This window comes from Georhizobium sp. MAB10, from assembly GCF_045012825.1.
In the GTDB taxonomy this organism is placed as follows: domain Bacteria; phylum Pseudomonadota; class Alphaproteobacteria; order Rhizobiales; family Rhizobiaceae; genus Georhizobium; species Georhizobium profundi.
The window spans coordinates 2142930-2371871 of the sequence record NZ_CP118314.1 but is presented as its reverse complement, the minus strand read 5'-3'; the positions used below and the strand labels follow the sequence as shown (position 1 = coordinate 2371871).

Sequence of the window (228942 nt, the reverse complement as noted above, 5' to 3'; positions counted from 1 at the left end):
AGAGCTCGGCCAGCTCCTGCTCGCCCGGCAGCACGGCCCCGAGTTGCAGTTCGCCGGAAAAAATCTGATTGCGCAGGATGACCAGGATCTGGTGGTAGAGCGGCACACGCGAGGCCGGATCGATGCGTGAGCGGCGGGACGACGCTGTCGCCGGCTTCCACCCATGTGCCTCATCGATCTCTGTGCGACTGACCACCGAAAAACATCCAAGCTGCTGTCGTTGACTATTGATATAACAATATATCATTATGACAAGCATCAAAATTTCGTCGGGAGCCAATTTTCATGCCGATTGTTCGCACGACGCTGATACGGGGGTATCCTGAAGAGGTACGTGTCAGGCTTGCCGAGCGGCTGACAGATGCCGTCGCCGCCACGATCAAGGCGCCGCTGGATGCAGTCACCGTCGCGTTCGATGAGGTCGAGGCAACGAACTACATGCGCGGCAGAGTGCCCCGAACGCCAGGTGAAGCACTGCGGCCGGCAAGCGACATCGTCCTTCAGTTCCTTCGTCTCATGGAAGACCGCGATCTCGAAGCCGCACGCCGCCATCTCCATCCGGATTTCACGATGGTCTTTCCAGGCCCTAGCCATGGCACCGCGTTGACCAAGCTCGAAGAGCTCGTCGCATTTGCGGCACCTCGCTACCGCTTTGTGCGCAAGACGATCGAGACCGTCGACGAGAGCTATCGCGGCACCGTCACGACCGTCTTCGTTACCGGGACGCTGAACGGCGAACGCCCCGACGGCGGCCCTTTTGAGGGAGCCCGCTTCATCGATCGCTTCGAGGTTGAGGCAGAACGCATCCGCCGACAAGACGTCTGGAACGATCTATCCCTTACCTTAGCGAGTACTCCGGAAAGCCGCGGCTAGGCTGTCTGCGATCGATATGCACTTTTCTGCCCCGACGCGACGCTCCTCAAGTCTCGCTATCGGCAGAAGCCGACTGTTCGAGCAAAACCAAATCAGTCTTGAGGTGTGGCGGCGAACTCGGGGCGGGATCCGCGCGGACTGGCCAAATTCTTTCGCACGAAACTTATCTATATAGCTCTTTCGGCGACGTCGCCGAAAGCCGTAAGCACAATATTGGCCACCAGCGATTTAGTTACCGTCAAAAGCCAGTGCTTGACGCCATGAAAGATCGTTATGCGGTTCGCACCCGCCGAAAGTGCTTTGGGATGCACCAAGCTGGAGGTGGTTCAGTCGGAAATAATTGGCCGCCGCACCCTATCATAAAGGGCGATTGTCCGACGGCAAATTAGCGACAGCTTTCAGGGCGCGGACGCAAATATCTGAACGGCCGACGTGACATCGCAAGAGACCATCAAGATCTGCCTGCGCATGATGGCAGCTATTCGGGCCTCGCCGCCCAATAGCGGAAGGTCGGGAATCGGCCCCGAATCTGCCTCGGCATATTATTTCCGAACCTCGCTCGTTGAGCACACGCCAAGGACTGCGACGGGGTGATTAGGAGACTGGCAGGTTTCGGCGATCGACCTGCGAAAACGCCTCGTTTATCCGCCATTGAGCGAAATCATTATGCGAGGCGCCAAGGGCGTATCTTCTTCGGGTTGCAGCAAGGTTTGCGGTCGAGGCACAGGGAGATAATAGGAGAAGAATTATTCTTGCTCATACGGCGTTCACCCACACTCGGAGTTCCGTTTCCCCATCAGCTGTCTTCATCTTCATTTCGCTCATGACTCGAACGATCCCAAGGAAACAATGCCGGCGGGGCGTCGCAGGGGCTATCGGCTAGTGTGAAGGTTCTGCCCGATATTCGGCAGTCTTGACGCGATCCCGAGCTGCTCACGTTCATGTTGCGACAAGCTAGCGAGGCGGCGAAAATCCGTGACCTCGATGTGCCTGGAGTGACTGCCCTCGAGTATGCCGGCTCTTTTCATGGCCTGCATGGCACGGCTGACCGACTCGACCGTCGTTCCCAGATAGGCGGCCATGTCCCGGCGGCTGACGGGGATGTCGAGTGCGCCCCGGTCGCCCGCGTCCCTCGCACAGAACATCAGCAGAAACGTCGCGACGCGTTCGAGGACGCTCTGCGTCGCGAGCAGCAGCATCCAATCTTGGGCAGCATCGAGCTGGTCGGAGACAGCGAGGAGCATTCGGCGCTCGATTTCTGGAAATCGGTCCATGAGGCTTTCGAAAGGCTGCCTCTTGAAGGAGCATACATTGGCATCGCTCGCAGCCTCGAGGCTGACACGCGATGTTGCGCCGTCGAGCCGTCCAAGGACATCCGACGGCAACAGCAGGCCGACGATCTGGTGTCGACCGTCGCGCAGCGTCTTGTTCGCCCGGACGACGCCTTCGAGAACAGTCCCGATGATGTGCACCTCTTCGGCCTGGGCGACGATGGTCCGGCCCGCACGGTAGGATCTGATCCGCGCCAGCTTCGACAGTTCATGCCTGGCCTCCGGTGACAGCCCGGAGCAAAAGCCGCATTTCACCTTTGTGCAACGATGGAGAGCTGTGACATTGATGGAAGGGTTGTGGCTGCTCATAACGCCCTCATCCGTCAGAACGACGTCTGATCTGCCACCCAAGCCATAATCATCATACAACTTTGAAGGGCTGCGGTCTTGAGCAAAATCGACGGCGATCAACAACGATCGCTGCGATAATCCGCATGGGCACCAGGCCGGGGCGGGACGACGGCCCCGGTCCGTCGCATGAAGCTGCGACCGAAGCTCAGTGCAAGTGCGGCGAGGCAACAGCCTTCACGAGCTCGCCCGAAAGCTCCCGGCTTGCGTGGTGAGACACATCGCTGAGGGACAGCATGCCGACGAGCCGCTTGTCCTTGTCGATCACGGGCAAACGCCGCACCTTCTTGTCCTCCATGAGATGGATCGCATCCTCGATGCTCTGATCCGTCTTGCAGTAGACGATGCCCTTGGTCATCACGTCGCGCGCCTTCAACTTGCCGGGATCGCGCCCGTTCGGCAGCGCCCGCAGCACGAGATCCCGGTCGGTGATCATGCCGATGAGCCGATCGTTCTCGCCCACGGGTATCGCGCCAATGTCGTCCTTCTTCATCATCGCAGCGATCTCGGTGATCGGCGTGTCCGGTGACACCTAGGTCGCTCCCTTGTGCATCGCTTTTTCGATGTTCATGACCGTTTCCTCCAATCTCTGAGCAAGTAGCTGAACTTCTGACCCCGCGCCCCTCAGACGATTGCGATGAAGATCATGCCGCTGTCGCGCATGACCTGCAGCAGCAAGGCATTCGGGCTGGAGCGCGCGATCGACAGAACCTCATTGGGCGCATCGACGGGCTGCTGGTCGACGCTGACGATGACATCGCCGACCGAGAGACCGGCACGACCTGTGGGACCATCAGGATCGATGTCCGCAACGCGCACGCCTGCTGCATCGGAGGGACCCGTATCCGTCGCCTCCAACACCACGCCGGCCAGCAGCGGCACGTCGGCAGGAACGCTCAGTCGCTGATCGGCTGGCTTCGTCAGTTCGGCTGTCAATTGCATTGTATCGCCATTGCGGACGAGGTAGCTCTGCAGTTGCGAGCCGATCCGGGCCAGCCCCATGTGAAGTTTGAGATCGGCCGCCCTGCCCACCGGCTCCCCATCGACGCCCACGATGACGTCGCCGGCCCGTATGCCGGCCGTCTCCGCCGGAGAGCCGGCTGCCACCTGGTTGACCAGCGCGCCCTCGGGCCGGTCAAGACCGAGAGCCTCCGCGAGGTCCGGCGTCACGTCCCGGATGGTAACTCCGAGCTGGCCGCGCTGGATCTCGCCCCGATCGATGAGTTCGCGCATGACGACCTGCGCCATGTCGATGGGGATGGCGAAGCCGATCCCGACATTGCCACCGGCGGGGCCGATGATGGCGCTGTTGATCCCGACGAGTTCGCCCTGAAGATGGACGAGCGCGCCGCCGGAATTGCCTACCCTTAGGGATGGTCCACCGGCCGGACGGACCGCCGGCCGGCATGCATGTCTTTTGAACGCAGCGATGGCCGACGCCGGGCGCGCGCGACGCTTCTCGCCATGTCGGCTAGCTGATCGTGCGGGCAGCAAAATCCTCAGCTGCGCCATCGGTTTCCTTGCGCACCCGCTTTGCGGTATCGGCAGCGAGCTTTGACCCGAGCGTCGCGAAGCGGCTCGCTTCGGTGGCGTATTCGTCGGCGGCGCCTTGCAGGAAGGCGCTCATGACGTCGAAGGCCTCGGTCAGCTCGTCACTTTCAACCAAGTCGTCGACCAGTTTCAGATCCTTCTCGCAACGATGCTTGAAGAAGCTCAGAAGTTCGATCTGATAGCGCACACTTGCCTTCAAGGCCTGAGCTTGCAGCCGCATCGCCGTGACCGCGAATTTCTGGGTGCCGATCATGAAAGGCGGCAATTCAGCCGCAGATGTCTTGGAATGCTTGGGCAGTCCAATGGATGCGTTGGACATCTTAATACTCCCTGGTCAGGTTCTGGTTCCCCAGGTTACGTCTCCCTCGCCCATGGAACCTTCCAGTGGGCCTGATGATGCGCAAGCATACGCGGTTCTACCGAGCTCTTGGTTGATCCAGGTCAATGACGATGATGGCTCACTTGCTCAGGGTTTGGCCCTGCAAGCCCAATCCTCTTGACGAACAATGATGTGAGGACCATCGCATGACCCCACGAACACAGAATTCGGCGCTTGGCCCCTGCCCAGCCGTGACAATTTCCGCTCTGGCGGATCTCGGACTGTCCCATCAAGCCTTGGCACGATATTTCCGTCTTCGACCGGAACAAATCCGCGAGGCTGCGGAAAGTGCATGGTCATGCTCTGGCGTGCGCGACGACCATCAGCTCGAATTCCATTTCATGCGGCAAAGGGCCAACAGAGTCCCAGCAACGCGAGGATGATGTGTCATCCTGATGTGAAAACAGTCGGCGGGGGCGATGGCACCTTGGGCTGCCATCGCCGCTCAAACAAACACAAACCTAAGGTGTGCCCTTATGCAGAGCACGCCCCCGGTTTCATTTGCTCACGTCCGCCTGAACTTAAGCCTGGACCTCAGCGTATCGAATGGCCGCGTTCGGCAGCTGCCTCGTCCATGGCAAAGCTGTTGAACAGCGGGATCAGCTGCCAGATGGCGGCCAGGCCGATCAGGACATAGACCAGGCGCGACAGGTTGGAATCCCCGCCGAAGGTGTCAGCCACCAGGTCGATGTGCAACAATCCGAACAGGCCCCAGTTCAAGCTACCCAGGATGACCAGCAGCAAGGTGAAGACATTCAACGCTCTCATGGTTCACTCCATGATCTGAACAGACGTCATCGTCTGATGACGCAGCGTTGGACTAGCAGGACCGTCCACGCGTTTCGTTGATGCGTGTCAAATATGGCGATGAAGCCGTGGCCGGTCGGCACCCGTCCCCCCAGCTCGTAAGCGATCAAGCGCATCCCAAACAGATGAGAGACACACCGAAAAGCGAGGCTTCTCGGGCAATCTGGGAATGGAATCGTTCGGCGCAAACCCGACGGCGGCGCAGAGGCAACATCTCTCCCACCCTAGCAGCTTCGGCTCGCTAACCCACCGCGACACCGAACAAGGCTCCGACAGCGGCGGTCGCAGCCATTGCGAGGGAGCCCCAAAGGGTGACCCTCAGAGCGCCCCGCAGGACACCCGCGCCGCCGGCGGAGGCACCCAAACCACCAAGCAGCGCGAGACCGACGATCGTCGACACCGCCACCCACAAACCGATCGATGTTGCCGGCGCCAATAGAACGACAATCAGCGGAACGACCGCACCCGTTGCGAATGTGAGGGCCGACACCAGGGCCGCCTGGATCGGGCGGGCTGTCACGGTTTCGGAAATACCGAGTTCGTCGCGAGCATGCGTTCCGAGCGCATCGCGCTCGGTCAGCTGAGTGGCCACCTTTTCCGCCAGGTCACGATCGAGCCCCCGGTCGACATAGATCCGGGTAAGCTCGTCGAGCTCCGCCTCGGGCATCTCCGCCAGTTCGCGCGTTTCTCGTGCAAGATCGGCCTGCTCCGCATCGGTCTGGGAACTCACAGACACATATTCGCCTGCCGCCATAGACATCGCACCCGCCACGAGGCCGGCGAGCCCGGCGACCAAGACCTCCGGCTTTCCAGACCCCGCCGCGGCGACACCGACGACCAAGCTCGCCGTCGAGACAAGGCCGTCATTGGCTCCCAGAACGGCCGCCCGCAGCCAGCCAATGCGATGCACCATGTGAATTTCCGAATGCGATAGGCGGCTCATGGGGTAGCTCCTTGCTCTTTATCGGATCGCCCGAGTGACTTCCCTTCGACGCATCTGCCAGGCATTCCCAAGGCCGCTTCATTTCGGCACCCATGCTCGCCTCCGACCTCTTGCACTGCCGATAGCTTGGCCCACTGGGAGCAACACGTCGAGCCCGCCTGGTCTTGCCGACATCTCGCCCGCGCACGGTCCGATCCCGCTGTTCTTGCCAGGGCGTCGACGTGGTATGCGGATGTCCGACAAGCGCGAGGATGGGTCCGTTCCGAGATGGATCGCCCATGACATCGCGTCTCCGATTGACGAGGGTCAATGCATGTTCGCTCCCGCCTCTGCTTGATGGCGAACGTCGCGGCCAGCCTCGCCGCGGGGCAAGCGGCGGGTCTCGACATGGATCGGAAGTGGACGTTCAACCTCGGATATTTCATCGTCGCGTTCGCGCTGCTCCTCCTCTTCCAGGCTTGGCTGGGTTCGCGCGATGTGGCGCAACTCACATACTCGCAAGCTGTTCAGGACGCCAAAGAAGGAAAGATTGTCAATGTCACCATCACCGAAACGCTGATCGAGGGTCAGTTCAAGAGCCCGATAAACGGCCGCGATTGCTTTGTGGCGCAACGCGTCGATCCGGCGGCAGCCGAGATCTTTGAAAGCCTCGGTGTCGACGTCGCCGGCGGCTCCGACAGCAACTGGTTGACCACTCTCGCGTCCTGGGTGGCACCGACGCTGATCTTCTTTGGCATCTGGCTTCTGATTTCGCGCAGCATGGCTCAAGCCCAGGGATTGGGCGGATTGGTGAACATCGGGAAATCGAAGGCCAAGTCTCCGGTACCGTCTTCGTGGCGCATGGCCTGAAGCGGCGAAGGGTTCCGCCATCACTTGTCAGCAGCTGCATCGTGGTCGAAGGAATCTCCTGCTACGCAACCTATGCAGCCGTCGCCTCATTCAGTTTCCTGCTGGTGCTGGACCGTCATTTGGAACAATCTCGGCGGTCCCTCATGCTTCTGTTCGTCACCGCGCTTACAGCGCTTTCCCTTGCCGCAGCGATCCTGCTGGCCCGCGGTGGATGGCGGTCAGAAGCCGACAGCGCCAGCCCTTGGTCACGGATCGAATCCATTATCAGCCAAGCGGATCGTCGCCTGCTTCTAGACGTCCGGCTTCTGACGGAGACTTTTCTGTTTCAGACCGCGATATTTGGCTGCCACGTCCTGACGCTTTTCGCCGCGGGAAGAGCCGTTGGCCTCTCATTCGCCCTCGAAGCGGCATTCTTAAGCTTCGGCCTCGCGAGCGTCGCTGCGACATTCTCACCAGTCCCTCTCGGACTTGGCTTCTTCGAGGGCGCCTGCGTAGGCCTGCTGCATTCCATGGGAAGCGATCTCGAGCCGGCAATTGCCGCAACGCTCATTCCACGAGGCTTCACGCTTTGGCTTCCGACGCTGCCGGGGCTCTGGTTCATTCGCCAAGAGACACGGTCCGCTATCTCCCCGCCACAGGACACCATCTCATCGACCATGCACGCGCCGAGAAGACGGGGCGGATCGAGGGCCTCCTTTCCGACAATGACCAAATGCTCGCCATGTGCCGAAAGATCGGCTTCAGGATTGAGGTGCACCCGGACGAGCCCGGAACGATGAAGCTCACGCGCGATCGTTCCGCTGAACTCCTCCGCAAAGCCAACAATCGATTGTCGATCAGGAGGCCCTGACTTCAATCTTCTTCTCCGCGTTTCGTGCCTCGGCTGATTTGGGAAGATGAAGTGTCAGCAAGCCCTTGGAGAAATTCGCATCGATCCTGTCGGTATCGACGCCCTCCGGAACGCGGAAGGAGCGTTGAAACGACCCGAAGCGCCTTTCGGACAGGAAATAATCTTTGTCGTTTTCTTCCTTCGATTCCGATTTCTGACCTCGTATGGTGAGCAGGTGGTTGCTGAGCTTGATCTCGATGTTCTTTTCATCGATGCCCGGCAATTCCGCCGTGATCTCGTATTCCGCATTCTTCTCGACGAAATCGAAGGCCGGGTTCATCGACCAGCCATCCGTCGCCCTTGGAATGTCCATGGCGAAGGAGGAGCGGCGCGTCGGCAACGGCCATCCGAACGGCCTGAAGTCCTCGAACAGCCGGTCGATCTCACGGCGCAGGCTGTCGAAGGGCATCCAGTCGTTTTCATTGGAGGGAACCGAAGTCTTTTCGGTTTTGACGGGCATTTTTGTAGCGGCTTCAGCCATGATACTCGTCTCCAATATCGTGACGCGGCGGATATCCGCCGCTGATGGTGAGATTGTCTGCGAACGCATGGAAAGCGGCATTGATCGCCGTCAAAGCTCGTCGCTTGCGCTGCACTTTTTCCGATGCCCAACGACATCGGTGGCCGTCAGGTTGGCTCGCCTGGCGCAGTCTCGCTTGGCGCGCGGCTTACCCGCTCCGCGCCATATTGCATGAGGGCGCCGAGCCCAAGGAAGATCACGGTCAGATTGGCGAGCCATCCGAGAAATGGGATGAAATTGAGGAGCGCCAAACAGATCAGGCCGATCGTCAGCAGGAAAAGCTGGCCCAGTGGCCGAGTCGGCGCCGACGAGAAGGCGTGAGCGATGCTCCAGGTCAGCGCGTGGACGCCCAGCAGATAGCCGACCACCCACACCACCAGGATCGACAGGACCACGATCGGGATCAAGGGAATACCGACCAGCGTCATTGCGCTGACCGGGATGAGGCCGATCAGCATGGAAAGGCCGAGGCCCCCGAGAAGGATCGAACGAAACGGGTGGCGTACCGTCTGAGCACGGAGTGTGTCGGTGGTGCACGGCGCGAATGCATGGGCAATCGCCGCGACGAGAACCAAGAACGCGATCGTCAGCACGAAAAAGGCGAGAACGCTGAGGATCGATGGCCAGATCTCGCGAAAAGGCCCGTGGAGACGGCTCCGCATCTCGTCCATCATGCCTGGCGAAAGTTTTTCATAGCGCACCCGCTCGGAGGGTACCACGCTCGACGGGATGTCGATCGGCTCAGGCGCGGAATAGGTCAATGTGCCGCCGATCCGTGCTTCCTTGCCAAAGGCTATGGCTCCTGCGGCAAGGTGCGCATCGCCGGCGATCGTGCCGTTTAGTTGCAGCGATCCGGCGGTTGCCATCAAACTCCCCGCGATCGGGCCGTCCAACCGCGCCGAGCCAGCCGTTATGCGGGCGTTTCCATTGACTTCAGAGCCCGATCTCAACTCCAGATCACCCGCCGAAGCGGTCAGGTCGGAGCCGACCGGGGCGTCGATCTCGACCGAAAATCCGGCCGCATAGAGGTCGGCGCCCACCGGGCCATCCAGTTCCACGTCGAAGCCGATCGCATGGAGGTCGCCTTCCACGCGGCCGCTCACCCGCGTCGAAAATCCGGCAGCGAACATGTCGCGCGTGCTGCCGGCGCTTGTGTCCACCGACGACATCGAAATGAACCGGTCACCTCCGACATCGATGGGACCCTCCTGGGCGTGCGCGGCCCCAGCCACAAGCAGACCCAGGCAAAGCAGCGCCCCGCTCGCGCTTATCCATGGAAGTTGTTTCACGACACGCTCCGACTTTGCGCCTGCAACTTCGAGAAGCATCTCACAGCCAGTTTCGACCGCCTTGACGCGCGTCAATGGCCGGTACGTCGCAGACGGCGCATGAGCGCCGGTTTTTTAGGCTGCTTTGAAGAATCGCTTCGACGGCGCTCGACCGCAGGCCGACCGCGCCGCGGTCGCGGGAAAGCCACGGGCGGCGGCGACCGACATCAAGAAGCGCATCGAGGATGTCTTCAAGCGCGATGCCGAACTGGAGGCCCAAACGATCCGGGTCGACGTTCACGACGGAAGAGTGACGCTGGAGGGCCATGTGAAAGTGTGGACCGACCGGCAGGCCGCTGAACGCGCCGCATGGTCGGCGCCGGGCGTGACGGCCGTTGAGGACCGCATCACCCTGGCCTGACGCATCGGTCAGCCCGTCGGGCGACCGGCCAATACCGCGTACGACCTTCGTGTCGCCGGCAGCCCGGCGCTAAAGCCGGACACCGCAAGCGGCCAGACATATTACATCCGCAGGCCCTGGCTCCGCGCCGCAAAAGTCAATTTGTTGCCCCCCGCGAACATCTGTTTCGACCGCCGCTGGCACCGCTTCGTAAGATCGGGCAGCCCTTCAAACCATCCGCGGGCACGGGTGGAGATCGGAGCGACCCGCCACAGGTCAGGTTTGAGATAGTGCACTCTCAGTTCCGGCAGCGTTTCGGTCTCGATCGTTAAGCTCATGAAGCTCAGGAAATCGTTGGAGATTTGGGCCAACCGTCCGGAAACGTTCCAGATCGAAGACTGGAATATTGAAGCAATTCGACCACAAGCGGTTTTCCTTCAGCTGGCCGTTTCGCCCATCTGCCTCATTGCGACCAACCAGGATTTGCGCTTCTGGACACTCACGCCGTCCACCATGCCGAACAACGACTCCCGTACGGGCTTGATCCCGACGAAGCTGAGCACGTTGCGCCTAAAGCCGGCGATGCCGTGGCCGAGATACCAAAAGCGGTAGAAGAGCGCTGGCATCCCCATCGTCACCACCACCCGGGCACTGCGGCCGTCGAGCAAGGTCTTTGCGAAGCCCGGCTTGCCTTTCTCAGGATAGGCGAAGGCCAATCCTGGCCGCATCACCTGTTCGAGGAAACCCTTCAGCAGCGCTGGCATGGTACCGAGCCAGAGGGGAAAGATAAAGACGAGGTGGTCGGCGTCCTGGATTGCCCGAGCGGCGTCCACCAGGGTCGGCGGCGGAGAAGAGGCTTCAAACTCTGCCGCGGAGCGCAGCAGCGGAAAATCCAACGCTGCGATATCGATTACCCGGACAAGATGTCCGCCGCTTTGCGCACCCTCAGCGTAGTACTGAGCCAGCGCGCGACAGAACCGCTGGGGATTGGGGTCCGGGTGACCGACGATGATGAGGACTTTGCGCGGCATAGGCGTCCCTTAAACGTGACCACCTTGTCGTCAGTCGAACCGTTCTGCCTTGATCTCAATCAACGGCCGCCGAGAAGGAACGCTTAATCGCGCATCTCGACCATTCGTCCGTCATAGAGCGCATCGGTCGGATGAAGCACGATTTCGTCGCCTGCCTGAAGTCCGCCAATCACCTCGCCGACCTCTTCGTTCATGCGGCCGATGGCAACATCGGCTGCTTGCGCCCTGCCGTCCACGAGGCGGAAGACCTGCCAGTGGTCGCCGACGCGGAAGAGCGCGCTGATGGGGAGCAGAAGGCATCGCGGACACTCCCAGGCCACGATCTCGGCGACGACGCGAAAGCCGTGTCCGAGACCGGGCTCCGGTCGCTCAAGATCTAGGATCGCATGAACCCGCTGTTCCTCGATGCCTAGCGCGGACACCTTGGTGAAAGCGGCCGGATCGACCCGCCGCACCGCAGCGGGCAGGTGTTCCTGCCCTCCCCAACCGACGATGCGCGCCCTGGTGCCAGCTTCGATTCGCACCGCGTCGTCTGTCAGGAGATCGACGACGATTTCGAGATTGGCGGTGTCGCCGACATCCAGGATCGGCGCCCCTGGCGTGACTGCCTGCTCGCTTCGGGCGTGGATGGCCAGCACCGTTCCCGACACGGGTGCGCGCAGCTCCATGCAACACCCCTCGTCTGCGCGCGTGGCCGTCGGTTGCGTGAGGCGTGCCTCGGCGCTCGACAATTCCGCGCGACGCAGGGCAACCGTCGCCTGCGCAGCCTCAACCGCTGCCTTTTCGAGCGCGACTTCGTTGGTGAAGCGCTCCAGTGCGCTTTCGGAAATGACACCGGGCCGGAAGAGCTTCAGCGCCCTTACCTCTTCGTCTTCGGCGAGCTTCAGCGCCGTTTCTGCGCGCCGCAGATCGCCCTCCGCGATTCGAACGGCGGAAATCGCTGCCTCGCGGGCCGATCGCAGTTCGGCTTCGGACCGAAGGTCGATGAGCGGCGGATCGAGAGGATGGATCGCAGCCACGACCGTCTTGCCCGCTTCCACACGATCGCCCTCTTGGAGCGTCGCGCGGGCAAGGTGACCTGCGATGGGCACAGAGACGGTATACACATCGCGCACGCGCGTGACGCCCTCCTCGCGAACCAGCACTTCCATTGGGCCCTGCCTGACGATGGCGACATCCACCTGCACCGGCTGCTCGCGAAGCGCCCACCATGCGGCACCGGCAAGACCGAGCCCGACAAGCCCATAGACGATCCGTGTCGGCCAGCGTTTGCGCATCGCTCAATCCCTCGTCTTCAGAACGCGGACCAGATCCAGCCTGTCGATGCGCAGCCGGACCACCAGTGCCGAAAGAGCAGCGATCAGCAGCACCACGAGGCTCGCGATGGCGAAGGTCGATCGGTCGATGACAAAGGGGATGCGAAAAAGATCGCTTTCGAAGCCGCACACGACGCTCCAGGCGAAGCCCGATCCCAGCGCCCAGCCGAGTGGCTGCGCCAGGAGAACGATGATGGCGAGCTCGAGCAGAAGCACGGTCGACACCTCGCCATTGGTGAAGCCCAGCACCTTGAGGCTGGCGAGATCACGCGCGCGTTCCGACAGATGAATGCGCGCGGAGTTGTAGACCACGCCGAAGGTGATGATCACCGCAAGGCTGACATAGACCGTCGTCATGATGGCGATGTTGCGTTCGATGGTTTCCTTGAACTTGCGGCGCGCCTCGATCTGCAGCGCCACCGATCCGATGGCGGGTGTCGATTTGACCGCGGCATAAAAATCACCGAGCCGCGTGTGATCAAGCGCGACGCGCGCGCCGGTTCTTCGGGGGCCCATGCCGATGGCACGGTCGAGGGCGTCGGGCGCCATGAACACGGCCAGTCCGACATAGCTTTGGACCACCGAGACCACGGGGAGCGCGACCGTGCGTCCTGGATACTCCAGGAAATCGGCTTGGACGAGGTCGCCGACTGACAGATGCAGGATGGAGGCGACGCGTTCGGAAAGGGTCAGTCCCGTGGGCGGCGGCACCACGGGATTAAGACCACGATCGAGCACACGCACCAGATCGGCATCCGGGGCGACCGTTGCGATGACCAGCCTGCGCTGGCGGTGCCCATTGGTCAGCGTGACAGGCGCCGCGCGGAAGCTCTCCACCCTCAAGACACCGGGCAGACGCGCCACTTCCCCTGCCGATGTGCCTGTCCGCTCGCCCGAATAGATCAGCGTCGCATCCTGCCTTTCGGTGCGGAAGAAGACGTTTTCGACCATATTCGCCACGGAATCGAACGAGAATAGCGCCGTCACCAGCAAGGCGGTGGCGAACGACGTGCCGAGCGTGGTGAGGCCCGACCGCAGCGGCCAGCGCAACAGATGGCGCAGCGCCATCAGGGCGAGTTGCGACATCATCCGGCTCAGGCGCCCGCCGATCACCCGGCGATAGACCGTGGGTGCCGGGGGCTGCATCGCCACCGCAGGCGGCAGTCTCAGCACGCTCCAAATTGCCTGCGCGCCACCGCCAAGGGCGGCAACGCCGCTCACGGCAGCCGAGACGACGTACAAGTCGGCGCTTTGGCGAAATACGAGAAATGGAAAGGAAAAGAACTCGCCGTAGAGCCTGGTCAGCCCACGCCCCATGAGCGTGCCGGCGACACCTCCGATGACGATACCGGCGAGACCGATCGCAAGCGTCATCTTGGCATAATGCCAGGCCACGGCCGGTGCTCCATAGCCGACCGCCTTCATCAACCCGATCTGCTCGCGCTCCAGTGCGATGAGGCGCGCGAGGATCATGTTGACCAGAAACGCCGATACGAAGAGGAACACCGGCGGAATGACGGTCGCCATGGCGCGCAGTTGCACCAGTTCGTTATCAAGGAACGCGTGCGACGTCTGATCCTTTCGCTCGATCCCGCCGGTGCCGCCATAAGGCGCCAGCAGATCGTCGATGCGGTCGATGATCTCTGGCAGCTGGGCGTTGCGCTGGGTGCGCAGAACGAGATCATTGAACGCCCCTTGCATGCCGAAGAGCCCTTCGAGATCGTCCCGCGGCAAGTAGATGACGCCGAAGCGACGGGCTTCCGGCACCATGTCTCCCGGACCGAGCGCATAGACAAATTCCGGCGACAGGACGATCGCCGTCACGGTCAGCCGCCGCTTGCGGCCATTGAGGATCGCAGCGAAGTGGCCGCCGGGCACGAGCGCGTGTGCTTCGGCGAAGCTCGCGAGCACGGCGGCCTCGTCGCTTTCCGCCTCAGGCCACCGCCCGGCACGCAAATAAAGCCGGTTGACCGGCCCTTCGACGCTCGCCGGCAGCGAGAGAACGGTCGCGGAGGCCGGCTCTCGCATCCCTTCCATGTCGAGAATGGCGGTTCTTGAAATCCGCAGGTCCAGCGCCGCGACGCCGTCCAGACCTGCGAAGTCGGCCTTCAGCGAGAGCGGTGCCCTCGTGGCATGGGCGAAGACGGTGGCGAAGCGGTAGCGATCGTAAAAGGCGCTTCGCGTTTCCTCCAGCGAGCGATAGGCGCCGATCGAGAGAACGATGGTCGCGACCCCGCACGCCATCACCAGCGCAACGGCAAGCACCTGTATCCACATGCGCCGTAGATCGCGGACGAGCTTGCGGTCGAGCACTGCCATCTACCAACTCACCTGCGACACTTCCAGGCGGCTTGCGTTGCGCTGATGGTCAGCGATCCTCCCGTCCTTGAAAGTGAAGACCTGATCGGCGACCGCACGGATCACGGCGTTGTGGGTGATAATCGCGATCGTCGTTCCGATGTCGCGATTGATCCGGGTCAGCGCCTCGAGAACGATGATCCCGGTCTTGGAATCGAGGGCCCCGGTCGGCTCGTCGCAAAGCATGAGTTCCGGACGCTTGGCGATGGCGCGCGCAATGGCGACGCGTTGCTGCTCGCCGCCGGAGAGTTGCGCCGGGAAATGGTGCATCCTGTCTTTCAGGCCGACCATCGCCAACGCCTCGTCCGGCGCCATGGGCTCCGGGGCGATCTCTGTGACGAGCGCGACATTTTCCAAGGCGCTCAGGCTCGGGATGAGATTGTAGAACTGGAAGACAAAGCCGAGGTGCTCGCGGCGGTAGCGCGTCAGCGCCCGATCGCTCGCCTCCGTGAGTTCAGTCCCATTGAACCAGATACGGCCTGAGGTCGCCCTGTCCAGGCCGCCGATAAGGTTGAGCAAGGTGGATTTGCCACTTCCCGATGGTCCCAGCATGACGGCGATTTCGCCGCGCTCAAGCGACAGGTCCACGCCGCTGAGTGCCGACACGTCGACTTCGCCCGAGCGGTAGATCTTGGTCAGCTTCTCGACCCGGATGACTTCCTCGGTCACGGCGGCAGCTCCAACGAACCGCTACCATTGCGCGAACCGCCATCCCACTCATTGATCGAAGTCAGTTCTTATGGGCGCAAGCCATTGCGTCAGTTGATGGCGCAAGCGGTGCGCGGATCGAACCCTTCAAATCCCAGGCGCGGGCAATCGCACCGCTCGTCGAATTCGGATGGCGCTTCGGTGCGCTTGCATGCCGGATCCGTGCGGTATGCGTAGCCCGGCAAATCCTGGTAGTGCCGCGCTGCTTCAGTCGTGCAAGCCGACAGCGTCATGGCTGCCACAGCGATCACAATCCATCGCATGGGTGCTCTCCTCGCCTGTCCAAGGGTGCATGGTGCCATCAAACGCGCGTCGCCGCGTTGTCGTTCGTCAAGTCGCGGGTTCCTGGCGGCGCCCGCCGACGCATGCCGCGAGGACGGACGAACCCGCAGACGGCGACGCTAGGGCGATGAGGATCCCCGCCCTCGCCTTTTTCCTCTCATCCAGAGGATTGTCGACGCGGGATCGACGAGAAGATCTTCGTGGAGTGCAAGACGGAGGAAGGCATCATACAGCGCTCGGATTGGCTTTCTGTATTCCAGGACGTCGTGACAATCCTGCACAAGGACCTCGTATCCCCGATCCTGACGGCCCAACATCTTTTCTTCGAGAAAATCGAGCGCGTCCCGGACACTGCATATCTGGACCGTGACGCTTTCGTTTTGGCGCACGGACAGAGGTCTGTCGAACAAGCGATCCGCCATAGGCTTCACCTTCTGAACAAGCAGGCTGAAACCACCTCGAGTATCGCAGCCTCAATACCCGGCATTGATCTGCGTCAATTAGGCCATCGAATCTTTCAGCAATGCACAGCGACTTTCGCCGTTCAGGTACGAATTCTGATACCACGGTCGCGAAGGCCGGAAGCGCAGCGCTTCGGTTCTATCGCCCCTGCTACGTCCTGGCGGAGCCACGCCCAGCAAGGCATTTTATGCTCGTCGGCCTGTATAGTTGATGGAGCGCAGTGTGGCCCTCGCCATAGGAGCATTGCGAGGAATGTTTTCGCAAAAGGGTTTTAGGTCCGTTTGCATTCAAGCCCGGTCAAGCCCGGTCAGCCCAGGGCCGGGACGCAGAGCGCCGAGTCGCCTGGAGACCATGGCAGCCATAGAACCGGCGTTTCACGAACTCGACAAGGTCGAGATAGGCCGCCGTCATCCTACCACGCGCAACGAGAAGCAGTGGCGGAGGCGGTTGGAAGCGAAGCCAGACGCCGGCAGGCGTGAAGGGAAGCAAAGCGGCGGCCGCCACCGATCGACCGTTTCGAGCGGTATGGGAAGCTCCGAGAGGTCGTAGAGGAGGTTGTTCAGCAATATCTGCACGGGAAGCATGGGTAGAAACGGCAGGACACACCGCCCGCCATGGAGAACATGTTCCCGAAGTTCGAGCTCGTCCCCATCATCACGTATTTCATGATATTGGCGAAGGTCCGCCGCCCTTCGCGCACGCCCTTCACCAGCACGTCCAGGTCGTTTCTGAGAAGGATGCTGGACGCGGCCTCCCTCGCCACGTCGACCGCCCCTTCGACCGAGACGCCGACATCGGCCACGTGCAGCGAAGGGGCGTCGCAACCCAATAGTCCTGATCTGCAGCTTCCAACGGGTCTCGTTTGGCCCGCGCCTCGGCGAGGTCATCGGTCTTCAGCGAAGCCCGAATCAAGCCCGACGCCGTGCGTCCGTAGAGTGGGAGGAATCTCGCTGGCTCCCGCCGCCAGTAGTAATAGATGCCGCTTTGCTGGACCAGGAAACGATCTGGATCGACCTTCTGGGAGTGTCTCATCGCGCACCTGCACATCGCACAGTGTGCACAAAAGTATACCAAGCGTCAGCGCAACGACGCTTCCGACAGGCCAAAAGCCCCCATTTTCGGGGTTTCTGCGAGACCGGCTGGAGCGGGTAGCGGGAATCGAACCCGCATATTCAGCTTGGAAGGCTGCTGCTCTACCATTGAGCTATACCCGCGGGCAGTCATCAGGCGAAGTGGTGGAGAGGGCTGGATTCGAACCAGCGTAGGCTAAGCCAACGGATTTACAGTCCGCCCCTTTTAACCGCTCAGGCACCTCTCCAAACTTCGCCGGCGCCCCGCTTGGCGGGTGGCCGTTGGAGCGACGATCGCTGCCCTGGGCAAGCTCCGTCGAACCGGGGCGGGTTATGCCGGTCGGGCCGATAGCTGTCAACCGATCCCCGCGAAATTAATGCGATACGGGCAGGCGCGCCTCAAACAGCATCGGCGAAAGGCTTTGCGGCCACCTCGGCGCCGTCTATAAGCCGATCCATGACCTCAAAGAAAACAACCGGCGCAGCCGGCGGAAGCGGAGGTGGGCCGCGCGATGCGGGCTCACCCAAAGACAGTCACTATGCGCGCCTGCGCCGGGCCTACCGCGACACCAAAGCGGATGATGGCGGCCAGAAGCGTGATGCGCCGCGCAAGCGCAAGGAGGGCGCGGGCCCACCGCTGCCGCCCGACCGCGTCTATCTGTACGGCCTGCACACGGTGCGCGCCGCGCTCGACAATCCTGCCCGCACGATCCTGTCCATGCGGGTCACGCGCAACGCGCTCGCCCGTCTCGAAGTGGAGGACACGGCAAGCCTGCCCTTCCCGGTCGAGATGGTCGCTCCCGGCGCCATCGACGATCTGCTCGGCGACGATGCGATCCACCAGGGCGTCGTCGTCGAAGCGAATGCCCTGCCCTTGCGACGCCTTGCCGATCTCAAGGACAGCCCGCTTCTGCTGGTTCTCGACCAGGTGACGGACCCGCACAATGTCGGCGCCATCATGCGCAGCGCCGTTGCATTCGGGGCCGGCGCGGTCATCACCACCCAGCGTCACAGCCCGACCGAATCCGGCGTCATGGCCAAATCAGCATCCGGCGCGCTGGAACTGATCCCCTATATCCAGATCACGAATCTGGCCGACGCGATCGGCGAACTGCAGGCGCTCGGCTTCCTGACGCTCGGCCTCGATTCGGAAGCCGACGGTCCGCTGGAAGCCAAGCTCGTCGGCGAGCGGATCGCTCTCGTGCTGGGGGCAGAAGGCAAAGGCCTGCGCCAGAAGACGCGCGAGACAGTCGACGGCCTGGTGCGCCTCGACATGCCGGGTGCCATCAAGTCGCTCAACGTCTCCAACGCCGCAGCCATTGCGCTCTATGCGGCGCACCGGCATCTGCAGGCATCCTGAGCTTCTGGGCGCAGCGGAGATCGCTGCGCCAGTTTGGGGCCAAAATGTCCGCCAGCCTCAAAACTCGAAGATCTGCCGGAACACGCCCGGCGCGATCGCCGAGATCGGGTTGACCGTCAGTTGCGGCGCACTCACCTGCCCGTCCAGGCGGAACGTGATCCCGATCAAGCCCCGGTCTCGCCCGTTGCCGAGCAACGCGCCGAACAGCGGTATTTCCGCAAAAAGCCGGTTGAGGCCATAGGCCGGCATGAACGTGCCGGTCACGGCCATGTTGCCGCCTGCATCCCTGACGACGCCCTGGAACGACAGTCCGATCTCCTGGCCGCGCAGCACGCCATTTGCGACGCCCACGGTTCCGTTGCTGATCTCGATATCCGTGTAGCCACGCTCGAATCGCATGGAATTGACGTCGACCGAACTCTGGATCGCGTCGCTGACCCTCCCCGGAGCGCCGGAAGCGCGTGCCGTCACCAGTTCCTTCAGGTGATTCTCGTTGATGACGGCAAAATCTGCGATCCGCACATTTCCACGGAAAGGTCCGTCACCGGACCGTTGCAGGGCCACCTCGATTCGCCCGGCCGAGACCCGCCGGTAGAGATCAGCAAAGCGCGCTAGCGCGCCGGCATCGCCCGCCGTCAGATTCGCTCGTCCGATGCCATCGGTCTCGGCAAACGTCAGCACCGCCGCCTCGCCGCTTCCTGTTACGGCTTTCAGGTCCACCCCGGTCGGGCGACTTCCGCGGCCGGAATAGCGCACCGATACGCCGGACAGCACCTCCCCGTCAAAACCCAGCACCTGTGCGACATCGGCAGAAACGGAGACTTGCTGCGACCCGCCACCGCCAGCACCGCTTCCACCTTCGGAGCCAGCCCGCAGCTTGCGGATCAAGGGCCGCGCATCGAAGGATCGGCCCCGAACATCGATGTCGAATGCGCCACCGCTGGCCCTGGCAATGGAAACATCGAAATCGTCGCTGGTCGAAAGCCGCACATTGGATAGATCCAGTGTGGCCAACTGTCCGGCGGTCAGGCGTGCAGAGCCCCTGGCAGCGATGCCGTCGCCCGTCAGCACGATGTCGTTCAGATCGAGACCGTCATCGCGGGCGCGCATCGTCAGGCTGACTGATGCCCGCGCGCCGGGTTCCTTCTGCCATCCGATGGCAGGCGGTATCAGTCTCGCGCTCGAGAGATCGATCTCGACCTTGTCCTGGCCCGGTCCGGTCTGCTCCATTGTCAAAGTGATGGGCCCAGCGAGAAGACCGGAAAGGCCCGGCAGCAGCTCCGCCCGTTCACGGTCGCCGATCGTGCCACTGATCTTGCGGCCTGCCGTAATACCCGCATCGGGATCGAGTGGGCGGGTCACAGTGATATCGAGCGGCGCACCGTCGATCGTGGCCTTGCCTTCGAGCACCGCCTTTTGCGGGTCGACCGACAGATTGCCGTTCACCGCCGAGAGCATGCGCCCTTCCACGGGTTTTGAGACGGCAACATCGGTCAGCGCCATTTTCACGTCATAGGCGGGCACAGGCGGGTCCTGATCGCGGATCAGGCCGAAACGCGCTTGTACATGAGCGTCGATGGAACCGCTGAGATCCTCGGGCTGATAGCCGACCCGGTCGAGAACGGCGATCGGCCGATAGGAGATCAGCTCGGCCATGGCGTCGGCGCCGCCGGCGAGCTGCAGATCCATATCCGCCATCAACGGACGAAGATCGGTGCGTCTGATCGCGAATGTGCCGTTCTCGACAGCAACCGTCCGGCCCGAGGGAAAATAGGCGGTGGCCGCTTCGATATCGACTTCGAGGGCTCGCCCTCGAAAGACCACGTTCGCCTGCGTGTCGCGCAGCGGCGGAATATCACCCGCCACATGCACCCGGGGTCCGCTGACCCGCATGGAGATCTGCAGCTGATTTTCGTCCAGGTCCAGACGCCCGGGTTGCTCGGCCATGCGCCCAGCCGGGATATAGAGCCTAATCTGCCCATTGGAGCCAATGCCGCCGACCACATTGTCGATCACCCATTGGCGCGGACGCACCGCCACCCAGTGAGGCCAGAGCTGCTTGAGAGAAGCTGTGTCCAGCTGATCGAACGCACCGGCGAGGCTGATCGCGGGTGAGGACGCGCCAAATTCAATGGCGGCAGAGGCGACGACCGTCCCCGGTCCCGTATCGAGCGCGATCTCGTCGAAGATCAGCTTCCTGTCTGCCCCGAGAAATCGGGCGGAGATTTTCCCGTCCACGGCAAGCGCTGCAAACTCGGTATCCGTCGGGTCGAACATCGCCTGATCCACCACGAGCTCCGCCGCGATCCCCGCAGCGGCGTCGTCGCCGAGCCGAGACAGATCGACGAGCCCGCCACTGAACGGGATGGTCGTATCTGCGACAGTCATGCGCGACGGCAGCACCTCGATCTTGCCCTGTTCCTTGAAGTAACCGAGCCCCAGACGGCTCTCCCGAAGCGGCGAAACGATCCCGCCAAGCGTGAGGTCGCCCTCGCTGAACGACACCTGGGCCTTCAACATCGGCTGGTCGGGCCTCGGTGTCCGTCGCGCACTGAGCGAGATGTCCGTCTCGCTTTCGACGCCGAACCGTTGCCGCTGCCGCTCGATCGGCTCATCGTCCAGACTGTTCGTGAAGGCCTCGTTGCCGAAAGTGTGCAGGCCGGTGAGTCGCACGAGAATCTGTTCGAGCGTATCGGCCCGCTCGTGGCGCAGCGCCTGTCCGTCAAGCGCGATCGTCTGCCCTCCGACCATGAACGACCCGCTGAGCGTCACGTTCTCTCGATCGGACAGCGCGAGTTGCAGCTCCTCGATACGCGGAGCGTCGACAGTCCCGGTATTCGCCAATTTGGCATTGGTCAGCAGAATCGACCGTGTGCGGCTGCGCTGGAGCAGCTGGAGAGCCCGGTCCAGTGCCGCGAACGCGCTTTCCGTCAGCGGCTCCAGCGAATCGACCCGCAGCGCGCTCCAGTCCGTCGCCGGCCCACCGGCAAGCATCGTCGCGTCGAGCACGACCCCAGAAATCTCTACCTCGACCACTTTGATTTCGCCGCGCAGAAGCGGCATCGGATCGAGCAACAGCCGCACGGCCTCGACGGACGACAGCGCCTCGCCGAACGCATCGTCTCGCGCCCCGCTGGCTGCCGGCTCACGAAGTGCCAGGGGCGACCGCTGCACCGACACCGAATCGGCCTCGATCGCGATGCGCCCGTCCCGGCCGACGCGCACCGAGGCACGGTCGACCTCCACGATGGTTTCGGGACCTGCGATCGTGGCGAGCGCCGATTGGGCCCGACCGGCGAAGAGCGAATCAAAGGCGCCGAACTGCAGACCCGCGAAAACGGCGAGCAGAATGCCCGTCAAAACGCCGCTCACGAGCAGGGAAAAGCGCATCAGACGCCTGGCCCGGCTGCGTTTTGCCTTTATTTCCGCCGCATCCACGGATGCCGTGTTCGGTGATGGGTTCATGCGCTCTGTGTTGCCGATCCGCTCGTTCCTGCCAGCCCCGTTGAACCCAAACCACGCCGATTGCCACCGGCGTTCCCTGCAATGTGGCCGAAAATGCCGCTTCGGGGAAACGCTTTCGACGCGAAGTGCGGCACCATCCAAATCGAAGCGGCTGGACGGCAGGCGCTTTGACCATATATCGCGTCCATCACGCCCCCTTTCAGCATTGGAGACCATCGATGAGCGAATTGTCCGAAGGCATGCAGGCCCCCGCATTCACATTGCCGCGCGATGGCGGCGGCGACGTTTCGCTCTCCGAATTCGGCGGAAAAAAGGTCGTGCTCTATTTCTATCCGAAGGATGACACGAGCGGCTGCACCACCGAGGCCATCGCCTTCACGGCCTTGAAGCAGGATTTTGCGGATGCCGACACGGTCGTCATCGGCATGTCGCCCGACCCGGTGAAGAAGCACGACAAATTCCGCGACAAGCACAGCCTGGATGTGATTCTTGCTGCCGACGAGGACAAGTCGACGCTCGAAGCCTATGGCGTCTGGCAGGAAAAGAGCATGTACGGCAAGAAGTATATGGGCGTCGAGCGCACCACGCTTTTGATCGATCGCGACGGCAAGATCGCCCGCATTTGGCCTAAGGTGAAGGTGCCGGGTCACGCCGAAGAGGTTCTGGCTGCCGCCAAGGATCTGTAGGCAGGTGACTCAAGATATCAGCCAGGCGACGCATGCTCCTGCTTCGAAAGGAGATTATGCGGCAAGATCGCTTCGCGACGGTGCTGCACGCGCCATCGCGGCAGCCGATCTCGACGAGAAAACCTGGCTGACTCAGGAAACGGCGCGGCGCTGGCATCAGCGTCGCCTGTCGCTCTCAAGCCCGTTCGATCTTGGCGTACCCGATCGGCCGGGCCGCCCGGATCGGCCCGAACTTGTGCCGCCGACGAAGGTCCAGAGGCGCTCGCTCAACTCGGAGCGTGGCCGCATCGCGCTTCTGCATGCGATTGCCCATATCGAGCTCAACGCGATTGATCTTGCGCTCGATATTGTGGCCCGCTTCGCCGGCGCCCGCATGCCGCAGAGCTTCTTCGACGGCTGGATGCGGGTCGCCTTTGAAGAAGCCAAGCATTTCAATCTGATACGCGATCGTCTTCGCGCGCTCGGTGCGGACTATGGCGATCTGCCCGCCCATGATGGCCTTTGGCAGGCGGCGCACGACACGCGCAACGACCTGACTGCAAGGCTTGCCGTCGTGCCGCTCATCCTCGAAGCGCGCGGGCTCGACGTGACGCCCGCTCTCCAGGCCAAGATGCGCGAGTCTGGAGACATGGAAAGCGCTGCCATCCTCGACATCATCTATGAAGACGAGAAGACCCACGTGGCTGTCGGCGCGAAATGGTTCCGCTTCCTCTGCCAGCGCCAGGGCCGTGACCCGACTGCGACCTTCCAGGCATTGGTGCGCGCGAATTTCCGCGGCCCGCTGAAACCACCATTCAACGATCTGGCCCGAGCCGAAGCCGGGCTCTCGCCCTCGTTCTATCGGGCTTTGACCGCGACCAGCATGTCCTGAAACACCAATCCGGCCAAACTGCCCCGCCGGAAAGGGGGTGTTAACCTTAACATTGTCTAATAGCCGTCATTGGTCTGGCAGCGGCAGAGGCAGCACCTTGGCGCAATCGCAAAAAGTTTCAGCGTTCGGTCGGCGCAAGACGGAGCACACGCTCATTCTCGCAAGCGGCGAACGCATTCGCCACATGACGATCCGTCCCTGGGTCGTGGGCCTCGCTGGCTGCGCTGCCGCGCTTCTGCTCGGCGGCTACTTCGTCGCGACCACCTATCTCATTCTCCGCGACGATCTGATCGGCGCCTCCGTTGCGCGTCAGGCGCGCATCCAGCACGTCTATGAGGACCGCATCGCGGCGCTGCGTGCCCAGGTCGATCGTGTCACCAGCCGCCAGATGCTGGATCAGCGTATGATGGAAGACCAGGTCGAGAAGCTGATGGCGCACCAGGCGGCGCTGTCCTCGCGCCATGGCCGGCTCGATGCGATCCTGGAGCGCGCGGGCGATGCCGTTGCGCCCGAGATCGAAGCGCCCTTGCCGACCCCGCGTCCTGACGGTCCGGCACGCCGCGCTGCCCTTTCCGGATCGGGCGATGCGCTCGATGCGATCGCCATGATCACCGACAGCACGACCACGGCAACCACTCCGCCAAGCAGCAGGGTGAGTGCCTATGCTCCGACGGCGCGCAGCCAGGCGGATCGCTCCGACCGGCTGTTCCTCGAATTGCGCTCCTCCCTGGACGACCTCGAAACCGAGCAGATGCGGAAGGTGCGTGCCTTGGCGGCCAACGCTTCGGGCACCGCCGAAGCGATTGCCGGCATCCTACGCAACACGGGCCTCGATGTTCCGCTGAACGATGAAACGGCCATGGGTGGCCCCTATCTGCCCCGGCGTGGCGGCGGCGCATTCGACGCGACGCTCGACGAGCTCGACCTCGCTCTGAACCGTTTGGACATGATCCGCGACCATGCAGCGCGCATGCCGCTCGGCAACCCGGCAGAAGGCCATCCCATCACCAGCCGTTACGGCACGCGGCGCGATCCGTTCTTTCGGCGCGCTGCCTTCCATGCGGGCATCGATTTCCGCGTCGCCAAAGGTGAATCGATCGAAGCTGCCGGCAGCGGCACGGTCATCGGCGCAGGCCGGCGCGGCGGCTACGGCAAGATGGTGGAGATCGACCATGGCGAAGGCGTCGTCACCCGCTACGCCCATTTGTCCGACATTCTCGTATCGGAGGGCCAGACCGTTTCGCGTGGCGACTTGATCGGCCGTGCTGGTAGTACCGGCCGCTCCACCGGTCCGCATCTCCACTATGAGGTTCGCTTCCATGACGAGCCGGTCGATCCGGCGCGCTTCCTCCAGGCAGGCGCATCGCTGGAGCCGCTTCTGGCCGCACGGTAACCATCCGTGCGCCGAAAGGGCGCACGAAGTGCCTGCAATGCCTGCCTTCCTTGACTTTCCGCCGTATAGGGCCTATGTGCCCGCTCATCCAGGCGTCATTGCCGCTTGAGCGCTTAGCGCTGCCAGGTGCGAACTTCATGTGTTTGCGCCACTGTCCGCACACATAGATGTCAGCCCGATCCTAAGAGATCAGAACGGAAACAAGTTTCCCCTTGACCAAATTCTCCGAACTTGGCCTGAGCCAGAAAGTCCTCTCCGCAGTCACCGACGCGGGCTATAGCGAACCCACACCGATTCAGGAAGGGGCCATTCCACCGGCCTTGGAACGACGCGACGTTCTCGGCATCGCTCAGACGGGAACCGGCAAGACCGCTTCTTTCGTTCTGCCGATGCTGACGCTGCTGGAAAAGGGCCGCGCCCGGGCGCGCATGCCGCGCACGCTCATTCTTGAGCCGACGCGCGAACTGGCTGCGCAGGTTGCCGAGAATTTCGAGAAGTACGGCAAGAACCACAAGCTCAATGTCGCGCTCCTGATCGGCGGCGTTTCCTTCGATGAGCAGGATCGCAAGCTGGAACGTGGCGCAGACGTTCTCATCTGCACCCCCGGCCGCCTGCTCGACCATTGCGAGCGCGGCAAGCTGCTCATGAGCGGTGTCGAAGTCCTCGTCATCGACGAAGCCGACCGCATGCTCGACATGGGCTTCATCCCAGACATCGAGCGCATCGTGAAGCTCATTCCGTTTACGCGCCAGACCCTGTTTTTCTCGGCCACCATGCCGCCGGAAATCCAGAAGCTTGCCGACAATTTCCTGCAGAACCCGGTCCGCGTCGAAGTCTCGACCCGCTCGTCCACGGCCACGACCGTTACGCAGCGTCTCGTTGCCTGCGGCAACAAGGATTTCGAGAAGCGTTCGGCATTGCGCGACTTGATCCGCGCCCAAGACGACCTCAAGAACGCGATCATCTTCTGCAACCGCAAGCGCGATGTTGCCGATCTCTTCCGCTCGCTCGCCCGCCACGAATTCTCGGCAGGCGCTTTGCACGGCGATATGGACCAGCGGTCCCGCACGACGATGCTGCACAACTTCCGCGAAGGAAAGCTGCAGCTTCTCGTGGCCTCCGACGTCGCCGCACGCGGGCTCGACATTCCGGATGTGAGCCACGTCTTCAATTTCGACGTGCCGATCCATGCCGAAGACTACGTCCATCGCATCGGCCGCACCGGTCGTGCCGGCCGGTCCGGGAAGGCCTTCACGCTCGTGACCAAGCGCGAGGCGAAGTACACGGACGCGATCGAAAAGCTGATCGATCAGAAGATCGAGTGGCTCGATGGTGACATCTCGACCATCGTGCAGTCACCGGACGAAGACGATCGGCGCGGTCGCGCCAAGTCTTCCGGTCGCAAGGAACGCTCTGGCCGCAAGTCGGACGGCCCACGCACCCGTCCTGCCCGCGAGGAAGCATTGATCGAGGCCGCCGCCGAACTGGCAGCCGCCCCCACACCAGCTGTCCAGGAACAGGCGGCAGCGCCGATTGCGGAACGGGCGCCGGCAGAACGCGCTCCTGTCGAGCGTACGCCTGTTGCGGAAGAGACTGTTCGTCCCCAGCGGCAGGATGCCGCTAATGACGACCGTCGTAACCGCGGTCGCGACAATGCCCGCGATAATGCTCGGGACAACAACCAGCGCCGCCGTTCGCAGCGTGACGACGAGTTCACGCCTGTCGGCTTCGGCGACGACATTCCCGCTTTCATGACAATCGCCGCTCGCGCCTGAACGGCCGCACTTCGATGCGAAGGGCCGCGATTCTGGTCATAGCCGCCGGTTTGCTCGGTGCGGCCGGCGTCGCGCTTGCAGCCGCCGCGTCGCACGGCGGTGAGCCTCGCCTTCTTGCAAGCGCCGCTGCGCTGTCGCTTGCACACGCGCCTGCTCTTCTTGGGATCGCTTCCCTTTCCGAAAAATCGCGCCTGTTGCTGCCCGCTGGCCTTCTGCTCGCGCTCGGCACCATACTGTTTGCAGCCGACCTCACGCTGCGTGCCACGGCAGGCAGCGCGCTCTTTCCGATGTCCGCACCCATCGGCGGCTTCGGGATGATCGCCGGCTGGGTCGTCGTTGCGATCGCCGGACTGGTGATGGCGACGCGCCGCGGCTGACAATCCACCTCTGGCGGTTGCGTCTGCGCGCGTGTCGGTCTATCGAGTGCCGTCAATCCGGGCGTTTGCTACCCGGATCGCCGGACCGGGCATGATGGTGCAGGCCGAGGAGGAGCGGCTGCGCAGTTTGCCGCTCACCCATGCCTGCCGTCAAACCCGGTCTCAAGCTCTCAACTTCTTGGTTCAGAGGCTGAACTAATGTCGTTCCTAGCCGCGATCGTTAAGGCGATCGGCCGTTTCAACGGCTTTCTCGGTCAGATCCTTGCCTGGCTCTCGCTCGGCATCGTGCTGGTCTGCTTCACCGTCGTCGTCCAGCGCTATCTCTTCTCCACATCGCTGATCTGGATGCAGGATCTCTATGTCTGGTTGAATGGCGCCATGTTCATGGGCATCGCTGGCTTCGCGCTCCTGCGCGACGACCACGTCCGTGTCGACATCTTCTATCGGCCGGCTACCATCCAGAGAAAGGCGATGATCGATCTCTTCGGCGTCGTCGTGTTCCTGCTGCCCTTCTGCTACGTCGTCATTCTCTACAGCTGGACTTACGTGATGCGCTCGTGGAGCCTTGGCGAAGGATCGGCCAATTTCGGCGGCATGCCCGGCCTCTACATTCTGAAGTCCTTCATCTTCGTCTTCGCCGGTGTCGTGGCGCTCCAGGGCCTCGCCATGGCCGGGCGCAGCATCCTCGTTCTGTCCGGACGGGAAGAACTTTTGCCCGCAGATCTGCGGTATCGCCTTCCGGGCGAAGGGGAGTAATCGACAATGGATCCTGTACTGATCGGCGAGATTCTCGCCGGGGCGATGTTCTTCGGCATCATCGGCGTGCTGATGCTGGGCTTCCCGGTCGCCTTCACGCTTGCCGGCGTGTCGCTCATTTTCGGCCTGGTCGGCATGTTCTTCGGCGTGTTCGATCCATCGAATTTTGGCTCGCTCGCCAGCCGCTACCTCGGCTTCATGACGAACGAGGTCCTCGTCGCTGTCCCGCTCTTCATCTTCATGGGCGTGATGCTCGAACGATCGGGCATCGCCGAACAGCTTCTCCTGACCATGGGCAAGCTCTTCGGAAATCTGCGCGGCGGGCTCGGCATTTCCGTGATCCTCGTCGGCGCGCTGCTCGCGGCATCCACCGGCGTCGTCGGTGCAACCGTCGTCACCATGGGCCTCATCTCGCTGCCGGCCATGCTGCGCGCTGGCTATGACCCCAAGCTCGCATCCGGCGTCATCTGTGCATCGGGCACGCTCGGCCAGATCATCCCGCCATCGACCGTGCTGATCTTCATGGGCGACATGCTGTCGGGCATCAACGCCCAGGTGCAGATGGCCAAGGGCAACTTCGCCCCCGCCCCCGTTTCGGTCGGCGACCTCTTCGCCGGCGCCATCATCCCGGGCATCATGCTCGTCGGTCTCTATCTGCTGTGGATGGTCTTCAAGGCGATCACGGCGCCTGAAAGCTGCCCGGCAACGCCGGTGCCGGCCGAGGAGAAGAAGGACCTCTGGAAAGAAGTCATCACCGCGCTCGTGCCGCCGCTCATGCTGATCATTGCCGTGCTCGGCTCGATCCTCGGCGGCATCGCAACGCCGACGGAGGCAGCCTCGGTCGGCGCCATCGGCGCAACGATCCTTGCAGCACTGCGCTGGCGTCTGTCGTTCCAGGTCCTGCGCGAAGTCACGATCTCCACCGCAACCATCACCTCGATGGTGTTCATCATCTTGCTCGGCGCATCCGTGTTCTCGATCGTCTTCCGCCTCATGGGCGGCGACAATCTGGTCCACGACATCCTGACCGCCCTGCCCGGCGGCGTCTATGGCGCGCTCATCGTCGTCATGCTGATGATGTTCGTGCTCGGCTTCATCCTGGATACATTCGAGATCATCTTCATCATCGTGCCGATCACGGCACCGGTGCTGCTCAATCTCGGTGTTGATCCCGTCTGGCTCGGCGTCTTGATCGGCGTCAACCTGCAGACCAGCTTCCTGACGCCGCCCTTCGGCTTTGCGCTCTTCTATCTGCGCGGCGTGGCACCCAACCGGGTCACCACGGGCATGATCTATCGCGGCGTCATCCCGTTCGTCGGGCTGCAGGTCGTGGCGATCGCGTTGCTGTTCATCTTTCCGGAGCTGGCCACCTGGCTGCCGCGCTGGATCTACAGCTGATCCCGAAGCCGCGGTCTTTCCGCCGAACAAAAAAAGCCCGGAGCAGAACGCTCCGGGCTTTTCTGTTTGGTCAGATGAGCGCGTGGGCGCTCAGATCTGGAAGTACTTTTCGCGTGCCTGGATGAAGAGCGAGTCGGTGCCCTGGGTCTTCTGGCGAACGATGTTGAGCGCCGAGATGAAGCTCTCGGCGGTCTTCTTTGTCAGCTCATCTCCCGAATCGCGCAGACCCGTCAGGATCTCGGTGGCGGCCTGTGCACCGGCTTCCATGATCTCCTCGGGGAACTGGCGGATCTGGACGCCGTGGTCGTTGACCAGCGTCTGCAGCGCGCGCGGGTCGTTGGCGGCGAAATCGGCCGCAACGGCATCGTACTCGGCCTGGCAGCAATCACGGATGATCGCCTGCAGGTCGGCCGGCAGTGCCGTGTACTTGGCCTTGTCGACGACGAGCTCGGTTGCGAGGCCCGGCTCGATGAAGCTCGGGAAGTAGTAGTTCTTGGCGATCTGATAGAAGCCGAGCGCGAGGTCGTTGTAAGGACCGACGAACTCAGCAGCGTCGAGCGTGCCCGACTGCAGCGCCTGGAAGATCTCGCCTGCTGCCATGTTGGTGACGGAAGCGCCGAGACGTTCCCAAACCTGACCGCCGAGGCCGGGTGTGCGGAAACGAAGGCCCTGAACGTCTGCGACGCCCGTCAGCTCGTTGCGGAACCAGCCACCGGCCTGCGTGCCCGTGTCGCCGGACAGGAAGCCCTGCACGCCGTACTGGTCATAGATCTCATCCCAGATTTCCTGGCCACCGAGGTAGCGCACCCAACCGGTCAGCTCGCGCGAGGTCATGCCGAACGGAACGCCGGTAAAGAAGTTCAAAGCCTGGCTCTTGTTCTGCCAGTAATAGGCAGCGCCGTGGCTCATCTCAGCCGACCCGTCGATGACAGCGTCGAGCGACTGCAGCGGCGGGACAAGCTCGCCTGCCGAGTAGAGCTGGATTGTCAGACGGCCGCCCGAAGCGGCGGTGATGCGGTCGGCAAGGCGCTGTGCGCCGACACCGAGACCAGGAAAGTTCTTCGGCCACGTGGTGACCATGCGCCAGGTCTGATTTTCCTGAGCGATGGCCGGCGCTGCAAGCACCGAGCTTGCAGCGACGCCAACACCGGCAAATCCAGCCTTGGTGATGAATGAACGGCGATCCATTGGGTTTTCCTCCACTGTCTATACCCGAACAGGTCGTCGGGCGACGTTGAAGTAAACCTTCTGGATTCCGCCCTACGCTGTCGGTCCACATCGCATAGGAGGGCGGGATAGTCTAGCAGAGCGGCCTCGAAGATCGCTTGCAATAGAGCTTGAGGTAAACGTGCTCTATGCCGTTCAGGTCAGAAGAAGAATGATCAGGACCACAACGATCACGAGGCCAAGACCGCCGGACGGGCCATAACCCCAGCTTCGGCTGTAGCCCCAGCGCGGCAAGGCGCCAATGACCAGAAGCACGAGCAAGATAAGAATGATGAGTTCCACGGCAATGTCCTTCCGTCACCGCGCAGGCTGGATCGTTCCTGTTGCGAACGTCCAGCTCGCAATCTTGGGTTCTAGACGAGCCCGAGCAGCGAAAGGATGAAGCCTATGACGACGATAAGGCCGACGATGTAGACGATGGTATGCATGAGCGTGCTGTCTCCGCTGTTCAGGTCTCGAACAAACGGAAACATGACGCTTTTGTTCCGGAGCTGCTCACAAATGCGTGAACGCTTGCGCTGCTCTCAAGCGTCGCCGCGAATCACGGCATCACCGCGCTTGGCAAGCGCTTCCAGGTCTGCTGGCTTCAACTCGACTGACTCGCCGCAACCACAGGCGGACGTCTGGTTGGGATTGTTGAACACGAACCCCGAACGCAGCTTGGTGGTCTCGTAATCCATCTGAGTGCCGAGCAGGAACAGCACGGCCTCGGGTGCAACGTAGACGCGGGCACCGTCCGCTTCGATCAGATCGTCCTTCGCCGACGGCGCATCGACGAGTTCCACCGTGTATTCCATACCGGCGCAGCCACCCTTCTTGATGCCGACGCGGATTCCTTCGGCGGGCTGGTTGGCGTTGGCGACGATCGCCTTTACGCGCTTCGCAGCCGCGTCGGTCATGGTCATGACAGCGAACTGACCCATTCGAAACTCCTGCCCTGAAGGGCGTTTGCGCAGCAAATCAGCTGCGCTTCGGTATCAACCTAATCACGGCCAGGGTCGGCCGCAAGACATCGGGTTCTCCCGTCAATACCAGCCGACGGCGACCTGAGCTTCTTCGCTCATGCGCGCAGGCGTCCACGGCGGATCGAAGGTGAGCTTCACGTCGACGCCCGACACGCCTTCGACGGTCCCAACGGCGTTTTCCACCCAGCCCGGCATTTCTCCGGCGACGGGACATCCAGGCGCGGTCAGCGTCATGTCGACCTTGACCATGCGGTCATCCTCGATGTCGATCTTGTAGATCAGTCCAAGCTCGTAGATATCGGCCGGGATTTCAGGATCGTACACGGTCTTCAGCGCCGCGATGATGTCGTCCGTCATCCGCGCAAGCTCTTCCTGCGGGATGGCCGATACGGTCGACGAGGATGCCTCGGCGGCATCGACAGTTGCCACTGGCGGTGCAACGCTCGCATCGTCTGGCTTGGCGGTGGTTTCGGTCATCCTGGCAGTTCCTGTTCGTGGTTTCCGCGCTCAGGCGAAGAAGGCACGCGCTTTTTCAAGCGCTTCCACAAGGACATCCACTTCCTTGCGCGTGTTGTACATCCCGAAGGATGCCCTGCATGTGGAGGTCACGCCGAAACGCTTCAAGAGCGGCTGCGCGCAGTGGGTACCCGCTCGAACCGCCACGCCCGAGCGATCGATCACCATCGACACGTCATGGGCGTGGATGCCCTCGATCTCGAAGGAGAAGATTGCGCCCTTGCCCGGCGCATCGCCGATCACGCGCAGCGCGTTGACTGACTGAAGCTTCTCGCGCGCATAGGCCGTCAGATCCGCTTCATGGGCGGCGATGGCCTCGCGGCCGATGCTTTCCATGTAGTCGAGCGCGGCACCGAGGCCGATCGCCTGGACGATCGGCGGCGTTCCGGCCTCGAAACGATGCGGCGGATCGTTATAGGTCACACCCTCTTCCGATACGTCGACGATCATCTCGCCGCCGCCCTGGAAGGGCCGCATCTTCTTCAGCATCTCGGTCTTGCCGTAGAGCACGCCGATGCCGGACGGACCGTACACCTTGTGCCCCGTGAAGACGTAGAAGTCGCAATCGATGTCGCGAACATCGACCGGCATGTGAACCGCCGCCTGGCTGCCATCGACGAGCACGGGAATGCCGCGCTCGTGGGCGATCCGGCAAACCTCCTTGACCGGGATGACGGTGCCGAGCACGTTCGACATGTGGGTGATCGCCACCAGCTTCGTGCGCTCCGTGAGGCTCGCAGCAAACGCATCGAGATCGAAGGACCCGTCGTCACCGACCGGCACCCAGACGAGCTTTGCGCCCTGCCGCTCGCGGATGAAATGCCACGGCACGATATTGGAGTGATGCTCCATGATCGTCAGCACGATCTCGTCACCCTCGCCGATATGCGGCATGCCGTAACCGTAGGCGACGGTGTTGATCGCCTCCGTCGTCGACTTCGTAAAGACGATCTCGTCTTCGGATGCAGCATTGAGGAAGCGCTTCACCTTGCTGCGCGATGCCTCATAGGCATCGGTCGCCGCATTCGACAGGAAATGCAGCCCGCGATGCACGTTCGCATACTCGTTCGAGTAAGCGTGCGTGATCGTATCGATCACCGCCTGCGGCTTCTGCGCCGATGCGCCATTGTCGAGATAGACCAGCGGCTTGCCGTAGACTTCCCGCGAAAGGATCGGGAAGTCGCGGCGGATCGCTTCGACGTCATAGCCATTGCGTGCGGTACGGGCGTCCATCAAACGTGCTTTTCCAACCAGGTTTCGATCACGCCATGCAGCGCGTCGGTCAGCGGCTCGTCGTCGAGCTCTTCGACGACCTCATTGACGAAGGCCTGCACCAGCATGCGCCGTGCAACGGCTTCCGGAATGCCACGCGATTTCAGATAGAAAAGATGAACCGCATCGATGTCGGCAACCGTGGCACCGTGGGCGCACTGAACGTCGTCGGCAAAGATCTCGAGTTCCGGCTTGGTGGAGAACTCGCCTTCGTCGGAAAGAAGCAGCGTATTGGAGGCCATCCGCGCATCAGTCTTCTGCGCATGCGGCGCCACGCGGATCTGGCCCTGGAACACGCCACGCGCCCGGTCGAAGACGACATTGCGGATGATTTCCGTCGAGGTCGTCTTCGGCACGTCATGGCCGAGCGTCATCGTCACGTCCGTATGGCTGTCGCCGCCGAGCAGATTGACGCCGCGCAGCTTGAAGTCGGCGCCTTCGCCGGCCGTCACCACATGCACTTCCTGGCGAATGAGCTTGCCGCCGGCATTGATGATGCACAGCGTCAGCCGCGCATCCTCGCCAAGCGACACATTGATCTGCCCGAGATGACTGTCTGCACGGCCCTGCCCCTGGACGATCACCCAGGTGACGTTGGCCTCCCGCTCAAGCTTGAGGTTCGTCACGGCCGAGACGAGCGCTGGAGCATCGCCGGAATTCAGATGGCGTTCGACGAGCGTCACGCCGGCATTGGCGCCAACGTGAACCTCGTGACGCAGATGCGCCTGGCCACCATCATGGACCGCCTGCAGCTCGATCGGCGCCTCGACCTTCGAACCATCTGCGATCGTGATCGCAAAGCCAGTGTCCGCAAAAGCCGCATTGAGATGACCGACAGCATCGTCGTCACCCCGTGCGGCAAGCGTCAGCGATCCGTCGGCAAGGCGCGTCTGGAAGTCGACCACGCTTACGCCGGCAGGCACAACGCCGTCCTGGGCGCTTGATGCCAGAACCGTAGCGCCGGCGATCAGCGGCTCGACAACATGCTGCGACAGCCCCGCACCTTGCGGCACGTCGCGCAGCAGCGACCGGAAATCGGTATAATGCCAGCTTTCCACCCGACGCGTCGGCAGTCCACGGCTGAGCAACGCACCGAACAGCGCGCTGCGCTGCGACAGCGCTGCGTCGCCACCCGGCAGGGATTGCTTCACCGCATCGAAATGCGTCGACAGGGCCTGTTCGCCGGCCGTCAGCGGCGGCTTTGTTTGAATGTTCATCGGCTTGCGCTCCTTTGTTCCAGGTGCATCAAGCGGCCGCGCCGATGATGTCCGCGTAACCGTTCTCTTCGAGTTCGAGCGCGATGTCCTTGCCGCCCGACTTCACGACCTGCCCCTTGTAGAGCACGTGAACCGTGTCCGGCACGATGTGCTCGAGCAGGCGCTGATAGTGCGTGATCACGACCATCGCGCGGTCCGGCGAGCGCAGCGCGTTGACGCCATCGGCAACGATCTTCAGCGCATCGATATCGAGGCCGGAATCGGTCTCGTCCAAAACGCAGAGCTTTGGCTGAAGCAGCGCCATCTGCAGGATCTCGGCCCGCTTCTTCTCGCCGCCGGAGAAACCGACATTGACCGGACGCTTGAGCATCGCCGTGTCGATCTGCAGGTCAGCGCTTGCCGACTTGACGAGGCGCAGGAAGTCAGGCGTCGACAACTCATCCTCGCCGCGCGCCTTGCGCTGCTCGTTGAGCGCCACCTTCAGGAACTGCATCGTCGCCACACCCGGAATTTCGACCGGATACTGGAAAGCAAGGAAAATGCCCGAAGCGGCACGCTCCGACACGTCCATTTCCAGAATGCTCTCGCCATTGAAGAGAATGTCGCCCTCGGTGACTTCGTAGTCTGAGCGTCCTGCGAGGATATAGGAAAGCGTCGACTTGCCCGACCCGTTCGGCCCCATGATCGCCGCCACTTCGCCCGCCCTGACGGTCAGATTCAGCCCCCGGATGATTTCGGTTTCGGTATCCGCGATGCGGGCGTGGAGGTTCCTGATTTCAAGCATTGTCTTTGGACGTCCCTTGGTCTGTATTTTGGCTCGAAGTGGCGGCTGTAATCAGCCGACGCTTCCCTCGAGCGAGATGTTGATGAGCTTCTGGGCCTCGACGGCGAATTCCATCGGCAGTTCCTGGATGACTTCGCGCACGAAACCATTGACGATGAGTGCGACGGCTTCCTCTTCCCGAATGCCGCGCTGCATGCAGTAGAACAGCTGGTCCTCGGAGATCTTCGACGTCGTCGCCTCATGCTCGAACTGCGCCGTGGCGTTCTTGGCCTCGATGTACGGCACCGTATGCGCGCCGCACTGGTCGCCGATCAGGAGCGAGTCGCACTGCGTGAAGTTGCGCGCATTCGCCGCCTTGCGGTGCGCCGAGACCTGGCCGCGATAGGTGTTCGACGAGTTGCCGGCCGAGATACCCTTGGAGATGATGCGGCTCGACGTGTTCTTGCCGAGATGGATCATCTTGGTGCCGCTATCGACCTGCTGATAGCCGTTCGAAACGGCGATCGAATAGAACTCGCCACGCGAATTGTCGCCGCGCAGGATGCAGGACGGGTATTTCCAGGTGATCGCGGAGCCGGTCTCGACCTGCGTCCACGAGATCTTCGAGTTCTTGCCGCGGCAATCGCCACGCTTGGTCACGAAGTTGTAGATGCCGCCCTTGCCTTCCTTGTCGCCCGGATACCAGTTCTGGACGGTCGAGTATTTGATCTCGGCATCGTCGAGCGCCACCAGTTCGACCACGGCAGCATGGAGCTGGTTCTCGTCGCGCTGCGGCGCGGTGCAACCTTCCAGATAGGAAACGTAGGCGCCCTCTTCGCAGATGATCAGCGTGCGTTCGAACTGGCCTGTGTTCTTCTCGTTGATGCGGAAATAGGTCGAGAGCTCCATCGGGCAACGCACGCCCTTGGGCACGAACACGAACGAGCCATCGGTGAAGACCGCCGAATTAAGCGTCGCGTAATAATTGTCCGTCGTCGGAACGACCGTGCCGAGATATTTACGCACCAGTTCCGGATGCTCGCGGACGGCCTCGGAGAACGACATGAAGAGCACGCCGGCCTTCTTCAGCTCTTCCTTGAAGGTCGTGACGACCGACACCGAATCGAAGACGGCGTCCACGGCCACGCGGCGGTTCTCGACGCCGGCCAGAATTTCCTGTTCGCCGAGCGGGATGCCGAGCTTCTCGTAGGTGCGCAGAAGTTCCGGATCGACGTCGTCCAGGCTCTTCGGACCGGGCGTCTTCTTCGGCGCTGAATAATAGTAGATGTCGTTGAAGTCGATCTTCGGATAATCGACGCGGGCCCAGTTCGGCTCTTCCAGCGTCAGCCAGCGCTTGTAGGCGTCGAGCCGCCATTCGAGCATCCACTCCGGCTCTTCCTTCTTGGCGGAGATAAAGCGAATGATGTCTTCGCTCAGGCCCTTGGGAGCCTTGTCGCTTTCGATGATCGTCTCGAAACCGTACTTATATTGATCGACATCAATCTTTCGAACGCGTTCGATGGTTTCCTGCACTGCAGGCATCGCCATACTCCGTCTTTTTGTCACCACCGCCGAAAGCGGCGGATGGTTTCCCTGTCAGTTTGCGACGCTGGCTAACAGAAAGCCGGCGCCGGCGAAATCAGTTCCGGTGCAAGGCAGCCATGCTAGGCCGCAACTCTGCGCCGTCTTGCCGCAAGCCGCGAAAACGCGTCTATGCAGCGATCTACCTCGGCTTCGTTCGTCTGCCAGCCGGTGCTGATGCGGATCGCACCGGCCTCCGCGTCCAGCCCGAGCCCTTCGAGCACATGGCTTCGTCCGACCTTGCCCGACGAGCAGGCCGAACCGGCCGAAACCGAAAGCCCTTCCAAATCGAGCGCAATCTGCATTGTCTCGGCCTTCATGCCAGGCAGCGCCACATAGGTGGTGTTGCACAGCCGGTCGGCTCCTGCCGAAACGATCTCGGCGTCCGGAGCGACCTTCAGAAGACCTGTCTCAAGCTGGTCGCGCAAGCGACGCAGCCGATCGGCTTCCGATGTCAAAGCGTCCCCTACTATATGGGCTGCGACACCAAAACCGACAATAGCACTCAGGTTTTCGGTGCCCGATCGATGACCCGATTCCTGACCGCCGCCGGCAACGAGTGGCACAGGCATTAATTGCTGGCCGACCGAGACCAGCGCACCGATCCCCTTGGGGCCGCCCATCTTGTGCGCCGACAGTATGAGAAAATCCGCGCCAAGCGCTGCAATGTCGATCGCCAGCCGCCCCGGCGCCTGCACGGCATCCACGACGAGGATACCGCCCGCTGCGCGTATGAGGGCCGAAATCTCGGCGATCGGCTGGATAACGCCCGTCTCGTTGTTGGCAAGCGCGACGGCCACCATCGGAAGTCCGAGAGATGTGTCGTGCTCCCCCAGCGCCGCTTGGAGCACTGCGAGATCCAGAACACCGTTGCGATCGACCGGCAGGCGCTCGACAGCTTCGACGGGAAAACGCCCGCCCGACAGCACGCAAGGGTGCTCGATCGCGCAGACATAAAGCCGCCCGATCGAAAGCGGCGACCGCCCCATGCGAAAATCCGGTGTCAGCACGTGGCTTGCCGCTTCGCTCGCGCCACTCGTGAAGATCACATTGGGAGCATCCGCGCCGACAAGCGTGGCGACCTTCAAGCGCGCATCTTCGATAAGCTTACGCGCCTTTCGCCCTTCGGTATGGACAGAAGACGGATTGCCTACGACCGAGAAAGCGGCGATCATCTCCTCGCGCACGCCATCGAGCAATGGCGCCGTCGCGTTGTAGTCGAGATATGAGCGTTCGCCCGGCATATCGGTCCAGATCGATGTGTGCTGCGTAAATTCAGTTGGTTCTGATCGCGTCTCGAACTGCTTCTTGAGAGCCGCCACCACATGAAAGCGGATGCGCCTCGCAGTTTCGAACCATTCTAAACTGTTGTAGGCCGCAGACCCCCGGGCGTCAAGGTTTGAGGTGCCAGGCGGTAGCACCTGGACAGCATGACGCAAGCATTTTTCCCGCCAGGCAGGGCTTTGCGCATTTTTGTTGAAACAGAAAGCCCGCTTGCCTTAAGAGAGGCGACCGATCATTCGCGGTCCGACGACGGATCGCAAGGCGAGCGTCTGCGTTCACCATTGCCCTGCTTCTGGATGCGCCATTTCACCCGGCGCCGTCGGATATGCTGATCCGGACCGGACAGCAAAGGGCACCGCGCCGCTTCGCGATGGAGTTACGATGCCTGAAGTCATCTTCAACGGCCCTGCCGGCCGTCTCGAAGGCCGCTATCAGCCGGCCAAGCAGAAAAATGCGCCGATTGCGATCATCCTGCATCCCCACCCGCAGTTCGGCGGGACGATGAACAACCAGATCGTCTATCAGCTTTTCTATATGTTCCAGCAGCGCGGTTTCACGACTTTGCGCTTCAATTTCCGCGGCATCGGCCGTAGCCAGGGCGCCTTCGACCATGGCGCGGGCGAATTGTCCGACGCCGCCGGCGCGCTCGATTGGGTGCAGTCGCTCCATCCCGATTCCAAGAGCTGCTGGGTTGCCGGCTATTCGTTCGGCTCGTGGATCGGCATGCAGCTCCTGATGCGCCGCCCCGAAATAGAAGGCTTCATCTCGGTCGCGCCGCAGCCCAACACTTACGACTTCTCGTTCCTGGCACCCTGCCCCTCCTCCGGCCTCATCATCCATGGCGATGCCGACCGCGTCGCTCCGGAAAAGGATGTTCAGGGGCTGGTCGAAAAGCTCAAGACGCAGAAGGGCATTCTCATCACGCAAAAGACCATGCCCGGTGCCAACCACTTCTTCTCCGGCCAGGTGGATGCCCTGATGGGCGAATGCTCCGATTATCTCGATGCTCGCCTGCGTGGCGAGCTGGTACCCGAGCCCGCCGCCAAGCGTATCCGCTGATCGACGGGCGGGAACGGACGATGACCATCGCTCTCAACGCCCGCCCCTTCGAAGCAGCAGACCTTCCCATCTACGCCGCCTGGTTCGAGGACGAGGAACTGCGGCGCCGCATCGATCCGCCGGACGGCTTCTGGCTGGAGCACGTTTCGCGCACCGATCAGGGCAATCGCTGCTATTGCCTGACGCTGGTTCAGGACGTCGATCTGATCGCCGTCGTGCAGTATGATTTCGAGGATTTTGACCGCGTCTCGCTGCTGATCAGCGTCCGACCCGACAGCCGCGGCCGCGGCGTCGGTCGCGCGGCCTTGCTGCGCACCATCCCGGAATTGGCGCCCGAGGTCCGCTACATCGACAGCTATGTCGAACCCGATAATTTGGCATCGCTGGCGCTCATCCGCCGCATGGGTTTCGAACCGATCGAAGCGGATATCATCGACGAAGGCTTCATGGGCTTTCGGCTCTATGTGGATAGGCCGTAACGCCACCTGTGACCGGTGCTTTGACCCGCGTGGTGCCGGGAAATGTGAGCGCCAGCCCCTTTAGCGCGCGAACGGCAAGATAGGCCCAGGCCTCCGCCTCCATGCCATCTCCGTCCAGACCCAAATCCTCGGCCACCGCGACCTTGCCGCCGGATGCCGCCGCCATGGTGCGCAGATCTTCCACGATCACCCGGTTCTTCCGCCCACCGCCGCAGACGATCCAGCACTTCGGAGGTGTGGGAAAGTGATCGGCCGCCTTGATGATGGCGGCAGCGCTCACATGCGCAAGCGTGCGCGCACCATCGGCGAGCTCAGCTTCGCGATCGCCCGGCGGCGGGAAATCGTTGCGATCGAGCGACCGTCGAATATCTGCCGTGAAGAAGTCCGAAGCCAGATATCTCTCGGCAAGTGACGCAATAACGCCACCCTCGCTGGCGATCGCTCCGCCTTGATCGAACGGAACGCCGGCATGCCGCTCCACCCATTGATCGATCAGCGTGTTACCGGGCCCGCTGTCGAAGGCGACCAGTTCTCCGCTCTCGCCGACATAGGTGACGTTCGAAATGCCGCCGATATTGACGAAAACAACAGGCCGCTCCTCGAGCGCGGCGGCGAGCGCACGGTGATAGACCGGCACCAGCGGCGCGCCCTCTCCGCCATGCGCCATGTCATTGGCCCGCATGTCATAGACCACGGGCACACCGAGTTCGTCCGCGAGCAGCTGCCCGAGACCGAGCTGCACCGTCAGCGCCTGCCCCGGCCGATGCAACACGGTCTGCCCATGGAACCCGATCACGTCGATATCGGAAAGCCGCAGACCGTTGTCCTTCACAAACCGGCGTACGGCCTCGGCATGGCGCAGCGTCAGGTCGCGCTCGAGCGTACCGAGATCGTCCGGCCGATCCTCGCGCTTGACGATGGCCTTGGCCGTTTCCAGCGCATCCGCCAGGCGGCGCCGAAACGCGGGCTCGTAGGAATAGCCTGCCGCAGGTCCCCGCTCCACGACCGCCTCGCCATCGGTCGAGACGAGCGCGATGTCGATGCCGTCGAGCGACGTGCCGCTCATCAGCCCGATGGCCGTCAGCCGGCTCTCTGCCTCGACCCGTCCCATCACGCTCGATTTCCCGGCCATAAGGGGTGAACTTCACGCAAAAGCGTGCTAATCGCCCGCGCCATCGGCCCGCACGCCAAGTCGGCCGTCCCTCCCAGTCCCGTGGAACAGCCTGTCATGTCGAAGTTCAAATCCGATTTCCTCCGCACGCTCGACGAGCGCGGCTTCATTCACCAGATCTCGGATGATACCGGCCTCGACAAGCTTTTCCAGACAGAAACGGTATCTGCCTATATCGGCTTCGACCCGACGGCGCCCAGCCTGCATGTGGGCTCCCTCATCCAGATCATGATGCTGCACTGGATGCAGCAGACCGGCCACAAGCCGATCGCGCTGATGGGCGGCGGCACCGGCATGATCGGCGACCCCTCCTTCAAGGACGAGGCGCGCAAGCTTCTGACGGCCGAGGGCATCGACGAGAACCTCGCGGGCATCCGCCGCGCCTTCGCGCCCTACCTGCAGTTCGGCGATGGCCCGACCGATGCGATGATGGTCAACAACGCCGACTGGCTGCTCGGCATCAACTATGTGGAATTCCTGCGCGATGTCGGCCGCCACTTCTCGGTCAACCGCATGCTCTCCTTCGACAGCGTGAAGCTGCGTCTCGACCGCGAGCAGTCCCTGTCCTTCCTCGAATTCAACTACATGATCCTCCAGGCCTACGACTTCGTGGAGCTCAACAAGCGCCATGGCGTGCGCATGCAGATGGGCGGCTCCGACCAGTGGGGCAACATCGTCAACGGCATCGATCTCGGCCACCGCATGGGCACGCCGCAGCTCTACGCACTGACCTCGCCGCTGCTCACCACCGCATCCGGGGCCAAGATGGGCAAGTCGCTCGGTGGCGCCATCTGGCTCAACGCCGATATGCTGAGCCCCTATGATTTCTGGCAGTACTGGCGCAACACGGAAGACGCCGACGTCGCCCGCTTCCTCAAGCTCTACACGACGATGCCGATGGACGAGATCGCGCGTCTCGCAAGCCTCGGCGGATCGGAGATCAACGAAGTCAAGAAGATCCTCGCAACCGAGGTGACGGCCATGCTGCACGGCCGCGCGGCCGCCGACGAAGCTGCCGAAACCGCACGTAAGACCTTCGAGGAAGGCGCGCTTGCAGACACTCTGCCGTCGATCGACATTCCGCTGCCCGAACTCGAAAGCGGCATCGGTGTTCTCGCGCTCTACGTCCGCGCCGGCCTTGCCGCATCGAACGGCGAAGCCCGCCGCCATGTCCAGGGCGGCGCGGTGAAGATCAACGACGTGCCGGTCGCCGACGACAAACAGATCATCGGCGCATCCGATCTCAACGCCGACGGTGTGATAAAGCTCTCGCTCGGCCGCAAGAAACACATGCTCGTTCGCGCCGCCTGAGCGCTAAGGCAAATGCAGACAGTTGCAGACCTCAGCCTCGCGCCGAGGGCTGCGATGGACACTGAAACGGCCATCCCCGGGACAGATCCGCGGATGGCCGTTTGCTTCTGATGATCAGCTGCTCGCGAGCTTCAGCCCGGCGATGCCGAGAACGATGAGGCCGATGCTGGCGATTCGGGCCGGCGATGCCAGTTCCCCGAAAAAGAGAATGCCGAACGTCGCCGTGCCGACGGCACCGAGGCCCGTCCACACGGCATAGGCCGTGCCAAGCGGCAGATCGCGCATGGCAATGGAAAGCAACCAGATGCTGATCCCCATCGCGCCGATTGTCAGGATGACCGGGGTTGGTCGCGAGAACCCATCGAGGCTTTTCAGCCCGACCGCCCAACCGATTTCGAAAAGTGCTGCAACAACAAGAATAAGCCAGGCCATGCCCGCCTCCATCAAAGGAAGGGGCCGTCCCCGATCGGTTACATTGTCAGAGCTGGCGAAGCCGTCTTCGCCCCCCCGATATCGGACGCCTAAACGCTCAAATCAAGTGCATTTGCCAAATTTTTACGCAGGATTACGTCGGGCTCTGCGCCCGTGTCCGCACCGCTCCGGAACCTCATCCGCATTGCGGTGTTGGACGACTATCGCCGATACAGGAGAAAACGATGCCGAAGGACGGGAATTCAGCGCAGCATGATCGTGGTCCGGCCCAACCGACAGATGTCGATCAGCCGGACACCGCCGATCGCACCATGGCAACCGAAGCGGCGGAACACGAAGTCGACATGCGCAAGGCCAAGAGCAAAGCAGATGGACGGCATGACAACTCGCTGCCATCGACGACAAGAACGCCACCGGATTGACCCGGAGGAATACGGCGACGAGCGAAATCTCGAAGTTGTTATAATATCAGAAAATGGTGAGCCCGCAGGGGGTCGAACCCTGGACCTACTGATTAAAAGTCAGTTGCTCTACCAGCTGAGCTACAGGCTCCCGCCGGGGCGGTGATGCCCCGTGGAATTGGCGCGGAACATAGGCAGGCGCCTGCCGGGGGTCAACCGCAAAAATGCAGTTTGCCGCGTCCGGAACGAGGACTTTTCGTCTCGCTCGGGACGCGGCAGAAAATGGTGTCGATCTTAGAGGTTGCGACCGACTGCGCCGCCTGCGACCGCACCGCCGACACCGCCGACAATGGCGCCGCCCGTACCGGCAATCGCGTTACCGACCACGGCTCCGCCAGCACCGCCCACAACGGCGCCGCCTACGGTCTTCTGGCCGGTCGTGCAACCGGCTGCGCCGAGCGTGGCGACAGCGACAACCGAGAGCGTGGCAATTTTCTTCATCATGGGAAATTCTCCTATTAAAGCGATCGTTAACGTAACCCGCGTCGTCGCTTAGGGTTCCCAAACTTCTGATGACGGTTGCATCAGCGACCATTCGCCAGCACGAAATTCAGCGTGTCGCGCCAGTCGATCATGCGGATGGGAGTGCCGTGGCTGCCGGTGGCAAAAAGATGAAACCGCGCTGGATAGCCGCCACTTGAACGAAGTCGGTCAAAGACGGCGCGTTGAATGCGCCAGTCATAGACACGGTCGTTCTCGCCATGCCCGAAGACGATCGGCAGCCGGGCACGCGCTGCCGCGCTATCAGCTAAAGAGCCATCCGGCACGCCGCCGAGCAGAACCAGCCCGCCGAGCTCGGAGGCCAGCGCTCCATCGCGCGCAGCTGCGAGACACAGCGCGCTCCCCATCGAGCCACAAGCCAGCACGATCGGCGCTTGCGGCGAGACCTGCCTCGAATGGGCAAACAACGCTCGGATCACCCCCTGCCCACCGGCCTCGAAATCTGGAAGGCTCGGCACGTAATAGGTGCCGCCATTGCGAGTCGCGAGGTTCTTCAGCCGGTTGAAATTGCCACCGAAGCGCCAGTCGTCGGAACCTAGCCTGCGGTCGCCGTCGCGGCCGTGCACGAAGATGACGACGAAGCGTGCGCCGGCTTCCACGCCGAACTCGTTGACGGTGACCTGACCCGCCCCGTTTGCGATGACGCGTTCGCGCGCCGCGCGATTGACCGAAAGATCGACATAGGCGCGTTTGGCGCGACGTTCCGGAATCTCGTCCCGGCCATTGATGTCGCGCATCTCCCGGTAGTCATAGCGCCGGAAAGCGCCATCCGCACTCTCCTCGATCACCGCAGGATGGGCGAACAGGTCGTCCTTAAACGGCGCTATGTCCGTCGCCGCGGCGGGAGCCGCCGCAGCCATCGCCATCAGGCATATCAGCACCGCCCGTCCCATGATCGTCCACCACTTGATTGTCACGACCCGGCGTCTCCCCTTCCTCATTGGCTCGATATCCCCTATTCGTGCCGCCACTGGCCATCGTTTCATGTGGGCAACCGTGCGCAGTACCGTGAACACAAAGAGAACACGGCTCGCGTGCCAGAACGCCATCTGTCACACTGCGCAGGTGATTCGGCCACAATTCACGCCTTGGGACTGAAGCATAGCCATGGACGACAGCAACGATCTTTTCGCGACAATCCCAAGCGTCGGCCCCGCTGCCGCTCCGGCAAAGCGGCCAGCCATTGCGGAGCCTCAGCGCCAGGCTCCGAAAGCGCAAAAGCCGCGGGATGGCGAAGGCGATTATTCGGCTGCGGACATCGAAGTGCTGGAAGGCCTGGAGCCGGTGCGTCGCCGGCCGGGCATGTATATCGGCGGCACCGACGAAAAGGCACTCCACCATCTCTTCGCCGAAGTCATCGACAACTCCATGGACGAGGCCGTCGCCGGCCACGCCAATTTCATCGATGTCGAATTGTCGGCCGATGGCGTGTTGTCCGTCACCGACAACGGACGCGGCATCCCCGTCGACCCCCATCCGAAGTTCAAGGACCGCTCCGCGCTCGAAGTGATCATGACCACGCTGCATGCGGGCGGCAAGTTCGACAGCAAGGTCTACGAGACGTCGGGCGGCCTGCACGGCGTCGGCATCTCCGTCGTCAACGCGCTTTCCGAAGAACTGACGGTCGAAGTTGCGCGCAACCGCAAGCTCTACCGCCAGCGCTTCTCGCGCGGCGTGACGCTCGGGCCGTTGGAAGAGGTGGGCGAAGTCCAGAATCGCCGCGGCACGCGCGTCTCCTTCAAGCCTGACCATCAGATCTTCGGCCAGAATGCGCGGTTCGATCCTGCCCGCCTCATGCGCATGGCGCGCTCCAAGGCGTATCTCTTCGGCGGCGTCGAAATCCGCTGGTCCTGCGCGCCCGAGCTGGTTGCCGAGAAGCCCGACGTTCCGGAAAAGGCCGTCTTCCATTTCCCCGGCGGCCTGAAGGATTATCTGCAGGCCTCGCTCGGCAAGGACTTTACCGTCACCAACGAGATCTTCGCCGGCAAGACAACCAAGACCGGCGGCCACGGCACGGTAGAATGGGCCGTAACCTGGTTCGGTGGCGATCCTTTCGTGCAGTCCTATTGCAACACGATCCCGACGCCCGAAGGCGGCACGCACGAGGCGGGCCTGCGCATCGCGCTGACGCGCGGTCTCAAGGCCTATGCGGAGCTCACCGGCAACAAGCGCGCCTCGATCATATCGACGGAAGACGTGATGATCTCGGGCGCGGCGATGCTGTCGGTCTTCGTGCGCGAACCGGAATTCGTCGGCCAGACGAAGGACAAGCTCGCCACAGTCGAGGCGCAGCGCCTCGTCGAAAACGCGCTGCGCGATCCCTTCGACCACTACCTCGCCGACCAGCCGGCCGAAGCGGCGAAGCTGCTCGACTGGGTGCTCGACCGCGCCGATGAGCGTGTGCGCCGGCGCAAGGAAAAGGAAATCAACCGCAAGAGTGCGGTGAAGAAGCTGCGCCTGCCCGGCAAGCTAGCCGATTGCACGCAGACGGCGGCACAAGGCGCTGAACTCTTCATCGTCGAGGGCGATTCGGCCGGTGGCTCGGCCAAGCAGGCGCGCAACCGGCAGACGCAGGCGATCCTGCCGCTCCGCGGCAAGATCCTGAACGTCGCCAGCGCCGGCCGCGACAAGCTCACGGCAAACCAGCAGATCGGCGATCTCATCCAGGCGCTCGGTTGCGGCACGCGCGCCAAGTACCGTGACGACGATCTGCGCTATGACCGCGTGATCATCATGACCGACGCCGATGTCGACGGCGCGCATATCGCATCGCTGCTCATCACGTTCTTCTACCAGGAAATGCGCGGCCTGGTGGACAACGGTCACCTCTATCTGGCCATCCCGCCGCTCTATCGCATGACGCAGGGATCGCGCACGCTCTATGCCCGCGACGACGCGCATCGGGTGGAACTGCTGGAAACGGAGTTCAAGGGCCGCGGCAAGGTCGAAATCGGCCGCTTCAAAGGCCTCGGCGAAATGCTGCCGGCGCAGTTGAAGGAAACCACCATGGATCCCGCGAAGCGGACGCTGCTGCGCGTCTCCATCGATGCCGAGGATCTGGAAGGTACCGCGATCGCGATCGACGACCTGATGGGCACCAAGCCGGAGGCACGCTTCCGCTTTATCCAGGAACGCGCGGCCTTCGCCGAGAATCTGGATATCTGATCAGGCCGCGCGAACGCTTGCGAGCGCAAGTGCGTCGGCGCGCGCACATTGGCGGCGATGGGCGAGATTGAGCTTCTCGACGAGCGTCAGAAGCTCCGCCACTTCCGGATGCTCGGCCGCGTCGCGCTGATGCAACTCGATCAATGTGCGGGCGAGATGCGATGGCGTCGCGATCCTGCCTCTGCTCGAGGCGTCGCGCCAAACGAGCGTCGCCGAAATGAAGACCGTCAACAGGCGCCCCGGCAGGCCGATTGCACCATAGAGCGCGCGGATGGCCGGCACGCGCCCATCGACGACGATGGCGCGCACCCGGGCTTCGGGTTGTCCGGAGATGGCAACCACGGCTGCCACGAAGAAATCGAGCTTGCCGCTGGCAAGTGCATGCATCAGCAATGCGGGCGTAAGGCGCCCCTCAGCGCGCAGATGCTCGGCCAGACCAGGCAAGGCAGCAGTGTTGCCGTCCCCGGCAAGCGTCAGCGTCGCCTGCATCTGCGTCTCCGTCACCACGCGCTCGGCCCGCCGCTCGCCAATCACGTTGCGCACGAGATCGAACTGCGAGAGCGCGGTTGCGACAGCGCCCATCAACCGATGGCGGACATCGGCCGGGAGATCGTCCCGTTCCACGAGCAAAGCCCGTACGGCCGTATCGGCTGAAAACCGCTCGGCAATGCGGCGAAGCGAAAACGGAGCGATGGCGGCCGAACGATTTTGAAGGAGATCACAGATCGGCTCCGCACCGGCGACCTCGGCGATTGCAGCAGCTACGGAACGGGAGAGACCCGTCCGCAAGGCGACGAGGCGCTGCAGATCCTCCACATCCTCGCCGACGAGGTCGACGAGATCGGCATCGCTGAGCAGCGGCGAGAACGCCACGATTCGGCCCGCCACCTCGATCTGGTCGCGCGACAATGCGTGGACGATCGCCCGCGGCGCTTCGGTCGACTGCGCCATGACATCAGCAATCGCGAGCCGCACCTTGGGAGAAGGATCATCCAGCAGATAGGTCAGCGCCACTTCGGCCGCCTGACGGTCGTCGGCGGCAAGTGTGCGCTCGACGAAAGCCCGCGCCAGCGAGCCCGCCGCCTTCGCCCGATCGGCAGCCGGCGCCGTTTCGGTCCAGCGGAGAAATGCGGCGATGATCATGGATGGCCCCAACCCAAAGACGATGCGATTCCCAGTGGAGACAAGGCTAGGCGCCAAAGGTTTACGTTTGGTTCACCATGTTTTGGCTGAACAGCCGGATGGACTTTGCTTTTCCCTGGCCGCCAAAGCGGTTAGGACGAGCGCGGTGCGTAAGAGCAGCACCTCGATCGATACTGGGAGGAAATAGAAGATGCGGTCCTATCTGTTCGTGCCGGGTGATTCCGACCGGAAGCTGGAAAAGGCGCCCTCCTCCGGCGCGGATTGCCTCCTGATCGACCTGGAGGACAGCGTATCGCCGCGCCGCAAGATCGAGGCCCGCACAATGGCTGCCGCGTTTCTCAATGGCGCCGAGCGCGGCGAAGGCCAGCCCAAGCTGATCGTGCGCATCAACGCCCTCGATAGCGGCCACGCCGAGGCAGATCTCGATGCCGTCGTCGGCGCGAAGCCCGATGGTATTCTCCTGCCCAAGGCCGAAGGCCCCGCGGCCATCCAGCATCTCTCGGCACTCATCGCCGTTCGGGAAGCCGAGAACGACATTCCGGACGGCGAGTTGCGCATCCACGCGCTCGCAGCCGAAACAGCGGCCGGCGTGCTCAATCTCAACGGCTACCGCGGTGCGTCGGCGCGGCTCGAGGCGCTGTCCTGGGGTGGCGAGGATCTGGCGGCCGATCTCGGTGCCGCACGCAACCGCGGCGATGACGGCCACTATACAGACGTGTTCCGCCTCGCCCGCTCCATGACACTGCTTGCAGCCGCTGCTGCGCAGATCATGGCGATCGACACGGTCTTCACCGATTTTCGCGACATGGAAGGCCTCGAACGCGAATGCCTCGCCGCCGAGCGCGATGGTTTTTCAGGCAAGCTCGCCATCCATCCCGCACAGGTCGAGGTGATCAATCGCGTTTTCACGCCAAGCTCTGAGGCGATCCACCGCGCGCGGCGCATCGTCGAACTCTTCGAGGGCGCCGGTGAGGATGCGGGGGTCATGAGCCTCGAAGGACAGATGATCGACCGGCCGCATCTGCGGCAGGCCGAACGCATCCTGAAGCGGGCTGCAGCCGCCGGCTTGAGGGCTTAAAGCCTCTGCACGTTCAGGCGCGCTTGACGGCCTCCCATTCCGGGCGGAACAGCTCGAACGTGTCGCCGCCGTCGCAATAGTCCATGTAGCCGAGCCGTGCGAGCGGCGCGACGAGCGCCATGTCGAGCCGGCCGTTGCGGATCGCCTCGTCGCGGATGCGGATCCCGACGACCTGCCCCAGCACCATCCAGTTTTCCGACGGCTGCCCGTCGAGGCCCTTCGGTCGGAAGACATCGGTGGTGCGGCATTCGAGAACCGCATAGGCCTCATCCACATAAGGCGCGTCGACCAGCTCGCCGGCCTTCGCCGTCAGCCCCGACAGCTCGAATTCGTCGACGCCATCCGGCGCATCCACCGAACTCATGTTCATCTGCTCGGTCAGCGCCCGACCAACCAGATTGGTGGTGAACACACCGGTCTCTTCCGCGTTGCGCGCGCTGTGCTTGTAGCCGGCAGACGAAAACATCAGGAGCTTCGGACGATCCGAGACCGCATTGAAGAAGGAGTAAGGCGCAAGGTTGAGCGCGCCATCCTTCGACTTCGTGCCGATCCAGCCGATCGGCCGTGGCGAGATGATGGCTTTGTACGGGTCATGGGCAAGCCCATGCCGATTGGTGTCGGTCGTATAGAACATCGATCAATCCAGGAATGTGGTCAGCGCATCCACGTCGGGACGCGGACGGTCGGGCGGCGTCATCTCGCTTGTGCCGATATGGAGAAAGCCGGCGATCTGCTCGCCATCCTTGAGGCCGAAAAGCGGCCGGGTCGCCGCATCATAGGCATACCATTCGGTCAGCCAGTTCGCGGCAAAGCCGAGGGCGTTGGCCGCCATGAACAGGTTGAGGCAGACCGCGCCGGCGGAAAGCTGCTGCTCCCAAAGCGGGATCTTCGGGTGCTCGCCCGCCGTGCTGATGACGGCGATGACGACCGGCGCGCGCGCCAGCCGTTCGCGCTCGATCTCCACTTCCTTTTCCGAAAGATCGCCCCGTCGCTCGGTCGCGATCCGCGCGAGTTCGACCCCGATTCGCGTGCGCGATTCGCCTGCAATTACGACGAAGCGCCAAGGCGCGAGCTTCCCATGGTCGGGCACCCGTGTCGCCAGCCTCAGCATTTCGTTGATCTGCGACCTGTCGGGGCCGGGCTCACTCATCTGCAGTGCAGGCACCGAACGCCTTGTATTGAGATAGGATTTCAGATCCGGGCGCGCGTTGAGTGCATGCTCCTGCATTGCGTGAAACCTCTCGCAAATTGGGGGAAATATGAGCAGGCCTTGAAATTGCCTAAGCTTTTCGGTTCAAGTGGCGCCTGTCTAGAAGCTTGTCAACAGTGACGATGCCATTGATGCCGTATCACGCATGCTACCGCCGGGCCGTCATTCTGGCGTGCGCCGCTTTCGCCATGACCTCCTCCGCATCCGCGCAAAGCGCCTTTGGCGAGATCGATCCGGAGATGCCGGCAATCGAGCTTCCCGGGCTCAATCAATACGCCCCGACAGTGCCCGATGGCGCGATGGCGACCGATTTCCGTTCGGTGTCGCTCGACGCGCGGCTGGTCGAAGGCGGTGAGACGATCAGCGACGGCCTCGTCTGGCGCGTCTTCGATTCGGTCCCCGGCCGCGACGGCAAGCTGCCGTTGATCGCCAGCTCCGAAGGCGGCAATGCCGAATTCGCGTTCCCGCCCGGTGATTATTTTCTGCATGTCGCCTTCGGCCGTGCCGCCGTTTCCAAGCGTCTCACGGTACCGGCAAGCGGCCCGGTGCCGCCCCAGTCGCTGACGCTGAATGCCGGCGGTCTCGTGCTCAACGCGCTGTCCGGCGAAGACATGCGCATCCCGCCGGAAGACCTGACCTTCTCGATCTATACCGCAACGCCCGATCTCGAAGGCGAGCGTGGACTGATCGTCGCCGATGTGCGGCCCGATACGGTGATCCGGCTGAACGCCGGCACCTATCACGTCGTGTCCGACTACGGCGCGCACAACGCCAGCATTCGCTCCGACATCCACATCGAGGCCGGCAAGCTGACGGAAGCCACGATCGAGCACCGCGCGGCGGAACTGACGCTGAAGCTCGTCTCCGAGCCCGGTGGCGAAGCGATTGCCGACACGGCCTGGTCGATCCTCACCGCATCGGGCGACCCGATCGGCGAAAGCGTCGGCGCGTTTTCCACGATCATTCTCGCGGAAGGCGACTACACCGCCATCGCCCGCAACAAGGAGCGCGTGTTCCAGCGCGACTTCAAGGTCGAGGCCGGCCGCAACACCGACGTCGAAGTGTTGATGGCAGAATAAAGGGGCCGCGAAGGCCCCTCTATCGTTTCCGCATCTATTCTCGATCGACTTAACTGGCCGACTGCTCACGCTCCGCACGGCGCTTGAGGTCCGGCGGCGTTGCCTCGTCCTTCAGCACAGCGATGGCATCGGCAAGCGACATCGCCGTCTGATCCCGGCTGCCGAGCCTGCGGATGTTGACCGACCGCTCTTCCGCCTCGCGATTGCCGCACACGACGATCACCGGCACCTTGGTGACGGAATGCTCGCGGACCTTGTAGTTGATCTTCTCGTTGCGCGTATCGGTCTTCACGACGAGACCGGCCGCCTTCAACTCGCGGGCAACCTCTTCAGCATAATCGTTCGCATCCGAGGTGATGCTTGCCACCACCACCTGCAGCGGCGCGATCCAGAGCGGCATGTGCCCGGCAAAGTTCTCGATGAGAATGCCGAGGAACCGCTCCATCGAGCCGCAGATCGCTCGGTGGATCATGACAGGCTGGCGCTTCTCGCTGTCGCGATCGATGTAGAAGGCGCCGAACCGCTCCGGCAGGTTGAAGTCGACCTGCGTCGTGCCGCACTGCCATTCACGGCCGATCGCGTCTTTCAGCGTGTACTCGAACTTCGGTCCGTAGAACGCACCCTCGCCCGGCAGGATATCCGTTTTGATCCGGCCGCCAGACTGCGCCTCGATCGTTTTCAGCACCTCGGCCATCACGCTTTCAGCACGGTCCCAGAGCGCATCGTCGCCTACGCGCTTTTCCGGACGGGTGGAAAGCTTCACCGTAATCTCGTCGAAGCCGAAATCGGCGTAGGTCGAGAGGATAAGCGCGTTGATGCGCAGGCATTCCGATGCCAGCTGCTCGTCGGTGCAGAACACGTGCGCGTCGTCCTGCGTGAACCCGCGCACGCGCATCAGTCCGTGCAGCGAACCGGATGGCTCGTAGCGATGCACATTGCCGAATTCGGCAAGCTTCACGGGCAGCTCGCGGTAGGACTTCAGGCCATGCTTGAAGATCTGCACGTGGCCGGGGCAGTTCATCGGCTTCAGGGCGAACACACGCTCGTCCTCGGTCTCGTCGCCGGCGACCGTCACCTTGAACATGTTGTCACGGTACCAGCCCCAGTGGCCGGAGGTTTCCCAGAGCGACTTGTCGAGCACCTGCGGTGCGTTGACCTCTTCATAGCCTTCGAGGTCGAGGCGGCGGCGCATGTAGGAGACGAGCGACTGGAACATCCGCCAGCCCTTCGCGTGCCAGAAGACGACGCCCGGCCCCTCTTCCTGGAAATGGAAGAGATCCATCTCACGACCAAGCCGGCGGTGATCACGCTTCTCGGCCTCGGCCAGCATGTGCAGATAGGCGTCAAGATCCTTCTGCTCCGCCCAGGCGGTGCCGTAGATGCGCGTCAGCATCGGGTTGTTGCTGTCGCCGCGCCAATAGGCGCCGGCCACCTTCATCAGCTTGAAGGCGCCGCCGATCTGCCCGGTCGACGCCATATGCGGGCCGCGGCAGAGATCGAACCACTCGCCCTGGGCGTAGATCTTGAGGTCCTGACCTTCGGGGATCGCGTCGACCAGCTCGACCTTGTAGGCCTCGCCCTTGTCGCTGAAGACCTGCTTGGCCTTTTCGCGCGACCAGATTTCCTTGGTGAACGCGTTGTTGCGCCCGATGATCTCGCGCATCTTCTTTTCGATGACGGGCAGATCGTCCGGCGTGAACGGCTCGGAGCGCGCAAAGTCGTAATAGAAACCGTTCTCGATGACCGGTCCGATCGTCACCTGCGTGCCAGGCCAGAGCTCCTGCACGGCCTCGGCCATCACATGGGCCGCGTCATGGCGAATGAGTTCCAGAGCGCGCGGGTGCTCGCGCGTCACGATCTCGATGGTGCCGGTTTCGACAGGATCGGAAAGATCACGCAAATCACCGTCGATGGTGATCGCCACAGCCTTCTTGGCCAGCGACTTGGAGATGGATTCAGCCACCTCGCGGCCGGTGGTGCCGGCATCGAAATTGCGGATCGAATTGTCGGGGAACGTCAGTGCGATGGCTTCGGCCATGTCGTCATCCTCTTCATCCAGTCCCGCCAACGGTCGCGGGTGGTTGCCTGTAAAGCGCCGCATCAGCGTTTCGAGGTGAAGTGGATACCGGTTCACCGTTCGGAAACGCCAAACTCTTCAAGCGGCGCGCGGCCTCTTTAACGACTGGCATCAGGGACGTAAAGGCGGCAGGTGACCAGACTGGATCAATCGGCCTTGGGCGGCGGGACGGGATCGAAGCCCCGGCTTCCGAAAGGTCCGCAGCTTGCCACGCGCTTCAGCGCAAGCCAGCTGCCCTGGAACAGGCCGTGGCGGGCCACGGCTTCGTAGGCATATTCGGAGCAGGTCGGCAGATGACGGCACGAATTGCCGACGAAGCCGGAAAGGGTCAGTTGATAAAGCCGGATCAGGCTGGTGCCGAAAACGCGTGCCGGCGTGCGGGGCCATGGGCCTTCGTAATTCCGCGAGCGCCCCATCGGCACCGGCTTATGCTCCTCGCCCTGACACATCAGGCTGCAGCTTCATTCGCCCGCTTCGCCGCGATCTGGTCAAGCGCATCGACCACCGCGTCGAAGGTCAGAAGCGTGGAGGCGTGGCGTGCCTTGTAGTCGCGCACGGGCTCCAGATATTTGAGATCGGCGAAACGCCCGGAAGGCGCAGGCCCGTTGTCTTTCAGCATGGCGCGCAGTTCGGCCTGGCCTTTCCGCACCTCGTCGGCAGTGGCGCCGATCACATTGCGTGCCATCACCGATGACGACGCCTGCCCGAGCGCGCATGCCTTCACGTCATGGGCAAAATCGGTCACGATTCCGTCATCCGTTTTCAGCCAAACGGTGACCTTGGAGCCACAAAGCTTGGAATGCGCCATTGCAGTGGCATCCGCGTCATCGAGCCGACCGAGCCGGGGTATGTTCCCAGCAAGCTCCAGGATCTTGCTGTTATAGACGTCGTCGATCATCGCTCTACCTATTGCGTGTGCCCGGCGGACGGCAAACCCCACATTTCGGGGCCTCGCCACTTTCTCTCACCGGGTTGGAACCTATATCGTATTTTGTGGCGCTTTTGACGGCTTTCAACGGCAAGAGACGGCACAATTTGGGAAACCGTGCTTGAGGATTATTCCGACGGCCCCGGAACCTACCTGCAAGACCCCGTGTTCGTTTCTCGGACATTTCGGCCGGCGGCGTTGGTCCGATTATAAAAAGGCACCGTAGAAGGTGAAAAAGCGGGAGTTCAAAATGGACGCAATTGTAAAATCCTTCCCCGGAAAAGATCAGGACGAAAAAGACGCCCGTCCCTCTCAGTCAGAAGTCGAGGCGGCTGTCCGTACTTTGCTCCTCTGGGTCGGTGACGATCCGGACCGGGAAGGACTTGTCGATACGCCGAAGCGTGTTGCCAAGGCCTATAAGGATTTGTTCGGCGGCTATGACGAAGACCCTGAAGATGTTCTCGGCCGTACTTTCGAGGAGGTCGCAGGCTATGACGATATGGTCCTTGTCCGCGACATTCCGTTCTTTTCCCATTGCGAGCACCACATGGTGCCGATCATCGGCAAGGCGCATGTGGCCTATCTGCCCGATGGCAAGGTGCTTGGCCTGTCGAAGATCGCCCGCGTGATCGACATCTATGCGCGTCGTCTGCAGACTCAGGAATCCATGACCGCCCAAGTGTCGAAGGCAATCGATGAAACGCTTCGTCCTTTGGGTGTCGCCGTCATGATCGAGGCAGAGCATATGTGCATGGCCATGCGCGGTATCCGCAAGCAGGGCTCGACAACGCTGACGACCACCTTTACCGGTCAGTTCAAGACCGACCCGCATCAGCAGGCCCGGTTCATGACAATGCTGCGGAGCCACAACGGTCATTGATCTTGGAAGGCTCCCTCCTCCGGGAGCTTCCCCATGACGACTGCCTTTGAAGAACCTGCCGGCAAAGCCGAGCTTGAAGAAGGTTCGGCTTTGACACCCCGCTTCTCAGCGGACGGACTTGTGACCGCCGTCGTGACCGACAGTCGCGACGGCGTTTTGCTGATGGTCGCGCACATGAACGCCGAGACTTTGGCGCTGACGCTCGACACGGGCATCGCCCACTATTACAGCCGCTCCCGCCAGGCGATCTGGAAGAAGGGCGAAAGCTCCGGCAATCTGCAACGCGTGACCGAAATCCGCGTCGATTGCGATCAGGACGCGATCTGGCTCAAGGTGGATGTCGATGGTCACGGCGCGACATGCCATACGGGGCGCCGGTCATGCTTTTATCGCAAGATCGAGACCGACGAAGCAGGCAGCCACCGCCTGATCACCGACACCGAGGCGCCACTTTTTGATCCGACGATGGTCTATCAGAAATAGACGGCATCCGCGTTATTTTCACCAAACCGAAACCATGTTCGCCGGATGATGAAACCGGGACGGAGCGTGTCGGGGAGTGAGACGCATGATGAACTGGTCTGGCAGACGAAGTGGTGGCGAAATCGTCCATGAGGCGCCTGACCGGGATTTCTCCGATCCGCAATTGACGACACCTCCTCCCTTGATGCCACCTCATTCGCCCGAACCCGATCAGAAGCGCGCGCCGATCGCTCTTGCACTGGGCGGAGGTGCAGCGCGCGGCTGGGCTCATATCGGCGTGCTGAGGGCGTTGGACGAAGCCGGTATCAAGATCGGCATGATCGCCGGCACCTCGATCGGCGCGTTGGTCGGTGGCTGCTATCTCGCCGGCAAGCTCGATGAGCTGGAGGCCTTCGCCCGCAGCCTCACCATGCGGCGCATCGCGGGGCTGCTCGATTTCACGATCCGCGGCGGTGGCCTCTTCGGTGGCATGCGGCTCAACAACCGCATGAACGAGCACCTGGAAGGCATCGACATCCAGGATCTCGACCGACCCTTCGTCGCGATCGCCACCGAGGTGACGACAGGCCACGAAGTGTGGATCACGCGCGGTTCGCTCGTGACCGCCATCCGGGCATCCTATGCGCTGCCGGGGATCTTCGAGCCGGTCAAATGCAATGGCCGCACGCTGGTAGATGGCGCGCTCGTCAATCCCGTTCCGGTCTCCATCTGCCGCGCTTACGAGGAGCCGCTGGTCGTCGCGGTCAACCTGCATTACGATCTCTACGGTCGTTCCGCTGTCATCAAGCACAGCGCCTCGGCGCCCTCGCCCGACGAAGTGTCCCTCAGCCGCCGCCAGGCCGAGAACCGCACGACATTCACGGACCGCGCCGAACGCCGTTTCGGCATGACCGGCGTGATGGTGGAGGCCTACAACATCATTCAGGATCGCATTTCGCGCGCGCGTCTTGCCGGCGACCCGCCCGATCTCTCGATCCTGCCGAAGTTGTCCGACATCGGTCTTTCGGAATTCCATCGCGCGGACGAAGCCATCGCGCGTGGCTACGAGGACGCGCGAGCGCACATCCGGGAAATCGATCGGCTCCAGCGCGTGCTCGTGCGCTAGGCGACTGTCAGCGAGATGCCTCGACCGTGGCTGTCGCAGGCTCCAGCGGCGCTTCGAGCCCCAGTTCCCGCGCCACCATCTGCACCATCCGCAAAAGAAGCCGCCGGCTGTCGTCCGCCGAAAAGGCATCGACTTCGAAGAGCTGCAGGCATCTCAAGCCTTCGATCGCAAGAAATGCGAGATGGGCAAGGTCCGGATCGTCGGACTCGGCCTTCAACCGCGCCACGAGCTCTCGCTGATAAAGCCGCATGGGCTCGATGAAGCTCGGATCTTCGGCAATCGCTGCGAGAACGCCGCTTGCTGGCTTTTGCTTGGACCCGCATTCCGCTAGAAACGTATCCACGACGGCGAGAGACAGCGCATTCGGCTTCCCGCGGTGCCGCAGCTGGGCGGCTTCGAGCGCTTGGCGATGCTGTGAGATGTGCATCTCGACCAGCGCCTCCATCAGCTTCGCCTTCGTCGGGAAGTTATAGAGAAGCCCGCCTTTCGACAGACCTGCCCGCTGGGCGACCGCATCCAGCGACAGATTGCCGGGACCGACGTCGCGGGCAAGCTCATTGGCGGCTTCCAATATGCGTTGTCTTGAATTCCGGGTGATGATGCCAATCTCCAAAAGATATCGTGCCGACGCTGCCTATCACGGCTTGACAATACCGTCCAGCCGGTACAGTTAAGCACAACATAAGACATAGTGCGGTGCAGCATCGATTTTGCGCGCCGCTTTTTCTGTGATTTTCAGCGACACTCCCCCGGAGCATTTCGAGCCATGATAAAAAGATTCCTGATCGCCTTCGTCTTGCTCGCGGTGGTCTGCGGGGGCTTGGTCTATTTCAACATCTTCCGCAATCAGGCGATCGAGAACTTCTTCGCCACGATGCAGCAGCCCGCCCTGCCGGTGCAGACCGTTACGGCAGAACCGGCGAGCTGGCAGCCCGGCATCGAGGCGATCGGCACCGTCAGCGCTGTCCGCGGTGTTGACCTCGCCGTTGAAGCCGGCGGTGTCGTTCGCGAGGTGAACTTCACGTCGAACGACGCGATCGAGGAAGGAACCGTGCTCGTCCAGATCGACGACCAGATTGAGCAGTCGAACCTGATCGCGGCACGCGCCAACCTTACCTTGGCCGAACAGACGCTTGCCCGTGCCCAGCAGTTGCGCACGCGCGGCGTCAGCGCCGAATCGAGCCTGGAAGAAGCGGAAGCGAACGCTCAGGCAGCACAGTCTGAAATCGCCTCGCTGAACGCAACCCTGAGCCAGAAGGCGCTGGAAGCACCGTTCTCGGGCACAATCGGCATTCCGCAGGTGGAAGCCGGCCAGTATGTCACCACAGGCACGGTCGTCGCCACGCTTCAGGACCTGTCGCGCATGCGCGTCGATTTTTCGGTTCCTGAGCAGCAGCGCAGCCAGTTGCAGATCGGCCAGACCATTCGCGTGGGCACGGAAAACGGCAGCTTCGATTATAGCGGCACAATCGTCGGCATCGAGCCGCGCATCGATCCGGCGACCCGTCTCGTTTCCATCCGCGCCGAGGTGGAAAACACCGAGGAAGCCCTCAATCCAGGCCAGTTCGCCCGCGTGCGTGTCGAGCTGCCCGAGGAGCCTGACGTCATCGCGCTGCCGCAGACGGCCATCGTCTCGAGCCTTTACGGCGACTTCGTCTATGTCGTGCGCGAAGCGTCGGAAGAGCAGGAACAGGCTGCCGAACAGGCAGCGGAACAGGCCGAGGAAATGCCCGAGGCAGCAGCCGCTGCGCCTGCCCCGGCAGAGGATGCGGGCCCGACGATGGAGGCGCGTCAGGTCTTCGTGACGACTGGTCGCCGCAACGGTTCGCTGGTCGAAATTGCCGAAGGTCTCTCGGCAGGCGACATCGTCGTTTCGGCCGGCCAGAACCGCCTGTCCAACGGCGCACTCGTCACCATCGATAAGAGCGAGAGCCCCTTGAACCGCGGTAATCCGCAGACAGCCGAGCAGGTAGCGCAATGAACATTCCAAATACCTTCATTCAGCGCCCGGTTCTTTCCACGGTTCTCGGCTGCCTGATCCTCCTGCTCGGTTTCCAGGGCCTTTTCAGTCTCTCGGTGCGTCAGTACCCGGAGGTCGAGGAAACCGTCGTCACCATCAACACGGTCTATCCCGGCGCCAACGCCGAGCTGATCCAGGGCTTCATCACGGCCCCGATCGCCGCCGCCGTCTCCACCACCGAAAACATCGACTACGTCACCTCGCAAAGCCGCGCGTCGAGCAGCACCGTGACCGTCCAGATGGAACTGGGTGCCGATCCCGATATCGCGCTCACGGAAGTGATGTCGAAGGTGCAGCAGGTCCGGGGCCAGCTGCCGTCGCAGTCTGAAGACCCGATCATCACCAAGGGAACGGGTCAGCAATTCGCGATCATGTATCTGGCGGTCCAGAACCCCAACATGACTGCCGAGCAGCTCACCGAATATCTGGAGCGCGTGGTTCGTCCCCGCATGTCCACCATCGAAGGTGTGGCCGAAATCCAGATCCTCGGTGCGGCGAACTACGCCATGCGCGTCTGGATCGACCCGATCCGGCTCGCTGCGCGTGGCGTGACAGCATCCGAAGTCACCCAGGCCATTAACGCCTCCAACTTCCTGTCGGCGCCAGGCCGCACTGAAAACGAATATGTCGCCCAGGCGATCACCCTGCAGTCGACGCTGCAGACCCCTGAGGCTTTCGGCCAACTGCCGATCGCATCCGATGGCGACAACGTCGTGCGGCTCACGGATGTTGCCGAGGTCGAACTGGCTGCCGAAAGCACCGACACGATCGTCAACTTCAACGGCGAGCCTGGCATCTTCATCGGCATCTTCCCGACTCCGTCGGCAAATCCGCTCGACACCGCCGATGCCGTTCTCGCAGAACTGCCAGCCATCAGCGACACGCTGCCGGACGGCATGTCGATCGAGATGGTCTACAACGCCACCGAGACCATCAGCTCCTCGATCGAGGAAGTCTTCAAGACGATCGCCGAAGCCGTCGTCATCGTGATCGTTGTCATCCTGCTGTTTCTCGGATCGTTCCGTTCCACGCTGATGCCGATCGTGACGATCCCGCTGTCGCTCATCGGCGTCTGCTTCTTCCTTTTGGTGCTTGGATATTCCATCAACCTCCTGTCGCTGCTGGCCATGGTCCTCGCGATCGGCCTCGTCGTCGACGACGCCATCATCGTGGTCGAGAATATCCACCGCCATATCGAAGAAGGCATGGATCCGATGGCGGCCTCCAAGAAGAGCATGGAGGAGATCTCGCTCGCCATCGTGGCCATGACGATCACGCTCGCTGCCGTCTTCGCACCCATCGGCTTCACCGGCGGTCTGACCGGCTCGCTCTTCCGCGAGTTCGCGTTCACGCTCGCAGGCGCCGTCATCATCTCGGGCATCATCGCACTGACCATCACCCCGATGATGAGCGCCCGTATTCTGAAAGCCGGCAATCACAGCCGCTTCCAGCGCTTCATCGACCGCACCTTCGAGCGTCTGGCAAACTGGTATGAGCGCATGGTCTCCGGCTCGCTCAACTACCGGCCGATCACGATGATGGTCACCATCAGCCTGATGGCATTAACCGGCTTCCTGTTCATGCAGACGTCAAGCGAACTCGCGCCGGAAGAAGACGAAGGCGCCCTCTTCTCGCTGGTGACTGCTCCCCGTTATGCCACGAGCGAATACACCAGTGCCTTCGTCGACCAGCTGGCTGATGCCACCAGCGACATCGACGAAGTGCGTGCGCAGTTCTCCATCGTCGGCATGGGTGGCGAAACCAACAGCGGCTTCGCCGTTTGGGGCCTGAAGGACTGGGGCAGCCGCGAGCGTTCCCAGGCCGAAATCCAGCAGGACATTCAGGGCCGCATCGCGCCGGTCAACGGCGTGCAGGCGCTCGTCTTTGCACCGCCTTCGCTCCCGGGCGCCGGCGGCGGGCTGCCGATCTCCATGGTGGTTCAGTCCACCGGTGATCCAAGCCAGGTCTACGAAGTGGCCGAGCAGATCCGTCAGGAAGCCCAGGCCTCCGGCCAGTTCATCATCGTGCAGAACTCTCTGTCCTACGACAGCCCGCAGATCACGATGACGATCGACCGCGACCGTGCGGCGGCGCTCAATGTCCCGATCAGCGACATCGGCAACACGCTGAACGTTCTCGTCGGCGGCGGTGCCGTTGCGCAGTTCGATCGCGATTCAAACAGCTACGACATCATCACCCAGGTGCCGCAGGAATATCGCGACAACCCCCAGGCTCTGACGGACTTCTTCATCCGCTCCACCACGGGCACGATGATCCCGCTGTCCTCGGTCGTCAGCGTCGAGACAGGCTCTGCGCCGGCCTCGATCGAGCAGTTCAACCAGCTGAATGCAGCCACGATCTCGGCCCTGCCCCTGCCCGGCGTCACCACCGGCCAGGGCCTGCAGACGATCGTCGATATCGCCAATCCGCTTCTGCCGGACAGCTTCTTCCTGGAATATTCCGGCCAGTCGCGTCTGGAAGTCCAGCAGGGCAACACGATCCTGATCGCATTTGCGCTCGCCATCGTGGTCATCTATCTCGTGCTCGCCGCGCAGTTCGAAAGCTTCCGTGACCCCTTCATCATCATGATGTCGGTTCCGCTGTCGATCTTCGGTGCGATCCTCCCGCTCAATCTCGGGCTCGGCACGATCAACATCTACACCCAGGTGGGCTTGATCACGCTGATCGGCATCATCACCAAGCACGGCATCCTTCTGGTGGAATTCGCCAATCAGCGGCGTGAGGAAGGCTATCCGATCCGCGAGGCGATCGTGGAATCGGCCAAGGTCCGCCTGCGGCCGATCCTGATGACCACCGCCGCTCTGGCGCTCGCCGTCGTGCCTCTGATGATCGCGTCCGGCGCTGGTGCAGCCGCCCGGCAGGCCATGGGTCTCGTGATCTTCTCCGGCCTGTGCATCGGAACGCTGTTCACGCTCTTCGTCGTGCCGATGTTCTACACCTACATCGCCAAGCCGGAATCGGCGATGAAGCGGCATGAAACGAAAGATGTGCCTTCTGGCCACTCCCCTTCACCGGCTCCGGCCGAGTGAGGAACGGGCGATAGCCCGTTCGGTCTGACCTCCCGAGCAAGACCAAAAGAAACCCGCCGGATCGCTCCGGCGGGTTTCTTGCATTTCAGTGCAATGAGCGAGCGGCGCTTACTGCGGCAGCTGGTCGTCGATGCCTTCGACGTAGAAGTTCATGCTCGACAGAGCCGCATCGTCAGCAACCGCGCCTTCGGCGAGCCACTCGGTGCCGTCCTGCTTGTTGATCGGACCGGTGAAGGGGTGGAACGCGCCAGAACGGATCGACTCCTCGGTCGCCTCGGCCTGTGCCTTCACGTCGTCCGGCATGTTGGCATATTCCGCCATCACGACGTGACCTTCGGCAAGACCGTCCCAGGTTGCCTGCTGTTCCCAGGTGCCGTCCATGACAGCTTCGATGCGCTCGACGTAATACGGGCCCCAATCGTCGATGATCGAGGTCAGCTGTGTCTCGGGACCGAACTCGATCATGTCCGACGCCTGGCCGAAAGCGAAGATGCCGCGCTCGGCTGCCACCTGCATCGGGCCGGTCGAATCGGTGTGCTGCGTCAGGATGTCGACGCCCTGGTCGATCAGCGCACGGGCGGCATCGGCTTCACGGCCTGGGTCGAACCAGGTGTTGACCCACACGACCTTCAGCTCGAAGTCCGGATTGATCGACTGTGCGCCGAGCATGAAGGCGTTGATGCCCTGAACCACTTCCGGGATCGGGAACGAGCCGATGTAGCCCGCCGAACCCGTTTCCGACATCTCGGCCGCGATCTGGCCGATGATGTAACGGCCCTGGTAGAAGCGCGAATCGTAGGTGGCGACGTTCGGATGGTCGCGCTTGTAACCGGTGGCGTGCTCGAACTTGATGTCCGGGTAGCGCTCGGCAACCGCGTTGGTGGCGTCCATGTAGCCGAACGACGTCGTGAAGATGATGTTGCAGCCCGACCGTGCGAAGCGCTCGATGGCGCGCTCGGCATCGGCGCCTTCCGGCACGCTTTCGAGGAACGCCGTTTCCAGGCGGTCACCGAAATGCTCTTCGGCGAAGAGGCGGCCTTGGTCGTGCTGGTAGGACCAGCCGAAATCGCCGACGGGGCCGACATAGATGAAGCAGGCCTTGACCTGGTCCATCTGTGCGGCTGCGGGACCGGCGAGCATGATCGCGCTAGCCGAAGCGGCGAGAGCGAGGAGCATTTTTTTCATGTTGTTGCCCTTGGTTGTTTGGAGGTTGAACTGGAATCCCGATCCGTCCTTCTGTGACATCGCCTCAACCTATCTTTCCGGAACGAAGGGCTGGCCGAGCGAGGCGGGACGGTTGATGAGCGTCAGGCGGCGATCCATCGAAATCAGGACGAGAACGACGATCGTCGCGAGATAGGGAAGCATCGATACGAACTGCGAGGGAATGCCGACACCAAGTGCCTGGGCATGCAGTCCGCCGATGGAGACAGCGCCGAAGAGATAGGCGCCGGCAAGAAGACGAAGCGGCCGCCAGGAAGCAAAGACCACCAGCGCCAGCGCGATCCAGCCGCGCCCGGCCGACATGTTCTCCACCCATTGCGGCGTGTAGACAAGCGACAGATGCGCGCCCGCAAGGCCTGAGCACACGCCACCGAAGAGCACCGCGAGATACCGCACGCGGATGACTGAAACACCGAGCGCATGGGCGGAACCGTGATTGTCGCCGATCGCACGCAGCCTGAGGCCGGCGCGCGTCCTGAACAGGAACCAGGCGACACCGATGACCAGACCGATCGACGCGTAGAACAGAAGATCCTGCCCGAACACGATCCGGCCGATCACCGGGATGTCGCTAAGGACGGGAATGTCGAGAACCGGCAGGCGCACGCCCGGAAGCCCGATGAAGCTCTCCCCGATCATGCCGGAAAGCCCGAGCCCCAGGATCGTGAGCGCAAGACCGGTCGCCACCTGGTTGGCAACAAGCGTCAGCGTGAGAAAGCCGAAGAGCAGCGAAAACGCACCACCTGCGATCATGCCGCAAACCACACCGACCAGCGCTGATCCGGACATCTGCGCGCCGGCAAAGGCGCACACCGCGCCCATGATCATCATGCCTTCCACACCGAGATTGAGGACGCCTGACCGCTCGACCACCAGTTCGCCGATGGCGGCGAGCACCAGCGGTGTCGCAGCTGTCATCACCGAGATCAGAACGGCTTCGTAAAAGCCCATCAGCGTGCCTCCACCGGTGCGGACGACTGGACAGGTGCCGCCGTAACATTCGCCACCTTGACGGTGGAGCGCAGGCGGATGCGATAGTGGATCAGCGTGTCGCAGGCGAGCACGAAGAACAGAAGCGCGCCCTGGAAAAGCCGCGCCACCTTGTCGGAGACGCCGATCGAAATCTGCGCCGCTTCGCCGCCGAGATAAGTGAGCGCGAGAACGAGGCCGGCGGCGACGATGCCGAGCGGGTTCAGGCGACCGAGGAACGCGACGATGATCGCGGTGAAGCCGTAGCCAGGCGAAATCACCGGCCGCAATTGCCCGATCGCGCCGGAGACTTCCGCGATGCCTGCAAGCCCGGCCATCGCACCGGAGAAGATAAAGGCGAAGAACACCATCTTGGTTGCCGAAAAGCCGGCGAAGCGCCCTGCCCGAGCTGACTGGCCCAGCACCGAAATCTCGAAGCCCTTCAACGTGCTGCGCATCATGAACCAGGTCGCGAGCGCAGCGACGATCGCGAAAATCAGGCCCCAATGCGCCCGCCCCCCGTCGAGGATCTCCGGCAGGATCGCGGAGGCGTTGAAATTCCGCGTCTCGGGAAAGTTGAAGCCTTCCGGGTTGCGCCACGGTCCGCGCACCAGCCAGTCGAGAAAGAGCTGCGCCACATAGACGAGCATCAGGCTCGTCAGGATCTCGTTCGTGTTGAACTTTGCCTTGAGAAGCGCCGGGATCGTGGCGTAAAGCGCGCCGCCGATGGCTCCGGAAATCATCATCAGCGGCAGCACGAGCGGCGATTCCCACCCGTGGAACATCACCGGGATGATCGAACCTGCGATGGCGCCCATCACGAACTGGCCTTCGGCGCCAATATTCCAGTTGTTGGAGCGAAAACACACCGAAAGCCCGACCGCGATCAGGATCAGCGGCGTCGCCTTGATGGCAAGCTCATGCAGCGACCAGCCGACGAGCAGCGGATCGATGAAGAAATAGAACATCGCCTCGGCTGGGTTCTTGCCGAGCGCCAGAAATAGGATCGCCCCGACAATCAGCGTCAGGCCAAGCGCGATGAAGGGCGACAGGATCGAAAAGAGCTTGGATCGCTCCGGACGCTTTTCCAGTTCAATGCGCATGGGCAGCCTCCGGCATTGTATCGGCCTCGGGCGCCGCACCGCCCATCAGCAAGCCGATCCGCTCGCGCGTCAACGTCCGGGCCGGCTCCGAAGCGCTCAGCCGCCCGTGATGGATGACGGCAATCGAATGTGCGATCTCGAACACTTCGTCGAGATCCTGGCTGATCACCACCACCGCCGCGCCGGATTTTGCCAGATCGACGATCGCCTGGCGAATGCGGCTTGCGGCGCCGGCATCCACGCCCCAGGTGGGCTGGTTGACGATCAGCACCGAGAGATTGCGATCGAGCTCACGCCCCATGATGAATTTCTGCAGATTTCCGCCCGACAGCGCCGATGCATGCGGATCGACGCCGGATTTCCGGACATCCATCGCCTTGATCACCCGTTCGGTCGCGGCCCACACGGCATCGCGCTTCAACAGGCCAAGCCCGCCGCCGAGAAAGGTCTTCGCATCCGATGCATGGCGCGCCAGCACCATGTTGTCGGAAAGCTTCATCTGCGAGACGGCGCCGTGCCCGTGGCGTTCTTCCGGCACGAATCCGCAGCCGAGCAGGCGCCGCTCGGTGATGCCCTTGCGGCCGACATCCTGACCGGAGAGCCGCACGGCATCGGCGCGGCTGGTGGTCACCTCGCCTGACAGCGCATCGAAAAGCTCGCTCTGCCCGTTGCCGGCCACGCCCGCGATCGCGACCACTTCACCGCTATGGACGGTAAGATCGATGTCCTTCAGCGACACCGCAAACGGCGTGCGCGCCGGAAGGCTCAGTCTACGCGTTTCGATCAGCACCCTGCCGTCGCCGGCATTCGCCCCGATCGTCACGTCGGCCACATCCCCGCCGACCATCATCCGTGCCAGCGAAGCGACCGTCTCCTGGCGCGGATCGCAGGCGCCCACGACCTTGCCGTGACGCAAGACGGTCGCGCGGTCGCAGATGCGCCGCACCTCTTCCAGACGGTGACTGATATAGAGGATCGAACGGCCTTCGCTGCGCAGCTTCTCCAGCGTCTCGAACAGCCGATCCGCCTCCTGCGGTGTCAGCACCGATGTCGGTTCGTCGAGAATGATCAGCTGCGGATCCTGCAGGAGTGTCCGCACGATCTCGATGCGCTGGCGTTCGCCTACGGAAAGGTCCGCCACGAGCGCGTCCGGATCGAGCGGCAGGCCATACCCTTCCGACAAGGCCCGCGCCCGTTCTGCGATCTGGCCGATCGGCACGCTGTCATCGAGCGAAAGCGCGATATTTTCGGCGACCGTCAGCGCTTCGAACAGCGAGAAGTGCTGGAACACCATGCCGATGCCGAGATGGCGCGCCGCAAAAGGACTATTGATCGAAACGGGCTCGCCCTTCCAGACGATCTGGCCGGCATCGGGCGCCAGCACCCCGAACAGCATCTTGACCAGCGTCGACTTGCCGGCGCCGTTCTCGCCAAGCAGCGCATGGATCTCGCCGGGCGCGATTTCGAGGCTGATCGCGTCACAGGCCTTGAGCGTGCCGAAAATCTTCGTCAGGCCGGCAAGCGCGAGCAATGGCGCTGAAGATCGGTTATCGCTTGCCTGCACGCTTCAAGATCCTGACAGCACGATGGTTACCAGTCTAGGCCACCGATTGTGCAATGAACGCAACTGCACAATGCTTCACCATTCCACCGGCGATTTCAAGGGATCAGCAGCGTCGTACCCGTTGTTTTCCGTGCTTCAAGATCACGATGTGCCTGAGCGGCATCGGCCAGCTTGTAGCGCTGGTTCACGTCGATCTTCACCTTGCCGCTTTCGACCATGTCGAACAGCGCCTTGGCTGACGCCTCCAGTTCAGGCCTGGTCGCGTTGTAGGTGAAAAGCGTCGGCCGCGTCATGTAGAGCGAGCCCTTGCGCGACAGAAGACCCACATCGAAATTCTCGATCGGGCCGGATGACTGGCCGAAGCTGACGAAGAGACCACGCGGGCGAAGACAATCCAGCGAACCCGGGAATGTGTCCTTGCCGACAGAATCGTAGACGACGTCGCAGCCGCGTCCCCCGGTGATTTCCTTCACGCGCGCGACGAAATCCTCGCTGGAATAGTCGATGACATGGTCGTAACCGGCCGCGCGTGCCAGATCCGCCTTGGCTGGCGAGCTCACGGTGCCGATGATGGTCGCGCCGACCGCGCGAGCCCACTGGCCGGCAATGAGGCCGACGCCCCCGGCCGCGGCGTGGAAGAGAACCGTTTCGCCGGCTTTCAGCTCATGCGTCCGGCAGAAGAGATATTCCACCGTCATGCCCTTCAGCATCATGGCCGCGGCGGTTTCGAGATCGATGGCGTCCGGCACCTTGACGAGCTTGTCGGCCGCGATCAGCCGCTCTTCCGCGTAGGCACCAACGGCGCTGACATAGGCAACGCGATCACCGACCTGCAGGTAATCCACGCCTTCGCCCAGCGCCACCACCTCACCGGCGCCTTCGCCACCCGGAATTACGGGCAGGCCGTTCGGTGCCGGGTACAGGCCGGTGCGGAAATAGACGTCGATGAAATTGAGGCCGATGGCCGCCTGGCGGATCAGTGCTTCTCCCTTGCCGGGCGCGCCTACAGTCACATCCTCATAGGCAAGAGCCTCCGGTCCGCCATGCGCATGCACCACGATCGCCTTGGTCATTTTGTCCTCCTCGAAAGCTGTCAGATATGCTCAGGCCGCGCGAGCGCCGAGCTTTGGAAACCATTGCATGATCCCGCCGATCACCGAGAGATAGAGCGCGCTGAGGCTCACCGCCCATTGCAGCCACAACGGGCTGTCGAAGTGCAGGAGCAGCGCCCAGCCGGACAGCACGCACCAGATCAGGAAGATCGGTAGGTTCAACGCCCGCAGCCGGATGACGCGCACGGGATGCAGGAAATAGATCGGCAGGAAGGTCAGGATCACCGCCACGAACACGACGATCATCGCCGTCCATTCGCTCGCCTCGATCGCAAAAAGCGTGAAGACCAGCATGTTCCAGACGACCGGGAAGCCGGAGAAGAAATTCTCGGACGTCTTCATGCCCATATTGGCGTAGTAGATCGCGCTCGAAATCACGATCAGCGCCGCGCAGACGAACGACATGATCTCGCCGATCATCCCGCTCTGATAGAGCGCGAATGCCGGGATCAGCACGTAGGTCACATAATCGATCACATTGTCCAGTTGTTCGCCCGACCACCCCGGTAGAACTTCCTTGACGTTCAGCCGCCGCGCGATCGGACCATCAATGCCATCGACGAGCAAGGCGAAGCCGAGCCACCAGAACATGTCGACGAAGCGCAGTTCAGCCGCTGCAACGACTGCAAGGAATGCCAGATAGGCACCTGATGCCGTGAGAATATGCACCGAAAAGGCGCGGATCTCGGCATAAGGCAGACGCCGGTAGCTGTAGAGTTTGGTGCCGATGCGGCGCAAAAGGGTCATGCGATGAGGCTATCCATGTCGGAGCGGACAGGCAACGCCGACGATTACCGACGCCCCAAGACCAATGCGCGATAGGTGCGTCGATGACTAGAACCTATTGACAACATACACAATTATGTTGCCGCTGCGGCCTTTGATCCCTGCCCATTGCAGCCGGGATCGACGATCCCATTTTCAGCGTTGAAGCTGAAGCAGCAAAAGGCTGGAGCGTGACACCATGACGAAGACATTCGATGCGGTCGTGATCGGTGGAGGCCTTGCCGGCTGTGCCGCGGCGCTCTTGCTCGCCCAGGGCGGCCGCTCGGTCGGCTTCGTAGCACCGAAGGCACCGGTCAAGGATGGCCGCACCACCGCCCTGTTGATGCCGTCGATCGCGCTTCTGGACGAACTCGGCGTATGGTCGCACCTCAACGGCAAAACGGCCCCTCTGCGCACCATGAGGATCGCCGATGCGAGCCGCAGGCTGCTGCGCGCCCCGACCGTCTCGTTCAATTCCTCGGAGATCGACGAGGATGCCTTCGGCCACAACGCCGCCAATGCCGATCTGCTCGCTGCACTCGACGACCGGATCGCCGAGACGCCGTCTATCACCCGCTTCGACCAGCCGGCGCGCTCCGTTTCGCCGGAAGCCGCAGCACCCATCGTCACGCTCGCGGACGGCATGGAAATCGAAGGCCGGCTAATCATCGCTGCCGATGGCCGCAATTCCGTGGCGCGTGAGGCTGCGGGCATCAAGACACGTGTCTGGTCCTACCCGCAATCGGCGATCGTTCTGACATTTTCGCACAAGCTGCCCCACCGGGATGTCTCGACCGAATTCCACACGGAAGAAGGTCCATTCACCCAGGTCCCGCTTTCCGGCAACCGATCGAGCCTCGTCTGGGTGGTGAAACCCGAGCACGCAGAGCGCATCATGGCGCTCTCGCCGGACGCGCTGAACCGCGAGATCGAAGACCGCCTGCAGTCGATCCTGGGCACCGTCACGGTCGACAGCGAACTTCAGCGCTTCCCACTGTCCGGCATGGTGGCGGAAAACTTCGGCCGCGGTGCCATCGCGCTCGTTGGCGAAGCCGCCCACCTCTTCCCGCCGATCGGCGCGCAGGGCCTCAATCTCGGCATGCGCGATGTGGCAGAGCTGCGCAATCTGCCCGCTCAGCTAGAAGACCGGGCAAGCGTCGAGGCCGCAATTGCCAAATTTGATCGCGCGCGCCGCCCCGATATCGTCAGCCGCACCCAGGCGGTCGATCTTCTCAACCGGTCGCTGCTCAATGGTTTGCTCCCGGTGCAGTTTGCCCGCGCCGCTGGCCTCACCCTGCTCGCCGGCACCGGTCCCGTAAGGCAGTTGGCGCTGAAGGAAGGCATGAAGCCCGGCAGCGCGCTCACTGGTTTTGGTGGTCACTTAAGGGAACAGATCCGGCGGAAGCGCGCCGGAAGTGATCGCGAGCAGCAGCGCTGACACGGTCACGACCGAGCCGGCCGTGGTGATCAGCACGGTCGCCGACGCCCTTTCGATCCAGACGCCATATTGCTGCGCCAGCACGAAGACATTCGTCGCCGTCGGCAAGGCTGCCAGAAGAACTGCCGTGAAAACCCAGATCGCCGGAAAATCGCCGGCCGCCGACAATGCGACGTACATGGCAAGCGGGTGAAGGATCAGTTTTACCGGAACGATATAGCCAAGCTCGACCGGCCGCTGCTTCAGCGGCCGCAATGCAAGCGTCACGCCCATGACGAAGAGCGCCGACGGTGCGGCTGCCTGCGACAAATATTCGACGAGGCGTGAGACGGAGCCCGGCAGCGTCAGCCCGGAAGCGGCGACAGCTATGCCGAGCACCATGGAAATGATGAAAGGATGGAATGCGATCCGCTTCGCAATCCTCACCACCAGCTGCAGCGGCCGCCTGTCCCGACCGCGCCCGGCCGCCATCAGCATCGGCGTCACCGAGAAATGCAGGATGTTTTCGAAGCAGACGATAAGCGCCACCGGCACGGCCGCGCGTTCACCGAACGCAAGGATCGCCAGCGCCGGACCCATATAGCCGATATTGCCATAGGCGCCCGCCAGACCCTGAATTGTCGCATCCTCGATCGGCGCCCCCCGCAGGCGCCGGCCCACAAAGAATACCGCCAGAAAGATCGCGAAGGTGACAGCGATGTTGACTGCGATGAAATCGAACCGCGCCAGGTCCTCGATCGGCGTATCGGCCAGAAGCCGGAAGAAGAGCGCCGGCAGCGCCACATAGATGATGAAGACGTTGAACCAGCCAAGCGCCTCTTCCGGCAGCCGCACAATGCGCGCAGCAATGTAGCCGATCAGGATCATGCCGAAGAATGGCAGAACGAGTGCGAAAACTTCGGCCATGGAGGGGGATCGCCACGTGACAGGAAAGTCCTGACTAGGCGGCGTCACGCGTGTGCGTCAAGTCGCACCTCTTGCCATCGCCCCGCCCGCCGCCCATTTAAGCGTTTAGAAATGGACGTGAAATCGATGCAAGAGAGACAAGCCAAATTCCATATCGGCCAGATCGTGCGGCACCGGGTCTACCCGTTTCGCGGGGTGATCTTTGATGTCGACCCCACATTCTCGAACACGGAGGAATGGTGGAACGCCATCCCCGCTGAAGTGCGCCCCCGCAAGGACCAGCCCTTCTACCACCTTTTCGCCGAGAATGCCGAAACCTCATATATTGCCTATGTTTCGGAGCAGAATCTCGTGCCCGATGAGAACGCCCAGCCCGTGCGCCATCCTCAGGTGCTGGAAGTCTTCGAAGGTCCGACCGACGGCAGCTATCGGCCCCGCGGCCCCATTGGCCACTAAAGCTCGATCGGTGTGAATCGAAAGGCCCGGGTCGCACATGCGACCCGGGCCTTTAATGTCCATACGAAGACCGCGCCGGTCAGTTCGACTTGGCGGCTTCCTGGGCTTCTTCGAGGCGCTGGCGCGCTTCGGCAGCCTTGCGCTGCATCTCTTCCTGAAGCACTCGCTGGCGCTCTTCCAGTTCCGACTGCGCCATGGCTTCCCCATCGAATGCTTGGGTGAAGCCCGACAGCGAGATGCTGATCGGGTTCGGCGCACGCTGGAAGTTGACGGACGTGAAGACGACCTCGCGGCCGCGCTTGAATTCCGCCACGACAGCATCGCTCAACGGAACTTCCGCCACGCATTTGTCGGGCATGCAGACGGCGAAGTCGAGCTTGGTGGCCTGTCCGCCATCGATCTGCATGTTGATGCCCGGCTGGACGAGGCGCGCCGAAGGCACGGAAACCTGCATGACGCGCTGATTGACCTGGCCCTCGACCGAAATCAGGCCGACGGCGGTCAGAAGCTGGCCATTGCCGGCGGCGACGATGTTCTGGACGACGCAGACGTCGTTTTCAGCCTGCTGGGTGCATGCCTTGTACCAGCCCTGGGGCGCCTGCCCGGAAGCCGGTGCCTGCGCCTGTGCCATGGCGGGCGAAGCCATCACGGCGAAACCCATGGCCGCTGCAAAGACGGCACTGCCCGCGGCGGCCGTCTTGGTGCTGATCGCGTTCCTGACGCTCATTGGCTTCTTCGTCTCCTCAATCGTCTCTTCAAGAGTGTGTTCGATCCGGCCCCGCGACGACGCATCCCGTCTCGCACGCCCCCGATATCGCCCCGTCCTGTTGGCCAAATACGGCATTACAATGGCTCGCAGGATCGCCTCGGCGATACGTCAGCGGCCTCGTTACACCCGTTTGATCCCAATATCCACTAGAACCCGATCGGCAATAGCGATTGCAGCAACCACCATCATATCGCCCCAACACAAGCTCAGGCATGACCTCATGCGAGACCAGGGGCGATCGTGTTAGGGTTTCGCGAATCAAATCAGCATTGATACGCCGCCGGAGTTTCATTCATGGGTCGCTTTTCTCCGACCGTGGCGCTCGCCATTGCCGCCGCCTTCCTGCCGGCGCTTCTGTCGCCTGCCTCCGCCGAACCGGTTCATGCCATCGCCATGCATGGCGAACCGGCCCTTGGTCCGGATTTCGAGCACCTGCCCTATGTCGATCCCGATGCGCCGAAGGGGGGCAGCATAGCCTACGGCGTGGTCGGCACGTTCGACAGCCTCAACCCGTTCATCCTGCAGTCCATGCGCACCACGGCGCGTGGCGTCATCGACCAGGAATATGGCAACCTCGTCTACGAATCGCTGATGTTTCGCAGCCGCGACGAGCCCTTCACGCTCTATGGCCTGATCGCGGAGACCGCCGAATGGGATGAGGAGCGCAGCTTCATCGAGTTCCAGATCCACCCGGAAGCTCGTTTCTCCGATGGCGAGCCCATCAAGCCGGAAGACGTGATCTTCTCCTTCGAATTGCTCGCGGAAAAAGGCCGCCCGCCCTATTCCACCCGGCTGAATTTCGTCGACAAGCTCGAAAAAATCGGCGAGCGCGGCGTGCGCTTCACCTTCGGCGAAGATGCGAGCCGCGAATTGCCATTGCTGATCGCAATGAGCCCGATCCTGCCGAAGCACGCGATCGATCCGGAGACCTTCGACCGCTCCTCGCTCAAGCCCCCGATCGGTTCCGGCCCCTATCTGGTCTCCAAGGTCGAGCCCGGCCAGCGCATCACCTTCGAACGCGACCCCGATTACTGGGCCCGCGACCTGCCGATCAAACGCGGCCAGGACAATTTCGACACGGTGACGGTGGAGTATTTCCTCTCGGCGAGCTCTCAGTTCGAGGCGTTCAAGCGCGGCCTCTTCGACGTCTTTCCCGAGGGCAGCCCCACCGCCTGGGCGCGGTCCTACAATTTCCCGGCCATTACCGATGGCCGGATCGTTAAGGATGAGTTCCGCCCCCAGCTTCCCTCCGGCATGCTGGGCTTCGTCTTCAACACGCGCCGCGACATCTTCGCCGATCGGCAGGTGCGCCAGGCGCTTGCCATGCTCTTCGATTTCGAATGGGCAAACCGCACGCTCTTCGACGGAGCCTACACGCGCACGCAGAGCTACTGGCAGGGTTCCGACTTCTCGAGCCTGGAAACACCCGCCAATGCGCTGGAGAAGGACCTGCTCGCACCGTTCCCCGATGCCGTAATGCCCGAAATCATGGACGGCAGCTTCACCATGCCACGCACCAGTGGCGCCGGTCGAGACCGCGCAAGCCAGCGTGCCGCCTATGATCTGCTGCGAGAAGCCGGCTACCGTATCGAGGGCGGTCGCATGGTCGATGAGAACGGCCGGCAGTTGTCCTTCGAGGTGATGACACAGAACGAAGGCCAGGAGAAGCTCGCGCTCGCCTACCAGCGCACCCTCACCTCTCTTGGCATCGCCATGCGCATCCGCACGGTCGACGACGCGCAGTACCAGCAGCGAAGCCTCGCCTACGACTACGACATGATCGTCAAGTCCTACCCGTCGACCCTTTCTCCCGGCGCCGAGCAGAACTGGCGCTGGCACTCCAGCTCGCGCGATCCGCAAGGCACCTTCAACTTCGCCGGTGCCGCCGACCCGGCGATCGATGCGATGATCGACGCGATGCTCAACGCCCGCAGCGATGAAGAATTCACCGCTGCTGTTCGCGCTTTCGACCGGGTGCTGCTGTCGGGCTGGTATATGGTGCCGCTCTACCACGTCGAAGAACAATGGGTCGCACGTTGGGCCCATATCGAACGGCCGGAAACAACTCCCATATATGGCTATACGCTGCCCACATGGTGGGACGGCCGCGTGGCCGGCGAATAGGCGCCGAACGCAACAAGCGCATCCGAGGAGAGGATCACGCCATGAAGACAATCCGCATCGACGTGATCTCGGATGTCATGTGCCCCTGGTGCTATATCGGAAAGCGCCGGCTAGAAGGCGCCGTCGCAGCGCTCGATGGCGATGTCGCAGTCGAGATCAACTGGCGCCCCTATCAGCTCGATCCGACGCTGCCCAAAGAGGGCAAGGACCGCGCGCGCTATCTCGAAGAGAAGTTCGGCGGGCCCGAGCGCGCCGCAGCCATCTACGAGCGGGTGCGCGAGGCGGGCCGCGAAGAAGCGATTCCCTTCGACTTCGACGCGATACCCGTCTCTGCCAACACGCTTGATGCCCACCGCCTGATCCGCTGGGCCGGTGAACAAGGCCGCATGGCCCAAGATCGCGTCGTCGAAAGCCTGTTTCGCAAGTACTTCACCGAAGGCGCGCATATCGGCGACGACCAGACCCTGCTCGATTGCGCCGAGGAAGCAGGCCTCGACCGCGCCGTCGTCGCCACCAAGCTCGCCGGCGATCTCGACCGCGCCACCGTCTCCGCCGAAATCGAAAACGCCGGCCGCATGGGCGTCCAGGGCGTGCCCTGCTTCATCCTGAACAACAAATACGCCATCAGCGGCGCCCAGCCCGCCGCAACGCTCGCCGACGCGATCCGCCAGGTCGCCGCCGAAGCGGCTGCAGCCTGAGATTGGCGAAAGCCGTGGACCGAGCGTAGAATGGGACTTTGAGCAGTCGGAGCAGCCCCATGACCGATAAGGATTTGCGACACTTGGAAGAGGCCATTAGGCGAACCGGGGAAGTCGCGGCCGAGCTGGGACGCGCTGCCGGCAAACCGATCTTCTACACCGATCCCGCGCATCCTGAGGGTATTATCAAGGAATACCCTGACGGATCGCGAGACCTGATCGATCGAAAGCTCGGCGAGGAACGTCTGCTGGCACAGCTTGGACCACGTCTGCCGAACCATGCAGCGGCAGAGTAAGGTCTGCATTATCCTCGCTGGACCGAACGGTGGTGGCAAATCCACCATCCATCAGGCGCTTGCACTCGACCCGCCTTTTGTGAATGCCGACGATATTGCGCGTCGCCTCTCGCCCGGTTTACCCGAGAGTGCCGCTATGGAAGCTGGACGTTTGGCCCTGTCCCGACTCGAATAGCTGTCTGCTCATGGAACGAGTTTTGTTTACGAAACGACCTTATCCAGCGCTCAATCCATACGGCTGATGCGACGGTGCAAAGTTCTAGGTTACCGCATACGCCTGATATTTGCGGCGCTTGAAAACGCCGACTTGCACATACGGCGCGTACATGAACGCGTGGACCGTGGAGGACATGCCATCCCTGAGGATGTGATCCGGCGCCGCTACGACACGTCGTTTCAACGCCTTACCGAAGCGCTCGAAATTGCAGACCAGATCACGCTGATCGACAATAGTGGTTTTGGGGCACGCGTGGTCCTGGCGATCGAGGATGGTCACGTCGTCCAATCGAACGTTGAAAAAGAAAGGCCGCTCGACGCAAAGTTCGTCGAAGCGGCCCAGCTTTATTCAGAAAAGTAGGCGTTCAGCCCCAACCTCACCCGTTCACAGCCACCTTGCGGGACTGGTCGTCGCGGCCGCCCTTGAGCAGTTCCGCGACGAGGAAGGCGAGTTCCAGCGCCTGGTCGGCGTTGAGCCGCGGATCGCAATGGGTGTGGTAGCGGTCCGACAGGTCGTCGGCGGAAACGGCACGCGCGCCGCCCGTGCACTCGGTCACGTTCTTGCCGGTCATCTCGATGTGGATGCCGCCCGGGTGCGAGCCTTCGGCCCGGTGGATCTGGAAGAAGCTTTCGACCTCCGACAGGATCCGCTCGAATGGCCGCGTCTTGTAGCTGTTCAGCGTGATTGTGTTGCCGTGCATCGGATCGCAGGACCAGACGACCTTCTTGCCTTCGCGCTCGACGGCGCGGATCAGCTTCGGCAGGTGCTCGGCGACCTTGTCGTGGCCGAAGCGCGCGATCAGCGTCAGCCGCCCGGCTTCGTTGCCCGGATTGAGGATGTCGATCAGCTTGAGCAGATCGTCCGGCTGCAGGCTCGGTCCGCATTTCAGGCCGATCGGGTTCTTGATGCCGCGGCAGAACTCGATATGGGCGTGATCGGCTTGGCGTGTGCGGTCGCCGATCCAGATCATGTGACCCGAAGTGGCGTACCAGTCACCCGAGGTGGAATCGACGCGCGTCATCGCCTCTTCATAGCCGAGCAGCAGCGCTTCGTGGCTCGTGAAGAAATCGGTTTCGTTGAGCGAGCGGTTGCTCTCGGAATCGATCCCGATCGCCTTCATGAAGTCCATCGTCTCGGAAATCCGATCGGCGAGCTTGCGGTAGCGCTCGGCCTGCGGGCTGTCCTTGACGAAGCCGAGCATCCACTGGTGCACGTTGTCGAGGTTGGCGTAGCCACCCTGCGCGAAGGCGCGCAACAGGTTCAGCGTGGCCGCCGACTGCCGGTAGGCCATGATCTGGCGCTCCGGGCTCGGAATGCGCGAGGCTTCGTCGAACTCGATGCCGTTGATGATGTCGCCGCGGTAGGAAGGCAGCGTCACGCCGTCCTTCGTCTCGTTATCGGACGAGCGCGGCTTGGCGAACTGGCCGGCAATGCGACCGACTTTGACGACCGGCTGCTGCGCTCCGAACGTCAGGACGACGGCCATCTGCAGGAACACGCGGAAGAAGTCGCGGATATTGTCCGCGCCATGCTCGGCGAAGCTCTCGGCGCAATCGCCGCCCTGAAGCAGGAAGCCCTCGCCCTCGGCCACGCGGGCAAGCGACGTCTTCAACTTGCGGGCCTCACCGGCAAAAACGAGCGGCGGAAAGCTGGCCAGACGCGCTTCGGCAGTCTTCAGCGCCTCCAGATCCGGATAGGAGGGGACCTGCTGGATCGGCTTGTCGCGCCAGCTTGTGGGGTTCCATGTCTGTGCCATAACGCTCACCTGTCGGCTCTTCCCTGACGACGGACATGCCCTGCCCGCCGTTCGAAGCCGGGCTTATAAACCCAAAGCACGCGTCAAGCAAAGGCCGCGCAACGAATAGACTTCAGGCGACGTAGCGCGCGCCATTTTCTTGCAGCAGCCGATCGAAGAGTGCGCGATCTTTTAACGAGAGGCTCACTGCCCTGGGATAGATCGGCCAATCCCGGTCGCCGAGGATCGGCGTGTCGAAATGCGCAGTTCCTCGAATGAAGTGTTGAAGCCCTTCCAACCCGTGCTCGCGCAGGAAGCCCTTCAGCACTGCATCGAGATAGGATTGCAGGATCGGGCATTCCTCCGGGCTTGCCTCCGGCGGATCGGCCTCGTAGATATAGACCGGGCACCCGTCTGGCACCCCGTCGCCCAAAACCGTCAGCGTTTCGAGCGGCACGTGCCGGCGCTGGTAGTCGTTTTCGCGCAGATCCACCGCTGCGAGATTGTCCACATGGTCGAACACCAGAAGCCCGTCGATCTCGCTTTCCGGCGCAGGCCGCACGGTCAAAAGCGATGCATGCACGGCGCGATCGGCGGCAAGCCCCGCGTCGGGGCGTGGCTGCCATTCGCGCCGCCAGCCTGAAACGCGCGCAGGCCGCGCGCCGACGATGTGGGTGCGCAGCGTCTCGCGGTTGACAAGCGATCCGTAGCCGAAATAGGCAACCAGCGCGCCCTCCGCGGCCAGCCGCGAAAGCGTTCCGTCATCCACCGGACGATCCTGCATGTTGCCCCGCTCCTGTTCGACGTTAGCGGGGCGCTCATGCCATGCGGTTGTACGCGGCTCAACCCGAGGCGCTGGATTTGAAGCTTCTACTGAACGAGCCGCACCGTCTCCGGTCCAACGAGCACCTCGACGGGGCACTCGATGATCACGCGAATATCATCGTAATCGCGGTCGCTGCCGCCATTCTCCGGAGGACGGTCCTCGAAGCCATAATAGCGAAACTTGCCCGGCGCGCATGCCGCGGTCGAGATCTGCGGGTTGCGGTTCTTTCCTTCCGGAATGACACCGCCCCTGCTCTTCGGCTTGCACTGCTCGAACGTATCGCACAGCACCGTCTCCACGAGACGAAGCCCTCCTAGATCGTAACTTTCAACGCCGTTCTCGATCACCGTGTCGGTGTAGTAGGTGTATTGCCGCCGCGTCGATTTATCGGGATCATCCCCATAATGCTTGGCCTCGCGGACGTTCCAGAGCTTCAGGCTCAACGCCTCGCCTGCCCCGCAAACGGGCATCTCGACGTTGTAATGGCCACCATTGTTGTCGGCGATCGGTGTCATCTGCGAGCGGCCGGGCGACTTATCGCCGTTAGCAGAAGAGCCGCCCCTGCCGCCACCGGCATTGGCCTTGGCATCGGCGGCCTTGCGGGCATCGAAACAATAGACGGAGACGCGGTTATAATCCCATGCCTCGGGGTCAAGCTGTGCAACCTTCGGAGCCGTGTAGACGTAAGCCGCGCCCTTGTAACGGGCCGTGCTCGTGGCGCCGATGCTGACCGGCCCGGTCTGCAGGATGCTGCCGATCGAAGTGCGCATCGTCAGCGCGGCCGTCACCTGGAAGTCGCTGATCGACACCCATTCGCCATCCAGGACCACATCGGCGAGATCGCCTCTGAATGCGAACCTGTCGCTCAGATTGCTTCTGAACCCGTCCAGCAACGCCGCGTCGTCGGCATTGACGCCGTTGGCGGCAACTGCGAGCGCGATCTTGTCGGCCTCGTGTTTCATCTGAAAGCGAATGTTCGACGCCTTGGTATAATCCACCGCAAGGCCTGCGGCTCCCGCGACAGGAACGAGCAGAAGCCCGAACAGAATGCCGAACTGGCCAGACTTCTCCTGGCGAAATCTCCGTAGAATACGCATCACCCAACCCCGTCTTTTGGACGTTTCGGGGTGACCCTAACGACGAGGCCTTACGGTCGGACTTCGATATTGTATCGAATTTTAATGATTGCCGGCGCCTAGACCCGCTTGCCGTCCTTGATGCGATAGGTCGGGTTGTACATCGTCACCAGTTCCTCGGCAGCCGTCGGGTGCACCGCCATGGTGCGATCGAAGTCGTCCTTCGTCGCACCCGCCTTCAGCGCAATGCCGACAAGCTGCGCCATCTCACCCGCCTCCGGCCCGAGAATGTGGACGCCGAGCACCTTTCGGTCGAGCGCATTCACCACGATCTTCATGATCGTCCTCTCGTCACGGCCGGCAAGCACATGTTTCATCGGCCGGAACTCGGCGCGATAGACTTCGAGTTCCTCGAAATCCTTACAGGCATCCTCCTCCGACAGGCCCACCGTTCCGATCTCCGGCTGCGAAAAGACAGCCGTCGCGATCAGCTGATGGTCCGGCTTGGTCGGATTGTCCTTGAAGGCGGTTTCGACGAAGCACATGGCCTCGTGGATGGCGACCGGCGTCAGCTGCACGCGATCGGTCACGTCACCGACAGCGTAGATATTGTCGACATTGGTGCGGGAATAATCGTCGACGGTGACCGCGCCCTTGTGATCGACCACAACGCCCGCAGCCTCGAGTCCGAGACCTTCCGTGTTCGGGTCGCGTCCAAGCGCCAGCATCACCTGGTCGGCCTCCAGCACCTCGCCGTTCTTGGTATGCGCCACGAGCCGGCCGTCGTCGCCCTTTTCGATCTTCGCGAAAACATCCTGGCAAAGAATGCGGATGCCCTTCTTTTCCATCGCCGCATGAAGCCCGCGGCGCATGTCGCCATCGAAGCGGCCGAGAATTTCCTTGCCGCGATAGATGATCGTCGTGTCGACACCGAGCCCGTGGAAGATATTGGCGAACTCGACCGCGATATAGCCGCCGCCGGCGATGACGATCGCCTTTGGCAGCGTCTCCAAGTGGAACGCCTCGTTCGAGGTGATGCAGAGCTCATGCCCCGGCAGCGAAGCGTGTGGATTGGCATACCCGCCGACGGCGATGAGGATCTTGTCTGCCGTGACGCGCTCGCCCGTGGCCTTGAGCTCGATCATGTGGGCGTCCACGAGCACGGCGCGGCTGTCGAATAGCGTCACATTCGCGCTGGTCAGCCCCTTGCGATAGAGCCCTTCCAGACGCTCGATCTCGCGGTCCTTGTTGGCAATCAGCGTCGGCCAGTCGAACGACGATTCCCCGACAGACCAGCCATATCCGGCGGCGTCCTCGAATGCTTCGGAAAAATGCGAGGCATAGACGAAGAGCTTCTTCGGCACGCAGCCGCGGATCACGCAGGTGCCGCCATAGCGGTACTCTTCCGCAATCGCCACCTTGCGTCCGAGCGCACCCGTTACCCGCGCTGCCCGAACACCACCCGAGCCACCACCGATGACGAAAAGGTCGTAGTCGTACTCAGCCATGGGATCGATCCTGCGCGTGGTCTTGTCGACGCCGCGTATCCGACGCCGAGACGGTGAAATGAAAGCCCGGCGCTTGGCCGGGCTTTTGAGATCTTATCTAGTGCGCTTTGAGCTTATTGTGCAGGGGTGGCAGCCGGATCGGCCACTGTGCCGGTTTCGGGATCGATGCCGGCGTCTTCCGCAGTCGGCGCCTGGTCGCCGAGCCGCTGCTCGAGCGCGGCGTCGGCCTCGACGGCGAGATCGCGCGAGATGCCTGTCGCCCAGATTTCGGCTGAACGCATCAGCTCCTGCGTGACGGTGATGCCATTTTCCAGGAGCTTGAGACCGGCCGGCGACGTGTAGAACTCCGTGATCGCGTTCAGTTCTTCTTCCGTGAAGGTGCGGGCGTAGATCTCGGCAGCCTCACGCTCGAGGTCGCCACGCCGCGATGCCAGCGAGACTGCAACGTCGTCGATCGTGGAGGAAATTTCCGCTTCAAAGTTTGGCGTGCTCTGGATGAGCGCCGCCTTCAGCTGCTCGGCCGTACCGGGCAGGATCTGGTCGAACTGGTCGGTGGCACCAAGCGCCGCGATGGCTGCACGTGCCGCGGCCCGGTGGCTGTCGCTCAGCTGTTCCTGCGCATGCGCAGTCCCGCCCGCCAGGGCGAAGGCGATGAGAGCGGCGGCACCTGCACCGCGAAAGAGACCGTTCGAGATTGCCATGTGAGGATCAGCTCCTGTGTTCCTGCTCAGCCGTCAGCGTTTCAACGCCGTTTTCGCCGGCGATAATCGCCACCGAGGCCAGATTTATGAATAGACCGTGCTCGACAACCCCGGGGATGGCATGCAGCGCGGCGGATAGCGCTTCTGGATCGGGAATACGGCCAAATGATGCGTCGAGAATGTGGTGTCCGCCGTCGGTTTCATAGGCGCCGTCATTGCCGGGGCGGATCGTGAAGCCACCGGAAAGATCGAGCTTCGCAGCCGCCTTTTCCACTGCAATCCGGGTGGATGTCATGCCGAACGGGTTGATCTCGATCGGCAGCGCATAGGCACCCAGCGTGTCGACCAGTTTCGACGCATCGGCGATGACGATCATGCGCTTGGAAGCCGCCGCCACGATCTTCTCGCGCAGCAGCGCCCCGCCACCGCCCTTGATCAGGCGCAGTGTATGGTCGACTTCGTCGGCACCATCGATCGTCAGGTCGAGTTCCGGCTCCTCGTCGAGCGAGAAGAGCGGCACGCCGAGATCCATGCACAGCCGAGCGGTGCGCTCCGATGTCGGCACGCCCTTGATCGAAAGCCCGCCCTCGACCTTTTCGGCCAGAAGCCGCACGAACTCTTCCGCGGTGGATCCGGTGCCGATGCCGAGACGCATGCCGTCTTCCACATAGCCGAGCGCCGCGCGTGCGGCTTCGATCTTGCTGTCACGTGGATCCATGCGTGTCTTTCGCCTTTGCCTCGATGAACGGGCCGCTACCGGCCGCTTTGATGCGTGCGCCGCTGTTACCATGACGAGCAGGATCAAGCCAAGGCTTGAACCGAGCCCCAACGGCGGATACCCAAGGCCCTGATCACGCCGGAAGAGGCCGGAATTAGGATTGCCGTGGGCGATCCCTGCATGGAAGGACTTACCGAGGACCATGGGCGCTGAGAACCCCGTCATCTATGTGGACGCCGATGCCTGCCCGGTGAAGCCCGAGATCCTCAAGGTCGCCGAGCGTCATGGGGTCAAAACGGTGTTCGTCGCCAATTCTGGCCTGCGGCCCTCGCGTGATCCGATGATCGTCAACGTCGTCGTGTCGGCAAGTTTCGATGCGGCCGACGACTGGATCGCCGATGCCGTCAAACCGGGGGATATCGTCGTGACGGCCGACGTGCCGCTTGCCGGGCGCTGCGTGGAAGCTGGCGCCCATGTGACCGGCCCGACGGGTCGCATCTTCGACCAGACATCCATCGGCATGGCGACCGCGATGCGCGATCTCGGCCAGCACCTGCGCGAATCGGGTGCGATCAAGGGCTACAATCCATCGTTTTCCCAGCGCGACCGATCCGCCTTTCTGGAAACGCTCGACCGGCTCCTTCGTCGGGCTATGTCCGAACGGTCGAGATGATATGGTTGCGACAGCCGCCAACAGCATTCGAGGTAACAGCCCATGAAGACAGTTTCGCAGACCAAGGCCCATGGCGGCATCCAGGGCGTCTATTCCCATCCCTCCGCCGTCACCAATTGCGAAATGACCTTCGCCGTCTTCGTGCCGCCGCTGGCTGAAGGCGCCAAGGCTCCGGTGCTTTGGTACCTCTCCGGCCTGACCTGCACCCATCAGAACGTCATGGACAAGGGCGAGTATCGCCGGCTTGCGGCCGAACTCGGCCTGATCATCGTGTGCCCGGATACAAGCCCCCGCGGAGACGACGTGGCCGACGAGCCCGACAACTGGCAGTTCGGCAAGGGCGCCGGCTTCTATGTCGATGCGACCGAGGCGCCCTATTCCCAGCATTACCGCATGTACAGCTACATCCTTAAAGAGCTGACGGGCCTCATCGCCACCGAGTTTCCCGCTGCTGACATGGATCGCCAGGGCATCTTCGGCCACTCGATGGGCGGACATGGCGCGCTGGTGATGGCACTGCGCAATCCCGATCGCTTCAAGTCCTGCTCGGCCTTCGCGCCGATCGTGCAGCCGAGCACAGCCGATTGGTCGAAAGGTGCCTTTGAGAAATATTTGGGTGCCGAGTCGTCGGCATGGCGAGACTATGACGCCACGCGGCTGATCGAGAACGGCCACCGCTTCGCCGAGTTTCTCGTGGATCAGGGCGATGCCGATGGCTTTCTAGAAAACGGTCTGCGACCCTGGCTTCTCGAGGAAGCCTGCAATGCCGCGAACATTCCGTTGAAGCTTCGCATGCATCCCGGCTACGACCACTCCTACTTCTTCATCTCCACCTTCATGGACGATCATCTGCGCTGGCACCGCGCTCGCCTCTAGCCCGGCATTGTAAGCATGTGCTTTAACAAAGCCGGCTAAAGTCTCGTCAAATCGAACGATTGGTCAAATGCGGCTGTGTTAGGCAGCATGCGCATTAATTAGCACTTGGCGATATATTCAAAATATCGGAAAAAATCGGTGGCGATTTCCACCGTCGTCAACGCAATTCTACAGGCATAGCATCCAATATGTCGCACCTTCGGGAGGATGCGACATACCAAGGGGTAGCATATGTCGGAGGGGCATAGCCGCCGTGGACCTGTCGATCAATCGGCAGGCGCCGCATCGGATGCAGTTGTGGGACATGTCGATTGCGGATCGGCGCAGACAGATTCCGATCGGACATTCCTAAGATCAGTCATTGAAAACCAGGTCGTGCCGCGCCTTCTCATTGCCGAAAGCGCCGCCCTGCGTCAGCCGCACGAAATCGCGAGCGACGTCTCACGGCCCTCGGCACGCGACGTCAACGAGCTTCTGCACATTGTCGTCGAGGCAGATACCGCCGCATGCGTGGAATATCTGCAAAGCCGCCGCAGCCGGGGCATGCAGCTCGAAACGGTCTATCTCGGCCTTCTCGCACCCGTCGCGCACCGTCTCGGCCTCATGTGGGAGCGCGACGAGCTGAGCTTCATCGACGTGACGGTCGGGCTCGCGCGCCTGCAGTCGCTCGTTCATGAACTGACCAGCGACAGCTGCTACGGCGCGCTCAATCAGGATGCCACCCGCCGCATCGTGCTGGCCACCGCCCGTAACGAACAGCACGCCTTCGGGCTACTCATCGTTGCCGAATTCCTGCGGCTTGCCGGCTGGGAAGTGGATGGTGGGCCCGATGTGGAAAGCGGCGCGCCGCTCATCCGCATGGTCGGCCAAGAATGGTATGCGGTCGTCGGCCTGTCCGTCGGCTTCGAGGAACATGTGGACGCGACCCGTGCCGACATCGGCAAGGTGCGCGCCCGCTCGCGCAACCCCAAGGTCGGGATCCTCACCGGGGGCGCAGCCTTCTCGCGCGACCCGTCAGAGGCCGGGCGCATGGGCGCCGATGCGCTCGCCCGTGATGGCCGTGAGGCGGTCGCCAAGGCAGAGGCGCTGCGTTCCGCCTGCGCCTGACCGCCTGAGATCAACGCTCTGAGATCAACGCCTCAGGCTAGAACCCGCGACGATTGATCTGCGCGAGACTGCTCAGCATGTCCGCGCCGAGCGCCGCACCGGCATTGGACGAAAAGAGTGCCAGCGCCGGATCCTGGAAATTGTTGTTTTCCATGTCGAACAGCGCGGCGAACTGCACGAGGAACTTGTCGAGCTCGCGTGGATCGGAGAAGGACGCCAGATCCAGCCGGTCCTCGATCATGCGCGCCTGCGCGTCGATGTCGGACTGGGCGATCTCCTGCGGCAGGCCGAGCGCCACGCGCACCACCTGCTGCAGCGCAGGATCCGCCAGGATGTCGAACGGGCTTTTGATCTCGCCCGCCATGCGCTTGAAATAAAGCGCAAGCCGCACGCCCTCGTTTTCCAGGCCCGCCTCTTCTTCCAGCGTCTGGCGCAGATAGAATTCTTCCGTCTGGATTATGTCGGCTTCGGACTGCACCTTGCCGGTCACTTCCCGGTCGATCGTCCCGTCGGTGTTGAAATTGAAGCTCGCCGCCAGAAGCCGCAGGCTGCGATCGGATTGCGTGTTCACGAAGCTGTCCGGATCGTCCACATCGCTGGTCAGCACGTCACGCAGCGTGCGGGTGTCGATCACCTCGGGATCATAACCCTGGCTTTGCAGAAGCACGGCAACCACGCGCTCGTCGGCCAGAAGCTGGTCGATCGATGAGACCTTGGCGATCTGCTCACGATAGTAGCGCACCTCGGTTTCCGCCTGATCCTCCGAAAGCCCAAGGATCTCGGCGCGTTCGAGATAGTCGGCGGTGAAGGCGTTGACCTGCGCTTCCGATTGCGCGCGCCGCGCCGTGGTCGTAAGCCCATCCGCGCCGAAGTTGAACGCCTCGGCAAGGCCGCGGAAGCGCGCATTACGCGGCTGGTTGGCAAAACTGTTCGGATCGTTGAGGTCGCTGGTCAGCGCACGCTTCACCGCCTCCTTCGTTTCCGTCGCAGGATCAAGCCCATAGGCCTGCATGACGTAATTGTAGAGCGCGGCATCGCGCATCAGCGCATCGACGGAATTCACCGTCGCCATGGCCGAGCGGAACACGCTTTCGCGCGTCGCGTCGCGGCGTTCGCCGGCATTGTCGTAATTCGACATGAATGCCCGGTTGAGCGTCGTCCGCTGCTCGGTCGTCTGCGCCGGGCCGATCGCCTCACCATCCGTGCCGAAGTTGAAGAGGCGGGCCATCTCCCGAAGCGCGCTGTTTGGTGTCGTGCGCGCAAAGCTCGTCGGGTCGGACAGATCGCTCGTCAGCGCCGCACGGATATCGGCACGCCGCGTCAGCGAAGCCGGCTGGTCGTAGGCGGTCCAGAGATAGTTGACGAGCTTCGGATCGGCCAGCAGATCGTCGACATTGGTGATCGTGGTGATCTTCTCGTTGAAATAGCTGGTCATCAGATCGGCGGCCAGCGGCACGATCCGGTCCGGCACGTCGAACAGATAGTCCTCCGTCGTCTTGCGCACCTGCTCTGCCGTTTGCGCAGGAACGCCGTCGGCCAGCGACCCGTCCGCCTGGAAATTGAACTGCTGAGCCAGCGAAAGATAGTTCCGGTTCTCCGGCCGGTTGGCGAAACTGGTCGGATCGGAGAGATCGCTTGTGAGAATCTCCCGGAGAAAATCGGCCGAGTAATAGCGCGTGTCGATCACATTGGCCTTGAGCGCAACCTCGACCAGCCGCCGGTCGGCCAGAAACTCGTCGACATTGGTGATCTGGCCGATGCGCGCCTTGTAGTTCTCGAATTCCGCCGCATAGGCACGGCCGGCATTCTGCACGCTCACATCGTAAAGCCCGATCAGATCCTCGGTTTGCCGGTCCGACTGAATGTCCGGTTTCACCTGCGCTTCTGCATTGCCGGCGAAGGAGAACGCCTGGGCGAAGTTCCGATAGCGCTCATCCTCGAGCTTGTTGGCGAAACTGTCGCTGTCGGAGAGATCGCTTTCCAGCACCTGCCGCATGAAGGCGCGCGCATAGGTCATCTCTTCCAGCCCGTAGGCCTTCATCGCATAGGAATAGACCCGGTAATCGTCGAGAAACTCCTCCACCGAGGAAATCTTGCCGATCGTCTCGCGATAATACTGCGCCTCCCGCGCCACCACCGCATCATCCGCCACCCGCCCGATACTGCGCGACATGTCGCGATCGATGAGGTTGTAACTGAGATAGGTCGAAAGCATGCAGCGACTCCGCCATGAAAATTGGCCGGAGTGTCAGGGACTGGGCTTGCGTGGGGCTGGTGGGGGTCGCCGGATGAAGGCCGTTCTTGTTGGTATCTTGCATGACACCGCAGCGGCAGGTTTCGACCCCATTTCGGCCGTTTACGCTCGGCTTATCGACCGCCCGCTTCGAGCCCGAAGCCGACATTCCACTTGCCCCGACTCAGCGCTATGGCTAGCCTCCTTGATACAGGTTTGGCCCGCGCCTCCCCCCTCCAACTGGGGAAGTATTGCACATACGGGGTAACGAGATCATCGAACCGTCTGTTCGAGCGTTCGCATAAGGAGGGGTTGCGTCTCTGGCTCAGAATGGAGGTTCTTGATGAGGCTATCGGCACCGATCTACAAACTCAAACGTAGAGCCAGACGGCTGGCTCGAGATGAAAAAATCGCCCTACACGAAGCGCTGGATCACATTGCGCGTGAGGAAGGCTTCTCGGCATGGAGCCTGCTTTCTTCACATCTAGCGATGAACTCTCCATCGAAAACACTGCTGTCCCGGCTTGCGGACGGAGACCTGCTTTTGCTCGGTGCGCGTCCCGGACACGGTAAGACCTTGCTGGGGCTTCAACTCCTACTCGACGCGGCCCGCGAGGGCAGGAAAGTGGTTTTCTTCACATTGGAGTACACCGAGCGCGAAGCATGGGAGCGTATCCATTCACTGGATGGGGATGTTCTCGGCCTTGGCGACAAGCTGGAGATAGTGACTTCGGAAGACATCTGCGCCGATTTCATCATCCGGCATCTTTCCGGGGCGCCCCGGGAAACAGTCTCCGTCATCGACTATCTGCAAATCCTAGATCAGCAGAGAAGCAAGCCCGCACTATCGGATCAGATGCTCGTCCTTCGGGAATTTGCTCGCAAGACCGGGGTGGTCCTTGGGTTCATCTCGCAGATTGACCGTAGCTTTGATCCTGAACGCGAGACCATGCCGAGTGTCCGGGACATTCGCTTGCCCAATCCCATCGAGCTAGGGGTCTTCTCCAAAGCCTGCTTTCTGCACGACGGCGAAGTCCGGCTTCAGGATGTTGCCTGACCAGATCTCCCGCCCGGATGCCGCAAACGGCGCCCGGCACGATAGTCCGTGATGGCAGCTGGGTCCGCATAGCTGCCGTAACCAACTAACGCTCGAAATGGCAGCTTCCCTCCCCAATGCAGCCAGTCAAACCCTTACCGCCCCGCATCACAACGGAATATTATCGTGCTTCTTCCACGGATTGCTCAAACTCTTGTTCCTGAGCATCCGTAATCCCCGCGCGATGCGCTTGCGGGTTGAATGCGGCATGATCACCTCGTCGATGTATCCGCGTTCGGCGGCGACGAAGGGTGAGAGGAAGCGGTCTTCGTACATCTTCGTGTGCGCGGCGATCTTCTCCGGATCGGCGATGTCCTTGCGGAAGATGATCTCGACGGCGCCCTTGGCGCCCATCACGGCGATCTGGGCGGTCGGCCAGGCATAGTTGATGTCGCCGCGCAGGTGCTTGGACGCCATCACGTCGTAGGCGCCGCCATAGGCCTTGCGGGTGATCACGGTCACCTTTGGCACCGTCGCCTCGCCATAGGCGAAGAGCAGCTTGGCGCCATGCTTGATCAGACCGCCATATTCCTGCGCCGTGCCCGGCAGGAAGCCCGGCACGTCGACGAAGGTGACGATCGGGATGTTGAAGCAGTCGCAGAAGCGCACGAACCGCGCGGCTTTCCGTGAGGCATCGCTGTCGAGCACGCCGGCCAGCACCATCGGCTGGTTGGCGACGAAGCCCACCGTGCGGCCCTCCACGCGGCCGAAGCCGCAGACGATGTTCTTGGCGAACGCCGCCTGGATCTCGAAGAAATCGCCCTCATCGATCACTTTGACGATCAATTCCTTCACATCATAGGGCTTATTGGCGTTATCGGGCACCAGCGTGTCGAGCGACGCATCCATCTCGTCGACGCTCTGGTAGTTGTCGATCTCCGGCACGTCGGATGTGTTGGATTGCGGCAGAAGGTCGATCAGCCGGCGCATCTGCAACAGCGCCTCGACATCGTTGTCATAGGCCCCGTCGGCGATCGAGGATTTCGTCGTGTGGATCGAGGCGCCACCGAGTTCCTCGGCGCTCACCGTCTCGTTGGTCACGGTCTTCACCACGTCCGGCCCGGTCACGAACATGTAGGACGTGTCGCGCACCATGAAGATGAAATCGGTCATCGCCGGCGAATAGACGTCGCCGCCCGCGCATGGCCCCATGATCACCGAGATCTGCGGGATCACGCCCGAGGCCAGCACGTTGCGCTGGAAAATCTCCGCATAGCCGCCAAGCGCCGCCACGCCTTCCTGGATGCGCGCGCCGCCCGCGTCGTAGAGCCCGATGATCGGCGCCCGGTTCTTCAGTGCCATGTCCTGAAGCTTGATCACCTTTTCCGCATGCGCCTCAGAAAGAGACCCGCCGAACACCGTGAAATCCTTGGCGAAAATGAACACCGTTCGGCCGTTCACCGTGCCCCAGCCGGTCACGACGCCGTCGCCGGAGATCTTGGTGTCCTGCATGCCGAAATCGGTGGAGCGGTGCTCGACGAACATGTCGAACTCTTCGAAGCTGCCTTCGTCGAGGAAGCACTCGATCCGCTCGCGCGCCGTCAGCTTGCCCTTGGCGTGCTGGGCCGCGATCCGCGCCTCGCCGCCGCCGAGCCTGGCTTTTGCCCGCCGCTCCTCAAGCTCCACCAGCACGTGTTTCAAGCGCGTTCCTCCCGCAGATCGTCAGTGTCGGTCTTTATGGTCGTGGTCGTCGATCGTGCATATCGGGCGGCAGAATGCCTCAACCGTCCCGTCTGGCAAGCAGGACGAAGGACGCAGCATCGAAATCGCGCCGCCGGCTTTCCCGGCGCTTGGCCGCTTCGTAATCCTCACCCCACAGCTCGGCGTTCCAGTTCTCGTCGAGATGCGCCTTCTCCCACGCCTCGTCGGGCGCAAGAGCGCCTTTGGCCAGCGCCATGGCGATCAGCGCCGAACCCGTCAGGCTCGTCGCCAGATGCAACGCCGCAAGATCGAGCGGCTGGGTAAAAGCCTTGAGCGCCGCACCGAAGGCGGCCAGCGTCTCGCGCGGCTGCGCCACATGTATCACGCCTTCGGCAAGCACGAAGCGTGCCGCAAGCTCCGCCTGCACCCAGTCGAGCACCGGGTCCCATTCCGCGCTCTGGCGCTCCACCAGCCGCTCGGGACTGCCCGCGCGGTAGCAGATGAGGTCGGTGCCGGCAAAGCGCAGCACGTCCTCGGCCACGGCCTGCGTGTCCTGCGCAATGCCGTCGATCGCCGTGTTGGCGAGCCGTGTCAGCGGCATCGTCGCCGGATCGATCGTTTCGGCCTGCGCGTCCCATTCGGCGGCCGTCTTTTCCGCCGTCACGGCGCTCGGCAGCGTCAGCAAAAGCCGCGCCGGCGTGCGCACAGGCCGCCCGTCGAGGGTCACCAGGAAGCCGCCCTCGTCGTGCTCGGCGAACCCGGCCTGCTTGTAGAAGCGCTTCGGCAGCGGCTTCTGCATCTGCTTCTGCGCGCGCTTCACCGGGTCCGGATCGCTCATCGCCGCTTCGGAAAGCTCCGCAAAGATATCGCGCATCGACGGATCGTTCGTGTGGTCGTCGTCTCCAGCCATCGTCGTCAGTCCGTCGCACCTTCCGCCTCGTCGAAACCGATGAGGTTGAAGCTCTGCACCATGTGCGGCGGCAGTTCCGCCGTCACGTCGATCGATCCGCCCGCGGGGTTGGGAATGATGATCCGCCGCGCGTGCAGATGCAGCCGGTTCTGCATGCCGCCCGGCAGCGTCCAGTTCTCGTCCGCCTCGAAATATTTGGGATCACCGAGAATCGGGTGGCCGATATGGGCGGCATGGACGCGCAGCTGGTGCGTGCGCCCCGTATAGGGCTCCATCTCCAGCCAGGCGAGGTTCTGCGCCGCCTGCTCGATGATCCGGTAATAGGAAACGGCGTGGTCGGCATCGGGCTCGCCATGCTTGGCAACGCGCATCCGGTCGCCATCCGGCGTCGCTTCCTTCACCAGCCAAGTCGAGATCTTGTCTTCGCGCTTCTTCGGCACGCCGCGCACCAGCGCCCAATAGGTCTTCTTGGTCGTCCGCTCGCGAAACGCTGCCGTCAGCGCCTGCGCCGCGCCGCGCGTGCGGGCAACGACCAGCACGCCGGAAGTCTCGCGGTCGAGCCGGTGGACGAGCCGCGGCTTCTCGCCCTTCTTGTTGCGCCACACTTCCAGCATGCCATCCACATGGCGCGACAGGCCCGATCCGCCCTGCACCGCAAGGCCGGCCGGCTTGTTGAAAACGTAGACCTTGGGGTCCTCGTAGATCAGCATCTGGCTGAGCAGTTCGTGGTCGGGTGCTGAACGCACCGCGCGCGGCGAGATCGGCCCGGTCTTCTTCTCGTCCACGCCAAGCGGCGGCACGCGCACCATCTGGCCCGGCTGCACCCGCGTGTCGGATTTCACCCGCCCGCCATCGACCCGGATCTGCCCGGAGCGCAAAAGCTTCTGCAACTGCCCGAAGCCGAGCCCCGGATAATGCTGCTTGAACCAGCGGTCGAGCCGCATGCCCGCTTCGTCGCCGTCCACCTTGCGTTGCTCGACGCTTGCCATATCATTCACAATCCCGTTCAGAACACCGTCCGCACCAGCCAGAGCCCGCCGATGATCGCGGCAAGCGAGAGCAAGACACTCAATCCCACATAGGCGACGGCGAGGCCCGGGGCGCCGCGCTCCCAGAGAACGATCGTGTCCAGCGAGAAGGCGGAAAAGGTCGTGTAGCCGCCGAGCACGCCCGTGGCAAGGAAGAGCCGCATTTCGACCGATGCGCCGAAGCGCCGCGCCACCACCTCCACCAGCACGCCCATCAGGAACGAGCCGATGACGTTGACCGCCAGCGTGCCGAAAGGAAAGTTCGGACCGAGCAGCCTGAGCGCGGCAAGATTGGTAAGATGGCGAAGCGCGGCGCCAAGCCCTCCACCGAGCGCAACGAGAAGCGTGTGAACCATCAAGCCGTCCAGCTTTCGACACTGTCTGCGCGCAAGACGCGCCGTCAGTCGACACTAAAGCGATTTGTCGAGCGTTGGAAACCGCCCGCGACGCCCGTACAGATTTTGCTGTTTGCCCGCGCCGATCCTGCGATAAGTCGTTGTGACATTCGGCTGCAGGGTCGACGTCCTGCCCGTCCCGCTTTCGAAAGGCCTTTCATGCGTCTCTTCTTCCCGACTGCGCTCATTGCCGGAGCGCTTGTGATCATGCCCGCCATGGCCGAGGACTTTTCGGCCATCAGCACGACCGCCATGTCGATCACCGGCGACATCAGCCTCGATGACAGCGAGATCGTCTTCTCGGATGGACAGTCGCTGGCATTCGACGAATTGGTACAGGATGTCTTCGTCGTCGATGGTGAGGAAGTGGCGGCCTCGGTCTACAGCGTTAGCGAACCGCAGGTGCTCGAGCTTCTCAACGGCAATACGCTCTGCGGCGACGGGTTCGTCACCTATGTCGCGACATGGGCGGGCATGGACGACCTGACGATCGTCGCGATGTTCGACACGCAGGACGTGCCGGGCTCCGATGAGGAGATGTGCGCGTCTTTCACCTACGAATAGTCTGCGGCGCTATGGACGCAGCCTCTCAGAGGCTGCGGCTGTGGCCGTTCTCGTCCACCACGAAGCTCAGCTTGAACTGAACGCCGTCCGGCGGAAAAGTGAGAGCTGCCTGCCCGCCAAGTTCCGGCCCGGCGCTGCGGCGAATGAGCGTCGTGCCGAAGCCCGCCGCTTCCGGCTCGACGACCGGCGGACCGCCGCTTTCCTTCCACGTCATCTCAACGCGGCGCTCGCCATGCCGGTCGAGCGGTGCCGTCCAGGTCACGTCGACACGGCCCGTCGGCGTGGACAGCGCACCGTATTTTGCAGCGTTCGTTCCGAGTTCGTGGATGATCAGGCCGAGCACCAGTGCCGAATTTGGCTGCAAGTCCACCCGGCCTCCGTCCATGACGATCTGGCGGGCATGCTTGCGCTGGTACGGTGCCAGAATGCGCTCGAGGACGTCGCGAAGCCCCGTGCTCGTCCAGTTCGCCTCGAACAAGAGCGCATGGGCATCCGACATCGCGTGGATCCGGCCGAGCAGCCGCTCTTCCAGATCCTGCTTGGACACGCTGTGGCGCGCCGTGTTGCGAATGATCGAGGCAACCACGGCCAGCGTGTTCTTCACGCGGTGGCTGAGTTCGTGAACCAGCAAATCCTGCTGCTGGCGGGCGCGGCGCTGCTCTTCGCGCAGGCGCGCTTCGGCGAGCGCGCGCTTCACCGCCGGGGCCAGCCGGATCAGGCGCTGCTTCAGCACGTAGTCGGTCGCGCCCTTGCGGAAGGATTCGATCGCGATCTCTTCCCCGAGCACACCGGACACGAAGATGAACGGGGCTGCCGGCGCCAGTTCAATCGCCATTTCGAGTGCGGCCAGGCCATCGAAACCGGGCAGCGAGTAGTCGCATAGGATCACATCGACCGAATGGGTCCTCAGCGCTTGCTCGTAGTCGCTGCGCCCGACAGCGCGCAGAATCTCGACGGAATCCCCCAGATCGCCCAGATGCTCCTGGATCAGATCCGCGTCGAAATCACTGTCTTCAAGGAGAACGATCCGGGTGACGCGCTGATCGGCGCGTACGGGTTGAACGCTCATTTCCATTCGAGATCCCGCAGCGGAGCAGGTTCGTTGAGGAGCGCCCAGAACACGCCGAGATTGCTGATGGCTTCCATGAACTGGCCGAATTCCACTGGCTTGATCACGAAGGCGTTCACGCCAAGCTCGTAGCTGGCGATCAGATCCTGCTCTTCGCGCGACGATGTCAGCATCACCACCGGAACGCGCTGCAGGAAGGCGTGGGACTTGATCTTTTCAAGCACTTCCAGCCCATCGATCTTGGGCAGCTTCAGGTCCAGCAGAACGACGGTCGGCTCGCCCTCGTTGCGGCCTTCGAACTTGCCGCGCCGGAACAGATAATCGAGCGCTTCTTCACCATCGCGGGCAACGGCGATTTCGTTGACGATGTTGCAGCGGCGCAGTGCCTCTAGCGTCAGTTCGAGGTCTTTGGGGTTGTCTTCGACAAGCAGAATGGGACGGTAATCAGTCATCAATCCTAACCTTTAGAGGGAGGCTGAAACCGAACGTGGCACCCTCGCCCACGCTCCCTTCTGCCCAGACTCGGCCCTTGTGCCGGTCTATGATGCGCCGAACCAGTGCAAGGCCAATTCCCGTCCCCTGGAAGTCCTCGGTTCGCTGCAGGCGCTGAAACACGCCGAACAGCTTGCCAAGGTAAGCCATGTCAAAGCCGACACCATTGTCGGAAATCTGATAGCAAATCTCGTCGCCATCGCGCCACCCTCGAATTGCAATCCGTGACACTTCTTCGCGAGCAGTATACTTGACAGCATTGTCGATGAGGTTTTGCCAGACCTGCCGGATCAGTGTGGGATCGCCTCTCGCAATGGGCAGCGCCGACACGTCCCATTCGATCTGCCGCTGCTCGATCAGCCGCGTCGTCGAATGACGCACCTCCGAGACGATCTTGTCCATATCGACGTTCTTCAGCGCGAGCTGCGTGCGTCCGAGATGGGAAAAGTTCAACAGATCGTCCACGAGGCGCCCGGCCGCGAGGGCCGACTCCGAAATACTGTCGAGGTAGTGGCGCGATTTCGCGTCGAGATTGTTCGACCGCCCCTTCAACAGTTCCGAATATCCGACGATGTGACGGAACGGCGCGCGCAGATCGTGCGAAACGGAATAGGAAAACGCCTCGAGTTCCTTGTTGGAGCGTTGCAAGCTTTCGGAGAGATTGGCAAGCACCTCGGCCTTGCGAAGCACGATGCCGACGATGGCGTTGCGCAGATTGCGCGCCGCATCGAGCTCTGCTTCCCGCCAGGGCGTCGATTTGCCCCGCTCCTGATCCTGCCAGGACTGAAACGACTGGCGCGGGTGAATGCGGCCGGATTCGCGCACAACCATGTGCGGATCCCCGCCCCAGGTCACGGTTCGGATCACCTCCGGGCGAAACCAGATCAGCCAGTGCGGGTAGAGTTCGGAAATGCGCACGGCCAGCAACCCGCTCGCCTGTTCAGCAAAGCGCTCCGCACACGGCATCTGCGCTCCGAGATGATCCGTGTAAAATTCCTGCCGGCCGGTCGATTCCAGAAATTCGACCATGGACTCGACTGCAGCGGCGTGGGGCGCAGCGCCGAAGACAACGATCTCATCATCCGAGGCCAAAGCCGCGCCGGTGGCATCCGCATAGGAAAGCAATTCGCTTTCCCCCCGGGCGAGCGCTGCACTCAGCTCGTTCTCTTCGGCCATGATCGCCAGCAATCGTCCTTGAAGCGCGCTCAGGGCGACGCGCAGGCTGGCATCTTCCAGTCGGGCATTCGCCGACACCCGCATGGAAAAGGCCTGAACGGCGAAATCGGCCGCTGCGCGCGCATTGGCGGAAACGCTATGGGCGTTGCGGCTGTGGCAGGCAACGAGGCCCCACAACGCTCCATCGACGAGGATCGAGACCGACATGGACGAGCCGGTGCCCATGTTGCGCATATATTCGAGATGGACGGGCGATACGCTTCTGAGCGCCGCCAGACTGAGATCCAGCGGCGCGTTCAGCTCGGGATCGACCGCCGGGACAAGCGGTACGGGTTCGTAGGATGCGGAGGGTATGAGCCGCAGCCGGTTGGTCCGATAAAGCTCCCGCGCCTGCGGGGGGATGTCCTTGCTTGGAAAGCGAAGGCCAAGATAATTCGGAAGCTCACCATTGTTGGCCTGGGCGATGACGTGGCCATTCCACTCCGGGTCGAACCGATAGACCAGCGCCCGGTCGAACCCGGTGATGGCCTGCACGAAAACAGCCGTCTGCCGGGCTGCCGTCGTCAGGTCGTCCATCGAATGGTCGAGCAATGACTGGGAAAAGGCCTGCAGGCGCACGAACAGCGCTTCGATTGCCTGTTCTTCCCGCTCGCCGCGTTGTTCGAATTCGATGATCAGGCGACCCTGCGCATTGGCATGCATCAGGACGGTCCACGTCCTGTCGCCGATCTGTAGCGCTTCCTGGAAGCGCTCTTCGTCGGCATCCGCCGCTTTCCTCTCGATCGCATCCCGCAGCGAACGCAGCTCTTCCGGCAAGCCTTCTCCCACGCGCAGGTCGAGGCCGACGAAAGTGCTGACATTCGCGCTCACCTGCGTGACGACTTGGCTGCTGGCGTCCAGCACGATCATTGCCCCATGCGGCTGAATGCTGCCCGGGATGCGGATCGGCTCGCTGGCGCAGATATCGAGATCGCGCGCGTCGCTCATGCGCGGCTCCTCAAGAACCAATCCTGGAGCCGCTGAAACGTCCGCTCTGCCGCGTCCAGCACTTGAGGCGTCATTAACGCCGGCAGCGCATCCAGCGCGGCCTGAGTTTCCCGCCAGATGGCTTCGCCGTCGTCGCTTAGCAAGGAACTCAACCCTTCAATTGGATACCAGTCTTTATCGCGGGCCCACTGATCGATGTAGCGCCCGCCAGCCCGCGAACCTTCCAGCACGTAGAGCACGCCATAGGCCTCCTCCGGCGACGGTGCTGGCATCGCCAGGTCGTAGGCGCTGCCTCGCTGGCCACCGAGGCGTATCAGATCGGCTTCCATCAGATCCGCCCGTTCCCGCGCCGCGAGAAACGATCGGTTGATCCCGCAGCCGCGCAGCCAGCGTTCATGCGCCTCCTGAAATCCGTGCATGTCCTTAAGGAAAGCCGTGAGGCTTCGGCGGTCAATCGATCGGGCATCGAGGCCTGCGGCGCGCTCGGTCTGCTTGTGGGCGCGCGCCGTATGGTGCCGAAGCTTCCGCGAAAGGCTTTCCGGCGCCACGTCTGCACCAGAGGGCGTGGCATCGGCTGAAAGAATTGCCAGCAGCGTCATTGTAGGCAGTCACCGCCGTGTTTCGAGAGCATTGCGACCGGACCGGCATCAATGCACGGCGGAACTTTTCAGGTGATGTCATGGATCACCCGTCGACAATCGATACAGGTTTTCATCCGGGAGACGCAACCCGGACCGCTTTACATTCAAAGTCGCTTATAAAGCAGCGGCGTCCTGCGTCTCGAGCGACGCGGAATTCCGGCGCCGGATCTCGGCGGCTGCATCGTCATAGAGAAACGGCAGGAATGCATAGCGCGCGCCGACGGTGACGCGCGAAACGGCATGAAGCAACGAACAGGAAAAAACGATCGCCGCCCCGCGTGGCGCCTTGAAGCCGCGCGGAGCATATTCCGGAAACGACACTTCCCCGCCTTCGAAATCCTCGTTCAGATTGATCGATACGGCAAAGCGCCGGTGCATCGTGGCAGGCGTCGTATTGTCCCGGTGAGGCTGGAAATGCCCGCCCTCTTCGGCCGGGTAGCAGCCGACCAGATAGCGCTCCATCCGTGTGCACCTGAAAAAATGGACCCGCTCGATCTGCGGCACCACTTTGCGGATGATCCGGCTCTGGACCTGCGAGATCACGGCCGGGTCATCGATGATGAGATCGCGCCGGACCTTGAAGCTTGCATCCTTGATCATCACGGTCTTGCCGTCGCGCTCGCGCATGAAGCCGGAAGACGCGCCGCCCAATTGACGATGCATGCCGATCAGCCGCTCGCAGAAATCAGGTTCGAAGATGTCCGGCAGGACAAGGATCGGCGGCGGCACGGCAAATCCGGCGAAACGGTCTACCGGCGGGGCCGCCGCGACCGCTTCCAGCAGTTCTTCCGCGCACCGCCCGTCTTCCCGCATCGGCACGACACGCCGGATGGTGAATGCAGGATCGATGAAGAGCCACACCGATCGAGGCAGACGGCGCACACCCGATGCACCCGTCGTAGCGCCCGCAAGCCGCGCCACGGCCCCGTCATGATCCCGAAAAATCCGCCGTCCAGGCAGCCTGTCGACGAGCGTTTCTTGCGTTTCGTCATCGGGGTCACGCGTGGCGATGAACAGCCGGGCGTGCCGATCGTCGAAAACATCGTCTGCTGCCATCATGGTCGCGACCGCGCGCCGGCAATCGTCGTCCGTGCTGCTGGCAACGAGCCCCAGGACCAGCCAGCAGCCGCCCATCGTGTCGAAGCTGAACTGCGGGTTGCTCCGTGTCCGGGCCTTGAATGGTGGCATGCGGTCGCCTGGCTCGAACCGAACACCTGTCGATGTGAAGTGCCTGCCATTCATGGTTCGCGCCCCCCGGCCTGCCGAACATGATCGAGGCAGCAGTGTAACCGCGGCAGAACAGACGGTGCATCGGACCGAAGTCCGATCAACCTCCGGGACTTATCGGACGGCTCGGTGCTACTCCAGCTAGCGAGCCTGCCGCTCGCGGCGCTTCGAAGCCCAGAAATCGAGCCGCTTGCGGATCTCGCGTTCGAACCCGCGCTCCGGCGGATCGTAAAAGCGCGTGCCGCTCAGCGCGTCCGGCAAATAGGTCTGTCCCGAGAAGGCGTCAGGCGCGTCGTGGTCGTATTCGTAACCGCTGCCATAGCCCTCCTCCTTCATCAGCTTCGTTGGCGCATTCAGGATGTGCTTCGGCGGCAGCAGCGAGCCGTGTTCCTTGGCAGCCCGCATCGCCGCCTTGAACGCCACATAGACACCGTTCGATTTCGGCGCGGTCGCGATGTAGACGCAGGCCTCCGCCAGCGCCAACTCGCCCTCCGGCGAGCCGAGATAGTCGTAGGCGTCCTTGGCCGCATTGGCGACGACAAGCGCCTGCGGATCGGCAAGCCCGACATCCTCTGCCGCCATGCGCACGAGCCGGCGGCCGATATAGAGCGGGTCTTCCCCCGCATCGAACATGCGGGCCAGATAGTAGAGCGCCGCATCCGGATCCGATCCGCGCACGGATTTGTGCAGAGCGGAGATCAGATTGTAGTGCCCATCCTGGCCCTTGTCATAAACCGGCGCGCGCCGCTGGACGATCCGCTGCAGCGTCTCCGCATCCACTTCCTCGCCGGGACCTGCAGCGCGCCACACCTCTTCGGCAAGCGTCAGGATCGCGCGCCCGTCCCCATCCGCCATCCGCAGCATGATCGCGCGCGCCTCGGGCGTCACGGGCAACGGGCGACCCTCGGCCTCCTCCGCCCGCGTCAGAAGCTGGGATAGGCTGTCGGCGTCATGGGAGCGGAAGGAAAGAACCCGGGCACGCGACAGGAGAGCGGCGTTGAGCTCGAAGGACGGGTTTTCCGTCGTCGCGCCGATGAGCACGACCGTGCCGTCTTCCATGACCGGCAGGAAGCTGTCCTGCTGCGCGCGGTTGAAGCGATGGATCTCGTCGACGAAAAGCAGCGTCTGCCGGCCGGACATGCGCCGTGCGCGCGCCGTTTCGAACACCTTCTTCAGGTCCGCCACGCCCGAGAAGATTGCCGATATCTGCTCGAAGGCCAGTTCCGTTTCACCCGCAAGCAACCGCGCCACGGTCGTCTTGCCCGTACCGGGCGGGCCCCAGAAGATCATGGAACCCAGCGAGCCCGAGCGGATCATGCGGGTCAGCGTGCCATCGGCGCCGGTGAGATGCGCCTGGCCGGTCACCTCGCTCAGCGATTTTGGCCGCAGCCGATCCGCCAGCGGCCTCGGCGTGCCGCCTGTCGGATCGAGGCCATGGGTGAAAAGATCGGCCATCGCGAAAATGCCTATCGAATGAACTGGCGCATCAGGTTCCCACCGCGGTCGATATCGAAGCGCCAGAGCCCCGCACCTGTCGCCAGAATTTCCGCCAACTGATCGGGGCCGGTGATGTCCGTGCCATTGACGGCCATCACGATATCGCCGGGTCGAAGCCCATAGCGCGCAGCCGGCGAGCGCCCGTCCACCTCCAGCACGACAACGCCGCTTTCGGGCCTGGAGCGCAACCGCAGGCGCTGCACCACATCGGGCGTGATGTCTGCCACGACAGCGCCGGCGAGCGGGTTGCTGCCGGTCAGCAACAGTTCGGTTGTTTCCGGCGGTGCCTCCAGCGCAACCTCGATCGTCTTCGTCTGCCCGCGCGACAGCACCTCCAGCTGAGCCGTGCCGCCGATGCCGGCCGTCGCCAACCGGTAGCCGACCGCGTCCGGGTGCTCCACCGCCCGGCCATTGACGGCCGTCACGATGTCGCCCGGCAGAAGCCCTGCCGCAGCCGCGGGTCCATCGTCCTGAACGTCGTTGACCAGCGCACCGGAGATCCGCGGCGCGCCCAGCGCTTCGGCAATGTCGGCCGTCACCGGCTCGAAGGTCGCCCCGATGAAAGGCCGCACGAAGGTATCGCTGCCGGTCTCGGCCGCAGCCGCAACCGCGCGCACCATGTTGGCCGGGATGGCGAAACCGATGCCGTTCGACCCGCCCGAGCGCGAATAGATCGCCGTGTTGATGCCGATGAGGTTGCCGTTCATGTCGATCAGCGCGCCACCGGAATTGCCAGGGTTGATCGCCGCATCGGTCTGGATGAAGAAGCCGAAATCGGAGATGCCGACCTGGTTGCGCGCCAGCGCCGACACGATCCCGCTCGTCACCGTCTGCCCCACGCCGAACGGATTGCCGATCGCGAGCACCAGATCGCCGACCTCCACCGCATCGGAATCGCCGAGCGGCAACGTCTCGAACGCCACATTCGCATCGATTTTCAGGATCGCCAGGTCGATCGTCTCGTCTCTCAAAATGATCTCGCTCGCATATTCGCGCCCGTCGGAAAACGCCACGCGCACCTGGTCCGCGCCATCGATCACATGGTTGTTTGTGATCACGACGCCCGACGCATCGATGACCACGCCGGAGCCGAGCGACGATTGGCGCTGCGAACGATGGGGCATCTGCTGGCCGAAGAAGCGTTCGAAGAACGGATCGCCCTGGAACGGCGAGCGCTGCCGCACTTCCCGCTCGGCATAGACGTTCACGACGGCCGGTGCCGTCTGGCGCACGAGCGGCGCGAAGGACAGCTGCATCTCCTCGCGGCTTTCCGGCAGGCGCGTCGTCTCCTGCGCAGAAGTACTGCCCTGATCCGCGTTGCCTTGGGCCGCATCGCCCCGCGGCGCACCGCCGAGCAGATTGTCCAAAAGTCCCTCGAGCGGACGCCGGGTACCCGCATCGTCCTGGGCCTCCTGGGCCATGACCGGGCTCAGCCCCACGATCACGGCAAGGCTCAGAATGGAGAACAATCGGGCCAGCTTCTGCATCGTCGCAACTCTCCTGGAGGAATCGTTCGAGTGATAGGTGGCATGGATGGCTGAAACAAGGAAAGCGGTCTCCTCACGCATCCTGATTTCACGACCACGCACGGTTCGGCGGGCGCTTCAAAATGTGATCGCGAAAGCCGCACTTGCGCGTGCCCCAAAGCGGGTTCGGTGGTAGGATTTCGACCGTGAAGTAGCGTCTTCTTCGATGGAGGATCCTATGAAGCATGAAAACCCCGACATCATGGAACTGGAAGCCAGGCCGCTTGCCCCCGAAGCGCCGCCGATGGATCGGCGTGCGCGCATTGCCCGCTGGGCGGCCTGCCTCGAAGCGCATGAAGGTCCGCTCGCGGCACTGCGGCGGATCGAATTCATGGCACCGGAGCTGCGCCGGGCCTATCGCGATCCGGCCTCGCCGCTCACCGTCGCCTTCAACGATCCGGTGCTGCGGCAGGAGGGATTGGCCGGCGATACGCTCGGCGACGTCATGGACTTCTTCGACATGACGCACGAGGACACGCACCGCCTGCTCTGCGACTGCCACTATCACGGCACCATGACGGGCCCCGGCCTTGCCGGCCGGCTGCGTCAGTTCGCCGGCAGACGCGAAGCCGGCACGCTCTGGCAACGCGCGCAAAACGTGCTCTCCGGTCGCGCCTGACGCGCAGCGTCATTGACTGCTGACGGCGGAAAGAATGCGGCGGCAGCGCGAAAGCTGCCTCCGCGCCTGAAGCGTCTCCAGGTGGAGCGGATGCTGGTTCGCCGCGCAGCGCTCAAACCAGTTCGACGTCGATGACCCCCGGCGCCGCCTTCATCGCCGAGGCGATCTGCGGTGACAGACGATAGCGATCCGGAAGCTCGACCTCGATCTGGCGCTTGCCGTTGTCCTTCAGCACCACGAAGGACACAAGGCCTTCGCCCTTCGCGTTCAGATGCGTCGCGATGGATTTAAGCGGCCCGCTGTCGCGCACATAAACGCGCAGTGCCTTTTGCATCTGCACCGAACGCTCCTCGAGCGACTGGACCGTCTGGATGCGTAGCCCGATCCCCTCGGGCCGCTCGTCGGCGCCCACCGTGATCACCAGCGACTGGCCCGGCTCCAGAAGGTCGCGATATTGCGCGAGCGCTTCGGAGAAGAGCACCGCCTCGAACTGGCCGGACGAATCCGAAAACGTCACGATCCCCATGCGATTGCCGGTGCGCGTCTTGCGCTCCTGCCTGCCCGTCACTGTGCCCGCCAGCCGTCCCGCCGTCGCACCGCTTTTCACCGCGATGGCGAAATCCTGGTAGGTCTGGACACGCAGGCGCTTGAGGATGTCGTTGTAATTGTCGAGCGGATGCGCCGAGAGATAGAAGCCGAGTGCCACATATTCCCGGTGCAGCTTGTCGGATGCGAGCCAGGCATCGACCTCCGGAAAATGGATGCGCTCCGGACCGGTCGCGGCCCCCGCGCCGAACATGTTGTGCTGGCCCGATGTCCGCTCTTCCGCCGCGCGCTGCGCAAAGCCGACCATCCGGTCGATACCCGCGACCAGCCGCGCCCGGTCGATGCCGAAACAATCGAGCGCGCCTGCCGCGATCAGCTGCTCCAGCGTGCGGCGGTTGACCACCTTCGGATCGATCCGCAGGCAGAAATCCTCGATCGAAGCAAAGGGCCGGTCGCCGCGCACGGACACGATATGCTCCACCGCGCCCTCGCCCACGCCCTTGATGGCCGCCAGCGAATAATAGATGCGGTTTTCGCCTGTCTCGAACAGCCGGTAGGAGGTCTGCACGGATGGCGGTACGATCTCGATGCCGAGCCGGCGCGCATCCTGACGGAAGTCGTTGATCTTGTCGGTGTTGGCCATGTCGTAGGTCATCGACGCGGCCAGGAACTCGACCGGGTAATGCGCCTTCAGATAGGCCGTCTGATACGACACGATCCCATAGGCGGCAGCGTGGGATTTGTTAAAGCCGTAATTCGCGAACTTCGCCAAAAGGTCGAAGATCATGTCGGCCTGCGGCTTCGATACGCCGCGCTCGACCGCACCGGAGACGAAGCGCTCGCGCTGCTGGTCCATCTCCTCCTTGATCTTCTTGCCCATGGCGCGGCGCAGAAGATCGGCTTCGCCGAGCGAGTAGCCGGCCAGAACCTGGGCGATCTGCATCACCTGTTCCTGGTAGACGATGACGCCCTGCGTCTCTTCAAGGATGTAGTCGATCTTCGGGTGGATCGACGCCAGTTCCTCTTCGCCATGCTTGCGCGCGTTATAAACCGGGATGTTCTCCATCGGACCCGGCCGATAGAGCGCAACGAGCGCAATGATATCCTCGATCCGGTCCGGCCGCATGCCGATCAGCGCCTTGCGCATGCCGGCCGATTCCACCTGGAACACGCCGACGGTTTCGCCGCGCGACATCATCTCGTAGGTCGGCTGGTCATCGAGCGGCAATGCCGCGAGATCGAGCTGAATGCCGCGTTTGGCGACGAAATCGACCGCGGTCTTCAGGACCGTCAGGGTCTTCAGGCCCAGGAAGTCGAACTTCACGAGCCCGGCCTGCTCCACCCATTTCATGTTGAACTGCGTCACGCCCATGTCCGAGCGCGGATCGCGGTACATCGGCACGAGCTTCGACAGCGGCCGGTCCCCGATCACGATGCCGGCGGCATGCGTCGAGGCGTGGCGGTAGAGCCCTTCGAGCTTCTGGGCGATGGCGAGCAGCTTGGCGACCACAGGTTCGGCATCGGCCGCTTCCTGCAGGCGCGGCTCCTCCTCGATCGCCTTGCCGAGCGGCGTCGGGTTGGCGGGATTGTTCGGCACGAGCTTGCAGATCTTGTCGACCTGGCCATAGGGCATTTCGAGCACGCGACCGACGTCGCGCAGCGCAGCACGCGCCTGCAGCGAGCCGAAGGTGATGATCTGTCCCACTTGCTCGCGGCCGTATTTCTCCTGAACGTAGCGGATCACCTCCTCGCGCCGGTCCTGGCAGAAGTCGATGTCGAAGTCGGGCATCGAAACGCGGGCCGGATTGAGAAAGCGCTCGAAAAGCAGCGAGAAGCGCAGCGGATCGACGTCGGTGATCGTCAGCGCATAGGCGACGAGCGAGCCAGCACCGGAACCACGGCCGGGCCCTACCGGAATGCCGTGCGCTTTCGCCCATTTGATGAAGTCGGCAACGATGAGGAAGTAGCCCGGGAACTTCATGTTCTCGATGATGTCAAGCTCGACCTTCAGCCGGTCGTGGTAGTCCGCCTCGCTGTAACCCGCACTGATGCCAAGCTTGGCGATCCGCTCGGCAAGCCCAAGCTCCGCCTGGCGCCGCAATTCCGAACTCTCGGCTAGATTGTCTGCATCCGGATCGTCCGTCGCTCCGGTGAAACGCGGCAGGATGGGCTTGACCGTTCCAAGCAGGAACGAGCAGCGCATCGCAATCTCGATCGTGTTGTCCAGCGCTTCCGGCAGATCGGAAAACAGCGCCGCCATCTCCTTCTGGCTCTTGAGGCAGTGGTCCTCCGTCAGACGGAACCGGTTATCGTCGGAAACCATGGCGTTGTGCGCCACCGCCATCAGCGCGTCATGCGCCTCGAAATCCGCAGGCTTCAGGAAGAACGCCTCGTTGGTGGCGACGAGCGGCAGGTCATATTCATAGGCAAGCCCAATCATCCGGGCCTCGCGGGCGCGGTCGTAATTGCGCGGCCGCTGGAGCTCCACATAGAGCCGGTCGCCGAAGATCGCCTTTAGTGAAGCAAGCCGCGCGACCGCCCTCGGGCCATCGCCTTCACCGAGAGCCCGCTCCACCGGCCCGCCGGGCCCGCCGGTCAGCGCAATCAGCCCGTCGGCATCGTCCTGCAGCCAGGAAAGCTTCAGATGCGGCCGCTCCGAACCCGTCCCGTCCAAATAGGCGCGGCTGACGAGATCGACGAGCCGCGCATAGCCGCTCTCACTTGAGGCCAGCAGCACGATCGACGGACGGCGGGCGAGCTGTTCGCGCGGATTTCGCCGCTCGACGGTCGCCTCGTCCTCCATCTCGAGGTCCATTTGGCAGCCGATGATCGGCTGAACGCCGGCTTCCTGCGCCTTCACCGAGAATTCGAGCGCGCCGAAAAGATTGTTCGTGTCGGTGACCGCGATGGCAGGCTGGTTGTCGGATACGGCCTGGCCGATGATCTTCTTGAGCGGCAGCGCGCCCTCAAGCAGCGAGTAAGACGAATGCACCCTGAGATGGATGAACTTCAGTTCGCCCGAAGGTGCATGGTCCGCCATATCGCAAAATCCGTCTTCTCAGGAAATCGTCAGGCGCAGTCAGGCGTGGCGGTGGCCACGCAATTGAACAGAATCGCCCTCCCGATAGTCGGCATGCGGACGAGCCCTGTCCACCCACGGAGGGCGGAAACCGCCTTCCGAGAAACTTGTCCCCACCATCCACAGGCATCAGCGGCCTAGAGAGGGTCGGCAGTGGGGTTCGCTGATCACATCGCCATGAGGACGACGGAGAAACCGGCAATGAAGACAGACATGGAGGCTAGCGCGGCAACATCACGAAGCATGATCATCTGGATATCTCCTTTTCCTTATCTGATCTCACTATGTTCTGTTTTTGTTCTGTTGTAAATCGCATTTCAACGAACCGCGCGGCCGATCCCGGCGATAGTGAACAAAAAGTGAATACCGCTCTCGTGGAAACTAGCGCCGCGGTGGGCGACGCCGCTTTGCCCGCTCCGATCGCTCAGCCGCCTCGATCGCAAGGCCCAGCCATTCGGCCCGGGCATCGATGTCGTCCAGCGCATCTTCGGGCACCGACCAGTAGGGCATCGCAACGGCCTTGCGGCCCGGCCGGCCCGCATAGACCCATTGCGTCGCGCCCGCCTGCGCGAACCGGGGTGCGCTGTCGGCATCGGCTTTCAGGAACAGGTCGCCATTCACTTCCAGCGCGATGATACGGCCCTCGGCATAGATGCCCTTGCCGCCGAACATCGATCGCACGCGGACCGGGCCGATCGGCGCGAAGAATTCCTCGATATCGACGTGGTCCATCTCGTGCCTCGCTTGAAGTGCGTCATGCGGCGTTTATCTTCCACGCGATGGCGAAGATGCGCAAGAAATCCGACCTGCCGGAAAAGCCCTGCCAGGCCTGCGGACGGCCCATGGTCTGGCGCAAAAGCTGGGCAAAGACCTGGGACGAGGTGCGCTACTGTTCCGAGCGCTGCCGACGCAACCGCCCGACGGACGTCAAGCCGACCCTCAGGCCCTGAGCACGCCGCCGGCGGCGGCCACCGCTTCTGGTGTATCGACATCGAGCTGCGCCGCCTGCCCGATATCGACATCGATGATCTGAAGCCCGCTCGTCTCCACGATCTGGCGCGCGCCGACGTCTCCCTCCAGTGCCAGTACCGCATCGAAGGTCGACCGTGGAAGGATGACCGGGTTTCCCCGCTTCTCGCCGCTCGCCGCCCGCACGATCGCCTCGCCGCCGGCGCGCTGGAAAGCATCGACGAGGGTGCCGATCTCGGCTGCGCCTATCCCCGGCATGTCGGCCAAGAGGATGATGGCGCCATCCACATCACCGCCAAGCGCAGCGATCCCGGCCTTCAGCGAGGACGCCATGCCGCTCGCGAATGCCGTGTTGTTGAGCGTTGTCAGATCGAGGCCAGCAAGCGCCGCCTCCACCTCTCCGGCGCGGTGGCCGGTCACGGCGATCAGCGGCGTCAGGCCGGCGTCCAGTCCCGCCCGGGCCGTTCGCCGCACGAGCGCTTCTCCGTCGAACTCCGCCAGAAGCTTGTGCGCCCCGTCGATGCCCATGCGGCTTGCCTTGCCGGCCGCGAGCAGAACGCCACCGACAGTCGGCAGCGAAGCCTCGGCCCGTGGGATCCGCGGCTGCGGCCTGCTCGCGATCTCCGTCAGCAGACCCCCCACGCCCATCCCCGCAATATCGGCTCGCGTCACCGTCTCGCCCGCGAGAATGCGCGCCAGAACCCAATCGAAACCGTTTTCCTTGGGGCTGCGCGCGCAGCCCGGCGCACCGATCACCGGCTTGCCGTCGATCGCGCCCAGGACCAGCAGATTGCCGGGATCGACCGGCATGCCGACAGCCTCGACCTGACCGCCCGCCTGCCGGATCGCCTCGGGGATCACATCGTAAGGGTCCGCGACGGCCGAAGCACCGAACACGATGAGAATATCAGCACCATCCACCGTGTTGCGCAGCGCCTCAGCAAGCACACCGGTTTCATGCGCCACGCGTGTTTCACTCAAAAGCCTGCTGCCGGAAGGCGCAAGCCGCACTTCCAGCAGCGCCCTGGTCTTGTCCATCACGCTCGGTTTCAGGCTTGGCAGCGTGGTCGCGATGAGCGCGACCTTGGCAGAGCGAAACGGCGTCACTCCGATCAATCCCGTTTGGGCGATCGCCATCGTGGCTTCTGCAAGCGCCGGCCCGGCAACTGCAAGCGGAATGATCTTGATCGTCGCGACCATGTCCCCGGCATTCACCGGGCTTCGATCTTTCAAGCAGGCGAAGGTGATGGCAGGATCCACCCGGTTCAGCGCGTCGACGCCCGCTGCATCAACCCGGAAGAGCCCGGAAGCCGCAGCGAAGATGTTGACGCGTCCCGTCGCCGCCTCGCCAATCGTTACGTTCTCGGCATGAAGCGCGGCCCCGAGCCTTGCTGCCGCCACATCCTCCGGCTCGTCGCCGGCATCGAGCGCCACCGCAAACACCGTCGCAACGCCGGCCGCATCGAGGTCTGCAATATCCTGCGCCGTCAGCCGGTGGCCCTTGCGCAGCCGCACCGCAGCCGCTCTCACCGAATGGGCAAGAAGCGTATCTTCGGCCTCGCCGATGGGCAGTTCAGCAAACCGCATGGCTCATCCGCCCGCTGATCCGGAGGGTGCGACAAGCGGCCGCCGACGCAGGCTCTCGATGATCTCGGCAAGGATCGCGACGGCAATCTCACCGGGGCTCGCCGCGCCGATATCCAGCCCGATCGGCGCCTTGATGCGAGAGGCCGCTTCTTTGCTCACAACCGCCTCGCCCAAACGTTCCAGCCGCTTGCCATGCGTCTTCCGGCTCCCCAGCGCACCCACATAAAAGCAGCCCGCCTCAAGCGCCGCCTTGATCGGATAATCGTCGATCTTCGGATCGTGCGTGACGGCGACGAGCGCCGTGTAGCGATCGAGCGGCATATCCTTCAGCACGTCTTCCGGCCAATCGGCGAAAAGCTGCGTGCCGGCAAAGCGCTCCTGCGTCGCAAAGGCCGTGCGCGGGTCGATGATCGTCAAATCGTAACCGGCAAGCGCAGCCATCGGCGCCAGGGCCTGGCTGATATGGACCGCGCCGATCACCACAATCCGCGGCGGCGGCACATGCACGTTGAGGAAGTAGCTTCCTCCCTCCACCTCCTCCATGCGGGACGTTCCGCGCCGAAACGCCGCCTCCACGATCGGTGCCAGCGGCCCGTCGATCGTCTCGCCTTCGCGCACGAGCCGGTCGTCGGTACCATCCAGTGCCGTCAGGCGGATCACGGCGCGCCGCGCCTGCCGTTCCGCGTTCAACGCCTGCAGAAGTGTCTGTTCCACGGCCGTTCAGCCCAGTTTCTCGACATAGACGCGAATGCGCCCGCCGCAGGAAAGCCCGACGCGCCATGCGGTCTCGTCGGCAACGCCGAATTCCAACATCCGCGGCGCTCCCGCGGCAATCACATCCATCGCTTCGGAAACGACAGCACCCTCGACGCAGCCGCCGGACACCGACCCCTCGAAGTTGCCCTCGCCATCGATCACCAGATGGCTGCCGACGGGGCGCGGCGCGGAGCCCCATGTTTCGACGACCGTCGCAACGGCGACCGAACGCCCCTCTTTCGCCCAGCCCTCGGCGATCACCAGCGGATCGTCGGCAAGCACGGCGGACGGCACTGCAGCCAAGTCTATGGATTGCGTCGTCATCGTCACATCTCCTCGTTCAAGCCACAGCAAGACGCCTTGTGGTCATGAACCGCCTCGGGTCCGCATCGCGGCTCTTGCCGGCACCAAGCGCTGCCACCAGCCCAGTGATCGCATCCAGATTATGCACCGCGCGGAATTCGTCCACATGCGGCAGCATCGCCTGCACGCCGCGGGCGCGCGGCTCGAACCCGTCGAAGCGCAAAAGCGGGTTCAGCCAGATCAGCCGCCGGCAGGATCGGTGCAGCCGGTCCATCTCGCGCGAAAGATCGTCGGTGCCGTCGCGCTCCAGCCCGTCGGTGATGAGCAGCACCACCGCACCCTGGCCGAGCACGCGCCTGCCCCAGAGCCGGTTGAATTCGGCAAGCGTCGTCGCGATCCGCGTCCCGCCCTGCCAGTCCTTCACCGCGTCCGCGCATTCCGCCAGCGCCTCGTCGGGGTCCTTGTGCCGCATCTGCCGCGTCACATTCGTCAGCCGCGTGCCGAAGAGAAAGGTGTGGACCCGTCGGCGCCGCTCCGTCAGCACATGAAGAAAATGCAGGAATATCCGCGTGTACTGGCTCATCGATCCGGAAATATCGGCCAGCACCACCAGCGGCGGATGCACCTCGCGCTGCGTGCGAAAGGCCGGCAGGATCAGTTCGCCGCCACTGCGCAGCGCGCCGCGCATCGTGGCACGCGGATCGATCCGCCCCGGCCGGTGCGTCTGTCGGAATCGCCGCGTCACCACCCGGTCGTCCGGCAGCACCAGATCGGCAAGCGCCTTCTTGGCGCGCGCGATCTCCGGCGCCGTCATCTGCGCGAAATCCGTCTTGCGCAAAACCTCGTTGCCGGATGACGAAAAGCGCGCATCCACCTCGATCTCAGGCTTTTCTTCCGGCGGGCGGGCCTTCTCGTGCCCCTCGAACAGCGCCTGCGAAACGCGGGTTTCACCGGCCTTCAGCTTCTGGCGTTCGCGCATGTCGGGCGCGACCGGCGAGAACATCGCGATCATCTTCTCGACGAGGTCGCGCGACCGCCAATAGAGCCGGAAGGCCTCGTCGAAGATCACATGGTCCTCGTGCCGGTTGACCAGCACCGAATGCAGAACCCAGTAGAAATCGTCGCGATCGCCGACGCCGGCCGTCTTCACCGCCTCGATCGCATCGGTCACCGCGGCTGGGCCGACACGCATGCCGGCCTTGCGCAGCGTGCGCGCGAAATAGACGATGTTGTCGGCAAGCCGCCCGTCAAAGGCGTCCGTCGTGGCCGGCTTCATGATCTCAAGATCGGTGACCATCGCGCTCACTCCGCCGCGGCCAGGCCCGCCTTCACCTCGTCGAGGATCTTGCGGCCTTCGCCGGTGCCGATCCGCGCAATGTCTTCCTGGTACTTCAACAGCGTGCCCAGCGTATCCGACACAGTCTGCGGATCGAGCGCCATGCGGTCGAGCTCGGTCAGCGCGCTCGCCCAATCGATCGTCTCGGCAACGCCCGGGTTCTTGAAAAGATCGATGGTGCGCAGCTTCTGCACATAGGCCACCACCTGGCGCGACAGATCCGCATTGCAGTTCGGCACCTTGCGCCGCACGATCTCGAGCTCGCGCTCGGCATTGGGATAATCCACCCAATGATAGAGACAGCGGCGCTTCAGTGCGTCGTGGATCTCGCGTGTCCGGTTCGTCGTGATGATCACGATCGGCGGCTCATCCGCCTTGATCGTTCCGATCTCCGGGATCGTCACCTGATAGTCGGACAGCACTTCGAGCAGAAACGCCTCGAAGGCCTCGTCGGTCCGGTCGAGCTCGTCGATGAGGAACACCGGCGCACGGCCGTCCTTGGCCTCCAGTGCCTGCAAAACAGGGCGACGGATCAGATACTTGTCGGAAAAGATGCCCTTCTCGATCGCATTCCGATCTGTGCCGCCCGTCGCTTCCGCCATGCGGATCTCGAGCATCTGCGCCGGATAGTTCCACTCGTAGACGGCCGAGGCGACATCAAGGCCTTCGTAGCATTGGAGCCGGATCAGTGGCCGGTCGAGGCCCTTGGCCAGCACCTTGGCGATTTCGGTCTTGCCGACGCCCGCCTCGCCTTCCAGGAACAGCGGCCGCTTCATCTTCAGCGCCAGAAACACCACCGTCGCCAGATCGCGCCCGGCAACGTAGTCATTGGCATTGAGCAGCGTCAGCGTCTCGTCGATCGAGGCGGGAATGGCGTGTGCGTCGGACATGGCGTCTCCATGGGTCCTCAGAGGTCCCGGTAGTTCCGGTCGAGATAGATGAGAGCCGGTCGGTGTTCGCCGAGCCTCAGGCCGACAACCTGCCCGAACACCACCATATGCGTCGACATGGGCTTTAGTTCGAGCACGCGGCAGTCGAAGACCGCGCGTGCATCGGCAAGCGTCGGCGCCCCGGTCGTGATCGTGTCCCACGCGCCAAAGGAAAACCGCTCCTCGTCCGTCAGGTCGGCAAAGCCCGAGAAGGCATTGGCGACCGGAATATGATCGATCGCCAGCGTGTTGATTGCGAAGGAACCGGCATTGAAGAACGTCTCGTTGCGCGGGTTCGTGCGGTTGATGCAGACCAGCACCGTAGGCGGTGCATCGGAAACCGAGCAGCACGCCGTCGCCGTCATGCCCCGTTTGATGCCGTCGAGCTCCGCCGTCACCACATGCACATGCCCGGCGAACCGGCTCATGGCTTCGCGATAGTCTTCGGGCGTGATCGACTGCTTGTGAAGCACCAGGAACCTCAAGAAACATTTGTGGCAGGCGCGCAAGGACCGGTCGGGCGCCCGCTCTTTTTACATAGGCGGTGAATGACGCAATTACAGGACCGCTCTTGCGCCTTTGACCGCGCCGTCGTCAATCCGCGCATCGAACACTCAAGCTCAGGCCAAAGCGTCCCCGTTCGGCTTTTGATGTTGGAACGACGGCCCCTTGCGTCTACACATCAGGCTGGAATCTTGAAGGGACTTACCTCGTGGTGAAAGCCGATTTCAGCAGTTTTGGTCCGGCACTGGCGCTTGCCGCCGCTGCGTGGTCTCTGCCTGCCACCGCAAGCGCCCAGGAACTCCGTCTCGGGCTCATCGCGCCGACCGATGGCACGCTCGCGATCATCGGCGAACAGGCAGGCATCGCGCTCGATGCCTTCGCCACGTCTCACACCGATCTGTCGGTCACCATCATCGATGCGGTCGAGCCCTGCAGCGATGCGAATGCGGCAGGTGCGGCCGAACTCATGGTCGATTCCGATGTCGATGCCGTCATCGGTCTCTTCTGTGCCGAGACGGTCAACCAGGTGATGCCGATTCTGGCCGAGGCCGACATCCCCGCGATCAGCGTCAGCCTGCGTGCCGGCATCGTCATGGAAGATGCGCTGGCCGGCGGGTGGCCGCTCTTCCGCATCGCGCCTTCAGCCGAAGCGGAAGCGACGGCAATCGCGCAAGCCATTGCCGCGCGCTGGTCGGACGAGCCCTTCGCGCTGATCGAAGACGGCACGATCTATGGCCGCGATCTCGCCGAGACTGTTAGGTTGGAGCTGGAGCAAGGCGGCATCACGCCGAGCTTCATCGACAATTACCGTCCCGCCGAGGAACTGCAATTCGGCCTCGTCCGGCGGCTCGCCGCTGCCGGCGTCAGCCACGTCTTCGTCGGTGGCGACCGGGCCGATGTCGCGATCATGGCGCGCGATGCCGCTCAGGCTGGTCTGAACCTCACCTTCATGGGCGGCGATGCGCTGCAGGCTGCCGATGGCGCAGCCCCGCTTCCCGACGGCGTTCTGGCGATGGTGGCCGAACGCCCGGCACCTGACGACGAAGCAACCGGCGCCATCGAGGCGATCGAAACGCTCTTGCGCGAGCGCGATGATCTCGACCGCCGCGCCGACGACGCCTACCTGCTGCCCATCTACGCCGCCGCCGAAATCGCCGCCGCCGCCAGGGCGCTGGCATCGAGCGCTGAAACGGACCTCGCCGAGACGCTGCGCACGGAAACCTTTGCGACAGCGATCGGACCGGTCGAATTCGGCACCGACCAGTCCGACGAGGCGCCCTACGTGCTGCGCATTTCGCAGGATGGCCGCCTCGTGCCGCTCGATGGCACCGAGCGCGCAAGCCGGTAGATACCATGCGCACCGGCTCGACCAACAGTTTGACGGATGTTTCGGGCCTGCTCGTCGGCAATGCCGAGGATCATCACCTGAAATCGGGCGTCACCGTCGTCGTCTGCGATCGGCCCGCCACCGCCGCGGTCAAGATCCTTGGCGGTGCGCCCGGCACGCGCGAAACCGATCTTCTTGAGCCCGAAAACACCGTTGCCGCGGTCGATGCCATTGTGCTCGCCGGCGGCTCCGCCTTCGGACTCGATGCAGCCTCGGGCGTCCAGGCGCGCCTGCGTGAAACGGGGCGCGGCTTTGCCGTTGGCGATCACCGCATACCGATCGTGCCGGCCGCCATCCTGTTCGATCTGATGAATGGCGGCGACAAGGCCTGGGGCCGCTACCCGCCCTACCGCGAGCTCGGCTATGATGCCGCACAAGCTGCCGCAAAGATCTTTGCGATCGGCTCCGCTGGCGCCGGCGTCGGCGCGCTCACCGCCGGCCTGAAGGGCGGTCTCGGCACGGCATCCACCGTCCTGTCCGATGGCACGACCATCGCCGCGCTCGTCGCCGTCAATGCCGTCGGCTCCGTCGGGTTCGGCGATCGGGGCCATTTCCTGGCAGCGCCGTTCGAGAAGAATGGCGAATTCGGCGGCCTCGGCCTCCCCGCCACCATGCCGCAAGACGCCGACCGCATCGTGACCAAGCTCGGCACCCATGAGCCCGGCGCCGCAACAACCATCGCGGTAATTGCCACCGATGCCGTGCTGACCAAGGCTGAAGCGAAGCGCCTGGCAAGTGCGGCGCATGACGGCTTCGCCCGCGCCATCTGGCCGGCCCACACGCCGATGGATGGCGACCTCATCTTCGCGCTTGCCACCGGCACGAGTGGTCGCGCCTTTGCCGACACTGATGCGATCGCGCTCTGTGCTGCCGCATCGGCCACTATGGCCCGCGCCATCGCGCGCGGCGTCTATGCCGCAACGCCTGCCGAGGGCGACGTTCTGCCCACATGGCGCCAGAAATTCGGGGATGCGCCGCGCTGAGCGCGCCCACGCGCGTTGTGCCGCCCGGCCACAGGTGTTAACGCGTCCGCGCGCCGCCAGAAATCCCGGAGACCCCGCACAATGTCCGCCAAGCGCCCGATCCGTATCGCTCCCTCGATCCTCGCGTCCGACTATGCCCGCCTCGGCGAAGAAGTCCGCGACGTGGTCCAGGCCGGCGCCGACTGGATCCATCTCGACGTGATGGACGGCCATTTCGTTCCGAATATTTCCTACGGTCCCGATGTCATCAAGGCGCTGCGACCCCATACCGACGCGGTCTTCGATTGCCATCTGATGATCGCGCCCACCGACCCCTATCTCGAAGCCTTCGCCAAAGCCGGCTGCGACATCATCACCGTCCACGCCGAAGCCGGCCCGCATCTGCATCGCTCACTGCAGGCAATCCGTTCGCTCGGCAAGAAGGCCGGCGTCTCGCTTAACCCCGGAACGCCTGAGCATGTCGTCGAATATGTCCTCGACATGGTCGATCTCATCCTCGTCATGAGCGTCAATCCGGGCTTCGGCGGCCAGAAATTCATACCCGGCGTCGTCGAGAAGTGCCGCAAGCTCAATGCCATGATCGGCGACCGGCCGATCGATCTCGAGATCGACGGCGGCATCACGCCCGAGACCGCACCGCTTGCCGCGGCCGCCGGCGTCAACGCGCTCGTCGCCGGCTCAGCGGTCTTCAAGGGTGACGGCGTCGAGGGTTACCGCGCCAATATCGAGGCCATCCGCCAGGCCGCCGAGGCCGCACGCTGAGCGACTTCGTCCACCGCATTTGAGCAAGCCGGCCACCTCTGCTAGAGGCTCCGCAGCTTCCCTTCCCATCGTCAAAGACAGGCCCGCCGATGATCCCGCGCTATTCCCGCCCCGACATGGTCGCCATCTGGTCGCCGGAACAGAAGTTCCGCATCTGGTTCGAGATCGAGGCGCATGCCTGTGACGCGCTGGCCGAGCTTGGCGTCATCCCCAAGGAAGCCGCCGCGACGATTTGGGAAAAAGGCGGCACGGCCGAATTCGACGTTGCCCGCATCGATGAAATCGAAGCCGTCACCAAGCACGACGTCATCGCCTTCCTGACCCATCTTGCCGAATTCATCGGGCCGGACTCCCGCTTCGTCCACCAGGGCATGACCTCGTCGGACGTCCTCGACACGACGCTCAACATCCAGCTCGTGCGCGCAGCCGACCTGCTTCTTGCCGATATGGACCGCGTTCTGGCTGCGCTGAAGAAGCGCGCCTTCGAGCACAAGGACACCGTTCGCATCGGTCGCAGCCACGGCATCCATGCCGAGCCGACGACGATGGGCCTCACCTTCGCGCGCTTCTATGCCGAAATGGCGCGCGGCCGCGACCGGCTCGTCGCCGCCCGTGCAGAAATCGCCACCGGCGCGATTTCGGGCGCCGTCGGCACTTTCGCCAATATCGATCCATCCGTCGAAGAGCATGTCTGCGCCAAGCTCGGCCTGAAGCCCGAGCCGATTTCGACCCAGGTCATCCCGCGCGACCGCCACGCCATGTTCTTCGCAACGCTCGGCGTCATCGCCTCGTCGATCGAAAACGTCGCCATCGAAATCCGGCACATGCAGCGCACCGAGGTCCTGGAAGCGGAAGAGTTCTTCTCGCCCGGCCAGAAGGGCTCGTCGGCCATGCCGCACAAGCGTAACCCGGTGCTTACCGAAAATCTGACTGGTCTCGCCCGCCTCGTGCGCATGTCGGTCACGCCTGCGCTCGAAAACGTCGCACTCTGGCACGAGCGGGACATCAGCCATTCGAGCGTCGAGCGCGCCATTGGCCCGGACACCACGATCACGCTGGACTTCGCGCTGAACCGCCTCGCCGGCGTCGTCGAGAAGCTGGTGATCTACCCGGACAACATGCTGGCCAACATGAACAAGTTCCGCGGCCTGATCCACTCGCAGCGCGTTCTGCTGGCGCTGACCCAGGCCGGTGTCAGCCGCGAGGATTCCTACCGCCTCGTCCAGCGCAACGCGATGAAGGTCTGGGAGGAAGGCAAGGACTTCCTGACGGAGCTCCTCGCCGACGCTGAAGTCACGGCTGCCCTCTCGGAAGACCAGATCCGCGAGAAGTTCGATCTCGCCTATCACACCAAGCACGTGGACACGATCTTTGCCCGCGTCTTCGGCGAGGCCTGAGCGGCCCCGCCATCCGGCCTGTGCCTAATCGATGATCTGGAACACGACGAGGGCTGCAATGAAGAGCCCCGTCATGAACAGGAACGGCCTGCGGTCGAACCAGTCGCGCACAGTGGCATCGGCTCCGGCCATGGAGCTAGCAACGCCGTCCGATACGCGCTTGGCCGACACACGGCTTGCTGGCGGTTCACGGTGAAGCGTTTCGGCCTTCGCCCGGCCGCCAAGCTCGACGCCGTCGACCGGCTCGGCATCGCGTCCGGCAGCAGCCGCCGCATCCGTCCGGTTTGCTGTTGAGGTTTCAAGCGCGACGGCAAGTCGCTCAAGCTGCGCCTCGATCCGTGCCATACGCCGCTCCAGCGCTTGCGCGCCATCAGCGGCGTTCGGTGGCGTGACGGTTGCGGCCGACTGGCCGGCGGTCTCGGAAAATTCGTTGGTCATGTCTGATCCTTTCGCTTCTCACTGAAACGACGGATTAGCCGAGACCTGCCAAACTGCCCTTGAATGGGCCCATTCAATTCCCATTCAAGGACGTGCAGAAGTCGAGCAACGCGGTTGACATGGCTTCGCCGCAAACGCACATGAGCTTGACCATGAAAGCTGCAGAAACCGATATCCTCATCGTCCCCGGCTACACCAATTCCGGACCTGACCACTGGCAGACCCGCTGGGAAGCGAAGCTTTCCACTGCACGGCGCGTCGAACAGGCCTCATGGTCGAAGCCCGACCGCGCCGAATGGACCGCGAGCATGGCAGACGCCGTGAACGCGTCGACCCGCCCTGTCATCATTGTTGCGCATTCTCTGGGCGTGGCGACGGCCGTTCAGGCCATTGCCGATTATCGGCGACCGATTGCCGGCGCCTTTCTGGTGGCACCGCCCGACGTGGCGAACGAGGCGATCCGGCCCAAGCACCTGATGACCTTCGGTCCCTATTCGCGCGAGCCCCTGCCGTTCCCCTCGATCGTGGTGGCGAGCCGCAACGACCCATTCTGCGCCTATGACGTCGCCGAGGACATCGCGGGCGCCTGGGGCTCGCTGCTCGTCGACGGTGGCGAGATCGGCCACATCAACGCCGAATCGGGCCACGGCCCCTGGCCCGAGGGGCTTCTGGTCTTCGCGAAATTCCTGCAGAAGCTGAGCCCACCGGTCGTCTGACCGACGAGATCATTACGACCACAGTGGTTCAGCCGTTTCTCGCCTGGTCGAGCATCGTGCTCATCCCGAGCGAGAGATAAGCCCCGTCGTGAATGACGGAGAGCAGGTTGAACCCCATCTTGACGTAGGATTGGGTCCGCGGCGCATCGAAGACGAAAACGCCCGCATGCTTTCCCGCGGCCCTCGCCCGGCGCCCGATGTCGGCGATCGCCTCGGTCATCTCCTCATGGTGCGGATCGACTGCCTCGCCGTTCGTCCACGAGATCGAGAAATCGGAAGGTCCGACGAACACGCCGTCGATCCCCGGAACCGCCAGGATCTCGTCGAGCGCCGCAAGCGCCGCCCGCGTCTCGATCATCGCGAAGGCGACCGTCTTGTCATTGGCCGAACTCAGATAGTCCTGGCCCTTCTGAATTCCGCGCATCGACAGCGCCCGTGCCGGCCCCCAGGAGCGCTGCCCGACCGGCAGATATTTGGCATGGGCGGCGAACGCCCGTGCATCCTCCACCGAGTTGATCATCGGCGCGATGATGGCGTCCGCGCTGAAGTCGAGCGCCCGGCTGACCATGTCGTTTCGCCCGACCGGTATGCGCACGATCGCGGGCTTGCCTGCAGCGGCAATTGCCAAAATCCCGTCATGCACGCTGTCGACGCTGTGGGCGCCATGCTGCATGTCGAGCGTCACCGCGTCGAAATCGGCGCGAGCGAGAAGCTCCACCACAGCGGGCGCGGCGAGCGTCGACCACGCCGTCAAAACCGTTTCACCGGCATTCAGTTTATCGGCAAGCGTCACGATCGCCCTCCTCCAGGCTCAGACGTCAGTTGCTTTGCACCTGCTGGATGGCCTCGGCCATCAGCTCGATCATCTTGCCGCGCAGCTGTTCGTCGGAAACATTCGCCCCTGCCGCATCAAGATCGCCGCGCACCTTGCGGAACACGTCCTCGTCGCCCGCTTCCTGGAAATCGGATTTCACGACTTCCTTGGCGTATTCCGCAGCGTCGTCGCCCTTCTTTCCGATCAGGTCGGCTGCCCAAAGTCCCAGAAGCTTGTTGCGCCGCGCTTCGGCCTTGAAGCGCAGATCGGCGTCATGGGCGAATTTGCTTTCGAATGCCTTCTGGCGGTCGTCCATGCTTGCAGCCATGCGTCGTCTCCCGTTTTCGTTCGCATTTCAGTGCCTGTTCGGCACCGTCGGGGCGGACTATGGTCGGATTCCATGTCGTTGAAAAGGCAGCCCGCAACGATGTCGCAGAGATGCGATGCGGTGACTGAGACGAAAAGGTCGGGCATGGCCGGAACGGAACAATTGTGTCCGCACGCCATATCGGATAAGCACTCGCCACGACACAACGACCATCATCCGGGCAGGACCTGGCTGCGCTGACCAAGCCGCTTGAACACCCTCGCTCGCCACTCAAGAGTAAAAGATCATCATGAACCGTCGCCGCCGCATCTACGAAGGCAAGGCCAAGATCCTTTATGAAGGACCGGAGCCTGGCACTCTGATCCAGTTCTTCAAGGACGACGCGACCGCGTTCAACAAGAAGAAGCACGATGTCATCGACGGCAAGGGCGTCCTCAACAACAGGATTTCCGAATACGTCTTCACCCATCTGAACCGGATCGGCATCCCGACGCACTTCATCAAGCGGCTCAACATGCGCGAGCAGCTGATCAAGGAAGTCGAGATCATCCCGCTCGAGATCGTGGTGCGCAACGTCGCCGCCGGCTCGCTGGCCAAGCGCCTCGGCATCGAGGAAGGCACCGTTCTGCCCCGCTCCATCATCGAGTTCTATTACAAGGCCGATGCGCTCGACGATCCGATGGTCTCCGAAGAGCACATCACCGCCTTCGGCTGGGCAAGCCCGCAGGAGATCGACGACATCATGGCGCTCGCCATCCGCGTCAACGATTTCCTCACCGGCCTCTTCCTCGGCGTCGGCATCCAGCTCGTCGACTTCAAGATCGAATGCGGCCGCCTCTTCGAAGGCGACATGATGCGCATCATCGTGGCCGACGAAATCTCGCCCGACTCGTGCCGTCTCTGGGATATCCAGACCAACGAGAAGATGGACAAGGACCGCTTCCGCCGCGACCTCGGCGGTCTCGTCGAAGCCTACCAGGAAGTCGCGCGCCGCCTCGGCATCATGAACGAGAACGAACCCGTCCGCGGCACCGGCCCCGTACTGGTCAAATAGCATCCGAGGGAAAGACGAGTGATCAAGGCACGCGTAACCGTGACGCTGAAGAACGGCGTCCTCGACCCGCAGGGCAAAGCGATCGAAGGCGCCCTCGGCGCACTCGGCTTCGACGGCGTCGGCCATGTCCGCCAGGGCAAGGTCTTCGATCTGGAATTGCAAACCGAAGACCGCACAAAAGCCGAATCCGACCTCAAGGCCATGTGCGACAAGCTCCTGGCCAACACGGTCATCGAGGATTATTCTATCCACATCGCCTGATGGTTGTGGCTCTGGGGCTGAGCCCGAGGGTCTTGATGAGAGACGGTCGCCGTGACCGATGTGACGAACGAACCGATGTTCGAATTGCTGAAGAAGATGCAGTCCGACATGAGCGCGGTTCGCTTCAATCTGCAGGAAATCAAGCGGCGCATCACGGCCACCGAAGAAGCGATGGCAGGCGTCAATCGGCGTCTCGACCGCCAGGACGAGCAACTGGATCGCATCGAGCGTCGCCTGGAACTGCGCGAGTTGGCTGTACCGCAGCACCCTTTCGAACACTGACACCCGCATCAAAGCGCCGTGCGCACGTCCCACAGTTCCGGGAAGAACGAGCGATCGAGCGCGGTCTTCAGATAGCCGACGCCGGATGAGCCGCCGGTGCCCTGTTTGAAGCCGATGATGCGCTGCACCGTCTTCATGTGGCGGAAGCGCCATTGCTGGAACTTGTCCTCCACGTCCACCAGCTTTTCCGCCAGCTCGTAGAGCTCGAAATAGCGGTCCGTGTTGCGGTAGACCGTCAGCCAGGCTTCGCGCAGCGCCTCGCTATAGGCGTGGTTGCGTGAAAAATCGCGATTGAGAAGCGCGTCTGGCACCGGTAGGCCCTGCCGCGCCAGAAGCGCGATCGCCTCGTCGTAAAGGCTCGGCGCCTTGAACGCCGCCTGTAGGCGCGCATGGTGCTCGGCGTGGTGGCGGTGCGGCGCGAGCATCTTCTCGTCCTTGGCGCCGAGCTTCATCTCCATCATCCGGTACTGGTGAGACTGGAACCCGGACGATTGCCCAAGTGCCGCGCGAAACGTCAGGTAGTCGGAGGGAGTCATGGTGGAAAGCACGTCCCAGGCCGAGACCAGCTGCTCCTGGATGCGTGCCACGCGGGCGAGCGCCTTGAAGGCGACGCCCGGCCGATCTTGCCTTATCGCGGCCATCGCAAAATCCAGTTCATGCAGGATCAGCGATATCCACAATTCCTGAACGTGATGGATCACGATGAAGAGCGGCTCGTCTGGCTCGCTCGTCAGCGGTTTTTGCGCCGAAAGCAGCGTATCGAGCTGCAGATAGTCACCATAGGACATGCGATCGGTGAAATCGAGGTCGATGCCCGCTTCGACGCGGCTGTCCTGGTCGTTCGTCATGCGCTGCTCCGAAATGCCGCATTCAGGCATATTCGCCACAAGAAACCGCCGCAATACCCTCGCCTTCACGGCTGCCATGTTCTAGAAGCGGTGCGAAGTCCTTCCACCGATCCGGACGTTCCCATGAAGTCAGCCGTCATCATCCTTCCGGGCCTCAATCGCGACCGCGACATGATCGCGGCGCTGACCAAGATATCGGGCACGCCGCCCATCACGGTCTGGCAGACGGAAACCACCATCCCCGCCGATGTGGACCTGGTCGTGATCCCTGGCGGGTTCTCCTATGGTGATTACCTGCGCTGCGGCGCGATCGCGGCGCGCATGCCCGTCATGCAGGCGGTCCGCGATGCGGCGGCGCGCGGCACGCGCGTCATCGGCGTCTGCAACGGGTTCCAGATCCTGCTGGAAGCGGGCCTCCTGCCCGGCGCGCTGATGCGCAACGCCTCGCTGAAGTTCGTCTGCCGCGAAGTGAAGCTCGAGGTCGTCAACACCGAGACGGCGTTCACCAGCCTCTACACCAAGGGCCAGATCATCCGCTGCCCGGTCGCCCATCACGACGGCAACTTCTTTGCCGATCCCGACACGCTGGCGCGCATCGAGGGTCAAGGCCAGGTCGTCTTCCGCTATGCCGAAGGCACGAACCCGAATGGCTCGCTCAACGACATCGCCGGCCTCGTCAACGAACGCGGCAATGTTCTCGGCCTGATGCCGCATCCGGAAAATCTTATCGAATCGGCCCATGGCGGTGCCGATGGTCGCCCGCTCTTCGAAGCCGCTCTCGGTGCAGTCGCGGCATGATGTCTGCCCCGCGCCTTGCCCTGATCGCAGCACTTGCCCTGCTTGCCGCCTGCCAGTCGGAGCCTTCGGCCGAAGTGCCGGCTGCGGCCGCCGCAGCCTCTGAAAAGAGCGCGGCACTGCGCAACATGGAACAGGTAGCGATCGCGGCCCACCGCTGCTGGTTCGCCAGCCGCGATCCGGTCTTTGCCGGCTACAGCTTCGCCAACGAGTTGAATTCCTTTTCCGGCCAGCCGCGCTTCCTCCTGGTTCCCCGCGGCGACTTCGGCGGCAGGCCGCTTCTGGTCGTCCAGGCCTCCGGCGCCGCCGGAACCGTGACGAGTTTCGGCCCGCTGCTCGATGGCGCTGCCGGTTCCCGCATCCGCGGCGATATCGCGCGCTTCGCCAGCGGCGACGCCTCCTGCGGGACATCCGCCTGATCATCGCCCCGATCACCTCGCTTAACCGACGCCGACAGATCCGAGATGCCCATGCTCCCTGAAAAGATCGCCATCACCCCGGAATTGATCGAAGCCCATGGGCTGAAGCCGGACGAGTATCAGCGCATTCTCGACCTCATCGGGCGCGAGCCGACCTTCACCGAGCTCGGCATCTTCTCGGCCATGTGGAACGAGCACTGTTCCTACAAATCCTCCAAGCGCTGGCTGCGCACGCTGCCAACCACAGGCCCGCAGGTCATACAGGGCCCCGGCGAAAATGCCGGCGTTGTCGATATCGGTGATGGCGACTGCGTGGTCTTCAAGATGGAGAGCCACAACCACCCCTCCTACATCGAACCCTATCAGGGCGCGGCGACCGGCGTCGGCGGCATCCTGCGCGACGTCTTCACCATGGGCGCGCGCCCCATCGCAGCGATGAACGCGCTGCGTTTCGGCGCTCCGGACCACCCGAAGACCCGCCACCTCGTCTCGGGCGTCGTCGCTGGCGTCGGCGGCTACGGCAATTCCTTCGGCGTGCCGACGGTCGGCGGCGAAGTCGAGTTCGATGCCCGCTACAACGGCAACTGCCTCGTCAACGCCTTTGCCGCCGGCCTCGCAAAGACCGATGCGATCTTCTATTCCAAGGCCGAAGGCGTCGGACTGCCCGTCGTCTATCTCGGTGCCAAGACAGGCCGCGACGGCGTCGGCGGCGCCACCATGGCGTCTGCCGAATTCGACGAGAAGATCGAGGAGAAGCGCCCGACCGTGCAGGTCGGCGATCCCTTTACCGAAAAGTGCCTGCTCGAAGCCTGCATGGAATTGATGGCATCGGGGGCCGTCATCGCCATCCAGGACATGGGCGCGGCGGGCCTCACCTGCTCGGCGGTCGAGATGGGCGCCAAGGGCGACCTCGGCATCGAGCTCGATCTCGACAAGGTGCCCGTGCGCGAAGAGGCGATGAGCGCCTATGAGATGATGCTGTCGGAAAGCCAGGAGCGCATGCTCATGGTGCTGCGCCCGGAAAAGGAAGCGGAAGCCGAGGCGATCTTCACCAAATGGGGGCTGGATTTCGCCATCGTCGGCAAGACGACGGACGATCTGCGCTTCCGCATCCTCCACCAGGGCGTCGAAGTCGCAAACCTGCCGATCAAGGAACTGGGCGACGAGGCGCCGGAATATGATCGCCCATGGCGCGAGCCCGGCCTCTATTCGCCGCTGCCGGCAAGCCAGATCGAGGAGCCCGCCGATTACGGCCAGGCGATTCTCGATCTCGTCGGCTCGCCCAACAATGCCTCGCGCCGCTGGGTCTACGAGCAATATGACACGCTGATCCAGGGCAATTCGCTGCAATTGCCGGGTGGCGATGCCGGCGTGGTGCGCGTCGAGGGTCATGCGACCAAGGCACTCGCCTTCTCGTCCGACGTGACGCCGCGCTATTGCGAGGCGGATGCCTTCGAGGGCGGCAAGCAGGCCGTGGCCGAATGCTGGCGCAACATCACCGCAGTCGGTGCCGAGCCGCTCGCCGCCACCGACAACCTCAATTTCGGCAATCCCGAGCGCCCGGAGATCATGGGCCAGCTCGTCAAGGCCATCGAGGGCATCGGTGAAGCCTGCCGCGTGCTGGGCTTCCCGATCGTCTCGGGCAACGTCTCGCTCTACAACGAGACCAATGGCGAGGCGATCCTGCCCACGCCCACCATCGCCGGTGTCGGCATCCTGCCCGATTGGCAGCAGATGGCCCGCATCGGTGGCGCCAAGGCCGGTGACGCAGTCATTCTGCTCGGTGGTGATGGCACCCATCTCGGCCAGTCGGTCTATCTGCGCGACGTCCTCGGCCAGGCCGATGGTCCGCCGCCGCCGGTCGATCTGGCGCTCGAAAAGCGCAATGGCGATTTCGTACGCTCGGCCATCCGCAACGGTCAGGTGACGAGCTGCCACGATATTTCCAGCGGCGGTCTCGCCATCACGCTTGCGGAAATGGCGTTGGCCTCCGGTCACGGCATGGATCTGTCGCTCGAAAGCGCGTCGCAGTCCTCCGGCCAGCCGCTCCATGCGCTGCTGTTCGGCGAGGATCAGGCCCGCTATGTCGTCACCGTTCCGGCCGATCTCGCCAATTTCGTCTGCATGAATGCCGAAGGGGCCGGCGTGCCGTTCCGCCGCCTGGGCACAATTGCCGGCGACTCGCTGAAAGTGGATGACCGCTTCGCTATCCCGCTTCGCCAATTGCGCGACGCCCATGAAACGTGGTTCCCTCACTATATGGAGAACCAGATGGCCGCCGCAGTGGCCTGACCCGTCGCCTATCCTGGCCGACGTCGAACAAGGAGACCCTCACCCATGCCGATGAGTGCCGGTGACATCGAGAAAATGATCAAGGAAGGCATTCCGGATGCGCGCGTGACCATCCGCGACCTCGCCGGTGACGGCGATCACTATGCCGCCGAAGTCGTCTCGGAAAGCTTTCGCGGCAAGAACCGCGTGCAGCAGCACCAGATGGTCTACAACGCGCTCAAAGGCAACATGGGCGGCGTGCTTCATGCACTCGCACTGCAAACCAGCGCCCCGGACTGACTAAGCTTCAACCCAGCTTCGTCGGTGGCTGCCTTGAGCGCAAACTCGACAAGGCCTGCCCGATCTCCTATCTAGAGGCCACCGACACCAATCCGTTGCCGGCGCCTCGACCGGCAAACGAAGGACATTCTCATGAGCGCGATCAACGATTTCATCGACAATGAAGTGAAGAACAACGACGTCGTCCTCTTCATGAAGGGCACGCCCCAGTTCCCACAATGCGGTTTCTCCGGCCAGGTCGTGCAGATTCTCGACTATGTCGGCGTCGACTACAAAGGCATCAACGTTCTGGCCGATGCCGATCTGCGCCAGGGCATCAAGGACTACTCCAACTGGCCGACGATCCCGCAGCTCTACGTGAAGGGCGAATTCGTCGGCGGTTGCGACATCATCCGCGAGATGTTCCAGAACCAGGAACTGCAGTCGCATTTTGCCGACAAGGGCGTCGCGGTTCGCAGCAACGCCTGAGCTCGTCTAGCTCCATCAACCGATCCGAAAGCCGCGCCCGCCGCGGCTTTCATCGTTTTGAGTGATCCTTCGATACAGATCGTTCATCCATTGCCGGACGATTTCCGGTTGCGTTGACGCCGATCCCGGCTAGTCTCTTCGCGCTCGCAGCATTTTTCTGCACCTGACACCCGTCCGTGCCGCCTTGCGCACGCCTCGGGTCTTTCGCCTTTCGGCACCCGAGGTTCCCATGGACGACCAACCGATACGATCGGCAGCCCATGCCGCATCGCGAGATGCCGTCGCTGCGCCACCGGTGCCCGCGGGACCACCACCGCCTCTGTCGCGGATGGAATTCATCGCGATGGTCGCCTCGCTGATGGCGCTCAACGCGCTGTCGATCGACATCATGCTGCCGAGCCTTCAGCAGATCGGCGAATCGCTCGGCGTCGCCGATGCCAATCAGCGCCAGCTCGTTCTCTCTGCCTACGTGGTCGGTTTCGGCGGCGCCCAGCTTTTCTTCGGGCCGATCGCCGACCGCTTCGGGCGCCGCAAGCCGCTTCTGATCGGCATCGTCATCTACGCCGTCTGCGCGCTGCTGGCCGCCTTTTCCTCGAGTTTCGGCATGCTGCTGCTGTTGCGCATGGCGCAAGGCATCGGCGCTGCAGCCACCCGCGTCATCGCCGTCACGCTGGTGCGCGATGTCTTCGGCGGCCGTCAGATGGCGGAGATCATGTCGATCGTCATGATGGTGTTCATGGTCGTGCCTGTCCTGGCGCCGGGCTTCGGCCAACTGATCATGCTCTTCGGCGAGTGGCACCTGATCTTTGTGTTCATCGCGCTCGTCGCACTTGCGGTGCTGGCATGGGTCGCCCTTCGCTTGCCCGAGACGCTGAAGCCGGGCGATCGCCGGGAATTGCGCTTCGGCAAGATCATGGAAGCCTTCCGCATCGTGCTGTCGAACCGCATGTCGGTCTGCTATGCCTTTGCCACCGCAGCGGTTTTCGGCGCCATGTTCGGCTTCTTGAATTCCGCGCAGCAGATCTTCGTCGAAGTCTACGGCCTCGGTGTCTGGTTCCCAGCCGTCTTCGCGCTGGTCGCAACCTTCATGGCGCTCTCGTCCTTCATCAATTCGCGCCTCGTCGGCCGCTTCGGCATGCGTACCCTGTCCCATGGCGCGCTTGTCGGCTTCATGTCGGTGTGCTTCGTCTGGCTGCTCGCGTCGCTCGTCGGCACCCTGCCGCTCTGGCTCTTCCTCGTCTTCTTCATCGCGGCCATGTTCCAGTTCGGCTGGATCGGCGCAAACTTCAACGCGCTCGCCATGGAGCCACTCGGCCATGTGGCCGGCACCGCATCCTCCGTCCTCGGCTTTCTCCAGACGGCAGGTGGCGGCCTGATCGGCGCGCTGATCGGCCAGCTCTATAACGGCACTGCGCTGCCACTGGTCGCCGGCTTCTGTGCCGTATCCTTCATCGCATTCGTTCTCGTGCTGGTCGCCGAACGCGGCCGCCTCTTTTCAAGATTATGATCCGGATCGTCCCATGAACGAGAATTCTCCCATCGGCCGCGCTGCCGCCACTCCGGCCCCCAACCCGGCCCCCGCTCCGCTCAACGGATCGGACCGGGCCGGCATCGGCTTTTACGAGTTCATCGGGCTCGCCGCCGCCCTCACCTCGATCATCGCGCTGTCGATCGACATCATGCTGCCGGCGCTCCCCGCGATCGGCGAGGCGCTCGGCGTCGTCAATGAGAACGACCGTCAGGCCGTCATCACCGTCTTCGCCCTCGGCTTCGGGCTCGCCCAGATCCTCTTCGGCCCGCTGTCGGATCGCTTCGGCCGCAGGCCCGTCCTGCTTCCCGGCATCGCAGTCTATGCGGCTGCCTCGCTGGCCGTGCTCTTCGTCGATGATTTCAACACGCTGCTGGTGCTGCGCCTCATCCAGGGCATCGGGGCCGCGTCGGTGCGCATCATCGTCACGGCGATCGTGCGCGATTGCTATGGCGGCCGCGACATGGCGCGCGTCATGTCCTATGTCTTCACCGTGTTCATGATCGTGCCGATCATGGCGCCCGCTGTCGGCCAGGCGATCCTGCTGGTTGCGGAATGGCAGGCGATCTTTGCCTTCCTCGGTGCCGCCGCCTTCCTCTTTGCCGGCTGGACGGGCTTCCGCCTCAAAGAGACGCTTCCGGTCGCCGAGCGCATCGAGCTGTCGTTCAAGGGCCTCGTCTACGCGTTCGGCGAAGTGTTCCGTTCGCGCCTCGCCGTCGGCTACACGCTCGGCTCGCTGCTGCTCTTCGGCGCGCTCTTCTCGTTCATCGTGTCGATCCAGCAGGTGTACGATTCGATCTACGGCATGGGCGACTGGTTCGCGCTGGGCTTCGCACTCAGCGCCGTCGGCATGGCCATCACGTCGATCCTCAACGGCCGCTACGTGCAGCGCTACGGCATGCGGCTGATCTCGCACGGCGCCCTCATTGCCATGATGAGCTTCGGAGCGATCCTGCTCGTCCTCAGCCTGTTCGGCATACCGAACTTCTACGTGGCGAACATCCTGCTCGCCTGCTGCATGCTGTCCTTCGGGCTGGTGGCGAACAACTTCAACTCCATCGCCATGGAGCCACTCGGCCACATTGCCGGCACAGCGTCCTCGGTCATAGGCGTCATCTCGTTCACCGGCGGGGCGCTGCTCGGCGGCATGATCGGCCAGGCCTTCAACGGCACGCTCATTCCGCTCTCGCTGGCCTTCTCAGGCTTCGGCGGCATCGCACTGGTGATCGTGCTCATCACCGAACGCGGCAAGCTCTTCGTCAGGCCGGTGGATTGATCGCGCCGAAATCGAAGAGCTTCGGGTCGAGCAGATGCGAAGGTCGGGCATTGGCCAGCGCCTTCAGCATCGTGTCCTTGCGGCCCGGCATGCGCCGTTCGATGTCGGAAAGCATCGCCTTCATCGCATTGCGCTGAAGCCCGTCCTGGGAGCCACAGAGGTCGCAGGGAATGATGGGAAATTCCATGGCGCTGGCGAACTTCGCCAGTTCGTCCTCGGCACAATAGGCAAGCGGGCGCAGCACCAGAAGGTCGCCCTCGTCATTCAGGAGCTTCGGCGGCATCGCCGCCAGCTTGCCGCCGTGGAAGAGGTTCAGGAAAAACGTCTCGAGGATATCGTCACGGTGATGGCCGAGCACCAGCGCCTCGCAGCCTTCCTCACGCGCGATCCGGTAGAGATTGCCGCGCCTTAAGCGCGAACAGAGCGCGCAATAAGTGGCGCCCTCCGGCACCTTCTCCTTCACCACCGAATAGGTGTCCCGGTATTCGATCCGGTGCGCGATGCCGTTCCGGTTCAGAAACTCCGGCAGCACATGCTTCGGAAAGTTCGGCTGCCCCTGGTCGAGATTGCACGCAAGCAGTTCGACAGGCAAAAGCCCGCGCCACTGCAGCTCGCTCAAGACGGCGAGCAGCGCATAGGAATCCTTGCCGCCCGATAGCGCGATCAGCCAGCGTGGACGCGTCGTCCCCGTTTCCGGGCGCAACATCTGGAAATCCTCGATCGCCTGGCGTGTCTGCCGCAGCAGCCGCTTGCGCAGCTTGTTGAACGTCACCGACGAAGGCGCATTCGCCATGATCGGCGGATAGTCGCCGGCAATGGACTCGACCGCACTCACCTGCTGACGCCTCGCTCGGGGTTCTGCGGGTGTCGACGCGGGAAGAAGGCGAGCACCGCGCACATCAGGAACAGCGGGATGCCGAGCTCGATCACTTCCTCGATCCCGGTCGAAACCACCGCAGCGCTGGCACCGAGATCAATGCCGAGGCCTTCAAGCTTGCGCGGCAGGCCGTCGAGCGTCTTGGCCGCGATGATGGACAGACCCGCAGCCAGGACGCCCACTGCCGGCAGGTGGAGCCCGCGCAGCCCTGCGATGAACTGCCGCGCATGACGAAGCCCCGCTATGACAACCGCCGCGCCGACCGTGACCAGAGCCACGACCGCCGCAAGTTTTTCCAGGAGCGGCACGTCGCCGGAAACGTAGAAGCTGGTCTTGGTGATGCTCATCGTCGTCATGAGGTTGTGGAAGTCGAGTTCGCGCATGCATAGCGCCAACAGGATCACGACGAAATAGAAATGCGTCTTCAAGAACTGCTGATTTGCCTCGCGCACCAGCATCGCAGCCGCCACGAGGTAACCGGCAGCAGATAGCGTCTCGACGGCGCCCCCCTCACCGGTGAGGGTCTGGACGAAGCGCTCCGATCCAAGCAGGACGGAGCCGACCAGCGCGAGAATGAAGAGCCCAACCAAAAGGAAGGGCCGATAGGACGCCTCGCTTCGAAACGAGGCCGATGCAGCATGAGGCAATGCGCCTGCATTCTCCTCGGCTGGCGCGAGACGACATCGCTTCGGCAGCCGTGTAAGCGTCAAGAAAGATCGACTGCATCGTGCAGATTCGATCGCTGTGTCTCCCAGGTAGCACGAAGTGCGCCTTTGCAGGAGCCCAAAACGACAAAGGCCGCGTGCAAGCACGCGGCCTTTGAAAAGTGGATACGGAACGCTTAGCGCGAATAGAACTCGACGACGAGGTTCGGTTCCATCTGGACGGCATAGGGCACGTCCGACAGGCCCGGAACGCGCACGAAGGTCGCGACCATCTTGTTGTGATCCGCTTCGATATAGTCCGGAACGTCACGCTCGGCGAGCTGCGTCGCTTCGAGAACGATGACGAGCTGCTTGGACTTCTCGCGCACTTCGATCACGTCGCCCGGCTTGCAGCGGAAGGACGGGATGTTGGTGCGTACGCCGTTGACCGAAACGTGGCCGTGGTTGACGAACTGGCGCGCCGCGAAAACCGTCGGCACGAACTTCGCGCGGTAGACGATGGCGTCGAGACGCGATTCCAGAAGACCGATCAGGTTCTCCGGGGTGTCGCCCTTACGGCGGTTGGCCTCTTCGTAAATCTTGCGGAACTGCTTCTCGCGGATGTCGCCGTAGTAGCCCTTAAGCTTCTGCTTGGCGCGCAGCTGCACACCGAAATCCGAAAGCTTGCCCTTGCGGCGCTGGCCATGCTGGCCTGGACCGTATTCGCGGCGGTTCACCGGGGACTTCGGACGACCCCAGATGTTTTCGCCCATGCGGCGATCGATCTTGTACTTGGACGATTCGCGCTTGCTCATCGCATTTCCTTTCAAAACAAAATGATGACGTCGCATCTTCATGCAACGCCAGAAGGAAACGCGCCCTCCTCTGCCATCGGGCTGAAGCCGTCAGCTGACAGGATCAAGACCCCAAAAGGACCGATCCACGGGACACGTCAAATGAAACGCCCGACGTGGCCGCCGGGCGTTGTGGGGGTGATTATGGGAAGAGGTCGCGTTTGTCAACGCGGCTTTGATGCCACCGGCGCGTCACTTCACGCGGGCGATAATCCAGATCGCGTGGACGATGCCCGGGATGTAGCCGAGCAGCGTCAGGATGATGTTGATCCAGAAGTGCTTGCCAAGACCGACCTGCAGGAAGACGCCGAGCGGCGGGAGGATGATGGCGAAGATGATGCGGATCAGGTCCATAAGAGACTCCTTATTCTTTTTCCGATAACGGCACCGGATGCCCCGCGGTTCCGGATCAGACGGAAAAATTGTGCGCTGCAAGATCGTCTGGGACGCGCAGCCCGAAGCCGTGCATCAGTCGCCGGATCGCTGGATCTGGCTTGCCGGACGTGAAGAGAGCCATATCGGGGCTCACCTCCGCGCGTGATTCTGCTTCGAACGCACGTGCCCGGTCGGCGCCCGCACCGTCACCATTCAGCACGCTCACGGCCCGCCTAGCGATCGCCTCGGACGGGTCGAGCCAATCCACCGGCCACGGCGCGGTCTTGCGCATGCGGTTGACGAGAAACGGATAGTGCGTGCAGGCAAGCACGACGATATCGGTGCGGTTGCCGTCGCGCTCCACGAAACACGGCGCAATCTCCGCTCGCACCGCGTCTTCGTCCACGAAGCCTTCGCGCATATAGGTTTCGGCAAGCCCCGCCAGTTCTGTGCTGCCGACCAGCCTCACATGGCACTTCGTCGCCCAGTCGCTGATGAGATCCCGCGTATATTGCCGCTTCACGGTTCCTGGCGTCGCCAGCACCGATACGAGACCCGACCGCGTGCGCTCCGCCGCAGGCTTGATGGCCGGCACCGTGCCGACGAAAGCAAGTTTGGGATAGGCCGCGCGCAGATCACCCAGCGCCAGCGTCGAAGCGGTGTTGCAGGCGATCACCGCGATCGATGGCCGGTGCGCCGCGATCAGCTTCTCAAACAGCGCCACCATGCGTGTCCGCAGCGCTTCCTCTTCCCACGCGCCATAGGGAAACGCCGCATCGTCGGCCACGTAGACGAGCCGCTTCCCAGGCAAAAGCACCCGCATTTCGCGCAGCACGGTCAGCCCGCCGATGCCCGAATCGAAAACGAGGACCGGCCCGCGCTCATCCATGCTGGCCTCATCCATTGTCGGGCCGATCGTTCGGCTGCGACGCGATCTCGTCGGGCGCGCCGCTGCCGCGCGGGCGCTTGCGCGAATAGCGGTCGAGCGAGTTGATCACACCGCGCAGCACATGGATTTCCTGGGAAAACAGCCCGCGACGCGCAAGCAGCGTGCGCAGATTGTCGACCATTTTCGGCTTCTTGTCCTCGGGCCTGAAGTAACCGCGCGCATCGAGCGCCTCTTCCAGATGATCGAACAGGCCGAAGGTCTCTTCCTTGGTCGCCGGCGTCATGTCGTTGTGGGTGAACGCGGTCTCAGTCACATCCGAGAGCCCTGAATTCATCCACTCATAGGACATGAGCAGCACTGCCTGCGCGATGTTGAGCGAGGCGAAGGCTGGATTGACAGGAAAGGTCACGATCTCGTCGGCAAGCGCCACTTCGTGGTTCTTTAGGCCCCAGCGCTCGCGCCCGAACAGGATGCCCGTAGCCTGGCCTTCGCGGAACTTCGTCCGCAGCGTCTGGCCTGCCTCCACCGGTCCGCGCACCGGCTTGAAGCCGTCACGCTCGCGCGCGGTCGTCGCATAGACGAAATTGAGATCGGCGATGGCCTCCTCGAGCGTCTCGAACACCTGCGTCGCATCGATCACGTGGTCCGCCTTGGACGCCGCCTGGCGCGCCTTTTCGCTCGGCCAACCGTCGCGCGGATTGACGAGCCTAAGGTCCGATAACCCGAAATTCGCCATGGCGCGCGCCACCATGCCGATATTTTCGCCAAGCTGCGGCTCCACCAGCACGATCGCGGGGCCTTCCGCAATCATCGCGCGTTTTCTGTCGGTTCCGGCCATTCGGGCTCCCTCGCAGCGTTCTGCGCTGCGCCCACAGAGCCACAGCGTCAATCGCTGCGCTCATACACCGGGTCCTGCGTGCCGGCCAAGCCTTGGGCGTCAAAGGTTCCGCTTCTCCTTTGCCATCGGCAATCACGATGCTATAGGACGCGCCAGTTGTTCTGGATGCGGCGGCATGCCGTCCGTCCATGGCTTTTTTGGAGAGAGAGAGGCTTTTCCTGCATGAGTAAGATCAAGGTCGCAAACCCGGTCGTTGAGCTCGACGGCGACGAGATGACCCGTATCATCTGGCAGTTCATCAAGGACAAGCTGATCCATCCCTATCTGGACATCGATCTGGAATATTACGATCTCAGCATGGAAAACCGCGACGCCACCGACGACCAGGTGACGATCGACGCGGCCCACGCGATCAAGAAGCACGGCGTCGGCGTCAAGTGCGCCACGATCACCGCCGATGAAGGCCGCGTCGAGGAATTCGGCCTGAAGAAGATGTGGCGCTCGCCCAACGGCACGATCCGCAACATCCTCGGCGGCGTCATCTTCCGCGAGCCAATCATCTGCAAGAACGTCCCCCGCCTCGTTCCGGGCTGGACCAAGCCGGTCATCGTCGGCCGTCATGCCTATGGCGACCAGTACCGCGCAACAGACTTCAAGTTCCCCGGCAAGGGCAAGCTCTACATGAAGTTCGTCGGCGAAGACGGCAAGGAGCAGGAATACGAGATCTTCGACGCGCCCGGCGCCGGCATTGCCATGGGCATGTACAACCTCGACGAGTCGATCCGCGATTTCGCCCGCGCTTCGCTGAACTACGGCCTCAGCCGCAAGGTGCCGGTCTACCTGTCGACCAAGAACACCATCCTCAAGGTCTATGACGGCCGCTTCAAGGACATCTTCCAGGAAGTCTACGAGCAGGAGTTCGAGGCGAAGTTCAAGGAAGCCAAGATCTGGTACGAACACCGCCTGATCGACGACATGGTCGCCGCCAACCTGAAATGGTCGGGCGGTTATGTCTGGGCCTGCAAGAACTATGACGGCGACGTTCAGTCCGACACGGTTGCGCAGGGCTTCGGCTCGCTCGGCCTGATGACCTCGGTTCTGCTCACTCCGGATGGCAACACGGTCGAAGCCGAAGCCGCGCACGGTACGGTCACGCGCCACTACCGTCAGCACCAGAAGGGCGAGGAAACCTCCACCAACTCCATCGCCTCGATCTTCGCCTGGACCCGTGGCCTCGCGCACCGCGCCAAGCTCGACGACAATGCCGAGCTCGCACGCTTTGCCGACACGCTGGAGAAGGTCTGCATCGAGACCGTCGAAAGCGGCCACATGACCAAGGACCTCGCACTTCTCATCGGTCCCGATCAGCCGTGGCTCTCCACGACCGGCTTCCTCGACAAGATCGACGAGAACCTCCAGAAAGCCATGGCCGCCTGAGGCTTCGCCTTTTCCGATCAAGTCTTCCAGACCCCGCGGTTCACGCCGCGGGGTTTTTCTTTGACAGCCGGGATAATCACGCAATTCGCTGCGGAACGTTTCTGGCCCACCATCCTTACCGTGCAAAGCTTGGACCGGATTGCGTGCTCAAGCCACAAACCGAGGACGAAATGGCATGACTGAACCTTCCACCGATCCGCTGAACGATCCGTCCCGGTTGCGCACCATCCTCGGCAATGTGGTGGAACGGGTGCGCGAGGCCGCGCCTTCGATGCACGAAAAGGGCGCCGAGGCCGCCCGTGAGAAGGACAAGGCGGCGCCCCGCAAGGGCGATTTCGACAAGTTCGGCATCGCCGTCTTCACCCGCCATGGAGAACTGGTTTCGGCCGGCAATGCGGGGACCGGCTTTCCCATCCAGTCCATTTCCAAGGTCTTCGCGCTGGAAGTCGCTCTCGAAGCGCTCGGCGAAAAGCTCTGGAAGCGGATCGGCCGCGAGCCGTCCGGCGATCCCTTCAACTCCATCATCGATCTGGAGCGCGACAAGGGCGTGCCGCGCAATCCCTTCATCAATGCCGGGGCCCTGGTCGTTTGCGACGCCCTCGTCGGCATCGGCGGCAAGTCTGGCCCCAACCACCATGTGATCGATTTCATCAAGAGCATGATCGACGACGAATCCCTGTCACTCGACCCGGACGTGATGGCGAGCGACCGCACCGGCGGCGATCTCAACCGTTCGCTCATGTACATGGCCAAGCACCACGGCAATCTCGATCATGAGGTGAAGGAGGTGATGGAAGCCTATGTCCATCAATGTGCCATCACGCTCGACTGCCGGGGTCTGGCGAAGGCAGGCCGGTTCCTGATGCACGACGATCCGCACGATGGCGACGACAGCATCCAGCAGGCGCGGCGCGCCAGACGCATCCTCGCCATCATGATGCTGTGCGGCCAGTACGATGGCTCCGGTGATTTCGCATTTCGCGTCGGCCTGCCGGCCAAATCCGGTGTGGGCGGCGGCATCCTCGCCATCGCGCCCCACCGCGCGTCCATCGCGGTCTGGTCGCCGGCACTCGATCCCATGGGCAACAGCTGGCTCGGCACACTCGGCCTCGAACTCCTCACCGAGCGCACCGACTGGTCGATCTTCGGCGCGGTTCGCAGTTCCGCATAAAGTTTGCTGCGCTTTCCGAGCTCGGAACGAATGTCACCAAACGCTGTTAAACCATGATCAGCAGCGTTGGGGACTCATATCATGCCGAGATGGAAGATCTCGATTGCGGTCGCGGCCGTGGTCGTCCTTCTCCTGTTCATACTGGTGCCAAGCGTCGCGCTGGTTCTGTTTTCGGGCCTCCTGATGGCCGCCTTTCTCAACGGCGGCGGAGGGCTCGTGGAGAGAGCCACCAAAATTCCGCGCGGCTGGTCAATCGGCCTGTTCACGCTTCTGCTGCTACTCGCCATCGCTGGCGTCTTCACTCTAGCAGCGACATCGATCGCCGCTCAGTTCAACGAACTCGCCAGCCAGATCCCTGGCGCGATCGAAAATCTACGCAGCCGGCTGGAGGAGTACGAATGGGCAAACCGGGCGCTCGACCGAGCAAACCCGGCCGGCCTCATTTCGGGTGAAGGGGGACGCGCGGCAACCAGCGCCGTCACATCGACCTTCGGCGCGCTGGGCAATTTTGTCATCATTGCCTTCATCGGCATCTATGTCGCAGTCACGCCCGCCATCTATCGTAAGGGCGCTGTCGAGCTCTTCGCGCCGTCGCTGCGTCCCCGCACCGACGAAATCCTGAAGAAATGCGCCCGCACGCTGAAGAGCTGGCTCGCTGCACAGCTGATCTCGATGACCGTGGTCGGCGTGCTGACCGGCATCGGACTGCTGCTCATAGGAATGCCGCTCGCCTTCATTCTCGGCATCATCGCCGGCCTGCTCGCCTTCATTCCCAATATCGGCCCGGTGCTGGCCGTCGCGCCCGCGCTGCTGCTAGCCTTCGGCGAAGGCCCATCCATGCTGCTCTGGGTCGCCGCCGTCTACCTCTCGGTGCAGACGCTGGAAAGCTATGTGATCACGCCGCTGGTGCAGCAGGAGCGCGTCGACCTGTCCCCAGCCCTCGTCATCGCTGCGCAATTGCTGTTCGGTGTGCTCTTCGGTCTTCTCGGCCTGGCGCTCGCCATGCCCCTGGTCGCGGTTGGCCGCATGCTCATCAAGGAGCTCTACGTCCACGATTACCTGGAGCGTGAGCCGCCGCGCGAGATGGCTCTGCAATTGCCGGAAGGCCAGAGACACGAATAGGCAGACGCGGCGCATTCACGCCCCGCGATATCCATTCTCGATGTTGGATAACGATCAACCGCGACCGGCCGATGACACGGCCGGTCCACGCTGCTGCGCTGCTCGTCAGGCCGCCAGGGCTTCGGCAACGGCCTCGATCGCCGCTTCGGCGCGCGTGCCGTCCGGTCCGCCCGCCTGCGCCATGTCCGGCCGGCCGCCGCCGCCCTGACCGCCGAGCGATGCGGAAGCAACGCGCACGAGGTCGACGGCACTGCGCGTGGATGTCAGATCGTCGGTCACGGCCACGACGACACTCGCCTTGCCGTCGTCGCTGACGCCAACGAAGCAGACGACGCCCGAGCCGAGCGCCTTCTTCCCGTCATCCGCCAGGCCCTTCAGCGCCTTCGGCTCCACACCCGTAACGACGCGGCCGAGATATTTGACGCCCGCAATCTCGCGCGCTTCACCGCCGTTCGAACCACCACCGGGACCGGCGAGAGCGAGCTTGCGCTTTGCGTCCGCCAGCTCGCGTTCGAGCCGCCTGCGCTCGTCCATCAGCGCTTCGACGCGTTCGACGACATCGGCCGGCTGAACCTTGAGGCTCGCCGCAATGCGGCGCACGCGCTCGTCCTGCTCGGCGAGGTAAGCCCGTGCCGCCTCGCCCGTCAGCGCCTCGAGCCGCCGCACGCCGGCGCTCACGCCCGCCTCGCCCACGACCCGCACCAGGCCGATATCGCCGGTCGCGCTCACATGGGTACCGCCGCAAAGCTCCACCGAATAAGGCTTACCGGCCTTGGCGCCCTCGATACCCGTGCCCATCGACACGACACGCACCTCGTCGCCATACTTCTCGCCGAAAAGCGCCATCGCCCCTTCGGCAATGGCATCCTCCACCCCCATCAGCCGCGTCGTCACCGGCGCGTTCTGCACGATGATGGCATTCGCCATCTCTTCCACGCGCGCGATTTCCTCGGCGCTCATGGGCTTCGGATGCGAAATGTCGAAGCGCAGCCGTTCCGGCGCCACGAGCGAACCCTTCTGCGCGACGTGGGTACCCAGCACTTCGCGCAGCGCTTCGTGCAGCAGGTGTGTCGCCGAGTGGTTCTGCCGCAGCCGCGAGCGGCGCTTGTGGTCCACCGTCAGGACGATGTCCTTGCCGCGCGTCACACTGCCTTCGCGCACCATCCCGATATGAACGAACAGGCCCTCGCCCTTCTTCTGCGTGTCGGTAACGTCAATGACGAAGCCTTCACCGGCGATCGTGCCCGTATCGCCCATCTGGCCACCGGATTCGCCATAGAACGGCGTCTGGTTGGCGACGAGCTCGACGGCCTCGCCGGCAGAGGCAGTTTCGATCTCCTGGCCGTCGCGCACGAGCGCCGCAACGATGCCTTCGGCCTGCTCGGTGTCATAGCCGAGAAAGTCGGTAGCGCCGGTGCGGTCGCGCAGTTCGAACCACACTCGTTCCGTCGCCGCATCGCCCGACCCGGACCACGCCGCGCGGGCTTCGGCCTTCTGGCGCGCCATCGCTGCGGTGAAGCCTTCGGTGTCGACGCCGACACCGCGAAGACGCAGCGCATCTTCCGTCAAATCCAGCGGGAAGCCGTAGGTGTCGTAAAGCTTGAACGCCGTCTCGCCATCCAGCCGGTCGCCGGACGACAGATCGGCGCTCGCATCGTCCAGCAGCATCAGGCCGCGATCGAGCGTGCGGCGGAACCGGGTTTCTTCAAGCTTGAGTGTCTCGGAGATCAGGCCTTCAGCACGGGCGAGTTCCGGATAGGCCCGGCCCATTTCCGAAACGAGCGTTGGCAGAAGCTTGTACATCAGCGGATCCTGCGCACCGAGAAGCCGCGCATGGCGCATCGCGCGGCGCATGATACGGCGCAGCACGTAGCCGCGACCTTCGTTCGAAGGCAGCACGCCGTCGGCGATCAGGAACGCCGACGACCGCAAATGATCGGCAATGACGCGGTGACTTGCGCGCTTGTCGCCTTCCGCCTTCACGCCCGTCGCCTCGACCGAAGCGGCAATCAGCGCGCGGAACAGGTCAATGTCGTAATTGTCGTGCTTGCCCTGCAGAAGCGCCGCCACGCGCTCCAGGCCCATGCCCGTATCGATCGACGGCCGGGGCAGTTCGATACGTTCGCCGCTCGCGAGCTGCTCGAACTGCATGAAGACGAGGTTCCAGATCTCGATGAAGCGGTCGCCATCCTCGTCGGGCGATCCGGGAGGTCCGCCAGGAATGTGGTCGCCATGGTCGTAGAAGATTTCCGAGCACGGCCCGCAGGGACCGGTATCGCCCATCGCCCAGAAATTGTCGTTGGTAGCGATGCGGATGATGCGGCTGTCCGGCAGGCCCGCAATCTTCTTCCAGAGCGCGAAGGCGTCGTCATCCGTATGGTACACCGTCACCAGAAGCCGGTTGGCGTCGATGCCGAAATCCTTGGTGATCAGGTTCCAGGCAAGCGTAATCGCCTGTTCCTTGAAATAGTCGCCAAAGGAGAAATTGCCGAGCATCTCGAAGAAGGTGTGGTGACGGGCCGTATAGCCGACATTGTCGAGGTCGTTGTGCTTGCCGCCGGCGCGCACGCATTTCTGCGCGGTCGCTGCCGTGGAATACGGCCGCTGCTCAAGCCCCGTGAAGACGTTTTTGAACTGGACCATGCCGGCATTGGTGAACATCAATGTCGGGTCGTTGCGCGGCACAAGCGGGGACGAGCTGACCACCTCATGGCCATTGGCCTTGAAGAAGTCCAGAAATGCGCTGCGGATGTCGTTTACGCCGCTCATGAAACGCCCTTTTGCTGCTATTCGGCCGGCCCCGATCGTCCCGCCAGCCTTTGTGTGTCCGGCTTTTATCGTTCGTCTCAAACCCTGTCCAGCATTGCCAATGCGCGCTTTGCAGCTCCCCGAAACGGAGTGCGGCGGACCCGGATGGGCCCGCCGCAAATCGATCGCCACGAAAGGATTGGAAGACCGCGCGCCGTCAACCGGCCGCGGCGTCGTCCGTGTCGTTGTCCGGCAGGCCGTCATCGAAGAAATTCTCCGCGATCAGGCCGGCATTTTGACGAATCGCCGTCTCGATCTCGCGGGCCGTGTCGGGGTTGTCCTTGAGGAACTGGCGGGCGTTGTCGCGGCCTTGCCCCAGACGCTGGCTGTTATAGGAGAACCAGGAGCCGGACTTGTCGACGATCCCGGCCTTGACGCCCAGATCGATCAGCTCGCCGGTCTTGGAGATGCCTTCGCCATACATGATGTCGAATTCGATCACCTTCAGCGGCGGCGCCATCTTGTTCTTCACGACCTTGACGCGGGTCTGGTTGCCGACGGTCTCGTCGCGGTCCTTGACCGAGCCGATGCGGCGGATGTCGAGGCGCACCGACGCATAGAATTTCAGCGCGTTGCCGCCCGTCGTCGTTTCCGGCGAGCCGAACATGACGCCGATCTTCATGCGGATCTGGTTGATGAAGATGACCATGCAGTTCGACTTGGAAATCGATGCCGTCAGCTTGCGCAGCGCCTGGCTCATCAGACGCGCCTGAAGGCCCGGCAGGCTGTCGCCCATCTCGCCTTCGATTTCGGCGCGTGGTGTCAGCGCCGCAACCGAATCGATGATCAGCACGTCGATTGCACCCGAGCGAACCAGCGTATCGGTGATCTCCAGCGCCTGCTCGCCATTGTCCGGCTGCGAAATCAGAAGGTTCTCCAGATCGACGCCGAGCTTGCGGGCATACACCGGATCGAGCGCGTGCTCGGCATCGATGAAGCCGCAGATGCCACCGCGCTTTTGCGCTTCCGCCACGCAGTGCAGTGCGAGCGTCGTTTTGCCCGAGCTTTCAGGGCCATAGATTTCAATGATACGGCCCTTCGGCAGTCCGCCAACGCCGAGTGCGATATCGAGCCCGAGCGAGCCGGTCGGTACCGTTTCGATTTCGACCACCTGCTCGTTGGAACCGAGCTTCATGATCGAACCCTTGCCGAACGCGCGCTCGATCTGAGAGAGCGCCGCGTCGAGAGCCTTGCTTTTGTCCACCGAATTGTCCTCTACGAGCCGCAGCGAGTTCTGTGCCATATGTTCCACCTTTAGGTTATTCGAGCCGGACAGGCAAACGTGCCCTCTGTTCTCGTTTGTACCCATTTTGTTCTCGTTTGGCAAGCGCTTTCTAAGGCACTGAATTTGCATCTTTATCTTCTGTCTATTCCCGGATTGTTCCGCGCATGATCAGCATGAAACGCAAAACGATACCAGGCCACGCGTCGCCCATGTCGAAGGCCGATTGCCGATGAGCCGATTCCTCGTCATCGGCGGTGCGCATCTCGATCGGCGCGGCCAGGTGAAGGGCGCGCTGCATCTTCACGCCAGCAATCCCGGGCATTGGGAGGAGACGGCCGGCGGCGGCGCATTCAACGCCGCCCGCAATCTCGCGCGGCTGGGGCATGCCGTCCGGCTGGTGGCGCCGCGCGGCGGCGATCCGGCTGGCGAGACCGTCGGCCGGGCAGCCGCCGATGCCGGCGTCGAAGATACGCCGATCACCTTCCTCGATCGGGCAACGCCCACCTATTCGGCGATTCTCGATAGCCAGGGCGATCTCGTCGTCGCGCTCGCGGACATGGCGCTTTACGATGCCTTTTCGCCCCGCCAGTGCGATCGCCGCACCCTGCGCGATGCCATCGCTGATGCCGATGCGGTGCTGGTCGATGCCAATATTCCCGAGGCAACGATTACTCGTCTGGCGCGGCGGTGCGGCGAGGCAGGCCGCCCCTTGTCCGCCATCGCCATCTCGCCGGCCAAGATCGTGCGGCTGAAACCGGTGCTTTCCGCCCTCTCCTGCCTGTTCATGAACCGGCGCGAGGCCGAAGCGCTCGTCGGCCCGCTTGCAGAGGATGGGCAGGCGCAGGCCGAGCAGCTGCGCTCTGCAGGCATAGCCCGCGCCATCGTTACGGCTGGCAGCGGCCCGGCACTTGCCTTTGATCAGCAGCAGACGTTCCTCTTGTCCGCGATCGAAGGCTGCACCATCGTCGATGTCACGGGCGCCGGCGATGCGCTTGCTGCCGCCACGCTCGGAGCTCTTCAGCCCGGCCTGCCTTTCATCGAGGCCTGCCATTATGGCGTCGCCGCCGCCTCGCTCGCCGTCGAAAGCGCCGAGCCGGCACCACCGGAGCTGACGCTCGATGCCGTGCGGGCGCGCCTTGCTCTTGTGCCCCCGATCGATCCATTGCATCTGAAGCGCTGATCGATCCAGACCCAAGCCGTGAGAAGCCAAAGATGAGCCCGAAGAACGACGCCAGCCTTGTCACCTATGCCCCGGATGTCGCCGAGGCGCGGGCGTCCGGCAAGCCCATCGTGGCGCTGGAATCGACCATCATCACCCACGGCATGCCCTATCCCGGCAATCTCGAAATGGCCCGTGCCGTCGAAGCCATCGTGCGTGAGGAAGGCGCGACGCCGGCGACGATCGCAGTCATCGATGGCGTCCTCAATGTCGGCCTATCGGATGAGAACCTGGCCGCGCTCGCGCTCCGCAAGGATGCCATGAAGCTCTCGCGCGCCGATCTCGCCTTCGCGCTGGCTGAAGGCCGCACCGGCGCCACCACGGTCGCTGCCACCATGATCGCCGCGGCCCATGCCGGCATCGGCGTCTTCGCCACCGGCGGCATCGGCGGCGTGCATCGCGGTGCCGAAACCAGCTTCGACATCTCCGCCGATCTCGACGAGCTTGCGCGCACCGGTGTCATCGTCGTCTCCGCTGGCGCCAAGGCCATCCTGGATGTGCCGAAGACGCTCGAAGTGCTCGAAACCCGTGGCGTGCCCGTCGTCACCTTCGGCTCGGACGTGTTTCCCGCCTTCTGGTCGCGCGAATCCGGCCTGAAGTCGCCGCTGCGCCTCGACACGCCGGACGCCATTGCGCGCTTTCAGAAGGTCCGCGCCGCCATGGGGATTACCGGCGGCATGCTGATCGCCAATCCCGTGCCGGTCGAAGACGAGATCGCCCGCGATGTCATGGAAGCGCATATCCGCGAAGCCATGGGCCGCGCCGAAAAAGCCGGCGTCAGCGCCAAGGCCGTAACGCCGTTCCTGCTCTCCGAACTTGTCGACATCACCAGCGGAAAGAGCCTTCAAACCAACATCGCGCTGGTCAAGGCCAATGTCCGTCTCGCCACGCGCATCGCGGTTGCCCTCGCTGCCTGAACGGTCTCGTCGCGCGGCCACGGCAAAGCCGAGCGACCCGGCTCGCGGATCGCTCGGCTTTGTGAATGACTGACGCCCTCTATCAGCGGTCGAAGGTTTCCATCGACAGCATCGCGTCGCAGACAGCGCCGTCATGGGTGCCCACCCAAACGTCAAGCCATCCGTCCGACGGGCGCGTCAGGTTGACCTTGGCATCGAGATTGCCGTTGTCGTCGTCGTCATAGTACCAGCCGGCAGACGCGGTGTTGACCAGCAGCACGCTGTCGCAATCGCTCTCGACCGATACGGTCAGGGTGTATTTACCCATGCCGCTCAAATTGAAGGTGAAGTCCGGCGCTTCGGTCACGTAGCCGCGCCCACGGTCGGTTTGCGGCGTAACATTGCTGCATTTCTCGATGTTGATGTTGCCACCGGCGCGCACATTGTACTTGTGCACGGAGTAGAGTTCGGACCCCGTCAGCTCGTAAGTATCGCCGGACTTGGCATAGTCCGGACACGCCAAGGCGCTCCCGCCGGATAGAACCAGAAACGCGAAAACCCAATAAATCCTGTTCATGTTGAAAGTCCCCCAGAAAACTTTCTCAGAATACGCCGAATTCAGCGAAAAACCATAGATCTCAAGCGGCTGGGGACCGCTCATCCACCTCTATGGTGAACGCCGGCCCGGCATAGTGACCGGGCCGGGAATCACGTGTCGGGTTTTCAACCCTGGATCGGAACGATCCGGATTTCGACGCGACGGTTTGCGGCGCGGCCGGCCTCGGTCGAGTTGTCGGCGATCGGCTGGTTGAAGCCGAAGCCCTGTGCCTGGAAGCGACGCGGATCAAGGCCCTGGGACGTCAGATAGCCGAGAACCGACTGGGCGCGCCGCTGCGACAGATCGAGGTTGTAGCTCGCCGAACCGACATTGTCGGTGTGGCCGAGAACGTCGACGAGCGTGCGGTCGAACTCGCGCAGAACCAGAACGACCGAATTCAGCGTCGAATAGAAGTCCGGGCGAACGCTCGCTTCGTTCGTGCCGAAGGTGATGTTGGACGGCATGTTCAGGATGATGTTGTCGCCATTGCGGGTTACCGAAACGCCGGTGCCCTGCAGCTGCGCGCGCAGGCGTGCTTCCTGGTTGTCCATGTAGCCGCCGATCGCGCCACCGGCCAACGCCCCGATGCCGGCTCCGAGAAGCGCGTTGCGGCGGTCGTCGCCACCGGCTAGAAGGCCGAGACCGGCGCCTGCCGCAGCACCCAGCATGGCACCGCCGGCCGTGTTGGACAGCTGCTGCTGACCGGTGAAGGGGTCGGCCGTACAACCGGCAAGCAGCGCCGTGGCCATGCCGGCGGCCGCAATCCGCAGCCTGAATGCTGATCGGGTCATGATGGGTCCTCTCCAGGAATATGTCGAATGGTGATCGTTAGAACTGAATGGGGGATTCGCGTCAACACGAAGGCCATTTGCCTTGGAAGCCTGCAAACATGGCGCCATTCAGGCCGTGCGGATGAAACGCTTGTCCGATCCGGAAATGCCGACGCTGCCGTAGATCTCGTCCAGCCCCTGCTCGTTGACATGGAACCGTGCCTCGGTCCGGATGAAGATCCAGCCATCGTCATCGTCGGTCGCGTGCCCAGGCTTGATCCTCAGATTGAAGGAGAAGCCATGGCGGTCGCGGGTTGCACGGTCGATCATCTCGAACAACGGCTCGCGATCTTCGGGATGATAGCTGCCCATGCCGCGGGAAAAGTTGATCGGCCCCTCCGCCTGCTCGAACCCGTAGATGTCAAAGACGGCAGGCGACCAGAAGAGCAGCCCGGAGGCGAGCTCCGATTTCCATACGCCTGACAAAGGCAGACTGCACAGCACCTCGATCACGGGGGAGCCGGGCGAACAGTCGTTGCGACCGACAAATGCGGCCAGCAGCGCCAGCGCATCGTCCGTCTTCATCGTCTCACGGCCGGAAAGCGCCGGATCATCCATGAATCGCCCGTTCAAATCTTTGCAGCCCACACCTTGCCGCAAAGGCAGTATTGGGCGCCTCACCGCAGGAAGTACGCTGACGCTACTTGGCAAAACGCCCGTCGGGCAAGAATTTCTAGAAAGCTATGCACACGGAAATTGTGTCCAATGCACTAAAGTACAAAATCCCGGTCGGCAAGCGTGGCGGCGTTCACGTCATGTGTGCCGCTGCGATGCCGGCTACGAACTCAGCGTTTCGCTCACCGTGATCGCCAGTTGCTTCAGCGAGAATGGCTTGGGCAGGAAGCCGAATTTCGCGTCCGCAGGCAGGTTCTTCGCAAAGGCCTCCTCCGCATAGCCGGAAACGAACACGAATTTCAGGTCGGGATAGTCCTTGCGCAGTTCGCGCAGCAGCGTCGGCCCGTCCATTTCCGGCATCACGACGTCCGAAACGACGATGTCGACCGCGCCGCCGAGCTCTTCCATGATCTCCAGCGCCTCGACGCCCGATGCGGCCTCGTGCACCGTATAGCCGCGCGTCTCCAGCATGCGCTTGCCACCGCGGCGCACCGCCTCCTCGTCTTCCACGAGCAGCACCACGGCGCTGCCCGTCAAATCCACGCGCTCGGCGTTCGGCGCCTGTGGCGCGGCCACGGGCACCACAGCTGCCGCAGCCTCGCCCTCTGCCGTCGCCTCCACCGGTACCTCGATATGGCGCGGCAAGAAAATCTGGAACGTTGTGCCTTTGCCCACTTCCGAGATCGGATAGATGTAGCCACCCGATTGCTTGACGATACCGTAGACCATCGAGAGCCCGAGACCGGTGCCCTTGCCCACGTCCTTGGTGGTGAAGAACGGCTCGAAGATCTTGTCGATGATCTCGGGCGGAATGCCGGTGCCCTCGTCCGCCACTTCGATCAGCACGCAGTCTTGTGCCTCGAGCCCGCGGTAATTCAGCTTGCCGACCTCGTCGGCACCGATGTTGCGGGTGCGGATCGTCACCGTGCCGCCCTTGGGCATGGCGTCGCGGGCATTGACCGCAAGGTTGATCAGCACCTGCTCGAACTGCCCCAGATCGGTCAGCACCGGCCAGAGATCGCGCCCGTATTCTATGGCAAGCTTCACATTCGTTCCGGTGAGCCGGTCGATCAACATGCGCAGATCCCCGATCACGTCGGTCATCGAAAGCACGCTCGGCCGCATCGTCTGCTTGCGCGAGAATGCCAGCAGCTGGCGCACCAGCACGGCCGCGCGATTGGCGTTGCGCTTGATCTCCATCAAATCGGCGAAGCTCGCATCCGATGGCCGAAGCGACAGAAGCAGGTGATCGGCCGAAAGCAGGATGGCCGTCAGCACGTTGTTGAAATCATGCGCGATGCCGCCGGCGAGCGTGCCGACCGCATTCATCTTCTGCGTCTGAGCCATCTGCTCTTCGAGCGCTTTTTGCTCGGTCGTCTCCACGACATAGATGATCGCCGCTTCCTCGCGCGATTCCGCGTGGTCGATCACGGCATTCACATAGAGCCGGAAATGCCGCGCCGGATCGTTCGGGTGGCGCGTATCGACGGCCGCGATATCGCTTTGCCCGTCACGCGCCTGCTCAAGCCCTGCCTTGAACGATGTCACGTCATTGTCGTGGATCACCGTCTCGAAGCGCGCGCCGTTTTCCAGATCGTCGCGGGTTACGAGCCCGGAGAACATCTTGAGGAACGGCGCGTTGGTGCGCAGGATCCGCCCGTCACCGTCGACGGACGCGATCGCCATCGGCGTGTTGTTGAAGAACCGCGTGAAGCGCATTTCCGCCGTTGCCGCGGAATGATCGCTGCCCTCGGTGCCATTGCGCGCCAGAACGATCGTCCGGCTTTCGCCGGGTGCACCGTCGCGCGTGGCCGAGACACGGTGCACGAGACGCACCGGCACGCTCTGACCATTTGTCTTGCGCAGATCGAGGTCGAGCGTTGCGGTCTTGTTGCGGCCGGGCTCGGCCTGAACCGAATCAATCAGCGCCATGCCTTCGCCGGCAATCATCTCGGCGATCGTCAGCGATCCGGGCCGGAACTTCGTTAGGTCGATCGAGAGCCAGTCGGCGAGCGTGGCGTTGATGTAGACAATGTCGCCCTTGCGCCCCGCCGAGAAGAAGCCCGCCGGGGCATGATCGAGATAGTCGATCGCGTGCTGAAGGTCCTTGAAGAAGCGCTCCTGCTCTTCCCGCTCCGCCGTGATGTCGCAAAGCTGCCAGGCAAAAAGCTTCTCGCTCTGGCTTTCTTCCAGCACCAGCGGCCGGCCGCTCAGCCGGTACCAGCGTGCGCCCACCGCACCCGATGCCGGGTTGAGCGCCCGTGTCAGGCGAAATTCTTCCTGCCCGTGGCGACCTTCGCGCAGCACGTTCGTCAGCCGGTAAACGGCTTCGGAGGATTCCTTGCTGCGCGACAAAAGCGCCTCGACCGACTGGACGTCCGCTGCCTTCTTCGCGCCCGTGAGCTGGCCATAGGCCGCATTGGCATAGACCGCGCGACCCTTGCGGTCGGTGATCAGCGTGCCTTCCGCCTGCCCGTCGACGAAGCTGCGCGCCAGCGGATCGGAGCTTCTGTGCGGCATCACCTGGATGAAGCCGATCATGGAGGAGACGATGAAGAATATCCCCAGCAGCGACAGAAAGCCGAGAAGCCCGAGCACGATCGAAGGGCTCAGTGCATCGCGCAGGAACACGAAGGCGATGGCAGCCGCGATCAGGACACCCGCCAGCAGGAACAGCCGCATCAGCGTCCTGGGACTGGCAGCCCGGTCCACGATCGGGCTCGGATAGGGTTCGCCCCCACTCTTATTGGCCATTCCAGTCCTCATGATCGGGCAGTGTCAGATGTGGCCGCAAGGCCTCGGTCGTCTCGCTCGAAACGCAGGGGCGTTCCAGCCAGTCGGCGTGTACCGGATCGGACCATAGCCATCCCCCTGCCGAAAGTCATGAAAGCCCGCATGATTCGCGCGCGATTGTCGGGGGAATATCGCGAAATATCCATGATCGAGGCTTACCGCCGTCAATGACCAACTGCTAAAGATAAGCGGCGTCAAGGTTTCCCGGCATGCCATCCCCTTTTGGCTGATGCCGTGGTGAGCCGGAGCGCCGTCGGCAAACGGAGTGCTGAGACTATGGATGGACTGTTTTCCGGAATGCTCGACGAGCGCGGCAGCGCGCTGGTCACGGCAATTTTGGCCGTTTCGATCGCACTTCTCGCACTTGTCGTGGTCTACTGGATCTATCGCATGCGCAGCGGCGCGCCGGTCACGGGACTGGGCGGCCGTGGGCGCCGTGAAAGCCGCCTTGCAGTGGTGGAAAGCGCCATGGTCGACACCAAGCGGCGCATCGTCCTTATCCGGCGCGACGATGTCGAGCACCTGATCCTGATCGGCGGCCCGGCCGATGTCGTGGTTGAAAGCGGCATAGGCGGATCGGCCCAAGCACCGTCCATCGAAACCGATTGGGGCCCATCGAAAGAAGCCGAGGGGCAGAAGGCCGCTTCAACGACTGGGGAGCCGGTACGCCGAGCCCCTGAAATGCCCGCACCTGCCCCTGTCGCAACTGCCCCTGTCGCACCTGCCGCTGCAGCCGCACCGAAACATTTCCCCGCAGAGCGCTTCGCTCAGCCGTCCGCAAATTCAGCGGAGGAGCCACGGGTCGAAGGCGTCAGAGCCGGCAATCCGTTCGACGAGGCCGAATTCTCCGCCGTGCTCGCCGCCGAGATGGAACGCAATCGCCCCGTCAAGGTCACGCCTTTCGTCACTCTCGACAAGGATGCGGCCGAGCGCGCCAAGGCATCGATCCCCTCCATCGAGCCCCCTCAGGAAATGACCCCGCAACAGAAAAAGGCCACCTCCCTGCAAGAGGAGATGGCCCGTCTTCTTGGTGAGATGAAGCCCGAGCGCCGCTGAGCTTACATCCGTTTGCTTGATCCTTAGCCTTTCAGGAACGCGATGAGGTCGTCGGTCAGTTCGTCCCCATGGGTGGCGAACAGGCCATGCGGCGCATCCTCATATTCCTTGAGCTCCGCATTGCGGATGCCTTTCACGGCTTCGCGGGCCGATGCGTCGATTGGCACCGTCTCGTCGGCCGTGCCGTGGATGATCAGCGTCGGCACCTCGAATGCCGCAAGGTCCGGCCGGAAATCGGTCGTCGCAAACGCTTTCGCGCAAGCAAGCGTCGGGCGAAGGCCGGCCTGCATGCACAGGCCCCAGGCCCAATGCAGCCGCTCATCGCTCACATCGTTTTCTTCCGCACCGAAGAAGTCCTCGAGAAAATCCGCGAAGAATTCCGCGCGGTCCGCCTTCATGCCGGCGGTCATTTCATCAAAGACCGATTGCGGTACGCCGTTCGGATTGTCATCGGTCTGAAGCATGTAGGGCACCACCGAGGCGATCAGCCCCGCCTGCTTCACACCCTTGCCGCCATGGCGTGACATATAACGCGCCACCTCGCCGCCGCCCATCGAGAACCCGATGATCGCGGCATCTTCTGCTCCGGTCGCCGCCATCACGTCGGCCAGATCGTCGGAAAGCGTGTCGTAGTCGTAGCCTGACCACGGCTGCTCGGAGCGCCCGAAGCCGCGGCGGTCATACGCGATAGCGCGGAAGCCCGCTTCGGCCAGCGCGAAAGCCTGGTCGTCCCAGCTGTCGGCCGAGAGCGGCCAGCCATGCATCAGAATGACCGGACGGCCTTCGCCCCAGTCCTTGACGTAGAGTTGCGTATTGTCGCGGGTTTTGATCATCGGCATAAGCGCCTCCTTTGTTCAGGAGACGAATGCGCAGCTGTGCGTCACAGTTCCACGAAGTGTGAAGCACTAAAGTGTGAGAGACTAGTCCAGGTCTCGCTTCAAAGCCGCAGGCGCCACAGCGCCGGCGGCTCCTACCTATTCGTCACGATAGACCTTCTCGCGCCGCTCGTGGCGCTCCTGGGCCTCGATCGACAATGTCGCGATTGGACGTGCGTCCAGCCGCTTCAGGCTGATCGGCTCGCCGGTCTCTTCGCAATAACCGTAAGTGCCCTCATCGATCCGCTGCAATGCTGCATCGATCTTCGAGATCAGCTTGCGCTGGCGATCGCGCGCACGGAGTTCGATGGCCCGATCCGTTTCCGAAGAAGCGCGGTCGGCAATATCGGCATGATTGGCATTTTCCTCGGCCAGATTGTCGAGGGTCTCGCGCGCTTCGCGGAGAATGTCGTTTCGCCAGGCAACGAGTTTGGCCCGGAAATAGGCCCGTTGCTTGACGTTCATGAATTCCTCGTCCTCGGAGGGAACATAGGAAGAAAGGTCGATCTTCTCACCCACCACGAATCTCCCCGAACCGTTGGCTGGGCCGCTGTATAGCCACTGAGAAAACTGCTCGCAAGCGCAAAAGATTTGCCGTTTTTCACATTAGCGTGCGATTCGCGTCCACTTAAATGCCTCAATTCACTTCGTTATTTTCGCATCGCCTCATAAACCAATTGAATTCTGCCCACCACACGAGAGGTCGCCCAACGATCCTCGCTTGCCTCTGTGCCCAAGTTCACCCTATTTCAGCAGGATGATCGCGACCCCCATGCTTCGCATTTATCTGCTGCGCCACGCGCGCGCCGTCTGGGCCGAGCCCGGTACGCGAGATTTCGATCGCGCACTGGATGCGCGGGGCCGCGAGGACGCACGTGCGCTGGGGCTCGAAATGGCGGCTAAGGATCTTCGCCCCGACCGCGTCATCTGCTCGTCGGCCAAGCGCTGCCGCGAGACCTGGGATCTCCTGGCCGAGGCGCTGCCCGTCTCCGACGTCACCTTCACCGAGACACTCTACGTCGAGGGCCAGGCAGGCTATCTCGACATCATCCAGGACCTCGAGGATACCGGTTCGGTCATGCTCGTCGGCCACAATCCCATGATCGAAGATACGACCGCAGCCCTTCTGGAACGCGACGGCGGGACGATCGGCGCGGAGCTCCGTCGCGGCTTTCCCACCTGCGGCCTCGCCATCATCGACCTGACGAACGCCGCGTCCGGCATGTCTGCCCGCAAGGCGACTCTGCATGCCTTCCTGAAGCCCGTCGAAGCCTGAGGGCAGCCGATCGCGACGACGCTGCCTTTTATCGCGCAGTCTCCACGCCTATATCGCGCAGGTTCCTGTGTGATGTGAGAGGCCTTGCCTGTGGCGCGTTCGCTGACGACTTTCTCCGATGAGGCGCGCATTGCCTTCGACAACATCGCCGACCGTGCCGCCGGCCTCATCCACCCCTCGATCCGCTTTGGCGTCACGGGCCTCTCGCGCGCCGGCAAGACCGTCTTCATCACGGCGCTTGTCCACAATCTGCTGCATGGCGGCCGCCTGCCGCTCTTCAACGCCCACCACACCGGCCGCATCGCGCGCACCTATCTGGAGCCGCAGCCCGACGACGACGTGCCGCGCTTCCAGTATGAGGATCACGTCCGCGCGCTGATCGAGGACCGGCTCTGGCCGGATTCGACCCGCGCCATTTCCCAGCTTCGCCTGACGGTCGAATACGAGTCCGCAAGCGGCTGGAATCGCATGTTATCCGCCGGCAAGCTGTCGATCGACATCGTCGATTATCCCGGCGAATGGCTGCTCGATCTGCCTTTGCTGGCGCAGAATTTCCGCGAATTCAGCGCCAATGCCGTGGAGCTTGCCCGCTCCCGCGCCCGCGCCGATCTCGCCGAGCACTGGCTTGCCCGCGCCACTGCGGTCGACCCGAAGGCGGCCGCCGACGAAACCACTGCCCGCGAACTGGCGCAGCTTTTCGCCACCTATCTCAAGGCCTGCAAGTCGGACGCCCGCGCGCTCTCCACCCTGCCGCCCGGCCGTTTCATCATGCCTGGCGATCTTGAAGGGTCGCCCGCGCTCACCTTCTCGCCTCTGCCCGATCTGCCGCCCACAGGCAGTGCGCCGAAAGGTTCGGTCTGGGCCATGATGGAGCGCCGCTTCGAGAGCTACAAGCAGGTCGTGGTGAAGCCGTTCTTCCGCGAACATTTCGCCCGCCTCGACAAGCAGATCGTGCTCGTGGACGCGCTGCAGGCAATGAATGCCGGCCCCGACGCGGTGCGCGATCTCGAGCGCGCGCTTGGCGATATCCTGTCCTGCTTCCGGACCGGCCGCAATTCGATGCTGACGGCGCTCTTCACGCGCCGCATCGGCCGCGTGCTGATCGGCGCCACCAAGGCCGATCATCTCCACCATGAAAGCCACGACCGGCTGGAAGCCATCGTCCGCCGGCTCGTCGATCGCGCCGCCGAGCGGATCCACTATTCCGGTGCAGGCATAGACGTGATGGCGCTCGCCGCCGTGCGCGCGACCCGCGAAGCCAGCATCGACGAGGGCGGCGAAACGCTGCCCGTCATCGTCGGAACGCCGATCCAGGGCGAGAAGATTGCCGGGCAGACCTTCGACGGTGAAACGAAAACCGCAGTGTTTCCAGGAGACTTGCCGGCAAAACCGGATTCGATCTTTGAAGCGCTGGATCGAAAGAAGCATGGCGAGCCGGTGACCGACATCAACTTCGTCCGCTTCCGCCCGCCGCAGCTGGAACGAACCGCGGAGGGCATCACCCTGTCCCTGCCCCACATCCGGCTCGACCGCGCCCTTGAGTTCCTGTTCGGGGATGACCTCGCATGAGCGACAACGACCGCCGCATGCCACCGCGCCGCCCCGCGGTCTTCACCGTCGGCAACGAACCCGCTGCCGCGCCGCCCAGGGTCGAACCTAGGGCCGAGCCCCGCGTGAAGCCGGCTCCGGAACGTCCGCGCGCGCCGGTCGCGCGCCCTGCCGAAAAGATCGTGATCGACGAGATCGATCCGTTCATCACCCCCGAACCGATAGATCCGCAAAGCGTTGCCGAAGCCAACGCGCTCACGCCACCGCCGGCTGTTGCCGCCAGGCGCGGCTTTTCCTTCGGCAAGCTTGCCGCCGGCGCCTTCGGCGTCTTGATCTCGCTGGCCATCGGCATCTGGACCGATAGCCTCATCCGCGATCTCTTCGCCCGTTCCGACTGGCTCGGCTGGGCGGCGATGGCGACGGTCGTGGTCTTCGTCTTCGCCATGCTGGTGGTCGTCGGCCGGGAAGTTCTAGCGCTCATGCGCCTTTCCGCCGTCCAGCACCTGAAGCAGGCAGCCATCGATGCGCTTGCCGAACGGAAGCCCGCGAAGGCCCGCTCCGTCGTCACCCAGTTGGTGGCACTCACCGTCGACAAGCCCGAGACGGCGCGCGGCCGCGCTGCCATCGCCGACATGGAGGGCGAAATCGTCGACGGGCCTCAATTGCTGTCCTTCGCGGAAGCCGAGCTGCTCGCGCCGCTCGATGTCCAGGCCCGTCGCCTCATCCTCAACGCCTCCAAGCGCGTGTCCATCGTCACGGCCGTTTCGCCGCGCGCCATCGTCGATCTCGCCTATGTGCTTTACGAAAGTTCCCGCCTCGTGCGCGCAATGGCGACGCTCTATGGCGGCCGCCCCGGCGCGCTTGGCCTCATGCGGCTCTTCCGCGATGTGATCGCCCATCTCGCTGTCACCAGTTCCATCGCCGTCGGCGACAGCCTCGTGCAGCAGCTCGTCGGCCACGGCGTCGCTTCCAGACTGTCCACGCGTCTCGGCGAAGGCGTGATCAACGGCCTGATGACGGCCCGCATCGGTATCGCCGCCATGGACCTCTGTCGCCCGCTGCCGTTTCGGGCGGTCAAACGGCCCGGCATCGGGGATTTCGTGCAGGATCTCACCCGCGTCGCATCCCGTGAAGAATCACGCGTCGCAGCGGCTTCGGAAACCACCCGTTAACCATTCTCGGCGATCCTCAGCGCAAGCTTATCTTGCGTCACGAGTAAGGGTCGTCCCATGGGCATGAAGCACCGTATCGCAGCCGCTCTCCTCTCGGCTGCCGCATTTGCCGCTCCCGCCCAGGCGGCCGATCAGGCGTTCTTCAGCAACGTCTCGGGCGTGTGGACAGGGCCCGGCGAGATCGTCGCCGGCAAGTATCAGGGCACCAAGTTCAACTGCAGCCTCACCGGCACTCCCGTGGCCGATGCCGAAGCCGGCATCGCAATGGATGGCTCCTGCCGCGTCGGCGTGTTCAGTCAGAAAATGTCAGCCGTGATCCGCAAGGTCTCGGGCGACTATGAGGGCCGCTTCCTCGATGGCGCCGCAGGCGAAGGCCTCGACATCACCGCCGGCCGCGTCGATGGCGACCGTGTGCTCATGGCCATCGAACGCAAGCAACTCGAAGGCGCGATGGTCGCCCGCATGCTGGATGCAAACACCATGAACGTCACCGTGTCCGTCAATGTCGGCGACAGCATGGTGCCGGTGATCGGCATGACGCTCGCACGCAACCTCGACACCATGGCCGTCGGCTCCGTTCAGTAGGACGACAGCTACCACTCAGGCTCGCCGATCCGCTCGATTCCCGTCGCGTCGATCTTTGCCGCCCATTCCGCGATGCTCCTGCCGTCGACCAGAATGTCGGGAGCGATTTCGGCGAGCGGCAGCAGCACGAAGCCGCGATCCGTCATCCGCGGATGCGGAACGATGAGCGTTTCCGTCCCGATCGTCTCGTCGCCATAGGTCAGAACGTCGATGTCGATCGGCCGCGGCCCCCAGCGCGTCGCTCCTGCCCTGTCCCGTTTCAGCGCCTTTTCGGCATCGAGGCAGGCGGCGAGCAGATCGTCGGCCGAAAGCCGCGTCGTCATCAGAGCCGCACAGTTTAGAAAATCCGGTTGCTCCGTCAGCCCCCAGGGCGGCGTACGGTAGAGCGAGGAGACCGCGGTCACCTCCGTGTCGGCGCGCTGATCCAGCATGGCGAGCACCGCCCGAATCGCGCCCGCAACATCGCCGATATTGCCGCCGAGACCGAGTGCGGCCGTCACCGGCCCCTCAAGCACGCGCGACATGCTCGACCGTCACCTCGACATGATCCAGCACGCCGGGCACCGGCGCATTCGGTTTGCGGATGGTGATCCGCGCGACGGTGATCTCACCGAACCGCTCGCACAGCGCCCGCGCCACATCCATCGCCAGCGCCTCGATCAGGAAGCGCCGCTTGCCGGTCACGATCGCCTCGATCACCTGAAACGCGACGCCGTAATCCACGGTGTCCGCAATCGCGTCGTCGGTCAGTGCGCTCGGCGCATCTACGGTCAGATCGGCATCCACGAAGAAGCGCTGGCCGAGAAACTCCTCGGCATCGTGCACGCCGTGGCGCGCGAAGAAGGCGCAGTTCTTCAGGTGAATTCGGTAGGTCATCAAACGTCGCTTCCGGTTTCCTGGGCCAGCCTGTCGCACATCGCTTCGGCGACCGAAAGGGCATCGCGGCTTTTCGCGACATCGTGCACGCGGAAGATGCGTGCGCCGGCCACCCGCAGCAGCGCCGTGGTCGCCGCCGTCGCCACGTCGCGCTCGCCGGCTTCCCTGCCCGTCGCCGCCCCGAGGAAGCGCTTGCGCGATGTCCCGGCAAGAAACGGCCGCCCAAGCGGGTGCAACGTGTCAAACCGCGCCATCAGCGAAAAGTTCTCGTCGCTGTCCTTGGCAAAGCCGAAGCCCGGATCGAGGACGATCTGCCGCGCGTCCAATCCCGCCTCTTTGGCGATAGCAAGCGATCGGCCGAGAAAGACCATCTGGTCCTCGATCACGTCCGGCAGCTTCTCTCGTCCGCGCCCCGTATGCATGACGACGAGCCCCGCTTTCGTTTCGCGGGCAAGATCCGCCATGCCCGGCTCGCCCTGCAGCCCCGAAATGTCGTTGATGATGTGGGCACCCGCTGCAACCGCCAGCCGCGCCGTCTCCACCCGGTAGCTGTCGACCGAGATCAACACCTGTCTGGCCCCGGCAAGATGGTCCGCAACCGCCTTGATCACCGGCAACACGCGCGCCTGCTCGGTCGCAGCATCGACCGGGTCGGCACCGGGGCGGGTCGATTCTCCGCCGACATCGATAATCACGGCGCCTGCATCCGCCATCGCCTCAGCTTCGGCAAGCGCCGCTGTGACATCGGCGAACCGACCGCCGTCGGAGAACGAATCCGGTGTCACGTTGAGAACGCCCATCAGCAGGCCGCGCCGGCTGAGATCGATCTCGCGGCCATGACCGACGCGCCAGATCCAGCGATCGGGCCGTTCAAAGTGCTGGTCTTGCATCGATGCATCTCTCCGGCAAATTCAAGCGCTTGTGACCTGCTGCCTGTTGCATCGCCCGAACGCATGACGCAAGCTGTTTGCGTGCGCTTGTCGGACCGGGGCTCGTCCCTCGCCTCAGGCTGATGGAATGATCTGGATCACGACGCCGTTCGTTGGAAATGGCAGGATGATCCCGCGCAATCGAGGCTGGCAATTCTTGTATCATCGTTTCGCACGCGCCGCGGCAATCGCGGGTCTTGTTGTCGTTGCTGCCGTGTCGGCGCCGTTTTTCATGGGTTCCGCCGAAGCCGAGACGGTGATCACCAAGTCGTTTTCCTATTTTCCCGTCCGCGGCCGCACCGCCGCTGATCTCGACGAAGCGTTGTCCCAAAGCGGTCCGCTCCTCCAGGGAACCGGCATCCGTCATCCCGGCGCGACGGAAATGCGCTTCGGCGGCAGCGTGACCTATGCCGACCAGGGCACGCGCTGCACCGTCGATTCCGCCCGCATCACGCTCGACACCAAGATCATCCTGCCCCGCTGGACCCAGCGCCGCCGCGCCGAAGCCGACCTCGCCCTCATCTGGGATACGCTGTCCGGTGACATCAAGCGCCACGAAGAGCGCCATGCCGAAATCGCGCGTCAATACGCTCGCAAGCTGGAAAGCGACGTGAAGGGCCTGCGCGCGCAGCCGAACTGCCAGGCGATGGAGGCGGAAGTGGCCCGCATTACGGAAAGCGTGCTCGCCGAACACGATGCGGAGCAGGCGCGCTTCGACCGCATCGAGGCGATCAACTTCGAGCGCCGCATGGTGCGTCTGCTGCAATACCGGCTCGAGCAGATCAAGGCCGCGGAATAGCGCGGCCGGTAACGTCATCAACTTCCGATACAGAACCGGCTATTGGTCGTAATGCGCACTGCGTGCGCCTCACCGCATAGAGGCCACTCAGGCAGCCATCAAGAATTCACGTGAAGAAACTCTTGGAAAGCCTTGATCATCTGATTGTAATCTAGCTGATCAACTGACCGGTGTTGCAATTTTTCCCCAGAATTGGTGCAAATTCGCACCCACGAATTCTTGGAGTGGCGACTCAGTCGCGTATCGCTTACCATCTCATTACTGGTTTCGATAGCATGACATGTAGTTCCGGTTTGAAGTCTCTCTGTGGCCTCCCTGGCGCATTCGGTTTGACGGGCGTTCCTTCCACCCGGTTTACGATGCGCACAACTGTACCCCGCTGCGGCACGCACATGCACGGCAGCGGGGTCTTTTTTGCGCGTATCGTTCTCTAAAGGCTGAGCGGAAACGTGCTCGGCGTTACTTGACGCCGAGCTTCTTCTGCAGGCTCGTCGAGGACGTGGTGTACTGGAACACCACCTTTGCTTCAGGGTGAGCGATCTTCTTCGCCGCATGCGCCATCAGCGCCGCTTCGTGGAAGCCCGAGAGGATCAGCTTCAGCTTGCCCGGATACCAGTTGATGTCGCCGATGGCGAAGATGCCGGGCTCAGACGTCTCGAACTTCTCGGTATCCACCTTGATCAGGTTCTCATGCAGATTGAGACCCCAGTCGGCAATCGGCCCGAGCTTCATCGTCAGGCCGAAGAACGGCAGCAGACGGGTCGCATTCACCTCGACGTCGCCGTTCGGCCCCTTGATCGTCGCGGAGCGGATCTGACCATCTTCGCCGGTGAGCCCCGTGACCTGACCGATCTCGAAAGCAAGCTCGCCCCGTTCCTGCAACGCGAACATCTTGTTCACGCTGTCCGGTGCCGCGCGAAACTCTGGACGACGGTGCACCAGCGTCACGGATTTGGCGATCGGCTTCAGGTTCAGCGTCCAGTCGAGTGCGGAATCGCCGCCACCGACAATGAGGATGTCGTGGTCGCGGAATTCCTCCATCCGGCGCACGGAATAGAAGACGCTCTTGTCCTCGAAGGCCTCGATGCCCGGGATCGGCGGGCGCTTGGGCTGGAACGAACCACCGCCGGCCGCGATCACCACGATCTTCGCATGGAAAATCTCGTTCTCGTCGGTCTCCACTTCGAAGCGCCCGTCATCGAGCTTTTTCAGCGCCGTGACCATGCGGTTGAAATGGAACTCCGGATGGAACGGCGCGATCTGCTCCATCAGCCGTTCCGTCAGGCCTGCGCCCGAAATCTCCGGCCATGCCGGAATGTCGTAGATCGGCTTTTCCGGATAAAGCTCGGCGCACTGGCCGCCCGGACGATCCAGAATGTCGATCAAATGGCAGCGAAGATCATAAAGTCCGAGTTCGAACACGGCGAAGAGCCCGACCGGCCCTGCCCCGACGATGACGACATCCGTCTCGATCACATTCCGCATCGATCGTGCTTTCCTGCTGGCCGGGCCCGGCAGACATCAATGCCGCCGCTCCGCGCCGATTGTTGCTTGTTTTTGGGTCGCGCCCAAAATGGGCGCTGCCTTTCCGATGAAATGATGGCTGTCGTTTAGCCGCATCGCCGGCTGGGATCAAAGGTGATCCGTCCTAGTCTTCGGCTCGAAAGCGGAAAATCTGTGCGCCGGCTCGAACTTCAGCCCCGGTTACGCCTGGCGCTCGGGCACGTGAACCACGAGACCGTCAAGCTTGTCGGACACCCGGATCTGGCACGACAGGCGCGAGTTCGGCCGCACGTCAAAGGCAAAATCGAGCATGTCTTCTTCCATCGCTTCCGGCTCGCCCACTGCCGCCTTCCAGGCGTCGTCCACATAGACGTGGCAGGTCGCGCAGGCACACGCGCCGCCGCATTCCGCCTCGATGCCGGGGACCGAGTTGCGGATGGCATTTTCCATGACGGTAGAGCCGTTTTCGGCCTCCAGTTCATGGCGCGTACCGTCGAAGGCGACGAAAGTAATGGTGGTCATTCAAGGACTCTCCGCTGGCAGGTGCGCCTGTCTCTCTTGAGAATTACGGCACGAGGATCGGCGATCCGATCTCCACGCGCAAAACCCCGACGACTGGCAATATGCTCAAGCCGCCGAGTTAAAGAGTGAAACGGGAAAGTCAAGGAATGGCGGTCCGCCTGCGCATTTATGGCGCGCGGGAAGCTGGCCTTGCCAGAAGTCCTATCGCGAAAGACGCAGCAGGAAGTTCTCGACCGCAACGACGGCTTCGCAGAGCGCTTCCACGCGTTCCGCATCGTCCGGCATCTCTTCCAACCGTGCAGCCTGCTCGGCAACGTTGAAGGCGCCGATGCCGCGGGCCGAGCCCTTCAGCGTGTGGGCGATGCCGACGCGATCCTTGCCCTTGCTGGCATGGATGCTTCGCACGCAGTCACGTGCTTGGCGCAGAAACAGGCGCAGCACTTCCGCCTCCAGATCCTTCTGCCCCATGGTCTGCCGGGCCAGATGGTCGAAGTCGATGGGACGCTCGGCGGATGTCATGCGGCATTCCGTTTCGGGACGATTGAAGGCAATTGCATAGGCGGGCATGGGACAAGGGTCTCTGAAGATGTGTTTCGATGGTGAACATAAACCCGGGCAACACGCCGGCAATTTAACGCAAGCGGGGCAATACCGAGAAAACTTTGCGGCATGGTTAACGCCCGGTAAATAAGAAAAATTTGCGGCATTCTGCGGCCGAAATGTTAAAAAACCCCGTCTTACTTCATGACGCTCGTGTGGACGGAAATGCGACACGAATTGTTAAAGTATCGGCTTTGTGCCACTACGATACGGATGGACTGCCCATGCGCAGGCCGCTTTTTATGCCTTGGCGACGAGCATGTCGCCGGTTCCAGCGTGGGGGCTTGAACAAAGGGATGCGAAGCGGGTGAGTAGATGTGCATGACGCGCAATTCGCTGCAGGCGATGATCGCCGGTGGTTGTGAGTAACGAGGCGTGACGGACATGGCGAAGAAGACGGCAGCCAACGAATCGATCGATGACAAGGCGTTCCAGGCCCTCGAGGACGCGCTGACCATCGATTTCAACGATGATGACGAGCGCGCGCTCCTGGACGAAATGTCGTTCGAGGAACTGGAGACCCAGGTCTCGCAGGCCGCACGCGAGCTTGCCGAAGCGGATCGGGAAGCCGAGCGCACAGCTGCCCACCGCCCTGCCCGCACCACATCCAATCCTGTCGGCGACGCCAAGGCTTCCGCCGCGGCCGGAATCACGGCTGCCAACGCGCCCGCCACCATGCGCCGCGCCGCTGCGCCCCAGCCGCAGCCGCAGCGTCCTGTCGAAGATCGCACCAGCCAGCCCGCAAACGATGACGGCCGCCGTCCGACCGCCTTCATCCTGCGCAGCCTCGATAGCCAGAAGTCGCGCGCCTATTTCCGCACGGCTCTCATCATGTCGGCCCTGTGGCTCGTCGGCGCCATCGCCGTCGCACATCTCCTTTTCTCGCCCGAAATCTGGCAGATCCGCTCCGTTGCCGACCTCATGGCCATGCCGCCGGCGGTCATCCTGCTGATCGCGACCTTCCTGCCGATCATGATGTTCTTCGCCTTCGCGGCGATGATGGCACGCGCCCAGGAACTGCGGACCGCCGCCCGCTCCATGGCTGAAATCGCGCTGCGTCTTTCCGAGCCGGAGACGGTCGCTGCCGATCGCATCATTTCGGTGGGCCAAGCCGTACGCCGCGAAGTCTCCGCCATGAACGAAGGCATCGAGCGCACCATCGCGCGCGCCTCCGAGCTCGAAACCCTCGTGCATTCCGAAGTGAACGCGCTGGAGCGCAGCTATTCCGACAACGAAATGCGCATCCGCTCGCTGGTGCACGAACTCGGCACCGAGCGCGACGCCATCGTCAGTCATGCCGAGCGCGTTCGCGCCTCGATCTCCGGCGCCCACGAGCAGCTGAAGGACGAGCTGTCGACCGCCGGCGACGAAATTTCCGCGCGCATCGCCACTTCCGGCGAAGGCGTAGCGCGCCTGCTCGAAACCCGCGTCACGGCTCTGACGGCCGGCGCCGACGATGCTTCCCGCGCGCTGGACACGATGCTGACCGGCCGCACCGAAAAGATGCTGGAGACGCTTGCGCGCTCCACCGATACGCTCGGCAAGGAATTCGACAGCCGCATGGACTCGCTCGACCACCAGCTGGTCGTGCGTGGCGAAGCACTCCTGTCGCAGTTCGAAACCCGCGCCTCTTCGCTCGACACCAACACCGAGCGCCTGAACCAGGCGCTGAACGAGCGCGCCAAGCAACTCAACGACACGCTCATCGCCCGCACCCGCGAGATTTCCGAAAGCCTCCGCGTCGGCGAAGCTGCCGTCAATCGCGGCCTGGACGACGTCATCGCCGCCCTCAATGCCACGCTCGATGAGAAGGGCGCGAATTTCCGCCATTCGCTCAAGTCCAGCGTCGAGGATGCGATCGTCGATCTCGACCTGCGCTCCGGCTTCTTCGAGGACAAGCTGCAGGCAACCGTCGGCTTCCTCAACACTGCCTTCGACGACCGCGTCGCGGAGTTCACCAACGCCTTCGATCAGCGTTCGGGCACGCTCGATGCCAAGCTGTCCGAAGGCCTTGCGCGCATCAACCAGACGGTCAGCGGCAGCAGCGAAGCGATCGACGGCATCCTGTCCTCGTCGCTGGAGCGCATCGGCGCATCGCTCGGCGAACGCTCCGAGCAGCTGTCCGGCATGCTGTCGGGTGCCCATGAGCGCATGACCGGCGCGCTTGCCTCGCAAAGCGCCGGCATCGCCAGCGCCCTTGCCGAGCAGAACGACCGCCTCGCCACCAACCTGTCGGAAGGCAATGCGCGCCTCTCTGCCACGCTTTCCGAAGCCGCCTCGTCCATCGACGCCACCTTCGGCCAGCGCAGCGAAGCCCTCGCCGGCACCGTCGCCGCCCTCAATGATCGCCTGGCGGGCACGCTCGAAGTTCAGGGCGCAGCGCTGGAGCGCACGCTCAGCGAACGCGGCGAAGGCCTTGCCGCCCGCATCGAAGCCATCGATGCCCGCGTTGCCGAAACCCTCGACGGCCGCAGCGATGCGCTTGAGCGCACCTTGGCCGAACGCACCGACACGCTCGCCATCCGTCTCGGCGGCCTCAACGATCGCCTCGGCGAAACGCTGGAACAGAACGCCGCTCTCATGGAGCGGACACTCGGCGACCGTGGCGGCGAGCTTGCCTCGCGCATCGAGAGCGTCAACGATCGCCTCGGCGACACGCTGCGCCACGAAGGCGACGCCATCGAGCGCACGCTGTCCGAGCGCGCCGACACGCTTGCCTCGCGCATCGAAGGCGCCAATGAGCGCCTCGCGGGCACGTTCGAACTGCACGGCCCGGCGATCGAGCGCACTTTCAGCGAGCAGAGCGAGGCCCTTGCCGCATCGCTCGCAGCGCAGAGCGCAGCTATCCACTTCACCATGAGCGAGCGCCAGGAAGCCATGGAGCGCCTTCTGGACGAGCGCAGCGAAGCACTCGACCGCTCGCTCGCCGCGCGCGCCGATGCCATCACCGGCCGTGTCTCGGAAGGCTCCATGCGCATCGAACTCGCGCTCGAAGAAGGCGCAAGCCTCATCGACCGTGCTCTCACGCAGAGCAACGACCGCTTCGCCGATACGCTTGAAAAGCGCGCCGGTGGCCTGTCGACCATCGTCGATGGCGGTGCCGAACGCATCGAAGCGAGCCTCACCGGCACCGAAGAGCGGTTGTCCGCACGCCTTGCCGAAAGCGAAACCCGCATCGGCGGCGCGCTCGAAGGCCGAGTCGGCGCCATCGAAGACACCATCATCGCCGGTGCCGACCGGATCGATCTCGCCATGCGCTCCGCCGGCGACAATTTCGATCTCCGCCTCGACGAGACGGCCAGCCACATCGCCCAGACCCTGCATCGCGGCACGTCGGCCATCGACACGGCGCTGGCAGGTGGTGCAGAGCGCATCGAGGCGGCCTTCGGCGATCGTGCCGCAGAAATCGGCTCTGTGATCGAGACCGGCGCGAGCCGCGTCGAACTCAGCCTGCGCGACGCAACGACCGGATTCAACGAGCGCCTGGAGCGCACCGAGACGGGCATCCGCACCGTGCTGGACAGCCGCGCCGAGCGCATCGAAGCCGCATTCGGCGATCGCGCCGCAGAGATCGGCACCGTTGTCGAAACCGGCGCAAGCCGTGTCGAGGAGAGCCTGCGCGAGGCGACGACCGGCTTCAACGAGCGCCTCGAGCGCACCGAGACGGGCATCCGCACCGTGCTGGACAGCCGCGCCGAGCGCATCGAAACGGCCTTCGGCGACCGTGCTTCCGAAATCGGCGCCACCATCGAAAGCGGCGCGACCCGCGTCGAGGCGAGCCTGCGCGATGCGACGACGGGCTTCAATGACCGCCTGGAGCGCACCGAAAGCGACATCCGCACCGTGCTCGACACCCGCGCGGCACGCATCGAAACCGCCTTCGGCGACCGTGCGTCCGAAATCGGTGCCACCATCGAAAGCGGTGCTGCCCGCGTCGAGACGAGCCTCCTCGATGCCACCACTGGCTTCAACGAGCGCCTCGACCGCACCTCCGATGACATCCGCACCGCCCTTGCCGCGCGCGCCGATGCCATCGACACGGCGCTTGCCGGCGGTCTCGGCACCATCGACGCAGCGCTTGGAGCCCGCGCCGGCGAACTGGAGGCGACCATCACGTCGGGTGCGGATCGACTCCGTTCGGCGATCGAAGAGGCCAGCGCGCCAATCTCCAGCGGCTTCGCCGACAGCGCCCGCCACCTGGAAGAGACGCTCGCCCGCCATTCCGAAGCCTTCGAGATCAAGGCCGGTGGCGCAGCCGAGCGTCTTGCTGAAACCCTCGACAGCCGCGGCGCCCATATCGAGGAACGCTTCTCGACCATGGACACGGCGCTCGGCATGGGCCTCGACAACGTTGCCCGCACCATCGAAGCCAAGGCCGGCAGCCTGGCGAGCCGCCTGCGCGATGCCGTTGCCCAGGCGACCGGCGATCTCGATGCGGAAGCCAACCGCGCTGGCGAGACCCTGTCGGGCGTGTCCGGGGCCTTCGCCGAGCGTCTCGGCCGCGAAAGCGAGGAGTTCGCCCGCCAGCTCGACGAGCGCCTCAATGTCCGCACCAACGAAATCGCCGAACGCGTCGAGGAGATGACCACGCTCATCGACCGCTCGCGCGCGCTCTTCGGCGAAAAGGCCGATGCGATCTCCGACACGATGCGCACCACCGGCTCGCTGCTCACCCAGCAGTCGGAAGACCTGACGACACGCCTCACCGCCCAGGCCGAAGCGCTGACCGCAAAGCTCTCCGAGCAGAGCGATCTCATCGGCGGCAAGCTCGACGAGACCGAAAAGGCGCTCACCGTCCGCAACGAGACGATCCGCCAGACGCTCGACGAGCGCACCCGCGAGCTCAACTCGATGCTGGCAAGCCGCTCGGCCGAGCTGTCCCGCCTTATCGACGAGCAGGCCCGCCCGCTCTTCGATAGGCTTGCGAGCTCCACCAGCGGCGCGGCTGAAGAAATCGCCCGTTCCGGCGCCGAATTCGCAGCCCGCGTCGACGAAGCGACCCGCGAGGGCCGCGACCGCCTGCGCACCGAAAACGACGCGCTCATCCAGGCCCTGTCGGCACGCACCTCCGAGACGCTGGCCGCCGTGGCTTCGGCGGAAGACAGCCTGCGCGGCAACGTGCTCGCCCTTGTTGACCGTCTTTCCGAAAGCAATGCCGCCATCGCCGAAGTGGTCGAGCGTGCCGCCGACAATCTCGGCTCGGTGGATGTCCGCCTGACCCAGACGACCGAAAGCTTCGTTGGCTCGGCCGACAAGGCCGCCTCGCTCGTTGCCAGCTCCACGCGCCTTCTCGAGAACAATGTCGAGAAGCTCGATGGCATCTCGTCGCGCACGCTGTCGCAGGTTGGCCAGATCGCGCATCGCTTCGACGAGCATTCCCGCGTGCTCTCCTCTGCCTCCGATCTCCTGGGCGCCGCGCAGTCGAATCTCGCCAGCACGCTCGAAGAGCGCCGCGAAGCGCTGGAGCGCCTCTCGGTTGGCCTCGTGTCACGCTCCGAGCAGATCGAAGGCACGATGCGCTCGCTCGAAGACATCGTCGAAAAGGCCTTCGCCCGTGCCGACAGCCTGGCAACCGGCACGGCCTCCAAGCTGAAGTCCGGCCTCGGCGGCTCCATCGAGGAAGTCGCACGCCTGCTGAAGGAGACCGAGGGCCGCTCCGCCACGACCGCCGAACTCGTCCGCAAGGCGACGCGCGAAGCCGTCGAGGAGGCTGTCGCCCGCTTTGCCGGTGCCACCGACGAGATCCGCCGCGCCTCGTCCGAAATCCGCAAGGAGCTCGGCGCAACCCGCGAGGAACTGAAACGCGGCGCTTTCGACCTGCCGGAAGAAACCCGCAGCAACGCCGCCGCCATGCGCCGCGCCGTCGCCGAGCAGATCCAGGCCCTGAAGGACCTCTCGCACATCGTCGAACGGTCGGATCGCGCGCTCGACGTGTCGAGCCGCAACGACACGACCCAGACGCTTGCTCAGCCCCGCGCGCAGGCCGCCGCACCCCAGGCCGCAGCTCAGCCTGCGCCGCAGCCGGCAGCCCAGCGTCCGGCCGCACCGGTCGCCACGCCTGCGGCAAGCCCGGCGCCCGCGCCGTCGGCATTCCAGGCCGCGCCGCGTCCGCAGATGCCAGGTGCCGCAACGCCGCTGCGCCCGAGCCTTGCTGGTGATGCTGGCGCGACGAGCTCGACCAGCCGTCAGGGTGGATGGGTGAGCGATCTCCTGCGTGGCGCTTCGCTCGACGAGGCCGATGCACCCGCACCGCAGCAGCCCGCCCGCCCGCAGGCGGCGGCTCCGGCACCGCAGGCCCCGGCTCGGGATGGCCGCAACCCGCGCCATGTGGTGGAATCGCTGAACTCGCTCTCCGTCGACATCGCCCGCGCGATCGACCATGAGGCATCGGTGGAACTGTGGCGCCGCTACCAGCGCGGCGAACGCGACGTTTTCACCCGCAAGCTCTACACGCTGAAGGGCCAGCAGACCTTCGACAACATCCGCGACAAATATGCACGCGAGCCGGAATTCCGCACGGCCGTCGATCGCTACGTGACCGATTTCGAAAAGCTGCTCGCCGACGTATCGCGCAACGACCGCGACAACATGATGACCCAGACCTACCTGACCTCCGACACCGGCAAGGTCTACACCATGCTCGCCCACGCCGCCGGCCGCTTCAAATAAGCGCCGGAGGCCGAGGCCAGACCCGACAAAACCGCCGCGAGCCACACGGTTCGCGGCGGTTTTTTCTTGTCCGAAGTTCAGTCGGTTCGCTGCTGACAATATGCGGATGGATGGTGTCCCCAGCCGTCAGAAAGCCCTCTGAGCCATCAAGCTAGCCGCTCCAGCCCCGTCGACCGCTTCGCTCTGTTCACACGCAGCGAGAGATTTCCAGCGCTCAGGCATAGGCGCTCGATGCGGGCCTGTGCCTGCGGTCAAGCTCACGTCATATATCGACGACACCAGCAGGATCTCGAGCACCTGAGCTCCGCTTCCTCGCAACAAAAAACCCCGCCAGCATCGCCAGCGGGGTTTCTCAGACGTCGTATTGATTGCGTCCGGTCAGATGCTCTGCATGGTCCAGGCGATGATCTCGGGCACGATCGAGTTGAAGGCCACGTCGAGCGCGCGGACGTAGGTCTCGTTGCCCGTGCCGGCGACCGGGGCGCTGCCGGTGAAGACGCGCTGGGCGATGACGGTGCCGTCGCGGTCGTTGATGAGGCGCAGCGACAGCTCCACATTGGCGCGCGGCGAGCCGTAGGCCAACACCTCGAAGCTGCGGATATTGGTCAGAAGCTGGAAGTCGATCGCAAGGCCGTCGCCTGAGCGCCCCACGCCGCCGAGCTGGCCGGTGTTCTCGAACGCTTCGATGAGCTTCGATTCCACGATCCGCGGCAGGCGGTCGTTCCACTGCGAATTGGTGAGATACTGCACCTCAGAATCCGAAACGCGAACGACGATCTGTTCGCTGTCGAGCAGCTTCAGCGCGCTCGGCTCCTGAATGAGCAGCTGGCGTCGCTGCGCCGCCGGCACGGCTGGCGCGGCCGGTGGCGAAGTCAGGGCGAACGTGTCGTTCGGGGTGGAGAAACCGGGAAGGCCGGCGCAGCCCGAAAGCGCTGCCGCAACGGCGATGATCGACAGGAAACGCTTCAGCAAACGAGAAATCCTTTCATCAAAAGGCAGTCGGCGCCGCAGGCAGTGGCCGCCGGAAAAAGAGAGTGTCCGAGGGTGACGCAGGCGCGTTCCCCTCGCCGATCTTGCTGTCCGTTTCGCATCAGCGGCGCACCCGGCCGTCGAATTGCTGCACGTCGTCGCCACCGAACAGCAGACGCTGCGGGTTGCGCTCGATGGAGGAGATGCTCCGCTCGATCCGATTGATCGAACGGCGGGTCTCCACGATCAGGGATTCCACGTCACGCAGGCCGCTGTTGGAGAAGCGCTCCAAATTCTCCGCGATCGGCCCGACGCGGCCATTGATGTTGTCGGCGACGCTTCGGAACGAGGCGATCGCCGCTTCCGCTTCGGCAAGCAGGTTGGAGGCATCCCCCTCGCCCAGGAACCCGTCGACCTTGGCGAGCACGCCATCGACGCGCACGGAAGCGGCATTCAGCCGGTCCGCCATCTGGGTCACGTCGGAAATGAAGGCATCGATGTCGCCTTCGCGGGCCGCGAAGCTTCCCGTCACGCGCCGCGTGTCCTCGGCTGCCTGGCGCACGCTGTCGCTGGCGGATGCGATGTCGGTCAGTGCCTGGTTCACCTGCGTGGAATCGATCGCCGAGGCAACGGCGGTGAACGACTGTACGGCCTGCTGCACATCGGCCAGCAGGTTGCGCACATCACCCTCGCCAAGCGCCGTATCCACCTTGGCGACCACGCTGTCGACGCGGGTCGAGACCGCGTTCAGCCGGTCGGCCATTTCCGTCACGTCGCTGATGAAACGGTCGACATCCTCGCCGCGCGCATTGAAGCGCTCGGTGATCTGCGCCGTGTTCTCGATCGCCGCACGGGCGTCGGCGCTCGCAGACGAGATGTTGTCCACGAAGAGGCCAACCTGGGCCGCATCGACGTTGGCGATGATCTGGTCGACATTGCCGACGATCTGGTCGACGCGTTCGATCGAGGCGCCGGCAGTCGTAGCAAAGTTCTCGAAGGTCGCCGCCGTGTCGCGGAAACTCGCCACGACTTCCGTGACGTCGCCGGACGCCACCGACAGATTGGCGGTCACGGTGTCGACATTGGTAAGGATGGAATCGATCTTCTGGCCGTCGATCGAGGTCATCAGCTGCTCGGCGGCAGCCATCGTCGTGTCCAGCCGGCCGGAAAGCCCTTCGAACGTGGAGGACAGAGCGCCGACGCTCTGCAGGAACTGGTCGATATTATCGGCATTGTCGGTCAGCGCACGCGAGAAGGTCTCGGTGTTGCGCAGCGTGTTGGTCAGCGGTCCGCGCGCATCGACGACGAAGCCCTCGATTTCTTCCACCACGTCATTGGCGCGCGTCAGGATCTGGTCGGCCGTCGACAAAAGGTTGGTCACGCTCGAAGGATCGGCCGTCAACTGCGCCGGCACGCCGCTGTCCATTGCCTCGAGCAGAATGTTTTGCTGTCCCGGCGCCTGTCCCGCGCTCAGCTCGATATAGGCAGCGCCCGTCAGGCCCTGGATCTCCAGAATGGCCTGCGTCGCTTCCGTCACGGGCGCATCGGCGCGCACATCGGTCCGCGCCACGACGAAGCTTGCGTCGTTCTCGTCAATCGTCAGTCCGCGCACGGAGCCGACCGAGATGCCGTTGAAGCGCACCGGCGATCCCACGCTCAAGCCGTTGGCCGAGCCCGGAATGCGCACGTTCAGCGGCGCCATCTGGCTTTGGTTGCCGTAATTCGTCATCCAATAGACGAATCCGAAGGAGGCGACGAGCACGAGGACCGTGAACAGGCCGACAATGGCGTAGTTGGCTCTTGTTTCCATACTGCTTCTATCCGTTCATCGTTCCGGCATCGGCGCCGGCTCGGTTCGGCTGTCCGTCATTGCGGACGATCGAGCGCGCCCGCTTGCCGTGGAAATAGGACTGGATCCATTCGTCGTCGAAGGCCAGCATCTCTTCGATCGTGCCCTGCGCCTTGACCTTCTTGTCCCCCAGCACCGCAATGCGGTCGCAAACGGAAAACAGGCTGTCGAGGTCGTGGGTCACCATATAGACGGTGAGACCCAGCGTATCGCGCAGGCGCGCGATCAGTTCGTCGAATTCCGCCGCACCGATCGGGTCGAGGCCCGATGTGGGCTCGTCCAGAAAGACGAGATCCGGATCGAGTGCCAAGGCCCGCGCCAACGCCGCGCGCTTGATCATCCCGCCCGAAAGCTCCGACGGATACCGGTCCGCCGCCTGCGGCGCGAGGCCCACCATCTCGATCTTGAGCATGGTGAGTTCGTCCATCAGCGATTGCGGCAGATCGAGATATTCCCGCATCGGCACCTGGATGTTCTCGCGCACCGTCAGCGACGAAAACAGCGCCCCCTGCTGGAACAGCACGCCGAGCCGCATGTCGAGCGCCATGCGTTCGGCGTCCGACACGTTCTCGTAATCGTGCCCGAGGATCCAGACCTTGCCGCTCTGGCGCGGCAGAAGCTTCAGCACGGTGCGCATGAGCACCGACTTGCCCGTGCCCGAAGGCCCGATGAAGCCCAGGATTTCACCGCGATAGACGTCGAGATCGAGATCCTTCAGCACCGTGTTGCTGCCGAAGGAAACATTGACGCCACGCACGGACAACACCGTCTTGCGGCTCGCCCCGTTCGCATCCTTCGCCTGCATGTCTGTCGTATCGGACATCGAGGCTCCTCAGAAATCGATTGCGGCGTAGAAGATGGCGAAGAGGCCATCGACCAGGATGACGACGAAGATCGCCTTCACCACCGCAGCGGTGACGTGCCGGCCGAGCGATTCGGCGCTTCCGCCGACCTTCATGCCTTCCACCGAAGCGACGATGCCGATGATCAGCGCCATGAACGGCGCCTTGATCATCCCGGCGATCAGCGTCGATACGTCGGCCGCTTCCTGCAGACGCGCAAGGAACGTATCAGGCGTGATCCCCGAATAGCTCCAGGCGACGACGCCGGCACCAAAAAGGGCGGAGAAATTGGCAATGACCGTTAGAAGCGGCAACGCGATCGTCAGCGCCACGAGCCTTGGGAAGATCAGCACGCCGATGGGGTTCAGGCCCATCACTTTCAGTGCGTCGACCTCTTCGCGCATTTTCATCGAGCCGATTTCGGCCGTGATGGCGCTGCCCGAGCGGCCGGCGATCATGATCGCGGTCAAAAGCACGCCGATCTCGCGCAGCTGCAGAATGCCGACGAGGTCGACCACAAACAGCTCCGCACCGAAATAGCGCAGCTGGAACGCGCCCTGCTGCGCGATGATAGCGCCGATCAGGAACGACATCAGCGCGATGATCGGAACGGCGCGCACGCCCATATGGTCGATCTGCGATACGATCGCGGCCGGTGAAACGCGCGCGTTTTTCTCAAGCTTTTCCTGCGCGCCGCGCACGGCCGAGCCGAGAATGAACAGGGACGCGACGATGTCGTCATAGACCGCGTAGACGACCTTGCCGGTCGGCTCGAAGAAGCGCTCGAAAAGCGGCTTTTCCTTCTTCGGCGTCCGGCCGTCATGCAGCTCTTCCGGCACGGCCACCAAAAGCGCCTTTTCGGTCTCATCGGCGCCTTCCACCGAAAAACCGATGCGCTTGGCTCGCATCTGCGCCTGCAGGCGCCGCACCAGCCAGGCGCCGGCGGTGTCCATCTGGCTCACGGCGCTCATGTCGACGATGACAGCGCGCGCATTTGTGTTGGCCTGGAAGTCGGTTAAGGCGGCGTTAACCTCCTTCACCCCATGGTGGCGCCAGTCGTCGGACATCGCCAGCCGCACGGTACCGTCTGCCTCGTCGCGAATGTCGAGGCGCGCCTTGCCCATGATGCTGGTATCCGCGCCGCGCGCAGAACTGCGCGAGGCTGCGTCATCAGCATGTCCGGGATTGACGATAGCATCCACCATTCGCGAAGCCTTATCCGCTCAATTCTTCACTGTCACGCGCACATGACACCGGGTCACAGGCGTTTGAACAGCCTTCATGTCTTTTTTGAAACCGGCGTTGCCCGCCTGCATCTGCAAGAGCTTATGGACGCTGCATTGACCGGCCCGCGAGGTGGCACGCAATGCCGATTAGAGCCAATAACGCCATTGCAACAAATGCGGTTCCACCGAATCGGTCAAACAGATAACCGGACAGCACCATAGCCGTCGCCATGGTCGCACCGCTCGCCATGAAGAACAGGCCCTGCGCGCCCGCTTCCTTCTCTTCGCCCACATGCATCACGATCAACCGCTGCATGCCGAGAAACACGACGGAGAAGCTGCCGGCGTGCAGAAGCTGCATCGCGAAATACCAGCCGGCACCAAGATCGATCGGGAAAAGCGCCCAGCGCAGCGCGGCAATCAGCCCGCCGACCACGATGATCCGCGTCACGTCGATATGGCCGATCAGCCGACGCGACACCTGGAACAGCGCAACTTCCGCGACAACACCCGTCGCCCAGAGCGCGCCGATGACCGTTCCCGAATAGCCGAGCTGGCCCCAGTAGATGGCCGAGAACCCGTAGAGCATCGCGTGGCTGGCATGGATCGTGGCCCCGCCGATCAGCATCACCACGAACGGCCGATTGGCGAGCAGCCCGGCCTGAGTGCCGCTTGCGAGTGCTGAAGGCCGACGCGGCCGCCCGACCCGCGGCACCATCAGCGCCGCCCCGAAGGTCGTGATCTGGCCAAGGATCAGAAGCGGCAGGACCGCGCCCGCCCCTTGCCGCGCAATCACATAGCCGCCGATGACATTGGCGACGACGAAGGCGACAGAGCCCCAAAGCCGCACGCGCGCATAATCCGTCCGGTACCGCCGCACCCCGGTGATGGTGATCGAATCGATGATCACCACATGCGGCGCAACCACGATCGCCTGCGCCAGCACGACGATGAGCAGCATCCAGAAGCCATCCACGACGAAAAGCAGCGCCGTCACAAGGATCGACAGGAAGGCGGTCAGGATCAGCACATGCGCCCGGTCGGCCGCGCGGTCGGCATAGGCGGCAATCAGCGGCGTCGTCAAAATGCGAACGAACATCGGCAAGGACAGCAAAAGCCCGATCTGCCAGTCTTCGAGCGACAGCGATTTCAGCCAGACAGGGAAATACGGGAGCATGATCCCGAAGGCGAGAAAGGTGCCGAAGAACCCCACCCCGGCGCGAAGCGCAAAAGCAGGCGGCGCCGTCTCGATCGCCCCGGAACTGGCCTTATCACCCTGCATCGCCCGCCTTTCGCCAGCGACTGCCGGCGCAACGCCAGCCACCGCATGAGATGGCGCGACCGTTACACGAGTCCCGCGGGCTGAGCCAAGCGCCAAACATCGCCGCGCGCCTTCGTCGTTTCCTTCGATCCGGCGATCTGCTTCATTGCCTGCGACAGGCGGGGGACGACGTCGTGCCGACCGACGACGACAAGGTTCAGATCATGAAGTTCCGCGCCATGCTCAAGGTGGCGATCCGCGATCAATCAGATCCGGCCATCCTCGCGAAGCTGCGCCTCGCTTTGTCGAGCATAGAGAAGGCCGGTCGCAATGAAGTAGCCTTTGAGGACGAAACCCTGGCCTTCATGCTCTTCTTCAGTGGCAAGCTGCGCTGAGCCATCGTTCAGGCCGCTTCCACCTCCCGCAACTTGACCGGGGTCAGCGGTGGCGCAAGCAAAGGCGGTGTGGCCGAGGGTGCAGGTTCCGCCATCAGCACGCGCCAGGTAAGCAGCGTCATCTCGCCGTCGAGCGTCTCGCCGATGGCCGTGCAGCTCTCCACCCAATCGCCGCTGTTGATATAGGTGATCCCGTCCATGTCCTCGATCGCGGCATGGTGGATATGGCCGCAGATCACGCCATCCACCTCGTGGCGGCGGGCTTCTTCCGCCACGACCTTCTGAAACTCGCCGATGAAGTTCACCGCCTGTTTCACCCGGTGTTTCGCCCAGGCCGAAAACGACCAGTACGGCATGCCGATGCGACGCCGCAGAACGTTCAGGACGATGTTGATGCCGAGCGCCGCGTCATAGGCCCAGTCGCCGAGATAGGCGAGGAAGCGGGCATGGCGCACCACCACGTCGAACTCGTCGCCATGCAGCACGAGATAGCGCTTGCCGTCGGCCGCCTCGTGGATCGTGTTGGTCTTCACCTCGATCCCGCCGAAGTGAATGCCGGGAAAATCGCGCAGGAACTCGTCGTGATTACCGGGGATGTAGATGATGCGCGTGCCCTTGCGCGCCTTGCGCAACAGCTTCTGCACCACATCGTTGGCATCCTGCGGCCAGTACCAGCTGCGCTTCAGCCGCCACCCATCGACGATATCGCCGATCAGAACGATCGTCTCGGCCTCATGATACCGGAGGAAGTCGATGAGATGGTCCGCCTTGGCCGACTTCGAACCAAGATGCACATCGGAGATGAAGAGCGTTCGAAAGCGGCGCACGGCGGCTTCATTCGTGTCCTGTGACATGTCGCATCCTCTGGCTTCATGCGCACGGATAATCAGAGTCCTGTTTCAGTTGGATGACATCGGCCGGAAATGGCGGAAACATCGTCGTCAGACTGGACAGCGGCGACACTTATCCGCAAGACACTCCGGACCATCGCGCGGGCGGGCGAAGCGGTGCGCGCCCCGCACCATTGTATTCGGCAGGCAGGACGTGAGCGCGCTATGACTTTGAAGGATCAGAACGGACCCAAGACGGATCGCAACAAACCGGCGTCCGGCGATCTCGACGAGAACGCGCTCTTTTATCACCGCTATCCGCGCCCCGGTAAGCTCGAGATTCAGGCGACCAAGCCGCTCGGCAACCAGCGCGACCTGGCGCTTGCCTATTCGCCGGGCGTGGCGGCACCCTGCCTCGCCATCCGCGACAACCCTGATCGCGCCGCCGACTATACGAGCCGCGCGAACCTCGTCGCGGTCGTCTCCAACGGCTCCGCCGTGCTCGGCCTCGGCGCCATCGGCCCGCTGGCTTCCAAGCCTGTCATGGAAGGCAAGGCCGTCCTCTTCAAGAAATTCGCCGGCATCGACGTCTTCGACATCGAGATCGACGCCCAGGAAGTCGACCGCATGGTCACGGTCATTTCCGCGCTCGAGCCCACCTTCGGCGGCATCAATCTGGAAGACATCAAGGCGCCGGAGTGCTTCGAGGTCGAACGCCAACTGCGCGACAAGATGGACATCCCCGTCTTCCACGACGACCAGCACGGCACGGCGATCATCGTCGCCGCCGCAATCCTCAACGGCCTTGAGCTCGCCGGCAAGTCCATCGAGAACGTCAAGATCGTCACCGCCGGCGCCGGTGCCGCAGCCCTCGCATGCCTCAACCTGCTGGTCGCGCTCGGCGCCAGGCGCGAAAACATCTGGGTCCACGACCTCGAAGGCCTCGTCTATGAGGGCCGCACCGCGCTGATGGACGAATGGAAGGCCGTCTACGCGCAGCCGTCCGACAAGCGCAAGCTGATCGAGTCGATCAGCGGTGCCGATGTCTTCCTCGGCCTCTCCGCAGCCGGCGTGCTCAACGCCGAGATGCTGGCCGACATGGCCGAAAAGCCGCTGATCATGGCGCTCGCCAATCCGACGCCCGAAATCATGCCGGACGAAGCGCGCGCCGCCCAGCCGGACGCGATGATCTGCACCGGCCGGTCGGACTATCCGAACCAGGTCAACAACGTGCTTTGCTTCCCCTACATCTTCCGCGGCGCGCTCGATTGCGGCGCCCGTACGATCAACGAGGAAATGAAGCTCGCCGCCGTGCGCGCCATCGCCGGCCTTGCGCGCGAGGAACCGTCGGACGTCGCCGCCCGCGCCTATTCGGGCGACACCCCGGTCTTCGGGCCGGACTATCTCATCCCCTCGCCCTTCGATCCGCGTCTCATCCTGCGCATCGCGCCGGCCGTCGCCAAGGCCGCCGCCGAAACCGGTGTCGCCCGCCGGCCCATCGCCGATTTCGAAGCCTATATGGATGAGCTGAACCGCTTCGTCTTCCGCTCCGGCCTCATCATGAAGCCGGTCTTCTCGGCGGCCAAAGTCGCGGAAAAGAAGCGCGTCATCTTTGCCGAAGGCGAGGACGAGCGCGTGCTGCGCGCCATCCAGGTTCTCGTGGAAGAAGGCCTTGCGCGCCCAACCCTCATCGGCCGTCCGGCCATCATCGACGTGCGTCTGCGGCGCTATGGGCTGCGCGTGCGTCCCGGCACCGATTTCGACCTCATCAACCCTGAGGACGATCCGCGCTACCGAGATTATGTCGACGAATATTTCGCGCTCGTCGGCCGCAAGGGCGTCACGCCCGAAGCCGCCCGCACGACCGTGCGCACGAACGCCACCGTGATCGCCGCGCTCGCGCTCCGCCGCAGCGAGGCCGATGCGCTCATCTGCGGACTGGAAGGCCGCTACGCCCGCCATCTGCGTGACATCAGCCAGATCATCGGCAAGCGCGAAGGCGTCATCGACTATTCGGCCCTCAGCCTGCTGATCTCGCAGCGCGGCGCCACCTTCTTCACCGACACCTATGTGTCCTACGATCCAAGTGCGGAGGAACTGGCTGAGACCACCATCATGGCAGCCAACGAGATCCGACGTTTCGGCATCGAGCCGCGCGCGGCCCTCGTCTCGCATTCGAACTTCGGCTCGCGCGATTCCGCGAGCGCCGAAAAAATGCGCCGCGCCACCGAACTCGTCCGCAAGCTCGATCCGGACCTCGAGGCCGATGGCGAGATGCATGGCGATTCGGCGATTTCCGCAGTCCTGCGACAGCGCGTCATGCCGAGCAGCGGCCTCAGCGGCGAGGCCAATCTCCTGGTCTTCCCGAACCTCGATGCCGCCAACATCACGCTCGGCGTCGTAAAGACGATGACGGACGCGCTGCATGTCGGTCCCATCCTGCTCGGCACTGCCCAGCCGGCGCACATCCTCACGCCGTCCGTCACCTCACGCGGCGTGGTCAACATGGCAACGCTCGCGGTCGTGGAAGCGTCGCAGCCTCACTGAATCTCACAGGATCCAGCTGGCAACTTTGCACGAGCTGGATCCTGATCTTTATCCGACGCAACAAAATCCGCTCTGCCGCATTAAGGCTAAAACGCGATGTCGCTTGGCGGCTATCGCCGCAGTCGGTAAAACCGGCGGATCAAGACAGGCGGGTACAAAAATGAAACCGATCGCAACGGGCGTTGCGGCGCTGCTGGCCGGTGCCGTTCTAACCACCTCCACAACGGTCTTTGCCGAAAGCGCCGACATTTGCGCGGCTCTTCATCACGATCTGGCGCTCTCGACCGGCCAGACGACCAACACCACCGTCGATGTCTACCTTGCGCAGGCGAAGCAGACACTCGGCGAGATCGCGCTTGAGCTGCATCATGCCGGCTGCGGCAATTCGGTCATGGTCTATCGCGGCGGCGAAGGAAATGTGTGCGGCCCGCTCGAAGCCGAGGCGGCATCCATTGAAAACGAGATCGCCTTCCTCCAGCAAGAGCGTGACGCCCTGCGCCAATCCGTCATCTACTCGGACCCGTCGGCAATCCGCGCCGAACTCGCCGCCTATGGCTGCCAGGTGGAGCCGGTGCGCGAGGCTGCAAGCTACAGCCAGTTCCACACCGCCTCGAACGGCCATTCCAGCGTCATCGAAATCATGCCGGCAGCGCCCTCCGCTCCGTCATCGAACGAGCAGCGGTCCACGCTGACGATCCCAGAGCCGCAAGCGCCTACACCGGTCGTTGCCGAGCCGATCATCCCCACGGAAAAGCGTGAACTAGTCGATCTGGACGAGCGCCTTCAAGAGCGCAATGTCAGGGTCGTCGGGCCGCAATTCCTTCCGGACCAATCAGGGGCAATAGATCTGACATCTCCGGTCCCGACGTTCTTCCCGTGATCGCGATGCGCAGCGGCATGAAGAGGCTTCTGCCCTTGCGCCCCGTTTCCGCCTTCAGCTGATCGGTCCAAAGCTTCCAGGTCGTCCCATCCCATGGGCCGACTGGCGCGCTATCGAACGCCTGCCGCGCAAAATCCAGATCCTCGCCAGTAAGTTCGGCCTCGCCGTCTCGCATCGGCCCGCCCGTCACGATCTGCCACCAGGCACCGGCATCCGCGACGAAGTCCAGATTGCCGCGGATCACCTGCCAGAAAGTCTCCGCCTTTTCGCCTTCAATGCCGAGCGCTTGAAGCCTGTCCTGTACATCCGCAAACTCCAGCTGATGCACCAGCGTCCTGTTGAGCGCCGTCAGTTCCTCCGGATCGAATTTTGCCGACGATTTCGATGCGTTCGCCGGATCGAACTGCTCCTGCAGAGCATCCATAGAGCGCACGGCCGACACGCTCTCCGATGATCCGATCAGGATCGCAAGCGACGCCGCCGCCATGGGCTCGAACCCGCGTTCCCTCAGCGAGCCGAGCGACAGCGCCCCGGTGCGCTTGGATAGCCCCTCGCCGGACGCAGTCGTCAGCAGATTGTGGTGGCCGAAGTCCGGCGCCTCTTCGCCCAGCGCGTGGAACAGCGCGATCTGCGCGCCCGTGTTCGTCACATGGTCGTCGCCGCGCATCACATGGCTGATGCCCATCTCGATGTCGTCGACGACCGACGGCAGCGTGTAGAGATAGGTGCCGTCTTCGCGCACCAGCACCGGATCCGACATGGAAGCAAGGTCGACCGTCTGGTGGCCGCGCACCACATCGTCCCAATGGATCTCGGTGCGCCGCGTCTCGAACGGATCGCTCTCGAAATTCGGCAGCAGGAAGCGCCAGTGCGGCGTGCGCCCTTCTGCCTCGAGCGCGGCACGCTCCTCGTCCGAAAGCTTCAGCGCGTCGCGGCCATAAACCGGCGGCAGCCGCCGCGCGAGCCGCAGCTTGCGCTTGCGCTCCAGCTCCTCGGCCGTCTCGTAGCAGGCATAGAGCAGGCCAGCGTCCTTCAGCTTGGCCACCGCCGCGTCGTAGATCGGAAAGCGCTTCGACTGGTACTCGATCCGGTCGGGCCTGATCCCAAGCCACTCCAGATCGCGCACGATCGCCTCGGCGTATTCCGTCTTGGAACGCGCTTGGTCGGTGTCGTCGAAACGAAGAATGAACTCGCCGCCGTGCTGCTTGGCGTAAAGCCAGTTGTAGAGCGCGGTCCGGGCATTGCCGATATGGATATATCCGGTCGGCGAAGGCGCGAAACGGACGGCGACGGGCATACGTTCGAATGTCTTCATGGCGAAGTCGGTTAGTCGAGATTGCCCGCGCCCGCAAGGCTGGCAGAGAAGCGACAACGCCGCGATCGGCTTCAGCAAGGCACAAAAAAACGGGGTTTCCCCCGTTCGATCGGCCCACCATCGATGGGTACGCCCCTGAGGCGCTCAAAAGTCGAGATCACGCACCGTGCTGCCAGTACATCCGTGGTCAGCAACGGCGCGTCAATCTCAGTCATCCGCCGCAGGCTGCGAAGACCAAATCAGCGGATATGTCAGGCTAAGGCGCAAATGGTTAACGAAACGTTAACGGCAGCGCCCCGCCCGAAAAGTCCTAGCGTCGTGCGCCGCCGGTGCGCGGCAGCAGGCCTTCGCGCTGTGCCTGCTTGCGGGCCGCCTTGCGAACGCGGCGGATCGCCTGTGCCTTTTCGCGGGCCCGGCGCTCGGATGGCTTTTCGTAAGCCTGGCGCTGCTTCATCTCGCGGAAAAGACCTTCGCGCTGCAGCTTCTTCTTCAGCGCACGCATGGCCTGCTCGACGTTGTTGTCTCTGACAAGTACTTGCAATGGTGCTCCAATCCCGATCCCGCCGTCGCGGATACCGGCTATCTTGGAAGTCCTGGCATAGCCCAGGGCATTCCCGTTGAGTTCTTGGCCCGACGAGGCGTTGAAGAAACGCCGACCTGTCGCTGTGACAGGGCCCGAAATGTCCGGGCGGCGCCGACAAGGGAAACGAGTGTCGCTTCGAGGGTCGGACGTCCGTGGAAGGCCAAATGAGGTTGACCGAGAAATGATCGGCCATCGTCCCGCAAGAATCGGGCGCGTCATCGGTCTCCATATACGGTCGCTGGCTCAGCAATTCAATGGCGCGGCGGCGCTCATCATCATCCGGTCCAGCCCTTTCGCGGATGCCAGTACCTTCGCATCGTCAAACACATGCTTTTCGCTGGTGGCACATTGCATTCGCATGGTTTGAGCATAAATTGCGCCGCATGCAGCCGATCATTGCCGTCTCCCGCCTTTCCAAGAAATACGATTCCGGTTTCGAGGCCCTCAAGGGCATCGATCTCGAGATTGCTCGCGGCGAGATTTTCGCGCTGCTCGGCCCCAATGGCGCGGGCAAGACGACGCTGATTTCGATCATCTGCGGCATCGTCAATGCGAGCAATGGCGCCGTCACCGTCGGCGGCCACGACATCGTGCGCGACTATCGCGCCGCCCGCTCCATGATCGGCCTCGTGCCCCAGGAACTGACGACCGATCAGTTTGAATCGGTCTTCGACACCGTCTCGTTCACACGCGGCCTTTTCGGCAAGGCACCGAACCCGACCTATATCGAGAAGATCCTCAAGGACCTCTCGCTCTACGACAAGCGCGACAACAAGCTGCGCGAACTCTCGGGCGGCATGAAGCGCCGCGTGCTGATCGCCAAGGCCCTGTCGCACGAGCCGGACATCCTCTTCCTCGATGAACCGACCGCTGGCGTCGACGTCTCGCTGCGCAAGGACATGTGGGAGGTCATCCGCAAACTGCGCGAATCCGGCGTCACGATCATCCTCACCACCCACTACATCGAAGAAGCCGAGGAGATGGCCGACCGCATCGGCATCATCTCGCAAGGGCGGCTCCTTCTCGTCGAGCGCAAGGCGGAGCTGATGCGCAAGCTCGGCGTCAAGCAGCTGAAGCTCGAGGTGCGCGAGCCGCTGGCCTCGGTGCCGGAAAGTCTCGCCACTTATAATCTGGAGCTGAACGACGAGGGCCGCACTCTCGTCTACACCTTCGACCGCCAGGGCGAACGCACCCGCATCACCGCCCTGCTCGCCGATCTTCAGCAGGCCGGCATTCGCGTCCGCGATCTGGATACCCATCAGAGCTCGCTCGAAGACATTTTCGTCAGCCTCGTGAAGGAACAGCAGTGAATTTCCAGGCCGTCAAATCCATCTACATGTTCGAGATGAACCGCTGGAAGCGCACGGTGCTCCAGAGCATCATCTCGCCGGTCATCTCCACCTCGCTCTATTTCGTCGTCTTCGGCGCGGCCATCGGTTCGCGCATCGAAACAGTCGGCGGCGTCTCCTATGGCGCCTTCATCGTGCCGGGCCTCATCATGCTGACCCTCCTCCAGCAAAGCGTCTCGGCCGCGGCCTTCGGCATCTATTTCCCCAAATTCACCGGCACGATCTACGAACTCTTGTCGGCACCGGTCTCGTTCTTCGAGATCGTACTCGGCTATGTCGGTGCCGGCGCGACGAAGTCGATCATCCTCGGCGTCATCATCCTCGCCACCGCCGCGCTTTTCGTGGATCTGCGCATCGCGCACCCGTTCTGGATGATCGCGTTCCTGCTGCTCACCGCCTTCACCTTCTCGCTGATCGGCTTCATCATCGGCATTTGGGCCGACAATTTCGAGAAGCTGCAGCTCGTACCGCTGCTCGTGATCACGCCGCTCGTCTTCCTCGGCGGCTCGTTCTACTCGATCGATATGCTGCCGCCATTCTGGCAGAACGTGACGCTGTTCAACCCGGTTCTCTACCTGATCTCGGGCTTCCGCTGGTCTTTCTTCGAAGTCTCCGACGTCAGCCTCGTCTGGTCGGTTGCCGCCATCCTCTTCTTCCTGGTCGCAGCCCTCTCCGTCGTCTGGTGGATCTTCAAGACCGGCTACCAGTTGAAGAGCTGATGCGCCTCATTCTGAAGCGCTGAAGCGAACCTCCGATGACCGCACTCTGGCGATCCGTCTTCGGCCTCCTCGTCGTCACCGGGCTCCTGCTCGGTGCAACGCCGCCGCTCGGCAAGGTCGCGACGCTCGCGGGAGCCCCGCCGCTTCTGTGGTCCTTCGTCATCTCGTTCGGCGCCGGCACGCTGCTCCTCGCCGGTCTCCTCGCCCGTGGCGGGCGCGTCGGTCTGGGCGCCGCGAAACTGCGCTACTTCTTCCTCGCCGCCGTCATCTCCTACGCAATCCCGAACCTCCTGATGTTTTCCGCAGTCCCCCATCTCGGCGCGGGCTACACGGGCATCATGTTCACGCTCTCGCCGGTGCTGACGCTTCTGCTCTCCATCCTGCTCCGCGTGCGCAAGCCGAACGGGCTCGGAATGGCGGGCATCGCCGTCGGCTTCGTCGGCGCGCTCCTCGTCGCCATCACGCGCGGCGAAGCGAATGAGCCCGCAAGCCTGTTCTGGGTCGCGATCGGCCTCCTGATCCCCGTCAGCCTCGCCGCCGGCAACATCTACCGGACGATCGATTGGCCGAAGGATGCCGGCCCGATCGAGCTCGCAGCCGGCAGCCACCTCGCCGCCGCGCTCGTTCTTCTGGTTGGACTGCTCGTCACCGGCGACATCGCCGCCCTGCCGGTTCTCGGCACGATCCCGCTTGTGGTCGCGGCGCAGGTTGCGAGCGCCTCGGCGATGTTCATCTTCTTCTTCCGCCTGCAATCGGTCGGCGGCCCGGTCTATCTCAGCCAGATCGGCTACGTCGCCGCCGCCGTCGGCCTCTTCGCCGGTGTCGTCTTCCTCGGCGAGCGCTATTCGCTGCTCACCTGGATCGGCGCCCTGATCATCGCCGCCGGCGTCGCCATGACGACCCGAGCGCAAAAGGCCGAGGCGTGATCAGCCCCTGTCGCGAAACCGGTTGGTGATTGGGTAGCGCCGGTCGCGACCGAAATTCTTGCGCGTGATCTTCACGCCGGGCGCCGACTGCCGGCGCTTGTATTCGGCGATATAGAGCAGGTGCTCGATACGGTGGACGAGCGCCTCGTCATGGCCGCGCGCGACGATCGTCTCCGTCGCCATCTCGCCTTCCACCAGGCACTCCAGAATGTCGTCGAGCACGGCGTAGTCCGGCAGCGAATCCTGGTCCGTCTGGTTTTCGCGCAATTCGGCCGATGGCGCCTTGTCGATGGTCGAGACCGGGATCACCTCGCCCGAGGGTCCGCGCGCGCCCTTGGGCTTGTGGGAATTGCGCCAGCGCGACAGCTGGTAGACCTCGGTCTTGTAGAGGTCCTTGATCGGGTTGAACCCGCCATTCATGTCGCCGTAAAGCGTGGCGTAGCCGACCGACATCTCCGACTTGTTGCCCGTCGTCACCACCATCGAGCCGAATTTGTTGGAAAGCGCCATCAGGATCACGCCGCGCGTCCGGCTCTGCAGGTTTTCTTCCGTGATACCCTCTTCCGTGCCTTCGAAAACGCTTTCGAGCGCGGCCGTAAACCCTTCCACCGGCTCGGCGATCGGCACCACGTCGTAGCGCGTGTTCAGCGCCTTGGCGCAGGCCTCGGCATCCGTCAGCGAGCTTTCCGCCGTGTAGCGATAGGGCAGCATCACGGTGCGCACGCGCTCATGGCCGAGCGCATCGACGGCAAGCGCCGTGCAGATCGCCGAGTCGATCCCGCCGGACAGGCCCAGCACGACCTGCTTGAACCCGTTCTTCTCCACATAGTCGCGCAGGCCGACCATGCAGGCGGTGTAGTCCGCCTCCATCCTGTCCGGCAACGGCGCGACCGGTCCCACCGCGCAGCGCCATTCATCGCCTTCGCGAACCCATTCGGTCAGCGCCACCGTTTCCTCGAACTGGCCCAGCTGAAACGCAAGCCGCTTGTCGGCATTGATCGCAAAGGAGCCGCCATCGAAGACGAGTTCGTCCTGCCCGCCCACCTGGTTGGCATAAAGCACCGGCAGCCCGCTCTCGATCACCTGGCGGATCACCACCTGCTGGCGCACATCCATCTTGCCGCGATAATAGGGCGAGCCGTTGGGCACGAGGATCATCTCCGCGCCGCTTTCCGCCAGCGTCTCGCAGACGGAAAGTTCGCCCCAGATGTCCTCGCAGATCGGAATGCCGATCCGCACGCCGCGAAAACCCACCGGTCCTGGCATCGGCCCCGCCTGGAACACCCGCTTCTCGTCGAACTCGCCGTAATTCGGCAGGTCCACCTTGTCGCGCGTCGCAATCACCCGGCCACCATCCAGCACGGCAATGGAATTGTAGCGCCCATGGTCGTCGACGCGCGGATAGCCGATCACGACCCCAGGCCCGCCATCGGCGGTATCGCCAGCCAGCGCCTCGACGGCCTGCGCGCACGCCGCTAGAAACGCCGGCTTCAATACCAGATCTTCCGGCGGATAGCCGGCAATGAACAGCTCGGTGAAGAAAACGAGATCGGCGCCTTGGGCTCCTGCCTCACGCCGCGCACCCCGCGCCTTTTCCAGATTGCCGGCCACATCACCGACGATCGGATTGAGCTGGACGACGGCAATCTTCAGTCGGTCGGGACGGGACGTCATACGGAACCTGTTCTGGGCACTTTAAAGTCGCTGCCGCTTTCTAGCGGATGCAGGACGGTTCCGCCAAATCGAAATGATGGTCTGCGACGGCATGGCAAACTTCCGCCGAGACCAATTTGATCACGAGACCCCGAGTGCGTCTTCGCCGCGATCCAGCATCAGCGGAATGATCAGATCTTCCTCGTCTTCCAGGTGCCTGAGCAGGCCTTTGAGCAATTGCTCGGCGTTCCTGGCATAGTCCTCGCTGCCTCGCTTCAGCGCATCGCCACCCGATTGCAGCCCACCGAGGAAACCGCGGGCCGATTGTGCATTCGCGGCAAGCAGATCGTGGATGACGTGATGGTCTTCGTCGAGCAGGTCGAAGCCGTGCTTCAGCCGGGATTCAGCCGCCGCGAACACCGGAAAATAATGCTGGTCCTCGATCTGGTGGTGCCCTTCGAGCTGCGACAGGAAGAAATTGATGCGCGGCACGAACCAGCCGGCGAAAGCCCCTGCCTCCATGTGGCCCTCGCGCAGCTCATGCGTCGCGGTCACCAGGCCGGAACCAAGCTCGCGAAACATGTCGTGGCGCTGCAGCCAGAACGATCCCATCTGACCGATCGTATGATCCCGGCCCCAGCTTTCACGCGGATATTTTGCAAGAAGCAGCTTCAGGTCGTCGGGCAGGCCGGCACGTGCAAATAGCGTGAGATCGGGTGTCATCGGGTCATCAAGCCAAAAATCTGAGGTAAAGCGCGCTCAGCCAAACGGTGCCGGCCGAAAGCACGGAGAACAGAACGGCGGCGGATCCGCAGTCCTTGGCGATCTTGATCTCTTCCATGTAGTCGCGCGACAGCCCGTTGCAAACCGCCTCCACCGCCGTGTTCAGCAGTTCAACGATCATCATGAAGACGATCGCTCCCATCAGCGCCAGCAGCATGACGAGACTGTCGCTGACGAGTACCGCGACCGGCAGCGCCGCAAAGAACAGGATCAGTTCCTGCCTGAAAGAGGCTTCATGCGCCGCCGCATAGCGAATGCCCGCCAGAGAATGGCGAAAGGCATAGAACAGCCGCTTCATGGAAATCCTCGCACGCCAGTGATCGATCCGGCCATTTCCGCACTAGGGATCGAGCGGCATCCGACCTTCGCCGGAGACTTTAGAGTGCGAGGATCAATCTTCAATGAAATGCGTAGGCATCCATCGAAAGCACGCCGAATTCCTGGCTCGAGTGCAGCGCTTGCGCATCGAACCGACGCGTCTCCCTGCCGATCGCCGCGCCGATCGCGACGAAGAGCGGCATCAGGTGCTCGTCCGTCGGGTGATTCTCCACCGCAAACGGCGCCTGCTGCCGCCAGCGCTTGAGAGCCTCGATGTCGCCTGCCCGGATCCGATCGTCCATCCACGTCACGAAATCCTCGACCCAGCCCGGCACCGGCGCCTGCCGCTGGCCGGTCCGCAGCAGCTTGAACGCTTCGCCGAGATTGTGGGTGAACGAGCCTGACCCGATCACGAGAACGTCCCGCTCGCGCAGACCCGCCAAAGCCTGGCCAAGCGCGATGTGGTATGCCGCATCCTTGGTCGGATCGACCGAGATCTGCACGACGGGAATGTCGGCATCCGGATAGATCAGGCTGAGCGGCACCCACGTGCCGTGGTCGAAGCCGCGGCCGTGCACGGCCTGCGCGCGAAAGCCGGCCGCCGTCAGCTCGGCCGCAATGTCTTCGGCAAGCGCCGGCGCACCCGGGGCATCGTAGTGGATTTCATAAAGCGCGCGGTCGAAGCCGCCGAAATCGTGGATCGTCTCAGGCTTCGCATCGGCGGATACGGCAACACCGCCGCCCACTTCGAAATGCGCGCTCGCTACTACGATCGCCTTCGGCTTCGGCATCGTCTCTGCGAACCGGCGCATGAAGGCAGCAGCCGCAGTATCTGCAATCGCCGTGTCGGGCGATCCATGCGAGATGAAGAGACTTGGAAAAACGGTCATATGACCCTCCTTTTGTAAGGAAGATAATCGACGCTCATTGTTCACATAAGATGCGGAAACAGCCACGCACTGTTCGCTATTTCAGGACGGCCCCGCATCCTCATAGACCGGGCGGTCATCGTCGATCGTGTAATAATCGCCTTTTTCAGCCGCAAAGATATGACGATCGATCATAAGCCCGGTGGCCCCGTCCAGGCTACCCGCCATGATCGAGGTCGACGAACGCCCGTCCGCTTTCCAGAACAGAAGCGACCCGCAAATCCTGCAGAACCCGCGCTTGGCCTCCGGTGACGCCGCAAACCACGTCAGATTGTCGCCGCCCGTCACCGTCAAGGCGTCCTCGCTCGCCGCAGTGGCCGCCACATAATGCCCGGACTGCCGGCGGCATTCGACGCAATGACAGGCAAAGATCCCCCGCATCGGACGGGCCTCATCGCTCACGACACTGTACCGCACCGCCCCACACAGGCATCCGCCTACCCTGGTCGTCACTATCGCATGCTCCTCGCCTGCCACTTTAGCCGTGACGATGCATAGGCTCCGTGGCTTGACAGTGAAGCTCCAACACCGACATCCGCCCCATCCTCAGCGCCGACCTCATCGTCGTACAGCGTTACACTTCACTCCTTCCCGCTGACCCCAGCCTGCGCAAACGTCGCCATGCCCGAATGGCAGAGCGCGGCGGCCTTGACGATGCCGGCGGCGAGTGCCGCGCCCGTGCCTTCGCCAAGCCGCATGCCCATCGCCAGCAGCGGCGTCTTGTCGAGCTTTGCGATCACGCGCGCATGGCCGGGCTCGGCCGAAACGTGGCCGATCAGGCAGTGGTCGAGCGCGGCCGGGTTTGCCTTGTGCAGAACGGCGGCGGCCGCGGTCGCCACATAGCCATCGATGATGACGGGGATGCGCTCCACCCGTGCCGCCAGAATGGCACCCGCCATCGCGGCGATCTCGCGTCCGCCGAGCCGGCGCAGCACCTCGAGCGGGTCGGAAAGATGTGCCTTGTGCAGCGCGACAGCCGCCTTTACCGCCTCGATCTTGCGGGCCAGCACGTCGCCTTCCGCGCCCGTGCCCGGCCCCACCCAATCCTCCGCCTCTCCGCCAAAAAGCCCGTGGCACATGGCGGCCGCGATGGTCGTGTTGCCGATGCCCATTTCGCCGATGCAGAGCAGGTCCGTGCCGCCGGCGATCGCCTCCATGCCGAAGGCCATGGTCGCCGCGCAGGTGCGCTCGTCCATCGCGGCTTCCTTCGTGATGTTGCCCGTCGGCACTTCCAGCGCCAGATCGAACACCTTGAGGCCGAGATCGTAGGCGACGCAGATCTGGTTGATCGCCGCTCCACCCGCGGCGAAATTCGAGACCATTTGCGCCGTCACGTCGCTCGGGAACGGCGAAACGCCCTCCTCCGTTACACCGTGATTGCCTGCGAAAACGGCCACGAGCGGCCGGTTGACCGCGGGCGCGCGGCCGGTCCAGGCCGCCAGCCATTCCGCCAGCGCTTCCATCCGCCCGAGCGATCCACGCGGCTTGGTCAGTTCGCCGTCGCGCGCGCGCACCGCCTCCACGGCGGCCCGATCGGCGCCCGGCAGATTGGCCAGAAGTGTGCGAAAATCGTCGAAGGGCAGTCCGGTGGCATTGGCGGGCATGGCAAACCTCTATCGCCTCGCCTGATGCACGAGGCCTTGGAACAACAGTCGGCGCCACTGGTAAAAGCATCCGGCCTTCGCCACAACTGACGAATGCGTTGAAGGCAATGTGGATATCGGTTCACCGTCCAAAAACGCGAAAACGGCTCGGAAGCCCCATCCTCTCAAGGGCGCCGGCCAAAGCTGCCAGGAGCACGGTCGATATCCCCATGCGCGCCTTCATCGACGACATCGCCCGGTCGATTGCCTTTCTGAGCCGCCTTCCGGTCCCGGCGCGCCATTTCCATGGCGATGATCACAGCCTCTCGCGCACCGTGCGGGCCTTCCCGATCGCCGGCGCGGTCATCGCGCTTCCCGTCGCGCTCATCGCTGCGGCGCTTGCCATCATTGTCGCGCCGCCCTTCCTCGCCGCATCGCTAATCGTCGGGCTTCAACTTATGATCACCGGCGCGCTGCATGAGGATGGTCTTGCCGATACTGCCGACGGGCTCGGTGCCGGCCGCGACCGGGAACGCGCGCTCGCCATCATGAAGGACAGCCGCACCGGTGTTTTCGGCGTCGTCGCGCTCGTCATGACGCTCCTCGTCCGAGTCGCAGCGCTTGCGACCCTCGTCGTCATCCTGCCACCCGAAGCGCTCGCGTTGGCACTTATCGCCATCGCCACCGCAAGCCGCGCAGCCATGGTGTGGCACTGGCACATGCTGCCGCCGGCGCGCAGCGATGGGTTGGCCGTGTCCATGGGGCGCCCCGCGCCGAAATCCGCCCGCCTCGCGCTCTTTCTCGGTGTGCTCATCGCGCTGCCGCTGTTGCCCATCGCGGCCGGACCCATCGCGGCCCTCGTCGCGCTCGCCTGCGCCCTCGCCGCGTTCTTTGTCTTCACCGGCCGCACCCGCACCCGCCTCGGCGGCGCCACGGGCGATACGATCGGGGCCACGCAGCAACTGGTGGAAGTCGCGCTCCTCGCCGGCCTTGCCCTTTGCCTCTAGGCAAACGATATGAACCTGAACGACCTGAACAGAGAGACCCGCCCGCCCCGTGAGCGCTGCCCAGTGACCGTCGAAAGCCCCTGCATCCTCGTCTGCTCGATTGATCGGTCGACCGGCCACTGCTTCGGTTGCGGCCGCTCCAGTGCCGAAATCACCAATTGGCTCGTCTATTCCGCCGCCGAACGCCGTGCGATCATGGATGAGCTGCCGGCCCGCCTGGACAAGATCGAGCGCAAGCCGCGCCGCGTGACGAAGCGCCAGCGCCTCGCGCTTGAACGCGGCGAAGGCTGACCGCATGCGCCGCAACCCCGTCATCTTTTATGTCGCGATGGCCATCCTCGCTACCGGCCTCGGCCTCCTGCTGTGGAACCACAGCGCCGGCCAGACGCTCGGCCTCGACAACGATCAGTTCGGCAATCTCGTCACCGGCGTCGCTCTACTTACGGTCCTGTCGTCCGCATTCCTGATCCGCGGCCGCTTCGGCCAGATGCTCAAGGCCGCCGTCATCTGGGCGGTCATCATCCTCGCCTTCAGCGCGCTCTACGTCTTCCGGTACGACATCCAATCGCTCGGCACGCGGTTGCAGGCCGGCCTCATGCCAGGCACGGCGGCCGTGCGCCAGCTTGACGATGGCACGCGGGAAGTCGTCATCCAGAAAGCCATGGGCGGTCAGTTCGCCACCGAGATCAGCGTCAATGGCGAGCCCGTGGGGGTCATGGTCGACACAGGCGCCTCGCTGATCGCGCTGGCCTATGACGACGCCGAGCAGCTCGGCCTCGAACCTGAGAACCTCAGCTACAGCCAGCCGGTCTCCACCGCCAATGGCCAGGCGCTCGCCGCAATCGTTACGCTGGATGAGGTCGCGATTGGCCCGATCGTGCGCAGCGATGTCCGCGCGCTGGTCTCCGAGGATGGCGCCTTGTCCCAAAGCCTGCTCGGCATGAATTTCATCGGCGAGCTCTCGTCCTTCGAGATGCGTCGCGACGAGCTTATTCTGCGAGACTGATCGCGAAGCGGGCGGCGACGATCAAGAGGAAGATCCCGAAACCGATCTCCAGCTGCCGCTTGCTTGCCCGGTGGGCCAGCGCGACGCCGACAGGCGCGACGAGCAACGTGATCGGGATGATCAGGGCAACCGCCACCCAGTTGATGTAGCCGGTCGAAAACGGCGGCAGACCGGAGGCACCCCAGCCCGCAATGATGTAGCCGATGAGACCCGGGATCGAAATCAGGACGCCGACGCCGGCAGATGTCGCCACCGCCTGGTGCATCGGTCGCCCGTAAAGACTCATGAAGGTGTTGTTGAGCACGCCGCCGCCGATGCCCATCAGGCCTGACAGAACGCCAATGACGACGCCCGCGATATATTTGAACGGATTGCGCGGCAGGTCGTCGCCAAGCCGCCACGATGCCCGGTTGAACAGCATCCGGAAGGCGACCAGCACTGCGATCACCGCAAAGATCGCCCGAAGCGCCTCGCTCGACGAAAACGCTGCCACGGCCGCCGCAAGCAGCGCGCCGAGCGGCACGGCCGTAATCCAGGACTTCAGAAGCACATCGTCGACTGCCCCGCGCTTTCGATGCGAAAAATAGGATCGCAGCGATGTCGGCACGATGATCGCGAGCGACGTACCAACCGCGAGATGCATCCGCACCGCCTCATCGACGCCCACCAGCGCGAACACCTGGTAGAACACCGGCACGAGGATCGCCCCGCCGCCGATGCCAAACAGTCCGGCCAGAATACCGGCAACGACACCGGCACCGGCGAGCGCCAGCGCGAAAAGGATCAGATCTTCGATGGGGGGCATGGGACCGGCATTCGCGAGAGTTGAAGATTGTATGCAATCGCCATAGCGCGAAAGCGGCCAAATGCAAAACCCGTCTTTGGATCGCCCCCCATTCTTCCAGTCGTGCACCTCACCGAACGTTTCAGACGGAAAAAATTTGAGGTAGTTTGGAACACGAGGCGGAAGCAGATGTTCCGCCGGTGTCCGATGCGTGCGTTGCGCCGCCGGAATGATGAGGAAATCCCGCGGCCTGCCAGCCGCTCGCCGGTAAGTCTGACTGCCTTGCCCTATCGGATTTCGATCCGCTCTTTCGGTCGCCACGCCAGTTTCGGACGTGTGAAACAACCGAACGACGAATGAGGAGATGGACGATGGCAGAGATGCAAGACCTTTACCCGACCCGAAAAGGCACGGAACCTGACATCCGAGACCGTCAGGACCCAGTGATCTATTCGCGCTGGAGCGAGGATGCGCCCCTCACTCAAGAGGAATATCGATCCTACGAGGACAAGGGATTCCTCTTCCTGCCCGGCCTCTTCAAGGCGGACGAACTTCAGATCCTTCTTGATGAGTCCAAGCGGCTTCGCACCTCCAAGGATGCGCTCGAAGACGAAACCCTGATCACTGAACCCAATTCCGGCGATGTCCGCTCGATCTTCGCCCTTCACCGGCAGAGCGCCATCATGTATCGCCTCGCCAGCGATGAACGCCTGGCTGGCCTCGCGCGCTTCCTGCTCGGCGACGACGTCTACATCCACCAGTCGCGGCTGAACTTTAAACCGGGCTTTCGCGGCAAGGAGTTCTACTGGCATTCCGATTTCGAAACCTGGCACGCGGAAGACGGCATGCCCCGCATGCGTGCCTTGTCCATGTCGTTGCTCCTCACCGACAACGAGCCGCACAATGGTCCGCTCATGCTGATGCCCGGTTCGCACAAGCGCTTCGTCGGCACGGTCGGCGAAACCCCCGAGGACAACTACAAGTCATCGCTCAAGGTTCAGGAAACCGGCACGCCGGACGATGAAAGCCTCACCCGTCTCTATGACGATTTCGGGCTGGAAACGCCAACAGGCCCGGCAGGTTCGCTGCTGATCTTCGATTGCAACACGATGCACGGCTCGGCGTCCAACATCTCGCCGATGGCGCGGTCCAACGCGTTCTTCGTGTTCAACGCCGTGTCGAACAAGCTCGTCGCCCCCTTCTCTGCAGGCACGCCGCGCCCGGAATTCGTCGGCGCACGCAAGCATGTGGACACGGTCGAGGTGATCGAGCGCAACGCGAAACCACTCGCCGCCTGACGGCGAGGCCTTCGGACGCCTCGATCGGTGGGGCGTCCGATGGACAGATCGGGTCTTCGGGCCTGATGAAAACCGTCTCGCCGAGACGGTGATTGGAAGAGGGAGGCAATGTCCCATGGACAAGAAAACCGGATCGTTCCGGGTGCGCGACGGCAAGGGCACCGAGCGCCGCGTGGACGAGTATCACGATCTCATGGCGAGCGGGGCGCTTGGCATGAAGCACTACATTCTCGACGATGGCCGCAAGGTCACCCATGTCGAGGAAGGGCGCTACGTCATCGACATCACCCGCGAGGAGCTGATCCTCATCGACGAGCCCGAGCCGGCCTGACACCCAGCGCTTGGCATACCAATGAGGCCGGGGCTCTTGTCCCGGTCAGAGACGCGGCCTTGAGCCCGTGACGTTGCTTCCCTCGATTTGTCCAACATTGTTTGCCGGCCTGCTGTCGGGTACCGCTTGTTTCCTTCGTCCTGTGAGCAAGCGAGGCCACACCCATGCTTTATGCGATCCTGTGCTACAACCATGAAGACGTCGTCGGTGCCTGGAGCAAGGAAGAAGACGATGCCGTCATGGCGCGTCTGATGAAGATCACCGGCAAACTTCAGGACGAAGGCCGGCTCGGCCCCGTCGCCCGCCTCATGCCGACCAGCGCCGCTACCACCCTGCGCAAGGGCGCGGATGAACCGCTCGTCATCGATGGCCCCTTTGCCGAAACCAAGGAGCAGTTCCTGGGCTTCTACCTCGTCGATTGCGAAACGCTCGACGATGCGCTCGCGATCGCGCGCGACCTCGCGGAGGCCAATCCCGGCGGCGGTTCCTACGAGATCCGCCCCGTCGGCTTCTATCAACCGGCAACACCGAAGGCTGAGACGAGATGAACGACCCCGCCTGGATCGAGGCAGCACTGACCGCCGCCCGCCCGCAGGCGGTGGCCGCACTGCTCCGCTATTTCCGCGATCTCGACCGGGCCGAGGAGGCTTTCCAGGAAGCCTGCCTGCGGGCGCTAAAATCCTGGCCGAAAAACGGCCCGCCGCGTGATCCCGCCGCCTGGCTGATCTTCGTCGGCCGCAATGCCGGCGTCGACGGCGTACGTCGTGACAGCCGCCTCCGGCCGCTGCCGGAAGAGGATCAGATTTCCGATCTCTCGGACGCAGAAACCGACATCGCCGAGAAGCTGGACGAGAGCGCCTATCGCGACGACATACTGCGACTGCTCTTCGTCTGCTGCCATCACGATCTGCCGACGACGCAGCAGATCGCGCTCGCTTTACGCATCGTTTCGGGCCTCACCGTGCCGCAGATCGCGCGTGCCTTCCTCGTTTCCGAAGCGGCGATGGAACAGCGCATCACGCGCGCCAAGGCAAAAATCGCCCGCGCCGGCGTTCCCTTCGAGGCGCCGGACCGCGAGGCGCGTGGCGAGCGCCTGTCGACCGTCGGTGCCATGCTCTACCTCGTCTTCAACGAAGGCTACTCCGCCCGCGCCAGCGACGTTGCCACGACGCGTGAGGCCGAGCGGTCCGCCTCCGTCTTCGCCGAGGAGGCGATCCGGCTTGCCCGCCTGATGGTCAAGCTCTTTCCGGCCGAGCCCGAGATCGCAGGCCTGCTCGCGCTCATGCTCCTGCAGCACGCCCGCAGCCCGGCCCGCTTCGATGCCGATGGCCAGATTGTGCTGTTGGAGGACCAGAACCGCACATTGTGGAACGGCGCAATGATCGCCGAAGGCCTCGCCATGCTCGACAAGGCGCTGCGTCACGCGCGCCCCGGCCCCTACCAGCTCCAGGCCGCGATTGCCGCCACCCATGCCCGCGCGAAATCCGCCGGCGAAACCGATTGGGCGGCGATCGACCTGCTCTACCGCACGCTGGAGGCCGTGCAGCCATCCCCCGTCGTCACGCTCAACCGCGCGGTAGCGATCAACAAGCTTGCCGGGCCCGAAGCGGCGCTGGCGCTCATCGATCCGCTCGCTGAAAGGCTGTCCGGCTACTTCTATTTCCACGGCCTGCGTGGTGGCCTGCTCAGCGAACTCGGCCGGCGCGCAGAGGCGGTCGAGGCGTTCAACCGCGCCATTTCGCTGGCCAACAGCCCCGCCGAGGCGGCGCATATCCGGCGTCATCTCGACAAGCTCGGCGAAGCCCCCAAAACGGCGCGTGAAACAGCCCACCTGTCATAAACGACGAATGTCTGATATAAGGGCTTTAGAGAACGCAGACTGCGTTCATTGTGTTCAGACAGAGTCAGGAAAACGATTGGCCCAGCCCTTCAAAACGCCGTCCACGGAAAAGCGCTCTTCCTCCGAGGCCAAGTGGTCATCGACCAACAACGAAGCCCGCACCATCATGGAAAAGGAAGTCGTCGCCCGCGAGCGCAAGACGGAGCGGCTGAGAGCACAGCGCCTGGCGATGGAAGCGGAGACCGCCGCTGTCGAAGTGCCCAAGGCGCCCGCGCGCAAATCCCCTAAGAAAGCCACCAGAAAGGGCGTAGGCAGCCGATAAGGACCCGACTATCAACGCCATAGCATTGACATTGGGCCGCCAAAGGCGCACCTATGTCAAATCGATCTGAGTAACCGAACTTGTTTAGGCGCCACGGCGCATGCGACGACTTTCCCTTACCTATCGATCCACCGCCTTTCGACTTTTGGTCGATCGGCATTCTTACTATGCGATTGAAAGGTAATCGTCATGGCTACTGGTACTGTAAAATGGTTCAACGCCACCAAGGGTTACGGCTTCATTGAGCCGAACGATGGCAGCGCAGACGTATTCGTTCACATTTCGGCCGTTGAGCGCGCCGGCATGTCGTCCATCGCCGAAGGCCAGAAAGTGCACTTCGACGTTGTTCGCGACAGCAAGAGCGGCAAGATGAGCGCAGGCAACCTCGCCGCCGCTTAATCGAGCAAGCTCGAATAGCTTGTCATCGCCTTCCCTGTGACCACGGATGTACTGGCTCAGGATGCGGCAATGGCAATGAAAGGCCGGTTCATACCGGCCTTTTTTGCGTTTTAGGCTCAAGCAACGCCGGTTTCCGCAAAAATTCAGATTTTTTGGACGCCCCCTGTCGGGAAGTGGCATCCTCCAGCGTCCTTTGCACGAAATCGGACATCATCTGGAGATGCACCATGGCTGAGCCCCGTGAACTGACCCTCACCCGCTTCATCGACGTGCCGCGCGAGAAACTCTATCGCTGCTGGACCGAAGACGACCTGTTGAAGCAGTGGTTCGTCCCCGCGCCGTGGACGATCGCTTCGGCCAGGGTCGACGTGCGCCCGGGCGGCATCAGCCACATCGTCATGGCCGATCCCGAAGGCAACGAGTATCCGAACCAGGGCATCTATCTCGAAGTCGTGCCCAACGAGAAGATCGTCTTCACCGACGCCTACACCGATGCCTGGACGCCTTCGGAAAAGCCCTTCTTCACCGGCATCATCACTTTTGCGGATGAAGCGGGCGGCACGCGCTACACCGCGGTCGCGCGCCATTGGACGGAGGCCGACAAGAAGTCCCACGAAGAGATGGGCTTTCATGAAGGTTGGGGAAAGGCTGCAGACCAGATGGCTGCGCTCGCCGCCACGCTCTGAAAAATTTCGAGCGGCCATGTCGGCTGCCCGAAATCGCGAACGTCCTGAGCTCAATGAAATGTTGAAGAGGAGGCTCTGAAATGCCCTATGTCGACGGATTTCTGCTTGCAGTCCCGAAGGACAAGTTCGACGCCTACAAGGAGATCGCCACCACTGCCGGCCGCATCTGGATGGAGCACGGCGCGCTGTCCTATGTCGAATGCAAGGCCGACGACGTGCCCTATGGCGAGCTCACCTCGTTTCCCCGCGCCGTCCAGGCCAAGGACGACGAAACGGTGATCTTCGCCTGGATCACCTATCCGTCCCGCGAAAAGCGCGACGAGATCAACAAGAAGGTGTTCGAAGACGACCGCATGAGGATGGACATGGCCAGCATGCCGTTTGACGGCAAGCGCATGATCTTCGGCGGCTTTGAAAGCTTCGTCGAATTCTGATCCACCGGTGCCAAACACAGCTTGAAGGAGGAAGCACCCATGTCCGATCAAACCCAGCCGCAGGAATGGACCGCATCCATCCCTGGCGTCGTCCCCTATCTCGCATCCAAGGATGCGAGCGCAGCCATCGAATTCTACAAGAAGGCCTTCGCCGCCACCGAAGACAGCCGCATGCTGATGGATGACGGCAAGCGCGTCATGCACTGCCAACTCACGATCAACGATGGCAAGTTCATGCTGGGCGATGCCATGCCCGAATACGGCTATCCCTGGGTCGAGCCGCAGGGCACAACGCTGACGCTCGCGGTCATGAACGCCCGCGAATGGTGGGACCGCGCGGTGGATGCCGGCTGCACCGTCGTCATGCCGTTCGAAGTCGCCTTCTGGGGCGATCTTTACGGCCAGCTGAAGGACCCCTTCGGCCATATGTGGGCCATCGTCGGTCCGCCGGACGGGAAATAGACAGAACGATAAGCCGGCAAATAAGTCGGCATATCATGAGATCATGGTTCTGAGGTCGCGCCGGCACCTCGCCGGCCGGCCCGCCCGCGCGGGAGAGTTTCTGCGATAATCCTGAGACGATCGATGTCGGAGGCGTCCACCATGCCCACCATCACCCCCTGCCTGTGGTTCGATAATCAACTGGAGGAAGCGATCGCGTTCTACGGCGGCATCTTCCCCGATACCGCCATCCTCGAAGCGACGCGCCATGCCGATGGCAAGCTCTTCATCGCCACCTTCCGCCTCGCCGGCCGCGACTTCATGGGCCTCAATGGCGGGCCCATGTTCACCTTCACCGAGGCGATCTCGCTCTCCGTTGCCTGCCGCGACCAGGCGGAGATCGATCACTACTGGAGCGCGCTCGGCGAAGGCGGCACCATCCAGCAATGCGGCTGGCTGAAGGACCGCTACGGCCTCTCCTGGCAGATCGTGCCTGCCATCCTGCCCGAGATGATGAACGACCCGGACCGTGAAAGATCCGCCCGCGTCCAGGCTGCCATCATGGGCATGGTCAAGCTCGACATCGCCGCCCTGGAAAAGGCCTTCGCCGGGTAAACGGTCACCTCAGGAGAATTTGCGCGTCGGGGCAGCAACCACGGATTTCTTCATGCAGCGTAAACGCATTTACGCAAGAAGATGCACCATGAAATTTCATGGGGAAATGCGTCGAATCAGCGGCATCTCTCCTCTCATGAAGAGATCGACATGCTGCAGCTTTTTGCGCGCGATGCGAGCGCCGTTCTGGACGCCCTCAACGCATCACAGGCCATCATCGAATTCGGCCTCGACGGCACCATTCTGAAGGCCAACGACAATTTCTGCCGCACGATGGGCTATCGCGCCGACGAGATCGTCGGGCGTCACCACCGCATCTTCGTCGATCCCGCCGAGGCGGCACGCCCGGACTACGCCGAGTTCTGGGCCCACCTTGCTTCCGGCCAGTATGACCAACGGCAATATCGCCGCCTGCGCAAGGATGGATCGGAGGTCTGGATCGCGGCCTCCTACAACCCCGTGATGCGCGGTGGCAAACCCTATAAGGTCGTGAAATTCGCCATCGATGTCACCGCGCAGGCGCTGCAGGCAGCCGAAGACCGCGGCAAGCTCGAGGCGCTGTCGCGCGCCCAGGCCGTCATCGAATTCACGCCGACCGGCAAGATCCTTACGGCGAACGCCAATTTCCTGAAGGCGATGGGTTACGAACTCGACGAGATCGTCGGGCGCCATCATGCGATCTTCTGCGAGCCCGCCTATGTCGGCTCCGAAGCCTACCGGAGCTTCTGGCCGGAGCTTGCCGCCGGTCGCTTCCTCTCCGATGAATTCGTCCGCATCGGCAAGAACGGCCGCCCGGTCTTCATCCAGGCCTCCTACAATCCGATCCTTGATGCCGACGGCAAGGTCTTCAAGATCGTCAAGCTCGCGACAGACGTCACCGATCGCGTCGCCAATGTGGAAAGCCTCGCCGCGGCGTTGAAAAAGCTGTCCGCCGGCGATCTCACCGCCACGCTCAATCAGCCGTTCCTGCCCGCGCTCGAACGCCTACGCATCGACTTCAACGACACCTCCGCGACCCTGAGAACGGCGCTGCAAACCATTGTCAGCGCGGCCGAGGCGATCACCTCCGCCTCGCGCTCCATCGACGCGACATCGCAGCACCTCGCCAGCCAGACCGACGCGCAGGCCGCCTCGGTGGAGGAGACCGCTTCGGCGCTGGAAGAGATCACCGTCACGGTCACCGATACCGCCGAACGCGCCCGCGACGCCGGCGGCAAGGCGCGCGAAACGAGGCAACGCGCCGAGCAGTCTGTCGCCGTGATGACCCAGGCCATCGACGCCATGGGCAAGATCCGCACCTCCGCAAGCGAGATCTCCGGCATCAGCGGCGTCATCGACGAGATCGCGTTCCAGACGAACCTTCTCGCCCTCAATGCTGGCGTCGAGGCCGCACGGGCGGGCGATGCGGGCCGTGGCTTCGCCGTCGTCGCGCAGGAAGTGCGTGCACTCGCCCAGCGATCCGCCACTGCCGCCAAAGAGATCAAGGTCCTCATCCACGGCTCGAACGATCTGATCGGGCGCGGCGTCACGCTCGTCGAAAACACCGGCGAGGAGCTCGGCGCCATCGTCGATCGCGTCGTCGACGTCGACCGCGACCTCCAGGCCATCGCCGAAGCCTCAAGGCAGCAGGCGATCGGCCTCAAGCAGATCAACAGCGCCGTCAACATGATGGACCAAACGACACAGCAGAACGCCCAGATGTTCGTCGAGACATCGAGCGCCACCGCCCGCCTGTCCGAAGAGGCCGCCACCCTCTTCGACCTCGTCGCCGGCTTCGAAATCAGCGAAACTCCGACCTCCAGTTCTCGCCCCACCGCCACCGCCCATACCGGCACCGGTTCCCACGCCCGCCCCGACACACCTCCCAACGCCGCCGGCAACCGCCAAGCCGCGCTGCGGAATTCAGCCTGAAGCGGCCGGCGCTTCTACGCCGTAGAATCGACGCCGCCGGCCGAACCTACAAACCCCGACGAACTTGCGCTACGCACCCGCCGCATCGATCTTACGAACCGCCCCACCGCTACTTTGGCAGCACCCGTCACCTTTTTCCGCGTTTTCCAACCAAACACGGGCTAAATTGGCCTGGGGGAACTGCGCTTGACGATCGAGTCGCTGAAATCGGGTCTCCCGTGTGAGAGGGAGGTTGATCGCTGGCCATGCATGCTCCGGTAAAGTCGTCGCGCCCTCGCGATCCGCGTGCGCAATCCGAAAAGGCGCGCTTTTCCGAGCTGTTCAAGCCGAAGCTTGTCACGGTGCTGGAGGAAGGCTACCGGCTTTCGCATTTCAGGGCAGATGCGGTGGCCGGCCTGACCGTCGCTATCGTCGCCCTCCCGCTCTCCATGGCGATCGCGATCGCGTCGGGCGCAACGCCTGCGCAGGGCCTGATCACGGCCATCGTCGGCGGCTTTCTCGTCTCGCTGCTCGGCGGCAGCCGCCACCAGATCGGCGGGCCGGCCGGGGCGTTCATCGTGCTCGTCGCCGCCACCATCCAGGCCCATGGCATGGGCGGCCTCATCCTCGCGACCTTCCTGTCGGGCCTCATGCTTGCGGCGATCGGCTTCCTCAGGCTCGGCACCTACATCAAGTTCATTCCCTATCCCGTGACGGTCGGCTTCACCGCCGGCATCGCCGTCATCATCTTCGCCAGCCAGTTGACCCCGCTGTTCGGCCTGACCCTCGGTTCGCCCGAGCCCGGACCGCTCATCGAAAAGCTGCCGGTGATCTTCGCCGCTTTGCCGACGGTAAGCCCCGTCACGGCCGCCCTTGCCCTGGCCGCCATCGGCATCGTCGTCGCCGTCCGCAAGCTGAAACCGCATTGGCCGGGACTGCTGATCGCGGTCGTCCTCACCACGCTCGTCGCAGCCCTTGCCGGCCTGCCGGTGGCGACGATCGGCACCGCCTTCGGCGGCATCCCGTCCGGCCTGCCGGCGCCTTCGCTGCCGTCCTTCGATCTCGATCTCGTCATCGCCGTCCTGCCGAGCGCGATCGCCTTCACGCTGCTCGGCGCGATCGAGTCGCTGCTTTCCGCGGTCGTGGCTGATGGCATGACCGGCCGGCGCCACCGCTCCAATTGCGAACTCGTGGCGCAAGGGGTCGCCAATATCGGCTCGTCGCTCTTCGGCGGCTTCTGCGTCACCGGCACCATCGCACGCACCGCCACCAATGTGCGCGCCGGCGCGGTCGGGCCGGTGTCTGGCATGCTGCACGCCATCTTCCTGCTCGGCTTCATGATGCTCGCCGCACCGCTCGCGAGCTATATCCCGCTCGCCAGCCTCGCCGGCGTGCTTGCCGTCGTCGCCTGGTCCATGGTGGAAAAGCACGCCTTCGCCACGCTTCTGCGCGCATCCTGGGGCGATGCGGCGGTGCTTCTCGTCACCTTCCTGCTCACCATCTTCCGCGATCTCACCGAGGCGATCGTCGTCGGCTTTGCGCTCGGTGCGCTCATCTTCATCCAACGCATGTCGACGGCAACCTTTGCTGAGCCGCTCGTAGCCGAAGACGAACCCGACGGCTCCGCCGGACCGGACGAGGACCGCCTCACCCAGCAGGGCGACGTGATCGTTTACCGTGTCTCGGGCGCGCTCTTCTTCGGCGCGGCCGCCTCCATCGGCAGCCTGCTCGATCGCGTCGCGACGTCGGCACCGGTGCTGGTGCTCGATCTCTCCGCCGTCCCGATGATCGATTCCACCGCTGGCGAGATGATCGCCTCCATCGCGCGCAGCAAGAAGCGGCGCGGCGGCCGCGTCGTCATCACCGGCACGACCGGCCCGCTGCGGCGCGAGCTCTTCGCCCATGGCGTGGCGCCACCGGTTGTGCGCTTTGACCGCACGGTCGACAGCGCGCTCCGCCGCCTCAGATCCGCAGACCCCACGGACGACGGCGCATCAGCCGCGCAGTGATCAGCGCGCCGGCTGCACTTCCACCGTCACATGCGACAGCTGCCGGATATCGGCCAGCAGCGCCTTGTAGTGCGAGGGCGCCATAGGCTGGGGCGAGGCAAGCGCGATGATCGCCGCGTGGTGTCCCGGCCCCACCTGCCACACATGCAGGTCGGTAATCGTTCCACCCTCACCCGAAAGCGCAGAGCGGATGGCGCCCGCGAGCTGACCGTCTTCCGGCACCGCATCGAGCAGCACACCGCCCGATTGCCGCATGAGCCCGATCGACCAGCGCGCGATCACCAGCGCACCGACGACGCCCATCAGCGGATCGGCCCAGACCCAGCCATTGAAGCTGCCGACCACCAGCGCCACGATTGCGAGAACCGACGTCAGCGCGTCGGCGAGCACATGCAGATAGGCCGCCCGCAGATTGTTGTCCTGCCCATGCACATGGCCATGCCCGTGGTCATGATCATGGCCGTGGGAATGTCCATGGTGATGATGATGCCCGTGATCTTCCCGCAAAAGCCATGCGCTGATCAAATTGACCGCAAGCCCGATCACCGCGACGAGGATCGCCTGGTTGAAACTGATCGGCACCGGATTGGCGAGCCGCAGCAGGCTTTCCCAGCCGATGAGAAGCGCCACGATCCCGAGCACGACGGCACTGGCAAACCCCGCCAGATCGCCAAGCTTGCCTGTGCCGAAGGTGAAGCGGCGGTCGCGCGCATGGCGCCTGGCATAAAGATAGGCGACGGCCGAAATCATCAGCGCCGCAGCATGCGTCGCCATGTGCCAGCCATCGGCCATCAGCGCCATCGAGCCATAGATCGCGCCGCCGACGATCTCGATCACCATCATTGATGCCGTCAGCGCGATGACCAGCCACACGCGCTTCTCGTTGCGCGCGTGGTTGTCGCCGAGAAACACGTGCCCATGGTCGTAATCGTGGTCCCCGTCCAGTTGCGATTGCCCGGCCATCATGGCCTCCCTGTTTGCGCGCCGTCGTCGCTCGCGGCGGTCGCTTTTCATTTCAGATAGGTTCTGAGCACGCCCATCAGCTCTTCGCCGCCCAGGCGCCGGTCCGCTTCGGTCTCGGCCTCCAGCACGTGCTCGCGCAGATGGTGCTCCATCACTTCCGCCGTCAGGCCGGAGATCGCGCCGCGGATCGAGGCGAGCTGCCTCAGGATTTCGCCGCAGGGCGCCTCCCCGTGCAGCGCCCGCTCCACGCCCTCCAGCTGGCCCTTGAGCCGCCGCACCCGGCCGATCAGCCTGTCCTTGTGCTTCTGCGTGTGCATTGTCGCTCCGTCGCAAATAACCTAGGGGACTATACTATATGGCGTGACAAGGTGAAAGAGGCCACATCAGGACTTCGATGTCTTAAGCGACCGCTGCCCGTTTCGCGCGCGGCTCCCGCCCGTCATGCACGCGGTTGCGGCCCGCCCGCTTGGCCTCATAGAGCCGCTCGTCCGCCTCGGTGATCAGCTGCGTGATGGTCTTGTCCTCGCTGGCCTCGCGCAGCGCCACGCCAACGCTGATCGTCACCGCCCGGCGCAGCGCACTTCCGCCCTCGTCGTGCAGCGCCTCGACCGTCTTGCGCATGGCTTCCGCCACCGCCCGCACATGGTGATGGTCGCGCGCATCGACGACGATCGCAAATTCCTCGCCGCCATAGCGCGCAACCAGCGTAACGCCGGCGATCGTCGACCGGCTCAGCGCGTCGGCGATCCGCCTCAGGCAGGTATCACCCTCGGCATGGCCGAAAGTGTCGTTGTAGCTCTTGAAGTGATCGACATCGATCAGCAGAACGCCGAGCGCGCCGGACGAGGCGCGCAGCACCCGCATCAGCCGCCGCCGGTTGCCGAGCCCCGTCATCGGGTCCGTCTCCGTCTGGATCTCCAGGTCGCGGTTTGCCGCCTCCAGCGCCGCCTTGCGCTCCTGCAGATCGGCGACGAGCCGCGAATTTTCCCGCGAAAGCTTCAGCGCCAGCGTCAGCTGCGTGCCGAGCCCGCGCGCCATCGCCGCCAGCGTCCCGCACAAAAGCACGCCGGCAATGGCGAGGGCGTTGCTATAGGGCACCCCGCTCGCGAACAGGCCGGCGCAGGTGAGCAACAGCGCCGGAAACTGAAAGAGATTATAGGCCCGCTGGTAGACCGCAGCCGGGAAGGTCACCGTCACCGCGCCGGTGATCAGGCAGCAGACGACGAGTGCCTGCGCGGCATTGCCCTCAAGGATCATGAGAGCTGCGCCCACACCCCACGCCACACCGGATGTGCCGTAGATACCGCACACCAGGCGCGCCCAGTGACGCGTGGTGAAGCCGCGCGGCAGGCCGTAGTGGCGCAAGCCCGCGCTGATCAAATGCACGACCGCCACCCCGGCGACCACCACGAACCAGGCGATCAGTCCGGCCGGAATGCCCTGCTCCCAATAGATCGACAGCGCGACCAGCCCGCCCACGATCGACATCACCGAAGCCGGCGCCGCCTTGTAGAGCGCATCCAGCTGCAGCTTTAGATCCGCGTCCATTTCAAACTTTGCCGTCAACACAGGCCCCTACCCTCTAACCCGCACCATGGCATGGGGAGCGCTAACAACCGCTTACCGGAACATGCACTGCGTGCGGCAAGCCTTGGCACTCAGTCGCAATGGCGATAGCCGTTGCGCCGCGCCCGAAGGTCGAAATGGAAATGGTCGGCGTGGTTGGCGTCCGACCCGGGACCCAGGATCGTGTTGAAATACTTGCAGCCGTCGTCGCGCACGGAATTCAAAAGCCCGCGCTCGCGAAACGCGAAGAAGCCCTTGGCGCTCACATCGATCACCCGGCCCGAATTCAGCTTGATCGAGCCGACATCGATCGCGTTGCCCTTGGAATGCTCCGACATTGGCGCGCCGCGCCGCGAATTCATCGTCCGGCAGGAATAGCCGCCCATGGAGCCGACCGTGTCGATGCCGGACAGGTAGCGCTTGCGCGTCGAAGGCGCGAGCTCATTCTTCACCCAGGTCGCGAATGCCTCCGCCATCTGGCAGTTGAGCAACGTCGCGGGCCGCACCTTTACCCCGCCCGAAAGCGCCGAAACCTCCACGGGATGGGCAATCCCGCAGGACCCGCCATTGCCGACGGCCGGCTTGTTGGTGAACTGCACGCCAAGCCGCTCCAGCCGCTGCCGGCACGCGGCTTCCGCCGCCGGAAGATTGCTCTGCGGCGCCTGCGAGCGGGCAAACGGATTGAGCGCACGCGGAAAGAGACCTGCGACCCGCTGCGGCTCTGGCGCCTGTTGCACGACTGGTGCAGCAGCAACGGGCGGTGCGGCAGCGACCGGCGGCGCAACAACGGCAACCGGGGCCAAAACCGGCGCCGAGACCGGAGGTGCTGCGGCGATCGGCGCCGAAGGCTGCATCTGCACCGGCGCAGCCGCAGGCGGCATCATCGAAGGCTGGGGCGCGACAGACGCCATCGGCGTCGGCTGGCCCGCAAGCCGCGCCTCGCCATTCGGCCCGAGCGTGCCGAGGATCTGCGGCTGGTCGGATGGAACATAACCGGGCTGCCACCCGTCCGGCACGGGCCGTCCCTGCATCTGCGCAAGCGCTGCATCGTCGACAGGCAGCGGCTGGCCGCGCTGCAGCACCGCAAGACCCGACCCATAGCCGAGATCGGCGCCAGGCCCGCTCACGCCAGCCACACCAGCGCCGGACGAGGCACCGGCCCCCGCTCCTCCAACTGCTCCTTGCGCAAGGCTCTCATAGGCCGGCAACCCTTGCGCGGGCGGCGCGCCATAGGTCGCCTGTTGTCCGCCAAGAGCCGCAGGCGGCTGAGGTGCGATCGAACTGGTGGAAATCGCCTCAGGCGGCGCAAGCACGCTCGAGGCCGAGCACGAAACGAGAAGCACCGCCGCAAACCCGCCGGCGAGAAGCCGTCCAAGACCGGCGATCCTGCCCGGTCCTGCGACCAAACCAGCCCTCGCGCTCCGGCGCTGTTGCGCAGCAAGACCGTTGTCGCCGCCGTCCGCGTCGTCCGCTCCGTCGATGGCCATGAACATGCGTCTCCAGGTAGCGTACCGGTCCCTTGGAGAGCCACCTTAAGCGATCATGGTAAATGAGGACTGAACGCTTGCCGCCGCCCGCCCCCGCTCGTTAAACGGGAAGACGCACCAAGCGGCAGACCCGCCGAAGCATTGCCAGGTGAAGCGGCGACCGGTTCACTATTCTGACACGTGCAAAGCCAAACCCCGGAGCCAAGCGAACGATCTCGAAGACAATCGAAATCGCTCCGGCAAATCCCTGAAGGACCCCGCATGAACGAAGCCCCGAGACCGACCGGCGAACTGACGCTCAGAACCCTTGCCATGCCCGCCGACCTCAACGCCGCGGGCGATATCTTCGGTGGATGGGTCATGGCCCAGATGGACCTCGCCTCCGGCATACGCGCCGCAGAACGCGCGAAAGGCCGCGTCGTCACCGCAGCCGTCAACGAAATGGCCTTTGCCATGCCGGTTAAGATCGGCGACACGCTCTGCATCTACACCGACATCGCCAAGGTCGGCCGCACCTCCATCACCCTCACCGTCGAAGCCTGGGCCCAACGCTACCTCTCCGACCAGATGGACAAGGTCACCAACGCCACCTTCGTCATGGTCGCGCTGGACGGCAACGGCAAGCCGACGCCGGTCCCGGGGTGAAGGGTGAGGAGGATATTGAGCCGGAGACCGCCGGCAGCAGCCGTGGCCGCCTTCGCCCTGCAGGCAATAGCTGTGATCGCTTAAGGCTAAGGCGCAGATTTAAGTTCGAATCTGTTGTAGGTTCACTTCCATCGTATATCTAACCCAAGCTGGCGTATGGACCAGTCGAAAGCTGGTTTCCTGAGCATGCCGCAAAAGCTGTCCGACAGAGTATCGGCGATTAGACGATCCGGACTGCTCGACAGTTCCGGTCGCGAACAGTTTCATCACCTGACCGAGCATGTGCGTGTCGCGTTACAGGTGCCGGTTGCCATCATTTCCATTGTCGATGAGGACCGTCAGGTGTTCGCCGGCCATTGTGGTTTACCTGCGCCTTGGGACAGCGTGGGCGAGACGCCGCTGACCCACTCTTTTTGCCAACATGTGGTGGATCGGGCGGCGATACTCGAGGTGAACGATGCCGACCTGCACGAGCTTGTAAACAGCAATCATGCGATCGCAGATCTTGGTGTGCGGGCCTATCTTGGCGTGCCGATCGCGTTGCCAACCGGCGAACTGGTGGGGGCGCTCGCAGCCATCGATACGGCACCACATCAATGAACCGAGCATGACCGGAAGGTGCTGCAAAGCCTGGCGCTTGTGGTGGAGCGCGAAATATCGGTCGGGGTCTCGGAACTCAAATACCGGCGGCTTTTCGAGGACATGCAGGAGGGCTATTACATCGCCGAGGCAGTGCGCGATGCCGCCGGAGACGTTGCGGACATTCGCTTCGAAGAAGTGAACCCGGCCTTCGAGCGGCTGCTCGGGCTCGACGCAAACGCTGTCTTGGGACACTGCCTTGGCGACCTCATGCCGGAGCTTTGCGAAGAGATGCTGCCCGCTGTCCGAAGGGTGCTTGACACCGGGGAGCCTCTGCTGAGCGTCAGCGCCAAAGCGATACATGAAAACTGGTTCGAGAATCGAATTCGACGCCTGGAGGGCGACCGCGTCGCTTCTCTGTTCACCGATGTGACGCAACGCCAGCTGAACGAAGAGCAGCAACGGTTCCTGCATCAGGAAATGATGCATCGCGTGAAGAACACCATGGCGGTGGTGAGTGCAGTGGTGACAGCAAGCTTGCGCAATGCACCGAGCTTGGAAAAGGCAAGCGAGATCATCGCCTCGCGTATCGAGGCAATGTCGAGAACCCAGACACTGATCACCCGGCAGGAGGGAGATACCGACTTCGCAGAGGTCGTTCGCGAGGCCATTGCGCCTCATATCGACGATGAACGCAGATTGACGGTCCAAGGACCTTCGATCGCGATTTCAGCCGAGCAGGCCGTCGGTCTTTCGCTGGCGATCTATGAGCTGTCCACGAACGCGGCGAAATATGGCGCGCTTGGATCGGACGAGGGAGAAATATCGATTGATTGGAATGTCGGACAGGATCGCACGTTCGAATTTCGTTGGAAGGAACGCAACGGCCCGCGTGTTTCACCACCGCTGCGCTCGGGGTTCGGCTCGAAACTGACCGACCGGATCGTCCCCAGATACTTCAAAGGCTCGGGAGAGACTGCTTATCTGCCTGAGGGCGTGGAGTATGTTCTGCGCGGCATAACGCAAACCGCAAGCGCCGAGCCTTTCGACGCAGGCTGAAGGCGCCCCGTGTCGAAGAGTCGCCCAACGCGAAACGTCCTTGCAGCCGTTTCGCCGATTGGCAGTGCTACCCCCATATAACCTATCTTAAAGACACCCCCGCTCATCGGCCTACACAGCAGCTCCCTTCCCCCTCAGTTCAGGAGCCGTCCATGGAAAATCAGGTTGTTATGGACGATGCGGCGCCCATCGATTCCGGCGTGCCGGGGTTGAACCATCTGATGCGGGGCGGTTTCGCCAAGGGTCGGGCGCATCTGGTCGAGGGGCGGCCGGGCAGCGGCAAGACCACGGTCGGGCTGCAGTTCCTGCTCGATGGCGTGCGCCGCGGCGAGACCTGCCTCTACATCACGCTGTCGGAAAGCCGGCGCGAGCTCATCTCTGTCGCGCGCCGCCATGGCTGGTCGCTCGATGGGCTGGAGATCTACGAGCTCGTCCCGCCCGAACTCAGCCTCGACAAGTCCAAGTACCAGTCGATGCTCCACTCCTCCGAGCTCGAGCTCGGCGAGACGCTGGAAATGGCGCTCGCCGCCATCGAGAAGCACAAGCCCACCCGGCTCGTCTTCGACAGCCTGTCGGAAATCCGCATCCTGTCGCAGGGCTCGCTGCGCTATCGCCGCCAGGTTCTCGCGCTGAAGAGCTTCGTGCTCCTGAACGACATCACCACGCTCTTCCTCGACGATCTCACCGGCGAGCAAGACGATCTCAACCTCCACTCCGTCTGCCACGGCGTCCTGCGGCTGGAACATTACGTCCCCGCCTATGGCGCGGAACGGCGGCGCGCGCGGCTGATCAAGATGCGCGGCGTGCAGATCCGCGGCGGCTTCCACGACATGGTCATCCGGCCGGGCGGCGTCACGATCTTCCCGCGCCTCACCGCTGCCGATCACGCCCAGGTCGAATTCGGCGCGGATGCGCAAAGCGGCACCGGCCTCGACGATCTCTTCAAGGGTGGCCTGCCGCGCGGCACCAGCACGCTGCTCATGGGCCCGTCCGGCACCGGCAAGTCGTCGATCTCGGCGCGCTATGCCTATGCGGCGCTGAAGCGCGGCGAGCCCGTCTACCTCGTCACCTTTGAGGAAACCAGGCGCATCATTCTCGCCCGCGCCGAAGGGTTGGGCATGGACCTCGCCCCCTTCCTCGAAAGCGGTCTGCTCACGCTCGATCAGGTCGATCCGGCGGAGCTGTCGCCGGGCGAGATCACGGGCCGCCTGCAGCAGGCCGTCGAGGCGTCGGGCGTCAAGATGGTCATCATCGACAGCCTCACCGGCTACCTCAATTCCCTGCCCGAGGAGCAGCAGCTGCTCCTGCAGATGCACGAAATCCTCACCTATCTGAACCAGCAGGGCATCGTCACGCTTCTTCTGCTCGCCAATCACGGGCTGATCGGCCATATGAATACGCCGGTCGATCTCACCTATCTGTCCGATTCGGTGATGTTGCTGCGTTACTTCGAAGCCGAAGGCCGGATCCGCCGCGCCGTCTCGGTGGTGAAGAAGCGCACCGGGCCCCATGAGGATGCGATCCGTGAATTCACCCTGTCGTCGGATGGACTATCGGTCGGCGAGCCGCTCTCGCAGTTTTCCGGCGTGCTCTCCGGCACCCCACGCTTCGAAGGCGATCGGGCCTCGCTGATGCGCCAGTCACAGCCAGAGTCTTGAAACCGGAAACCTGAAAGCGTGTCGGCTGAACCTGCCCGCATCATCGTCTGCACGCCCTTCGGCCGCGATGGCGCGATCGCGTCGGGCCTCATCCGCGATGCCGGCTTCGATCCCGTTTCCTGCACTGACTTGCCCGAAATCCTCGCCCTCCTGCCGCCTGCCCTGCCCGATGCGCTCTGCCTCGTCATCACCGAGGAAGCCCTGCTCGAAGGCGAGCGCAGCCAGCTTGCCGCATGGATCGAAAGCCAGCCGCCCTGGTCCGATTTTCCCGTCATCATCCTCGGCTCGCGCGGCCAGGAGCTCGATGAGCGCCTCGCCTTCCTCAATCACGGCCACATCGTACTGGAGCGCCCCTTCAGCGCGGCCTCGCTCAAAAGCGCCGTCGCCTCCGCTGCACGCGCGCGCACCCGCCAGCTCCAGGTCAAGGCCTATATCGAGGAGCGCGAAAAGTCCGATGAGCGCCAGAAACTCCTGATCCGCGAGCTCCACCACCGGGTCAAGAACACGCTTGCCAACGTCCAGGCTATGCTCGGCGCAACCGCCCGCTCCCACACCGATATCGAAAGCTTCACCCGCGCCTTCTCGAGCCGCATCGTGTCGCTCTCGCGCACCCACGAAAAGCTCACCGAGGATTACTGGCAGACCGCATCGCTGCGCCGCATCCTCACCCAGGAACTCGATATCTACGACACCAAGGCCGGCCGCTTCACCATCGAAGGCCCCGATACCCACCTCGTCTCCGATATCGCCGTCCCCCTCGGCATGGCCTTCCACGAACTCGCCACCAACGCCGTCAAATACGGCGCCCTCTCCGTCGAGGAAGGCGGCATCCACGTCCGCTGGTCCATCGAGGAAACCGAAGACAACCGCCACCTCACCCTCAGCTGGCAGGAAACAGGCGGCCCCGCCGCCACCACCCCCACCCGCAAAGGCTTCGGCTCCGTCCTCCTGGAACGCGTCCTCACCGTCCAGTGCAACGCCGAAATCCAGACCGACTACGCCGAAACGGGATTTTCGCTGCACCTGACGATGCCGCTGCCGAAATCGAGGTTGGTGCCGCGGTATTGAGGGGGTGTGGGGATGGGATAAACGTCCGCTCTTCCTTCTGAACCCTTCCGCTCTCAGCGCATCAGCCTCGCGCCGACCGTCCCGCAACTGCTGGGCGAAGAACTCTTCGGCATCCTGCCGTTCCTCGCAACGCTCTGGTTCTGCATCGCGAAACTGCATCTCGGGCGCAAAACCGCGATTACCATCGCCCTCCTCGTCTCCGCCCTGATCTTCGGCGCAGCCCACCTGCCCACCTATGACTGGCACTGGGCCCCGTCCCTCATCGGCATCGGCTCACGCTCGCCTATATCGCCACCCGCAACCTCTGGGTCTCGACCGGCGCCCACATCCTCAACGACTGGACCGGCTTCAACCTGACCTTCGAAAGCAGGCATATGCCGCTGGGGAGTGAGGGGTGAGGTTTGGGGGCGGGAGGGCAAAACACGGATCTGAGTACCTTTTTAGAGCACAGGCCCTGTCCGCCTGAAATGCATCCTCACCGTCCGGTGCAAGGCTGACTTCCAAAGCGACTTCTCCGAACCGGGTTATTCATTGAAACTCGCGATGGCGTTACCGAATTCTAACCAACCTCCAGCGCTAGCCATTGGTATTGAAACACCATTTACGAACCAGAAGTAGACTTGCAACCAGTTGCGCAATCGACTTTTATGCCTCAGCGGAGGCAGGCCATCATCTTGGCCGTGTGGGAACTCGCAAACTCAGTTTTAGAGACTGTCTTATGTCATTTTCTGGCGCTGCCAGCATGAAAGAACAGTGCAGATGGCCAATGTAATAGAACGCGTGACCATTACGGGATTTTGGGGAGACAAGACGATCGAAATGCGATTTCGGCAGTCACGCAACTTCATAATTGGCGTGAATGGGTCTGGCAAGACGACATTTATTGATCTGCTTAGCGCTGCCCTTAGGATGGATTTTGAGACCCTCACCAAAATAGACTTTGAGGAAATTAATATCGTTCTAAAGACAATAGGCAAGAACCAGAAGCCCGTCATCCGACTGACCAAAAACTTTATCAATGAATACCTTGCGCAGATCACATATTATTTAAAACCCAGCACCTCAGGAAAAACTACGAAATATGATTTCGATGATTTTGCTGATATCCGCATGGCTCGACGCAGACGTATTACCCCACGGAACGAGGCTCAGCATCTCGGGTTACAACAGCAACTTGGCGAACTCATAAATTTGTCTTGGCTTCCTATTTGGAGGTCGCACTACTCAGCATTACGTGACGTCTCAGACGAACGAATGCTTCCATCGATAGATGCTAAACTTTCGCAAGTCACAAAAGACTTTGCTACGTATTTTTCCTCTCTGCAAACGCAGGCTCAACGAGAAACTGATTCATTTCAAGAGAAGATATTTTTATCGCTCATTAGCCTCCCAGATAGACGCTACCTCAGTAATTCCGGGATACGTCCTGACGCAGGAACAGATCAGTCGGAACTAGAAGCGGTATTCAACGAATTTAAGATGGATCGTTCGAAAACTCGCCGCTCTATATCAAGCCACTTTGAACGCTTTCGGGCGGCTTCTGAACGGTTCCAAGGTCAAGGAACGATTAACGCGGATGACCTTGTCGTCCTGTATGACAACCAACGCATCAATCGCATCCTATTAGACTGGCGACGTCTGGAAGCATCTAAGAGAAGGATCTTCTCTCAACGAGATACGTTTGTGGAAATTATCAACAGGCTGTTTTCCAGAAAGACTGCGCGAATAACTGACCGAAACGAAATTCAGATTGTTACACAGTCAGGAAAAACGTTTTCGCCAGCTGTACTGTCGTCCGGCGAGAAGCAGCTATTTATCATGTTGGGTGAAGTTCTCCTATATGAAAAGAGACCTTTTGTTTTCATTGCCGACGAGCCCGAGCTCTCCCTCCATGTCGGATGGCAAGCTGAGCTTGTTAACAGTATCCAGCGGCTAAACAGCGATGTACAGATTATTTTTGCTACACATTCTCCCGATATCGTGGGTCATAGCACAAAAGACATCATCGACATTGAAGGCAATATAAAGTGAGTTTTCGAAGAAGTAACGCCGGAATATCAAATTACAAGCGATTTTTTAAAGTTGACTATATTGCGTACGTCGAGGGAAAGACGGACCTACAATACTGGGAGTCGTTATTTTCGATATTTCGACCTCAACTGCGCGTCCGGTTCGAAAAGAAAGATGGAATAGAAAATCTGAAGGATATCGTGGAAGGCGTTTTGCACGGGGAAATACAGAATGTGTTTGTCTGCCGGGATGCGGACTATCGGCCTCTGATAGGAAACGATCAAATACATCCCCGACTGTTACGAACGTATGGTTACAGCTACGAGAATGATTTCGTCACCGAGGAGGCAGCTGCGGCAGTCGCTCGCCTAATCGCACCACGGCCTATTGATGAGAACTTCATCAAACGCGCTTTTCGGCGCTACACTTTCCGCCTTTCAAAGGTTGGTGAGGCAATTTTGCGGATGGACGTCTCCTTCGCAGCGGTAGGTGAAGGATTAATGTCGAGAAAGAACCCGCGGGATCTGATGACAGGGGACGAAAAGAGTGGCTATGTTTTCGCAACTTTGGAAGCCAAACAACGATATCGTGAGCGGATCAAGAAGGGGGAGAGGGGTAGTATTGACTTCGCTCCTCATGGACAAGTGTTTCCGCGGTATTACTGCGGACATTCGATTTTTTTCGTATTTCTCACTTGGTGCAGAGCTGTTGTGGAGAATCGATGCGGGCGACCCCAGAATGCGAGCAATGGGGTAATTAAGAACCATTTGCTGAGCCACTATAACACGCTTGTTAGGCCCGCGACGCGAGATTACATGGAGGCGCAGCTGGCGGATCTGTGACCCTTCCAGCTTTTGTCCGCACCGATTGTATCGATGGCGGCGATCAACGCATTCTACCGCGATTGGGTGAATGCGGTTCTCAATCCACAAGTCTCTTGTCCTGTGCGATGACACTCACCCCATTCAGCCCCCATTCACGTCCCTTCCGTTAACAATTCCTCAAGGTCTCAACGGTCACGCCCGCGTGATCGGCGGCGTTTTCGGGAACTATCTGTCGCTTGCGACCGTTTGAGAGCCGAAATCAACGATAACTGCACGTCAAGAAAAAGCAGTGAGGTACGTCATGAAAACCTTTTTGAAAGCAGCCGCCTTCGTCGTGGGCATGCTGGGCGCCGGTAGCGCGCTGGCCCAGTCGGCGCTCGTCACCACCGATCTCAACCTGCGCGCCGGTCCCGGCACCGGCTATCAGTCCGTCGGCGTCCTGCCGAGCGGCGCCGTCGTCAATGTCGCCGGTTGCGCCTCGGGCTATTCCTGGTGCCGCGTGAACTATCAGGGCTATGATGGCTGGGCCTCGTCCCGCTACCTCGCCCAGCAGGAAGGCCGCTATGCCGGCGGCAACTTCTCGTCGTCCGCCGCCTCCATTGGCATCCCGCTGATCGCCGGCGTCGTCATCGGCTCCGCGCTCAGCAACAATGACCGCGATTACCGCCGTCCGGGCCGCTACTACGATCGCCGCGACTGGCGTGCTGATCGCCGTGACTGGCGCCGCGAAGCCCGCCGCGACTGGCGCGACGATCGCCGTGAATGGCGCCGTGAAGTCCGTCGCGACTGGCGCGATGATCGCCGCGATGCCCGTGGCGAGATCGTCATCCCCCGCGGCGGCCAGGCTCCGTTCCGTTACCAGACCGACTGATTTGGTCGGACCGGATCGGGCCCACGCCTGAAACTGAAGTGCACGCGAGAGCGCGTTGTCCCCATGGGGCGGCGCGTTTTCGCATTGCGGACCTGGCCATCCGCCCACCCGTCGTGCTGACGGCGGGAAGCGTCGCCGATCCTCTCGAAAAGCGGTCATTCCACGGCTCAAACCGGCGCGCTCCCCTTCCAAAACCGGCGCGCTCCCCTTCCAATCGCCACAGACTCCGCCCATATTCCCTCCATGGCTTCCCGACCAAACAAGACCTCGCCCCGCCCCGACGATACCGGCGCGGAGGATTTCGACCCGACGCGCACGCGCGGCTTTTCCGAGGCGCCCCAGCGCGGCCTGGAAGGCGCCCCCTTCTCCTCCGGCTCCGTCTCCGACTGGGCCCGCGAGATGGAGCGCATGGCCGAGGCCGAAACCATCGAAACCCGCCACGACGTCGCCTCCAAAGCCGGCAAACACCGCCGCAAGGTCGAACGCGCTGCCCAAGCGGAACGCGAAGCCAGTGATGACGCTCCAAACGGCTCGAAGAGCCGCAAGGCCGAACGGCCGTCCGAGCCCGTGCGAGGCCCCCGCGGAGCGAAGGCGCAAAGCGCCGACAGCGTGAGCGCAACTAAGAGTTCCCGCGGAACCTCCATGGGCGGCACGACCGATCCGCGCGCGCGCGCCGCCGCCGGCCTCAATCCCGTCGCCGGCATGGATACGAGCCTGGAGGAGGCCTCCGCGCTCGCCACCGGCGCGGTCACGGCCACCGTCGAGGCGTTGTCGGCCCTGATCGAAAGCGGCAATCCACTGTTCAAGGACGGCAAGCTGTGGACGCCGCACCGCCCCGCCCGGCCGGAGAAATCCGAAGGCGGCATCGCCTTCACCATGCAAACCGAGTATCAGCCCGCCGGCGACCAGCCGACCGCGATCGCCGATCTCGTCGCCGGCGTGAAGGAGAACGAGCGCTCCCAGGTGCTGCTCGGCGTCACCGGCTCGGGCAAGACCTTCACCATGGCCAAGGTCATCGAGGAGACGCAGCGCCCCGCCGTCATCCTCGCGCCCAACAAGACGCTCGCCGCCCAGCTCTATTCGGAGTTCAAGAACTTCTTCCCGGACAACGCGGTGGAGTATTTCGTCTCCTATTACGACTACTACCAGCCGGAAGCCTACGTCCCGCGCTCAGACACCTATATCGAGAAGGAATCCTCCATCAACGAGCAGATCGACCGCATGCGCCACTCGGCGACGCGCGCGCTGCTCGAACGCGACGACGTCATCATCGTCGCCTCCGTCTCCTGCATCTACGGTATCGGCTCGGTCGAGACCTATACGGCGATGACCTTCCAGATGGCCGTCGGCGACCGGCTCGACCAGCGCCAGCTCCTCGCCGACCTCGTCGCCCAGCAATACAAGCGCCGCGACATGGATTTCCAGCGCGGCTCCTTCCGCGTGCGCGGCGATACGATCGAGATCTTCCCCGCTCACCTGGAGGATGCCGCCTGGCGCATCTCGCTCTTCGGCGACGAGATCGAGTCGATCACCGAGTTCGATCCGCTGACCGGCCACAAGACCGCCGAGCTGAAATCGGTCAAGATCTACGCCAACTCGCACTATGTGACGCCCAAGCCCACGCTCAACCAGGCGATCAAGTCGATCCGCGAGGAGCTGAAGCACCGCTTGGCCGAGCTCGAAAAGGCCGGCCGCCTGCTCGAAGCCCAGCGGCTGGAGCAGCGCACGCGCTACGACATCGAGATGCTGGAAGCCACCGGCTCCTGCCAGGGCATCGAGAACTATTCGCGCTATCTCACCGGCCGCTCGCCCGGCGAACCCCCTCCGACGCTGTTCGAATACATCCCCGACAACGCGCTGCTCTTCGTTGATGAGAGCCACGTCACCATTCCGCAGATCGGCGGCATGTATCGCGGCGACTTCCGCCGCAAGGCGACGCTGGCCGAATACGGCTTCCGCCTGCCGTCCTGCATGGACAACCGCCCGTTGCGCTTCGAGGAGTGGGATGCCATGCGCCCGCCCACCGTCGCCGTGTCCGCCACCCCCGGCGGCTGGGAGATGGAGGCCGCTGGCGGCGTCTTCGCCGAACAGGTCATCCGCCCCACGGGCCTCATCGATCCGCCGGTGGAAATCCGCCCCGCGAAATCTCAGGTCGACGACGTCCTCGGCGAAATCCGCGAGACGGCCGCCGCCGGCTACCGCACCCTCGTCACCGTGCTCACCAAGCGCATGGCCGAGGATCTCACCGAATATCTGCACGAGCAGGGCGTGCGCGTCCGCTACATGCACTCCGACATCGACACGCTGGAGCGCATCGAGATCATCCGCGATCTTCGCCTGGGTGCTTTCGACGTGCTGGTCGGCATCAACCTTCTGCGCGAAGGCCTCGACATCCCGGAATGCGGCTTCGTCGCCATCCTCGATGCCGACAAGGAAGGCTTCCTGCGCTCCGAAACCTCGCTGATCCAGACCATCGGCCGCGCCGCGCGCAACGTCGACGGCAAGGTCATCCTCTATGCCGACCAGATCACCGGCTCCATGACCCGCGCCATGGAAGAAACCGGCCGCCGCCGTGAAAAGCAGCTGGAATACAACGCCAAGAACGGCATCACGCCCGAAAGCGTCAAGGCCCGCATCTCCGACATCCTCGACAGCGTCTACGAGCGCGACCATGTCCGGGCCGATATCGGCGTGCGCGGCAAGGGCAAGCGTGGGGAGGATCCCAACAACCTCATCGGCAACAACCTCGCCGCCCACCTCGAAGACCTCGAACGCCGCATGCGCGCCGCCGCCACCGACCTCGACTTCGAAACCGCAGCCCGCCTGCGCGACGAAATCAAACGCCTCAAGGCCCGCGAACTGGAAACGATGGACGACCCCCTCGCGCGGGTGCAAGGCAATGCGGGCGAAGGCGGCTCCGCATCCAGATCAGGCAAGGGAAAAGACAGAGCGAGCGGAGCGACGCGCAGCGGACAATCGTCCGCCGCCGGTCGTCTGGCGCCCCCGCGGAGCGAGCCGCAAAGCGGCGACAGCGTGAGCGCAAACCAGACCCCCGGAGAGACATCCGGCAAGTCCCTCTTCCACAAACCCGACCTCGACGAAATGACCGTCGGCCGGACCGAAAAACCCGTGCAGGGCAAGATCCCGCCGCGCCCCTCCTCTCCCCTTGGGGGAGAGGATATCAAGCCCCGCGAGGCGAAGCCCGAGCGGACTGGCGCGCTTGGTGAGGGGAACGACCCACGCCCGCTCGCCCGCGGCAAGATCGGCGCCGGCTCCTACGAAGACGAATCCGAAGCCCGCCGCCAAAAACGTCGCCCAGGCAAAACGGGCCGACCGGGGCGGTAGGATGCTGCAGCGTCTCCAACCGAAAGACTTGGAGGACAAAACGGCAGTCTCCTCAAATAACTCATCCAGCACATTGTTCAAACGCCTCGGGTAAAAGGCATAATCGGAAAAAATCCCGCATCATTAGCTGAGCAGCCGGAGGGCTTGATGAGTCAGAAGCCATAGTACTTGTCGGGAAAAGCCCAGACCACGTAGCTGGTTAGCGCGCGATGACCATTCGCTCTGTCGTACGGCTCAACATTAGGTCGCTAAACAGAATGGCCAGGCTGCCGAGGAGCGCTGGCGGGCGAAAAGGTCTTGTCTGATTAGATGAGCGGAAACCATTGCTGCCAGCTGACGCCACATATATGCTAAACCACTGGTTGTTATAGGGGCCTTTTTGACCATGGGATTTAGCTTAACTAGACTGACGTACTTTGGCATCATCTCATCAATTGATGAGGACCTTAGAGAAATTGTCCGTTTGCTGATCCCGAACGAACGACCAGCATCAGATTTCTTTGGCCCCGCGCTATTCGCAAAATTAAATGAAAGATTAAATCGGTCGTCCGATGATTTTAATGCATCCATGATTGATTTTTTGGATATGGGAGACAGCTTGTCTCTTATTCAAAAGTATAAGTCCTCATTGACTGCGCCGGAAAGCAACTTTTTTGAGCGCACCCACTTTAGTTTTGAGCAAATTATAGGCGTACGCAACCGTGTGATGCATGCCAGACCACTTGAGTTTTCCGATGGGGTGAAAGTTGAAAAACTAACAAATGACCTGAAGAATGCGCCACAAAGTCTATTCAGACGTACAGTCGAATTTCTTCAACGACTTGCAACTGATCCATACTTACCGTTTTCTTTGGACGTGTCCGCCATTGAAGCGCAGCATGGCGAGCCAAACCATAACTTACCAATCCCCGACTTTGACGAAACAGGGTTTCTTGGCCGCCAGCGTGAAGCCGAGGACTTAATCACCGCTTGCAAAGGACCTTGGCCGATCATCACTGTCGTCGGGGAAGGAGGATATGGAAAAACAGCATTGGCCCTACAAGTCGCCTACAAACTTCTTGATGACACCGATAATCCTTTTGAATATATCGTTTGGACTACGTCGAAAACAACACGGCTGTCACTTAGCGATATTGAAAGAATTGAAAACTCAATAACCTCTTCAATTGGGATGTTCCAAGACGTTTCTCGAACGCTCACGGGGAAGTCGTTGAACGAAGAACAATCGACCGAAGAAGTTTTGAACTATTTAAACGAGTTTCGCATACTACTTATTTTGGATAACCTAGAAACGATAATGGATAAGAGGATCATTGACCTTTTTTCCAGACTGAATGGAAGAAGCAAAATTCTTGTCACATCCCGGCTGGGAACCGGTGAAATGAATTATCGATTTCCGCTAGGCCCACTCAGTGAAGATGATGGCGTCAGACTGTTGCGCTCGACAGCCAAGGTTCGCAACGTCAAGAACATTCTACAACTGGATAAGGCAGTGTTGGCGAGCTATTGCCGCCGGATGAAGGGTAATCCGGGATTTATTAAATGGTTTGTTTCAAGTGTTCAATGCGGCAAACGACCCGAGAATGTATTGGTGGAGCCCAAGGTATTCTTGGATTTTTGCCTGTCGAACGTATACGATTACATTAGCGAAGATGCCCGTAATTTGGTCAACGTAATGATCTCGATACCGGGCCCTCACACACAATCTGTGTTGTCATACATATCAGGCCTAAATGGAGACCGCTTCCAGTCGGCACTGCAGTCGCTCTGGTCTGCTAACCTCGTTCAAATGTCGTCCGTATCAACGTCTGTCGGCCAGCAAACTGTCTATGAACCGGGTGAGTTGCCAAGGCTTTTTCTAATAAAGAATCACCCGCCATCTCAGATTGAGATTCGGTCGCACCAATCTAAAAAACGCAGCCTTGACAACATTTATAGAAATTATTTCTCAGATTCTCGGCAAGATCGCTATTCATTCAACAACATCACGCTACGATCGAAAGACGACACGGCGCTGGCTCACTACCTACGAATAGCTATTCAAGAAACAAAGAATTATTCAACTGCACTTGAACATATTGAGGAGGCAAAGGCCTTAGACCCCTCTTACTACGAAGTTCATCGCGTCGAAGCCGTGATCCATCGAAACTTTGGAAACTTCACCGCGGCCCGGGAAGCATACGAGGTGGCTTTAGACTGTGAGCGAAACTCCGCACCACTGCATTTTTGGTACGCCGGTTTTTTGATGCGTGATGCAGACGATTCGGAAACTGCTGCACGGCATTTTGGGCATGCACGAACACTTGATCCATCATCACCGCGCGTGATCCTCGAGTCTGCCAGATGTATGATGTTTGACAGAAAATATGACGAAGCCGACCAAATGCTCTGCACGCTCTTTGATTGGCTGGAACTCTCGCCAGAGCTAAAACGCAAACTTTACCACCTTGCCCTTCAAATTTCACTGAGGCGCACCGAAAGCAAAGTTGACGCAGCTTCCCGCGTGTTAGAATTAATTGATTTTGTTTCCCGCTATAAGCAAATTCCCAAATCACTTCTTGATAGCAAGATCAATGAGACATTGTTGAAGGCGCGAACAATAGCCAAAGGCTCCCTTGCAGCGGCGGGTACGAACGTTGATGGTGACGCTTTCGAGTTATGCTCGCAATTTTTTGAAACGATAGTGTCTGCAACACAATCCCCGGAATGGGAAGCCAGCCCGCTTAGTTCAGCGTCGCCGCGAGACTCTGACGTTGGGATGGTGTTTTCTGGAGCAATTCATAATTACAATTTTGAAAAGAAGTACGGCTTTCTTGAATATGGTGACTCAGTTCGAGTGTTTTTTCACCACTCGGACATCGATTCTTACAATGATGAGATAGTTGCCGGTGCCTCGGCGCATTTCAGCATCGTTAAAGACGCGTTAGGTCGTTTTCGTGCCTCGGGCATCCATATTTTTTCTGGCATTGATGCTATTCGGGACGCTGAGAGACCACTAGACGGGCATGAATTGACACCCGACGAGAGAAGAACCGGTATAATAAAGAGTGTGTTACCTGAGAAGGGATTTGGATTCCTTTACAGCAATGACAGTACCGAGATTTTCTTTCACAAGTCGGGTCTCACGAAGGGGCTTATTATAAGTTCGATTGCTGTGGGAGACCATGTTACATACGTTGAAGCACAGAACTCCCGAGGGACATGTGCTGAAAAAATTTCGCTGCTTGAATAATGTACTTCGCATGGTTCGGGGGGGTCGAGTTTTCCCCGCCCCTCGCGCCCATGCCATACTCCTCTCATCTTTCACCACGACGGGATGGGACAGGTCGACGGTCCGGTTTCAGCGGTGAGGGACGGCGCTTCCGCCGGTGGCCAACGTAGCGGCCGGCTGGAGAGGTCCCAGAACGGCTCCCCCTGCCACTACGAGCAGGTTCGGCTGCGTGCCCGTGCAAGCGGGCCGACCGCATGCCCCCAGCCAGGCGATGCGCCCGGGGGTGGTCGGATCCCGCGCAGAGAGCTGGAACCGGGATCTGACGGAGGATGCTCCCGAGAACGCCGCCGGGGCGCGATGACCGTGCCACTCGAACTACATTTACCCAGGCGGCTCGATCCTTGCGCCCCGGACCCGTCATCTCTGCCCTCTCCCCGTCGCGGCAAACCGCCCCGTCGGGCGTTCCTGCGCGTCCTGAAACTTCAACGGAGATCCCTCATGCCGCGCAAGCATTACCCGGACAGGGACCGGTTCAAGTTCCGCCTCGCCTGCGCCGCGGTCGATGCGCAGCTCGGTGCCATCGGCGCCACCCTCGAGGTCATGGCGCGGCGGCAATGGCGCCTGCCTCCGGCCGAGGAGGCGAAGGCCTGCCCGCTCGCCGCCTGCCGTCGCCACCGCGCCTGCCAGAGCGACGCCATCCGCCGCGCCTGCGAGCGCATCCCGTTTGAACGGGCCGAAGCGGCCGAGCAGGCCGCGGAAGACGGCGAATTCCCCTGGAACGTTGTCACCGAGCAGCAGGTAAAGGCCTACGGCGAGCGACAGAAACGCGACCGGCGGCGCTGACGCCGCGCTTTACCAAGCGCTCTTTATCGCATCGCCGATCTCGCTTAAGCAGGGGGCCATGACCTTGCTCAAGCGATCCCCCGCCCTCTCCCTTTCTGGCGCCTCCCGTTTCGCCGCCGCCCGGCTCAAGGCCCTTCGCGCCGCCCTCCTCGCTGCGTTCGCCACGCTGGCACTCCTGCCGGCGCCCGCGCTTGCGCGCGACTGGCAGCCCTCCGAGCGCATCGAGACCTATGCAGTCACAGGCGCGACGGGCATCGATCTCTACCGCTCCATCGGCGATCGCGCTCCGTCGGCCGGCGTCGGCCAAGCCATCGCCTTCACCGATTTCGAGCTTCTGTGGTCGCGCGATTACCGGCCGCAACCGGATGGCTCCTGTATCCTTGCCTCCGCCCGGCCGAGCCTCACCATCATCTACCGCTGGCCGGTGGCGCCGTCGGGCCTTGCGCCGGATGTCGCGGCCAGCTGGGCCCGCTTCATCGCTGGCGTCGAAAAGCACGAGCGCGTCCATGGCGACCACGTGATCGAGATGACGGAGAAGATCCAGGCCTTCTCCACCGGCCTGTCGGCGCCGGCGGATGCCGATTGCAACAAGGTCCGCGCCAAGCTGCAGGAATTCCTGGCCGGCATGGCGGCCGAGCGGCTTGCCCGCGCCCGCGCCTTCGACCGCGACGAGATGGGCAATGGCGGCAATGTCCACCAGCTCATCCTCGCCCTCGTCAACGGTCCGTGAGGAGGCGCGCGCCATGCCCTACCGCTTGACGCCGAAGGACAAGAGTTTCCAGCAGACGATCCGCCGCATCGCCGGCGAGCAGCTCGCCCGTGCCATCGAGGAAGCCCGTGCCGTCCCGCCGAATCCAGATGCGGGCCCCAACCCGGACCAGCAGACCGGCGGCACGACGGACAGCACCGCGCAAAACCTCACCGAGCGCCAGCGCGTCCACCAGCTGCGCAAGCGCATCAAGAAAGTCCGCGGCCTCATCCGCCTGGTCCGGCCAGCCTTCGCCGACTTCGACCGCGAGAACACGGCGCTGCGCGATATCGGCCGGTCGCTCGCCCCCCACCGCGAGGCCCAGTCGCTCGCCGCCGCTTTTGATGACCTTGTCGCCGCCTACCGCTCCGATACAGCACTGCCGCCGCTGCGCAGCCAGTCCGTCACCGCCCTTCGCCGCCGCCTCGTCGTGCCGCTTGCCGAGGAAACCGGTGCCGCCGCCCCGGTCATCGAAGCCGCCGCCACCGAGCTCGCCGCCCTCGCCGAACGCGCCCGTTCGTGGAGGATCCGGCCGAAGGGCGCCAAGGCCTTCGCGGAAGGCCTCGCCGATACCCACCGCGCCGCCCGCAAGGCCCGCGTCCATGCCGTGAAGGCGCTCGCCGCGGTCGACACCGATCCCGCGTCGCCGCAAGCCGCCGAAACCCGGTGGCACGCCGCCGAGGCGCTGCACGAATGGCGCAAGCGCGTGAAGGCCCACGCCCAGCATCTGCGCATCCTCGCCCCCGTCTGGCCGGAAGCCATCGATCCCCAGGTCGCCGCCGCCCGCGCGCTTGCCGAAGATCTCGGCCGCCACCACGATCTCGCCGAACTCGTCCGCGCGCTTGGCCAGGACGATCTCGGCCATCACCCCACCCGCGTCGCGTTGATCGATCTCGCCCATGCCCGCCAGGCCGCCATCGAGGCGAGAGCGCTCACCGCCGGCGCGCGGATCCTTGCCGAGAAATCGAAGCCCATGGCCGCCCGCCACCAGGCTCTCTACAAGCTCTGGCGCGCAGAAGACGGCAAGACGGCCAAGGGCGAGACCGGCGACACCGCTCCGGCCGGCAGTCTACCGCCCGTCAAAGGATGGTTCGCCGCCAAGCCCGGAAGGAACGGCGACGCCGACAGCTGACCGGTCACCGCAAAAGCCCTATCCATCACCAGAATTGATTTGTCGATGCCGGGGTGCAGGTCTAGCCAGAGCGCAACCCTCACTCGCTCCCGGTCCCGCAGATGCCCCTTTCAGCCAATGTCCGCGGCGCGATCTTCATGTCGCTGGCCATGGCCGGCTTCCTGTTCAACGACACCGTCGTCAAGGTTCTCGCCGCCGACATGAATGTCGGCCAGGTCATGGCGCTGCGCGGCATCTTCGCCACCATCGCCATCACCGCGCTCGCCTGGTGGCGCCGTGCGCTGATGCCGATCCGGGTGGCCTTCCAGCCGATGATCCTGCTGCGCATCATCGGCGAGGTCGGCGGCACCGTCACCTTCCTCATCGCGCTCACCCACATCCCCATCGCCAACGCCTCTGCCATACTGCAAGCCCTGCCGCTTGCCGTCACCATGGGCGCCGCCCTGTTCCTGTCCGAGCCTGTCGGCTGGCGCCGCTGGAGCGCCATCGCCATCGGCTTCATGGGCGTCATGCTGATCGTGCGGCCCGGCGTAGAGGGTTTCAGCGTCTACTCCATGCTGGTGCTCGGCACCGTCTTCTTCGCCGCCATGCGTGATCTCGCCACCCGCATGGTGCAGGCCGAGGTGCCGTCGCTCTTCCTGTCGGTGGTCACCTCCCCCATCGTCGGCCTCACCGGCGTCATCATGGTCCCGATGATGGGCGGCTGGACGCCGGTCGATGGCGGGCACATCGGCCTCCTGGTCCTCTGCGCCGTCCTGCTTCTGATCGGCTACCAGTTCATCATCATGGCCATGCGCAGCGGCGACATCTCCTTTGTCGCTCCCTTCCGCTACACCAACCTGCTCTGGGCGATCCCCACCGGCTACCTCGTCTTCGGCGACGTCCCCGATGCCTATATGATCATCGGCGCCACGATCATCGTCGTCTCGGGCATCTACACCCTCTACCGCGAACGAAAGCGGCCCGAGGTCGACCCCGTTGCCGCGGAAACGGCACGACAGCCTTCGCCGTAGTTCAACTGCCTGCCTGAATGAAATCGGCAGAATAAAAAGCTAAGGCCGCCTTTCCTTTTCGGTATCGATGCGCCAATTGGTCGGCGAAGGAATGATCCCGCATGCCACCCGCTCGCTTTCTCGATCCCCGCACCCCGCCGCACATCGTCACGCTCGTCCTCATGGCAGCGCTCGGTGCGTTGAACATGAACGTCTTCCTGCCGTCGCTGCCGGGGATGGCGCGCTATTTCAACGCCGACTATGCGCTCGTGCAGCTCACGGTCTCCGCCTATCTCGCCGGCACCGCGTTTTTGCAGATCTTCATCGGCCCGCTCTCCGACCGCTTCGGCCGTCGTCCGGTGATGCTGGTCAGCATCTGGCTCTTCCTCGGCGCCACGCTGATCTGCATCTTCGCGCCGACGATCGAGATCCTGCTGGTCGGCCGCGTGCTGCAGGCAGTGGTGGTGGCGGGCCTCGTTCTGTCCCGCGCGATCGTGCGCGACATCGTCGGCCCTTCGCAGGCCGCCTCCATGATCGGTTACGTCACGATGGGCATGACGCTGGTGCCGATGGTCGGCCCGGCACTCGGCGGTTTTCTGGACCAGATGTTCGGCTGGCAGGCCAATTTCATCCTCACCTTCCTATTCGGGGTTATGGTGCTGATCGTGTGCTGGCGCGATCAGGGTGAAACCAACCAGGCCATGTCTGCCAATTTCGTTGAGCAGTTCCGCGCCTATCCCGAGTTGCTGAAGGCACGGCGCTTCTGGGGCTACACGCTCACGGCCACCTTTGCCTCCGGCGCATTCTTCTCGTTCCTGGGTGGCGGCCCCTATGTGGCGAACGTCATTCTCGGCATGACCCCGGCCGAACTCGGCTACCACTTCTTCTTCATCGCCTTCGGCTACATGATTGGCAATTTTCTGACGGCGCGGTTCTCCGTCAATGTCGGGCTGAATGCCATGATGGTGATCGGCAACCTGATCTCCGCCCTCGGCATGGCGCTCTCGATCGGGCTCTTCTGGTCTGGCTTCTTCCATCCGATGGCCTTTTTCGGGCCGATCTTCTTCGTCGGCTTCGGCAACGGCATGGCGCTTCCCAATGCCAATGCGGGCATCGTGTCGGTCAGGCCGCGCCTCGCCGGGTCGGCTTCGGGGCTCGGTGGCGCATTGATGATCGGTGGTGGCGCTCTGCTGTCGGTGCTGGCCGGTTCTCTTCTGTCGGAAGAGTCCGGCCCATATCCGCTTCTCTACGTCATGTTCTCCTCCTCGATTGCAGGGGTCGCGGCGGCGCTTTACGTCCTCTATGTTGTGCGTCAGGACCGGTCGGCCGGCATCGTGATGGAAGAAGAGTAGGTCCGACGGAGAGTATTTTGACGGAACGTGAATTCATCGTTCGGCCCGACGCGACCGATCAGCGGCTCTCGACGATTGTCGAAGGCATCGATCAGAACGGCAATGCGGTCGATACGCGGGTGGTGACCGAAAAGGCGCTGACGCTCTATCTGAACGCCCGGGAGATCGTCACCATGATGACGATCGGCGACCATCCCGACCTTCTGGCGCTCGGCTACCTGCTGAACCAGAACATGCTGAAGCCAACTGACCGCGTCACCGGCATCGACTACGATGAAGAGCTCGAAGTCGTTGTCGTGCGCACCGAGGAAGAAACCAATTACGAGGACAAGTTGAAGAAGAAGGTCCGCACCTCGGGCTGCGCGCAGGGCACCGTCTTCGGCGACATCATGGACAATCTGGAGAGCATCTCATTGTCCAAGGACGCCCGGCTGCGCACCTCTTGGCTCTACGCATTGACGCACAAGATCAACACCGCGCCCTCGCTCTACCTCGAGGCAGGCGCGATTCATGGCTGCGTGCTGTGCGAGGAAGACCGGCCGCTCGTCTACATGGAAGATGTCGGCCGCCACAACGCCGTCGACAAGATCGCCGGCTGGATGTTCCAGACGAACGAAGACCCCTCCGACAAGATCTTCTACACGACCGGGCGCTTGACCTCTGAGATGGTCATCAAGACCGCCATGATGGGCATCCCCATCCTCGTATCGCGTTCTGGCTTCACCGCCTGGGGTGTCGAACTTGCCCGCAAGATCGGGTTGACGCTCATCGGCCGGGCGCGTGGGAAACGCTTCGTCGCGCTTGCCGGCACCGAACGCATCGTTTTCGATCTCGATCCCGATCAGGTGCCGGACGAAGACGGCCGGTCCGGGCGCAAGGGCAGCCGCCGCGCAATTGAGGCCGACGCATGACCATGCCGTCGAAGAATGACATCCTTGGCTGCATTCTCGCTGGCGGTCTTTCCCGGCGGATGGGCGGCGGTGACAAGGCGCTGTTGGAACTCGGCGGCGCCCCGATGCTGACCCGCGTCATCCGTCGGCTCGAACCCCAGGTGTCCGCACTCGTCCTCAATGCCAATGGCGATGCTGACCGCTTTGCGGTTTACGGCCTGCCTGTCATTGCGGACACTGTCGGCGACTTTGCCGGTCCGCTCGCCGGGGTTCTTGCCGGCATGCGCCATGCACTAGCCATGGATGAGCCGATCAGCCATGTCGCAACGGCTGCCAGCGATACACCGTTCTTCCCGCTCGACTTGGTGGAACGCTTCGCCGAAATGGCAACGACACCTGACACAATTGTTCTCGCCACCTCCGGCGGCAATCGTCATCCCGTCTTCGGCCTGTGGCCGGTCGCGCTCGCCGACGATCTGGAGGCATGGCTGAAGGAAAGCGACACCTTCAAGGTGCTGGCTTGGGTCCACCGCCACAGGCTGGCGGCGGTGGACTTTGATTTGGTAAGACACGGCGAACAGAGTTTCGATCCGTTCTTCAACGCCAACACGCCGGACGATATGATCGAAGCCGAAAATTTCCTTCGGGAGCAGCAGATTTCATGACGAGACACTCCCAGCGCGTCTTTGGCGTCACCGGATGGAAGAACTCCGGCAAGACGGGCCTGACCGTGCGCATTGTCGAGGAACTCACCCGCCGGGGCTGGCGCATCTCCACCGTGAAGCATGCCCATCACGAGTTCGACATCGACAGGGAAAACACCGACAGCTGGCGTCATCGTCAGGCCGGAGCGGGCGAAGTGGCGATCGTTTCCGGCAAGCGCTGGGCACTCATGCACGAATTGCGTCAGGAAGCCGAGCCTGCGCTTGAAGATATTCTCGAGCGCCTGGCCCCTTGCGACCTTGTGGTCATCGAAGGCTACAAGCGCGAAAACCATCCCAAGATCGAAGCCCGACGGCTGGATGCCGCCAATCGTGAACCATTGGCAGCCGGCGATCCGGGCATCATCGCAATCGCTGCCGATCATTCGGTTGCAGAGCAGCACCTCCCGGTCTTCGATCTGGATGACACCATCGCCATTTCCGATTTCATCGAGCGCGTCACGGGCTTGGCGAAGCGTCGGAGCGCTGCATCATGAGTGCGGAACGCCGGCTTCTCGACGACTGTTTCCTGCACGACCGTGACCGCATGCTGCATGCGGAAGTGCTCGCTTTGATCTCCGAGCGCCTTTCGCCGATCGTGTCGAAGGAAATGGTCGCGCTGCGGGAGGCAGCCGGCCGGATCCTCGCAGAGCCAATCGCGGCCCCGCGCGACGTTCCCTTTTCCGACAATTCCGCGGTCGATGGCTATGCCTTCGCCTATGCTGATTATTTCAAGCGCAATACGCTCGGCATCCGCACGCGCATCGCCGCTGGTGACCTTGCTTCCGTCGAGATCGGCAAGGGCGAAGCGGCACGCATCTTCACCGGAGCAGCCATGCCCGCCGGCGCGGACACCGTTGCCATGCAGGAAGATTGCGAACTTTCGCAAGACGGGTCGACGGTGACTGTGCCCAAAGGCCTGAAGCCTGGCGCCAATCGGCGGCGCGCCGGCGAGGATGTCCCGCAGGGGTCGATCGCGATCGAACCGGGCGTCCGACTTCGGGCGCAGGATCTTGCCGCGATTGCCTCCTTCGGGTTCGACCAGGTGCCCGTCTATCGCCGCCTGCGGATTGCTGTGCTCTCCACGGGCAACGAGCTTGTCGAGCCAGGCAGCGCCGATCGGTTCCAACCCGGACAGGTTTTCGATAGCAATCGCACCATGCTGGCCGCGTTGGCAGAGACGTTGCCGATCGAGATCACCGATCTCGGCATCCTCAAGGACGACGCTTCCCTCATTGCGCGTACGATCGAAGATGCAGCCGGTAAGCATGACGTGATCCTCACCACCGGTGGCGCGTCGCGTGGCGAGGAAGACCATGTGGTGACGACGCTCGATTCGCTCGGCAAGCGGCATCTATGGCAGATCGCCGTCAAGCCCGGGCGGCCGATGGTGGTGGGCCAAATTCCCACGGACCAGGGGGATTGCGTGTTTTTCGGCCTGCCGGGTAACCCGGTCGCCGTTCTCGTCTGCTTCCTGCTCTATGTTCGGCCCGCATTGACGATCCTGGGCGGCGGGCAGGCCCTTGAACCTGTCCGCTACCAGCTGCCCGCAGCATTCCACATCGCCCGCAAGAAGACCGACCGCCGCGAATTTCTTCGGGGCTGGCTTGCGATCGGCCCTGACGGCATCACCCGCATCGGAAAATTTCCACGCGACGGCTCAGGGCTCATCACAGGACTGCGGCAGGCGACCGGGCTGATCGAGCTTGATGAAGCGGTGAACGAGGTGCGCGAAGGCGACCGTGTCGCTTTTATCCCCTTTAACGAATTCGGCCTTTGAAAACTTACGTGCAGGCCGCTAACGTCAATTTGGATTTTTATTGCAATTGCGAATGGCGTCCGCATTAATCCCATTCAAAGCGCTTCAATCAGACCCCGACGCCGAAGATGGACAACGGGGCACCGGCTTAACCACAGAGAGGACCATAATGCGCATTCAAAAGTTCATGCTTGCAGCCTCGGCAGCAACCCTCGCCCTGACGATGGGAGCAGCCAGCGCCCAAGAAGTCGTGCGCATCGGCACCGAAGGCGCCTACCCGCCCTTCAACGTGCTCGAAGCTGACGGCACCCTGACCGGTTTCGACATCGACATCGCAAACGCCCTTTGCGAAGAGATGGAAGTCCAGTGCGAATTCGTGACCTCCGACTGGGACGGCATCATCCCCGGTCTGCTCGCTGGCCGTTTCGATGCGATCATCGCATCCATGTCGATCACCGAGGAGCGCAAGCAGCAGGTCGACTTCACCGAGAAATACTACAACACGCCGCCAGCCATCGCCGTGCCGAACGACAGCGAACTGACCGAAGCGACCGACGAAGCGCTCTCCGGCATCGCGCTCGGCGCGCAGTCCTCCACGACGCATTCGAACTACGCTGAAGAGAAGCTGCCGTCGGCTGATCTGCGTCTCTATCCGACCGCCGACGAGTACAAGCTCGACATCGCTTCCGGCCGGATCGATGCCGTCATCGACGACGTCATCGTTCTCGGTGAATGGCTCGATTCCGAGGACGGCGCCTGCTGCAAGCTTCTCGACACGCTGGAAACCGATCCGGTCATCAACGGCGAAGGCGCTGGCATCGCTGTCCGTCCGGGTGAAGATGAGCTTCGCGAGAAATTCAACGCAGCCATCCTGGCCATCCGCGAAAACGGCACCTACCAGGAAATCAACGACAAGTATTTCGACGTCGACGTCTACGGCAGCTAAGCCCGACGATCATTCGAACTCCATCATGGCCGGCCGGCTCAAAACCGGCCATGATGGCTTTGTGCATCCATCGCGGCATGGATGATGGGGAAACGGGATAGCGGCAATGCTTCAAGCCCTGATGACTTGGCTCGATCCGCTATGCGGCACCCTTGGCATCTTCCGTCTCTTTCCTTCCGACAGCCTGCTTGCCTGTGGCGATACCGGTTGGGGCGACGAGATCGCATCCGGCGTGTTTGTCACCGTGTCCCTTGCACTGGCGACCCTTCCCCTCGGCCTTTTCGCCGGCTTCATGCTGGCGCTCGCCAAGCAGAGCAAGGAAAAGTCGTTGCGGCTGGCGGCCGATATCTACACCACGATCTTTCGCGGCCTGCCTGAACTGTTGACGCTGTTCCTCGTCTATTACGGCGCGCAGATCGGCCTGCAGAACCTGCTCTCGGCCATGGGTTCGT

219 protein-coding genes, 3 tRNA genes and 1 pseudogene (2 of these 223 running past the window's edge) are annotated in these 228942 nt (G+C 62.9%); 105 read left to right on the top strand and 118 right to left on the bottom strand.

Translation table 11 applies throughout. From position 1 onward, the window contains the following. On the bottom strand, positions 1-196 hold the 5' portion of the coding sequence (locus PU133_RS11100; RefSeq protein WP_404861765.1) for a GntR family transcriptional regulator. The gene continues 686 nt to the left of window position 1, outside the view; the window shows 196 of its 882 coding nt (coding positions 1-196); the start codon lies at positions 194-196; its stop codon lies off the left edge, out of view. An 89-nt stretch (positions 197-285) separates the two neighbouring features. Between PU133_RS11100 and PU133_RS11095 the strand changes: the two genes are divergently transcribed. Further along, the gene (locus tag PU133_RS11095) at positions 286-873 is read left to right on the top strand and encodes a tautomerase family protein (protein ID WP_404861764.1); all 588 of its coding nucleotides are present in this window, start codon (positions 286-288) and stop codon (positions 871-873) included. Positions 874-1745: 872 nt separating this feature from the next. Here PU133_RS11095 and PU133_RS11090 read toward each other — a convergent pair. From PU133_RS11090 to PU133_RS11065, 6 genes are all read right to left on the bottom strand, one after another. Beyond that, positions 1746-2615, bottom strand: coding sequence for a Crp/Fnr family transcriptional regulator (locus tag PU133_RS11090; protein WP_404861763.1), 870 nt, complete (start codon positions 2613-2615; stop codon positions 1746-1748). 85 nt (positions 2616-2700) lie between these two features. Next, complete coding sequence (locus tag PU133_RS11085) at positions 2701-3084, bottom strand: CBS domain-containing protein (protein ID WP_404861762.1); 384 nt, start codon at positions 3082-3084, stop codon at positions 2701-2703. A gap of 92 nt (positions 3085-3176) precedes the next feature. Beyond that, positions 3177-4064, bottom strand: a complete 888-nt coding sequence (locus PU133_RS11080; RefSeq protein WP_404861761.1) for a PDZ domain-containing protein — start codon at positions 4062-4064, stop codon at positions 3177-3179. Then, complete coding sequence (locus tag PU133_RS11075) at positions 4024-4422, bottom strand: phasin family protein (protein ID WP_404861760.1); 399 nt, start codon at positions 4420-4422, stop codon at positions 4024-4026. Before PU133_RS11075 ends, PU133_RS11080 begins: the two co-directional genes overlap by 41 nt. Before the next feature lie 594 nt (positions 4423-5016). After that, the gene (locus tag PU133_RS11070; protein WP_126010217.1) at positions 5017-5250 is read right to left on the bottom strand and encodes a DUF378 domain-containing protein; all 234 of its coding nucleotides are present in this window, start codon (positions 5248-5250) and stop codon (positions 5017-5019) included. Positions 5251-5530: 280 nt separating this feature from the next. Next, positions 5531-6232, bottom strand: coding sequence for a VIT family protein (locus PU133_RS11065; protein WP_404861759.1), 702 nt, complete (start codon positions 6230-6232; stop codon positions 5531-5533). A gap of 336 nt (positions 6233-6568) precedes the next feature. On the opposite strand from PU133_RS11065, the gene PU133_RS11060 reads away from it, so the two are divergent. Next, positions 6569-7081, top strand: a complete 513-nt coding sequence (locus PU133_RS11060; protein WP_404861758.1) for an ATP-dependent metallopeptidase FtsH/Yme1/Tma family protein — start codon at positions 6569-6571, stop codon at positions 7079-7081. Beyond that, positions 7066-7860: a YbhN family protein gene (locus PU133_RS11055; RefSeq protein ID WP_404861757.1), complete on the top strand. Its 795-nt coding sequence runs from the start codon at positions 7066-7068 to the stop codon at positions 7858-7860. The genes PU133_RS11060 and PU133_RS11055 overlap by 16 nt, the downstream gene beginning before the upstream one ends. Before the next feature lie 57 nt (positions 7861-7917). On the opposite strand, the gene PU133_RS11050 is transcribed toward PU133_RS11055, so the two are convergent. Beyond that, complete coding sequence (locus PU133_RS11050) at positions 7918-8451, bottom strand: Hsp20/alpha crystallin family protein (protein WP_404861756.1); 534 nt, start codon at positions 8449-8451, stop codon at positions 7918-7920. Between the two features lie 146 nt (positions 8452-8597). Continuing rightward, entirely contained in the window at positions 8598-9659 is a 1062-nt protein-coding gene (locus tag PU133_RS11045; protein WP_404861755.1) for a hypothetical protein, read from the bottom strand. Between the two features lie 244 nt (positions 9660-9903). Here PU133_RS11045 and PU133_RS11040 point away from each other — a divergent pair, with 244 nt between their 5' ends. Then, entirely contained in the window at positions 9904-10179 is a 276-nt protein-coding gene (locus PU133_RS11040; protein ID WP_404861754.1) for a BON domain-containing protein, read from the top strand. 416 nt (positions 10180-10595) lie between these two features. On the opposite strand, the gene PU133_RS11035 is transcribed toward PU133_RS11040, so the two are convergent. The 9 genes and pseudogenes from PU133_RS11035 to PU133_RS10995 all read right to left on the bottom strand — a co-directional run bounded on the left by PU133_RS11035 (position 10596) and on the right by PU133_RS10995 (position 17633). After that, on the bottom strand, positions 10596-11189 hold the full coding sequence (locus PU133_RS11035; RefSeq protein ID WP_404861753.1) for an NAD(P)H-dependent oxidoreductase: 594 nt from the start codon (positions 11187-11189) through the stop codon (positions 10596-10598). Positions 11190-11272: 83 nt separating this feature from the next. Further along, the gene (locus PU133_RS11030) at positions 11273-12466 is read right to left on the bottom strand and encodes an efflux RND transporter periplasmic adaptor subunit (RefSeq protein WP_404861752.1); all 1194 of its coding nucleotides are present in this window, start codon (positions 12464-12466) and stop codon (positions 11273-11275) included. 3 nt (positions 12467-12469) lie between these two features. After that, positions 12470-14824 carry an ABC transporter permease gene (locus tag PU133_RS11025; protein WP_404861751.1) on the bottom strand — a complete coding sequence of 785 codons (2355 nt, stop codon included), beginning with the start codon at positions 14822-14824 and terminating at the stop codon, positions 12470-12472. After that, positions 14825-15532, bottom strand: a complete 708-nt coding sequence (locus tag PU133_RS11020; protein ID WP_245451277.1) for an ABC transporter ATP-binding protein — start codon at positions 15530-15532, stop codon at positions 14825-14827. Between the two features lie 89 nt (positions 15533-15621). After that, a complete protein-coding gene (locus tag PU133_RS11015) occupies positions 15622-15834 on the bottom strand; it encodes a hypothetical protein (RefSeq protein WP_404861750.1) in 213 nt (70 codons plus the stop codon). A gap of 987 nt (positions 15835-16821) precedes the next feature. Beyond that, positions 16822-17135, bottom strand: a pseudogene (locus PU133_RS11010) (magnesium-translocating P-type ATPase); the annotation flags it as partial. Continuing rightward, positions 17021-17347, bottom strand: coding sequence for a DUF6538 domain-containing protein (locus tag PU133_RS11005; protein WP_404861749.1), 327 nt, complete (start codon positions 17345-17347; stop codon positions 17021-17023). The pseudogene PU133_RS11010 and the gene PU133_RS11005, both read right to left, overlap by 115 nt. 108 nt (positions 17348-17455) lie before the next feature. Further along, positions 17456-17529 (bottom strand) — tRNA-Gly (locus PU133_RS11000). A gap of 19 nt (positions 17530-17548) precedes the next feature. Then, positions 17549-17633, bottom strand: a tRNA-Tyr gene (locus PU133_RS10995). 209 nt (positions 17634-17842) lie between these two features. On the opposite strand from PU133_RS10995, the gene rlmB reads away from it, so the two are divergent. Beyond that, on the top strand, positions 17843-18745 hold the full coding sequence (gene rlmB, locus PU133_RS10990; RefSeq protein WP_126010207.1) for a 23S rRNA (guanosine(2251)-2'-O)-methyltransferase RlmB: 903 nt from the start codon (positions 17843-17845) through the stop codon (positions 18743-18745). Positions 18746-18802: 57 nt separating this feature from the next. Here the strand turns inward: rlmB and PU133_RS10985 are convergent, their stop codons facing one another. Further along, entirely contained in the window at positions 18803-22426 is a 3624-nt protein-coding gene (locus PU133_RS10985) for a DUF3971 domain-containing protein (protein ID WP_404861748.1), read from the bottom strand. Between the two features lie 2 nt (positions 22427-22428). Here PU133_RS10985 and PU133_RS10980 point away from each other — a divergent pair, with 2 nt between their 5' ends. From PU133_RS10980 to PU133_RS10950, 7 genes are all read left to right on the top strand, one after another. Further along, positions 22429-22896: a peroxiredoxin gene (locus tag PU133_RS10980; RefSeq protein WP_126010205.1), complete on the top strand. Its 468-nt coding sequence runs from the start codon at positions 22429-22431 to the stop codon at positions 22894-22896. 16 nt (positions 22897-22912) lie between these two features. After that, a complete protein-coding gene (locus PU133_RS10975; RefSeq protein WP_404864513.1) occupies positions 22913-23767 on the top strand; it encodes a ferritin-like domain-containing protein in 855 nt (284 codons plus the stop codon). A gap of 97 nt (positions 23768-23864) precedes the next feature. Beyond that, the gene (locus PU133_RS10970; protein ID WP_404861747.1) at positions 23865-25160 is read left to right on the top strand and encodes a peptidoglycan DD-metalloendopeptidase family protein; all 1296 of its coding nucleotides are present in this window, start codon (positions 23865-23867) and stop codon (positions 25158-25160) included. 212 nt (positions 25161-25372) lie between these two features. Further along, positions 25373-26935, top strand: a complete 1563-nt coding sequence (locus PU133_RS10965; RefSeq protein WP_404861746.1) for a DEAD/DEAH box helicase — start codon at positions 25373-25375, stop codon at positions 26933-26935. Between the two features lie 14 nt (positions 26936-26949). Beyond that, positions 26950-27312, top strand: coding sequence for a DUF423 domain-containing protein (locus tag PU133_RS10960; protein ID WP_404861745.1), 363 nt, complete (start codon positions 26950-26952; stop codon positions 27310-27312). A gap of 198 nt (positions 27313-27510) precedes the next feature. Further along, complete coding sequence (locus PU133_RS10955) at positions 27511-28068, top strand: TRAP transporter small permease subunit (RefSeq protein ID WP_126010202.1); 558 nt, start codon at positions 27511-27513, stop codon at positions 28066-28068. A gap of 6 nt (positions 28069-28074) precedes the next feature. Next, a complete protein-coding gene (locus PU133_RS10950) occupies positions 28075-29466 on the top strand; it encodes a TRAP transporter large permease subunit (RefSeq protein ID WP_126010201.1) in 1392 nt (463 codons plus the stop codon). A gap of 90 nt (positions 29467-29556) precedes the next feature. Here the strand turns inward: PU133_RS10950 and PU133_RS10945 are convergent, their stop codons facing one another. The 9 genes from PU133_RS10945 to PU133_RS10905 form a co-directional block, all read right to left on the bottom strand. After that, positions 29557-30654 carry a TRAP transporter substrate-binding protein gene (locus PU133_RS10945; protein ID WP_404861744.1) on the bottom strand — a complete coding sequence of 366 codons (1098 nt, stop codon included), beginning with the start codon at positions 30652-30654 and terminating at the stop codon, positions 29557-29559. Positions 30655-30828: 174 nt separating this feature from the next. Next, positions 30829-30975 carry a DUF3309 family protein gene (locus PU133_RS10940; RefSeq protein WP_404861743.1) on the bottom strand — a complete coding sequence of 49 codons (147 nt, stop codon included), beginning with the start codon at positions 30973-30975 and terminating at the stop codon, positions 30829-30831. Positions 30976-31217: 242 nt separating this feature from the next. Then, positions 31218-31616, bottom strand: coding sequence for a Fe-S cluster assembly scaffold SufA (gene sufA, locus PU133_RS10935; protein ID WP_126010198.1), 399 nt, complete (start codon positions 31614-31616; stop codon positions 31218-31220). Positions 31617-31718: 102 nt separating this feature from the next. After that, complete coding sequence (locus PU133_RS10930) at positions 31719-32135, bottom strand: SUF system Fe-S cluster assembly protein (RefSeq protein WP_164527870.1); 417 nt, start codon at positions 32133-32135, stop codon at positions 31719-31721. A 30-nt stretch (positions 32136-32165) separates the two neighbouring features. After that, positions 32166-33407: a cysteine desulfurase gene (locus PU133_RS10925; protein WP_404861742.1), complete on the bottom strand. Its 1242-nt coding sequence runs from the start codon at positions 33405-33407 to the stop codon at positions 32166-32168. Then, on the bottom strand, positions 33407-34663 hold the full coding sequence (gene sufD, locus PU133_RS10920) for a Fe-S cluster assembly protein SufD (protein ID WP_404861741.1): 1257 nt from the start codon (positions 34661-34663) through the stop codon (positions 33407-33409). Before sufD ends, PU133_RS10925 begins: the two co-directional genes overlap by 1 nt. A gap of 28 nt (positions 34664-34691) precedes the next feature. After that, positions 34692-35447, bottom strand: coding sequence for a Fe-S cluster assembly ATPase SufC (gene sufC / locus PU133_RS10915; RefSeq protein ID WP_404861740.1), 756 nt, complete (start codon positions 35445-35447; stop codon positions 34692-34694). A gap of 51 nt (positions 35448-35498) precedes the next feature. Beyond that, positions 35499-36968, bottom strand: coding sequence for a Fe-S cluster assembly protein SufB (sufB, locus tag PU133_RS10910; protein ID WP_404864512.1), 1470 nt, complete (start codon positions 36966-36968; stop codon positions 35499-35501). A 122-nt stretch (positions 36969-37090) separates the two neighbouring features. After that, positions 37091-38251, bottom strand: a complete 1161-nt coding sequence (locus tag PU133_RS10905) for a cysteine desulfurase family protein (RefSeq protein WP_404861739.1) — start codon at positions 38249-38251, stop codon at positions 37091-37093. Positions 38252-38672: 421 nt separating this feature from the next. Here PU133_RS10905 and PU133_RS10900 point away from each other — a divergent pair, with 421 nt between their 5' ends. Both PU133_RS10900 and PU133_RS10895 read left to right on the top strand, forming a co-directional pair. Beyond that, the gene (locus PU133_RS10900; protein ID WP_126010193.1) at positions 38673-39350 is read left to right on the top strand and encodes an alpha/beta hydrolase; all 678 of its coding nucleotides are present in this window, start codon (positions 38673-38675) and stop codon (positions 39348-39350) included. Positions 39351-39370: 20 nt separating this feature from the next. Next, a complete protein-coding gene (locus tag PU133_RS10895) occupies positions 39371-39829 on the top strand; it encodes a GNAT family N-acetyltransferase (protein WP_164527869.1) in 459 nt (152 codons plus the stop codon). Here PU133_RS10895 and PU133_RS10890 read toward each other — a convergent pair. Beyond that, positions 39795-40940 carry an anhydro-N-acetylmuramic acid kinase gene (locus tag PU133_RS10890; protein WP_404864511.1) on the bottom strand — a complete coding sequence of 382 codons (1146 nt, stop codon included), beginning with the start codon at positions 40938-40940 and terminating at the stop codon, positions 39795-39797. The two genes, PU133_RS10895 and PU133_RS10890, sit on opposite strands and share 35 nt — an antisense overlap. A gap of 117 nt (positions 40941-41057) precedes the next feature. Between PU133_RS10890 and tyrS the strand changes: the two genes are divergently transcribed. Beyond that, positions 41058-42311, top strand: coding sequence for a tyrosine--tRNA ligase (gene tyrS / locus PU133_RS10885; protein ID WP_404861738.1), 1254 nt, complete (start codon positions 41058-41060; stop codon positions 42309-42311). A 114-nt stretch (positions 42312-42425) separates the two neighbouring features. Here the strand turns inward: tyrS and sugE are convergent, their stop codons facing one another. From sugE to PU133_RS10860, 5 genes are all read right to left on the bottom strand, one after another. Then, a complete protein-coding gene (sugE, locus tag PU133_RS10880; RefSeq protein ID WP_404861737.1) occupies positions 42426-42743 on the bottom strand; it encodes a quaternary ammonium compound efflux SMR transporter SugE in 318 nt (105 codons plus the stop codon). Positions 42744-42985: 242 nt separating this feature from the next. Continuing rightward, positions 42986-43123: a hypothetical protein gene (locus PU133_RS10875; protein ID WP_164527868.1), complete on the bottom strand. Its 138-nt coding sequence runs from the start codon at positions 43121-43123 to the stop codon at positions 42986-42988. Positions 43124-43219: 96 nt separating this feature from the next. Beyond that, a tRNA-Lys gene (locus tag PU133_RS10870) sits at positions 43220-43295 on the bottom strand. Positions 43296-43438: 143 nt separating this feature from the next. Next, a complete protein-coding gene (locus PU133_RS10865; RefSeq protein ID WP_164527741.1) occupies positions 43439-43648 on the bottom strand; it encodes a hypothetical protein in 210 nt (69 codons plus the stop codon). Between the two features lie 80 nt (positions 43649-43728). Further along, entirely contained in the window at positions 43729-44622 is an 894-nt protein-coding gene (locus PU133_RS10860; protein ID WP_404861736.1) for a hypothetical protein, read from the bottom strand. A 190-nt stretch (positions 44623-44812) separates the two neighbouring features. Here PU133_RS10860 and parE point away from each other — a divergent pair, with 190 nt between their 5' ends. After that, positions 44813-46870 carry a DNA topoisomerase IV subunit B gene (gene parE, locus PU133_RS10855; RefSeq protein WP_404861735.1) on the top strand — a complete coding sequence of 686 codons (2058 nt, stop codon included), beginning with the start codon at positions 44813-44815 and terminating at the stop codon, positions 46868-46870. Here parE and PU133_RS10850 read toward each other — a convergent pair whose 3' ends face one another. Continuing rightward, on the bottom strand, positions 46871-48013 hold the full coding sequence (locus tag PU133_RS10850; protein ID WP_126010145.1) for a DUF2336 domain-containing protein: 1143 nt from the start codon (positions 48011-48013) through the stop codon (positions 46871-46873). Positions 48014-48203: 190 nt separating this feature from the next. Between PU133_RS10850 and PU133_RS10845 the strand changes: the two genes are divergently transcribed. Beyond that, entirely contained in the window at positions 48204-49091 is an 888-nt protein-coding gene (locus PU133_RS10845; RefSeq protein WP_404861734.1) for an HpcH/HpaI aldolase/citrate lyase family protein, read from the top strand. A gap of 13 nt (positions 49092-49104) precedes the next feature. Here PU133_RS10845 and PU133_RS10840 read toward each other — a convergent pair whose 3' ends face one another. Together PU133_RS10840 and PU133_RS10835 are read right to left on the bottom strand one after the other, a co-directional pair. Beyond that, entirely contained in the window at positions 49105-49725 is a 621-nt protein-coding gene (locus PU133_RS10840) for a flavin reductase family protein (RefSeq protein ID WP_126010143.1), read from the bottom strand. Positions 49726-49728: 3 nt separating this feature from the next. Continuing rightward, positions 49729-50319 carry a nitroreductase gene (locus PU133_RS10835; protein WP_404861733.1) on the bottom strand — a complete coding sequence of 197 codons (591 nt, stop codon included), beginning with the start codon at positions 50317-50319 and terminating at the stop codon, positions 49729-49731. Between the two features lie 113 nt (positions 50320-50432). On the opposite strand from PU133_RS10835, the gene PU133_RS10830 reads away from it, so the two are divergent. After that, positions 50433-51380, top strand: coding sequence for a hypothetical protein (locus PU133_RS10830; protein ID WP_404861732.1), 948 nt, complete (start codon positions 50433-50435; stop codon positions 51378-51380). Positions 51381-51429: 49 nt separating this feature from the next. Here the strand turns inward: PU133_RS10830 and thrS are convergent, their stop codons facing one another. The 3 genes from thrS to PU133_RS10815 form a co-directional block, all read right to left on the bottom strand. Further along, positions 51430-53418 (bottom strand): threonine--tRNA ligase, encoded by a 1989-nt coding sequence (gene thrS / locus PU133_RS10825; RefSeq protein WP_404861731.1) that lies wholly within the window; start codon positions 53416-53418, stop codon positions 51430-51432. A 185-nt stretch (positions 53419-53603) separates the two neighbouring features. Then, positions 53604-53873, bottom strand: coding sequence for a membrane protein insertion efficiency factor YidD (gene yidD, locus PU133_RS10820; protein WP_404864510.1), 270 nt, complete (start codon positions 53871-53873; stop codon positions 53604-53606). A gap of 32 nt (positions 53874-53905) precedes the next feature. Further along, positions 53906-54355 (bottom strand): iron-sulfur cluster assembly scaffold protein, encoded by a 450-nt coding sequence (locus tag PU133_RS10815; RefSeq protein ID WP_126010138.1) that lies wholly within the window; start codon positions 54353-54355, stop codon positions 53906-53908. 280 nt (positions 54356-54635) lie between these two features. Here PU133_RS10815 and folE point away from each other — a divergent pair, with 280 nt between their 5' ends. From folE to PU133_RS10800, 3 genes are all read left to right on the top strand, one after another. Continuing rightward, a complete protein-coding gene (gene folE / locus PU133_RS10810; RefSeq protein ID WP_126010137.1) occupies positions 54636-55265 on the top strand; it encodes a GTP cyclohydrolase I FolE in 630 nt (209 codons plus the stop codon). Positions 55266-55298: 33 nt separating this feature from the next. After that, entirely contained in the window at positions 55299-55748 is a 450-nt protein-coding gene (hisI, locus tag PU133_RS10805) for a phosphoribosyl-AMP cyclohydrolase (RefSeq protein WP_404861730.1), read from the top strand. An 85-nt stretch (positions 55749-55833) separates the two neighbouring features. Then, positions 55834-56853, top strand: coding sequence for a patatin-like phospholipase family protein (locus PU133_RS10800; RefSeq protein ID WP_404861729.1), 1020 nt, complete (start codon positions 55834-55836; stop codon positions 56851-56853). A 7-nt stretch (positions 56854-56860) separates the two neighbouring features. Here the strand turns inward: PU133_RS10800 and PU133_RS10795 are convergent, their stop codons facing one another. Further along, positions 56861-57424, bottom strand: coding sequence for a TetR/AcrR family transcriptional regulator (locus PU133_RS10795; RefSeq protein ID WP_245451272.1), 564 nt, complete (start codon positions 57422-57424; stop codon positions 56861-56863). Between the two features lie 195 nt (positions 57425-57619). On the opposite strand from PU133_RS10795, the gene PU133_RS10790 reads away from it, so the two are divergent. Both PU133_RS10790 and PU133_RS10785 read left to right on the top strand, forming a co-directional pair. Next, positions 57620-58834 carry an efflux RND transporter periplasmic adaptor subunit gene (locus PU133_RS10790; RefSeq protein ID WP_404861728.1) on the top strand — a complete coding sequence of 405 codons (1215 nt, stop codon included), beginning with the start codon at positions 57620-57622 and terminating at the stop codon, positions 58832-58834. Beyond that, positions 58831-61923 (top strand): efflux RND transporter permease subunit, encoded by a 3093-nt coding sequence (locus PU133_RS10785; protein ID WP_404861727.1) that lies wholly within the window; start codon positions 58831-58833, stop codon positions 61921-61923. Before PU133_RS10790 ends, PU133_RS10785 begins: the two co-directional genes overlap by 4 nt. A gap of 108 nt (positions 61924-62031) precedes the next feature. Here the strand turns inward: PU133_RS10785 and PU133_RS10780 are convergent, their stop codons facing one another. The 6 genes from PU133_RS10780 to pcsA all read right to left on the bottom strand — a co-directional run bounded on the left by PU133_RS10780 (position 62032) and on the right by pcsA (position 68642). Continuing rightward, positions 62032-63108 (bottom strand): BMP family ABC transporter substrate-binding protein, encoded by a 1077-nt coding sequence (locus PU133_RS10780; protein ID WP_404861726.1) that lies wholly within the window; start codon positions 63106-63108, stop codon positions 62032-62034. Positions 63109-63177: 69 nt separating this feature from the next. After that, the gene (locus PU133_RS10775; RefSeq protein ID WP_404861725.1) at positions 63178-64098 is read right to left on the bottom strand and encodes an ABC transporter permease; all 921 of its coding nucleotides are present in this window, start codon (positions 64096-64098) and stop codon (positions 63178-63180) included. Next, the gene (locus tag PU133_RS10770; protein ID WP_404861724.1) at positions 64098-65219 is read right to left on the bottom strand and encodes an ABC transporter permease; all 1122 of its coding nucleotides are present in this window, start codon (positions 65217-65219) and stop codon (positions 64098-64100) included. Before PU133_RS10770 ends, PU133_RS10775 begins: the two co-directional genes overlap by 1 nt. Then, positions 65209-66783, bottom strand: coding sequence for an ABC transporter ATP-binding protein (locus PU133_RS10765; RefSeq protein WP_404861723.1), 1575 nt, complete (start codon positions 66781-66783; stop codon positions 65209-65211). Before PU133_RS10765 ends, PU133_RS10770 begins: the two co-directional genes overlap by 11 nt. A gap of 95 nt (positions 66784-66878) precedes the next feature. After that, entirely contained in the window at positions 66879-67856 is a 978-nt protein-coding gene (locus PU133_RS10760; RefSeq protein WP_404861722.1) for a quinone oxidoreductase family protein, read from the bottom strand. 30 nt (positions 67857-67886) lie between these two features. Continuing rightward, on the bottom strand, positions 67887-68642 hold the full coding sequence (gene pcsA / locus PU133_RS10755; protein WP_126010127.1) for a phosphatidylcholine synthase: 756 nt from the start codon (positions 68640-68642) through the stop codon (positions 67887-67889). Between the two features lie 217 nt (positions 68643-68859). On the opposite strand from pcsA, the gene PU133_RS10750 reads away from it, so the two are divergent. Beyond that, the gene (locus PU133_RS10750) at positions 68860-70098 is read left to right on the top strand and encodes a UbiH/UbiF family hydroxylase (RefSeq protein WP_404861721.1); all 1239 of its coding nucleotides are present in this window, start codon (positions 68860-68862) and stop codon (positions 70096-70098) included. Here PU133_RS10750 and PU133_RS10745 read toward each other — a convergent pair. Further along, positions 70042-71004, bottom strand: coding sequence for an AEC family transporter (locus PU133_RS10745; protein ID WP_404861720.1), 963 nt, complete (start codon positions 71002-71004; stop codon positions 70042-70044). The genes PU133_RS10750 and PU133_RS10745 overlap by 57 nt on opposite strands. 126 nt (positions 71005-71130) lie before the next feature. Here PU133_RS10745 and hspQ point away from each other — a divergent pair, with 126 nt between their 5' ends. After that, complete coding sequence (gene hspQ, locus PU133_RS10740) at positions 71131-71460, top strand: heat shock protein HspQ (protein ID WP_245451271.1); 330 nt, start codon at positions 71131-71133, stop codon at positions 71458-71460. A gap of 79 nt (positions 71461-71539) precedes the next feature. On the opposite strand, the gene PU133_RS10735 is transcribed toward hspQ, so the two are convergent. Next, a complete protein-coding gene (locus tag PU133_RS10735) occupies positions 71540-72121 on the bottom strand; it encodes an invasion associated locus B family protein (RefSeq protein WP_404864509.1) in 582 nt (193 codons plus the stop codon). Positions 72122-72523: 402 nt separating this feature from the next. Here PU133_RS10735 and PU133_RS10730 point away from each other — a divergent pair, with 402 nt between their 5' ends. The 4 genes from PU133_RS10730 (at position 72524) to PU133_RS10715 (ending at position 75924) form a co-directional block, all read left to right on the top strand. Then, positions 72524-74353, top strand: coding sequence for an extracellular solute-binding protein (locus tag PU133_RS10730; RefSeq protein WP_404861719.1), 1830 nt, complete (start codon positions 72524-72526; stop codon positions 74351-74353). A 41-nt stretch (positions 74354-74394) separates the two neighbouring features. Then, positions 74395-75051, top strand: coding sequence for a DsbA family oxidoreductase (locus PU133_RS10725; RefSeq protein WP_404861718.1), 657 nt, complete (start codon positions 74395-74397; stop codon positions 75049-75051). 59 nt (positions 75052-75110) lie between these two features. After that, positions 75111-75347, top strand: a complete 237-nt coding sequence (locus tag PU133_RS10720) for a hypothetical protein (RefSeq protein WP_404861717.1) — start codon at positions 75111-75113, stop codon at positions 75345-75347. A 241-nt stretch (positions 75348-75588) separates the two neighbouring features. After that, on the top strand, positions 75589-75924 hold the full coding sequence (locus PU133_RS10715) for a hypothetical protein (protein ID WP_404861716.1): 336 nt from the start codon (positions 75589-75591) through the stop codon (positions 75922-75924). Positions 75925-75940: 16 nt separating this feature from the next. Here PU133_RS10715 and PU133_RS10710 read toward each other — a convergent pair whose 3' ends face one another. From PU133_RS10710 to rpiA, 6 genes are all read right to left on the bottom strand, one after another. Beyond that, positions 75941-77320, bottom strand: a complete 1380-nt coding sequence (locus tag PU133_RS10710) for a class II 3-deoxy-7-phosphoheptulonate synthase (RefSeq protein WP_404861715.1) — start codon at positions 77318-77320, stop codon at positions 75941-75943. 112 nt (positions 77321-77432) lie between these two features. Then, entirely contained in the window at positions 77433-78083 is a 651-nt protein-coding gene (locus PU133_RS10705; protein WP_404861714.1) for a gamma-glutamylcyclotransferase family protein, read from the bottom strand. Positions 78084-78169: 86 nt separating this feature from the next. After that, the gene (locus PU133_RS10700; protein WP_126010116.1) at positions 78170-79222 is read right to left on the bottom strand and encodes a TadE/TadG family type IV pilus assembly protein; all 1053 of its coding nucleotides are present in this window, start codon (positions 79220-79222) and stop codon (positions 78170-78172) included. 98 nt (positions 79223-79320) lie between these two features. Continuing rightward, positions 79321-80709 carry a glutathione-disulfide reductase gene (gor, locus tag PU133_RS10695; protein WP_404861713.1) on the bottom strand — a complete coding sequence of 463 codons (1389 nt, stop codon included), beginning with the start codon at positions 80707-80709 and terminating at the stop codon, positions 79321-79323. 113 nt (positions 80710-80822) lie between these two features. Continuing rightward, complete coding sequence (locus tag PU133_RS10690; protein ID WP_126010114.1) at positions 80823-81410, bottom strand: DUF2059 domain-containing protein; 588 nt, start codon at positions 81408-81410, stop codon at positions 80823-80825. Positions 81411-81417: 7 nt separating this feature from the next. After that, complete coding sequence (gene rpiA / locus PU133_RS10685; RefSeq protein WP_404861712.1) at positions 81418-82128, bottom strand: ribose-5-phosphate isomerase RpiA; 711 nt, start codon at positions 82126-82128, stop codon at positions 81418-81420. 202 nt (positions 82129-82330) lie between these two features. Here rpiA and PU133_RS10680 point away from each other — a divergent pair, with 202 nt between their 5' ends. The 3 genes from PU133_RS10680 (at position 82331) to PU133_RS10670 (ending at position 84784) form a co-directional block, all read left to right on the top strand. Next, complete coding sequence (locus PU133_RS10680) at positions 82331-82801, top strand: YaiI/YqxD family protein (RefSeq protein ID WP_404861711.1); 471 nt, start codon at positions 82331-82333, stop codon at positions 82799-82801. Positions 82802-82843: 42 nt separating this feature from the next. Next, on the top strand, positions 82844-83677 hold the full coding sequence (gene fghA / locus PU133_RS10675) for an S-formylglutathione hydrolase (RefSeq protein WP_404861710.1): 834 nt from the start codon (positions 82844-82846) through the stop codon (positions 83675-83677). Positions 83678-84052: 375 nt separating this feature from the next. Then, positions 84053-84784, top strand: a complete 732-nt coding sequence (locus PU133_RS10670) for a B12-binding domain-containing protein (protein WP_404861709.1) — start codon at positions 84053-84055, stop codon at positions 84782-84784. Between the two features lie 37 nt (positions 84785-84821). Here the strand turns inward: PU133_RS10670 and PU133_RS10665 are convergent, their stop codons facing one another. Then, positions 84822-86999, bottom strand: coding sequence for a DUF1217 domain-containing protein (locus PU133_RS10665; RefSeq protein ID WP_404861708.1), 2178 nt, complete (start codon positions 86997-86999; stop codon positions 84822-84824). Positions 87000-87360: 361 nt separating this feature from the next. Between PU133_RS10665 and PU133_RS10660 the strand changes: the two genes are divergently transcribed. After that, entirely contained in the window at positions 87361-88074 is a 714-nt protein-coding gene (locus tag PU133_RS10660) for a DNA helicase (RefSeq protein WP_404861707.1), read from the top strand. A gap of 147 nt (positions 88075-88221) precedes the next feature. Here the strand turns inward: PU133_RS10660 and PU133_RS10655 are convergent, their stop codons facing one another. The 4 genes from PU133_RS10655 to crcB all read right to left on the bottom strand — a co-directional run bounded on the left by PU133_RS10655 (position 88222) and on the right by crcB (position 92048). Continuing rightward, the gene (locus PU133_RS10655; RefSeq protein WP_404861706.1) at positions 88222-89754 is read right to left on the bottom strand and encodes an acyl-CoA carboxylase subunit beta; all 1533 of its coding nucleotides are present in this window, start codon (positions 89752-89754) and stop codon (positions 88222-88224) included. Positions 89755-89833: 79 nt separating this feature from the next. Further along, a complete protein-coding gene (locus PU133_RS10650; RefSeq protein WP_404864508.1) occupies positions 89834-90628 on the bottom strand; it encodes an ATP12 family chaperone protein in 795 nt (264 codons plus the stop codon). Positions 90629-90669: 41 nt separating this feature from the next. Continuing rightward, a complete protein-coding gene (locus PU133_RS10645; RefSeq protein WP_404861705.1) occupies positions 90670-91653 on the bottom strand; it encodes an RluA family pseudouridine synthase in 984 nt (327 codons plus the stop codon). A 17-nt stretch (positions 91654-91670) separates the two neighbouring features. Continuing rightward, the gene (gene crcB / locus PU133_RS10640) at positions 91671-92048 is read right to left on the bottom strand and encodes a fluoride efflux transporter CrcB (RefSeq protein WP_404861704.1); all 378 of its coding nucleotides are present in this window, start codon (positions 92046-92048) and stop codon (positions 91671-91673) included. A gap of 198 nt (positions 92049-92246) precedes the next feature. Between crcB and PU133_RS10635 the strand changes: the two genes are divergently transcribed. Then, positions 92247-92651 carry a hypothetical protein gene (locus tag PU133_RS10635; RefSeq protein WP_404861703.1) on the top strand — a complete coding sequence of 135 codons (405 nt, stop codon included), beginning with the start codon at positions 92247-92249 and terminating at the stop codon, positions 92649-92651. Between the two features lie 25 nt (positions 92652-92676). On the opposite strand, the gene PU133_RS10630 is transcribed toward PU133_RS10635, so the two are convergent. From PU133_RS10630 to PU133_RS10600, 7 genes are all read right to left on the bottom strand, one after another. Further along, positions 92677-93720, bottom strand: coding sequence for a sensor histidine kinase (locus PU133_RS10630; RefSeq protein ID WP_126010104.1), 1044 nt, complete (start codon positions 93718-93720; stop codon positions 92677-92679). After that, positions 93717-94172, bottom strand: coding sequence for a response regulator (locus tag PU133_RS10625; protein ID WP_404861702.1), 456 nt, complete (start codon positions 94170-94172; stop codon positions 93717-93719). Before PU133_RS10625 ends, PU133_RS10630 begins: the two co-directional genes overlap by 4 nt. Continuing rightward, complete coding sequence (locus PU133_RS10620) at positions 94165-96375, bottom strand: ATP-binding protein (protein WP_404861701.1); 2211 nt, start codon at positions 96373-96375, stop codon at positions 94165-94167. Before PU133_RS10620 ends, PU133_RS10625 begins: the two co-directional genes overlap by 8 nt. Continuing rightward, complete coding sequence (locus PU133_RS10615; RefSeq protein ID WP_404861700.1) at positions 96372-96974, bottom strand: biliverdin-producing heme oxygenase; 603 nt, start codon at positions 96972-96974, stop codon at positions 96372-96374. Before PU133_RS10615 ends, PU133_RS10620 begins: the two co-directional genes overlap by 4 nt. Before the next feature lie 156 nt (positions 96975-97130). After that, entirely contained in the window at positions 97131-98204 is a 1074-nt protein-coding gene (locus PU133_RS10610; RefSeq protein WP_404861699.1) for a 2OG-Fe(II) oxygenase, read from the bottom strand. A 180-nt stretch (positions 98205-98384) separates the two neighbouring features. After that, positions 98385-99698, bottom strand: a complete 1314-nt coding sequence (locus PU133_RS10605; RefSeq protein WP_404861698.1) for a replication-associated recombination protein A — start codon at positions 99696-99698, stop codon at positions 98385-98387. Positions 99699-99709: 11 nt separating this feature from the next. Beyond that, positions 99710-100996, bottom strand: a complete 1287-nt coding sequence (locus tag PU133_RS10600) for a DegQ family serine endoprotease (protein ID WP_404864507.1) — start codon at positions 100994-100996, stop codon at positions 99710-99712. A 448-nt stretch (positions 100997-101444) separates the two neighbouring features. Here PU133_RS10600 and PU133_RS10595 point away from each other — a divergent pair, with 448 nt between their 5' ends. Then, positions 101445-101885, top strand: coding sequence for a hypothetical protein (locus PU133_RS10595; RefSeq protein WP_126010098.1), 441 nt, complete (start codon positions 101445-101447; stop codon positions 101883-101885). Between the two features lie 112 nt (positions 101886-101997). Here PU133_RS10595 and dnaE read toward each other — a convergent pair whose 3' ends face one another. Together dnaE and PU133_RS10585 are read right to left on the bottom strand one after the other, a co-directional pair. Beyond that, positions 101998-105471 (bottom strand): DNA polymerase III subunit alpha, encoded by a 3474-nt coding sequence (dnaE, locus tag PU133_RS10590; protein WP_404861697.1) that lies wholly within the window; start codon positions 105469-105471, stop codon positions 101998-102000. Between the two features lie 420 nt (positions 105472-105891). Next, complete coding sequence (locus PU133_RS10585) at positions 105892-106242, bottom strand: TfoX/Sxy family protein (protein ID WP_404861696.1); 351 nt, start codon at positions 106240-106242, stop codon at positions 105892-105894. Between the two features lie 47 nt (positions 106243-106289). Here PU133_RS10585 and PU133_RS10580 point away from each other — a divergent pair, with 47 nt between their 5' ends. Next, a complete protein-coding gene (locus PU133_RS10580) occupies positions 106290-106460 on the top strand; it encodes a DUF2256 domain-containing protein (protein WP_126010095.1) in 171 nt (56 codons plus the stop codon). On the opposite strand, the gene PU133_RS10575 is transcribed toward PU133_RS10580, so the two are convergent. From PU133_RS10575 to PU133_RS10550, 6 genes are read right to left on the bottom strand one after another with little or no spacing between them, the layout of a single operon-like run. Further along, positions 106450-108066 carry an NTP transferase domain-containing protein gene (locus PU133_RS10575; RefSeq protein WP_404861695.1) on the bottom strand — a complete coding sequence of 539 codons (1617 nt, stop codon included), beginning with the start codon at positions 108064-108066 and terminating at the stop codon, positions 106450-106452. The two genes, PU133_RS10580 and PU133_RS10575, sit on opposite strands and share 11 nt — an antisense overlap. Before the next feature lie 3 nt (positions 108067-108069). Beyond that, positions 108070-108780 carry an XdhC family protein gene (locus PU133_RS10570; protein ID WP_404861694.1) on the bottom strand — a complete coding sequence of 237 codons (711 nt, stop codon included), beginning with the start codon at positions 108778-108780 and terminating at the stop codon, positions 108070-108072. Between the two features lie 6 nt (positions 108781-108786). After that, the gene (locus PU133_RS10565; RefSeq protein ID WP_404861693.1) at positions 108787-109146 is read right to left on the bottom strand and encodes an XdhC family protein; all 360 of its coding nucleotides are present in this window, start codon (positions 109144-109146) and stop codon (positions 108787-108789) included. A 16-nt stretch (positions 109147-109162) separates the two neighbouring features. After that, positions 109163-110422 (bottom strand): vWA domain-containing protein, encoded by a 1260-nt coding sequence (locus PU133_RS10560; protein ID WP_404861692.1) that lies wholly within the window; start codon positions 110420-110422, stop codon positions 109163-109165. A gap of 5 nt (positions 110423-110427) precedes the next feature. Further along, a complete protein-coding gene (locus PU133_RS10555; RefSeq protein WP_126010092.1) occupies positions 110428-111351 on the bottom strand; it encodes a MoxR family ATPase in 924 nt (307 codons plus the stop codon). A 17-nt stretch (positions 111352-111368) separates the two neighbouring features. Beyond that, complete coding sequence (locus PU133_RS10550; RefSeq protein WP_404861691.1) at positions 111369-111863, bottom strand: flavin reductase; 495 nt, start codon at positions 111861-111863, stop codon at positions 111369-111371. Positions 111864-112102: 239 nt separating this feature from the next. Here PU133_RS10550 and PU133_RS10545 point away from each other — a divergent pair, with 239 nt between their 5' ends. The 4 genes from PU133_RS10545 (at position 112103) to purB (ending at position 116423) form a co-directional block, all read left to right on the top strand. Beyond that, the gene (locus PU133_RS10545) at positions 112103-113242 is read left to right on the top strand and encodes an ABC transporter substrate-binding protein (RefSeq protein ID WP_404861690.1); all 1140 of its coding nucleotides are present in this window, start codon (positions 112103-112105) and stop codon (positions 113240-113242) included. A gap of 5 nt (positions 113243-113247) precedes the next feature. After that, on the top strand, positions 113248-114264 hold the full coding sequence (locus PU133_RS10540; RefSeq protein WP_404861689.1) for a P1 family peptidase: 1017 nt from the start codon (positions 113248-113250) through the stop codon (positions 114262-114264). 81 nt (positions 114265-114345) lie between these two features. Continuing rightward, complete coding sequence (gene rpe / locus PU133_RS10535) at positions 114346-115026, top strand: ribulose-phosphate 3-epimerase (protein WP_404861688.1); 681 nt, start codon at positions 114346-114348, stop codon at positions 115024-115026. A gap of 89 nt (positions 115027-115115) precedes the next feature. Further along, on the top strand, positions 115116-116423 hold the full coding sequence (gene purB, locus PU133_RS10530) for an adenylosuccinate lyase (protein WP_404861687.1): 1308 nt from the start codon (positions 115116-115118) through the stop codon (positions 116421-116423). A 24-nt stretch (positions 116424-116447) separates the two neighbouring features. On the opposite strand, the gene PU133_RS10525 is transcribed toward purB, so the two are convergent. Then, complete coding sequence (locus tag PU133_RS10525) at positions 116448-116861, bottom strand: hypothetical protein (RefSeq protein WP_404861685.1); 414 nt, start codon at positions 116859-116861, stop codon at positions 116448-116450. Between the two features lie 152 nt (positions 116862-117013). Here PU133_RS10525 and PU133_RS10520 point away from each other — a divergent pair, with 152 nt between their 5' ends. Beyond that, positions 117014-117577 carry an alpha/beta hydrolase gene (locus PU133_RS10520; protein WP_126010085.1) on the top strand — a complete coding sequence of 188 codons (564 nt, stop codon included), beginning with the start codon at positions 117014-117016 and terminating at the stop codon, positions 117575-117577. 28 nt (positions 117578-117605) lie between these two features. Here PU133_RS10520 and PU133_RS10515 read toward each other — a convergent pair whose 3' ends face one another. Together PU133_RS10515 and PU133_RS10510 are read right to left on the bottom strand one after the other, a co-directional pair. Then, a complete protein-coding gene (locus tag PU133_RS10515; protein ID WP_404861683.1) occupies positions 117606-118370 on the bottom strand; it encodes an HpcH/HpaI aldolase/citrate lyase family protein in 765 nt (254 codons plus the stop codon). A 25-nt stretch (positions 118371-118395) separates the two neighbouring features. After that, positions 118396-118719 (bottom strand): DUF1476 domain-containing protein, encoded by a 324-nt coding sequence (locus PU133_RS10510; RefSeq protein ID WP_126010083.1) that lies wholly within the window; start codon positions 118717-118719, stop codon positions 118396-118398. Between the two features lie 289 nt (positions 118720-119008). Here PU133_RS10510 and purC point away from each other — a divergent pair, with 289 nt between their 5' ends. Genes purC through PU133_RS10495 form a run of 3 tightly spaced genes read left to right on the top strand, consistent with a single transcriptional unit; the run spans position 119009 to position 120316 of the window. Beyond that, on the top strand, positions 119009-119773 hold the full coding sequence (gene purC, locus PU133_RS10505; protein ID WP_126010082.1) for a phosphoribosylaminoimidazolesuccinocarboxamide synthase: 765 nt from the start codon (positions 119009-119011) through the stop codon (positions 119771-119773). A gap of 18 nt (positions 119774-119791) precedes the next feature. Beyond that, positions 119792-120034 (top strand): phosphoribosylformylglycinamidine synthase subunit PurS, encoded by a 243-nt coding sequence (purS, locus tag PU133_RS10500; protein WP_404861682.1) that lies wholly within the window; start codon positions 119792-119794, stop codon positions 120032-120034. Positions 120035-120085: 51 nt separating this feature from the next. Then, the gene (locus tag PU133_RS10495) at positions 120086-120316 is read left to right on the top strand and encodes a hypothetical protein (protein ID WP_404861681.1); all 231 of its coding nucleotides are present in this window, start codon (positions 120086-120088) and stop codon (positions 120314-120316) included. 8 nt (positions 120317-120324) lie between these two features. On the opposite strand, the gene kynA is transcribed toward PU133_RS10495, so the two are convergent. Then, positions 120325-121164 carry a tryptophan 2,3-dioxygenase gene (gene kynA, locus PU133_RS10490; protein ID WP_404861680.1) on the bottom strand — a complete coding sequence of 280 codons (840 nt, stop codon included), beginning with the start codon at positions 121162-121164 and terminating at the stop codon, positions 120325-120327. Between the two features lie 123 nt (positions 121165-121287). On the opposite strand from kynA, the gene purQ reads away from it, so the two are divergent. From purQ to PU133_RS10455, 7 genes are all read left to right on the top strand, one after another. After that, on the top strand, positions 121288-121962 hold the full coding sequence (gene purQ / locus PU133_RS10485) for a phosphoribosylformylglycinamidine synthase subunit PurQ (protein WP_404861679.1): 675 nt from the start codon (positions 121288-121290) through the stop codon (positions 121960-121962). Continuing rightward, the gene (locus PU133_RS10480) at positions 121959-122378 is read left to right on the top strand and encodes a hypothetical protein (protein ID WP_404861678.1); all 420 of its coding nucleotides are present in this window, start codon (positions 121959-121961) and stop codon (positions 122376-122378) included. Before purQ ends, PU133_RS10480 begins: the two co-directional genes overlap by 4 nt. 51 nt (positions 122379-122429) lie before the next feature. Beyond that, positions 122430-124670: a phosphoribosylformylglycinamidine synthase subunit PurL gene (gene purL / locus PU133_RS10475; RefSeq protein WP_404864506.1), complete on the top strand. Its 2241-nt coding sequence runs from the start codon at positions 122430-122432 to the stop codon at positions 124668-124670. Positions 124671-124715: 45 nt separating this feature from the next. Next, complete coding sequence (locus PU133_RS10470) at positions 124716-124949, top strand: BolA/IbaG family iron-sulfur metabolism protein (protein ID WP_126010077.1); 234 nt, start codon at positions 124716-124718, stop codon at positions 124947-124949. Between the two features lie 132 nt (positions 124950-125081). Then, entirely contained in the window at positions 125082-125417 is a 336-nt protein-coding gene (grxD, locus tag PU133_RS10465) for a Grx4 family monothiol glutaredoxin (RefSeq protein WP_126010076.1), read from the top strand. Positions 125418-125736: 319 nt separating this feature from the next. Then, positions 125737-126924, top strand: coding sequence for a multidrug effflux MFS transporter (locus tag PU133_RS10460; RefSeq protein WP_404864505.1), 1188 nt, complete (start codon positions 125737-125739; stop codon positions 126922-126924). A gap of 13 nt (positions 126925-126937) precedes the next feature. Then, a complete protein-coding gene (locus PU133_RS10455; RefSeq protein ID WP_404861677.1) occupies positions 126938-128221 on the top strand; it encodes a multidrug effflux MFS transporter in 1284 nt (427 codons plus the stop codon). Here the strand turns inward: PU133_RS10455 and ttcA are convergent. From ttcA to PU133_RS10425, 6 genes are all read right to left on the bottom strand, one after another. Further along, a complete protein-coding gene (gene ttcA / locus PU133_RS10450; protein WP_404864504.1) occupies positions 128205-129014 on the bottom strand; it encodes a tRNA 2-thiocytidine(32) synthetase TtcA in 810 nt (269 codons plus the stop codon). The two genes, PU133_RS10455 and ttcA, sit on opposite strands and share 17 nt — an antisense overlap. 38 nt (positions 129015-129052) lie before the next feature. Then, entirely contained in the window at positions 129053-129745 is a 693-nt protein-coding gene (locus PU133_RS10445; RefSeq protein ID WP_404861676.1) for a hypothetical protein, read from the bottom strand. Positions 129746-129939: 194 nt separating this feature from the next. Continuing rightward, positions 129940-130557 carry a 30S ribosomal protein S4 gene (gene rpsD / locus PU133_RS10440; RefSeq protein ID WP_126010073.1) on the bottom strand — a complete coding sequence of 206 codons (618 nt, stop codon included), beginning with the start codon at positions 130555-130557 and terminating at the stop codon, positions 129940-129942. Between the two features lie 231 nt (positions 130558-130788). Further along, on the bottom strand, positions 130789-130950 hold the full coding sequence (locus PU133_RS10435; protein ID WP_126010072.1) for a YqaE/Pmp3 family membrane protein: 162 nt from the start codon (positions 130948-130950) through the stop codon (positions 130789-130791). Between the two features lie 55 nt (positions 130951-131005). Continuing rightward, positions 131006-131875, bottom strand: a complete 870-nt coding sequence (gene murI / locus PU133_RS10430) for a glutamate racemase (protein WP_404861675.1) — start codon at positions 131873-131875, stop codon at positions 131006-131008. Continuing rightward, complete coding sequence (locus PU133_RS10425) at positions 131868-132698, bottom strand: RNA methyltransferase (RefSeq protein WP_404861673.1); 831 nt, start codon at positions 132696-132698, stop codon at positions 131868-131870. Before PU133_RS10425 ends, murI begins: the two co-directional genes overlap by 8 nt. 222 nt (positions 132699-132920) lie before the next feature. Between PU133_RS10425 and PU133_RS10420 the strand changes: the two genes are divergently transcribed. The 3 genes from PU133_RS10420 (at position 132921) to PU133_RS10410 (ending at position 136428) form a co-directional block, all read left to right on the top strand. Further along, positions 132921-134135 (top strand): NADP-dependent isocitrate dehydrogenase, encoded by a 1215-nt coding sequence (locus PU133_RS10420; RefSeq protein ID WP_126010070.1) that lies wholly within the window; start codon positions 132921-132923, stop codon positions 134133-134135. A gap of 175 nt (positions 134136-134310) precedes the next feature. Further along, entirely contained in the window at positions 134311-135306 is a 996-nt protein-coding gene (gene glsA, locus PU133_RS10415; protein WP_404861672.1) for a glutaminase A, read from the top strand. Positions 135307-135387: 81 nt separating this feature from the next. Next, positions 135388-136428 (top strand): AI-2E family transporter, encoded by a 1041-nt coding sequence (locus tag PU133_RS10410; protein ID WP_404861671.1) that lies wholly within the window; start codon positions 135388-135390, stop codon positions 136426-136428. 105 nt (positions 136429-136533) lie between these two features. Here the strand turns inward: PU133_RS10410 and alaS are convergent, their stop codons facing one another. Together alaS and recA are read right to left on the bottom strand one after the other, a co-directional pair. Continuing rightward, positions 136534-139197, bottom strand: coding sequence for an alanine--tRNA ligase (gene alaS, locus PU133_RS10405; protein ID WP_404861670.1), 2664 nt, complete (start codon positions 139195-139197; stop codon positions 136534-136536). 196 nt (positions 139198-139393) lie between these two features. Then, entirely contained in the window at positions 139394-140479 is a 1086-nt protein-coding gene (recA, locus tag PU133_RS10400; RefSeq protein WP_404861669.1) for a recombinase RecA, read from the bottom strand. A 211-nt stretch (positions 140480-140690) separates the two neighbouring features. Between recA and PU133_RS10395 the strand changes: the two genes are divergently transcribed. Together PU133_RS10395 and PU133_RS10390 are read left to right on the top strand one after the other, a co-directional pair. Further along, positions 140691-141641 (top strand): carbohydrate kinase family protein, encoded by a 951-nt coding sequence (locus PU133_RS10395; protein WP_404861668.1) that lies wholly within the window; start codon positions 140691-140693, stop codon positions 141639-141641. A gap of 32 nt (positions 141642-141673) precedes the next feature. Next, positions 141674-142597 (top strand): pseudouridine-5'-phosphate glycosidase, encoded by a 924-nt coding sequence (locus PU133_RS10390; protein ID WP_404861667.1) that lies wholly within the window; start codon positions 141674-141676, stop codon positions 142595-142597. Between the two features lie 82 nt (positions 142598-142679). Here PU133_RS10390 and PU133_RS10385 read toward each other — a convergent pair whose 3' ends face one another. The 4 genes from PU133_RS10385 to cckA form a co-directional block, all read right to left on the bottom strand. Further along, positions 142680-143153, bottom strand: coding sequence for a hypothetical protein (locus tag PU133_RS10385; RefSeq protein WP_404861666.1), 474 nt, complete (start codon positions 143151-143153; stop codon positions 142680-142682). 146 nt (positions 143154-143299) lie between these two features. After that, on the bottom strand, positions 143300-143965 hold the full coding sequence (locus PU133_RS10380) for an OmpA family protein (RefSeq protein WP_404861665.1): 666 nt from the start codon (positions 143963-143965) through the stop codon (positions 143300-143302). Between the two features lie 108 nt (positions 143966-144073). Beyond that, complete coding sequence (locus PU133_RS10375) at positions 144074-144562, bottom strand: PAS domain-containing protein (RefSeq protein ID WP_404861664.1); 489 nt, start codon at positions 144560-144562, stop codon at positions 144074-144076. A gap of 219 nt (positions 144563-144781) precedes the next feature. Then, a complete protein-coding gene (gene cckA, locus PU133_RS10370; protein ID WP_404864503.1) occupies positions 144782-147373 on the bottom strand; it encodes a cell cycle histidine kinase CckA in 2592 nt (863 codons plus the stop codon). 315 nt (positions 147374-147688) lie between these two features. Here cckA and PU133_RS10365 point away from each other — a divergent pair, with 315 nt between their 5' ends. Beyond that, positions 147689-148468, top strand: a complete 780-nt coding sequence (locus PU133_RS10365) for a flagellar biosynthetic protein FliO (RefSeq protein WP_404861663.1) — start codon at positions 147689-147691, stop codon at positions 148466-148468. Between the two features lie 23 nt (positions 148469-148491). Here PU133_RS10365 and PU133_RS10360 read toward each other — a convergent pair whose 3' ends face one another. Both PU133_RS10360 and dksA read right to left on the bottom strand, forming a co-directional pair. Next, a complete protein-coding gene (locus PU133_RS10360; protein WP_404861662.1) occupies positions 148492-149307 on the bottom strand; it encodes an alpha/beta fold hydrolase in 816 nt (271 codons plus the stop codon). Positions 149308-149442: 135 nt separating this feature from the next. Next, entirely contained in the window at positions 149443-149862 is a 420-nt protein-coding gene (dksA, locus tag PU133_RS10355) for an RNA polymerase-binding protein DksA (protein ID WP_126010056.1), read from the bottom strand. Positions 149863-150115: 253 nt separating this feature from the next. Here dksA and PU133_RS10350 point away from each other — a divergent pair, with 253 nt between their 5' ends. The 4 genes from PU133_RS10350 to PU133_RS10335 all read left to right on the top strand — a co-directional run bounded on the left by PU133_RS10350 (position 150116) and on the right by PU133_RS10335 (position 153924). Continuing rightward, the gene (locus PU133_RS10350) at positions 150116-150619 is read left to right on the top strand and encodes a histidine phosphatase family protein (protein WP_164527862.1); all 504 of its coding nucleotides are present in this window, start codon (positions 150116-150118) and stop codon (positions 150617-150619) included. A 90-nt stretch (positions 150620-150709) separates the two neighbouring features. Next, complete coding sequence (locus PU133_RS10345; protein WP_404861661.1) at positions 150710-152188, top strand: YcjX family protein; 1479 nt, start codon at positions 150710-150712, stop codon at positions 152186-152188. Beyond that, entirely contained in the window at positions 152185-153339 is a 1155-nt protein-coding gene (locus PU133_RS10340; RefSeq protein ID WP_404861660.1) for a YcjF family protein, read from the top strand. The genes PU133_RS10345 and PU133_RS10340 overlap by 4 nt, the downstream gene beginning before the upstream one ends. Before the next feature lie 57 nt (positions 153340-153396). Then, entirely contained in the window at positions 153397-153924 is a 528-nt protein-coding gene (locus tag PU133_RS10335; RefSeq protein WP_126010052.1) for a hypothetical protein, read from the top strand. An 8-nt stretch (positions 153925-153932) separates the two neighbouring features. On the opposite strand, the gene folK is transcribed toward PU133_RS10335, so the two are convergent. From folK to folP, 3 genes are read right to left on the bottom strand one after another with little or no spacing between them, the layout of a single operon-like run. Then, entirely contained in the window at positions 153933-154448 is a 516-nt protein-coding gene (folK, locus tag PU133_RS10330; protein WP_404861659.1) for a 2-amino-4-hydroxy-6-hydroxymethyldihydropteridine diphosphokinase, read from the bottom strand. Beyond that, complete coding sequence (folB, locus tag PU133_RS10325; protein WP_404861658.1) at positions 154432-154800, bottom strand: dihydroneopterin aldolase; 369 nt, start codon at positions 154798-154800, stop codon at positions 154432-154434. Before folB ends, folK begins: the two co-directional genes overlap by 17 nt. After that, on the bottom strand, positions 154800-155690 hold the full coding sequence (gene folP, locus PU133_RS10320; RefSeq protein ID WP_404861657.1) for a dihydropteroate synthase: 891 nt from the start codon (positions 155688-155690) through the stop codon (positions 154800-154802). Before folP ends, folB begins: the two co-directional genes overlap by 1 nt. A 166-nt stretch (positions 155691-155856) precedes the next feature. Here folP and PU133_RS10315 point away from each other — a divergent pair, with 166 nt between their 5' ends. Then, a complete protein-coding gene (locus tag PU133_RS10315) occupies positions 155857-156528 on the top strand; it encodes a DUF922 domain-containing Zn-dependent protease (RefSeq protein WP_404864502.1) in 672 nt (223 codons plus the stop codon). 459 nt (positions 156529-156987) lie between these two features. On the opposite strand, the gene PU133_RS10310 is transcribed toward PU133_RS10315, so the two are convergent. The 3 genes from PU133_RS10310 to PU133_RS10300 all read right to left on the bottom strand — a co-directional run bounded on the left by PU133_RS10310 (position 156988) and on the right by PU133_RS10300 (position 159120). Then, entirely contained in the window at positions 156988-158013 is a 1026-nt protein-coding gene (locus PU133_RS10310) for an NAD(P)/FAD-dependent oxidoreductase (RefSeq protein ID WP_126010047.1), read from the bottom strand. A 219-nt stretch (positions 158014-158232) separates the two neighbouring features. Continuing rightward, a complete protein-coding gene (locus PU133_RS10305; RefSeq protein WP_404861656.1) occupies positions 158233-158553 on the bottom strand; it encodes a 2Fe-2S iron-sulfur cluster-binding protein in 321 nt (106 codons plus the stop codon). Between the two features lie 201 nt (positions 158554-158754). Next, the gene (locus PU133_RS10300; RefSeq protein ID WP_404861655.1) at positions 158755-159120 is read right to left on the bottom strand and encodes an Hpt domain-containing protein; all 366 of its coding nucleotides are present in this window, start codon (positions 159118-159120) and stop codon (positions 158755-158757) included. Positions 159121-159537: 417 nt separating this feature from the next. On the opposite strand from PU133_RS10300, the gene PU133_RS10295 reads away from it, so the two are divergent. Beyond that, positions 159538-165822 carry a hypothetical protein gene (locus PU133_RS10295; RefSeq protein ID WP_404861654.1) on the top strand — a complete coding sequence of 2095 codons (6285 nt, stop codon included), beginning with the start codon at positions 159538-159540 and terminating at the stop codon, positions 165820-165822. Between the two features lie 378 nt (positions 165823-166200). Here PU133_RS10295 and PU133_RS10290 read toward each other — a convergent pair whose 3' ends face one another. From PU133_RS10290 to PU133_RS10270, 5 genes are all read right to left on the bottom strand, one after another. Further along, positions 166201-166794, bottom strand: coding sequence for an ABC-type transport auxiliary lipoprotein family protein (locus PU133_RS10290; protein ID WP_404861653.1), 594 nt, complete (start codon positions 166792-166794; stop codon positions 166201-166203). 118 nt (positions 166795-166912) lie between these two features. Continuing rightward, a complete protein-coding gene (locus tag PU133_RS10285) occupies positions 166913-168601 on the bottom strand; it encodes an MlaD family protein (protein ID WP_404861652.1) in 1689 nt (562 codons plus the stop codon). A gap of 7 nt (positions 168602-168608) precedes the next feature. Further along, positions 168609-169463 carry an ABC transporter ATP-binding protein gene (locus PU133_RS10280; RefSeq protein ID WP_404861651.1) on the bottom strand — a complete coding sequence of 285 codons (855 nt, stop codon included), beginning with the start codon at positions 169461-169463 and terminating at the stop codon, positions 168609-168611. Between the two features lie 9 nt (positions 169464-169472). Then, positions 169473-170606 carry an ABC transporter permease gene (locus PU133_RS10275; protein ID WP_404864501.1) on the bottom strand — a complete coding sequence of 378 codons (1134 nt, stop codon included), beginning with the start codon at positions 170604-170606 and terminating at the stop codon, positions 169473-169475. A gap of 202 nt (positions 170607-170808) precedes the next feature. Then, positions 170809-171990 carry an MFS transporter gene (locus tag PU133_RS10270; protein WP_404861650.1) on the bottom strand — a complete coding sequence of 394 codons (1182 nt, stop codon included), beginning with the start codon at positions 171988-171990 and terminating at the stop codon, positions 170809-170811. 173 nt (positions 171991-172163) lie between these two features. Here PU133_RS10270 and PU133_RS10265 point away from each other — a divergent pair, with 173 nt between their 5' ends. Further along, positions 172164-172364, top strand: a complete 201-nt coding sequence (locus PU133_RS10265) for a hypothetical protein (protein ID WP_404861649.1) — start codon at positions 172164-172166, stop codon at positions 172362-172364. A gap of 8 nt (positions 172365-172372) precedes the next feature. On the opposite strand, the gene PU133_RS10260 is transcribed toward PU133_RS10265, so the two are convergent. After that, a complete protein-coding gene (locus tag PU133_RS10260) occupies positions 172373-173218 on the bottom strand; it encodes a UDP-2,3-diacylglucosamine diphosphatase (RefSeq protein WP_404861648.1) in 846 nt (281 codons plus the stop codon). A 201-nt stretch (positions 173219-173419) separates the two neighbouring features. Between PU133_RS10260 and PU133_RS10255 the strand changes: the two genes are divergently transcribed. Both PU133_RS10255 and PU133_RS10250 read left to right on the top strand, forming a co-directional pair. Beyond that, on the top strand, positions 173420-175741 hold the full coding sequence (locus PU133_RS10255; protein ID WP_404861647.1) for an NADP-dependent malic enzyme: 2322 nt from the start codon (positions 173420-173422) through the stop codon (positions 175739-175741). 160 nt (positions 175742-175901) lie between these two features. After that, positions 175902-176621, top strand: coding sequence for a hypothetical protein (locus PU133_RS10250; protein ID WP_404861646.1), 720 nt, complete (start codon positions 175902-175904; stop codon positions 176619-176621). Here PU133_RS10250 and gltX read toward each other — a convergent pair. Together gltX and rpsU are read right to left on the bottom strand one after the other, a co-directional pair. After that, positions 176539-177918: a glutamate--tRNA ligase gene (gene gltX / locus PU133_RS10245; protein ID WP_404864500.1), complete on the bottom strand. Its 1380-nt coding sequence runs from the start codon at positions 177916-177918 to the stop codon at positions 176539-176541. The genes PU133_RS10250 and gltX overlap by 83 nt on opposite strands. A 328-nt stretch (positions 177919-178246) precedes the next feature. Further along, a complete protein-coding gene (gene rpsU, locus PU133_RS10240) occupies positions 178247-178477 on the bottom strand; it encodes a 30S ribosomal protein S21 (RefSeq protein ID WP_126010036.1) in 231 nt (76 codons plus the stop codon). A gap of 425 nt (positions 178478-178902) precedes the next feature. On the opposite strand from rpsU, the gene PU133_RS10235 reads away from it, so the two are divergent. The 3 genes from PU133_RS10235 to PU133_RS10225 are packed head-to-tail and all read left to right on the top strand — an operon-like array spanning position 178903 to position 181513. Then, on the top strand, positions 178903-179829 hold the full coding sequence (locus PU133_RS10235) for an ABC transporter ATP-binding protein (protein ID WP_404861645.1): 927 nt from the start codon (positions 178903-178905) through the stop codon (positions 179827-179829). Continuing rightward, positions 179826-180587 carry an ABC transporter permease gene (locus PU133_RS10230; protein WP_126010034.1) on the top strand — a complete coding sequence of 254 codons (762 nt, stop codon included), beginning with the start codon at positions 179826-179828 and terminating at the stop codon, positions 180585-180587. Before PU133_RS10235 ends, PU133_RS10230 begins: the two co-directional genes overlap by 4 nt. Positions 180588-180622: 35 nt before the next feature. Beyond that, positions 180623-181513 (top strand): DMT family transporter, encoded by an 891-nt coding sequence (locus PU133_RS10225; protein WP_404861644.1) that lies wholly within the window; start codon positions 180623-180625, stop codon positions 181511-181513. Here PU133_RS10225 and PU133_RS10220 read toward each other — a convergent pair whose 3' ends face one another. The 6 genes from PU133_RS10220 to cobT all read right to left on the bottom strand — a co-directional run bounded on the left by PU133_RS10220 (position 181514) and on the right by cobT (position 186800). Continuing rightward, positions 181514-183187 (bottom strand): NAD+ synthase, encoded by a 1674-nt coding sequence (locus PU133_RS10220; protein WP_404861643.1) that lies wholly within the window; start codon positions 183185-183187, stop codon positions 181514-181516. Between the two features lie 120 nt (positions 183188-183307). Beyond that, positions 183308-183889, bottom strand: coding sequence for a hemerythrin domain-containing protein (locus PU133_RS10215; RefSeq protein ID WP_404861642.1), 582 nt, complete (start codon positions 183887-183889; stop codon positions 183308-183310). Between the two features lie 7 nt (positions 183890-183896). After that, positions 183897-184247, bottom strand: coding sequence for a diacylglycerol kinase (locus PU133_RS10210; RefSeq protein WP_126010030.1), 351 nt, complete (start codon positions 184245-184247; stop codon positions 183897-183899). A gap of 100 nt (positions 184248-184347) precedes the next feature. Beyond that, the gene (locus tag PU133_RS10205; RefSeq protein ID WP_404861641.1) at positions 184348-185157 is read right to left on the bottom strand and encodes a DODA-type extradiol aromatic ring-opening family dioxygenase; all 810 of its coding nucleotides are present in this window, start codon (positions 185155-185157) and stop codon (positions 184348-184350) included. Between the two features lie 81 nt (positions 185158-185238). Then, positions 185239-185577, bottom strand: coding sequence for a GFA family protein (locus PU133_RS10200; RefSeq protein ID WP_404861640.1), 339 nt, complete (start codon positions 185575-185577; stop codon positions 185239-185241). 200 nt (positions 185578-185777) lie between these two features. Next, positions 185778-186800 (bottom strand): nicotinate-nucleotide--dimethylbenzimidazole phosphoribosyltransferase, encoded by a 1023-nt coding sequence (cobT, locus tag PU133_RS10195; RefSeq protein WP_404861639.1) that lies wholly within the window; start codon positions 186798-186800, stop codon positions 185778-185780. 209 nt (positions 186801-187009) lie between these two features. Between cobT and cobS the strand changes: the two genes are divergently transcribed. The 3 genes from cobS to PU133_RS10180 are packed head-to-tail and all read left to right on the top strand — an operon-like array spanning position 187010 to position 188792. Beyond that, entirely contained in the window at positions 187010-187786 is a 777-nt protein-coding gene (cobS, locus tag PU133_RS10190) for an adenosylcobinamide-GDP ribazoletransferase (RefSeq protein ID WP_404861638.1), read from the top strand. Positions 187787-187795: 9 nt separating this feature from the next. Beyond that, on the top strand, positions 187796-188077 hold the full coding sequence (locus PU133_RS10185; RefSeq protein ID WP_404861637.1) for a DUF1289 domain-containing protein: 282 nt from the start codon (positions 187796-187798) through the stop codon (positions 188075-188077). Positions 188078-188081: 4 nt separating this feature from the next. Next, a complete protein-coding gene (locus PU133_RS10180; protein WP_404861636.1) occupies positions 188082-188792 on the top strand; it encodes a TIGR02281 family clan AA aspartic protease in 711 nt (236 codons plus the stop codon). On the opposite strand, the gene PU133_RS10175 is transcribed toward PU133_RS10180, so the two are convergent. Then, positions 188776-189597 carry a sulfite exporter TauE/SafE family protein gene (locus tag PU133_RS10175; RefSeq protein ID WP_126010024.1) on the bottom strand — a complete coding sequence of 274 codons (822 nt, stop codon included), beginning with the start codon at positions 189595-189597 and terminating at the stop codon, positions 188776-188778. The two genes, PU133_RS10180 and PU133_RS10175, sit on opposite strands and share 17 nt — an antisense overlap. Before the next feature lie 350 nt (positions 189598-189947). Between PU133_RS10175 and thpD the strand changes: the two genes are divergently transcribed. The 12 genes from thpD to PU133_RS10115 all read left to right on the top strand — a co-directional run bounded on the left by thpD (position 189948) and on the right by PU133_RS10115 (position 199841). Next, a complete protein-coding gene (thpD, locus tag PU133_RS10170; protein ID WP_404861635.1) occupies positions 189948-190874 on the top strand; it encodes an ectoine hydroxylase in 927 nt (308 codons plus the stop codon). A 115-nt stretch (positions 190875-190989) separates the two neighbouring features. Continuing rightward, complete coding sequence (locus tag PU133_RS10165; protein WP_126010023.1) at positions 190990-191205, top strand: hypothetical protein; 216 nt, start codon at positions 190990-190992, stop codon at positions 191203-191205. Positions 191206-191369: 164 nt separating this feature from the next. After that, positions 191370-191753 carry a YciI family protein gene (locus tag PU133_RS10160; RefSeq protein ID WP_126010022.1) on the top strand — a complete coding sequence of 128 codons (384 nt, stop codon included), beginning with the start codon at positions 191370-191372 and terminating at the stop codon, positions 191751-191753. Continuing rightward, complete coding sequence (locus PU133_RS10155; RefSeq protein WP_404861634.1) at positions 191750-193045, top strand: RNA polymerase sigma factor; 1296 nt, start codon at positions 191750-191752, stop codon at positions 193043-193045. The genes PU133_RS10160 and PU133_RS10155 overlap by 4 nt, the downstream gene beginning before the upstream one ends. Before the next feature lie 76 nt (positions 193046-193121). Beyond that, positions 193122-193367, top strand: a complete 246-nt coding sequence (locus PU133_RS10150; protein ID WP_126010020.1) for a hypothetical protein — start codon at positions 193122-193124, stop codon at positions 193365-193367. Between the two features lie 189 nt (positions 193368-193556). After that, the gene (locus tag PU133_RS10145) at positions 193557-193766 is read left to right on the top strand and encodes a cold-shock protein (RefSeq protein ID WP_126010019.1); all 210 of its coding nucleotides are present in this window, start codon (positions 193557-193559) and stop codon (positions 193764-193766) included. 227 nt (positions 193767-193993) lie between these two features. Continuing rightward, positions 193994-194452 (top strand): SRPBCC family protein, encoded by a 459-nt coding sequence (locus PU133_RS10140; protein ID WP_126010018.1) that lies wholly within the window; start codon positions 193994-193996, stop codon positions 194450-194452. 80 nt (positions 194453-194532) lie between these two features. Beyond that, the gene (locus tag PU133_RS10135) at positions 194533-194886 is read left to right on the top strand and encodes a DUF1428 domain-containing protein (RefSeq protein ID WP_404861633.1); all 354 of its coding nucleotides are present in this window, start codon (positions 194533-194535) and stop codon (positions 194884-194886) included. Between the two features lie 39 nt (positions 194887-194925). Beyond that, positions 194926-195348: a glyoxalase/bleomycin resistance/extradiol dioxygenase family protein gene (locus PU133_RS10130; RefSeq protein ID WP_126010016.1), complete on the top strand. Its 423-nt coding sequence runs from the start codon at positions 194926-194928 to the stop codon at positions 195346-195348. 141 nt (positions 195349-195489) lie between these two features. After that, complete coding sequence (locus tag PU133_RS10125) at positions 195490-195942, top strand: VOC family protein (protein ID WP_404861632.1); 453 nt, start codon at positions 195490-195492, stop codon at positions 195940-195942. 150 nt (positions 195943-196092) lie between these two features. After that, entirely contained in the window at positions 196093-197853 is a 1761-nt protein-coding gene (locus tag PU133_RS10120; protein WP_404861631.1) for a methyl-accepting chemotaxis protein, read from the top strand. A gap of 245 nt (positions 197854-198098) precedes the next feature. Further along, on the top strand, positions 198099-199841 hold the full coding sequence (locus PU133_RS10115; protein ID WP_404861630.1) for a SulP family inorganic anion transporter: 1743 nt from the start codon (positions 198099-198101) through the stop codon (positions 199839-199841). On the opposite strand, the gene dmeF is transcribed toward PU133_RS10115, so the two are convergent. The 4 genes from dmeF to PU133_RS10095 form a co-directional block, all read right to left on the bottom strand. Continuing rightward, positions 199842-200807: a CDF family Co(II)/Ni(II) efflux transporter DmeF gene (dmeF, locus tag PU133_RS10110; RefSeq protein WP_404861629.1), complete on the bottom strand. Its 966-nt coding sequence runs from the start codon at positions 200805-200807 to the stop codon at positions 199842-199844. 44 nt (positions 200808-200851) lie between these two features. Then, positions 200852-201121, bottom strand: a complete 270-nt coding sequence (locus PU133_RS10105; protein ID WP_404861628.1) for a metal/formaldehyde-sensitive transcriptional repressor — start codon at positions 201119-201121, stop codon at positions 200852-200854. Positions 201122-201203: 82 nt separating this feature from the next. Then, positions 201204-202352 (bottom strand): diguanylate cyclase, encoded by a 1149-nt coding sequence (locus tag PU133_RS10100; protein ID WP_404861627.1) that lies wholly within the window; start codon positions 202350-202352, stop codon positions 201204-201206. A gap of 110 nt (positions 202353-202462) precedes the next feature. After that, positions 202463-203857 (bottom strand): extensin family protein, encoded by a 1395-nt coding sequence (locus tag PU133_RS10095; protein WP_404861626.1) that lies wholly within the window; start codon positions 203855-203857, stop codon positions 202463-202465. Positions 203858-204118: 261 nt separating this feature from the next. Between PU133_RS10095 and PU133_RS10090 the strand changes: the two genes are divergently transcribed. From PU133_RS10090 to PU133_RS09990, 21 genes are all read left to right on the top strand, one after another. After that, positions 204119-204502, top strand: a complete 384-nt coding sequence (locus PU133_RS10090; RefSeq protein ID WP_126010010.1) for an acyl-CoA thioesterase — start codon at positions 204119-204121, stop codon at positions 204500-204502. Between the two features lie 156 nt (positions 204503-204658). After that, positions 204659-205102, top strand: coding sequence for a GAF domain-containing protein (locus PU133_RS10085; protein WP_404861625.1), 444 nt, complete (start codon positions 204659-204661; stop codon positions 205100-205102). Positions 205103-205234: 132 nt separating this feature from the next. Then, a complete protein-coding gene (locus tag PU133_RS10080; RefSeq protein ID WP_404861624.1) occupies positions 205235-206140 on the top strand; it encodes a sensor histidine kinase in 906 nt (301 codons plus the stop codon). Positions 206141-206292: 152 nt separating this feature from the next. Next, positions 206293-207798, top strand: a complete 1506-nt coding sequence (locus PU133_RS10075; RefSeq protein ID WP_404861623.1) for an ATPase domain-containing protein — start codon at positions 206293-206295, stop codon at positions 207796-207798. Positions 207799-207816: 18 nt separating this feature from the next. Next, positions 207817-208866 (top strand): sensor histidine kinase, encoded by a 1050-nt coding sequence (locus tag PU133_RS10070; RefSeq protein ID WP_404861622.1) that lies wholly within the window; start codon positions 207817-207819, stop codon positions 208864-208866. Between the two features lie 759 nt (positions 208867-209625). Beyond that, positions 209626-210897, top strand: a complete 1272-nt coding sequence (locus PU133_RS10065) for an AAA family ATPase (protein ID WP_404861621.1) — start codon at positions 209626-209628, stop codon at positions 210895-210897. Then, positions 210894-211718: a DUF4435 domain-containing protein gene (locus tag PU133_RS10060; RefSeq protein WP_404861620.1), complete on the top strand. Its 825-nt coding sequence runs from the start codon at positions 210894-210896 to the stop codon at positions 211716-211718. The genes PU133_RS10065 and PU133_RS10060 overlap by 4 nt, the downstream gene beginning before the upstream one ends. Positions 211719-212001: 283 nt before the next feature. Then, positions 212002-212571, top strand: coding sequence for an SH3 domain-containing protein (locus PU133_RS10055; RefSeq protein WP_205665458.1), 570 nt, complete (start codon positions 212002-212004; stop codon positions 212569-212571). Positions 212572-212814: 243 nt separating this feature from the next. Further along, positions 212815-215916, top strand: coding sequence for an excinuclease ABC subunit UvrB (gene uvrB / locus PU133_RS10050; protein WP_404861619.1), 3102 nt, complete (start codon positions 212815-212817; stop codon positions 215914-215916). A gap of 385 nt (positions 215917-216301) precedes the next feature. After that, entirely contained in the window at positions 216302-219148 is a 2847-nt protein-coding gene (locus PU133_RS10045; protein ID WP_404864499.1) for a cold shock domain-containing protein, read from the top strand. A 477-nt stretch (positions 219149-219625) separates the two neighbouring features. Beyond that, positions 219626-219970: a hypothetical protein gene (locus PU133_RS10040; protein ID WP_404861618.1), complete on the top strand. Its 345-nt coding sequence runs from the start codon at positions 219626-219628 to the stop codon at positions 219968-219970. Positions 219971-220028: 58 nt separating this feature from the next. Next, on the top strand, positions 220029-220700 hold the full coding sequence (locus PU133_RS10035; RefSeq protein ID WP_404861617.1) for a DUF922 domain-containing Zn-dependent protease: 672 nt from the start codon (positions 220029-220031) through the stop codon (positions 220698-220700). A 13-nt stretch (positions 220701-220713) separates the two neighbouring features. Next, on the top strand, positions 220714-221850 hold the full coding sequence (locus PU133_RS10030; RefSeq protein ID WP_404861616.1) for a CHAD domain-containing protein: 1137 nt from the start codon (positions 220714-220716) through the stop codon (positions 221848-221850). A gap of 101 nt (positions 221851-221951) precedes the next feature. After that, entirely contained in the window at positions 221952-222863 is a 912-nt protein-coding gene (locus tag PU133_RS10025; protein ID WP_404861615.1) for a DMT family transporter, read from the top strand. Between the two features lie 101 nt (positions 222864-222964). Then, complete coding sequence (locus PU133_RS10020) at positions 222965-224194, top strand: multidrug effflux MFS transporter (protein WP_404861614.1); 1230 nt, start codon at positions 222965-222967, stop codon at positions 224192-224194. Between the two features lie 17 nt (positions 224195-224211). Next, complete coding sequence (fdhD, locus tag PU133_RS10015; protein WP_404861613.1) at positions 224212-225105, top strand: formate dehydrogenase accessory sulfurtransferase FdhD; 894 nt, start codon at positions 224212-224214, stop codon at positions 225103-225105. Next, on the top strand, positions 225102-225749 hold the full coding sequence (gene mobA, locus PU133_RS10010) for a molybdenum cofactor guanylyltransferase MobA (RefSeq protein WP_404861612.1): 648 nt from the start codon (positions 225102-225104) through the stop codon (positions 225747-225749). The genes fdhD and mobA overlap by 4 nt, the downstream gene beginning before the upstream one ends. After that, positions 225746-226282: a molybdopterin-guanine dinucleotide biosynthesis protein B gene (gene mobB, locus PU133_RS10005; protein WP_404861611.1), complete on the top strand. Its 537-nt coding sequence runs from the start codon at positions 225746-225748 to the stop codon at positions 226280-226282. Before mobA ends, mobB begins: the two co-directional genes overlap by 4 nt. After that, complete coding sequence (gene glp / locus PU133_RS10000; RefSeq protein WP_404861610.1) at positions 226279-227565, top strand: gephyrin-like molybdotransferase Glp; 1287 nt, start codon at positions 226279-226281, stop codon at positions 227563-227565. Before mobB ends, glp begins: the two co-directional genes overlap by 4 nt. Positions 227566-227713: 148 nt before the next feature. Further along, positions 227714-228490: an ABC transporter substrate-binding protein gene (locus PU133_RS09995; RefSeq protein ID WP_404861609.1), complete on the top strand. Its 777-nt coding sequence runs from the start codon at positions 227714-227716 to the stop codon at positions 228488-228490. A 106-nt stretch (positions 228491-228596) separates the two neighbouring features. After that, positions 228597-228942: the 5' end (the start) of an ABC transporter permease gene (locus tag PU133_RS09990; protein ID WP_404861608.1), read on the top strand. It continues 428 nt past the right edge of the window; 346 of the gene's 774 nt are visible here — the first part of the coding sequence; it begins with the start codon at positions 228597-228599; its stop codon lies beyond the right edge, outside the window.

Excerpts from the sequence above, each read along its gene's own strand:
- PU133_RS10645 (WP_404861705.1), bottom strand. The coding sequence starts at position 91,653 with ATGGCAAGCGTCGAGCAACGCAAGGTGGACGGCGACGAAGCGGGCATG.
- PU133_RS10145 (WP_126010019.1), top strand. The coding sequence starts at position 193,557 with ATGGCTACTGGTACTGTAAAATGGTTCAACGCCACCAAGGGTTACGGC.
- PU133_RS10315 (WP_404864502.1), top strand. The coding sequence starts at position 155,857 with ATGATCCCGCGCAATCGAGGCTGGCAATTCTTGTATCATCGTTTCGCA.
- PU133_RS10630 (WP_126010104.1), bottom strand. The coding sequence starts at position 93,720 with ATGAGCGTTCAACCCGTACGCGCCGATCAGCGCGTCACCCGGATCGTT.
- sufB (WP_404864512.1), bottom strand. The coding sequence starts at position 36,968 with ATGCCTGCAGTGCAGGAAACCATCGAACGCGTTCGAAAGATTGATGTC.
- purC (WP_126010082.1), top strand. The coding sequence starts at position 119,009 with ATGAACCGTCGCCGCCGCATCTACGAAGGCAAGGCCAAGATCCTTTAT.
- kynA (WP_404861680.1), bottom strand. The coding sequence starts at position 121,164 with ATGACGAACGACCAGGACAGCCGCGTCGAAGCGGGCATCGACCTCGAT.
- PU133_RS10905 (WP_404861739.1), bottom strand. The coding sequence starts at position 38,251 with ATGCCGGGCGAACGCTCATATCTCGACTACAACGCGACGGCGCCATTG.
- hisI (WP_404861730.1), top strand. The coding sequence starts at position 55,299 with ATGACGACTGCCTTTGAAGAACCTGCCGGCAAAGCCGAGCTTGAAGAA.
- PU133_RS10925 (WP_404861742.1), bottom strand. The coding sequence starts at position 33,407 with ATGGACGCCCGTACCGCACGCAATGGCTATGACGTCGAAGCGATCCGC.
- PU133_RS10155 (WP_404861634.1), top strand. The coding sequence starts at position 191,750 with ATGAACGACCCCGCCTGGATCGAGGCAGCACTGACCGCCGCCCGCCCG.
- PU133_RS10610 (WP_404861699.1), bottom strand. The coding sequence starts at position 98,204 with ATGCCACCATTCAAGGCCCGGACACGGAGCAACCCGCAGTTCAGCTTC.
- gltX (WP_404864500.1), bottom strand. The coding sequence starts at position 177,918 with ATGCCCGTCGCCGTCCGTTTCGCGCCTTCGCCGACCGGATATATCCAT.
- PU133_RS10660 (WP_404861707.1), top strand. The coding sequence starts at position 87,361 with ATGAGGCTATCGGCACCGATCTACAAACTCAAACGTAGAGCCAGACGG.
- PU133_RS10305 (WP_404861656.1), bottom strand. The coding sequence starts at position 158,553 with ATGACCACCATTACTTTCGTCGCCTTCGACGGTACGCGCCATGAACTG.
- PU133_RS10955 (WP_126010202.1), top strand. The coding sequence starts at position 27,511 with ATGTCGTTCCTAGCCGCGATCGTTAAGGCGATCGGCCGTTTCAACGGC.
- PU133_RS10210 (WP_126010030.1), bottom strand. The coding sequence starts at position 184,247 with ATGAAGCGGCTGTTCTATGCCTTTCGCCATTCTCTGGCGGGCATTCGC.
- PU133_RS10690 (WP_126010114.1), bottom strand. The coding sequence starts at position 81,410 with ATGGCAATCTCGAACGGTCTCTTTCGCGGTGCAGGTGCCGCCGCTCTC.
- PU133_RS11060 (WP_404861758.1), top strand. The coding sequence starts at position 6,569 with ATGGCGAACGTCGCGGCCAGCCTCGCCGCGGGGCAAGCGGCGGGTCTC.
- PU133_RS10045 (WP_404864499.1), top strand. The coding sequence starts at position 216,302 with ATGGGATTTAGCTTAACTAGACTGACGTACTTTGGCATCATCTCATCA.
- PU133_RS09995 (WP_404861609.1), top strand. The coding sequence starts at position 227,714 with ATGCGCATTCAAAAGTTCATGCTTGCAGCCTCGGCAGCAACCCTCGCC.
- PU133_RS10165 (WP_126010023.1), top strand. The coding sequence starts at position 190,990 with ATGGACAAGAAAACCGGATCGTTCCGGGTGCGCGACGGCAAGGGCACC.
- PU133_RS10395 (WP_404861668.1), top strand. The coding sequence starts at position 140,691 with ATGAGCCGATTCCTCGTCATCGGCGGTGCGCATCTCGATCGGCGCGGC.
- folE (WP_126010137.1), top strand. The coding sequence starts at position 54,636 with ATGGACGCAATTGTAAAATCCTTCCCCGGAAAAGATCAGGACGAAAAA.
- PU133_RS10130 (WP_126010016.1), top strand. The coding sequence starts at position 194,926 with ATGTCCGATCAAACCCAGCCGCAGGAATGGACCGCATCCATCCCTGGC.
- PU133_RS10135 (WP_404861633.1), top strand. The coding sequence starts at position 194,533 with ATGCCCTATGTCGACGGATTTCTGCTTGCAGTCCCGAAGGACAAGTTC.
- PU133_RS10865 (WP_164527741.1), bottom strand. The coding sequence starts at position 43,648 with ATGATGAAGAAAATTGCCACGCTCTCGGTTGTCGCTGTCGCCACGCTC.
- PU133_RS10615 (WP_404861700.1), bottom strand. The coding sequence starts at position 96,974 with ATGACGCTGCTGGCAATTCTTTCAGCCGATGCCACGCCCTCTGGTGCA.
- PU133_RS10930 (WP_164527870.1), bottom strand. The coding sequence starts at position 32,135 with ATGACCGAAACCACCGCCAAGCCAGACGATGCGAGCGTTGCACCGCCA.
- PU133_RS11050 (WP_404861756.1), bottom strand. The coding sequence starts at position 8,451 with ATGGCTGAAGCCGCTACAAAAATGCCCGTCAAAACCGAAAAGACTTCG.
- PU133_RS10760 (WP_404861722.1), bottom strand. The coding sequence starts at position 67,856 with ATGACCAAGGCGATCGTGGTGCATGCGCATGGCGGACCGGAGGCTCTT.
- PU133_RS10520 (WP_126010085.1), top strand. The coding sequence starts at position 117,014 with ATGAAAGCTGCAGAAACCGATATCCTCATCGTCCCCGGCTACACCAAT.
- PU133_RS10185 (WP_404861637.1), top strand. The coding sequence starts at position 187,796 with ATGAACCTGAACGACCTGAACAGAGAGACCCGCCCGCCCCGTGAGCGC.
- PU133_RS10565 (WP_404861693.1), bottom strand. The coding sequence starts at position 109,146 with ATGACGACGCAATCCATAGACTTGGCTGCAGTGCCGTCCGCCGTGCTT.
- PU133_RS10225 (WP_404861644.1), top strand. The coding sequence starts at position 180,623 with ATGACCGCACTCTGGCGATCCGTCTTCGGCCTCCTCGTCGTCACCGGG.
- PU133_RS10775 (WP_404861725.1), bottom strand. The coding sequence starts at position 64,098 with ATGGGCTTTTACGAAGCCGTTCTGATCTCGGTGATGACAGCTGCGACA.
- PU133_RS11080 (WP_404861761.1), bottom strand. The coding sequence starts at position 4,064 with ATGGCGCAGCTGAGGATTTTGCTGCCCGCACGATCAGCTAGCCGACAT.
- PU133_RS10895 (WP_164527869.1), top strand. The coding sequence starts at position 39,371 with ATGACCATCGCTCTCAACGCCCGCCCCTTCGAAGCAGCAGACCTTCCC.
- PU133_RS10510 (WP_126010083.1), bottom strand. The coding sequence starts at position 118,719 with ATGGCTGCAAGCATGGACGACCGCCAGAAGGCATTCGAAAGCAAATTC.
- PU133_RS10620 (WP_404861701.1), bottom strand. The coding sequence starts at position 96,375 with ATGAGCGACGCGCGCGATCTCGATATCTGCGCCAGCGAGCCGATCCGC.
- PU133_RS10215 (WP_404861642.1), bottom strand. The coding sequence starts at position 183,889 with ATGACACCCGATCTCACGCTATTTGCACGTGCCGGCCTGCCCGACGAC.
- PU133_RS10525 (WP_404861685.1), bottom strand. The coding sequence starts at position 116,861 with ATGACCAACGAATTTTCCGAGACCGCCGGCCAGTCGGCCGCAACCGTC.
- alaS (WP_404861670.1), bottom strand. The coding sequence starts at position 139,197 with ATGAGCGGCGTAAACGACATCCGCAGCGCATTTCTGGACTTCTTCAAG.
- PU133_RS10085 (WP_404861625.1), top strand. The coding sequence starts at position 204,659 with ATGGACCAGTCGAAAGCTGGTTTCCTGAGCATGCCGCAAAAGCTGTCC.
- PU133_RS10275 (WP_404864501.1), bottom strand. The coding sequence starts at position 170,606 with ATGGGCAAGGCGCGCCTCGACATTCGCGACGAGGCAGACGGTACCGTG.
- rpsD (WP_126010073.1), bottom strand. The coding sequence starts at position 130,557 with ATGAGCAAGCGCGAATCGTCCAAGTACAAGATCGATCGCCGCATGGGC.
- PU133_RS10310 (WP_126010047.1), bottom strand. The coding sequence starts at position 158,013 with ATGCGGAATGTGATCGAGACGGATGTCGTCATCGTCGGGGCAGGGCCG.
- PU133_RS11035 (WP_404861753.1), bottom strand. The coding sequence starts at position 11,189 with ATGCCGCGCAAAGTCCTCATCATCGTCGGTCACCCGGACCCCAATCCC.
- PU133_RS10710 (WP_404861715.1), bottom strand. The coding sequence starts at position 77,320 with ATGGCACAGACATGGAACCCCACAAGCTGGCGCGACAAGCCGATCCAG.
- PU133_RS11005 (WP_404861749.1), bottom strand. The coding sequence starts at position 17,347 with ATGAGACACTCCCAGAAGGTCGATCCAGATCGTTTCCTGGTCCAGCAA.
- sufC (WP_404861740.1), bottom strand. The coding sequence starts at position 35,447 with ATGCTTGAAATCAGGAACCTCCACGCCCGCATCGCGGATACCGAAACC.
- PU133_RS11015 (WP_404861750.1), bottom strand. The coding sequence starts at position 15,834 with ATGCGATGGATTGTGATCGCTGTGGCAGCCATGACGCTGTCGGCTTGC.
- PU133_RS10120 (WP_404861631.1), top strand. The coding sequence starts at position 196,093 with ATGCTGCAGCTTTTTGCGCGCGATGCGAGCGCCGTTCTGGACGCCCTC.
- PU133_RS10285 (WP_404861652.1), bottom strand. The coding sequence starts at position 168,601 with ATGGAAACAAGAGCCAACTACGCCATTGTCGGCCTGTTCACGGTCCTC.
- PU133_RS10730 (WP_404861719.1), top strand. The coding sequence starts at position 72,524 with ATGGGTCGCTTTTCTCCGACCGTGGCGCTCGCCATTGCCGCCGCCTTC.
- uvrB (WP_404861619.1), top strand. The coding sequence starts at position 212,815 with ATGGCTTCCCGACCAAACAAGACCTCGCCCCGCCCCGACGATACCGGC.
- murI (WP_404861675.1), bottom strand. The coding sequence starts at position 131,875 with ATGGATGAGGCCAGCATGGATGAGCGCGGGCCGGTCCTCGTTTTCGAT.
- PU133_RS10095 (WP_404861626.1), bottom strand. The coding sequence starts at position 203,857 with ATGGCCATCGACGGAGCGGACGACGCGGACGGCGGCGACAACGGTCTT.
- PU133_RS10020 (WP_404861614.1), top strand. The coding sequence starts at position 222,965 with ATGCCACCCGCTCGCTTTCTCGATCCCCGCACCCCGCCGCACATCGTC.
- PU133_RS10220 (WP_404861643.1), bottom strand. The coding sequence starts at position 183,187 with ATGACGTCCCGTCCCGACCGACTGAAGATTGCCGTCGTCCAGCTCAAT.
- PU133_RS10235 (WP_404861645.1), top strand. The coding sequence starts at position 178,903 with ATGCAGCCGATCATTGCCGTCTCCCGCCTTTCCAAGAAATACGATTCC.
- PU133_RS10105 (WP_404861628.1), bottom strand. The coding sequence starts at position 201,121 with ATGCACACGCAGAAGCACAAGGACAGGCTGATCGGCCGGGTGCGGCGG.
- PU133_RS10595 (WP_126010098.1), top strand. The coding sequence starts at position 101,445 with ATGAAGCATGAAAACCCCGACATCATGGAACTGGAAGCCAGGCCGCTT.
- sufA (WP_126010198.1), bottom strand. The coding sequence starts at position 31,616 with ATGGGTCAGTTCGCTGTCATGACCATGACCGACGCGGCTGCGAAGCGC.
- PU133_RS10075 (WP_404861623.1), top strand. The coding sequence starts at position 206,293 with ATGGAAAATCAGGTTGTTATGGACGATGCGGCGCCCATCGATTCCGGC.
- dmeF (WP_404861629.1), bottom strand. The coding sequence starts at position 200,807 with ATGATGGCCGGGCAATCGCAACTGGACGGGGACCACGATTACGACCAT.
- crcB (WP_404861704.1), bottom strand. The coding sequence starts at position 92,048 with ATGGTTCACACGCTTCTCGTTGCGCTCGGTGGAGGGCTTGGCGCCGCG.
- folB (WP_404861658.1), bottom strand. The coding sequence starts at position 154,800 with ATGACCTACCGAATTCACCTGAAGAACTGCGCCTTCTTCGCGCGCCAC.
- PU133_RS10705 (WP_404861714.1), bottom strand. The coding sequence starts at position 78,083 with ATGCAGGATCGTCCGGTGGATGACGGAACGCTTTCGCGGCTGGCCGCG.
- PU133_RS10700 (WP_126010116.1), bottom strand. The coding sequence starts at position 79,222 with ATGCGTATTCTACGGAGATTTCGCCAGGAGAAGTCTGGCCAGTTCGGC.
- PU133_RS10100 (WP_404861627.1), bottom strand. The coding sequence starts at position 202,352 with ATGGACGCGGATCTAAAGCTGCAGCTGGATGCGCTCTACAAGGCGGCG.
- PU133_RS10420 (WP_126010070.1), top strand. The coding sequence starts at position 132,921 with ATGAGTAAGATCAAGGTCGCAAACCCGGTCGTTGAGCTCGACGGCGAC.
- sugE (WP_404861737.1), bottom strand. The coding sequence starts at position 42,743 with ATGGCCTGGCTTATTCTTGTTGTTGCAGCACTTTTCGAAATCGGTTGG.
- PU133_RS10090 (WP_126010010.1), top strand. The coding sequence starts at position 204,119 with ATGAACGAAGCCCCGAGACCGACCGGCGAACTGACGCTCAGAACCCTT.
- rpe (WP_404861688.1), top strand. The coding sequence starts at position 114,346 with ATGTCCGCCAAGCGCCCGATCCGTATCGCTCCCTCGATCCTCGCGTCC.
- PU133_RS10340 (WP_404861660.1), top strand. The coding sequence starts at position 152,185 with ATGAGCGACAACGACCGCCGCATGCCACCGCGCCGCCCCGCGGTCTTC.
- PU133_RS10635 (WP_404861703.1), top strand. The coding sequence starts at position 92,247 with ATGCGTCTCTTCTTCCCGACTGCGCTCATTGCCGGAGCGCTTGTGATC.
- PU133_RS10205 (WP_404861641.1), bottom strand. The coding sequence starts at position 185,157 with ATGACCGTTTTTCCAAGTCTCTTCATCTCGCATGGATCGCCCGACACG.
- PU133_RS10040 (WP_404861618.1), top strand. The coding sequence starts at position 219,626 with ATGCCGCGCAAGCATTACCCGGACAGGGACCGGTTCAAGTTCCGCCTC.
- mobB (WP_404861611.1), top strand. The coding sequence starts at position 225,746 with ATGACGAGACACTCCCAGCGCGTCTTTGGCGTCACCGGATGGAAGAAC.
- sufD (WP_404861741.1), bottom strand. The coding sequence starts at position 34,663 with ATGAACATTCAAACAAAGCCGCCGCTGACGGCCGGCGAACAGGCCCTG.
- PU133_RS10115 (WP_404861630.1), top strand. The coding sequence starts at position 198,099 with ATGCATGCTCCGGTAAAGTCGTCGCGCCCTCGCGATCCGCGTGCGCAA.
- PU133_RS10770 (WP_404861724.1), bottom strand. The coding sequence starts at position 65,219 with ATGCGCATTGAACTGGAAAAGCGTCCGGAGCGATCCAAGCTCTTTTCG.
- PU133_RS10175 (WP_126010024.1), bottom strand. The coding sequence starts at position 189,597 with ATGCCCCCCATCGAAGATCTGATCCTTTTCGCGCTGGCGCTCGCCGGT.
- PU133_RS10875 (WP_164527868.1), bottom strand. The coding sequence starts at position 43,123 with ATGCCGTCCATCTGCTTTGCTCTTGGCCTTGCGCATGTCGACTTCGTG.
- PU133_RS10945 (WP_404861744.1), bottom strand. The coding sequence starts at position 30,654 with ATGGATCGCCGTTCATTCATCACCAAGGCTGGATTTGCCGGTGTTGGC.
- PU133_RS10980 (WP_126010205.1), top strand. The coding sequence starts at position 22,429 with ATGAGCGAATTGTCCGAAGGCATGCAGGCCCCCGCATTCACATTGCCG.
- rlmB (WP_126010207.1), top strand. The coding sequence starts at position 17,843 with ATGACCTCAAAGAAAACAACCGGCGCAGCCGGCGGAAGCGGAGGTGGG.
- ttcA (WP_404864504.1), bottom strand. The coding sequence starts at position 129,014 with ATGGCGAATGCGCCTTCGTCGGTGACGTTCAACAAGCTGCGCAAGCGG.
- PU133_RS10035 (WP_404861617.1), top strand. The coding sequence starts at position 220,029 with ATGACCTTGCTCAAGCGATCCCCCGCCCTCTCCCTTTCTGGCGCCTCC.
- PU133_RS10140 (WP_126010018.1), top strand. The coding sequence starts at position 193,994 with ATGGCTGAGCCCCGTGAACTGACCCTCACCCGCTTCATCGACGTGCCG.
- PU133_RS10480 (WP_404861678.1), top strand. The coding sequence starts at position 121,959 with ATGATGTCTGCCCCGCGCCTTGCCCTGATCGCAGCACTTGCCCTGCTT.
- folP (WP_404861657.1), bottom strand. The coding sequence starts at position 155,690 with ATGCAAGACCAGCACTTTGAACGGCCCGATCGCTGGATCTGGCGCGTC.
- PU133_RS10540 (WP_404861689.1), top strand. The coding sequence starts at position 113,248 with ATGCGCACCGGCTCGACCAACAGTTTGACGGATGTTTCGGGCCTGCTC.
- PU133_RS11030 (WP_404861752.1), bottom strand. The coding sequence starts at position 12,466 with ATGCGCAAACGCTGGCCGACACGGATCGTCTATGGGCTTGTCGGGCTC.
- rpiA (WP_404861712.1), bottom strand. The coding sequence starts at position 82,128 with ATGGATCCACGTGACAGCAAGATCGAAGCCGCACGCGCGGCGCTCGGC.
- PU133_RS10065 (WP_404861621.1), top strand. The coding sequence starts at position 209,626 with ATGGCCAATGTAATAGAACGCGTGACCATTACGGGATTTTGGGGAGAC.
- PU133_RS10575 (WP_404861695.1), bottom strand. The coding sequence starts at position 108,066 with ATGCGGTTTGCTGAACTGCCCATCGGCGAGGCCGAAGATACGCTTCTT.
- PU133_RS10780 (WP_404861726.1), bottom strand. The coding sequence starts at position 63,108 with ATGAAAAAAATGCTCCTCGCTCTCGCCGCTTCGGCTAGCGCGATCATG.
- PU133_RS10715 (WP_404861716.1), top strand. The coding sequence starts at position 75,589 with ATGCGACGGTGCAAAGTTCTAGGTTACCGCATACGCCTGATATTTGCG.
- PU133_RS10295 (WP_404861654.1), top strand. The coding sequence starts at position 159,538 with ATGGCGAAGAAGACGGCAGCCAACGAATCGATCGATGACAAGGCGTTC.
- dnaE (WP_404861697.1), bottom strand. The coding sequence starts at position 105,471 with ATGGCGGACCATGCACCTTCGGGCGAACTGAAGTTCATCCATCTCAGG.
- PU133_RS10350 (WP_164527862.1), top strand. The coding sequence starts at position 150,116 with ATGCTTCGCATTTATCTGCTGCGCCACGCGCGCGCCGTCTGGGCCGAG.
- parE (WP_404861735.1), top strand. The coding sequence starts at position 44,813 with ATGGACGACAGCAACGATCTTTTCGCGACAATCCCAAGCGTCGGCCCC.
- PU133_RS10785 (WP_404861727.1), top strand. The coding sequence starts at position 58,831 with ATGAACATTCCAAATACCTTCATTCAGCGCCCGGTTCTTTCCACGGTT.
- PU133_RS10250 (WP_404861646.1), top strand. The coding sequence starts at position 175,902 with ATGAAACCGATCGCAACGGGCGTTGCGGCGCTGCTGGCCGGTGCCGTT.
- PU133_RS10790 (WP_404861728.1), top strand. The coding sequence starts at position 57,620 with ATGATAAAAAGATTCCTGATCGCCTTCGTCTTGCTCGCGGTGGTCTGC.
- PU133_RS10650 (WP_404864508.1), bottom strand. The coding sequence starts at position 90,628 with ATGCGCGATATCTTTGCGGAGCTTTCCGAAGCGGCGATGAGCGATCCG.
- PU133_RS10750 (WP_404861721.1), top strand. The coding sequence starts at position 68,860 with ATGACGAAGACATTCGATGCGGTCGTGATCGGTGGAGGCCTTGCCGGC.
- PU133_RS10435 (WP_126010072.1), bottom strand. The coding sequence starts at position 130,950 with ATGGACCTGATCCGCATCATCTTCGCCATCATCCTCCCGCCGCTCGGC.
- PU133_RS10560 (WP_404861692.1), bottom strand. The coding sequence starts at position 110,422 with ATGGTCACCGATCTTGAGATCATGAAGCCGGCCACGACGGACGCCTTT.
- purL (WP_404864506.1), top strand. The coding sequence starts at position 122,430 with ATGCTCCCTGAAAAGATCGCCATCACCCCGGAATTGATCGAAGCCCAT.
- PU133_RS10055 (WP_205665458.1), top strand. The coding sequence starts at position 212,002 with ATGAAAACCTTTTTGAAAGCAGCCGCCTTCGTCGTGGGCATGCTGGGC.
- glp (WP_404861610.1), top strand. The coding sequence starts at position 226,279 with ATGAGTGCGGAACGCCGGCTTCTCGACGACTGTTTCCTGCACGACCGT.
- PU133_RS10580 (WP_126010095.1), top strand. The coding sequence starts at position 106,290 with ATGGCGAAGATGCGCAAGAAATCCGACCTGCCGGAAAAGCCCTGCCAG.
- PU133_RS10470 (WP_126010077.1), top strand. The coding sequence starts at position 124,716 with ATGCCGATGAGTGCCGGTGACATCGAGAAAATGATCAAGGAAGGCATT.
- PU133_RS10960 (WP_404861745.1), top strand. The coding sequence starts at position 26,950 with ATGCGAAGGGCCGCGATTCTGGTCATAGCCGCCGGTTTGCTCGGTGCG.
- tyrS (WP_404861738.1), top strand. The coding sequence starts at position 41,058 with ATGTCGAAGTTCAAATCCGATTTCCTCCGCACGCTCGACGAGCGCGGC.
- PU133_RS10030 (WP_404861616.1), top strand. The coding sequence starts at position 220,714 with ATGCCCTACCGCTTGACGCCGAAGGACAAGAGTTTCCAGCAGACGATC.
- PU133_RS10720 (WP_404861717.1), top strand. The coding sequence starts at position 75,111 with ATGACCGATAAGGATTTGCGACACTTGGAAGAGGCCATTAGGCGAACC.
- PU133_RS10365 (WP_404861663.1), top strand. The coding sequence starts at position 147,689 with ATGGATGGACTGTTTTCCGGAATGCTCGACGAGCGCGGCAGCGCGCTG.
- PU133_RS10725 (WP_404861718.1), top strand. The coding sequence starts at position 74,395 with ATGAAGACAATCCGCATCGACGTGATCTCGGATGTCATGTGCCCCTGG.
- PU133_RS10125 (WP_404861632.1), top strand. The coding sequence starts at position 195,490 with ATGCCCACCATCACCCCCTGCCTGTGGTTCGATAATCAACTGGAGGAA.
- PU133_RS10375 (WP_404861664.1), bottom strand. The coding sequence starts at position 144,562 with ATGGATGATCCGGCGCTTTCCGGCCGTGAGACGATGAAGACGGACGAT.
- PU133_RS10800 (WP_404861729.1), top strand. The coding sequence starts at position 55,834 with ATGATGAACTGGTCTGGCAGACGAAGTGGTGGCGAAATCGTCCATGAG.
- PU133_RS10845 (WP_404861734.1), top strand. The coding sequence starts at position 48,204 with ATGCGGTCCTATCTGTTCGTGCCGGGTGATTCCGACCGGAAGCTGGAA.
- PU133_RS10830 (WP_404861732.1), top strand. The coding sequence starts at position 50,433 with ATGCCGTATCACGCATGCTACCGCCGGGCCGTCATTCTGGCGTGCGCC.
- recA (WP_404861669.1), bottom strand. The coding sequence starts at position 140,479 with ATGGCACAGAACTCGCTGCGGCTCGTAGAGGACAATTCGGTGGACAAA.
- PU133_RS10335 (WP_126010052.1), top strand. The coding sequence starts at position 153,397 with ATGGGCATGAAGCACCGTATCGCAGCCGCTCTCCTCTCGGCTGCCGCA.
- PU133_RS10665 (WP_404861708.1), bottom strand. The coding sequence starts at position 86,999 with ATGCTTTCGACCTATCTCAGTTACAACCTCATCGATCGCGACATGTCG.
- purQ (WP_404861679.1), top strand. The coding sequence starts at position 121,288 with ATGAAGTCAGCCGTCATCATCCTTCCGGGCCTCAATCGCGACCGCGAC.
- thpD (WP_404861635.1), top strand. The coding sequence starts at position 189,948 with ATGGCAGAGATGCAAGACCTTTACCCGACCCGAAAAGGCACGGAACCT.
- PU133_RS10840 (WP_126010143.1), bottom strand. The coding sequence starts at position 49,725 with ATGTTCTATACGACCGACACCAATCGGCATGGGCTTGCCCATGACCCG.
- PU133_RS10255 (WP_404861647.1), top strand. The coding sequence starts at position 173,420 with ATGACTTTGAAGGATCAGAACGGACCCAAGACGGATCGCAACAAACCG.
- mobA (WP_404861612.1), top strand. The coding sequence starts at position 225,102 with ATGACCATGCCGTCGAAGAATGACATCCTTGGCTGCATTCTCGCTGGC.
- cckA (WP_404864503.1), bottom strand. The coding sequence starts at position 147,373 with ATGGCCAATAAGAGTGGGGGCGAACCCTATCCGAGCCCGATCGTGGAC.
- PU133_RS11025 (WP_404861751.1), bottom strand. The coding sequence starts at position 14,824 with ATGGCAGTGCTCGACCGCAAGCTCGTCCGCGATCTACGGCGCATGTGG.
- pcsA (WP_126010127.1), bottom strand. The coding sequence starts at position 68,642 with ATGACCCTTTTGCGCCGCATCGGCACCAAACTCTACAGCTACCGGCGT.
- glsA (WP_404861672.1), top strand. The coding sequence starts at position 134,311 with ATGACTGAACCTTCCACCGATCCGCTGAACGATCCGTCCCGGTTGCGC.
- PU133_RS10735 (WP_404864509.1), bottom strand. The coding sequence starts at position 72,121 with ATGGGTTTCGCCGTGATGGCTTCGCCCGCCATGGCACAGGCGCAGGCA.
- PU133_RS10890 (WP_404864511.1), bottom strand. The coding sequence starts at position 40,940 with ATGGGACGGGTCGAGGCAGAGAGCCGGCTGACGGCCATCGGGCTGATG.
- folK (WP_404861659.1), bottom strand. The coding sequence starts at position 154,448 with ATGTCGCGCGTGCTTGAGGGGCCGGTGACGGCCGCACTCGGTCTCGGC.
- PU133_RS10745 (WP_404861720.1), bottom strand. The coding sequence starts at position 71,004 with ATGGCCGAAGTTTTCGCACTCGTTCTGCCATTCTTCGGCATGATCCTG.
- yidD (WP_404864510.1), bottom strand. The coding sequence starts at position 53,873 with ATGGGGCGCTCGCGGAATTACGAAGGCCCATGGCCCCGCACGCCGGCA.
- thrS (WP_404861731.1), bottom strand. The coding sequence starts at position 53,418 with ATGGCCGAAGCCATCGCACTGACGTTCCCCGACAATTCGATCCGCAAT.
- PU133_RS10555 (WP_126010092.1), bottom strand. The coding sequence starts at position 111,351 with ATGTCCGACGCACACGCCATTCCCGCCTCGATCGACGAGACGCTGACG.
- PU133_RS10850 (WP_126010145.1), bottom strand. The coding sequence starts at position 48,013 with ATGATCATCGCCGCATTTCTCCGCTGGACCGAAACGGCGCCGGCTGCC.
- PU133_RS11045 (WP_404861755.1), bottom strand. The coding sequence starts at position 9,659 with ATGTCGTCGGTGGACACAAGCGCCGGCAGCACGCGCGACATGTTCGCT.
- PU133_RS10985 (WP_404861748.1), bottom strand. The coding sequence starts at position 22,426 with ATGGTCTCCAATGCTGAAAGGGGGCGTGATGGACGCGATATATGGTCA.
- PU133_RS10200 (WP_404861640.1), bottom strand. The coding sequence starts at position 185,577 with ATGCGGGGGATCTTTGCCTGTCATTGCGTCGAATGCCGCCGGCAGTCC.
- PU133_RS10425 (WP_404861673.1), bottom strand. The coding sequence starts at position 132,698 with ATGGCCGGAACCGACAGAAAACGCGCGATGATTGCGGAAGGCCCCGCG.
- PU133_RS10815 (WP_126010138.1), bottom strand. The coding sequence starts at position 54,355 with ATGATCGACGACGTCTATAACAGCAAGATCCTGGAGCTTGCTGGGAAC.
- PU133_RS10605 (WP_404861698.1), bottom strand. The coding sequence starts at position 99,698 with ATGGCCGATCTTTTCACCCATGGCCTCGATCCGACAGGCGGCACGCCG.
- PU133_RS11070 (WP_126010217.1), bottom strand. The coding sequence starts at position 5,250 with ATGAGAGCGTTGAATGTCTTCACCTTGCTGCTGGTCATCCTGGGTAGC.
- PU133_RS10160 (WP_126010022.1), top strand. The coding sequence starts at position 191,370 with ATGCTTTATGCGATCCTGTGCTACAACCATGAAGACGTCGTCGGTGCC.
- PU133_RS10300 (WP_404861655.1), bottom strand. The coding sequence starts at position 159,120 with ATGCCCGCCTATGCAATTGCCTTCAATCGTCCCGAAACGGAATGCCGC.
- PU133_RS10280 (WP_404861651.1), bottom strand. The coding sequence starts at position 169,463 with ATGTCCGATACGACAGACATGCAGGCGAAGGATGCGAACGGGGCGAGC.
- cobT (WP_404861639.1), bottom strand. The coding sequence starts at position 186,800 with ATGCCCGCCAATGCCACCGGACTGCCCTTCGACGATTTTCGCACACTT.
- PU133_RS10390 (WP_404861667.1), top strand. The coding sequence starts at position 141,674 with ATGAGCCCGAAGAACGACGCCAGCCTTGTCACCTATGCCCCGGATGTC.
- gor (WP_404861713.1), bottom strand. The coding sequence starts at position 80,709 with ATGGCTGAGTACGACTACGACCTTTTCGTCATCGGTGGTGGCTCGGGT.
- PU133_RS10950 (WP_126010201.1), top strand. The coding sequence starts at position 28,075 with ATGGATCCTGTACTGATCGGCGAGATTCTCGCCGGGGCGATGTTCTTC.
- PU133_RS10360 (WP_404861662.1), bottom strand. The coding sequence starts at position 149,307 with ATGCCGATGATCAAAACCCGCGACAATACGCAACTCTACGTCAAGGAC.
- PU133_RS11065 (WP_404861759.1), bottom strand. The coding sequence starts at position 6,232 with ATGAGCCGCCTATCGCATTCGGAAATTCACATGGTGCATCGCATTGGC.
- PU133_RS10270 (WP_404861650.1), bottom strand. The coding sequence starts at position 171,990 with ATGCAGGGTGATAAGGCCAGTTCCGGGGCGATCGAGACGGCGCCGCCT.
- PU133_RS10025 (WP_404861615.1), top strand. The coding sequence starts at position 221,952 with ATGCCCCTTTCAGCCAATGTCCGCGGCGCGATCTTCATGTCGCTGGCC.
- fghA (WP_404861710.1), top strand. The coding sequence starts at position 82,844 with ATGAAGACAGTTTCGCAGACCAAGGCCCATGGCGGCATCCAGGGCGTC.
- hspQ (WP_245451271.1), top strand. The coding sequence starts at position 71,131 with ATGCAAGAGAGACAAGCCAAATTCCATATCGGCCAGATCGTGCGGCAC.
- PU133_RS10900 (WP_126010193.1), top strand. The coding sequence starts at position 38,673 with ATGCCTGAAGTCATCTTCAACGGCCCTGCCGGCCGTCTCGAAGGCCGC.
- PU133_RS10455 (WP_404861677.1), top strand. The coding sequence starts at position 126,938 with ATGAACGAGAATTCTCCCATCGGCCGCGCTGCCGCCACTCCGGCCCCC.
- PU133_RS11075 (WP_404861760.1), bottom strand. The coding sequence starts at position 4,422 with ATGTCCAACGCATCCATTGGACTGCCCAAGCATTCCAAGACATCTGCG.
- PU133_RS10625 (WP_404861702.1), bottom strand. The coding sequence starts at position 94,172 with ATGACTGATTACCGTCCCATTCTGCTTGTCGAAGACAACCCCAAAGAC.
- PU133_RS10380 (WP_404861665.1), bottom strand. The coding sequence starts at position 143,965 with ATGACCCGATCAGCATTCAGGCTGCGGATTGCGGCCGCCGGCATGGCC.
- PU133_RS10260 (WP_404861648.1), bottom strand. The coding sequence starts at position 173,218 with ATGTCACAGGACACGAATGAAGCCGCCGTGCGCCGCTTTCGAACGCTC.
- PU133_RS11095 (WP_404861764.1), top strand. The coding sequence starts at position 286 with ATGCCGATTGTTCGCACGACGCTGATACGGGGGTATCCTGAAGAGGTA.
- purB (WP_404861687.1), top strand. The coding sequence starts at position 115,116 with ATGATCCCGCGCTATTCCCGCCCCGACATGGTCGCCATCTGGTCGCCG.
- PU133_RS10410 (WP_404861671.1), top strand. The coding sequence starts at position 135,388 with ATGCCGAGATGGAAGATCTCGATTGCGGTCGCGGCCGTGGTCGTCCTT.
- cobS (WP_404861638.1), top strand. The coding sequence starts at position 187,010 with ATGCGCGCCTTCATCGACGACATCGCCCGGTCGATTGCCTTTCTGAGC.
- PU133_RS10680 (WP_404861711.1), top strand. The coding sequence starts at position 82,331 with ATGGGCGCTGAGAACCCCGTCATCTATGTGGACGCCGATGCCTGCCCG.
- PU133_RS10600 (WP_404864507.1), bottom strand. The coding sequence starts at position 100,996 with ATGCAGCTGTCCTTCGCGCCGCTCGTGCGCCAGACGGCACCGGCCGTC.
- PU133_RS10585 (WP_404861696.1), bottom strand. The coding sequence starts at position 106,242 with ATGGACCACGTCGATATCGAGGAATTCTTCGCGCCGATCGGCCCGGTC.
- PU133_RS10180 (WP_404861636.1), top strand. The coding sequence starts at position 188,082 with ATGCGCCGCAACCCCGTCATCTTTTATGTCGCGATGGCCATCCTCGCT.
- PU133_RS10385 (WP_404861666.1), bottom strand. The coding sequence starts at position 143,153 with ATGAACAGGATTTATTGGGTTTTCGCGTTTCTGGTTCTATCCGGCGGG.
- grxD (WP_126010076.1), top strand. The coding sequence starts at position 125,082 with ATGAGCGCGATCAACGATTTCATCGACAATGAAGTGAAGAACAACGAC.
- PU133_RS10835 (WP_404861733.1), bottom strand. The coding sequence starts at position 50,319 with ATGCAGGAGCATGCACTCAACGCGCGCCCGGATCTGAAATCCTATCTC.